Annotated in this window: 232 protein-coding genes, 1 tRNA gene and 1 other RNA gene (2 of these 234 running past the window's edge); 117 read left to right on the plus strand and 117 right to left on the minus strand. The window is 64.6% G+C overall.

Annotated elements, in window-relative coordinates; genetic code table 11:
• The 3 genes in view from ACXAJV_RS04785 to ACXAJV_RS04795 are tightly spaced (at most 3 nt apart) and all read left to right on the plus strand, a layout consistent with a single transcriptional unit that may run on beyond the window.
• Window positions 1–438, plus strand: the 3' portion of a protein-coding gene (locus ACXAJV_RS04785) for a CoA pyrophosphatase (protein WP_475082521.1). It extends 189 nt beyond the left edge of the window; only the last 438 of its 627 coding nucleotides appear in the window; the start codon falls outside the window, past its left edge; it ends in the stop codon at window positions 436–438.
• A gap of 3 nt (window positions 439–441) precedes the next feature.
• A complete protein-coding gene (locus tag ACXAJV_RS04790) occupies window positions 442–768 on the plus strand; it encodes a DUF6111 family protein (RefSeq protein ID WP_475082523.1) in 327 nt (108 codons plus the stop codon).
• Window positions 765–2,006, plus strand: a complete 1,242-nt coding sequence (locus ACXAJV_RS04795; RefSeq protein WP_475082526.1) for a CCA tRNA nucleotidyltransferase — start codon at window positions 765–767, stop codon at window positions 2,004–2,006. The genes ACXAJV_RS04790 and ACXAJV_RS04795 overlap by 4 nt, the downstream gene beginning before the upstream one ends.
• A gap of 57 nt (window positions 2,007–2,063) precedes the next feature.
• On the opposite strand, the gene ACXAJV_RS04800 is transcribed toward ACXAJV_RS04795, so the two are convergent.
• The 4 genes from ACXAJV_RS04800 to hemF all read right to left on the minus strand — a co-directional run bounded on the left by ACXAJV_RS04800 (window position 2,064) and on the right by hemF (window position 5,287).
• Window positions 2,064–2,819 (minus strand): lysostaphin resistance A-like protein, encoded by a 756-nt coding sequence (locus ACXAJV_RS04800; protein WP_475082528.1) that lies wholly within the window; start codon window positions 2,817–2,819, stop codon window positions 2,064–2,066.
• Window positions 2,820–2,838: 19 nt separating this feature from the next.
• The gene (locus tag ACXAJV_RS04805) at window positions 2,839–3,645 is read right to left on the minus strand and encodes a helix-turn-helix domain-containing protein (protein WP_475082529.1); all 807 of its coding nucleotides are present in this window, start codon (window positions 3,643–3,645) and stop codon (window positions 2,839–2,841) included.
• A 77-nt stretch (window positions 3,646–3,722) separates the two neighbouring features.
• Complete coding sequence (locus tag ACXAJV_RS04810) at window positions 3,723–4,217, minus strand: hypothetical protein (RefSeq protein WP_475082532.1); 495 nt, start codon at window positions 4,215–4,217, stop codon at window positions 3,723–3,725.
• Window positions 4,218–4,387: 170 nt separating this feature from the next.
• Window positions 4,388–5,287 (minus strand): oxygen-dependent coproporphyrinogen oxidase, encoded by a 900-nt coding sequence (gene hemF / locus ACXAJV_RS04815; protein WP_475082534.1) that lies wholly within the window; start codon window positions 5,285–5,287, stop codon window positions 4,388–4,390.
• Window positions 5,288–5,363: 76 nt separating this feature from the next.
• Here hemF and ACXAJV_RS04820 point away from each other — a divergent pair, with 76 nt between their 5' ends.
• Window positions 5,364–5,852 (plus strand): hypothetical protein, encoded by a 489-nt coding sequence (locus ACXAJV_RS04820; protein WP_475082536.1) that lies wholly within the window; start codon window positions 5,364–5,366, stop codon window positions 5,850–5,852.
• Between the two features lie 174 nt (window positions 5,853–6,026).
• On the opposite strand, the gene ACXAJV_RS04825 is transcribed toward ACXAJV_RS04820, so the two are convergent.
• Both ACXAJV_RS04825 and ACXAJV_RS04830 read right to left on the minus strand, forming a co-directional pair.
• Entirely contained in the window at window positions 6,027–7,307 is a 1,281-nt protein-coding gene (locus ACXAJV_RS04825; protein ID WP_475082538.1) for a DUF2235 domain-containing protein, read from the minus strand.
• Window positions 7,308–7,377: 70 nt separating this feature from the next.
• Window positions 7,378–7,833 carry a tRNA (cytidine(34)-2'-O)-methyltransferase gene (locus tag ACXAJV_RS04830; protein ID WP_475083290.1) on the minus strand — a complete coding sequence of 152 codons (456 nt, stop codon included), beginning with the start codon at window positions 7,831–7,833 and terminating at the stop codon, window positions 7,378–7,380.
• Between the two features lie 190 nt (window positions 7,834–8,023).
• On the opposite strand from ACXAJV_RS04830, the gene petA reads away from it, so the two are divergent.
• The 9 genes from petA (at window position 8,024) to ACXAJV_RS04875 (ending at window position 15,483) form a co-directional block, all read left to right on the plus strand.
• Window positions 8,024–8,668, plus strand: a complete 645-nt coding sequence (gene petA, locus ACXAJV_RS04835) for a ubiquinol-cytochrome c reductase iron-sulfur subunit (RefSeq protein WP_475082541.1) — start codon at window positions 8,024–8,026, stop codon at window positions 8,666–8,668.
• A complete protein-coding gene (locus ACXAJV_RS04840) occupies window positions 8,665–9,936 on the plus strand; it encodes a cytochrome b (protein ID WP_475082543.1) in 1,272 nt (423 codons plus the stop codon). Before petA ends, ACXAJV_RS04840 begins: the two co-directional genes overlap by 4 nt.
• 15 nt (window positions 9,937–9,951) lie before the next feature.
• Window positions 9,952–10,755, plus strand: coding sequence for a cytochrome c1 (locus ACXAJV_RS04845; RefSeq protein WP_475082545.1), 804 nt, complete (start codon window positions 9,952–9,954; stop codon window positions 10,753–10,755).
• 249 nt (window positions 10,756–11,004) lie between these two features.
• Window positions 11,005–11,871, plus strand: a complete 867-nt coding sequence (locus tag ACXAJV_RS04850) for an S-methyl-5'-thioadenosine phosphorylase (protein ID WP_475082547.1) — start codon at window positions 11,005–11,007, stop codon at window positions 11,869–11,871.
• A gap of 44 nt (window positions 11,872–11,915) precedes the next feature.
• Window positions 11,916–12,665: a trypsin-like serine peptidase gene (locus tag ACXAJV_RS04855; protein ID WP_475082549.1), complete on the plus strand. Its 750-nt coding sequence runs from the start codon at window positions 11,916–11,918 to the stop codon at window positions 12,663–12,665.
• Between the two features lie 72 nt (window positions 12,666–12,737).
• Window positions 12,738–13,136, plus strand: coding sequence for a lysozyme inhibitor LprI family protein (locus ACXAJV_RS04860; protein ID WP_475082552.1), 399 nt, complete (start codon window positions 12,738–12,740; stop codon window positions 13,134–13,136).
• Entirely contained in the window at window positions 13,136–13,768 is a 633-nt protein-coding gene (locus ACXAJV_RS04865; protein WP_475082553.1) for a glutathione S-transferase family protein, read from the plus strand. The genes ACXAJV_RS04860 and ACXAJV_RS04865 overlap by 1 nt, the downstream gene beginning before the upstream one ends.
• A gap of 25 nt (window positions 13,769–13,793) precedes the next feature.
• Window positions 13,794–14,321: an adenine phosphoribosyltransferase gene (locus ACXAJV_RS04870; RefSeq protein WP_475082555.1), complete on the plus strand. Its 528-nt coding sequence runs from the start codon at window positions 13,794–13,796 to the stop codon at window positions 14,319–14,321.
• A 547-nt stretch (window positions 14,322–14,868) separates the two neighbouring features.
• Window positions 14,869–15,483, plus strand: a complete 615-nt coding sequence (locus ACXAJV_RS04875; protein WP_475082557.1) for a metal-dependent hydrolase — start codon at window positions 14,869–14,871, stop codon at window positions 15,481–15,483.
• On the opposite strand, the gene ACXAJV_RS04880 is transcribed toward ACXAJV_RS04875, so the two are convergent.
• The 3 genes from ACXAJV_RS04880 to ACXAJV_RS04890 all read right to left on the minus strand — a co-directional run bounded on the left by ACXAJV_RS04880 (window position 15,480) and on the right by ACXAJV_RS04890 (window position 19,395).
• Entirely contained in the window at window positions 15,480–16,679 is a 1,200-nt protein-coding gene (locus ACXAJV_RS04880) for an MFS transporter (RefSeq protein ID WP_475082559.1), read from the minus strand. The genes ACXAJV_RS04875 and ACXAJV_RS04880 overlap by 4 nt on opposite strands.
• A gap of 140 nt (window positions 16,680–16,819) precedes the next feature.
• Window positions 16,820–18,304 (minus strand): S10 family peptidase, encoded by a 1,485-nt coding sequence (locus tag ACXAJV_RS04885; protein ID WP_475082562.1) that lies wholly within the window; start codon window positions 18,302–18,304, stop codon window positions 16,820–16,822.
• A gap of 314 nt (window positions 18,305–18,618) precedes the next feature.
• The gene (locus ACXAJV_RS04890; protein WP_475082565.1) at window positions 18,619–19,395 is read right to left on the minus strand and encodes a hypothetical protein; all 777 of its coding nucleotides are present in this window, start codon (window positions 19,393–19,395) and stop codon (window positions 18,619–18,621) included.
• A gap of 96 nt (window positions 19,396–19,491) precedes the next feature.
• On the opposite strand from ACXAJV_RS04890, the gene ACXAJV_RS04895 reads away from it, so the two are divergent.
• Entirely contained in the window at window positions 19,492–20,421 is a 930-nt protein-coding gene (locus tag ACXAJV_RS04895) for a 23S rRNA (adenine(2030)-N(6))-methyltransferase RlmJ (protein ID WP_475082567.1), read from the plus strand.
• Window positions 20,422–20,467: 46 nt separating this feature from the next.
• Here the strand turns inward: ACXAJV_RS04895 and ACXAJV_RS04900 are convergent, their stop codons facing one another.
• From ACXAJV_RS04900 to ACXAJV_RS04920, 5 genes are all read right to left on the minus strand, one after another.
• Window positions 20,468–21,847: a DUF3526 domain-containing protein gene (locus ACXAJV_RS04900; protein WP_475082570.1), complete on the minus strand. Its 1,380-nt coding sequence runs from the start codon at window positions 21,845–21,847 to the stop codon at window positions 20,468–20,470.
• Window positions 21,847–23,268: a DUF3526 domain-containing protein gene (locus ACXAJV_RS04905; RefSeq protein ID WP_475082573.1), complete on the minus strand. Its 1,422-nt coding sequence runs from the start codon at window positions 23,266–23,268 to the stop codon at window positions 21,847–21,849. Before ACXAJV_RS04905 ends, ACXAJV_RS04900 begins: the two co-directional genes overlap by 1 nt.
• The gene (locus tag ACXAJV_RS04910; protein WP_475082575.1) at window positions 23,265–23,978 is read right to left on the minus strand and encodes an ABC transporter ATP-binding protein; all 714 of its coding nucleotides are present in this window, start codon (window positions 23,976–23,978) and stop codon (window positions 23,265–23,267) included. Before ACXAJV_RS04910 ends, ACXAJV_RS04905 begins: the two co-directional genes overlap by 4 nt.
• Window positions 23,979–24,003: 25 nt before the next feature.
• Window positions 24,004–26,199, minus strand: a complete 2,196-nt coding sequence (locus tag ACXAJV_RS04915; protein WP_475082577.1) for a TonB-dependent receptor — start codon at window positions 26,197–26,199, stop codon at window positions 24,004–24,006.
• A gap of 336 nt (window positions 26,200–26,535) precedes the next feature.
• On the minus strand, window positions 26,536–27,177 hold the full coding sequence (locus ACXAJV_RS04920; RefSeq protein WP_475082579.1) for a phage baseplate protein: 642 nt from the start codon (window positions 27,175–27,177) through the stop codon (window positions 26,536–26,538).
• A 362-nt stretch (window positions 27,178–27,539) separates the two neighbouring features.
• Here ACXAJV_RS04920 and ACXAJV_RS04925 point away from each other — a divergent pair, with 362 nt between their 5' ends.
• The 3 genes from ACXAJV_RS04925 to ACXAJV_RS04935 are packed head-to-tail and all read left to right on the plus strand — an operon-like array spanning window position 27,540 to window position 30,137.
• A complete protein-coding gene (locus ACXAJV_RS04925) occupies window positions 27,540–28,463 on the plus strand; it encodes an ABC transporter ATP-binding protein (RefSeq protein WP_475082581.1) in 924 nt (307 codons plus the stop codon).
• Complete coding sequence (locus tag ACXAJV_RS04930; protein WP_475082583.1) at window positions 28,463–29,224, plus strand: ABC transporter permease; 762 nt, start codon at window positions 28,463–28,465, stop codon at window positions 29,222–29,224. Before ACXAJV_RS04925 ends, ACXAJV_RS04930 begins: the two co-directional genes overlap by 1 nt.
• A gap of 10 nt (window positions 29,225–29,234) precedes the next feature.
• Window positions 29,235–30,137, plus strand: coding sequence for a PhzF family phenazine biosynthesis protein (locus tag ACXAJV_RS04935; RefSeq protein ID WP_475082584.1), 903 nt, complete (start codon window positions 29,235–29,237; stop codon window positions 30,135–30,137).
• Here the strand turns inward: ACXAJV_RS04935 and ACXAJV_RS04940 are convergent.
• From ACXAJV_RS04940 to lgt, 9 genes are all read right to left on the minus strand, one after another.
• Entirely contained in the window at window positions 30,131–31,009 is an 879-nt protein-coding gene (locus ACXAJV_RS04940) for an enoyl-CoA hydratase-related protein (protein ID WP_475082586.1), read from the minus strand. The two genes, ACXAJV_RS04935 and ACXAJV_RS04940, sit on opposite strands and share 7 nt — an antisense overlap.
• 49 nt (window positions 31,010–31,058) lie before the next feature.
• Window positions 31,059–32,303 (minus strand): multidrug effflux MFS transporter, encoded by a 1,245-nt coding sequence (locus tag ACXAJV_RS04945; protein WP_475082588.1) that lies wholly within the window; start codon window positions 32,301–32,303, stop codon window positions 31,059–31,061.
• Window positions 32,304–32,398: 95 nt separating this feature from the next.
• Window positions 32,399–32,836, minus strand: a complete 438-nt coding sequence (locus ACXAJV_RS04950; protein WP_475082590.1) for a group III truncated hemoglobin — start codon at window positions 32,834–32,836, stop codon at window positions 32,399–32,401.
• A gap of 55 nt (window positions 32,837–32,891) precedes the next feature.
• A complete protein-coding gene (gene ychF / locus ACXAJV_RS04955; protein WP_475082591.1) occupies window positions 32,892–33,989 on the minus strand; it encodes a redox-regulated ATPase YchF in 1,098 nt (365 codons plus the stop codon).
• Between the two features lie 77 nt (window positions 33,990–34,066).
• Window positions 34,067–34,672: an aminoacyl-tRNA hydrolase gene (gene pth / locus ACXAJV_RS04960; protein ID WP_475082593.1), complete on the minus strand. Its 606-nt coding sequence runs from the start codon at window positions 34,670–34,672 to the stop codon at window positions 34,067–34,069.
• A gap of 98 nt (window positions 34,673–34,770) precedes the next feature.
• Window positions 34,771–35,418 (minus strand): 50S ribosomal protein L25/general stress protein Ctc, encoded by a 648-nt coding sequence (locus ACXAJV_RS04965; protein WP_475082595.1) that lies wholly within the window; start codon window positions 35,416–35,418, stop codon window positions 34,771–34,773.
• Between the two features lie 163 nt (window positions 35,419–35,581).
• Window positions 35,582–36,514 (minus strand): ribose-phosphate pyrophosphokinase, encoded by a 933-nt coding sequence (locus tag ACXAJV_RS04970; protein ID WP_271185746.1) that lies wholly within the window; start codon window positions 36,512–36,514, stop codon window positions 35,582–35,584.
• Between the two features lie 72 nt (window positions 36,515–36,586).
• A complete protein-coding gene (locus ACXAJV_RS04975; RefSeq protein ID WP_475082599.1) occupies window positions 36,587–37,669 on the minus strand; it encodes a class I SAM-dependent methyltransferase in 1,083 nt (360 codons plus the stop codon).
• Between the two features lie 3 nt (window positions 37,670–37,672).
• Window positions 37,673–38,554 carry a prolipoprotein diacylglyceryl transferase gene (gene lgt, locus ACXAJV_RS04980; protein WP_475082601.1) on the minus strand — a complete coding sequence of 294 codons (882 nt, stop codon included), beginning with the start codon at window positions 38,552–38,554 and terminating at the stop codon, window positions 37,673–37,675.
• Window positions 38,555–38,668: 114 nt separating this feature from the next.
• On the opposite strand from lgt, the gene ACXAJV_RS04985 reads away from it, so the two are divergent.
• From ACXAJV_RS04985 to proC, 3 genes are all read left to right on the plus strand, one after another.
• Window positions 38,669–38,977: an accessory factor UbiK family protein gene (locus tag ACXAJV_RS04985; RefSeq protein ID WP_475082604.1), complete on the plus strand. Its 309-nt coding sequence runs from the start codon at window positions 38,669–38,671 to the stop codon at window positions 38,975–38,977.
• 97 nt (window positions 38,978–39,074) lie between these two features.
• The gene (locus ACXAJV_RS04990) at window positions 39,075–39,578 is read left to right on the plus strand and encodes a type III secretion system chaperone family protein (RefSeq protein ID WP_475082605.1); all 504 of its coding nucleotides are present in this window, start codon (window positions 39,075–39,077) and stop codon (window positions 39,576–39,578) included.
• An 8-nt stretch (window positions 39,579–39,586) separates the two neighbouring features.
• A complete protein-coding gene (proC, locus tag ACXAJV_RS04995; protein WP_475082607.1) occupies window positions 39,587–40,444 on the plus strand; it encodes a pyrroline-5-carboxylate reductase in 858 nt (285 codons plus the stop codon).
• Between the two features lie 24 nt (window positions 40,445–40,468).
• On the opposite strand, the gene ACXAJV_RS05000 is transcribed toward proC, so the two are convergent.
• The 5 genes from ACXAJV_RS05000 to ACXAJV_RS05020 all read right to left on the minus strand — a co-directional run bounded on the left by ACXAJV_RS05000 (window position 40,469) and on the right by ACXAJV_RS05020 (window position 46,162).
• Complete coding sequence (locus ACXAJV_RS05000) at window positions 40,469–41,785, minus strand: ATP-binding protein (protein WP_475082609.1); 1,317 nt, start codon at window positions 41,783–41,785, stop codon at window positions 40,469–40,471.
• Window positions 41,786–42,005: 220 nt separating this feature from the next.
• Window positions 42,006–42,707, minus strand: coding sequence for a response regulator (locus tag ACXAJV_RS05005; RefSeq protein ID WP_475082612.1), 702 nt, complete (start codon window positions 42,705–42,707; stop codon window positions 42,006–42,008).
• Between the two features lie 57 nt (window positions 42,708–42,764).
• Window positions 42,765–43,376, minus strand: coding sequence for a CDP-alcohol phosphatidyltransferase family protein (locus ACXAJV_RS05010; RefSeq protein WP_475082615.1), 612 nt, complete (start codon window positions 43,374–43,376; stop codon window positions 42,765–42,767).
• 5 nt (window positions 43,377–43,381) lie between these two features.
• Window positions 43,382–45,229 carry an excinuclease ABC subunit UvrC gene (gene uvrC / locus ACXAJV_RS05015; protein ID WP_475082616.1) on the minus strand — a complete coding sequence of 616 codons (1,848 nt, stop codon included), beginning with the start codon at window positions 45,227–45,229 and terminating at the stop codon, window positions 43,382–43,384.
• 39 nt (window positions 45,230–45,268) lie between these two features.
• The gene (locus ACXAJV_RS05020; protein ID WP_475082618.1) at window positions 45,269–46,162 is read right to left on the minus strand and encodes a hypothetical protein; all 894 of its coding nucleotides are present in this window, start codon (window positions 46,160–46,162) and stop codon (window positions 45,269–45,271) included.
• On the opposite strand from ACXAJV_RS05020, the gene ACXAJV_RS05025 reads away from it, so the two are divergent.
• Window positions 46,161–46,919: an SDR family oxidoreductase gene (locus ACXAJV_RS05025; protein ID WP_475082621.1), complete on the plus strand. Its 759-nt coding sequence runs from the start codon at window positions 46,161–46,163 to the stop codon at window positions 46,917–46,919. The genes ACXAJV_RS05020 and ACXAJV_RS05025 overlap by 2 nt on opposite strands.
• Window positions 46,920–46,925: 6 nt before the next feature.
• Complete coding sequence (locus tag ACXAJV_RS05030; RefSeq protein ID WP_475082623.1) at window positions 46,926–47,333, plus strand: dihydroneopterin aldolase; 408 nt, start codon at window positions 46,926–46,928, stop codon at window positions 47,331–47,333.
• A 6-nt stretch (window positions 47,334–47,339) separates the two neighbouring features.
• Here ACXAJV_RS05030 and ACXAJV_RS05035 read toward each other — a convergent pair whose 3' ends face one another.
• A complete protein-coding gene (locus ACXAJV_RS05035; RefSeq protein WP_475082626.1) occupies window positions 47,340–47,951 on the minus strand; it encodes a LysE family translocator in 612 nt (203 codons plus the stop codon).
• Window positions 47,952–48,041: 90 nt separating this feature from the next.
• On the opposite strand from ACXAJV_RS05035, the gene ACXAJV_RS05040 reads away from it, so the two are divergent.
• Entirely contained in the window at window positions 48,042–48,935 is an 894-nt protein-coding gene (locus ACXAJV_RS05040) for a LysR family transcriptional regulator (RefSeq protein WP_475082627.1), read from the plus strand.
• 21 nt (window positions 48,936–48,956) lie between these two features.
• On the opposite strand, the gene ACXAJV_RS05045 is transcribed toward ACXAJV_RS05040, so the two are convergent.
• Window positions 48,957–50,159 carry a DUF418 domain-containing protein gene (locus tag ACXAJV_RS05045; protein ID WP_475082629.1) on the minus strand — a complete coding sequence of 401 codons (1,203 nt, stop codon included), beginning with the start codon at window positions 50,157–50,159 and terminating at the stop codon, window positions 48,957–48,959.
• Window positions 50,160–50,254: 95 nt separating this feature from the next.
• Window positions 50,255–51,244, minus strand: a complete 990-nt coding sequence (locus ACXAJV_RS05050; protein WP_475082631.1) for a calcium/sodium antiporter — start codon at window positions 51,242–51,244, stop codon at window positions 50,255–50,257.
• A gap of 183 nt (window positions 51,245–51,427) precedes the next feature.
• Here ACXAJV_RS05050 and ACXAJV_RS05055 point away from each other — a divergent pair, with 183 nt between their 5' ends.
• The 6 genes from ACXAJV_RS05055 to ACXAJV_RS05080 all read left to right on the plus strand — a co-directional run bounded on the left by ACXAJV_RS05055 (window position 51,428) and on the right by ACXAJV_RS05080 (window position 57,274).
• Window positions 51,428–51,898, plus strand: a complete 471-nt coding sequence (locus tag ACXAJV_RS05055; protein WP_475082633.1) for an NUDIX domain-containing protein — start codon at window positions 51,428–51,430, stop codon at window positions 51,896–51,898.
• A 221-nt stretch (window positions 51,899–52,119) separates the two neighbouring features.
• A complete protein-coding gene (locus ACXAJV_RS05060) occupies window positions 52,120–54,447 on the plus strand; it encodes a sensor histidine kinase (RefSeq protein ID WP_475082635.1) in 2,328 nt (775 codons plus the stop codon).
• A gap of 37 nt (window positions 54,448–54,484) precedes the next feature.
• The gene (locus ACXAJV_RS05065; protein ID WP_475082637.1) at window positions 54,485–55,456 is read left to right on the plus strand and encodes a sensor histidine kinase; all 972 of its coding nucleotides are present in this window, start codon (window positions 54,485–54,487) and stop codon (window positions 55,454–55,456) included.
• An 18-nt stretch (window positions 55,457–55,474) separates the two neighbouring features.
• Complete coding sequence (locus ACXAJV_RS05070; protein ID WP_475082639.1) at window positions 55,475–55,957, plus strand: response regulator; 483 nt, start codon at window positions 55,475–55,477, stop codon at window positions 55,955–55,957.
• A 98-nt stretch (window positions 55,958–56,055) separates the two neighbouring features.
• Window positions 56,056–56,703: a hypothetical protein gene (locus tag ACXAJV_RS05075; protein ID WP_475082641.1), complete on the plus strand. Its 648-nt coding sequence runs from the start codon at window positions 56,056–56,058 to the stop codon at window positions 56,701–56,703.
• An 88-nt stretch (window positions 56,704–56,791) separates the two neighbouring features.
• Window positions 56,792–57,274 (plus strand): hypothetical protein, encoded by a 483-nt coding sequence (locus ACXAJV_RS05080; protein ID WP_475082642.1) that lies wholly within the window; start codon window positions 56,792–56,794, stop codon window positions 57,272–57,274.
• A gap of 6 nt (window positions 57,275–57,280) precedes the next feature.
• On the opposite strand, the gene ACXAJV_RS05085 is transcribed toward ACXAJV_RS05080, so the two are convergent.
• Entirely contained in the window at window positions 57,281–58,291 is a 1,011-nt protein-coding gene (locus ACXAJV_RS05085; RefSeq protein ID WP_475082645.1) for an alpha/beta hydrolase, read from the minus strand.
• 92 nt (window positions 58,292–58,383) lie between these two features.
• Between ACXAJV_RS05085 and ACXAJV_RS05090 the strand changes: the two genes are divergently transcribed.
• On the plus strand, window positions 58,384–58,938 hold the full coding sequence (locus ACXAJV_RS05090; RefSeq protein ID WP_475082647.1) for a phosphoribosyltransferase: 555 nt from the start codon (window positions 58,384–58,386) through the stop codon (window positions 58,936–58,938).
• 3 nt (window positions 58,939–58,941) lie between these two features.
• Here the strand turns inward: ACXAJV_RS05090 and ACXAJV_RS05095 are convergent, their stop codons facing one another.
• From ACXAJV_RS05095 to ACXAJV_RS05135, 9 genes are all read right to left on the minus strand, one after another.
• Window positions 58,942–59,217 (minus strand): type II toxin-antitoxin system RelE/ParE family toxin, encoded by a 276-nt coding sequence (locus tag ACXAJV_RS05095; protein ID WP_475082648.1) that lies wholly within the window; start codon window positions 59,215–59,217, stop codon window positions 58,942–58,944.
• On the minus strand, window positions 59,214–59,459 hold the full coding sequence (locus ACXAJV_RS05100; RefSeq protein WP_475082650.1) for a CopG family ribbon-helix-helix protein: 246 nt from the start codon (window positions 59,457–59,459) through the stop codon (window positions 59,214–59,216). The genes ACXAJV_RS05095 and ACXAJV_RS05100 overlap by 4 nt, the downstream gene beginning before the upstream one ends.
• 76 nt (window positions 59,460–59,535) lie before the next feature.
• Window positions 59,536–59,928: a VOC family protein gene (locus ACXAJV_RS05105; RefSeq protein WP_475082652.1), complete on the minus strand. Its 393-nt coding sequence runs from the start codon at window positions 59,926–59,928 to the stop codon at window positions 59,536–59,538.
• A gap of 14 nt (window positions 59,929–59,942) precedes the next feature.
• Window positions 59,943–60,791, minus strand: a complete 849-nt coding sequence (gene nadC / locus ACXAJV_RS05110) for a carboxylating nicotinate-nucleotide diphosphorylase (RefSeq protein ID WP_475082655.1) — start codon at window positions 60,789–60,791, stop codon at window positions 59,943–59,945.
• A gap of 6 nt (window positions 60,792–60,797) precedes the next feature.
• Window positions 60,798–62,324, minus strand: a complete 1,527-nt coding sequence (locus ACXAJV_RS05115) for an L-aspartate oxidase (protein WP_475082658.1) — start codon at window positions 62,322–62,324, stop codon at window positions 60,798–60,800.
• A gap of 10 nt (window positions 62,325–62,334) precedes the next feature.
• Window positions 62,335–63,474: a quinolinate synthase NadA gene (gene nadA, locus ACXAJV_RS05120; RefSeq protein WP_475082660.1), complete on the minus strand. Its 1,140-nt coding sequence runs from the start codon at window positions 63,472–63,474 to the stop codon at window positions 62,335–62,337.
• Between the two features lie 155 nt (window positions 63,475–63,629).
• Entirely contained in the window at window positions 63,630–63,953 is a 324-nt protein-coding gene (locus ACXAJV_RS05125; RefSeq protein WP_475082662.1) for a hypothetical protein, read from the minus strand.
• A 79-nt stretch (window positions 63,954–64,032) separates the two neighbouring features.
• Complete coding sequence (locus tag ACXAJV_RS05130; RefSeq protein WP_475082664.1) at window positions 64,033–65,004, minus strand: NUDIX hydrolase; 972 nt, start codon at window positions 65,002–65,004, stop codon at window positions 64,033–64,035.
• A complete protein-coding gene (locus ACXAJV_RS05135) occupies window positions 65,004–65,624 on the minus strand; it encodes an HD domain-containing protein (protein WP_475082667.1) in 621 nt (206 codons plus the stop codon). Before ACXAJV_RS05135 ends, ACXAJV_RS05130 begins: the two co-directional genes overlap by 1 nt.
• A gap of 190 nt (window positions 65,625–65,814) precedes the next feature.
• Between ACXAJV_RS05135 and ACXAJV_RS05140 the strand changes: the two genes are divergently transcribed.
• From ACXAJV_RS05140 to ACXAJV_RS05150, 3 genes are all read left to right on the plus strand, one after another.
• A complete protein-coding gene (locus ACXAJV_RS05140) occupies window positions 65,815–67,698 on the plus strand; it encodes a CocE/NonD family hydrolase (protein ID WP_475082669.1) in 1,884 nt (627 codons plus the stop codon).
• A gap of 135 nt (window positions 67,699–67,833) precedes the next feature.
• Window positions 67,834–68,208: a hypothetical protein gene (locus ACXAJV_RS05145; RefSeq protein ID WP_475082671.1), complete on the plus strand. Its 375-nt coding sequence runs from the start codon at window positions 67,834–67,836 to the stop codon at window positions 68,206–68,208.
• Window positions 68,209–68,343: 135 nt separating this feature from the next.
• Window positions 68,344–68,502: a hypothetical protein gene (locus tag ACXAJV_RS05150; RefSeq protein ID WP_475082673.1), complete on the plus strand. Its 159-nt coding sequence runs from the start codon at window positions 68,344–68,346 to the stop codon at window positions 68,500–68,502.
• A 171-nt stretch (window positions 68,503–68,673) separates the two neighbouring features.
• Here ACXAJV_RS05150 and ACXAJV_RS05155 read toward each other — a convergent pair whose 3' ends face one another.
• The 3 genes from ACXAJV_RS05155 to ACXAJV_RS05165 are packed head-to-tail and all read right to left on the minus strand — an operon-like array spanning window position 68,674 to window position 71,872.
• Window positions 68,674–69,723: an acyltransferase family protein gene (locus ACXAJV_RS05155; protein WP_475082676.1), complete on the minus strand. Its 1,050-nt coding sequence runs from the start codon at window positions 69,721–69,723 to the stop codon at window positions 68,674–68,676.
• 14 nt (window positions 69,724–69,737) lie between these two features.
• Window positions 69,738–70,757 carry a TolB family protein gene (locus ACXAJV_RS05160; RefSeq protein ID WP_475082678.1) on the minus strand — a complete coding sequence of 340 codons (1,020 nt, stop codon included), beginning with the start codon at window positions 70,755–70,757 and terminating at the stop codon, window positions 69,738–69,740.
• The gene (locus ACXAJV_RS05165; RefSeq protein WP_475082679.1) at window positions 70,757–71,872 is read right to left on the minus strand and encodes a beta-ketoacyl-ACP synthase III; all 1,116 of its coding nucleotides are present in this window, start codon (window positions 71,870–71,872) and stop codon (window positions 70,757–70,759) included. The genes ACXAJV_RS05160 and ACXAJV_RS05165 overlap by 1 nt, the downstream gene beginning before the upstream one ends.
• A 240-nt stretch (window positions 71,873–72,112) precedes the next feature.
• On the opposite strand from ACXAJV_RS05165, the gene ACXAJV_RS05170 reads away from it, so the two are divergent.
• Window positions 72,113–73,324 (plus strand): ammonium transporter, encoded by a 1,212-nt coding sequence (locus tag ACXAJV_RS05170; protein ID WP_475082682.1) that lies wholly within the window; start codon window positions 72,113–72,115, stop codon window positions 73,322–73,324.
• Between the two features lie 191 nt (window positions 73,325–73,515).
• Here the strand turns inward: ACXAJV_RS05170 and ACXAJV_RS05175 are convergent, their stop codons facing one another.
• Entirely contained in the window at window positions 73,516–74,067 is a 552-nt protein-coding gene (locus tag ACXAJV_RS05175; RefSeq protein ID WP_475082685.1) for a peroxiredoxin family protein, read from the minus strand.
• 58 nt (window positions 74,068–74,125) lie between these two features.
• Complete coding sequence (locus tag ACXAJV_RS05180) at window positions 74,126–74,671, minus strand: carboxymuconolactone decarboxylase family protein (RefSeq protein ID WP_475082688.1); 546 nt, start codon at window positions 74,669–74,671, stop codon at window positions 74,126–74,128.
• A gap of 99 nt (window positions 74,672–74,770) precedes the next feature.
• On the opposite strand from ACXAJV_RS05180, the gene ACXAJV_RS05185 reads away from it, so the two are divergent.
• Together ACXAJV_RS05185 and ACXAJV_RS05190 are read left to right on the plus strand one after the other, a co-directional pair.
• Window positions 74,771–75,325 carry a MarR family winged helix-turn-helix transcriptional regulator gene (locus ACXAJV_RS05185; protein ID WP_475082690.1) on the plus strand — a complete coding sequence of 185 codons (555 nt, stop codon included), beginning with the start codon at window positions 74,771–74,773 and terminating at the stop codon, window positions 75,323–75,325.
• 74 nt (window positions 75,326–75,399) lie between these two features.
• Window positions 75,400–76,812, plus strand: a complete 1,413-nt coding sequence (locus ACXAJV_RS05190; protein WP_475082692.1) for a serine hydrolase domain-containing protein — start codon at window positions 75,400–75,402, stop codon at window positions 76,810–76,812.
• A gap of 17 nt (window positions 76,813–76,829) precedes the next feature.
• Here the strand turns inward: ACXAJV_RS05190 and ACXAJV_RS05195 are convergent, their stop codons facing one another.
• Together ACXAJV_RS05195 and ACXAJV_RS05200 are read right to left on the minus strand one after the other, a co-directional pair.
• Entirely contained in the window at window positions 76,830–77,945 is a 1,116-nt protein-coding gene (locus ACXAJV_RS05195) for a beta-ketoacyl-ACP synthase III (protein WP_475082695.1), read from the minus strand.
• Window positions 77,946–78,039: 94 nt separating this feature from the next.
• Window positions 78,040–79,395: an OmpP1/FadL family transporter gene (locus ACXAJV_RS05200; RefSeq protein ID WP_475082698.1), complete on the minus strand. Its 1,356-nt coding sequence runs from the start codon at window positions 79,393–79,395 to the stop codon at window positions 78,040–78,042.
• Between the two features lie 184 nt (window positions 79,396–79,579).
• On the opposite strand from ACXAJV_RS05200, the gene ACXAJV_RS05205 reads away from it, so the two are divergent.
• From ACXAJV_RS05205 to fghA, 4 genes are all read left to right on the plus strand, one after another.
• Window positions 79,580–80,689 (plus strand): S-(hydroxymethyl)glutathione dehydrogenase/class III alcohol dehydrogenase, encoded by a 1,110-nt coding sequence (locus ACXAJV_RS05205; RefSeq protein WP_475082700.1) that lies wholly within the window; start codon window positions 79,580–79,582, stop codon window positions 80,687–80,689.
• A gap of 61 nt (window positions 80,690–80,750) precedes the next feature.
• A complete protein-coding gene (locus ACXAJV_RS05210; protein ID WP_475082702.1) occupies window positions 80,751–80,990 on the plus strand; it encodes a FitA-like ribbon-helix-helix domain-containing protein in 240 nt (79 codons plus the stop codon).
• Entirely contained in the window at window positions 80,987–81,415 is a 429-nt protein-coding gene (locus ACXAJV_RS05215; protein ID WP_475082704.1) for a type II toxin-antitoxin system VapC family toxin, read from the plus strand. Before ACXAJV_RS05210 ends, ACXAJV_RS05215 begins: the two co-directional genes overlap by 4 nt.
• 91 nt (window positions 81,416–81,506) lie before the next feature.
• Window positions 81,507–82,346 (plus strand): S-formylglutathione hydrolase, encoded by an 840-nt coding sequence (gene fghA / locus ACXAJV_RS05220; protein WP_475082707.1) that lies wholly within the window; start codon window positions 81,507–81,509, stop codon window positions 82,344–82,346.
• A 10-nt stretch (window positions 82,347–82,356) separates the two neighbouring features.
• On the opposite strand, the gene ACXAJV_RS05225 is transcribed toward fghA, so the two are convergent.
• The 10 genes from ACXAJV_RS05225 to ACXAJV_RS05270 form a co-directional block, all read right to left on the minus strand.
• Complete coding sequence (locus ACXAJV_RS05225; protein WP_475082709.1) at window positions 82,357–82,581, minus strand: hypothetical protein; 225 nt, start codon at window positions 82,579–82,581, stop codon at window positions 82,357–82,359.
• A 138-nt stretch (window positions 82,582–82,719) separates the two neighbouring features.
• Window positions 82,720–83,205 (minus strand): peptidase S1, encoded by a 486-nt coding sequence (locus tag ACXAJV_RS05230; protein ID WP_475082710.1) that lies wholly within the window; start codon window positions 83,203–83,205, stop codon window positions 82,720–82,722.
• Between the two features lie 2 nt (window positions 83,206–83,207).
• Window positions 83,208–83,654, minus strand: coding sequence for a peptidase S1 (locus ACXAJV_RS05235; RefSeq protein ID WP_475082712.1), 447 nt, complete (start codon window positions 83,652–83,654; stop codon window positions 83,208–83,210).
• A gap of 326 nt (window positions 83,655–83,980) precedes the next feature.
• The gene (locus tag ACXAJV_RS05240; protein WP_475082713.1) at window positions 83,981–84,544 is read right to left on the minus strand and encodes a hypothetical protein; all 564 of its coding nucleotides are present in this window, start codon (window positions 84,542–84,544) and stop codon (window positions 83,981–83,983) included.
• Between the two features lie 75 nt (window positions 84,545–84,619).
• Window positions 84,620–85,198, minus strand: a complete 579-nt coding sequence (locus ACXAJV_RS05245) for a DNA-3-methyladenine glycosylase I (RefSeq protein WP_475082716.1) — start codon at window positions 85,196–85,198, stop codon at window positions 84,620–84,622.
• 177 nt (window positions 85,199–85,375) lie between these two features.
• A complete protein-coding gene (locus ACXAJV_RS05250) occupies window positions 85,376–85,855 on the minus strand; it encodes a YccF domain-containing protein (RefSeq protein ID WP_475082718.1) in 480 nt (159 codons plus the stop codon).
• Window positions 85,856–85,979: 124 nt separating this feature from the next.
• On the minus strand, window positions 85,980–88,265 hold the full coding sequence (locus ACXAJV_RS05255; RefSeq protein WP_475082720.1) for an ATP-dependent helicase: 2,286 nt from the start codon (window positions 88,263–88,265) through the stop codon (window positions 85,980–85,982).
• A 278-nt stretch (window positions 88,266–88,543) separates the two neighbouring features.
• Window positions 88,544–88,951, minus strand: coding sequence for a bacteriohemerythrin (locus ACXAJV_RS05260; RefSeq protein ID WP_475082722.1), 408 nt, complete (start codon window positions 88,949–88,951; stop codon window positions 88,544–88,546).
• 122 nt (window positions 88,952–89,073) lie between these two features.
• Window positions 89,074–89,583 (minus strand): hypothetical protein, encoded by a 510-nt coding sequence (locus ACXAJV_RS05265; protein WP_475082724.1) that lies wholly within the window; start codon window positions 89,581–89,583, stop codon window positions 89,074–89,076.
• An 86-nt stretch (window positions 89,584–89,669) separates the two neighbouring features.
• On the minus strand, window positions 89,670–91,301 hold the full coding sequence (locus ACXAJV_RS05270) for a chloride channel protein (protein WP_475082726.1): 1,632 nt from the start codon (window positions 91,299–91,301) through the stop codon (window positions 89,670–89,672).
• A 116-nt stretch (window positions 91,302–91,417) separates the two neighbouring features.
• Here ACXAJV_RS05270 and ACXAJV_RS05275 point away from each other — a divergent pair, with 116 nt between their 5' ends.
• The 3 genes from ACXAJV_RS05275 (at window position 91,418) to ACXAJV_RS05285 (ending at window position 92,827) form a co-directional block, all read left to right on the plus strand.
• The gene (locus ACXAJV_RS05275; protein WP_475082729.1) at window positions 91,418–91,732 is read left to right on the plus strand and encodes an ArsR/SmtB family transcription factor; all 315 of its coding nucleotides are present in this window, start codon (window positions 91,418–91,420) and stop codon (window positions 91,730–91,732) included.
• Window positions 91,725–92,162, plus strand: a complete 438-nt coding sequence (locus tag ACXAJV_RS05280) for an SRPBCC family protein (protein ID WP_475082731.1) — start codon at window positions 91,725–91,727, stop codon at window positions 92,160–92,162. The genes ACXAJV_RS05275 and ACXAJV_RS05280 overlap by 8 nt, the downstream gene beginning before the upstream one ends.
• A gap of 62 nt (window positions 92,163–92,224) precedes the next feature.
• Window positions 92,225–92,827 carry a hypothetical protein gene (locus tag ACXAJV_RS05285; RefSeq protein WP_475082732.1) on the plus strand — a complete coding sequence of 201 codons (603 nt, stop codon included), beginning with the start codon at window positions 92,225–92,227 and terminating at the stop codon, window positions 92,825–92,827.
• 6 nt (window positions 92,828–92,833) lie between these two features.
• Here ACXAJV_RS05285 and ACXAJV_RS05290 read toward each other — a convergent pair whose 3' ends face one another.
• The gene (locus ACXAJV_RS05290) at window positions 92,834–93,847 is read right to left on the minus strand and encodes a ribbon-helix-helix domain-containing protein (protein ID WP_475082735.1); all 1,014 of its coding nucleotides are present in this window, start codon (window positions 93,845–93,847) and stop codon (window positions 92,834–92,836) included.
• 105 nt (window positions 93,848–93,952) lie between these two features.
• On the opposite strand from ACXAJV_RS05290, the gene ACXAJV_RS05295 reads away from it, so the two are divergent.
• Both ACXAJV_RS05295 and ACXAJV_RS05300 read left to right on the plus strand, forming a co-directional pair.
• Window positions 93,953–94,621, plus strand: a complete 669-nt coding sequence (locus tag ACXAJV_RS05295) for a DNA-3-methyladenine glycosylase I (RefSeq protein WP_475082737.1) — start codon at window positions 93,953–93,955, stop codon at window positions 94,619–94,621.
• A 99-nt stretch (window positions 94,622–94,720) separates the two neighbouring features.
• On the plus strand, window positions 94,721–95,026 hold the full coding sequence (locus tag ACXAJV_RS05300) for a hypothetical protein (protein WP_475082739.1): 306 nt from the start codon (window positions 94,721–94,723) through the stop codon (window positions 95,024–95,026).
• 177 nt (window positions 95,027–95,203) lie between these two features.
• Here ACXAJV_RS05300 and ACXAJV_RS05305 read toward each other — a convergent pair whose 3' ends face one another.
• Window positions 95,204–95,401, minus strand: a complete 198-nt coding sequence (locus ACXAJV_RS05305; RefSeq protein ID WP_475082741.1) for a DUF4169 family protein — start codon at window positions 95,399–95,401, stop codon at window positions 95,204–95,206.
• 17 nt (window positions 95,402–95,418) lie between these two features.
• Window positions 95,419–96,813 carry a class II fumarate hydratase gene (gene fumC / locus ACXAJV_RS05310; RefSeq protein ID WP_475082743.1) on the minus strand — a complete coding sequence of 465 codons (1,395 nt, stop codon included), beginning with the start codon at window positions 96,811–96,813 and terminating at the stop codon, window positions 95,419–95,421.
• Window positions 96,814–96,985: 172 nt separating this feature from the next.
• Between fumC and ACXAJV_RS05315 the strand changes: the two genes are divergently transcribed.
• Complete coding sequence (locus tag ACXAJV_RS05315; protein ID WP_475082745.1) at window positions 96,986–97,324, plus strand: RusA family crossover junction endodeoxyribonuclease; 339 nt, start codon at window positions 96,986–96,988, stop codon at window positions 97,322–97,324.
• On the opposite strand, the gene ACXAJV_RS05320 is transcribed toward ACXAJV_RS05315, so the two are convergent.
• From ACXAJV_RS05320 to ssrA, 4 genes are all read right to left on the minus strand, one after another.
• A complete protein-coding gene (locus tag ACXAJV_RS05320; RefSeq protein ID WP_475082748.1) occupies window positions 97,321–98,520 on the minus strand; it encodes an MFS transporter in 1,200 nt (399 codons plus the stop codon). The two genes, ACXAJV_RS05315 and ACXAJV_RS05320, sit on opposite strands and share 4 nt — an antisense overlap.
• Before the next feature lie 4 nt (window positions 98,521–98,524).
• A complete protein-coding gene (locus ACXAJV_RS05325; RefSeq protein WP_475082750.1) occupies window positions 98,525–99,010 on the minus strand; it encodes a PaaI family thioesterase in 486 nt (161 codons plus the stop codon).
• On the minus strand, window positions 99,010–99,507 hold the full coding sequence (locus tag ACXAJV_RS05330; RefSeq protein WP_475082752.1) for an SspB family protein: 498 nt from the start codon (window positions 99,505–99,507) through the stop codon (window positions 99,010–99,012). Before ACXAJV_RS05330 ends, ACXAJV_RS05325 begins: the two co-directional genes overlap by 1 nt.
• Before the next feature lie 155 nt (window positions 99,508–99,662).
• Window positions 99,663–100,039, minus strand: a transfer-messenger RNA (tmRNA) gene (gene ssrA, locus ACXAJV_RS05335).
• A gap of 113 nt (window positions 100,040–100,152) precedes the next feature.
• Between ssrA and ggt the strand changes: the two genes are divergently transcribed.
• Window positions 100,153–101,889 carry a gamma-glutamyltransferase gene (ggt, locus tag ACXAJV_RS05340; RefSeq protein WP_475083292.1) on the plus strand — a complete coding sequence of 579 codons (1,737 nt, stop codon included), beginning with the start codon at window positions 100,153–100,155 and terminating at the stop codon, window positions 101,887–101,889.
• 54 nt (window positions 101,890–101,943) lie between these two features.
• On the opposite strand, the gene ACXAJV_RS05345 is transcribed toward ggt, so the two are convergent.
• Window positions 101,944–102,312, minus strand: coding sequence for a VOC family protein (locus tag ACXAJV_RS05345; RefSeq protein WP_475082755.1), 369 nt, complete (start codon window positions 102,310–102,312; stop codon window positions 101,944–101,946).
• Between the two features lie 161 nt (window positions 102,313–102,473).
• On the minus strand, window positions 102,474–102,914 hold the full coding sequence (locus tag ACXAJV_RS05350; protein WP_475082756.1) for a helix-turn-helix domain-containing protein: 441 nt from the start codon (window positions 102,912–102,914) through the stop codon (window positions 102,474–102,476).
• Between the two features lie 287 nt (window positions 102,915–103,201).
• On the opposite strand from ACXAJV_RS05350, the gene ACXAJV_RS05355 reads away from it, so the two are divergent.
• The 18 genes from ACXAJV_RS05355 (at window position 103,202) to ACXAJV_RS05440 (ending at window position 119,840) form a co-directional block, all read left to right on the plus strand.
• A complete protein-coding gene (locus ACXAJV_RS05355) occupies window positions 103,202–104,068 on the plus strand; it encodes a thymidylate synthase (protein WP_475082758.1) in 867 nt (288 codons plus the stop codon).
• Between the two features lie 8 nt (window positions 104,069–104,076).
• Window positions 104,077–104,397, plus strand: coding sequence for a phosphoribosyl-ATP pyrophosphohydrolase (locus tag ACXAJV_RS05360; RefSeq protein ID WP_475082761.1), 321 nt, complete (start codon window positions 104,077–104,079; stop codon window positions 104,395–104,397).
• Complete coding sequence (locus ACXAJV_RS05365) at window positions 104,361–104,918, plus strand: dihydrofolate reductase (RefSeq protein WP_475082764.1); 558 nt, start codon at window positions 104,361–104,363, stop codon at window positions 104,916–104,918. The genes ACXAJV_RS05360 and ACXAJV_RS05365 overlap by 37 nt, the downstream gene beginning before the upstream one ends.
• A gap of 113 nt (window positions 104,919–105,031) precedes the next feature.
• Entirely contained in the window at window positions 105,032–106,189 is a 1,158-nt protein-coding gene (gene hflK, locus ACXAJV_RS05370) for an FtsH protease activity modulator HflK (protein ID WP_475082767.1), read from the plus strand.
• Entirely contained in the window at window positions 106,186–107,064 is an 879-nt protein-coding gene (gene hflC, locus ACXAJV_RS05375; protein WP_475082769.1) for a protease modulator HflC, read from the plus strand. The genes hflK and hflC overlap by 4 nt, the downstream gene beginning before the upstream one ends.
• Complete coding sequence (locus ACXAJV_RS05380; protein ID WP_475082771.1) at window positions 107,064–107,252, plus strand: DUF2065 domain-containing protein; 189 nt, start codon at window positions 107,064–107,066, stop codon at window positions 107,250–107,252. The genes hflC and ACXAJV_RS05380 overlap by 1 nt, the downstream gene beginning before the upstream one ends.
• A gap of 108 nt (window positions 107,253–107,360) precedes the next feature.
• Window positions 107,361–108,752: a Do family serine endopeptidase gene (locus ACXAJV_RS05385; RefSeq protein ID WP_475082774.1), complete on the plus strand. Its 1,392-nt coding sequence runs from the start codon at window positions 107,361–107,363 to the stop codon at window positions 108,750–108,752.
• A complete protein-coding gene (gene miaA, locus ACXAJV_RS05390; RefSeq protein ID WP_475082777.1) occupies window positions 108,749–109,684 on the plus strand; it encodes a tRNA (adenosine(37)-N6)-dimethylallyltransferase MiaA in 936 nt (311 codons plus the stop codon). The genes ACXAJV_RS05385 and miaA overlap by 4 nt, the downstream gene beginning before the upstream one ends.
• 1 nt (window position 109,685) lies before the next feature.
• Window positions 109,686–110,195: a YybH family protein gene (locus ACXAJV_RS05395; RefSeq protein WP_475082780.1), complete on the plus strand. Its 510-nt coding sequence runs from the start codon at window positions 109,686–109,688 to the stop codon at window positions 110,193–110,195.
• Window positions 110,188–111,180, plus strand: a complete 993-nt coding sequence (gene ilvC / locus ACXAJV_RS05400; RefSeq protein WP_475082783.1) for a ketol-acid reductoisomerase — start codon at window positions 110,188–110,190, stop codon at window positions 111,178–111,180. Before ACXAJV_RS05395 ends, ilvC begins: the two co-directional genes overlap by 8 nt.
• Before the next feature lie 62 nt (window positions 111,181–111,242).
• The gene (locus ACXAJV_RS05405) at window positions 111,243–111,767 is read left to right on the plus strand and encodes a hypothetical protein (protein ID WP_475082786.1); all 525 of its coding nucleotides are present in this window, start codon (window positions 111,243–111,245) and stop codon (window positions 111,765–111,767) included.
• Window positions 111,768–111,827: 60 nt separating this feature from the next.
• The gene (locus ACXAJV_RS05410) at window positions 111,828–112,562 is read left to right on the plus strand and encodes a TVP38/TMEM64 family protein (protein WP_475082789.1); all 735 of its coding nucleotides are present in this window, start codon (window positions 111,828–111,830) and stop codon (window positions 112,560–112,562) included.
• A gap of 126 nt (window positions 112,563–112,688) precedes the next feature.
• Complete coding sequence (locus tag ACXAJV_RS05415; protein WP_291889023.1) at window positions 112,689–113,729, plus strand: rod shape-determining protein; 1,041 nt, start codon at window positions 112,689–112,691, stop codon at window positions 113,727–113,729.
• Window positions 113,730–113,765: 36 nt separating this feature from the next.
• On the plus strand, window positions 113,766–114,764 hold the full coding sequence (gene mreC, locus ACXAJV_RS05420) for a rod shape-determining protein MreC (RefSeq protein ID WP_475082792.1): 999 nt from the start codon (window positions 113,766–113,768) through the stop codon (window positions 114,762–114,764).
• On the plus strand, window positions 114,761–115,282 hold the full coding sequence (gene mreD / locus ACXAJV_RS05425) for a rod shape-determining protein MreD (protein WP_475082795.1): 522 nt from the start codon (window positions 114,761–114,763) through the stop codon (window positions 115,280–115,282). The genes mreC and mreD overlap by 4 nt, the downstream gene beginning before the upstream one ends.
• A 12-nt stretch (window positions 115,283–115,294) precedes the next feature.
• The gene (mrdA, locus tag ACXAJV_RS05430; protein WP_475082797.1) at window positions 115,295–117,172 is read left to right on the plus strand and encodes a penicillin-binding protein 2; all 1,878 of its coding nucleotides are present in this window, start codon (window positions 115,295–115,297) and stop codon (window positions 117,170–117,172) included.
• Window positions 117,172–118,317 (plus strand): rod shape-determining protein RodA, encoded by a 1,146-nt coding sequence (gene rodA / locus ACXAJV_RS05435; protein ID WP_475082799.1) that lies wholly within the window; start codon window positions 117,172–117,174, stop codon window positions 118,315–118,317. The genes mrdA and rodA overlap by 1 nt, the downstream gene beginning before the upstream one ends.
• A 170-nt stretch (window positions 118,318–118,487) precedes the next feature.
• Window positions 118,488–119,840: a sodium-dependent transporter gene (locus ACXAJV_RS05440; protein WP_475082802.1), complete on the plus strand. Its 1,353-nt coding sequence runs from the start codon at window positions 118,488–118,490 to the stop codon at window positions 119,838–119,840.
• A 72-nt stretch (window positions 119,841–119,912) separates the two neighbouring features.
• Here the strand turns inward: ACXAJV_RS05440 and pip are convergent, their stop codons facing one another.
• Window positions 119,913–120,878, minus strand: a complete 966-nt coding sequence (gene pip / locus ACXAJV_RS05445; protein ID WP_475082805.1) for a prolyl aminopeptidase — start codon at window positions 120,876–120,878, stop codon at window positions 119,913–119,915.
• Window positions 120,879–120,995: 117 nt separating this feature from the next.
• Between pip and ACXAJV_RS05450 the strand changes: the two genes are divergently transcribed.
• Both ACXAJV_RS05450 and ACXAJV_RS05455 read left to right on the plus strand, forming a co-directional pair.
• Window positions 120,996–121,658, plus strand: a complete 663-nt coding sequence (locus ACXAJV_RS05450; RefSeq protein WP_475082807.1) for a hypothetical protein — start codon at window positions 120,996–120,998, stop codon at window positions 121,656–121,658.
• Entirely contained in the window at window positions 121,658–122,263 is a 606-nt protein-coding gene (locus tag ACXAJV_RS05455) for a class I SAM-dependent methyltransferase (RefSeq protein ID WP_475082809.1), read from the plus strand. Before ACXAJV_RS05450 ends, ACXAJV_RS05455 begins: the two co-directional genes overlap by 1 nt.
• On the opposite strand, the gene ACXAJV_RS05460 is transcribed toward ACXAJV_RS05455, so the two are convergent.
• From ACXAJV_RS05460 to ACXAJV_RS05470, 3 genes are read right to left on the minus strand one after another with little or no spacing between them, the layout of a single operon-like run.
• Window positions 122,220–123,317: a prenyltransferase/squalene oxidase repeat-containing protein gene (locus ACXAJV_RS05460; protein WP_475082812.1), complete on the minus strand. Its 1,098-nt coding sequence runs from the start codon at window positions 123,315–123,317 to the stop codon at window positions 122,220–122,222. The genes ACXAJV_RS05455 and ACXAJV_RS05460 overlap by 44 nt on opposite strands.
• Window positions 123,317–124,036, minus strand: coding sequence for a class I SAM-dependent methyltransferase (locus ACXAJV_RS05465; protein ID WP_475082814.1), 720 nt, complete (start codon window positions 124,034–124,036; stop codon window positions 123,317–123,319). The genes ACXAJV_RS05460 and ACXAJV_RS05465 overlap by 1 nt, the downstream gene beginning before the upstream one ends.
• A complete protein-coding gene (locus tag ACXAJV_RS05470) occupies window positions 124,030–125,334 on the minus strand; it encodes a glycosyltransferase family 4 protein (RefSeq protein ID WP_475082816.1) in 1,305 nt (434 codons plus the stop codon). Before ACXAJV_RS05470 ends, ACXAJV_RS05465 begins: the two co-directional genes overlap by 7 nt.
• A 120-nt stretch (window positions 125,335–125,454) precedes the next feature.
• Here ACXAJV_RS05470 and ACXAJV_RS05475 point away from each other — a divergent pair, with 120 nt between their 5' ends.
• The 5 genes from ACXAJV_RS05475 to ACXAJV_RS05495 are packed head-to-tail and all read left to right on the plus strand — an operon-like array spanning window position 125,455 to window position 130,165.
• The gene (locus ACXAJV_RS05475) at window positions 125,455–126,627 is read left to right on the plus strand and encodes an MFS transporter (protein WP_475082819.1); all 1,173 of its coding nucleotides are present in this window, start codon (window positions 125,455–125,457) and stop codon (window positions 126,625–126,627) included.
• 10 nt (window positions 126,628–126,637) lie between these two features.
• On the plus strand, window positions 126,638–127,792 hold the full coding sequence (locus ACXAJV_RS05480) for an MlaE family lipid ABC transporter permease subunit (protein WP_475082822.1): 1,155 nt from the start codon (window positions 126,638–126,640) through the stop codon (window positions 127,790–127,792).
• Window positions 127,789–128,565, plus strand: coding sequence for an ABC transporter ATP-binding protein (locus ACXAJV_RS05485; protein WP_475082825.1), 777 nt, complete (start codon window positions 127,789–127,791; stop codon window positions 128,563–128,565). Before ACXAJV_RS05480 ends, ACXAJV_RS05485 begins: the two co-directional genes overlap by 4 nt.
• Window positions 128,566–128,567: 2 nt before the next feature.
• Complete coding sequence (locus ACXAJV_RS05490) at window positions 128,568–129,518, plus strand: MlaD family protein (RefSeq protein WP_475082827.1); 951 nt, start codon at window positions 128,568–128,570, stop codon at window positions 129,516–129,518.
• Window positions 129,515–130,165: an ABC-type transport auxiliary lipoprotein family protein gene (locus ACXAJV_RS05495; RefSeq protein WP_475082828.1), complete on the plus strand. Its 651-nt coding sequence runs from the start codon at window positions 129,515–129,517 to the stop codon at window positions 130,163–130,165. Before ACXAJV_RS05490 ends, ACXAJV_RS05495 begins: the two co-directional genes overlap by 4 nt.
• Window positions 130,166–130,188: 23 nt before the next feature.
• Here the strand turns inward: ACXAJV_RS05495 and ACXAJV_RS05500 are convergent, their stop codons facing one another.
• A complete protein-coding gene (locus ACXAJV_RS05500; protein ID WP_475082831.1) occupies window positions 130,189–132,192 on the minus strand; it encodes a hypothetical protein in 2,004 nt (667 codons plus the stop codon).
• 159 nt (window positions 132,193–132,351) lie between these two features.
• Window positions 132,352–132,630 carry a hypothetical protein gene (locus ACXAJV_RS05505; protein WP_475082832.1) on the minus strand — a complete coding sequence of 93 codons (279 nt, stop codon included), beginning with the start codon at window positions 132,628–132,630 and terminating at the stop codon, window positions 132,352–132,354.
• Window positions 132,631–132,770: 140 nt separating this feature from the next.
• On the opposite strand from ACXAJV_RS05505, the gene ACXAJV_RS05510 reads away from it, so the two are divergent.
• Window positions 132,771–133,937 (plus strand): DUF418 domain-containing protein, encoded by a 1,167-nt coding sequence (locus ACXAJV_RS05510; RefSeq protein ID WP_475082834.1) that lies wholly within the window; start codon window positions 132,771–132,773, stop codon window positions 133,935–133,937.
• Here the strand turns inward: ACXAJV_RS05510 and maiA are convergent.
• Both maiA and ACXAJV_RS05520 read right to left on the minus strand, forming a co-directional pair.
• Complete coding sequence (gene maiA, locus ACXAJV_RS05515; RefSeq protein ID WP_475082836.1) at window positions 133,934–134,581, minus strand: maleylacetoacetate isomerase; 648 nt, start codon at window positions 134,579–134,581, stop codon at window positions 133,934–133,936. The two genes, ACXAJV_RS05510 and maiA, sit on opposite strands and share 4 nt — an antisense overlap.
• Entirely contained in the window at window positions 134,578–135,225 is a 648-nt protein-coding gene (locus ACXAJV_RS05520; protein ID WP_475082838.1) for a fumarylacetoacetate hydrolase family protein, read from the minus strand. Before ACXAJV_RS05520 ends, maiA begins: the two co-directional genes overlap by 4 nt.
• An 84-nt stretch (window positions 135,226–135,309) precedes the next feature.
• Between ACXAJV_RS05520 and ACXAJV_RS05525 the strand changes: the two genes are divergently transcribed.
• The 4 genes from ACXAJV_RS05525 (at window position 135,310) to ACXAJV_RS05540 (ending at window position 140,319) form a co-directional block, all read left to right on the plus strand.
• Window positions 135,310–135,783, plus strand: coding sequence for a MarR family winged helix-turn-helix transcriptional regulator (locus tag ACXAJV_RS05525; RefSeq protein WP_475082841.1), 474 nt, complete (start codon window positions 135,310–135,312; stop codon window positions 135,781–135,783).
• Window positions 135,784–135,995: 212 nt separating this feature from the next.
• Window positions 135,996–136,505 carry a hypothetical protein gene (locus ACXAJV_RS05530; RefSeq protein WP_475082843.1) on the plus strand — a complete coding sequence of 170 codons (510 nt, stop codon included), beginning with the start codon at window positions 135,996–135,998 and terminating at the stop codon, window positions 136,503–136,505.
• Between the two features lie 27 nt (window positions 136,506–136,532).
• Window positions 136,533–138,548, plus strand: coding sequence for a TonB-dependent receptor plug domain-containing protein (locus ACXAJV_RS05535; RefSeq protein ID WP_475082845.1), 2,016 nt, complete (start codon window positions 136,533–136,535; stop codon window positions 138,546–138,548).
• A gap of 73 nt (window positions 138,549–138,621) precedes the next feature.
• The gene (locus ACXAJV_RS05540) at window positions 138,622–140,319 is read left to right on the plus strand and encodes a methyl-accepting chemotaxis protein (RefSeq protein WP_475082847.1); all 1,698 of its coding nucleotides are present in this window, start codon (window positions 138,622–138,624) and stop codon (window positions 140,317–140,319) included.
• 83 nt (window positions 140,320–140,402) lie between these two features.
• Here ACXAJV_RS05540 and ACXAJV_RS05545 read toward each other — a convergent pair whose 3' ends face one another.
• Window positions 140,403–141,539 carry an alpha/beta hydrolase gene (locus tag ACXAJV_RS05545; RefSeq protein ID WP_475082849.1) on the minus strand — a complete coding sequence of 379 codons (1,137 nt, stop codon included), beginning with the start codon at window positions 141,537–141,539 and terminating at the stop codon, window positions 140,403–140,405.
• 333 nt (window positions 141,540–141,872) lie between these two features.
• On the opposite strand from ACXAJV_RS05545, the gene ACXAJV_RS05550 reads away from it, so the two are divergent.
• From ACXAJV_RS05550 to ACXAJV_RS05580, 7 genes are all read left to right on the plus strand, one after another.
• Window positions 141,873–143,129 carry a tyrosine-type recombinase/integrase gene (locus tag ACXAJV_RS05550; RefSeq protein WP_475082851.1) on the plus strand — a complete coding sequence of 419 codons (1,257 nt, stop codon included), beginning with the start codon at window positions 141,873–141,875 and terminating at the stop codon, window positions 143,127–143,129.
• Complete coding sequence (locus ACXAJV_RS05555; RefSeq protein ID WP_475082853.1) at window positions 143,126–143,926, plus strand: hypothetical protein; 801 nt, start codon at window positions 143,126–143,128, stop codon at window positions 143,924–143,926. Before ACXAJV_RS05550 ends, ACXAJV_RS05555 begins: the two co-directional genes overlap by 4 nt.
• A 100-nt stretch (window positions 143,927–144,026) precedes the next feature.
• Window positions 144,027–144,221: a helix-turn-helix transcriptional regulator gene (locus ACXAJV_RS05560; RefSeq protein WP_475082856.1), complete on the plus strand. Its 195-nt coding sequence runs from the start codon at window positions 144,027–144,029 to the stop codon at window positions 144,219–144,221.
• Between the two features lie 83 nt (window positions 144,222–144,304).
• On the plus strand, window positions 144,305–144,508 hold the full coding sequence (locus tag ACXAJV_RS05565; RefSeq protein ID WP_475082858.1) for a hypothetical protein: 204 nt from the start codon (window positions 144,305–144,307) through the stop codon (window positions 144,506–144,508).
• A complete protein-coding gene (locus ACXAJV_RS05570; protein WP_475082860.1) occupies window positions 144,501–144,818 on the plus strand; it encodes a winged helix domain-containing protein in 318 nt (105 codons plus the stop codon). The genes ACXAJV_RS05565 and ACXAJV_RS05570 overlap by 8 nt, the downstream gene beginning before the upstream one ends.
• Complete coding sequence (locus ACXAJV_RS05575) at window positions 144,802–145,260, plus strand: helix-turn-helix domain-containing protein (protein WP_475082862.1); 459 nt, start codon at window positions 144,802–144,804, stop codon at window positions 145,258–145,260. Before ACXAJV_RS05570 ends, ACXAJV_RS05575 begins: the two co-directional genes overlap by 17 nt.
• Window positions 145,261–145,358: 98 nt before the next feature.
• Complete coding sequence (locus tag ACXAJV_RS05580; RefSeq protein WP_475082863.1) at window positions 145,359–145,943, plus strand: hypothetical protein; 585 nt, start codon at window positions 145,359–145,361, stop codon at window positions 145,941–145,943.
• Here ACXAJV_RS05580 and ACXAJV_RS05585 read toward each other — a convergent pair.
• The 3 genes from ACXAJV_RS05585 to ACXAJV_RS05595 form a co-directional block, all read right to left on the minus strand.
• Window positions 145,913–146,536, minus strand: a complete 624-nt coding sequence (locus ACXAJV_RS05585) for a hypothetical protein (protein ID WP_475082865.1) — start codon at window positions 146,534–146,536, stop codon at window positions 145,913–145,915. The two genes, ACXAJV_RS05580 and ACXAJV_RS05585, sit on opposite strands and share 31 nt — an antisense overlap.
• Window positions 146,537–146,857: 321 nt before the next feature.
• A tRNA-Lys gene (locus ACXAJV_RS05590) sits at window positions 146,858–146,933 on the minus strand.
• Between the two features lie 110 nt (window positions 146,934–147,043).
• Window positions 147,044–148,144 (minus strand): Vgb family protein, encoded by a 1,101-nt coding sequence (locus ACXAJV_RS05595; RefSeq protein WP_475082866.1) that lies wholly within the window; start codon window positions 148,142–148,144, stop codon window positions 147,044–147,046.
• Window positions 148,145–148,335: 191 nt separating this feature from the next.
• Between ACXAJV_RS05595 and ACXAJV_RS05600 the strand changes: the two genes are divergently transcribed.
• The gene (locus ACXAJV_RS05600) at window positions 148,336–148,674 is read left to right on the plus strand and encodes an Hpt domain-containing protein (protein WP_475082868.1); all 339 of its coding nucleotides are present in this window, start codon (window positions 148,336–148,338) and stop codon (window positions 148,672–148,674) included.
• Here ACXAJV_RS05600 and ACXAJV_RS05605 read toward each other — a convergent pair.
• On the minus strand, window positions 148,671–148,940 hold the full coding sequence (locus ACXAJV_RS05605) for a chorismate mutase (protein WP_475082870.1): 270 nt from the start codon (window positions 148,938–148,940) through the stop codon (window positions 148,671–148,673). The two genes, ACXAJV_RS05600 and ACXAJV_RS05605, sit on opposite strands and share 4 nt — an antisense overlap.
• A gap of 199 nt (window positions 148,941–149,139) precedes the next feature.
• On the opposite strand from ACXAJV_RS05605, the gene ACXAJV_RS05610 reads away from it, so the two are divergent.
• On the plus strand, window positions 149,140–149,763 hold the full coding sequence (locus ACXAJV_RS05610) for a glutathione S-transferase family protein (protein ID WP_475082871.1): 624 nt from the start codon (window positions 149,140–149,142) through the stop codon (window positions 149,761–149,763).
• Window positions 149,764–149,916: 153 nt separating this feature from the next.
• Here the strand turns inward: ACXAJV_RS05610 and ACXAJV_RS05615 are convergent, their stop codons facing one another.
• From ACXAJV_RS05615 to ACXAJV_RS05630, 4 genes are all read right to left on the minus strand, one after another.
• Window positions 149,917–150,420 carry a hypothetical protein gene (locus ACXAJV_RS05615; protein WP_475082874.1) on the minus strand — a complete coding sequence of 168 codons (504 nt, stop codon included), beginning with the start codon at window positions 150,418–150,420 and terminating at the stop codon, window positions 149,917–149,919.
• Window positions 150,417–150,974, minus strand: coding sequence for a DUF1131 family protein (locus ACXAJV_RS05620; protein WP_475082875.1), 558 nt, complete (start codon window positions 150,972–150,974; stop codon window positions 150,417–150,419). The genes ACXAJV_RS05615 and ACXAJV_RS05620 overlap by 4 nt, the downstream gene beginning before the upstream one ends.
• 69 nt (window positions 150,975–151,043) lie before the next feature.
• The gene (locus tag ACXAJV_RS05625; RefSeq protein WP_475082878.1) at window positions 151,044–152,219 is read right to left on the minus strand and encodes a vWA domain-containing protein; all 1,176 of its coding nucleotides are present in this window, start codon (window positions 152,217–152,219) and stop codon (window positions 151,044–151,046) included.
• Window positions 152,220–152,338: 119 nt separating this feature from the next.
• Window positions 152,339–154,768, minus strand: a complete 2,430-nt coding sequence (locus tag ACXAJV_RS05630; protein WP_475082880.1) for a TonB-dependent receptor — start codon at window positions 154,766–154,768, stop codon at window positions 152,339–152,341.
• 238 nt (window positions 154,769–155,006) lie between these two features.
• Between ACXAJV_RS05630 and ACXAJV_RS05635 the strand changes: the two genes are divergently transcribed.
• Window positions 155,007–155,648 (plus strand): TetR/AcrR family transcriptional regulator, encoded by a 642-nt coding sequence (locus ACXAJV_RS05635; RefSeq protein ID WP_475082883.1) that lies wholly within the window; start codon window positions 155,007–155,009, stop codon window positions 155,646–155,648.
• Here the strand turns inward: ACXAJV_RS05635 and ACXAJV_RS05640 are convergent, their stop codons facing one another.
• The 8 genes from ACXAJV_RS05640 to pseG all read right to left on the minus strand — a co-directional run bounded on the left by ACXAJV_RS05640 (window position 155,649) and on the right by pseG (window position 162,814).
• Window positions 155,649–156,773 carry an SO2930 family diheme c-type cytochrome gene (locus ACXAJV_RS05640; RefSeq protein ID WP_475082885.1) on the minus strand — a complete coding sequence of 375 codons (1,125 nt, stop codon included), beginning with the start codon at window positions 156,771–156,773 and terminating at the stop codon, window positions 155,649–155,651.
• A gap of 12 nt (window positions 156,774–156,785) precedes the next feature.
• Window positions 156,786–158,024 (minus strand): parallel beta-helix domain-containing protein, encoded by a 1,239-nt coding sequence (locus tag ACXAJV_RS05645; RefSeq protein ID WP_475082886.1) that lies wholly within the window; start codon window positions 158,022–158,024, stop codon window positions 156,786–156,788.
• Window positions 158,025–158,162: 138 nt separating this feature from the next.
• Window positions 158,163–158,528: a bleomycin resistance protein gene (locus ACXAJV_RS05650; RefSeq protein WP_475082889.1), complete on the minus strand. Its 366-nt coding sequence runs from the start codon at window positions 158,526–158,528 to the stop codon at window positions 158,163–158,165.
• 90 nt (window positions 158,529–158,618) lie between these two features.
• Window positions 158,619–159,077, minus strand: a complete 459-nt coding sequence (locus tag ACXAJV_RS05655; protein WP_475082891.1) for a hemerythrin domain-containing protein — start codon at window positions 159,075–159,077, stop codon at window positions 158,619–158,621.
• Between the two features lie 72 nt (window positions 159,078–159,149).
• Window positions 159,150–160,040 (minus strand): AAA family ATPase, encoded by an 891-nt coding sequence (locus tag ACXAJV_RS05660; protein ID WP_475082893.1) that lies wholly within the window; start codon window positions 160,038–160,040, stop codon window positions 159,150–159,152.
• 51 nt (window positions 160,041–160,091) lie between these two features.
• Entirely contained in the window at window positions 160,092–161,171 is a 1,080-nt protein-coding gene (pseI, locus tag ACXAJV_RS05665) for a pseudaminic acid synthase (protein ID WP_475082895.1), read from the minus strand.
• 4 nt (window positions 161,172–161,175) lie between these two features.
• Window positions 161,176–161,751, minus strand: coding sequence for a UDP-4-amino-4,6-dideoxy-N-acetyl-beta-L-altrosamine N-acetyltransferase (gene pseH, locus ACXAJV_RS05670; RefSeq protein ID WP_475082897.1), 576 nt, complete (start codon window positions 161,749–161,751; stop codon window positions 161,176–161,178).
• Window positions 161,738–162,814, minus strand: coding sequence for a UDP-2,4-diacetamido-2,4,6-trideoxy-beta-L-altropyranose hydrolase (gene pseG, locus ACXAJV_RS05675; RefSeq protein ID WP_475082899.1), 1,077 nt, complete (start codon window positions 162,812–162,814; stop codon window positions 161,738–161,740). The genes pseH and pseG overlap by 14 nt, the downstream gene beginning before the upstream one ends.
• A 100-nt stretch (window positions 162,815–162,914) precedes the next feature.
• On the opposite strand from pseG, the gene ACXAJV_RS05680 reads away from it, so the two are divergent.
• Both ACXAJV_RS05680 and ACXAJV_RS05685 read left to right on the plus strand, forming a co-directional pair.
• Window positions 162,915–163,709: a cytidylyltransferase domain-containing protein gene (locus ACXAJV_RS05680; protein ID WP_475082902.1), complete on the plus strand. Its 795-nt coding sequence runs from the start codon at window positions 162,915–162,917 to the stop codon at window positions 163,707–163,709.
• A 99-nt stretch (window positions 163,710–163,808) separates the two neighbouring features.
• Window positions 163,809–164,522 (plus strand): cupin domain-containing protein, encoded by a 714-nt coding sequence (locus ACXAJV_RS05685; RefSeq protein ID WP_475082904.1) that lies wholly within the window; start codon window positions 163,809–163,811, stop codon window positions 164,520–164,522.
• A gap of 199 nt (window positions 164,523–164,721) precedes the next feature.
• Here the strand turns inward: ACXAJV_RS05685 and ACXAJV_RS05690 are convergent, their stop codons facing one another.
• The 6 genes from ACXAJV_RS05690 to ACXAJV_RS05715 all read right to left on the minus strand — a co-directional run bounded on the left by ACXAJV_RS05690 (window position 164,722) and on the right by ACXAJV_RS05715 (window position 171,217).
• Window positions 164,722–165,639, minus strand: a complete 918-nt coding sequence (locus ACXAJV_RS05690; RefSeq protein ID WP_475082906.1) for an N-acetylneuraminate synthase family protein — start codon at window positions 165,637–165,639, stop codon at window positions 164,722–164,724.
• On the minus strand, window positions 165,639–166,367 hold the full coding sequence (locus tag ACXAJV_RS05695) for a cytidylyltransferase domain-containing protein (protein ID WP_475082908.1): 729 nt from the start codon (window positions 166,365–166,367) through the stop codon (window positions 165,639–165,641). Before ACXAJV_RS05695 ends, ACXAJV_RS05690 begins: the two co-directional genes overlap by 1 nt.
• Window positions 166,364–167,413, minus strand: a complete 1,050-nt coding sequence (locus ACXAJV_RS05700) for a carboxylate--amine ligase (RefSeq protein ID WP_475082910.1) — start codon at window positions 167,411–167,413, stop codon at window positions 166,364–166,366. The genes ACXAJV_RS05695 and ACXAJV_RS05700 overlap by 4 nt, the downstream gene beginning before the upstream one ends.
• Window positions 167,410–168,369 carry a sulfotransferase family protein gene (locus tag ACXAJV_RS05705; protein ID WP_475082912.1) on the minus strand — a complete coding sequence of 320 codons (960 nt, stop codon included), beginning with the start codon at window positions 168,367–168,369 and terminating at the stop codon, window positions 167,410–167,412. Before ACXAJV_RS05705 ends, ACXAJV_RS05700 begins: the two co-directional genes overlap by 4 nt.
• Window positions 168,370–168,452: 83 nt before the next feature.
• Complete coding sequence (locus ACXAJV_RS05710) at window positions 168,453–169,424, minus strand: glycosyltransferase (protein ID WP_475082915.1); 972 nt, start codon at window positions 169,422–169,424, stop codon at window positions 168,453–168,455.
• Window positions 169,421–171,217: a tetratricopeptide repeat protein gene (locus ACXAJV_RS05715; RefSeq protein ID WP_475082917.1), complete on the minus strand. Its 1,797-nt coding sequence runs from the start codon at window positions 171,215–171,217 to the stop codon at window positions 169,421–169,423. Before ACXAJV_RS05715 ends, ACXAJV_RS05710 begins: the two co-directional genes overlap by 4 nt.
• Before the next feature lie 172 nt (window positions 171,218–171,389).
• On the opposite strand from ACXAJV_RS05715, the gene flbT reads away from it, so the two are divergent.
• The 7 genes from flbT to pseC all read left to right on the plus strand — a co-directional run bounded on the left by flbT (window position 171,390) and on the right by pseC (window position 177,155).
• Window positions 171,390–171,776 carry a flagellar biosynthesis repressor FlbT gene (flbT, locus tag ACXAJV_RS05720; protein WP_271185882.1) on the plus strand — a complete coding sequence of 129 codons (387 nt, stop codon included), beginning with the start codon at window positions 171,390–171,392 and terminating at the stop codon, window positions 171,774–171,776.
• Window positions 171,776–172,159 carry a flagellar biosynthesis regulator FlaF gene (flaF, locus tag ACXAJV_RS05725; RefSeq protein ID WP_475082920.1) on the plus strand — a complete coding sequence of 128 codons (384 nt, stop codon included), beginning with the start codon at window positions 171,776–171,778 and terminating at the stop codon, window positions 172,157–172,159. Before flbT ends, flaF begins: the two co-directional genes overlap by 1 nt.
• A 201-nt stretch (window positions 172,160–172,360) precedes the next feature.
• A complete protein-coding gene (locus ACXAJV_RS05730; RefSeq protein WP_475082923.1) occupies window positions 172,361–173,188 on the plus strand; it encodes a flagellin in 828 nt (275 codons plus the stop codon).
• Between the two features lie 348 nt (window positions 173,189–173,536).
• Window positions 173,537–174,361, plus strand: a complete 825-nt coding sequence (locus ACXAJV_RS05735) for a flagellin (RefSeq protein ID WP_475082926.1) — start codon at window positions 173,537–173,539, stop codon at window positions 174,359–174,361.
• A 137-nt stretch (window positions 174,362–174,498) separates the two neighbouring features.
• Window positions 174,499–174,828 (plus strand): flagellar protein FlaG, encoded by a 330-nt coding sequence (locus ACXAJV_RS05740; RefSeq protein WP_475082928.1) that lies wholly within the window; start codon window positions 174,499–174,501, stop codon window positions 174,826–174,828.
• A 218-nt stretch (window positions 174,829–175,046) separates the two neighbouring features.
• Window positions 175,047–175,880 carry a flagellin gene (locus ACXAJV_RS05745; RefSeq protein ID WP_475082931.1) on the plus strand — a complete coding sequence of 278 codons (834 nt, stop codon included), beginning with the start codon at window positions 175,047–175,049 and terminating at the stop codon, window positions 175,878–175,880.
• 108 nt (window positions 175,881–175,988) lie between these two features.
• Window positions 175,989–177,155 (plus strand): UDP-4-amino-4,6-dideoxy-N-acetyl-beta-L-altrosamine transaminase, encoded by a 1,167-nt coding sequence (gene pseC / locus ACXAJV_RS05750; protein ID WP_475082934.1) that lies wholly within the window; start codon window positions 175,989–175,991, stop codon window positions 177,153–177,155.
• Here the strand turns inward: pseC and ACXAJV_RS05755 are convergent.
• Window positions 177,152–177,637, minus strand: coding sequence for a nuclear transport factor 2 family protein (locus ACXAJV_RS05755; RefSeq protein ID WP_475082936.1), 486 nt, complete (start codon window positions 177,635–177,637; stop codon window positions 177,152–177,154). The genes pseC and ACXAJV_RS05755 overlap by 4 nt on opposite strands.
• An 87-nt stretch (window positions 177,638–177,724) precedes the next feature.
• Window positions 177,725–178,798 (minus strand): UDP-N-acetylglucosamine 4,6-dehydratase (inverting), encoded by a 1,074-nt coding sequence (pseB, locus tag ACXAJV_RS05760; protein ID WP_475082938.1) that lies wholly within the window; start codon window positions 178,796–178,798, stop codon window positions 177,725–177,727.
• Window positions 178,799–179,026: 228 nt separating this feature from the next.
• Between pseB and ACXAJV_RS05765 the strand changes: the two genes are divergently transcribed.
• Window positions 179,027–181,783, plus strand: coding sequence for a hypothetical protein (locus ACXAJV_RS05765; RefSeq protein ID WP_475082940.1), 2,757 nt, complete (start codon window positions 179,027–179,029; stop codon window positions 181,781–181,783).
• Between the two features lie 16 nt (window positions 181,784–181,799).
• Here ACXAJV_RS05765 and ACXAJV_RS05770 read toward each other — a convergent pair whose 3' ends face one another.
• The 4 genes from ACXAJV_RS05770 to ACXAJV_RS05785 all read right to left on the minus strand — a co-directional run bounded on the left by ACXAJV_RS05770 (window position 181,800) and on the right by ACXAJV_RS05785 (window position 184,442).
• A complete protein-coding gene (locus ACXAJV_RS05770) occupies window positions 181,800–182,450 on the minus strand; it encodes a class I SAM-dependent methyltransferase (RefSeq protein WP_475082943.1) in 651 nt (216 codons plus the stop codon).
• An 84-nt stretch (window positions 182,451–182,534) separates the two neighbouring features.
• On the minus strand, window positions 182,535–182,984 hold the full coding sequence (locus ACXAJV_RS05775; protein WP_475082945.1) for a flagellar basal-body protein FlbY: 450 nt from the start codon (window positions 182,982–182,984) through the stop codon (window positions 182,535–182,537).
• A 1-nt stretch (window position 182,985) separates the two neighbouring features.
• Window positions 182,986–183,315 carry a rod-binding protein gene (locus tag ACXAJV_RS05780; protein ID WP_271185893.1) on the minus strand — a complete coding sequence of 110 codons (330 nt, stop codon included), beginning with the start codon at window positions 183,313–183,315 and terminating at the stop codon, window positions 182,986–182,988.
• 5 nt (window positions 183,316–183,320) lie between these two features.
• Window positions 183,321–184,442 (minus strand): flagellar basal body P-ring protein FlgI, encoded by a 1,122-nt coding sequence (locus tag ACXAJV_RS05785; protein ID WP_475082947.1) that lies wholly within the window; start codon window positions 184,440–184,442, stop codon window positions 183,321–183,323.
• 249 nt (window positions 184,443–184,691) lie between these two features.
• Between ACXAJV_RS05785 and ACXAJV_RS05790 the strand changes: the two genes are divergently transcribed.
• Complete coding sequence (locus ACXAJV_RS05790; protein ID WP_475082950.1) at window positions 184,692–185,111, plus strand: flagellar assembly protein FliX; 420 nt, start codon at window positions 184,692–184,694, stop codon at window positions 185,109–185,111.
• Window positions 185,112–185,287: 176 nt separating this feature from the next.
• On the plus strand, window positions 185,288–185,716 hold the full coding sequence (dksA, locus tag ACXAJV_RS05795) for an RNA polymerase-binding protein DksA (RefSeq protein ID WP_348506918.1): 429 nt from the start codon (window positions 185,288–185,290) through the stop codon (window positions 185,714–185,716).
• A gap of 165 nt (window positions 185,717–185,881) precedes the next feature.
• Here the strand turns inward: dksA and ACXAJV_RS05800 are convergent, their stop codons facing one another.
• Window positions 185,882–186,967 (minus strand): serine hydrolase domain-containing protein, encoded by a 1,086-nt coding sequence (locus ACXAJV_RS05800; RefSeq protein WP_475082953.1) that lies wholly within the window; start codon window positions 186,965–186,967, stop codon window positions 185,882–185,884.
• Between the two features lie 94 nt (window positions 186,968–187,061).
• Between ACXAJV_RS05800 and ACXAJV_RS05805 the strand changes: the two genes are divergently transcribed.
• On the plus strand, window positions 187,062–187,619 hold the full coding sequence (locus tag ACXAJV_RS05805) for a winged helix-turn-helix domain-containing protein (protein ID WP_475082955.1): 558 nt from the start codon (window positions 187,062–187,064) through the stop codon (window positions 187,617–187,619).
• A gap of 66 nt (window positions 187,620–187,685) precedes the next feature.
• On the opposite strand, the gene flgH is transcribed toward ACXAJV_RS05805, so the two are convergent.
• The 4 genes from flgH to flgF are packed head-to-tail and all read right to left on the minus strand — an operon-like array spanning window position 187,686 to window position 190,960.
• On the minus strand, window positions 187,686–188,432 hold the full coding sequence (gene flgH / locus ACXAJV_RS05810; RefSeq protein ID WP_475082957.1) for a flagellar basal body L-ring protein FlgH: 747 nt from the start codon (window positions 188,430–188,432) through the stop codon (window positions 187,686–187,688).
• Between the two features lie 18 nt (window positions 188,433–188,450).
• Window positions 188,451–189,395: a flagellar basal body P-ring formation chaperone FlgA gene (gene flgA / locus ACXAJV_RS05815; RefSeq protein ID WP_475082959.1), complete on the minus strand. Its 945-nt coding sequence runs from the start codon at window positions 189,393–189,395 to the stop codon at window positions 188,451–188,453.
• Window positions 189,396–189,407: 12 nt separating this feature from the next.
• Window positions 189,408–190,193, minus strand: a complete 786-nt coding sequence (gene flgG, locus ACXAJV_RS05820) for a flagellar basal-body rod protein FlgG (protein ID WP_475082962.1) — start codon at window positions 190,191–190,193, stop codon at window positions 189,408–189,410.
• Window positions 190,194–190,207: 14 nt separating this feature from the next.
• Window positions 190,208–190,960, minus strand: coding sequence for a flagellar basal-body rod protein FlgF (gene flgF, locus ACXAJV_RS05825; RefSeq protein ID WP_475082964.1), 753 nt, complete (start codon window positions 190,958–190,960; stop codon window positions 190,208–190,210).
• A 257-nt stretch (window positions 190,961–191,217) separates the two neighbouring features.
• Here flgF and ACXAJV_RS05830 point away from each other — a divergent pair, with 257 nt between their 5' ends.
• From ACXAJV_RS05830 to ACXAJV_RS05850, 5 genes are all read left to right on the plus strand, one after another.
• Window positions 191,218–191,793 (plus strand): flagellar basal body-associated FliL family protein, encoded by a 576-nt coding sequence (locus tag ACXAJV_RS05830; protein WP_475082966.1) that lies wholly within the window; start codon window positions 191,218–191,220, stop codon window positions 191,791–191,793.
• 69 nt (window positions 191,794–191,862) lie between these two features.
• Entirely contained in the window at window positions 191,863–192,948 is a 1,086-nt protein-coding gene (gene fliM, locus ACXAJV_RS05835) for a flagellar motor switch protein FliM (protein ID WP_475083294.1), read from the plus strand.
• A complete protein-coding gene (locus ACXAJV_RS05840) occupies window positions 192,945–193,346 on the plus strand; it encodes a DUF6468 domain-containing protein (RefSeq protein WP_475082968.1) in 402 nt (133 codons plus the stop codon). The genes fliM and ACXAJV_RS05840 overlap by 4 nt, the downstream gene beginning before the upstream one ends.
• Window positions 193,347–193,349: 3 nt before the next feature.
• Window positions 193,350–194,111, plus strand: coding sequence for a MotE family protein (locus tag ACXAJV_RS05845; RefSeq protein WP_475082971.1), 762 nt, complete (start codon window positions 193,350–193,352; stop codon window positions 194,109–194,111).
• Window positions 194,095–197,526 (plus strand): tetratricopeptide repeat protein, encoded by a 3,432-nt coding sequence (locus ACXAJV_RS05850; RefSeq protein WP_475082973.1) that lies wholly within the window; start codon window positions 194,095–194,097, stop codon window positions 197,524–197,526. Before ACXAJV_RS05845 ends, ACXAJV_RS05850 begins: the two co-directional genes overlap by 17 nt.
• 107 nt (window positions 197,527–197,633) lie before the next feature.
• Here ACXAJV_RS05850 and fliP read toward each other — a convergent pair whose 3' ends face one another.
• Entirely contained in the window at window positions 197,634–198,389 is a 756-nt protein-coding gene (fliP, locus tag ACXAJV_RS05855; protein WP_475082976.1) for a flagellar type III secretion system pore protein FliP, read from the minus strand.
• Window positions 198,386–198,715 carry a flagellar biosynthetic protein FliO gene (locus ACXAJV_RS05860; RefSeq protein ID WP_475082978.1) on the minus strand — a complete coding sequence of 110 codons (330 nt, stop codon included), beginning with the start codon at window positions 198,713–198,715 and terminating at the stop codon, window positions 198,386–198,388. Before ACXAJV_RS05860 ends, fliP begins: the two co-directional genes overlap by 4 nt.
• Before the next feature lie 106 nt (window positions 198,716–198,821).
• On the opposite strand from ACXAJV_RS05860, the gene flgB reads away from it, so the two are divergent.
• From flgB to fliE, 3 genes are read left to right on the plus strand one after another with little or no spacing between them, the layout of a single operon-like run.
• Entirely contained in the window at window positions 198,822–199,262 is a 441-nt protein-coding gene (flgB, locus tag ACXAJV_RS05865; RefSeq protein ID WP_348507140.1) for a flagellar basal body rod protein FlgB, read from the plus strand.
• Between the two features lie 15 nt (window positions 199,263–199,277).
• The gene (gene flgC / locus ACXAJV_RS05870) at window positions 199,278–199,691 is read left to right on the plus strand and encodes a flagellar basal body rod protein FlgC (RefSeq protein WP_475082982.1); all 414 of its coding nucleotides are present in this window, start codon (window positions 199,278–199,280) and stop codon (window positions 199,689–199,691) included.
• A 38-nt stretch (window positions 199,692–199,729) separates the two neighbouring features.
• Window positions 199,730–200,044, plus strand: coding sequence for a flagellar hook-basal body complex protein FliE (gene fliE, locus ACXAJV_RS05875; RefSeq protein WP_475082984.1), 315 nt, complete (start codon window positions 199,730–199,732; stop codon window positions 200,042–200,044).
• A 75-nt stretch (window positions 200,045–200,119) separates the two neighbouring features.
• Here the strand turns inward: fliE and ACXAJV_RS05880 are convergent, their stop codons facing one another.
• The 3 genes from ACXAJV_RS05880 to ACXAJV_RS05890 all read right to left on the minus strand — a co-directional run bounded on the left by ACXAJV_RS05880 (window position 200,120) and on the right by ACXAJV_RS05890 (window position 206,017).
• Window positions 200,120–202,036, minus strand: coding sequence for a DUF885 domain-containing protein (locus ACXAJV_RS05880; RefSeq protein WP_475082986.1), 1,917 nt, complete (start codon window positions 202,034–202,036; stop codon window positions 200,120–200,122).
• Window positions 202,037–202,047: 11 nt separating this feature from the next.
• Window positions 202,048–203,940 carry a DUF885 domain-containing protein gene (locus tag ACXAJV_RS05885; protein ID WP_475082988.1) on the minus strand — a complete coding sequence of 631 codons (1,893 nt, stop codon included), beginning with the start codon at window positions 203,938–203,940 and terminating at the stop codon, window positions 202,048–202,050.
• A gap of 166 nt (window positions 203,941–204,106) precedes the next feature.
• Window positions 204,107–206,017: a DUF885 domain-containing protein gene (locus tag ACXAJV_RS05890; protein ID WP_475082991.1), complete on the minus strand. Its 1,911-nt coding sequence runs from the start codon at window positions 206,015–206,017 to the stop codon at window positions 204,107–204,109.
• A gap of 111 nt (window positions 206,018–206,128) precedes the next feature.
• Here ACXAJV_RS05890 and fliQ point away from each other — a divergent pair, with 111 nt between their 5' ends.
• From fliQ to ACXAJV_RS05910, 4 genes are read left to right on the plus strand one after another with little or no spacing between them, the layout of a single operon-like run.
• Window positions 206,129–206,392, plus strand: a complete 264-nt coding sequence (gene fliQ, locus ACXAJV_RS05895; protein ID WP_475082993.1) for a flagellar biosynthesis protein FliQ — start codon at window positions 206,129–206,131, stop codon at window positions 206,390–206,392.
• Complete coding sequence (gene fliR / locus ACXAJV_RS05900; RefSeq protein WP_475082994.1) at window positions 206,389–207,141, plus strand: flagellar biosynthetic protein FliR; 753 nt, start codon at window positions 206,389–206,391, stop codon at window positions 207,139–207,141. Before fliQ ends, fliR begins: the two co-directional genes overlap by 4 nt.
• A 10-nt stretch (window positions 207,142–207,151) precedes the next feature.
• Window positions 207,152–208,252 (plus strand): flagellar biosynthesis protein FlhB, encoded by a 1,101-nt coding sequence (gene flhB, locus ACXAJV_RS05905; RefSeq protein ID WP_475082995.1) that lies wholly within the window; start codon window positions 207,152–207,154, stop codon window positions 208,250–208,252.
• A gap of 36 nt (window positions 208,253–208,288) precedes the next feature.
• On the plus strand, window positions 208,289–210,829 hold the full coding sequence (locus tag ACXAJV_RS05910; RefSeq protein WP_475082997.1) for a hybrid sensor histidine kinase/response regulator: 2,541 nt from the start codon (window positions 208,289–208,291) through the stop codon (window positions 210,827–210,829).
• A gap of 2 nt (window positions 210,830–210,831) precedes the next feature.
• Here the strand turns inward: ACXAJV_RS05910 and ACXAJV_RS05915 are convergent, their stop codons facing one another.
• Window positions 210,832–211,401, minus strand: coding sequence for an NADPH-dependent FMN reductase (locus ACXAJV_RS05915; protein WP_475082999.1), 570 nt, complete (start codon window positions 211,399–211,401; stop codon window positions 210,832–210,834).
• 18 nt (window positions 211,402–211,419) lie between these two features.
• A complete protein-coding gene (locus tag ACXAJV_RS05920) occupies window positions 211,420–211,683 on the minus strand; it encodes a DUF7218 family protein (protein WP_475083000.1) in 264 nt (87 codons plus the stop codon).
• A 114-nt stretch (window positions 211,684–211,797) separates the two neighbouring features.
• Between ACXAJV_RS05920 and ACXAJV_RS05925 the strand changes: the two genes are divergently transcribed.
• Window positions 211,798–212,670, plus strand: coding sequence for a DUF5694 domain-containing protein (locus ACXAJV_RS05925; protein WP_475083002.1), 873 nt, complete (start codon window positions 211,798–211,800; stop codon window positions 212,668–212,670).
• Window positions 212,671–212,676: 6 nt separating this feature from the next.
• On the opposite strand, the gene mltF is transcribed toward ACXAJV_RS05925, so the two are convergent.
• On the minus strand, window positions 212,677–214,047 hold the full coding sequence (gene mltF, locus ACXAJV_RS05930; protein WP_475083004.1) for a membrane-bound lytic murein transglycosylase MltF: 1,371 nt from the start codon (window positions 214,045–214,047) through the stop codon (window positions 212,677–212,679).
• A gap of 161 nt (window positions 214,048–214,208) precedes the next feature.
• On the opposite strand from mltF, the gene recA reads away from it, so the two are divergent.
• The 4 genes from recA to ACXAJV_RS05950 all read left to right on the plus strand — a co-directional run.
• Window positions 214,209–215,285, plus strand: a complete 1,077-nt coding sequence (recA, locus tag ACXAJV_RS05935) for a recombinase RecA (protein WP_475083007.1) — start codon at window positions 214,209–214,211, stop codon at window positions 215,283–215,285.
• 242 nt (window positions 215,286–215,527) lie between these two features.
• Window positions 215,528–218,182: an alanine--tRNA ligase gene (alaS, locus tag ACXAJV_RS05940; protein WP_475083010.1), complete on the plus strand. Its 2,655-nt coding sequence runs from the start codon at window positions 215,528–215,530 to the stop codon at window positions 218,180–218,182.
• Entirely contained in the window at window positions 218,182–218,640 is a 459-nt protein-coding gene (locus ACXAJV_RS05945) for a nuclear transport factor 2 family protein (protein WP_475083012.1), read from the plus strand. Before alaS ends, ACXAJV_RS05945 begins: the two co-directional genes overlap by 1 nt.
• A gap of 85 nt (window positions 218,641–218,725) precedes the next feature.
• Window positions 218,726–218,810, plus strand: the 5' portion of a protein-coding gene (locus ACXAJV_RS05950; protein WP_475083014.1) for a hypothetical protein. It continues 845 nt past the right edge of the window; 85 of the gene's 930 nt are visible here — the first part of the coding sequence; its start codon is at window positions 218,726–218,728; its stop codon lies off the right edge, out of view.

Genomic DNA, 218,810 nt, shown 5'->3' on the forward strand with positions numbered 1-218,810 from the left:
CTGCTGCTCACCGAACGTGCAGCGCACCTGGCCAAGCATGCCGGCCAGGTCGCCTTCCCCGGCGGCAGTGTCGATCCGACCGGCGAGACCCCGGCCCAGGCCGCGGTGCGCGAGCTGGAAGAGGAGGTCGGGATCGGGGCCGGGCATGTCGAGCTGATCGGCCGCTTCGACGGGTATGAGACCGTCACCGGCTTCCACGTCACGCCCTTTGTGGGCGTGCTGAAGCCCGGCTATGTGCTGCGTCCGGACCCGGGCGAGGTCGCCGATGTGTTCGAGGCGCCCTTCGATTTCCTGATGGATCCGGTCAATCACCAGCGTCATTCGCGCGAGTGGCAGGGGCACCGGCGGCATTTCTATGCCATGCCCTGGGAAGGCCGCTATATCTGGGGGGCGACTGCAGGCATGCTTAAATCCCTGCACGACCGGTTGTATGGTTAGCTCATGATCCGCATCACAATTATCGAAATCGCCTCGTTTTTCCTGCCCTTCCTGCTGTTCTTCATCTGGCGGTGGCAGACACGGTCCGACGTCAAGCTGACGGCCACGCCGGCGCTCAAGCTGGGTGTGGCCGGAGCCGTGCTGGCGATCGTTGCGATGATCGCGCTGGCCATGTTCGACGCCTCGCGTGGCGGGCATGAGGGCGACCAGTACGTGCCGCCACGCGTTGTCGATGGCCGGGTCGTGCCGGGCCATTTCGTCCCGGCGGGCGAAGTGGAAAGCGACGAGGCGGATACGCCGGAAACGGAAGGCGAAGACACGCCGCAATGACCCGGCCGCGTCTCGATCCCGCCCGGCAGACCTGGATGCAGGCGCCGGAGACCGTCGCTGTGATGGAAGCGCTGGATGCCGTCCGGCCCGGCGGCAGCCGCTTCGTGGGCGGCTGCGTGCGCAATGCGCTGCTCGGCGAACCGGTGGCGGATGTCGACATCGCCACCCAGCTTCTGCCCGACGAGACCATTGCCGCGGCGAAAGCGGCTGGCCTGAAGGCGGTTCCCACCGGCAAGGCCCACGGCACGATCACCGTCATTGCCGATGGCGTGCCCTTCGAGGTGACGACGTTGCGGCGCGATGTGTCGACCGATGGCCGGCGGGCCGTGGTGAGTTTCACTGGAGACTGGGCCGAGGATGCGCAGCGGCGCGATTTCCGTCTCAACGCGCTCTATGCCGACCGCACGGGCGAGATCTCCGATCCGACGGGCGGGCTCGAGGACGTCGCGCCGCGGCGTTTCGTGTTCGTGGGCACGCCGGATAACCGTATCCGCGAGGACTATCTGCGCATCCTGCGCCTGTTCCGCTTCGAGGCCTGGTATGGCGGCGGCGATCCGGACCCGGCGGGGCTGGCGGCGGCGGCGGCGCTGAAGGACGGGCTTCATAAATTATCGGTCGAGCGTGTCTGGGCCGAACTCAAGAAATTGCTGGCTGCACGCGATCCGCGGGCCGCACTCGCCGCGATGGCCAGGGCGGGTATTCTGGATTTGATCCTTGGAGTGAACGGATCCTTAAGAGTCCTCGGCGGTATTGTTGATCAGGATGTACAATATGGTCTAGCGCCCGATTCGCTCTTGAGGTTCGTGGCGCTTGCCGATGGCGGACCGGAAAGGATCAGGACCATGGCAGCCAAGCTGAAGATGTCGAACGCAGAGACGCGCCGCCTCGAGGGCGCCGTCGACCCGTCGGCGCGCGAAGATGTCACAAAGGCCTTTTCCGATATGGCCGCAGCCGAACGCGCCATCATGACGCTGGGCGCACGGGCTTTCGAGGACCAGGCCCGCCTGCAGGCGGCCGGCGAGGTGGCTCCGCCGCCGCGCGACTGGACCCTGCTCGCCAAATTCGCCCGCGAATGGGCCGAGCCGGAATTCCCGGTCAAGGGCGGCGATCTGATCCTGCTGGGCTACGAGCCCGGCCCCATGCTCGGCGATGCCCTCGACGAACTGAAGGCCCACTGGGTGGCCGAGCGCTTCGAGCCGACCAAGGACGAGCTGATCGCGCGCCTGAAAACGCACTGATCGGCCTTCGAACCCAGAACAGAAAAACCCCGGCCGGTGGGCCGGGGTTTTTTGTTTTTAGATATCCAGATCGAGATACATCGCGGTGAAGGCCAGCGAGTCGACCAGCGCGTGCGCCAGGATCAGCGGCCAGAGATTGCGCTTGTAGACGAGGTAGAGCGTGCCCAGCACGACCCCGATCATGCCGGTCACGAACAGGCCGCGCAGGCCCTGATAGTAGAAATGACCGTAACCGAAGACCAGCGCCGGCAGGAGAATCGCCAGCCCGGTCGCGAGCGCCTTGGGCAGGCCGCTGAAAGCGCGTTGCAGGCGGGAGATCATGAAGGCGCGGAAGAAGAGTTCCTCGAACAGGCCGCCGCTGATCCAGGCTATCCCCATCCACAGAAGATAAACGGGCAGATTACCCTCGATATCGCCCCACCGGGCCTCGATCCCTTCGGACGGCAGGTCGGTACTCCACAGGCCCAGCGCTTCGCCGCCGGCCGTGACGCCGACACCCGTGCCCAGGATGGCGACAACCCCGAGCAGCGTCTGCGGAGCCACCAGCAGGATGGACTTCCAGCCACCCGGGCGCCGCAGGCCAAGCGCCCGCCAGCTTTCGCCGCGGCGATGAAGATACAAGGTCGCCAGGCCCAGCGTGACGATGAGGGTGATCGGGCCGGCAAACTTCCAGACGATCTGGTCGAGACCGGCCTTCAGCGTGATGCTGAACACGACGGCAAGCAGGAAGGCCGCGAGGGCTTCGCGGGGGCGGATCAGGGGCGGGGTGTCGGACATGAAGGCTCCACTGGCATCGATTGATGTTCCGGTCATGCCATGGCCTGCCGGGCGCTTATTGAACGATCGTGCAAGCGCTGTGCGGCGACGCCAGCAGAGTCTGCCAGCGCCGCGGTGACAAACCGTAGGCCTGCCGGAACTGGCGCGTGAAGTGCGCCTGGTCCGCAAAGCCGCAGGCATAGGCGGTGTCGGCCAGGGCATGGCCGTTTTCCACAAGGGCGCGGGCGCGGTCGAGCCGCCCCATCTGCCAGTAGCGATAGGGGCTGGTTCCCAGTACCTGGCGGAAATCGCGCGACAGGCGCCAGCGATCCAGGCCGCTGACCGTTTCCAGCTCTGCCATGTCCGGTGCCCGGTCCGCCCGGCGGAGAATGAGACGGCGCGCGCGTTCGACGGCGCTGCGGTCCGGTGCCGAACGCGAGGTCCTTGTGTCGGAGACCGCGTCCATCGCCAGGACAAGTTCGGTGAGGCGGTGGCTCCAGCCCGCGGCGTCACCGTCTCCCGATGCGCCGGCCCGCAGGCAGGCGCCGATCGCGGCGATGAGGCGCGGGTCGTGGCTGACCCCGCCGTCAATGTGGGGCAGGGGGCCGGGCCGCAGGTCCGACACGTGCTCGGGCGCCAGCGTGATCGCGGCATAGCCGAATCCGGTTTCGTCGACCGGGCGGCCGTCGTGGATTTCGTCGGGGTGCAGGATGACGGCGTCGCCGGGGCGGGCATGGCGGGTCGCGCCGCGATAATCGAAGGCCTGGATGCCGCGCCGGGTCAGCGCCAGCGTATAGACGTTGTGCCGGTGCGGCGAGAAAGCCGTGCCGACCAGCTCGGCCTGGAAACACTGGACCGGCTGGCTGGAACTGCTTGCTGGCATGGCGGACATCTCCTGTCTGTCAGGTTAGAAGATGCCCGCCGCCCGTGTTTTGGATGCAGTTTGGGACGGGTGGCGGCCTATCGGCCCCACATCGCCCGTTCGCCGTTTTCCACACGCTGCATGGATTGCGCGTAGGAAGCATTGATCGAGACACGGATATTCTGCTCCGCCGGGCTTTCCGCCGAAGTGCGCACCTCGTGCTCGATGCGATTGGCGATCTCGAACTCGATCCGCTCTCGTTCCTCGGGCGGCAGAGCCTTGAGCGTGTCCTCGGTCATGCCCTGTTCTTCCAGGTACATGGCGCGGATCTGCTCGGCCGGGCTCATCTGGGCCCATTTGAGGAATTCCTCGACCACACCACCGCCCAGGTTGGAACCGGGCGACTGCTCGCCGCCGGACTGGCCGGGCGGCGCGGCTTCGGCAACTTTTTGACTGGCCTCAAGCGGCAATTCGGCCGCTTCGGGCGGGATGGCATCAAAGCCTTCCGTCGGACGGGTTTCTTCCTCGGCCTCGGGAGAGCGGGCGCCCGGCCATCTCGGGGCCGGTTGTAACAGGGCGTCGATATAGGACACGCGCTGGGCTCCTCGTCGGTAGGCCCCGGCACGGGATTCGTGAAACGGGGCGCTGCCTGCCTAGCAGGAGCGGTGCCAGTGCAGAGGCCAGTCATAGCGTATGAATTTTCGCCAAGCGGCAGATATTGCCCGGCTTTTTCTTCCATCTGGCAGGATCTGCCGGGCCGCCGCTAAGGCCATTTCGCCTCGGGTGGCATCGAGGAGAGGATGGATTTCACATTGCCGCCGGTCTCGAGGCCGAACTTGGTGCCGCGGTCATAGAGCAGGTTGAATTCGGCGTAGCGGCCTCGGCGGACAAGCTGTTCCTCGCGGTCTTCCGGCGTCCAGGTTTCACCCATGCGGCGCCGGACCAGTTGCGGATAGATATCCAGGAAGGCCAGGCCGACATCGCGGGTGAAGGCGAAGTCGCCATCCCAGTCGCCGGTATTGTGGCGGTCGTAGAATATCCCGCCGATGCCGCGCGGCTCGTCGCGATGCGGCAGGTAGAAATATTCGTCGCACCACGTCTTGAAACGATCATGGAAGTCCTCGCCATGGGCGTCGCAGGCCGTCTTGCAGGCGGCGTGGAAATCCTTGGCGTCGGGGTGCGACTGGGTGCGGTCGCGATCGAGCACGGGGGTCAGATCCATGCCGCCGCCGAACCACCACTGGGTGGTGGTGATGAAGCGCGTATTCATGTGTACGGCCGGCACGTTGGGCGACCACATATGGGCGATCAGCGAGATGCCGGTGGCAAAGAAGCGCGGGTCTTCCGCAGCGCCGGGGATCTGCTGGCGGAACTGTTCGGAGAACGCGCCCTTCACGGCGGAGACGTGGACGCCGACTTTCTCGAACAGCCGCCCCTTCATCAGGCCCATGCGCCCGCCGCCTTCATCCTTGGGACCGTCGCCGCGTTTCCAGTCCTCGAACACGAACCGGCCCGGTTCGCCGGGATAGAGATCGGACGGGGCCTCGTCTTCCAGGCGTTCGAATTCGGCGCAGATCCGGTCGCGCAGATCCTCGAACCAGGCCTGGGCGGACTGGCATTGCAGGTTGGAGCCGGCAGAGGCAGGTTTGGGTTGGTCGGTCATTTGATCTGTCGACAATCCTTCAACGTATGAACGTTACAGGGCGTCTGGAATTGCACGTCATGCGGCGATAATCCAGATGGATCGCGGGATCTTTGATCGCGGGATCGTTGATCGGGAGGATGCAGTGCCTGAACCGGCGAAAGCGAACAACAAGCTGTCACAGCGCGTCGCCTACGGCACGTTCGCAACGGCGCTTATCAGCCTGCTTGCGGCATATTCGGCCTTCTGGTCGGGCATTGTGCTGCTGGCCTGGCTGGGGATCGCACCGGAGCGCGTGTTCCATTTGGACGTTTCCGCCGCCCTGTCTCTTGTTCCGGTCTGGACACGCCTGGTCCTGTGGCTGTGGACGGCTCTGCTCGTGGCTGCGCTCGTCATGGTCCTGTTCCGGCGCAAGGGGGCTGTGGTGTTGCTGGCGAGCGCCATCATTCCGCACCTCGCGGCCTTTCTCACGCTGAGTGCCAATCCCTATTATGACGGGACCTTCGGCTATCTGAACATCGCGCTGGAGGTCTTCCTCGTCTACTGGCTTGCGCGCCAGGCGGTGCCGGTCTCCGCACCCCGATAGGGCTGCCGGTCCGGCTTGCCGCAATGAAGCCCGGTGGGCGCTTCGTCTTCGAGGCGTGCGGACTTGACGCAGATCCGGTCGCGCAGGTCCTCGAACCTGGCCTGAGTTGAGGCGCGCTGGATATCAAAGCGGGTTGTGAGGGCCGCTCTGCACTGCGTGACCGGATGCCATCGGTCAGCGCCGCCAGGTCGGGAAGGCCGCCTCGATCTCGGCAATGCGGATGCGCGTCTGCTGGCGGATACGGTCGGCGAGCGACTGGACATAGTCCATGTTCTCGCCCTCATACCCCTCATACTGCTTGGCCAGCACGGCGATCTCGCCAACATCCGGCAGGTGGGTGACCCGGTCGCGGTTGATCATGCCCAGCGAATAGCCCAGCAACCGGCCGATCGCGCTTTGATTGGCCTGTTTCCAGTCGCCCGAGACATTGCTCAACGGTGCGTGAAGCGATGGCGCGAAGCGGATGGTCTGCGTGTTGTTGCGGCTTCGCGAGCGATCACGCACCGTGACCGGAAAATTCACGGCGCTGAACGTCCCGTCAAAGCTCAGACGGGCGCCATTTCTGCAGGCCCCTTCAGCAATCCAGGCGAGGGCATGGTCGGACAGGCCGGTGACATCGCCGCCCCCGCCGACCGAGCCGTGATCCCCGGGAAACCAGAGCTGTTGGTAGGCGTCGCGGCCGCGCCCGTCCTGCTCGGCTTCGGTTTGCAGCGCGGCCATCTTTTCGGCCTCGAACAGGGCGGGCCGGAAGGCAGCGCGCGGTTCGTCCAGCGCCACGGCGTGGCGGGCCCGCTGGACGATGCGGGAAAGCTTGAGATCGTGGAAGCCGTGATCCTCGGCCTTGCCGGCCATGGCATTCCACACGCCGGGCACGCCGTTCTGGCCGACCGTGTCCCAGACGCCCAGATAGCTGACCATGATCTTCTGGTCGGGATTGTCGGCCTGCAGTGACAGGTCGGCGGCGGTCTCGATCCACCAGCCGGGATGATTATAGGTGCGGCGGAACTCGATACTGTCGGGATGGTCGGGTTTGCGGCGCTTGTCCTTGTAGAGCACCAGCGCATCGTCGACATAGGGCGCCGCATCGCGCCGCAGGATGCCGCAATTGCGGATCATGCCGACCAGTGAGCGGGCCGTGTAGGCGCCGCGCGAGAAACCGAACACGAAGATCTCGTCGCCGGGGTCATAGTTGAAGACGAGGAAGGAATAGGCATCGACGATGTTCTGGATCAGCCCGTCGCCGAAACCGCCGCCATCCAGGCTTTCGCCTTCCAGCGTGCCGACGCCCTCGTCGTAGAAGACGACCTGCTTGACCGGATCGGCGCCGTCGCCGGCATCGCCCTCGGGGTGGATCGACTGGGCCAGCTTGACCACATTCGTGACCGGGCGGGACTTGTAGTCCAGCTCGTTCCAGGTGCCGTCACAGCAGATCACGATACGCTTGTGCCGCGCCATCAACCCCTCCCGAGCCGTGCCGGACATGCGCGGGTACACTACTTCAGATAGATACCCCGATCAAATTTCTTCAAGGGTTGTTTTTGTGCTGCCGGCTCGCTTCTGCCAGTGCGATGCCGGCGCTCATCGCGACATTGAGCGAGCGCATGTCCGGGCGAATCGGAATCCGCACGCGACAATCCGCCGCGGCATGGACTTCCTCGGTGACGCCGGCGCTTTCACGGCCGAAGAGGAGGCGGTCATCCGGCCGGAAAGAAAAATCCCACAGGTCTGTCGCGCCCGATGTGGTGAACAGAACGAGGCGGCCCGTGCGGGCTTCTGCACTTTCTGTATAGGTATTCCAGCTGGCATGGCGCACCGGGACAATGGCTGCGCCATAATCCATGGCGGCCTTGCGAATCCCCTTGTCCGTCAGGGGAAAGGCACAGGGTTCGATGACGTCCATTCCGGCCCCGAAACAGGCGGCCGTCCGCATGGAAGCCCCAAGGTTTTGCGGAATATCCGGTTGAAAAAAAACGATCCGCATTCTAAGCCGCGCACAGACTGGAGCCATCTGTCTGCATGCGGCATTGCGCCGCCTACTGGTCAGTGGGTCCGGGAGTAGTTTATACCGCGTCAAACCCCGTCTTGGATGGGGTCGTCAAGATTGACGCATGTTTCTGGGGCAGGGCCCGGCTTTGTGCAGGCCCGTTATAGACAAGAGAAGAGGTCGGCTCGTGACGGAAGAGAACGGCGCGCCCGGCGGACACGGTGAAGAACCGACACGCCGCGACTTCATCTATATCGCTGCAGGCGGCGCGGCCGCTGTCGGTGGCGGTCTCGTGGCCTGGCCGTTCATCGATCAGATGAATCCCGCAGCGGATACGCTCGCGCTGGGGTCCATCCGCGTTGATGTCTCGCTGGTCCCGGTGGGATCGGAGATCACCGTCATGTGGCGCGGTGGCCCGGTCTTCATCCGGCACCGGACCGAGGACGAGATTGCGGAAGCCCGCTCGGTTCAGATGAACGCGCTGCCGGATGAAGACGCCCGCAATGACAACCTGCCGGCCGGCATTCCGGCGATCGACGCCAACCGCGTCCTGCGCCCGGAATTCCTGATCGTGAAGGGCAACTGTACCCACCTGGGCTGTGTGCCGCTGGGTCTTGGCGCCAATACCGGCGACTATGACGGCTGGTACTGCCCCTGCCACGGTTCGCACTACGACACCTCGGCCCGGATCCGTCGCGGACCGGCGCCGGAAAACCTTCCGGTTCCCGACTACTATTTCGAATCGGAAAACACGGTGAAGATCGGCCTGTCGCCTGACGAGGCAGCTGTCTCCGGATGGCAGGTCGCTGACGCTTCGGGGGCTGCGGCATGAGCGGACAATCGACCTACGAGCCGAAGACCGGAATCGAGAAATGGCTCGACTCCCGTCTTCCGATCATCCGCCTGGGCTATGACAGCTTTGTCGACTTCCCGACGCCGCGGAATCTGAACTACTGGTGGACGTTCGGCGGCATTCTCGCCGTCTTCCTGATGATCCAGATCGTCACCGGCATCGTGCTCGCCATGCACTATGTCGCGCACGAGGCGCACGCCTTCGAGAGTGTCGAGCGCATCCGCCGCGACGTGCCCTTCGGCTGGCTGATCCAGTCGATGCACGCCAACGGCGCCAGCTTCTTCTTCGTGGCGGTCTACCTGCACATGTTCCGGGGCCTGTACTACGGATCGTACAAGGCGCCGCGCGAGATCCTGTGGATCCTCGGCGTTGTCATCTATCTGCTGATGATGGCGACAGGTTTCATGGGCTATGTGCTGCCTTGGGGCCAGATGTCCTACTGGGGCGCCATGGTGATCACCAACCTGATCGGCGCGCTGCCCTTCGTCGGCGACGCGATCCGGGAGTGGCTGTGGGGCGGTTTCTCGGTTGGCCAGGCCACACTGAACCGCTTCTTCTCCCTGCACTACCTGCTGCCCTTCGTGATTGCCGGCGTTGTCGGCCTGCACATCTGGGCGCTCCACGTGCCGGGCAATGGCAATCCGGCCGGTCTGGAAATCAAGGATACCAAGAAGGATGCACTGCCCTTCCACCCGTACTACACGGTGAAGGACGGCTTCGCGATCATCGTCTATCTGATGGTCTTCGCGACCTTCGTCTTCTACATGCCGAACGTTCTGGGCCACGCCGACAACTATATCGAGGCGAACCCGCTTTCGACGCCGGCGCACATCGTGCCTGAATGGTACTACCTGCCTTTCTACGCGATCCTGCGCGCCATCACTTTCGACATCGGCCCGATCGATGCGAAGCTGGGCGGTGTCATCGCGATGTTCGGCGCCATCGGCATCCTGTTCGTCCTGCCCTGGCTGGATACGTCCAAGGTGCGCTCGATGCGCTATCGTCCGCTGACGCGCTGGTTCTTCATCTTCTTCGTGATTGCGGCGCTCGGCCTCGGCTGGTGCGGCGCGAAGAACCCGGATGATCCGTTCATCGGCGCCGTGAAGTTCGTACACCTGGCGCAGTTCCTGACGGCCTACTACTTCGCCTACTTCATCGTCATCCTGCCGGTGATGGGCATTGTCGAGAAGCCGAAGGACCGTCCGGCGTCGATCGAGGCATCCGTCCTCGGTGAAGACAAGTCCTAAGGGAGCGACGAGATCATGATGATGACCCGTATTTTCGCCGCTGCCCTGGCAGCTGTCGGCCTGTCGGCCACGGCGGCGCTGGCCGTCGAGGGTGATGCCCACGCACCGGAAAACTACGCCTGGGACTTCGAGGGGCCGTTCGGCACGTTCGACCGTCATGCAGTCCAGCGTGGCTATCAGGTCTACCAGGAGGTCTGTGCCTCCTGTCACTCGATGAACCTGATGCGCTTCCGCAATCTGGGCCAGAAGGGCGGTCCGTTCGAGTCGGAGCAGTATCCGAACCCGAACGACAACCTGATCGTGATGCAGATCGCTTCGGGCTACCAGGTCGAAGACGGTCCGAACGATGATGGCGACATGTTCATGCGTGACGCCCTGCCGTCCGACGCCTTCCCGGCGCCGTTCGAGAACGAGCAGCAGGCGCGTGCCTCCAATGGCGGCGCCTATCCGCCGGACCTGTCCCTGATCGTCAAGGCGCGTACGGGCGGTGCGGACTATATCCGCTCGCTGCTGCTGGGCTATGAAGAGGCTCCGGAAGACTCCCACCTGTCGCCGGGCCAGTATTACAACGCCTACTTCGCCGGTGGCGCGATCGCCATGGCGCCGCCGCTGGTCGACGACATCATCTCCTATGATGACGGCACGCCGGCAACGCTGGAACAGATGGCCGAGGACGTGACGACCTTCCTCACCTGGGCCGGCGACCCGCACATGGAAGCGCGCAAGCAGATGGGCGTGATGGTGCTGATGTATCTCTTCATCTTCGCCGTCCTGGTCTATCTGGCCTACCGTCAGATCTGGCGGAACGTGAAGCACTAGGCGTTTCGCCTGGCACCGGATTGAAAAGGCCGCGAGCGGAAACGTTCGCGGCCTTTTTCTTTCCTCCCCACATCGTGGGGAGGGGGGGCGCGAAGCGGTGGAGGGGCGCCGCGTGGCAGCGCGGCGAAGATGGTAGCGCCAAGCTCGACCGTCCACCTCCTCCGCCTTGGGCTCCGGAGGCCCCCTCGACCCGCAGCTTCGCTGCGGCCCACTTCCCCACGTGCCGTGGGGAAGAAAGGAGATCGACACATGACGCACTGGAAACTCGGCATCATCGGTGGCTCCGGCCTCTACGCTCTCGACGGGCTCGAAAACGTCCGCAGCGAAACCGTCGAGACGCCTTGGGGCACGCCGTCGGCGCCGTTGACGCACGGCACGCTGAACGGTGTTGAACTGGTCTTCCTGCCGCGCCACGGGGCCGGGCATCGCCTGTCGCCGTCCGACATTCCCTTCCGCGCCAATATCGCCGCGCTGAAGATGGCGGGCTGTACGGATATTGTCTCGATCTCGGCCTGCGGCTCGCTGCGCGAGCATCTGGCGCCCGGGCATTTCGTCATAGTCGACCAGTATGTCGACCGTACCGATGGCCGCGCCCGCAGCTTTTTCGGTGCGGGATGCGTCGCGCACGTGCCCATGGCCCAGCCGGTTTGTGCCCGTCTGGCGGGCCTGATCGGCGATGCCGGGGAGGCGGCCGGTGTGCCGGTCCAGCGTGGCGGCACCTATATCACCATCGAAGGGCCGCAATTCTCCACCCGCGCCGAGAGCGAGCTCTACCGGCATTGGGGCATGGATGTGATCGGCATGACCAACATGCCCGAGGCCCGGCTCGCCCGCGAGGCCGAGCTGCCCTATGCCTCGATCGCCATGGTGACGGATTATGATTGCTGGCATGATGGCGAGGCGAGCGTCGACGTCTCTGCCGTGCTGCGGGTGATGCGCGACAATACGGTCAAGGCGAAGGCCTTGCTGACCGGTCTGACGGCCATGCTGGCCGGCCGCGAGCGCGCGCCCGACCCGGTCGATACCGTGCTCGATACCGCGATCATTACGCCGCCAGACGCCCGCGACCCTGAGGTCGTCGCCCGCCTGCGCGCGATTGCCGGACGGGTGCTCTAGCGAACGGCTGGACGGAGTGCGTGCGGTAGGACTAGACTTGCCTCATGTATCGCATCGTCCTGACTGCCCTCATCGCTGCTCTGGTCATGGGTCCGCAACCGCGCGCCGAAGCCAGTGACATTGTCAGCTTCAATGCCTTGGACGAACAGACCTACGACGTCTCGCGCGAAAGCGTCGTCCAGCTCCTATGCCGGGACGAGCAAAGTGGCCGGCATTATCTCAGTCGTGCGGTGGTGCTGGATGCCCATCCCGGGGGGCGGCCGCAATTCGACATACTCCTCGCAACCCGTCATGCCCTGCAGGGAAGGAACGGTTCGCGTACCTGCCATGTCCGCGGCGTCCCGGAATGGGTGGGTGAAATTGTCGATGTGCGCACCGGAAAGCCTTCCGAGGACAGCCATCCGCAGTTCAGCAGCGACTGGGCAATCCTGCGTACCCGCCGCCGCCTGCCGAACGAAACTCCGCGGCTTCGTGTTCTGGCGGCCGAAGGGATCGATCAGGGCGAAGTCTCGCTGCTGGTCCGTCCCGTGGACCGGGCACCCTGCGACGTCCGGCAGTCGCCCCCGGCCTTTTCCGATCCAGGACTTCTGATCCATGGCTGCCGGTCGCGCCAGGGGCTGTCGGGCACGCCGCTGGTCGTTCAGATTGATGGCGAACCCTTTGTGGTCGCTGTCCATGTCGGGCACACCATTCCATTCGGCGAGACCCAGGACTCCTACGGGATTGCCCGGCGGCTCAACGGGGAGTTCCTCACCACCCTGGCCGAGTATCTCCACGAAGCCGGCATCCCCTAGCCGCAGGCCGCTCTTTCCCCGGGCCGCGGCCTCGTCCATAAAGGCCGCACGGGCAAGGATGAAGGGGACACCATGATCACGGTGGTTGCACTCAGCTGGGCGATTTCAGCCGTTCAGATGCCGGAATTCACGCCGCCCCGTCCGGCGGTGGAATGTGCTGAACACCTCACCGACTGGCCGGCCCGCCGCCGCTGCCTGCGCGGTCTGCTCGACGATGCCGAAGCGGCGCTCGACCGCGCGGCAGACGCCGCCCTCGAGGAAGCGCGCAATTCCGACTTCGACTCCGGTGGTCATTTTGGCGCCGAAGCGCATTTCGAGACCGCTCAGACGGCTTGGCACGCCTACCGCGATGCCGAATGCGACCGGCGCACCGCGCTGATGTTCATCGGCGAGGACAGCCGCGAGGAGATCGGTTTGGACTGCCGCATCACCCTGACCCGGGCCCGCACACGGGAATTGGAGACGATGTGATGGACCGGCCGGTCCTGCATATCGGCAACAAGCGTTTCTCCAGCTGGTCCCTGCGGGCCTGGCTGGTCCTGCGCAAGGCGGGCATCGCGTTCGACGAGGCCATGGTGCCACTCAACACGCCGCAGACGCGCCAGGCCGTGAGCGATCTGTCCCCGGGCGGCAGCGTGCCGGCTCTGACCACACAGCACGGCACATTCTGGGATTCGCTGGCGATCGCCGAATGGGCCGCCGAGCGCGAGCCGGGGTTGTGGCCGGAGCATGAGGGCCAGCGGGCGCTGGCGCGCGCTGCGGTCTGCCGGATGCATGCCGGTTTCACCGCCCTGCGCGGCCAGTGCGCCATGGACATTGCGCGCACGCCGCAGGCCATTGCCCTGAATGCCGATACCCGCGCCGACATCGCCGCCATCCAGGCGCTGTGGAATGATGTCGGCAGTGTCGATGGTCCCTGGTTGTTCGGCCGCTGGAGCATTGCCGACGCCTTCTTCACGCCGGTCGCGGTGCGTTTCCACACCTTTGACATTCCGCTGCATGCCGGCGCCCAGGACTATTGCGATAAGCTGCTGGCCGATGAAGACTATACCGCGTGGCGCAGCGCCGCCCTGACCGAGGCCCTGCCGGGCCCGGCCGCGTGACTGACAGCGAACTGGACCTTTCCGCATGGACCTGAAATCCGCCATCCGCACGATCCCGGACTATCCCAAGCCGGGCATCATGTTCCGCGATGTCACCACGCTGATCGGCGATGCCCGGGCTTTCCGCGTCGCCGTTGACCGCATGGTCCAGCCCTGGGCCGGCGCCAAGATCGACCGGGTGGCCGGCACCGAGGCGCGCGGCTTCATCCTGGGCGGTGCCGTGGCGCACCAGCTCTCGGTCGGCTTCACCCCGGTGCGCAAGCGCGGCAAGCTGCCCCACCGTACGCTGATCGAGGAATACGAGCTGGAATACGGCCAGGACGCGATCGAGATCCATGTCGACGCGATCCAGGAAAACGACCGTGTCCTGCTGGTCGACGACCTGATCGCCACCGGCGGCACCGCCGAGGCTTCCATCCGTCTCTTGCAGCGCGCCGGCGCCACCGTTGTCGGCGCCGCCTTCGTCATCGACCTGCCCGACCTGGGTGGCGCCAAACGCATCGAAGCGCTCGGCGTGCCGGTCTCCTCGCTGGTGAAGTACGAAGGCGATTAAATGGGGCGCCCCCCTTCTACCCCACCGGGGAGAAGGTGCCGCAAAGCGGCGGATGAGGGGCGCGCGCCAGCGCCGCAAAGAGTCTCTGAGTGGGCCGCTCCGCGGCCGCCCCTCACCCTGCCCTCTCCCCGGTGGGGGAGAGGGGCGTTCACTGCAGCATTCATCGTCACCCTGACGAAAGTCAGGGCCCAGTTCACAGAACGCGATGGGGGCGAACTCGCACCCTGTACCGCTCTGCGGCCACAAGCGTAATCTGGGTCCTGACTTTCGTCAGGATGACGGTGGTTTGGGCTGAGGCTGGCTTTCCTCCTCATTCCATGGGGAAGAAAGAGGCAGCCGCTTCCCCCGGACTTGTTCCGGGGCCTGGCGGCGTTTCAGGCGCAGGCTCAACCAGGCCCCGGCACGGGGGCCGGGAAAATCAGGCGAGGCGGTGAATATAGCCCGGTGAAACCTTGCCTGCATCGGCACAGCCCCTAATCTGGGCCCGGACAGGGGAGGGCACGCCATATTTGTCGGTCATTACGGTCCGGCCTTTGCCGGCAAGGCGGTGGCGCGCAGCGTTCCGCTATGGACGCTGTTTCTGGCGGTGCAGCTGGTCGATGTCGCCTGGGGCATATTCGTCGCCAACGGGATCGAGCATGTGCGCATCGTGCCGGGCTTTACCGACGCCAATGCGCTCGATCTCTACGACATGCCGATCACGCATTCCCTGCCGGGCGCGCTGGCCTGGTCGGTGGCGGCGGGGCTGGTCTATGCGATCTGGGCGCGGCGCGAGAAGGTTCTTGGCGGGCTGGTCGTCGGCGCAGCCGTCTTCTCCCACTGGATCCTCGACCTTCTCGTTCATGTGCCAGACCTCCTGCTCTGGCCGGGCGGACCGCGCGTCGGGCTGGGCCTGTGGAACAATTACCCCGCCGCCCTCGCACTCGAGGCCGCGGTGCTGGTCTTCGGCTTTCTGCTCTACATGCACGTGACCGAGGCAAAGGGCCTCATCGGTCGGATCTGGCCCTGGGTCTTCATGCTGCTGCTGGGCGTCGCGGAGATCGCCAATCATGGCGGCCCGCTGCCGGAAAGCCCGGCAGCCTTCGGCTATTCCGCCGCCGTGACCTTCCTCGTCCTCACCGGCCTCGCCGCCGTCTGCGACCTGACGCGGCGGGCGCCCTAGTCCGCACTGTCTGCTTCGTCCGGCAGGCCGGGCAGGAGCACCAGCGTCAGCACGGACAGTACCGAGATCGCGGCGGCCACCAGGGCCAGCGGCAGGAGGCCGTCCGTCACGAAGGGTGCAGCGATGGCCGTGCCGCCTGCAGCGGTCAGCAGGATGGCCAGCAATACCAGGGCCGAGCCGCGCGCCTCATTGCCATCGGATGCCAGTATGGCGCGGTAGAAGCCCGGCGGGCCGCGAAAGCCCAGACCCATATTCACCGGAATGAAGAGCACGGCCAGCATCAGGGGGTTCGACCCGCCGGCGAACGCAAAGGCCAGCAGGCCCAGCGTGCCGCAGGCCGACAGGGCCGACCCGCCCGTGATCAGACGTTCCGCGCCCAGCTTGCCGGACAGCCAGCCCGCACTGTTGGCGCTGATCATGAAAAAGGCGATGCCCGTCACCTGCATGACGATGAAATCGCCCAGCGTGCCGCCGAGGCTCTGGGTGATCACCACCGGGGCGCCGAACACGAAGGTCAGCAGCGCGCCCAGTGTGAAAGCCTGGCTCAGCGCATAGCGCAGATAGACCCGGTCACGCAGCAGCGGCAGATAGCCCGTCGAACCGTGCCGTGAAACCAGGGCCGGGAAGGCCTTGCGCCGCATGAGGATGAGGGCGCAGGCCGCCACACTGCCTGCGGCGAGCACGTGGAAACTCCCCTGCCAGCCCAGATGCTGCAACAGCCACACACCGGCAACCGGTGCCAGGGCAGGAATGATCGCCTCGATACTGCCCAGAAGGCCCAGCGCATTCACCGCATCGCGTTCGGAAAAGAGGTGGCGGATCATGCCGGGGGCGAAGACGGCCGCCGCAGCACCGGCCGCGCCCTGGATGAAGCGCAGGCCGACGAGGATCTCCAGCGATGGGGCATGGGCGGCCAGCTGGGACAGCAGGGCATAGCTGGCCAGCGACAGGACCAGAAGGGAGCGCTGGTTGAACCGCGCGCCGAGTTCGCCGAACAGGACCAGACCGGCGCCCGCGCCCGCGACAAAGCTGGCGAGCACCATTTGTGCGAGGGCCGGGCCGCCGCCCAGACTTTCAGGCAGGGCAGGGACGGCTGGCAGGACCAGATCGGTCCCCGCCAGGCCCAGCGTCGTGCTGACGAGCAGCAGAACGAAGACAAGGCGCCGTCGCGCGCGGGCATGTGGGTCGTCTGACATGGCGTGTCCCGTCGGTCGTCTGGCAGAAGGCTGGAAAAGACCGGCACACCTATCCTGAAACCCGCAGTAACGGCCAGCGCAAAAAAAAGGGCGCAGATCTGAAATCTGCGCCCCTTGCCTGTCCTTGTTTGCGGTCGCGGCTAGTTCGCAATCAGTGCCCGCACATCGGCTGTCGAGGCCTCCAGTGACGGTTCGTGCAGATACATCATGTGGCCGGCTTCGTAATAGGTGAAGCGGACGCGGTCCTGGTCGAAGCCGGGCTGGTTGAACATCAGCTCGGCGGCGAAGAAGGGCGTGGCCAGGTCGTAATAGCCCTGGGCGACGAGAACCTCGAGATCGGAATTCTGGCGCATGGCGCGGGCGATCCACGGGGCGACATTGATGTAGTTGTTATTGCCCGAGCGGCCGACATTCCAGTTCCAGCCGCGCACGCCGCCGATCACCGAATAGAATTCGGTCATGTCGACGCCCAGCGTGCGGGTGAAATAGTCCAGCATGGCGGCGGTATAGCTGCCGTCGATACCGTAGAAGCTGGGATCGGTTTCCGGATTCTCGCCGACACCGTCGACCTCGACACCGGTGAAGCGGGCGTCCAGTCGGCCTACCGACACGCCTTCATCGCGCATCAGCTCGCGCTGGAAGCGGCGCAGCGAGACCCGCATATTGGCGCGGGTGAGGAAGTCTTCCGACAGACCGGTAAAGCGCGACAGCTCGCGCACCACGCGCGCCTGGCGGTCGGCCGGCAGGGTCACGCCATGCATCAGGGCCGGCATGTAGTCCTCGATGGCGAAGGTGCGTGCCTCGGCCAGGAAGGCCTCCAGATCATTATTCCAGGCCGAGCGGTCGACCTGGCCGTGATACCAGGCGGTGGCCGCGAAGCCCGGCATCAGGCCGACATAGCCGATATCATTGCCTTCGGAGGTGTCGTCATAGCGGAAGTCCAGCACGGTCGAGATCAGGGCGACGCCATTGATCGCGACATCGTTATAGCTGCCTTCCAGCTGGTTCAGCAGCGAGCCGATACGCAGCGTGCCATAGCTTTCGCCCAAGAGGTATTTCGGCGAGTTCCAGCGCCGGTGCTCGGTCAGCCAGATGCGGATGAACTGGGCCAGGCTTTCGCCGTCCTCGTTGACGCCCCAGAAATCGTCGCCCTCGCTCTCGCCCAGCGGACGGCTCCAGCCGGTGCCGACCGGATCGACGAAGACGAGATCGGCCACGTCGAGGATAGAATGCGTGTTCTCGACGATGTTGTAGGGCGCGGCGCCATCGTCCTGCGCATTCGGCAGGGCGACGCGCTGCGGGCCGAACATGCCCATGTGCAGCCACAGGCTGGCCGAACCCGGCCCGCCATTGAAGACGAAGGCGACCGGACGCGTGCGCGGGTCGGCATGGCCGTCGGCGATATAGGTGGTCGAGAAGATCGAGGCGGTCGGATTGCCGTCGGCATCGCGCAGATAGGTCTCGCCGGCGGTGACGGTGTAGCGCACGCGCGTGCCGTTGGCGTTGACCTGGCCGGTGCTCTCATAGACGCGCGGTTCGGGGATATCGTCCCCGGGATTCTCCTGCGCCTGAACGGTGGTGGCCAGAAGCACCGCGCCTAGCGCGGCAGTCATCAAGCGGATCATGCCTGTCTCCCCAAATTTTCTCGCCGCGACCCTAAGCGCCAATCCGCCCGGCGGGAAGACCGGGTGTGCGGCGGTAATGTTGGGTGGGTGGAGTTAGCGCCTGTCCTCTCTCCCTCTCCCGGGGAGACAGGCACGAGCGTCGAGTTTGGTCCTTCCCCTCGATGGGGAAGGTGGGCCGAAGCGGAGCTTCGGGTCGGAAGGGGTGAACCCCGGCGGCGGGCCATGAAAAGCGAAGTGGCAGACACCTCGCCGCCACCCCATCCACCACGCCTGCGGCGTGGTCCCCCTTCCCCATCAAGGGGAAGGACGAGGGCCTACCGCTTCTTCTCCACCAGCAGCGTCTTCGGGCGGCGTTCGCGGGCGGTCTTGAAGAGCTGGAAGCTCTGGTTCACGAAATTGGTCACGTCGGTGATGGAGCGCATGAAGCTTTCCAGCTCCGGCGTCTTCTCCGCCTCGACCAGGCGCACCGGCGCGGCCGGATCGCCGCCCTCGAAGCGGACATAGAAGAGCGGCTCGCCGCGCTTGAGCACCAGATCCTTTTCCAGATCGTGCCATTCGAACGCCCACATGTGCTGGCGCGGCCAGATGTCGGCGGGGAAGCGGCCGCACAGCATCACGCCCGGCCGGGCCTGGGTCTCGTAATGCAGGAAGGGCGGGAACTGGTTGATGTAGAGCGGGTCGTCGGAAATGAAGACATAGGGCGTGACCAGCTGGATCATCGGCCGCTCGGGATGGCGCCACTCATTGGGCGGCGACAGGACGAGGATTTGCTGCAGACCGGCCGGGCGGGTGGAGGCCTGGTGACCGTCGACATTGGTCAGCTGCAGCTGGCCCTGGGCATTGCGCACCATGCGCAGGCGCAGATCGACCGGGCAGGGGATGGCGAAATGCCGGCGGTCGAACTCGATCGCGGCCGGACAGGACAGGGCCGACTTGGTCGTTGCCGGTCGCGGATGATCGAAGCTCACCGGCTTCGGCGCGTCCCAGATCAGGCTCGTCTTGTCGTCCTTGAACAGCCAGCCGGCCTTGTAGACCCGGCGCGGCCCGCGATCCGCCTCGTCCTGCATCCGGCGATAGAGTTTCACGAACATGCGGTCTGGCCCCTCCGTCTTCACGCCACCGGAAGGCTAGGCCAAAGCCCGGCCGGTTGCGAGGCGGGTTTTCAGCATGCCCCGCCGATGCGGGCGATGGAAACGCCGCCGCAGAAACGCTATAGCGCTGGCATGAATTACCGCCACGCCTTCCATGCCGGAAACTTCGCCGACGTGCTCAAGCACTGCGTTCTCGCCCTGTGTCTGGAGCATCTCAAGTCCAAGCCCAAACCCTTCCGGGTGATCGACACCCATGCGGGGATCGGCGGCTATGACCTCGCCTCCAGCGAGGCCGAGCGCTCGCCGGAATGGAAGGACGGGATCGGCCGCCTGCTGAGCGCCGACATGCCCGAAGCCGCCGCCGAGGCGCTGGCGCCTTATCTCGACGTGGTGCGCGCGCTCAATCCGGACGGTATGCGCCACTATCCCGGCTCGCCGGAAATCTCCGCCCGGCTGTCCCGCGCCGACGACCGCATGCATCTGTGTGAGCTGCACGAAGCCGACGCGAAGACGCTGGACGACCGCTATCGCCGCGATGCGCGTGTGAAGGTGGAGCGGCGCGACGGCTACAAGGCGCTGAAAAGCCTGCTGCCGCCGAAGGAAAAGCGCGGCCTGGTGCTGATCGATCCGCCCTTCGAGGACCGTGACGAGCTGGCCCATATGGCTGAGGCCGTCACCGGCGCTTTCGGGCAATGGCCGACGGGCACCTATATCTTCTGGCGCTCGCTGAAGAATCTCTGGGCCGCTGACCGGTTCGACAACGGGCTCGCCGAATGGCTGATCGCCGAGAAGGGTATCGAGCCGGAGAAAATCCTGCGCGCCGACCTCTGGGTGCGCGACCTCGCCAGCGAAGGCAAGCTGGCCGGCGCCGGCGTGATGGTCATCAACCCGCCCTTCACACTTGAGGAAAAACTCCTCGGCCTGATGCCCTGGCTCGCCGACACGCTGGCCCAGGGCGACGGTTATGGCTGGCGCGTCGATGGCGGCCTGACCGACGAGGATGTTGAAGAAGGGCTGGAGGAATAGCCAGCCCTCCTTCGTCAGTCCGGTTCTGCGCCAGTCCGGCTTTGCGTCAGTTCAGGCGCTGTGCGCGGCGCAGGGCGAGCAGGGTGCCGCCGCCGGCGAGTACAAGCATCCAGATCATCGATATGAGGCTCGACGCCGGGACCGCCGGTTCGGTGAAGACAAACTCCGGAATGCTGCGGGCTTCCGCAACCGTCAGCCGGTTGCGCCCGACCGTCGCCGGTCCGATCGCATCCAGCACGACATCCAGATGCGCACGGGCCTGCCGGCGGTAATCGGCCGAGCGGGCCGGCCCGGTGCCGGCCGATGCCTGCAGGACCTGGTTCAGCATGATGGCGGGAGACAGGAATTGCAGCGTGCCGACCAGGCCGCGCTGTTCCGCCTGCTGGCCCTCGAACGCATCGACGAGACCGCGTGTGCGGGTATTGATGTCGATATTGGCCAGATAGGAGGCGCGGTAGAAGCCGGGCACGGCCTCGTCGGGCGCATCGGCTTCGTCCGGATGCTCGGCCATGAAAATCTCCGCCCGTTCGGCCAGATTGCGCCGCGTCGCACCTTCCGCCAGCCGTGCCTCGGTGAGATAGCTCACACGCGAGGGCAGCGGGTAGAGCGCTTCCGCGGTGAAGCGCACGGTCGACGGTGCGACCACCACCAGCAGCGCCCAGACGGTCACCGCAGCCAGCGCGCCGGTCGAGACCTGCCGGAATGAAACCGCGACCAGCGCCGCCACGGCGCTCCAGAACACGGTGTAGATGGCAAGGCTCGTGATCCAGACACTGGTGGCCGCGACCGGGGCATCAAGGAGGAGCGCGGCGGCCAGGATGGCGACCGCCGGTATCGCAAAGGCCGGCAGCGCGACCGCGATGAGACGGGCGATCAGGGTCTGGCCGGCGCGGCCGCCCTGGATCAGGAAGAGGCGGAAGCGGCCGGCTTCCCGGTCGCGCGACAGCACATCGAATGAGAGCAGCAGGACCAGTAGCGGGAGGACGGCGACCACGATAAAGGCGAGGTCCAGACGTCCTGCGCCCAGTATCACCGGGCCTTCCACTTCATAGCGCCGGAACAGCGAAACCTCGCTGCGCCATCCGCTGATCAGGGCAGTGTGCGGCTGCATGGCCTCATTCCGGCTGGCCAAGGCCGCCAGCGGCCCCGGAGGCAGGGCTGCGAGGAAGGTGAGGCTCATGGGGCGGGCGGCATAGGGGGAAATCTCTTCGCCGGCCTCTGCGCTTTCCAGATCCGCCATCCATTCGGATCGGTCGGTCAGAAGATCGGCGGGCACGTCGGCCAGCACACCTTCGGCATGGCGTTGCCAGGTCACGCCATCGGCGACGGACCAGGCAATCAGCACGGCATAAAAGGCGATGGCGGCGAGGCGCGGCACCGAGCGCCACAGGGTGTTGAATTCGCGGGCGAGGTAAAAGCGCAGCATCACAGGCGCTCCTGTTTCATGGCCCGTCCGGACAGGTGGATGGCAAGGGTGAAGCCGGCCAGAAGCCAGGCGAGAAGGGCAAGGACTTCGATCCGGTAACGCTCGAGAATCTCCAGCGTGGACACCGGTTCGGCCTGGAAGTCGGGGATTTGTTCCCAAAGCGCGCGGTCGGCGGTGTAGGCATAGCCGCTCTCGCCGGCATTCATCATCATGTCGCGGTTCAACTGCTCGATAATGCGGCGGCGATGGGCCTCGGCCTGCCGTGTGAAGCGTAGCTGGGCCGTCAGATCGGTCTCAGCGAGACCGGAGGACAGGCGCTGCAGGGCCAGCACCGGCGAGGCGATCGCCAGATAGCGCAACACCCGGTCCTGGGCCTCGTGACGGGCATAAAGCTCGCCATAGAGACGGTCATAGACCTCATTGGCGAATTCCTCATGGGCCTGGAGGACAAGGGCTTCACGATCAAAGCCGAGATCCTCGAAGCGTGCAGCGCCGAATTCTTCCAGCACTTCGGCCTCATAGGCGGCGACGGCCGGCTCGCGGGCATCGCCGCTCCAGAAGGGCGACTGCGCCTCCAGCTGGATGGCGTTTTTCAGTTCTTGCTCGTCGATATCGGGATGGATGGACGCCGCAAGCTGTCCGCCGATCACGGGCAGGATCACCGAAACGCTGACCCAGAAACCGATCGCCAGCACAAAGGCGGCCGACTGGCTGCGCGAACGTGCCGAGATCGCGACGACGATCAGGGCAAAGCCGGTCAGGGCGCAAAGATAGGTGCCGGCAAGCGTGGCAATGCGCATGGCGCCGGCATCGAGATCGCCGCTGATCGCGCCGGGCAGCAGGACCGCCAGGAAGATCAGAAGGCACAGGCCGCCCACGGCCAGCAGAACCGCGCCGGTCTTGCCGGTGATGAAGCGGCCCGCGGAAAGCCCTGTCGCGGCGAGCGCGCGCAGGGTGCCGCGTTCACGTTCGCCCGCGACGGCCTGGAAGAGCAGGACAGTCAGGGCCAGCGTACCGATCACCTGGATCACCCATGCTGCAGACAGGGTGGGGAAGGGGGTGGCGATGGCGGCATCCTCGGCCCGGCGCAGGGCGGCCGGGTTCTGGGTGTGGGCTTCCAGCCAGACCGCGGCGCCGGCAAAGTCGAACACGCCGGGATCGAAAGCCGCCAGCGAGGGCGTCGGGCGGAAGGCGTATCGTGCGAAATGCGCGGCGCCATGGGGATTATTCTCGCCCTGCTCGACCCAGATTTCCCGGTCGGAGGCGGCCGCATGGTCACGGGCGGCGGCATCGCTGCGGGCCCGGTTCCACCCGTCCAGGCTGGCCGCGCTGACCAGCACCAGCATCAAGGCAAACAGCACGAGAAAGCGCCGGTCGCGGAGAAACTCGCGAAACTCCTTGTGGATCAGCGTGCCGGTCATGACACCGCGTCCGCATGCATGTGGTCGAGATAGATCTGCTCGATCCGGTTGGCATCGACGCCGGCGGACGCGATGGTTTCGACCAGCTTCCCGGACTTCATGATGCCGATCCGCGAAGCGCATTCCTTGGCGCGGAAAATGTCATGCGTGGCCATCAGCACCGCACAGCCGGCGGCGCTGAAGGTTTTCAGCCGGGCGGTAAAATCGCTCGCGGCCTTGGGGTCGAGACCCGACATCGGCTCGTCGAGCAACAGGATCCGGGCCTCCTTGGCAAAGGCGATGGCGAGACCGACCTTCTGCCGCATACCCTTGGAATAGCCGCCGACCGGCCGGGATATCTGGTCTTCCGTGAGCCCCGCCTCGACCAGCAATTCCCGCAGCCGGGTGGGCGACTGGCTGTGCCCCGAGAGGCGGTCGAAATAGGCGAGATTCTCCAGACCGCTCAGGCTTGGATAGAGCGCCACATTCTCCGGAATATAGGCGAGCAGGCGGCGGGCTTTCTCCGGATTGCGGGCCGGATCGATCCCGTCGACGCGGACGGCGCCCTCATCGGGTTCTGCAAAACCGAGAAACAGGTTCAGCGTCGTCGTCTTGCCGGCGCCATTGGCGCCGAGCAGGCAGACGGTTTCTCCCGGTTCGACACGGAGATTGAGCGCGTCGAGCGCGGTGACGGTTCCGTAGCGCTTGGTGGCGCGGTCGGCGTGAAGCATGACGAAATCCCTCCCCGGGCGGCCTCTAGAAGGCCGCCCTCAACGTGGCGCGAACCTGCCGGGGCGTGCCGGGCGTCGCATTTGTGGCAGCGGTGCGCGACCCGCCGAACAGATAGACATAGTCCTCGTCCAGAAGGTTGGTGACCGACAGGTCGATCCCCATGCCCTCGCGCGGCAGCGCGATGCGGGCCGAGGCGTTGAGCAGGCTGAAAGCGCCGCCGCTCACACTGTTGTCGGCGGTGACGAAGTAATCGTCATACCATTCATAGGACGCGGTCAGGCTGAGCCAGTCGGCCGGCTGATGGTTGATCTCGGCATAGACAATGTTCTCCGCCACACCCTGCGGGGTCGTACCAGACAGGTCGACCGCCCCTCCGAAACCGTCGACGATGAAGGTGTCCCATTCGGGGTCGAGATGGGTGTAATTGACCATGATCGCCGTGTCCGGGCCGGGCCGCCAGGTGACCGAGGCTTCGACGCCGCGGCTGGAATATTGCTGGCCCGTGGTTGCCAGGGTGGGCGGACCGCTGGGATCGGGATTGCTGACAAAGGCGCGGCGGTCCTGTTGTTCCAGATAGAAGATTGCCGTCTCCCAGGAGAGGCCGCCATCGAAGGCCTCGCCCTTCCAGCCAAGCTCATAGCTGTCGATCGTGGTGGGCCGCTCGATCCGGTCGTACTGCGAGGGGTTCCACTGCCAGATCGGGCCGAAATTGGAATTGAAGCCGCGGCCATAGCTGGCATAGAGCAGGCCCGGGCCGTAATCATAATCGAGCGAGGCCTTGGGCGAGAAAGCGCCCGCATCGCCTTCGGCAACGAGGTCGGCGGGCTGGCTGTCGACGATCGCGAACCGGGTCTCGCGGTCGAACCAGTCATACCGGCCGCCCAGCGTCAGGGTCCAGCGGGCGTCCAGCTCGATCTCGTCCTGAACGAACACGCCGTAGAACTGGTTCGTTGTGTCGGCGGCTGCCCGTGTCTCGCGTACGAAACAGGGATGATCGCCATTGGTCACCTCGCCGGTCGAATAGTCGATCAACACGGCGTAGAACTTGAACCCGCAGGCAAAATCGAACCCGTTCTGGCCGTACCAGATATCGCGCTCGTCCTGGGTGGCGTGCTCGGCACTGATGCCGGCGACGATGGAATGCCGCCCCGTGCGCCAGTTGGCGGTGGCTTCGGCGAAGAAGACATCCGATTGGTTGGGCGAGTCGAAACCATTGATGCCCATGATGGAATTGGCGGGATCGAACTCGAAATAGTCGTAGAAGTTCAGGTCCGCGCGTCCGTCATAGGTGCGATACTGGGTGCGCAGGGTAAGATCCAGATCGTCGGAAACGCGATGCGTCAGACGCCCGGCCAGCATCCAGCCGGTCAGGTTATTGCTCGGATTGCCATAGCCCAGAAAGGCGCTGTGACCGCCCGTTACGTCGACCAGCTGTCCGTCCGGCAGGGTCGGGATCGTGCTGGGCACTTCCGCGTCGCGGTCGAAATAGTTGAGATAGCCGGTGAAATCCGTCTGCGGCGAAAGCTCGGTCTCGGCCCGCAGGAAGAGGTTGGACGCCGTCCGTGCGCTGTTCTCCCGCCAGCCTTCGAAGCTCTCATGCGTTGCCGAGGCGAGCAGCGAGCCGGCCGCGCCGGTGCGTTCCAGGGTGAAATTGGCGCGATAGAAGTCGTCGCTGCCAATGGACAGGGCGACGCTCTGGCCATTCTCGCGGGGCGCACGGGTGATGTAGTTCACCGCGCCGGCGATCGCGCCGCGGCCGTAGAGGGCCGAGACCGGTCCCCGCACGATCTCGGCGCGGCTGACCGCGGCATAGGGGATTTCGAACAACAGGACTTCCTCGTCCGGCCCCACAAAGGGAATGCCGTCGACCATGGCGAGGAAGGTGTCATTGCCGTGATTGCCGGTGACGCCGCGGATGGAGATGAAGGGGAATTCATCGCCATCGCCTTCGCCGCGGCGGAAATAGACGCCGGGCACGCCGCGGAACTCGTCCGTGCCATAGGTGAAGCCGCGCGCATTGAGCGCGTCGAAATCCTGGACGGTGAGCGCAACCGGCGCATCCATCAGCGCGCGCTCGGTCCGGGTGCCGGTGACCACGACGACATCGGCGTCCTCAACGGCCTGGTCATTGGCCTCACGGCCCGTCTGCGCCAGGGCCCCGCCGGCCAGCATGACAGCCAGCGCCGCCACGGATCCGGTACGATACAGGAAACTCTTCACATGCCCCTCCGATACGAAATGTGATAACATCACATATCCGGAGCAAGCGTCAGCGGCAAGAACCCGCGATGTGAAGGATTGGAAAGATGGGGAGGAGGAGGCCTCGCGCTCGAAGCCCGGCTGGGTCGTTCACGATCCGCGCTGTGACGACTACGCCAACGGCCAAGCTGCTCGGTGCGCACGCAAATACCTGACGCTGAGTGGCGTCAACACGCGCTCACGCTCGGGGAAACTCTTTGGTCCGGTCCCTCGCGCGTTGATTGGGGGCTGGCCGATACGGGTGTTGAAGGGGGGCGTAGTCAGCCAGCGGCCTCGATTGCCGCGCATCTTGTGATCCTAGACCGGCGGAGTCTCGACCAGGACACAAAAGTGCACGCCGATATAGGGCGGCACATTGTCATGCGGTTGTCCGCGCCCGGCGAAGCCGGACAGGATTCTGCGCGAACGGGTACCACCCGCACCTATGCCCAGTTCGTCCCCACCATCCGCTCCGCCCCATGGCAGATACTCGTCGCTGTTCGTGGCGAGCATGGTCTCGTGCTGGTGCCGCGGCATCTGATCTTGCGTAAGCACGACCTCCTGGGTGCCGCCGAACTGCCCGGCTCTCACCTGGTTCGTTCTTGACTGATCGTCAGGCGGGATCCCGGCACCAACCAGAAAGCGGCCGACCGCAGGTTCGTACAGCGACCACATTGGGCCGGGGCAAGGTTCTTGCGGGCTGGAGTTGACGGCGATGATGGTTCCAGCAGGCAGTTGCAAGGAAGGGATGTCGCCACTGTGGGCAGGCTGACTAAAATTTCCAAGCCAGCCCAGGTCGACATTTCCGGGCTGAGACAGGCGCCAAACGACAGATGTTGTGTACACAAGGAAAAAAACAAACATCGAACCAAGCACCATCCAGATCATTTTGTGGGTTATGTTTGCAGCGATTATGGCTCGATAGTCTTCGTGTGCTGGCGTTTCGCTTTTATTCGGCATGTTGCCTCTCCCCAAAGCGGCATGCTTTCGCCGCCCCCGCTGGGCAGAGGTGGTGAATTGGCATCTTTCCAGTTGCTCGTATATCACAATCAACCAGTGGGTGTGAGTCTGCCGGCGCTCGTCCCGCGCGGCCGCTGCCTTCGGCGTACGCTCGGGGCCGATCACCTGGCTATCTGGTTGAGGCGGCCGCGGGATAGGCAATGCCGGCAAGGTGTGGGCTGAGGCATTTTCGCGCCGACTACCCGGTTATGAACAGCCGCAAACGGTTTTCTTGGCGCTCAGGCTTGAAACGCTTCCGCATCTCCCCAACTTAGGCGCTCCACGCCATTTTGGCCTCCCTTGTCCGGAAGGCGCCTTTCCGCATGTCTTCAATCATATCCATTTCGGGTCTCTCGAAGACCTATCAGGACGGATTTACCGCGCTCAAAACTGTCGATCTTGAAATCGGGAAGGGCGAGATCTTTGCCCTTCTGGGCCCGAACGGGGCCGGCAAGACGACGATGATCGGTATTATCTGCGGCCTCGTCACGCCGACGACCGGCAGCGTCACCGTCGACGGTCACGACATCCTGCGCGATTTCCGCGAGACGCGCTCGCGCATCGGCCTGGTGCCGCAGGAGATGTCGATCGACATGTTCGGTACGGTGAAGGCGGCCGTGTCGTTCTCGCGCGGCCTGTTCGGCAAGGCGCCGGACCCGGCCTATGTCGAACAGGTGCTGAAAGACCTGTCGCTGTGGGACAAGAAGGATTCGGAGATCCGCGCTCTGTCCGGCGGCATGAAGCGCCGGGTGATGATCGCCAAGGCGCTCGCCCACGAACCCGACATCCTCTTCCTCGACGAGCCGACGGCGGGCGTCGATGTCGAGCTGCGCCAGAGCATGTGGCAGGTGATCGGCCGGCTGCGCGAACGCGGCGTGACCATCATTCTCACCACCCACTATATCGAGGAGGCCGAGCAGATGGCCGACCGCGTGGGGGTGATCAACAAGGGCGAGATCGTCGTGGTCGAGGAGACCGGCACGCTGATGCACAAGATGGGGCAGAAGCGTCTCACCCTGCAGCTGGCGGAACCGCTGAGCGAACTGCCCGAGGCGTTGAAGGCCGACGGGCTGGCACTGGCGGCCGACGGTACGGCGCTGCATTTCGACTATGACACCCAGGCCGAACGCACCGGCATCACCACGCTGCTGGCCCGCCTCAACGAGGCCGGCCTGTCCGTGCGCGACCTGGAAACCAGCCAGAGCTCCCTTGAGGAGATCTTCGTCGGCCTGGTGGGGGGCAAGTGATGAATTTCCGCGCAATCGCAACCATCTACCACGCCGAGATGGCCCGCACCGGCCGCACGCTGATGCAGTCAGTGCTGGCGCCGGTGATCTCCACCTCGCTGTATTTCGTCGTCTTCGGCGCGGCCATCGGCTCGCGTATCGAAGAGATTGACGGGGTCGGCTATGGCGCCTTCATCGTGCCGGGCCTGGTGATGATGATGATCCTGATGCAGAGCGTCTCCAACGCCGCCATCGGTATCTATTTCCCCAAATTCACCGGCACGGTCTACGAAATCCTCTCCGCACCCATCTCCGCCTTCGAGATCGTCATCGGCTATGTCGGAGCGGCGGCGACCAAATCGCTCATTCTCGGCGTACTGGTGCTGGCAACGGCCGCCTTCTTCGTGCCGCTGGAGGTGCAACATCCGCTGGCGATGCTGGCCTTCCTGGTGCTGACCTCGGTGACCTTCTCGCTGTTCGGCTTCATCATCGGGATATGGGCGGACAATTTCGAACAGTTGAACATCGTCCCGATGCTGATCGTCACGCCGCTGACCTTCCTGGGCGGCAGTTTCTATTCGATTTCCGTCCTGCCGCCCTTCTGGCAGACGGTCACCCTGTTCAATCCGGTCGTCTATCTGATCTCCGGTTTCCGCTGGAGCTTCTACGGCGTGTCCGATGTCGATGTCGGGATCAGCCTCGTGGCGATCCTCGGCTTCTTCCTGGCGTGCCTGGCGATTGCCTGGTGGATGTTCCGTACCGGCTACCGCTTGAAGAATTAGGGGATGCATTATGTCACACCGGTATCACATCTATGATGTCTTTACGGAGCACCAACTGGCGGGAAATCCACTCGCTGTGGTGTTCGGTGCAGACGATCTGGACGAACCGGCGATGCAGGCCATCGCCGCCGAGTTCAACCTCTCCGAGACCGTCTTCATCTCCGAGCCGCGGGGCCGGGATGCCGACTGGGGCCTGCGGATCTTCACGCCCAAAACCGAACTGCCTTTCGCCGGTCACCCGACCGTGGGCGCGACCGTCGCGCTGACGCTGGAAAGCGGTGCGAAAGCGGGCGATGTGCGCCGCTTCGTGCTGGAGGAAACCGTGGGCGATGTCACGGCTGACGGCCGCTGCAACGGGCCGCAGCACGGCTCCGCCCGCTTCTTTTCACCGCGCCTGCCCGAACGGGTCGGCGAATTGCCTGACTTCGCACGGATCGCCGAGAGCCTGGGATTGAAGCCCGGTGATCTGATGGACACCGCCGTGACGGGCGGTGTGTGGACGGCGGGTGTTCCCTACGCCGTGGTGCCGCTGCGGAACGCCGCCGCGCTGCAGTCGATTGCGCTCGACCTGGCAGCCTTGTCGGACCTGTTCGAAGAGGGCGTGCTCTGCGTGGTCAAGGCGAGCGAGACCGAGCACACGACGGACTGGCGCATGCGCATGTTCGCTCCGCATCTCGGCCTGCTCGAAGACCCGGCGACGGGCAGCGCAGCGGCGGCCTTCGCCGGCCTGATCGCCGAACAGGCGGGCCTGGGCGACGGCGAACACTCCGTCAGCCTCTACCAGGGCGTCGAGATGGGCCGGCCCAGCCATATCCGCCTGCGCCTGCGTATCGAAGCCGGGCGGCTGACCGAGCTGATGATCGGCGGCGATGCCGTGAAGGTCGCCGAAGGCACGCTGCTGCTCGATCAGTAGGCGTCCTCGCCCTCATCCCACCAGGGATACCAGGGCGGCATGTCTTCGGAGACGCGCAGCGGGAAGTCCGGTTGGCGCTTTTCCAGGAAGGACATGACGCCTTCCTTGGCGTCGGCGCCCATGCCGGCGTGCAGAATGCCCTGGGTCTCGATCCGGTGGGCATCCATCGGATGCCCCGAGCCCAGCATCCGCCAAGCCATGCGGCGCATCAGTGAAACCGAGACCGGGGCACACTTGTCGGCAATCAGGCGGGCCCGCTCGCGCGCTTCGGCCATCAGGTCTGCCGCCGGCACGACCCGGGCCACAAGCCCGCTCTCGAAAGCTTCGGCCGCGTTGAAGGTCCGCCCGGTCAGGCCCCAGTCCATCGCGGTGGAAATCCCGACCACGCGCGGCAGGAACCAGCTGGCACAGCCATCCCAGACAATGCCGCGCTTGGCGAAGGGATAGGCGAATTTCGCCTCCATCGAGGCCAGCCGGATATCCATCGGCAGGATCATCGTCGCGCCGATTCCGACCGCTGCGCCATTGATGGCGCCGATCACCGGCTTGACGCTGTCCCAGATCCGCAGGTTCAGCTTGCCGCCCTTGTCGCGCCATTTGGGGTCTTCCGGATCGAACTCCCCGCTCTGGGTCTCGTCGGCGACCCGGTTGAACGTATCGGCGCCGGTCGAGAGGTCTGCCCCGGCACAGAAAGCCGGGGGCTCGCCGGTGACAATGACGGCGCGGACATTGTCGTCGGCATCGGCTTCGTCAAAGGCGGCGATGATCTCCTCACCCATTTCCAGGGTGAAGGCGTTCAGCCGGTGCGGCCTGTGCAGCGTGATCGTCGCTATCTGCTCGTCGACGGCATAGCGGATGGTCTCGAATGACATGGATGTCCTCCCTCTTGCCGCCCAGAATGACCGGCAAGAGAGGGCAGGGCTAGTCTTCCCAGTCCTCGACCACTGCAAACAGCTTGCGGCGCTCGGTGATGTAGACAATCACCAGCGCGATGGCCGACATCACCGCCTGGCCGGCTATGAGCGGCACCGGCGTGCCATTGTACAAATACCCGATATAGCCGCCGATCGCCGCGCCCACCACGCCCGTCACGAAGCCGTAGGCGGCCGAGGCCGTACCGGCGATATGGCCGACCGGCTCCATCGCCAGGGCCGAGAAATTGGCCGCGATCAGCCCCATGAAAGCCATCGCCGAGGCGAGCAGAACGAGGAAGACATAGAGATTGTCGACGCCGGACATCAGGATGATCGTGTGCGCGATGCTGATCACGGTGAAGGCGACGAGGGCGCCGTGCGACAGGCGGCGCTGCCCCACCCGCATCACCAGCCGGGAATTGGCATAGCTGGTCACGCCGATCCCGCCGGCAATCGCCGCGAAAGCGAGGGGAAAATGCGCGTCGGACAGGCCGAAATGGTCGACGAAGACCTGTTGCGACGTGCCCAGGAAACCGTAGAGCCCGCCGAAGAAGGGCATGGCCGCCAGCGTATACCCGACCATCAGCCGGTGACGGGTGGTCTCCATGAAAGTCGATATCGTCGACTTCAGGCGCAACGGTACCCGGTATTCCGGATGCAGGGTTTCCGGCAGGCGCAGCTGCAGCCAGGCGATCAGGCCGATGCCGAACAGGATCAGGAAGCCGAAAATCCAGCGCCAGGGGGCGAAGGTCAGTATGACCTGGCCCAGCGTCGGGGCCAGTACCGGCACGGCCATGAAGGCGGTCATCACCATCGACATCACCTCGGCCATCCGCCGGCCGGAGGTGAGGTCGCGCGCGATGGCCACGCCGATTACGCGGCAGGCCGCGGCCGCTGCGCCCTGGAAGAAACGGGCAACCAGCAGCAGGCTGTAGGAGGGCGAGGCGGTACAGACAATCGTCATCAGGATGAAGAAGACGAGCGACCAGATGATCACCGGCTTGCGGCCGAACCGGTCCGACAGCGGGCCGTAGAACAGCTGCGCCGCACCGAAGCCGGCCAGATAGCTGGTGATCACGAATTGCTGGTCATTGGCCTGCGCCACGCCGAGATCGCCGGCAATATCGTCCAGCGCCGGCAGCATCATGTCGATCGCCAGGGCCACGACGGAGGTCATCGCCACCAGGAGCGCAACGAGTTCGAACAGCGGAAGCGGCAGCGTCTCGCCCGCCGGGCGTTTCGGTGAAGTCATGGCGGTCTCCGGGGATCGGGCGCAGAACAGCGCTCCCCTTCACATGCGACTTGCGGCCTGAAAGTGCAAGTCGTGCGCATGCATGTCTGACCGGCTTATTCGTATGGCGAATAGAAAAGCTGCAGCTGGAAGCTCTTGGCGATCCGGTTGGCGCGATCAAGGAAGGCGGCCTTGGCGGCCTCGCTGGCGCCGATCTCGTCAAGCGTCTGTTCGAACAGGCCGAGCCAGCGGGCAAAGTGCTCCGGCGCGATATCCGGCTTCAGTTTCATATGCGCCGGCATGGGCCGTCCGGAATAGCCGCCATCATGGAAGACGATGGCAGACCAGAAGCGTTTCATCGTGTCCAGATGCGGCTCCCACGTGTCGCCGATCGCCTTCTCGAAGATCGGACCGAGATCCGCATCGGCACGGACATGTCCGTAGAAGGTATCGACCAGATCGGAGACGGTCTGGGCGGTGATGCCCATGGCGGCCGCTTCAGCGCGGGCCGCCTCGCGGGCCTCGGTGGCTCGGAGAGAATAGTTCGCAGACATGACGGGTCACTTAAGCAGCGCGGCGTCCGATTGCGATGCGGTGGTCTGACGCAGATCAGACGTTGAAGCGGAAATGCATCACATCGCCATCCTTGACGATGTATTCCTTGCCTTCCGCCCGCATCTTGCCGGCTTCCTTGGCTGCGCTTTCCCCGCCGCAGGCAACGAAATCCTCGTAGGGGATCGTCTCCGCGCGGATAAAGCCCTTCTCGAAATCGCCGTGGATGACGCCGGCGGCCTGTGGTGCGGTCCAGCCTTCACGGATTGTCCAGGCGCGCGCTTCCTTGGGGCCGACCGTGAAATAGGTCTGCAGGTCCAGAAGCTTGTAGCCGGTGTGGATGAGGCGATCGAGGCCGGCCTCTTCCAGGCCGAGCGTGTCGAGATATTCCTCTCGCTCCTCGTCTTCCAGCAGGGCCAGCTCACTCTCGATCTTGGCCGAGATCACGACCGCTTCGGCGCCTTCTTCCTCGGCGCGCTTGAAGACGAGTTCGGAATAGGCATTGCCGGTGGCGGCGGAGTCTTCATCGACATTGGCGATGAACAGGACCGGCTTGGTGGTCAGCAGCTGCAGGCCGCGCCAGGCCTTGCGCTCTTCCTTGGGCACTTCGGCAAAGCGCGCCGGGCGGCCATTGTTCAGCTGCTCCAGCGCCAGGTCGATCAGGGACAGGGCGGCCTTGGATTCCTTGTCGCCGGTCTTCGCCTTCTTTTCCAGATTGGCGCGGCGCTTTTCCAGGCTTTCCAGGTCGGCCAGCATCAGCTCGGTCTCGACCGTTTCCAGATCGGCGAGCGGGTCGATCTTGTTGGCGACATGGGTGACATCGTCATCGTCGAAACAGCGCAGCACATAGGCGATGGCGTCGGTTTCGCGGATATTCGCGAGGAACTGGTTGCCCAGGCCTTCGCCCTTGGATGCGCCGGCCACAAGGCCCGCGATATCGACGAAATTCATACGCGCCGGGATGACTTCCCTGGACCCGGCGATCTCGGCCAGCTTTTTCAGGCGCGGTTCCGGCACGGCCACATCGCCGACATTCGGCTCGATCGTGCAGAAGGGATAATTCGCCGCCTGCGCCGCCGCCGTCTGGGTGAGGGCGTTGAACAGGGTCGACTTGCCGACATTCGGCAGACCGACGATGCCGCATTTGAATCCCATGATGGATGTCCCTTGCTGGTCCGAGCGCGCCTTATAAGAAGAATGGGCCGCGGGGTCGACTGTCGTGTCAGTGGGGCCTAGGCATCGTCCGGCCGGCCGCGCTTGATCGGCTCCGGTGCGGGCGCCTTGTGCGTCACGCGGGTCTGGAAGGCGTCGAATTCGCCTTTGGCCAGGAGGTCGAGACTGTCGGCGATGGCGTCGAGGAGGTCGATCAGCCAGTCTTCCTCGGCCTTGACGAAGTCTGACAGGACATAGCCGGTGACCCGGCCCTTATCGCCCGGATGGCCGATGCCGATGCGGGCGCGGCGGAAGTCCGGACCGATCTGGGCGGTGATCGACTTGATGCCGTTATTGCCGGCCGCACCGCCGCCGGTCTTCATGCGGAACTTGCCGGGTGCCAGGTCCAGCTCGTCATGGAAGACGACGACATTCTCCGGCGCGACCTTGTAGAAGTTCGCGGCCTCGCCGACGGCGTGTCCGGCATTATTGTAGAAGGTCTGCGGCTTGAGCAGGAGCAGTTTCTGCGAGCCGATCACCAGTTCGCAGGCCTGGCTCTGGAAGCGCTTGCGCCAGGGGCCGGCGCTCCAGGCATTGGCGATCACGTCCAGCGCCATGAAGCCGACATTGTGGCGGTTGCGCAGGTATTTCGGTTCGTAATTGCCGAGGCCGGCGAGGATCATCATCGGCGTCTGCTCCCGTCATTGCGCAGGCCGGATATGAAATCAGCGAAGCCGGGCCCGGCTTCGCTGATTGTACGCTCCAGAAATGTCGCGGCGAGTGATTACTCGTCGTCGCTCTTCTGGTTGATGACTTCCGGTTCGGCCGGGGTATCCGCGTCTTCGTCCGTTTCCGGCGTCAGCACGGCGCGCGAACCCTGCAGGGTGGCGACGGTGAAGTCACGGTCGGTGATGGTCGACTTCACACCTTTCGGCAGCGGAATGGCCGAGATGTGGATGGAGTCGCCGATATCCAGGCCGCTCAGATCGGCTTCGATGGCTTCCGGGATCGCGCCGGCCGGGCAGTTCAGCTCGACCACGTGACGGACCACGTTCAGCACACCGCCGCGCTTGAGGCCCGGGGACATTTCTTCATTGACGAAGTGGACGCTGACTTCCACGTCGATGCGGGTCTTCTCGTTCACGCGGAACAGGTCGACATGCATCGGGGCGTCGGAGACCGGATGGAATTGGATGTCGCGGGCGATGACCTTCTGGCGCTTGCCTTCGTGCTCCAGCTCCATCATGTGGGAGATGAACTGGCCGGTCAGCAGAGCCTTGCGGATCTCGTTGCCGCGCAGGTTGATGGAAACCGGATCCTGGTCGCCGCCATAGAGGACGCCCGGGACCAGATCTTCACGCCGCGCCGCGCGGGCTGCGCCCTTGCCGGTGCCTTCACGAACGTCGACGTTGAGAACGATGTTGGAGCTCATCGGTCCTGTTCCTTAAATGCAAACGCCGCCTCCAGCCGGATCAGGGCGGGCGGCGATCTGTCATGGCCTCGTGCCACAGTGTTATTTCGAGCGGCGGGCTATAACCGATCCACAGGCGCCGCGCAACCGCGACGGCAGGGAAGAGTCAGCAAACGCGCGCGGTTCAGTCGAACAGCTTGGAGACCGACTCGTCATTGGCGATCCGGCGGATCGCTTCGCCGAGCAACGGGGCGACGGAGAGGCGGCGCACCTTTTCGGTCTGGGTGGAATTCGGCGGTTCGAGAATCGAGTCGGTGACGACCAGTTCGCGCAGCTGCGACTTGGCCACCCGGCCCTGGGCGTCCTTGGACAGAACACCGTGGGTGACATAGGCGGACACCTCGGTCGCGCCCTTCGCCAGCAGCGCGTCGGCGGCGTTGACCAGCGTGCCGCCCGAATCGCACATGTCGTCGAACAGGATACAGCGGCGGCCTTCGACCTCACCGATGATGTTCATCACTTCGGCGACGCCGGCCTTGGGGCGGCGCTTGTCGACGATGGCGATCTCGGCATCGAGCAGCTTGGCCAGCGCGCGGGCGCGCACCACGCCGCCGACATCCGGCGAGACGATCAGCAGATTGTCGGTCTGGTAGCGGCGGCGGATGTCGTCTTCCATCACCTTGGTGGCGAAGAGGTTGTCGGTCGGGATGTCGAAAAAGCCCTGGATCTGGCCGGCATGCAGATCGACCGTCAGCACGCGATCGGCGCCGGCCTTGGCGATAAGATTGGCGACCAGCTTGGCGGAGATCGGCGTGCGGCCGCCTGTCTTGCGGTCCTGCCGGGCATAGCCGAAATAGGGAATGACCGCCGTAATCCGCCGCGCACTCGCACGCACCAGCGCGTCGATGCAGATCAGCAGCTCCATCAGATGGTCATTGGCCGGCGAGGAGGTCGACTGGATGACGAAGACGTCTTCGCCCCGCACATTCTCGTCGATCCGCACGAAGATCTCGCCGTCGGCGAAGCGTTCGATCTCGCTCGCGCACAGGGGCGCATCCAGATAATCGGCAATCGCTCTGGCCAACTCGCGATTGGCCGTTCCCGACATCAGTTTCATGGCTGGTGGTCCCCGGCAGTCACACTCGCGCGCTGATTAACAGACGCTCGCCCGGGATTGAAGCTGAAATGATCAGCGTGCGGTGAATCCCGGCGGCGCCGGCAGGCCGTCTGCATCGAGGCAGACGAGTTTGAACAGCGTGCCCATCTGTTCCGGATCGGTCAGCCGCCAGACCTGGCGGGCGAAGATTGTGCGCTTGTCGGGCGCGGCCTGGCACAGCGCGGCAGCACGGGCCTCCAGCCCCAGCCCGACAAGAAAATCGCCCTGGGTCACCGGACCGCTGACGGCCAGTCCCGCAGCGCGGGCGGCAGCAGCGAGGCTCTCGAAATCAACACGGGCAGTGAGGTCGGCCGTACCCGGGGCGTCCAGCGGCGGTACTTTCTTATGAGCCTTGACCGCCTGCAGCGTATCGCCGGTCTCGCTGAGGGCGGGGCCATAGTCGATGAAAAGCGCGCGGCCCGGCGTTTCGGCAAAGCGGGCGGCCAGCGCATCGACGACCTGCCGGTCGCCCGGCCGCAGCTCGGCCAGGCTGTCCTTGGGCGCATCGCGCAGGCGGTCGGGAATGAGATCCGCATCGGCACCCAATGGCGGGCCGAGCACGAAAACGAAGGCCTGATTATCGTCCAGCCCGATCATGCGTTCATGCCAGTCATCGCCGCGGCGGATGGCCTGACGCACGGGCAAACAGTCGAGAAATTCATTGCCCAGCACGATGGCCGGTCCCGCCGGCACGCTCTCCAGCCGGTCGACCCAGCGGATCTGCGCGCCGGTCGGGCCCAGCGTCTGTGCCTGCACGGCTTTCAGAGCGGCCGATGCTTCGATCAGCACCACATGGGCGGCCTCCATGAAGCCGGGCACGGTGCGCGCGGCGCGCAGCGCATCGGCCATCATCGTGCCGCGGCCGGGGCCCAGCTCGACGAGCTGGATGGTGGCAGGCTTACCCATATCCATCCAGGACTGCGCCGCCCACAACCCCATCAGCTCGCCGAACATCTGACTGATTTCCGGCGCGGTGATGAAATCTGCCCCGGCGCCGATCGGGTCCTTGGTGGCGTAATAGCCGTCCCTTGGATCGAACAGCGCTTCGGTCATGAAGGCGGCGATGGACATCGGGCCCGTCTGGCGGATCCGGTCACGCAGGCGGTCGGCGATCATGGCTCAGGCCCTGGCGGCAGGGGCGGGTTTGAGGGCGCGGTGGATCAGCCAGACGCCCGCTGCGATCATCGGCAGGGAGAGCAGCATGCCCATGGTGACATAGCCGCGCAGGGCTTCGGGCATGTGCGCATCCGGCTCGCGCACGGTCTCCAGCAGGGCGCGGAACAGGCCATAGCTCAACAGGAAGAGACCGGCATTGAGGCCCGGCTTCTCCAGCGAGCGGAATTTCCAGGTCGCGATGTTGACGATGACAAACAGGGCCAGGCCTTCCAGCGCCGCTTCATAGAGCTGGCTGGGATGACGTGGCGTGCACAAGGGGTCGGTGGCAAAGCGCATGCCCCAGGGCAGATCGGTCGGACGGCCCCACAGCTCGCCATTGATGAAGTTGGCCAGCCGGCCGAACAGGAGCCCGATCGGGGTTACCACGGCCGCCGCATCGGCGATGCGCATCAGGTCCAGCTTTTCCCGGCGGGCGAAAATGAAGAGCGCCAGCGACACACCGATCAGCCCGCCATGGAAGGCCATGCCGCCATCGGTGATGCCGAAGATGATGTCCTGCGGGCGCTCCCAGATCATGTCGGGCATGTAGAAGATCACATAGCCCAGCCGTCCGCCGACGATGACGCCGAGCGTGGCCCAGATCAGAAGATCGTCCACCTGGGTTTCCGTGAACGGGGGCTTGGGCTTCTTCGTGCCGGCGGGATGCCAGATCTGCGGCCGCCGGGCGAGGGCGATCATGTAGCGCCAGCCGAGCAGAAGGCCGGCGATATAGGCCAGGGCGTACCAGCGCAGATCGAAGCGCAATTCCATGCCGAACAGGTCGAACGGACCGATTGTGAACAGGATGGGGTCGATCAGGTCGAAGCTGGGCGGACAGAATTCCATGAATGACTCAGCGGGTTGCGGGTGGCACATGCAGATGTGACGGATGGGCGCGTTGCGCTTTTCCGCCATGGGCCGCATATAGGTGGCCGTTCGTCACTCTAATGGCTTTCTTTGATGCAAACGCGCAACCCGCTTCTGAATGATTTTGCCGATCTGATGACCGACGCCTTCGGCGCCGCACAGGCGATGGGCGAGGAGGCACGCGCCGTTTTCCGGGCGCGGGCGGACAGCATGATTGCCGACATGGATCTGGTCAGCCGCGAGGAATTCGATGCCGTGAAGGCAGCACTCGACGATTCGCGCGCCGAGATCGACGCGCTGAAAGCCCGTATCGAGGCGCTGGAAACGCCGGCCAAGCCGAAGGCGGCCAGTCGCGCGAAGAAGCCGGCCACGAAGGCCCGCGCGCCGAAATCCACGAACTGACACGGCCGCACACGCCGCTTTTTATTGCGCCTGACGCAGCGCGGTCATACCGTCCATGCACGGTGTGACTCGCAGCGCAGACGAAGGAACGTACTCCATGGACCTCCTGTCAGATGAATTCGCACCCTCTGTCACCGACCCGCTCGACGCGGTCGAACAGGCGGTTATTGCCGAGCAGTATCCTTATGATCGCGACGAGATGGGCGAGCTGCATCTGACGGCTTCCGGTGCCTGGCGCGATCACCAGATCTGGTTTGCCTGGCGTGAAGAGCTCGAGGCGCTGCACATCTGCGCCAGCCTCGACCTGAAAGTGCCGACCAACAAGTTCCGCGATGTCTGCGAACTGGTGGCGCGCCTGAACGAGAAATTGTGGCTGGGCCATTTCGATGTCTGGTTCGAGGACAGCTCGATCGTCTATCGCCACGCCCTGTCCCTGCCCAATGGCGAGACCGTGTCGCCGGCGCAGGCCGCCGCGATGATTTCGGCCGCGCGCGAAGCGGGCGAGCGTTTCTATCCGGCCTTTCACTTCCTGGTTTGGGGCGGAAAGAATGTCGAGGAGGCGGCCGCGGCCGCCATGTTCGAAACGGCAGGTGAGGCCTGAGGCGCACCATGTCAAAGATTGAAAAGATTGCCCTTATCGGCGGGGGTCATATGGGCGGGGCCCTGGCCGCCGCCTGGCTGCGTGGTGGCAAGCGCGCCAAGGTCGCAGCCGAAAACCTCATCGTGGTCGACCCCGCGCCGGGCGAGATGATCCAGAATCTTGCCGAGAAGCACGATTTCACGATCAGCGAAGCGCTGAGCCTTGAACAGGCCGAGCGGGCCGATCTTGTCGTTCTGGCTATCAAGGTGCAGGTCGCCGACACTGTCGCGGCTCATCTCAACCAGGTCATGCGTGACGATACCGCGCTGCTCTCCACCATTGCCGGGGTGTCGCTGAACCGCTTGGCACTGGCCTTTGGCGACCGGCCGATCATGCGCGCCATTCCCAATACCGCCTCGGAAATCGGGGCCGGGGTGACGGTGTGCGTGGCGAATGAGGCCGGTGATGCGCTGGAAGCGGAAATCACGCGCCTGCTCAAGGGCGCAGGCAGTGTGGAATGGGTGCATGACGAACGCCTGATCGGCGCGGTCGGTGCCGTGTCCGGTGCCGGTCCGGCCTATGTCTTCCTGCTCGCCGAAGCCCTTGCAGGCGCCGGCGTTGCTGAAGGCCTGCCGCGGGACTTGGCCGAACGCCTGGCGCGCGAAACGATCGTGGGCGCCGGTGCGCTGCTCGCCTCGTCCAAGAAGTCGCCGCAGGAATTGCGCCGGGCTGTCACGCCGGTCGGGGGCACAACCCAGGCTGCGCTCGATGTGTTGATGGGCGGTGGCGGCGGACTGCCCGAGCTTGTCCGCCAGGCCGTTGCCGCAGCCGAGCGCCGCTCCCGCCAACTCGCCGCCAATAGCGGCAATGGCGGCCGCGAGCGCTAGGGCGTCTCAACCGGTCGGAACCGGTTAGCCCGGCAGGCTGATCACAGCCTTCAATCCGCCCAGCTCGCTTTCGCCCAGGCGGATGTCGCCGCCATGATTGCGGGCGACGTCGCGGGCGATGGCGAGGCCGAGGCCGACCCCCTTGCGGTTCTGGTTGCGGCTCTCATCCAGCCGGTTGAAGGGTTTGAGTGCCTCTTCATACTGGTCCGGCGGAATGCCCGGACCGTCATCCTCGACCACGATCTCGACCCGTGACCCGGCGCGCCGCACGGTGACGCGCGCTTTCTTGCCGAAGGCGAGGGCGTTCGAGATCAGATTGGCGAGCGAGCGTTTCACCGTGCCGGCCCGGATATCGCTTTCGATGGCGCCATCGGCGAGAAACTCGATATCCCCGCCCTGTCGTACTGCGGCATCCACGGTTTCGCGGGCCAGTTCGACCAGGTCGCTGCGGGCCGTCTCCTCGCTCGCCTGGCCGCGGGCGAAGTCGAGATACTCGTCCAGCATCTCCTCCATCTCCGCGATATCCTTCTTGGCGTCTTCACGCTCGGGGCTTGCCGGCATGAGGGCCAGCTGCAGTTTCAGCCGGGTGAGCGGCGTGCGCAGGTCATGGCTGACCCCGGCCAGCAGCGCGGTGCGCTGTTCGAGGTGGCGGCGGATACGGGCCCGCATTTCCAGGAAGGCATGGGCGGCCTGACGCACCTCGGTCGCGCCGGCCGGACGGAAATGATCGACATCCTGGCCGCGGCCGAATTGTTCCGCCGCGTCGGCGAGGCGGCGGATCGGCTTGACCTGGTTGCGGATGAAGACGATCGAGACGGCCGTCAAAAGCGTCGTCGCGCCGATGATCCACAACAGGAAGATATGCCCCGTGGTGGCAAACACCCGTTCGCGCAGGGCGATATAGCGCAAAACGCCGCCCTCGACCTCAACCCGCACATCGACATAGCTGGGATAGCGCGTGGTATCGAACCAGAAATCATTGTCGATCTGGGCCGAAAGCGCGCTGCGCAGCGTGCGGTCCAGCGTGCGGAAGAAGGAAGAGCGCCGCGAGGTGGGCAGGGTCTCGCCGGGGCGGAAATCGACCGAAAGCCGCATCGTCTCATAGGCCATTTCGGCATGGCGCTCGAAGGCAGCGGACGTTTCCTGGTCGGATTCGTAAAGCGCCGTCATCATGGCAATATCGCCGGCCACGCCTTCGGACAGGCGGCTGGTGACGGTCTCCCAGTGTTCCTCGAAAAACGACCAAGCCACGGCGACCTGCATCAGCGCCACCGGCAGGACGATGATCAGAAGGGTACGGGCAAACAGTCCCTTGGGCAGATAACGGCGCATCAGTCCCATGCTGGAGCGCCTTTCTTCGTCACCCCGGCCGGATAGTCTGCACAGTCGCGGCTCAGCCCTCCCTCTCCCTTGGGAGAGGGCCGGGGAGAGGGGGAAAGCGCGGTCAGCGCCTTTCTTGGCGATGCTGGGATGTCCCCCTCATCCGCCCTTCGGGCACCTTCTCCCCGGGGAGAAGGGGGAGGGCGGAGACCGAGTTGAAAAAGCCGCTTCTCCACGAGGCTCAGTCCTCGAAGATCGGATCGGCCACGAGGCGATAGCCTTCGCCGCGGACGGTCTGCAGGTGGAGCGGTTCCTTGGGGTCGGACTCGATTTTGCGCCGCAGCCGTGTGACCTGGACGTCGACAGCACGTTCGCCGCCGCCGGTGCGCTCGGACAGGGAGAGCCGCGAAACGGTTTGTCCGGCCGACGCCGCCAGTGCGGCCAGCAGGGCTGCTTCGCCGCCCGTCAGCCGGACCGGCTCGCCGCGCCGGCTCAGGCTTTCCCGGCCGATATCGAAATGCCAGTCGCCGAACGCGACCTGCCGGATCGCCGCCGTCACCGGCCGGGCCCGCCGCAGGATGGCATTGATCCGCAGGACCAGTTCTTCCGGCTCGAAGGGTTTGGCGAGATAATCGTCCGCGCCCAGCGACAGACCCTTGATGCGGTCCTCGGCCTCGCCGCGCGCTGTGAGCAGCATGATGGGTGTATCACCCCGCAGGCGCACGGCTTCGGTCATCTCGAACCCGTTCATGCCTGGCATCATCACATCCAGCACCAGAAGGTCGAAGGCGAGAGAGTTCAGTGTCGACAGGGCCTTGGCGGCATTCGGCGCCGTGGAGACGCGGAAGCCGCGTTCCTGGAGGTAGCGCTTGAGAAGGGTCCTGATCCGGTCGTCATCGTCGACGACGAGAATATGGGCATCACCACCGGCCAGCTCCGCCATGCCGTCTCCTGATCTGTGTCCGGCCCAGAATGACCTGTGCCGCCGCGCGGCTCAAGTTCAGGCCTGCGGCTTGCGGCGCAGATAGCCCAGCCCGGTCGCCAGGCTCATGGCTGCGGTCAGCCAGACGGCGATGATCCAGCCTTCCACCACCCACAGCACGGTATGGATGCCGGCGATGGCCGCGATGAGGGGAAAGGCCGTCACGACCATGGCGATGGCGGTCTTCAGTTTGGCCGAGGCGGAAACGGGCAGGGCCGGCTCCGGCCCGCCGCGGCCCACCATGCGCGTGAGTGTGATGACGGCGTCGCGCAGCACGATGGCGGCGACCGGCACGGCCAGCTCGACCGGGCTGCCCAGGATCATCGTGTAGACCAGCAGATAGGCATCGACGAGCAGTTTGTCGGCGATCGGGTCGAGCACCGAACCCAGGCGGGATTCCGCCGACAGGCGCCGGGCAAGCCAGCCATCCAGCCAGTCGCTGATGGCAGCAACAATGAAGGCGGCGATGGCAAAGGCGCCCAGTGAGCGGGCGGCGACCGAGGCATCACCCAGCCAGAGCGGGACATTGTAGTCGACCGACCAGAAATAGGATTGCCACAGGGCCCAGGCGCCGCCAATGGCCAGCACGATGCGCAGGACGGTGATGATGTTCGGCAGGGTTTTCAGCACGCGGATTACCTCTGGAACCAGTCGTGGATCCTTTTGGCCATGGCTTTCGACACGCCGTCAACTGCTTCAAGGTCGGCCAGGGCTGCATTTCGCACCGCCTTGGCCGACCCGAAATGCGCCAGCAGGGCCTTTTTGCGGGACGGGCCGATGCCGGGAATATCGTCCAGCGGGTTTTCCGCCATCTGCTTCTTGCGCTTGGCCCGGTGGCCGCCAATGGCAAAGCGGTGGGCCTCGTCGCGCAGGCGCTGGAGATAGTAGAGCACCGGGTCTTTCTGCGGCAATTTGAAGGGCGGTTTGCCCGGCAGGTAGAAGGCCTCGCGGCCGGCATCGCGCTCGGGTCCCTTGGCGATGGCGGCGATGGCGATATCGGTCACGCCCAGTTCTTCGGCGACTTCCAATACCGAGGACAATTGCCCCTTGCCGCCATCGATCAGGATCAGGTCGGGCACGGGGGCGCCTTCCTCGCGCTCCTTGATCAGGCGCGACAAGCGGCGGCGCAGCATGGCCTGCATCATCGCGAAATCATCGTTCGTGGCCGCGTCATCCCCCTTCATGTTGAAGCGGCGATAATGGTTCTTCTCGAAACCCTCCGGCCCCGCCACGATCATCGCACCCAGCGCGTTCGTGCCCTGGATGTGGGAGTTGTCGTAAACCTCAATGCGCTGGGGGATGTCCTCCAGTTCGAAGATACGCTGCACGCCCTTGAGAAGCTGGGTCTGGGTGGCGCTTTCCGACAGGCGCCGGGCGAGCGCTTCCCTGGCATTCGTCGCCGTACGCTCGACCAGTTTGCGCTTTTCGCCGCGCTGGGGTGTGTGCAGCTGCACCTTGCGTTCGGCCCGCAGGGACAGGGCTTCGGCCAGCAGCCCGGCTTCCTCGATCTCGTGCGACAGCAGAAGCAGGCCCGGGGCCGGCTTGTCGTCGTAGAATTGCGCCAGGAAGGCCGCCAGAACGTCAGCCGGTTCGGCATCGTTTTCATGGCGCGGGAAGAAGGACTGGTTGCCCCAGTTCTGCCCGGCCCTGAAAAAGAACACCTGGACACAGGACTTGCCGCCATCCTGGGCGATGGCGATGACATCAGCCTCTTCCACCCCGTCCGGATTGATGCCCTGGTCGGTCGTCACGGCTGCAATCGCGCGGATCCGGTCGCGCAGCTTGGCGGCGGTCTCGAAATCCATTGCCTCGGCCGCTTCGCTCATCCGGGTCTGCAGCTCCTGGCGCAGGGCGTTGGAGCGGCCGCGCAGGAAGTCCGTCGCCTCCTTGACCAGCTCGTCATAGGCCGCCGGTTCGACCAGATCGACACAGGGCCCGGCACAGCGCTTGATCTGGTAGAGCATGCAGGGGCGCGAGCGGCCCTCATAGACGCTGTCGCTGCAGGTGCGGATCAGGAAGGCTTTCTGCAGCGTGTTCAGCGTCTGGTTCACTGCGCCGACCGAGGCAAAGGGGCCGAAATAATCGCCCTTCGTCTTGCGTGCGCCGCGATGCTTGAGCAATTGCGGCGCCGGGTGGTCCTTGCGGATCAGGATATAGGGGAAGCTCTTGTCGTCGCGCAGCAGGATGTTGAACCGCGGCTTCAGGCGCTTGATGAGATTGGCCTCAAGCAGCAGCGCCTCGGTCTCGGTCTGGGTGACCACGAACTCCATGGAATGCGTCAGCGCGATCATCAGCGCGATACGGTTGGAATGGCCGCGCCCGGCGGCGTAGTTGCTCACCCGGTTCTTCAGATTGCGTGCCTTGCCGACATAGAGGATCTGCCCGTCCTCGCCGATCATCCGGTAAACGCCGGGCTTGGGCGGCAGCCGCTTGACGTAGTCGGCGATGAGAGCGGGGCCTGACGGTGCTGCTGTCGTGCTCATATCACTAGGATTGTTTCGTGCGACTGATGCCGCAAGGGCTTAGCCCCGTTCACTTGATTCAGCACGGGGCTCGATGGGACATCCCGCAGAGTCGGTCTCGCGAGGCATGCTAATGATGATGGGCCAGCCCGGCAGGGAGCGTTGGGCGGCGCGGATTGTCTCTACATTTCCACCGGGGTGCGTCATCGCCTCAAGTCCGCCAATGCCGAAGCAGTATTCCAGTGTTTCGGGCGGATAAGCGATTGAAATGGTGTTTCTTCGCTGAAAAACAAGCGGCCAGCTAAGCCACCAGCTTATACCGGGTGGCAGATCGGGATCGTGACTGGCTTCCAGAATTTCGATGTGCGCTCCGGTCAAGCCGTATAGTGCCGCCGTACGCTTGCCCGCAGCAAGAGCGTATTCCAGATGCGCGTCAAGGGTTTCTCGATCACTGAGGACCTCTACCGGTGTGACGACATCGAATATCCAATCGCGCAGGAAGACGACATTGTCTGTCGGGCCGCCGTGCCACGCTACAAAACTGCCTTCAGGAACAATCTTGTTGTGAGCGAGTGGGAAGGCGTAATTGGCACAGCTCGAAGCGCACAAGCGATCAACGATGATAAAGTCGAACGGTGGATCGAGAGCCTCGATGAGGTCGATCCAATCCATGAAGGGGCCGCCTGATGAGAAGGTGACTAGACCGTCCGGCTGAACTATTCCCAGAGATGATAGTTCGTTGCCAAACTGCTCCGGCCCCTCTTCTAAACCGTCATAGATGCATAGGATGGTGTGGGGCTGGACGGTAAGTGCAGCCAGACTTCGGTTCGGATGACGGACTGCTTCGCGGCAGGACTCGATATACAGGTCGGCATCTTGAGCACTGGGTATCGGGCCGATCAGAGAAGGCTGAATCAGCAGTGCCAGAAGCGATGCGAGAAGAACTTCAACCATGAATGCTAAAGTTGCATTGGTCACCGGCGGCGGCAAGCGCCTGGGTGCCAAAATAGCTGCCGCGCTCGGTGCGGATGGCTGGCACGTCGTCGTGCACTACAACGCGTCCGGCGCAGAGGCAGAGGCCGTTGCCACGGCGATCCGCGATGCGGGCGGTTCGGCGGACACGGCCCGGTTCGACATGGACGACACGGCCGGCATCGAGGGTTTCATGGACGGGGTGGGCCGTGTCGACGCGTTGGTCAATTCCGCGTCGATCTTCGAGCCAGACCGGCCGGAGAATGTCACACCTGTGCAGCTCGAACACACGCTGCGTGTAAACCTTGTGGCGCCGGTATTGCTCGCGTCTGCGATGGCAAAGCGACACGAGGACCGGGCGTCGGGCTGTATCATCAACCTGCTCGACCAGAAGCTCTTCAACCTCAATCCCGACTTCTTCTCCTACACCTTGGCCAAACAGGCCCTTCTGGGCGCGACGACCACCATGGCCATGGCTTTCGCCCCGCGCGTGCGGGTGAATGGTGTGGCACCGGGCATCACTTTGCCGTCAGGCGGGCAGTCGCCAGAAGAGTTCGCCCGGGCGCACCGGATGAACCCGATGCAGGGCGGGTCCACGCCCGAGGACATCATCCGCGCGGTGCGCTTCATCCTTGCGACACCGTCGATGACGGGCGAGACGATCATCGTGGATGGTGGCCAGCATCTCGACGCGCGCGACGGCGATGTGATGTATGCCGCCGGTGTGCCGGAGGAGTAGCGCCTTATGAGACTGGATCAGGTCATCGAGAACGCGCTGGCCAACGCCACCGGCGAGGATGTCTTCGTTTACCGTCTGGAAGGCGTGAAACTGGATGTCGAGATCGGCATCCATGACTATGAGCGCGGTGTGAAGCAGCGCGTTCTGGTCGATGTCGTCACCCTGGTGTCCAAGGCCTGGTGCGGCACGGACGATATCGCCACGGTCGTCGATTACGATTACATCCTGAATGGCATCAAGGCGCTGGGCGAGAAGCAGTTCGACCTACAGGAAAGCCTGTGCGGGACCATTCTCGATATCGCCCTGGAACCGGCGGCGGTCGCCGCGGCCCAGGTGACCACCCGCAAGGTCGACGCCTATCCCGATGCAGACGCCGTCGGGCTGACGCGCTTTCGCTGTCGCCCGAAGATCTGAGCCGGATCAGCCGCCCGCTGAGCGCATCACCCCGTCAGCGATCAGTCCCGCAGCCAGCAGGACCAGCGTGCCGCCGATCGCCAGATTGAACAGCCGCATGCGCAGGGGTGAGACCAGGAAGCGGCGGATACTGCGTCCGAGTACGGCCCAGGCGCCGATCCCGAACAGGCAGATCACGAAGTAAAGGCTGGAAAATACCGCCAGCCGGTCGCCTGCTCCCGCCAGTTCGAACAGGGACACCGCCGCCAGACAGGCGCCCCAGGCCTTGGGATTGACCCATTGCAGCAGCACGCCTTGCCAAAGGCCGGGCAGGGCCGGCCGGTCTTCAGTCTGCAAGCCGGTCGGGGCGAAGGCGATACGGATGCCGAAATAGACGATCACAGCGGCGCCCAGAACGGCCATGCCGATCTGCCAGACCGGCCCCAGCCGGGCGAGAATACTGGCCGCCAGACCGATGGTCACGAGCAGCGCGGTGAAACCGATCGTGCAGCCGAGCACGAAAGGCAGGGCCCGGCGCGCGCCATGATGCAGCCCGGCCGAAAGGGTGATCATGTTTGCCGGTCCCGGCGAGATCGACATTGTCAGGGCGAAGACGCCCATCGCCAGCAGGTTTCCCATCGCGTGTCTCCCGTTTCAGCTGATCTATCAATTCGCTTTACGGTCGATTAGGCTGGCGAGTTGAAACTCATTGATCGAAAAATCATCGATATGCTGGATCGGCTCAAATCCCTGGCGACTTTCGGGACCGTCCTGCAGGAAGGCTCCTTCCGTGCGGCCGCAGTCAGGCTGGGCGTGGCGCCGTCGACAGTGAGCTATCACATCAGCGAGCTCGAGAGCTTCCTGGGCGCACCGCTGCTCAACCGCACCACCCGTCGCCTGTCTCCCACGGCACTGGGCGTAGAGGTCGGCCGCCATGCCGCCGCGATCGCCGCGGCCTGCGACGATGCGTTCGCGCTCGCCAGCCGTCATACCGGTCAGTTGCGCGGGATCCTGGCGGTGACCTGTACCTCGGCGATCATCGGAGCCGGGCTGGGAGAAGCGGTTGCGGCGTTCTCCGGCAAGCATCCTGGCGTGGAGATGCGTGTCGATGTTTCCGACGCGGTTGCGGATCTCGGCGCGGGGCGGTTCGATCTCGGCCTGCGCGCCGGGCGCCTGGCGGACAGCGCGCTGAAGGCGCGCAGGATCGGACACATCCGGCGCCAGTTGGTCTGTGCGCCGGCTTTCCTGACCGGCCGTGCCTTGGGTGCCAACGCTGAATCGCTGGCGCAACAACGCTGGATCCGGTTGGCCGCCATGCCGGCCTGGCGCACGCTGATCGCACCGGATGGCCAGTCGGTGGATGTCGAGACTCCCGGCAATGTCGTGGTGGGCAGTATCGATGCCATGATCGAGCTGGCGCTTGCGGGCATGGGACTGGCCACACCGCCCGCCCATCTGGTGGAAGGCCGTCTGCAGGCTGGCAGTCTGATCGACCCAGCGCCGGGCTGGACCGTCCCGCCCATCGACCTTCATGCCGTCTGGCCAGCAACGCGGACCGATTCGCCAGTTCGACGGGCCTTTCTCGATTTCCTGCTGGAAGAGTGGGCGCCGCAGCTGGCCTGACCGGCTGCAGCGCCCCGAAGTCTACCCGGCGGCAGGCTCGCGTCGCTTCAGCATCGGCTGGGCCTGCTTGTAGGTCAGCGAGCGCCAGACCCATTCCAGCGGGCCGAAGCGGAAGACCGACAGCCAGAGCGGCGACCAGATCAGCTGCACCGCCCAGACGACGAGTACCAGCTTGGCCTGGTCGACCCGTTCGACCGTGCCGAACAGGCCGAGACCCGGTGTCCCCACGAAGATGAAGCTCATAATCAGTGTCTGGGTAAGGTAATTGGTAAAGGCCATCCGCCCGGCCGCCGCGAAGGGCGCAAGCAGGAGCTTGAAGACGCCAATCTTGGCCAACAGCATGACCGCCGAAGCATAGCCGAATGCATGGACGAGGCTGCCGAAATAGGCGAAGGCATTGCCGTCGGCCGCAGCCTGGGTCGAGAATTCGCCATTGATCATCGCGATGGTGCCGGTGTGCGACAGAAAGATCCCGAGCGGCAGGGTGATGGCTGTCAGAACGGCGTAGCGGACCAATGACCAGTTCGCCGACAGGAAACCCGTTCTGAAGAGAACCATGCCGATGAACATCAGGCCAAGTGTGCGGGCGCCCAGCAGGATCATTCCGAAAACCTGCCCCATCAGCCCCATGCCGGCATTCCAGGGCAGACGGTCGATCCAGCCGGCCTGGTAGGCCGCAGTCATGCTCTCGATCAAGCCCGAGAGCATCTCTTCTTCTTGCGCGGCTGTGTCCGGCGTCGCGAAGAGAGCGCCCAGATAGGTGCCGCCAACCATGAAGAATGCGCTGACCAGGATCAGGACAATACCCCAGATCACCAACGGGACCGTGCCCACGCGCCGCGCTTTCACCGCCAGCATGCCAATGAGCGCGTAGGTGACAAGAATGTCGCCCCACCACAGCAGGTAGGCGTGGATCGCGCCGATCAACAGCAGCCAGAGCATGCGCGGATAGTGGCGTCCGGTATCCTCGCTCTCACCGACCATCATCATGATGCCGGCGCCGAACAGCGTGGAGAAGATCGTGATGAATTTCAGATGGAAAAACGTGTGCGCAAGGGCCCACACAGTCAGGTTCTCGCCGGTCAGATCCATCTGCATCGTCGGATCGTCATAGGCGAAAGGCGTCATCGCGAAGCCCTGCACATTCATCATCAGAATGCCCAGGACCGCGACGCCGCGTAGCGCGTCGATACTGATCAGACGCTCGGTGTTCGGTGAAGCCATGTGTCCCCCCTCGGATTTATAGCCGCCGGCGGGAGGCTACGATGTTGCGGGACAAATGTCTGCGGGACTTTCGTCCGGATTGTCCCCTGCAGCGATCAGCTGCCCAGTGCAGACCGGGCCAGCACGACCATATAGCCAATGTAGGCGATGAAAAGCAGGAGGCCGAACAGGCGGCTGATCGGCTGGCGCGCCAGGATGATGGCAGCAATCGCGACGCTCGCGCCGATCATCACCCACAGATCCAGTGCGAAGAAGCCGTCCGGAACCGGCAGAGTCTTGCCCGCTGCCGACGCTGCGAGACCGGTGGCGCCACCAACCGCGAAGACGTTGAAAATGTTCGAGCCGAGCACATTGCCGATCGCCATGTCCGCCTGGCGCCGCATCGAGGCCATAATGACGGTCGCGAGTTCGGGCAGGGAGGTGCCGAAGGCGACGGCGGTCAGGCCGATCAGAGCTTCGTCGACATTCAAGGCGAGGGCCGCTTCGGTGCCGCCCGTCACGATCATCTGCGCGCCGACGGGCAGTGCGACCAGGCCGACAAGAACAGCGGCCACGCTGCGACCCATACTGCTGGGCAGGCCTTCCATGTGCTCGAGATCGGTCAGTTCAGCGAGAGACGGGTCGTCGCTCTTCTTGCCGGCCAGAAAGCCCATGAGGCTGATATAGCCGATGATCAGGGCGAACAGGACGGCACTTTCGACCGTGTCGATCGTGCGATCCCAGCTAACCGCGACCAAGGCGAGGGCGGCCAGGAGTGCGATGATCGCATTGCGTCGGACGCCGGGCGTGGTGGTTGGAATCGCGCCGAAAATTGCCGGCAGGCCGAGAATCAGGAGGAAGTTCGCGGTGTTGGAGCCGACTATATTGCCCAGGGCAAGGCCGGGTACGTCTTCCAGGGCGGATTGCACCGAAACCACCAGTTCGGGCGCAGATGTCCCGAAAGCAATGATGGTGAGGCCGACGAGGAGCGGCGGCAGCCGCCAGATCCGGGCCAAGCCGGCACTGCCCCGGACCAGAAGGTCCCCGCCGAACAAAAGAACGACGATCCCGCCCAGGATCAGGGCGATGAACAAGGGTGCAGCCATGCCGGAAACCTCTGGAAGCGCGGACTAGTCGAGGCGGCGGTATTCGATAAGGTTGAGCAGTCCGAAAATTGCCGCGACGCCGAGGATGGCAACAAGAGCGTACATGATCATTTTCCCGAAAATGGCAGTCAGATGCCCCGTACATAGCGTGACGAACAGGCGGTGGCTAGCGGTGGAAGCGGCATGAGCTGGCGCGCGCGCATCGAGCCGGCAGTACGCCCGATCTTGCAGTCCTGGTGGCGTCTGTCGCGGGGAACCACGCTTGGGGTCCGTGCTATTGTCACGGACGGTGAGGGGCGCGTTGCACTCGTCCGCCATACCTATGTTCATGGCTGGTATCTGCCAGGCGGCGGGGTGGAGCGGGGCGAGCCAGTTCGCGAGGCCCTGCGCCGTGAACTCGCCGAGGAAGCGGGCGTGGATATGACCGGACCAGCCGATCTGCTTGGTATCTTCAGCAATCACGCGAGCTTTCGCGGCGACCATGTCGTGCTGTACTCGGTTCGAAACTGGCGGGCCTGCCCGACAGATCATGCCGGGGAGATCGAGGCAGTGGACTGGTTCCATCCTGACGCCCTGCCGGATGGCACGTCGCCGGCAACGCTGCGCAGGATTCGTGAATACGCGGGAAGCGCCAATCCTCCGGATGAGTGGTGAGAAAAGGTGCGGTGTACCGGCCCGGTCCGGAGCAAAGCGAGGGTTGTTGCCCGGTCCGGACCGGCACACCGCGGGGCGCACGCTGACGACATTAGGGGCGTGGCGGTGAACCCGGGCTGACCGGGGCGGGCCAATTTGTGCCATGAGTTTGGCGGTCTTACGCGACAAGCGCCACAAAATCGCTAACATGGACTTCGGGCGTTCAGGCGGGGTCGATTCGAATGACCGCAGATGCGGACGAAGATACCTATCTCCGTAACGAACCGGAGCAGGCTGTGGCGCGGTCTGCCTTGCAGCGCCTTGCCGACATTGACGGTTGGGTCGGCCAGGTCCTGCCCGGGCTTGTCGCTGTATGCTTCATAGTCGTTGTTGCGCTTGCCGTGATGGCGGGCGAGGGCGCGTTGATGGCGTCTGCCCGCTCGACCAACCTGTCCGCGCTGCAGACCGTATTGCGCAACACGATCCAGCGTTTTGAGGACTGGGCCCAGGATCGCGAGAACGATGTCCGTATCTGGGCGGAAAACGAGGTCGTCGTTGAAGCCCTGGGGGAACTGTCGCGTGCGCCCGTCCGGTCCGAGCTGGAGCGGTCGCCCGCCCAGGCCCGCCTGCGCGAGACGCTGGGACCCTGGCTCACCGAATATGGCTATCGCGGTTATCTGCTGATCTCGCCCAATGGTACGACGCTGTCCTCCATGCGCGACAGCGCGCTGGCGCAGCCGGCGCTGGTCCTAGACCTTCTGCCCGGGGATCGTTTCCAGCGCAGCGGCGCAGTGCTGACGCGCCCGCATATCGTCGACCTGGCCCTGCCGTCTCCGGACATGGAAGGCGCGCCGATCGACGAGGAAATCCTGATGTATTCGGTCGCGCCGATCCGGGATGGCGGCGAGGTGGTGGGCTATCTGGCCCTGCGGGTCGATCCGCTGGCCGAGTATTCAGCCACCTTCCGCGTGGGACGTACCGGCGTGTCCGGCGAGACTTACGCAATCGACCGGACCGGCCGGCTCCTGACCGAAACCCGTTACAGCGAGGAATTCATCGAGGCCGGACTGCTGGCCGAAGGCCATCCCTCCATGTTGCATCTGGAAGTGCGCGATCCCGGGGTCAATGTCTCCCGTGGCGCGATCCCGTCCCGCCCCTACGCGGAATGGCCCCTGACCCAGGCCGCACGGAGTGTCACCACCGAAGGGCGCGGTTATAATCTGCGCGGTTATCGTGATGCGCGCGGCGTTCTCGTCATGGGCGCCTGGGTCTGGGATGACAGGCGAGATGTCGGCATTGTTACCGAGATCGAGGTCATCGATGCGCTGGCAGGCGCCAACCAGGCCCGCGCCGTGCTGCGGGTCTTTGCCGTGGCGATGGCCCTGTCTTTCATCCTGCTGGCTGTCCTGTTCAGCGCGCACAGGACGATCACCCGGCGCCGGGCGCTGGCGACGGCCGCGGCAAACCAGCGCCTTTCGCAGATCCTGATGACCGCAGCCGAGGGCATTTACGGCATCGACGGCCAGGGTGTGCTGACCTTTATCAACCCGCGGGCCTGCCAGATGCTGGGTTATGAAGAGAGCGAGCTGATCGGCCGGGATATCCATGCGGTGATCCACCACTCTCGCCGCGATGGGTCGCTTTATCCGCGCGAGGAATGCCCGCTTCATCATCCTGGTACCACCGGCGAGACGGTGGATGGCGATGTGTTCTGGACCAAGAGCGGACAACCCATCCCGATCGAATCGGCGAGCTCGCCGCTCGATCCGTCAGACCCGGCCATGGGCGCGGTTATCACCTTCCGCGATATCACCAATCGCAAGCGCGACGAGCTGGCCCTGCGCCGTTACGCTCAGGAGCTGAAACGGTCGAACTCCGAGCTGCAGGAATTTGCCTATGCCGCCTCGCACGACCTGCAGGAGCCCCTACGCAAGATCCAGGCGTTCGGCGAACGGCTGAACAACAAGTGCTATGATGCGCTGGACGATACCGGCCGGCACTATCTGGAGCGCATGGTCGATGCGGCAACGCGGATGCGTCGGCTGATCGACGATCTGCTGAGTTATTCACGGGTCAATTCGAAGACCACCTCCTTCCTGCCGGTCGAGCTGGCGACCGTGCTGGCGGATGTCTTGTCCGATCTGGAGCCCCGGATTGCGGCAGAAGACGCCAGGATCCGCGTCGGCGAGCTGCCGGCTATCGAGGCCGACCCGGGCCAGATGCACCAGCTCTTCCTCAACCTGATCGCCAATTCGCTGAAGTTCCGCCGCCCTGGTGTTCAGCCTGCCATCTCCATCGAGGGCAGTGTCGAGGTTGGCGAGAACGGGGCGATGGCGCGCATCGCGGTCGCCGACAATGGTGTCGGCTTCGAACCGCGCCATGCCGAGCGAATTTTCGGCATGTTCGAACGTCTGCACGGCCGGGATGAGTTCGATGGAACCGGTGTCGGTCTGGCGACCTGCCGCAAGATTGCCGAACGCCATGCCGGCGAGCTGACGGCCTGGGGCGAACCGGATGCGGGCGCGGTCTTCACCCTGTTGCTGCCTGTGCGCCAGGGCAGTGTTACCTGACGGGAGGCGCGGGGCGGGCGCGCCCCGTGACATGCTCATGAACCATCCGGACCCGGACAAGGCAGGGCTGCAGCAACGTATCGTGCCTGTGCTGGCGGCGATCTGTCTTCTGCTGGCCGCCGGTGCGGGCTTGCCACTGGCCCGGGCAAACCCGGCTGCGCTGATAATTGTGCTGTCACTGGTCGCTCTGCTGCTGGCGCTGGTTGTTATCAGCTGGCGGCAGGCAGACCGGGTCTTGACCCGGCAGCGCTCGGACCGTGCCCGGATCGCGCGGCTGGAGTCGGAAAAGGCGGATCTGGAGGTTTTCGTCAACGCGGCGACCCACGACCTGCACGAACCCCTGCGCAAGATCCAGGTTTTCGGTGCCCGCCTGCGCGACCAGCTGGGCCTCCTGCCCGATCCTGCGCTTGCGCAGCCACTGGACCGGATGACCGCCGCGGCCGGGCGCATGCGCGATCTGCTCGATGCGCTGCTGGTGCATATCCGGGTGCGCGACGACCGGACGGCTATCACGTCTGTCGACCTGGATGCAGTTCTGGCCGGGATTCTTGACGATCATGCGTCCGGGATCCAGGCGGCGAAAGCAGAAATCGAGTGCGGCCAGCTGGGATCAGTCGAGGCTGACGCGAGCCAGATGCGGACACTTTTGGAAAATCTTATCGACAATGCCTTGAAATACCGGCGTTTGGACGCGAGTGTGAATATTCTTATTTCCAGTCAGGCCGACGGGGGCGAGGCAGGCGGGCGCGTGACGATCGAGATCAGCGATAACGGGATCGGTTTCGAACCGCGCCATGCCGAGCGCATATTCGGCCTGTTCGAGCGTCTGCATTCGCGCGACGCCTATCCGGGGGCAGGTGTAGGGCTTGCCACAAGCCGCAAGATTGCCGAACGTCATGGCGGGTCGCTTTCCGCCCGTGGAGAACCCGGTTCGGGCGCTTGCTTCACCTTGATCTTGCCCCGCCGACAGGCGAACCTATCACCCGACCCGGCCCGCAGGGCCGACTAATTCGACGAGGCTTTCATCATGAGCCAGGACAACCGGCTTTTCACCATTCTCATGGTCGACGACGATCCGGATGATCGTCTCCTCTTCAAGGAAGCCTGCGAGGAAGTGCGCCTGCGCAATCCTCTGGAATTCCTCGAGAACGGCGAACAGCTTGTCGATTATCTCAAGCGCCGTGGTGCCTATGCGAACCTTGGGGGCACGCCTTATCCGGGAATTATCCTCCTGGACCTCAACATGCCGCTCAAGGACGGGCGTGAGGCGCTGGAAGAGATCAAGAATGACAGCGAACTGCGGCATATCCCGATTATCGTCCTGACCACGTCGAAGGATGAGGACGATATCCTGTCCAGCTACGGGCTGGGGGCCTCTTCCTATATCGTCAAGCCGATCTCGCTCGACCGGCTGATGCGGGTGGTGAACTCGATTGGTGAATACTGGGTGCAGATTGTCGAGATGCCTTCGGCGGAACGTTCGGCCGAGGGTCTGGACGACGAGGAATAGCGCCGCCCCGGCGAATCGCCTTTCGCGCGAGTAGTCGCGACTTCGACGTAATTATTGTCTAGTGTCCCTCTTCGCGGCCGTCGGGGGAGGGGAGTTCCATGCTGTTTGCACGTCTGTCCAAGATTTCGGCGACGCTGTTCGTGTCCATGCTGATGGCCATGGCCATGCTCGCCCTGCTCTGGTTCTACCTGCCCGAATGGCTGGGCTGGGTGCAGGATGGCGCCGATCTGGTCGAGGACGGGGTGTCCTCCATCCCCATCCCCGAGCAGTACAACAATCTCGTGCGCATCTATGCCAGTGACGACAAGATCGTCCTGCTGATCTTCACGGTCATCGCGCGCTTCATCCTGGCGATCTTCGGGACCGCTTTCACCGCCACCACGCGGGCCGCCAAAATCCGTGTGGCCGAGCCGCCTTTCATCAGCCGCATCTCCTCGATGATCGCCACGCTCTTCCTGTCCTTCGTCGTGGCCATCTTGATGCTGGCCTTCATCGCACTGACCATGGAACATGTGCTGCATTCCATGCTCGATATGGCGGACTGGGTGGAAGATCAGCTCGCGCACCTGCCGCTGGCTGGCCGCTGGCGCTCCGGCGTGCGGTTTGCCGTGTCGGACGACAAGATTCTGCTGCTCTTCTTCACCATCATAGCCCGTGTGCTGATCGCTCTCGTGGCGACCGGCTTCACGGCTGTCTGGCATTCGATGACGGGTGGCAAGACCGAGACGATCAAGGTTCCGGCCTAGCTCGTTCCGGTGCCGGGTGCGCCGGCTAAATGCGGTTGTCACCTTGCCGGGGCAAGCTAAAGGCCGTGTCTCTTGCTCCGGGGGGGTCATGTTCGTTCGTGTCGTGTGTCTTGCTGCCATGCTGGCGGCTTGCGGGATGGCCTTCGCCGACGGAGCAATCAGTGCGCTGGAGGCGGTTCGCCGGTCGATCGAACGGCCGCACACACCGCTCGAGGCCCAGTGGATCGAGATGGACGTGTGTGGAGCCGGCGAAGACGGCGCGCATGGTTTTCTCAACTCGGTTCGCGACTATCGCAGCCGTGACTCCCTGAATGTCGAGCTGTTGCCCGCTGTCCGGGCTCGACTGGAGCTGCGGCTCGGGGGCGACCCGATTGCCGTGCTGCGCGGCCAGCGGATCGCTGTCTTCGGGCCGGTCCGGCAGGTACAGATCAACCTCTACGATGGCGGCGTGCCGACAGGGCGCTACTATTTCCAGACCCAGATGCGGCTGGCCTCCGCCAATCATCTCGAGGTGTTGACCACGGACACCGGCGAGCCGCTTTCCGCACGGTGCGGAGCGCTCATCGTCTGATGCTCCTTATGCGCTGAGGCGTTCGGCGAGGAAGGGCAGGGACCGGTCCATGCGGTAGTCGATCGAGGAGTGGTTGTCCGGGAACTCCTCATAGATATGGTCGATGCCGCGGGCGGCGAGCGCCTTGTTCATGCGGCGGGCGCCATAGACGAGATTGTACTGGTCGACATCGCCGCAATCGATGAACAAGCCCTTGAGGGATTTCAGCCCCTCCGCATGGTCCTCCAGCATTTCCAGCGGATCCCACTTCATCCACTCGGCCCAACGCTCGGGAATGCGTTCGCAGGTGTCGGTTGTCACCGGCAGGCGGATGCCCAGGAAGGCGTCGGGGTCGGGGTCGTAGGTCGCGCCCATGGCCAGGATCATCATCGCGTGCAGGTCGTCGCCATTGACCTTGTCCGAGGTTTCGAAGGCCTCGACGAAATCCTGGATATTCCCGCCATGCTTGGCGAGGCGCCGCAGGGTGAAGGCAAAGTCGGCGGCGAACATCAGATCGAATCCCATATCGCCGGAATGGCAGGCCGCGGCCGACCAGAAGCCGGGATGCAGCAGGGCATGGACCATGGCGCCATACCCGCCGGAGCTCTTGCCGAACACGCCGCGCCGGCCCTCACCGCCGCAGCCGAAGGTTCGCTCGATGAACGGCACGGCCTCCTGCAGCAGGAAATCGTCCCAATTCCCCATCGCTGCCGAGTTGACGTACTGATTGCCGCCCAGGCGCGTGAAACAGTCCGGGAAGGCGATGACGCAGGGCTTCATCTCGCCGTCATCGATCAACCGCTGGGCACGGCTGGGGGCGCTCTCCCCGAAGCTCTTCCAGTTGGTGTGCGCCGGGCCGCCACCGGTGAAGCCGACCAGGTCGACGAGGAGGGGCAGGCCCGCCGGATCGTGGCCGTGCGGGATGTAGACATCAATCCGCCGGGTCAGGTCCTCGCCGAGCATGTTGTTGGCAATCGCCTCGCTCTTAACGAAATGCGTGGTGACCGTTCCGGCGGGCAGGTGACGTTCTCGGCGCATGGCTTTCCCCATTGGCTTGCGCGGCCAGACTAGAGTGCATGTGCGCGCGGGCAAGTGCTTGAGATGCAGCGCGAAGCGGGTGATCCTTCTGCATGGTCCAGAACAAGCGATACATCTCCGCGGACGGGCTGCTGGTCGACAGTATCCGGCTGGCGCGCCAGATTCACGATGCCGGCTTCCGGCCGACCCATATCGTCGCCGTCTGGCGGGGCGGGGCGCCGGTCGGGATCGCGGTGCAGGAGTATCTCGAATACCGGGGTCTGGAGACCCAGCATATCGCTGTTCGCACAGCCTCCTATACCGGGATCGACGAGCAGGCGCCGGTCGTGCGCGTGTTCGGCGAGGGCTATCTGGTCGACACGCTGAATGCGGAGGACCGGCTGCTCATCGTCGACGACGTTTTCGACAGCGGCCGCTCGATCGAGGCCCTTCAGCGTGTGTTGCAGGAGAAGTGCCGCCGCAATTATCCCGGCGAGGTGAAGGTCGCTACCGTCTTCTACAAGCCGGCCCGGAACCGCACCGGCGGCATGCCGGACTTCTTCGTCGAGGAGACCGATGACTGGCTGGTCTTCCCGCACGAGATCTGCGGGCTCAGCGAGGACGATATCCGCGCCAAGGGCGCAGCCGGCGCTGCGGTGCTGGACTAGCGGTCAGGGCCAGTCGCGGGCACCGTGAAGGACGCGCAGGATCTCGACGTTATCCGCCTTCTGCCGATAGACGATGAGATAGGCCGTTCCCGGCAGGGCCAGTTCCCGCGTTGATGCGACGCGCCCGGAGCGGCCCATCGACGGGTAAGTGCCCAGCATACCGACGGCTTTGAATATGTGATCGCGAAGACGGGCGGCGGCGTCGATATTGTCGGCGGAAATCCGGGTGAAAATGGCAACCAGGTCGTCCTTCGCGCGGACGGACCAAGCGATTGTCATGCCTTGCGCGCCGCCTCGATCAATGTGTCGATCTCGGCGACGACCTGGTCGTGCGGCACCGTCTTGCCGTCATCGGCATTGCGGATGCCGTCCCTGATGGCTTCAACCATCCAGTCCTGCTGATCGAAATATTGTTGCAGGGCTTCCTTGACGACCCAGTTGCGGGACCGGTCCTGAGCCTTGGCCAGGGTGTCGAGCTTGTCGATGGCGGCATCGTCGATGCGGATCGATATATTTTTCATAATCCCGGCTTTGTAATCACATTTGATGAAGTGTATCACGTCGCCGGAACCCGCAAAAGACGTGTTCCCGCCGCCCCTATTTCACCCGGTAGAGGGCGCAGAGCTTGTTGCCGTCGGGGTCGCGGACATAGGCCAGGTGCATCGGTCCCATACTGGTTTCGCGCAGGCCCGGTGCGTCCTCGATCGAGGTGCCGCCATGGGCGATGCCGGCATCGTGGAAAGCCTTCACCTGTTCCGCTGACGTACACTTGAAGCCGATCGTGCCGCCATTGGCGCCGCAGGCCGTTTCGCCATTGATCGGCTCGGAAATGCCGAATGTGTTGCCGTCATGCCGGTAGAAATAGCGCACATGTCCCGTCGGCGCTTCATTGCGCAGGGCCTCGCCGGCACCCAGCGTGCCCAGGACTGCGTCGTAGAAGGTTTTCGAGCGCTCGATGTCGCTGGCGCCGACCATGATGTGATTGAACATGTGTTGCTCTCCCCTCAGGCCTCGTCCAGGCCGATATCGAAATTGGGCGCCGAATGGGTCAGCGCGCCGACCGAGATTACATCGACACCGGTCTGCGCGATATCGCGCACCGTATCGAGATTGACCCCGCCGGACGCTTCCAGCGTGACCTTGCCGCTGGCGGCGGCTACGGCGGCGCGCAGATCGTCGAGCGGGAAATTGTCCAGCAGCACGCTTTCGGCGCCGGCGCCGATGGCGGTGTCGAGCTGGTCGAGCCGGTCGATCTCCACGGCGACGCGGGTCATGTGGCCGGCATGGTCGCGCGCGGCCTTCACGGCCTCGGCCACCCCGCCACAGACAGCGACATGATTGTCCTTGATCAGGATGGCGTCATCCAGGCCGTAGCGGTGCAGCGCGCCGCCGCCGGCCTGGACGGCCTGGAGTTCGAACGCGCGGAAGCCCGGCGTGGTCTTGCGGGTGTGGGCGATGCGGGCCTTGGTCCCGGCGACGGCGTCGACATAGCGGCGGGTGAAGGTGGCGATGCCGCTCATCCGGCCCAGAAAGTTCAGGGCAATCCGCTCGGCCGAGAGCAGGGCGCGGGCCTGACCGTTGACGGCGGCGAGCACCTCGCCGGCCTTCACGCTGTCGCCGTCGCGCACCTGGACATTCACCAGCGCATCCGGATCCATCTGCCAGATCGCTTCCACGGCCGGCTGCAGGCCGCAGATCACACCGGCGTCGCGGGCAACGAAATAGAATTTTGCCTCCTGGATTTCCGGGATGCAGGCCAGCGAGGTCACATCGCCACGGCCGCCCTGGTCTTCGGCGAAAGCACGGGTGACGGCGTCGGTGACGACAAAGCGGGGCAGGGGGGAAACGGGCATGGCGTCCTATTCGGCGGGTTCGCGGTAGCGGGCCGGAATTTCGGTGCGGGCGGCAAGGTCGGCCAGGGTCATCCGGGTATGCTGTGCCACGGTGTCCGTGGCGGGGCAATCGGTGCGGAAATGGCCGCCCCGGCTTTCATTCCGGTTGAGGGCGCCGGTGACGATGAAGCGTGCCGCAAGCAATGCATCCGCGTCACCATGTGTGCGCACAAGACCATCAATGAGGTCATATAGCTGCACCATAGCGCCACCATTCCGCTCCACACCGCAGGCCCGGCTCATGGCGGCGCGGAGTGCCGCAAGTGCGTCGGCGGGCAGCTCGGGCGGAAGATCCGGCGCTGGCGCGACAGCGCCGCCGCTGGACTTGCGTTCCGGCAAAATTCTGGCCACCCGCGCCGCACTCACCAGACCCTCGGCCAGCGAGTTGGAGGCGAGACGGTTGGCGCCGTGCAGGCCGCTCGAGGCGCATTCGCCGATGGCATAGAGGCCGGGGATGCTGGTTGCTCCGTCGATATCGGTCATCACGCCACCCATATGATAATGGGCTGTGGGGGCGACGGGGATAAGTTCGCGGCGCGGATCGATACCGGCCTGCATGCAAGCCGCGAAAACGGCAGGGAATTCTTCCGGGAAAGCCTCGCCGATCGCGGTGCGGCAATCGAGGAAAGCGCCCTTGCCGGAGAGGTTCTGCCGGTGCACCGCCCGGGCGACGACATCGCGCGGGGCGAGTTCGGCATCGGCGTGGACGGCTTTCATGAAGCGGTGGCCCGTGCGGTCGACCAGGGTCGCGCCTTCCCCGCGCAGGGCTTCGGTGCACAGGGGGGCCGGATCGAGGCCGGCATTGAGGGCAGTCGGGTGAAACTGGACGAATTCGGGGTCCTGGATCACCGCGCCCAGGCGTGCGGCCATTGCCATGGCCTGGCCCTGGGCACCGGCCGGTGTGGTGGTGAGTGCAAACAGGCCGCCCGCCCCGCCCATGGCGAGGATGGTGGCGCCGGCTTCGATCGCTTCGGTTTGCCCGTCCGGTAAGCGGGCCAGCGCGCCCGTACAGCCCGCAGCATCGCCCAGCAGCGCGGCGGCTTTCCAGCCATTGCGGATCTCGATGTGCGGCGCCCGGCGCACGGCGTCGATCAGGGTGGCCATGATTGCGGCCCCGGCGCCGTCGCCCTTCACCCGGGCGACCCGGTGGCGGGCATGGGCGGCTTCGCGGGAGAGCGACCAGGTCTCGCCCCGGCGCTCGAAAGGCGCGCCCAGGGCGGCAAGCTCGCGGACTTCCTGTGCGGCACCTTCGGCCAGCGCCCGCGCCGCATCCTGATCGACCAGTCCGGCACCGGCGGTGATCGTGTCGGCGGTATGCAGGGCGGCGCTGTCATCATCGGCCAGCGCGGCCGCGACCCCGCCCTGGGCCCAGCCGGAGGCTGCGCCGTCACCCAGCGGTGCGCCGGTCAGCAACAGGACCGGACGCGGCGCCAGTTTCAACGCCGCCCACAGCCCGGCAATACCGGCACCGCAGATGAGGACGGGACGGGTCATGGCCGTCCTCCTAGATCGAGACCAGGTCCACGGGCTTTTCCTGTTTGGCCGGGTCGAAGCTGGCGGGCTTGTCGGGCTTGGGCAGGTCGAGCATGGCCTGGACGGAGCGGCGGGCGCCGTCGATCACATCGTCGGGCACGGTCACTTCATGCTGTTCCAGACGCAGGCAGTCATAGATGTTTTCCAGCGTGATCCGCTTCATGTGCGGACACAGATTGCACGGCCGGATGAACTGCACCTCGGGCACTTCGACGGCGACATTGTCGCTCATCGAGCACTCGGTCAGCAGCACGGCCTTCTTCGCCCCGGAAGTGCGGGCATAGTCGGCCATGGCAGCGGTGGAGCCGGCATAGTCGGCGGCCTGGACGACCTCGAGCGGGCTTTCCGGGTGGGTGATGATGAGCACGCCGGGATGGGCGTCGCGCAGGTCCTGAACGTCCTGCGCAGTGAACTTCTCGTGCACTTCGCAGCTGCCGGCCCAGGTGAGAATGCGCACATCGGTCTGGGCGGCGACATTCTTGGCGAGATACTGGTCGGGCAGCAGGATCACCGTGTCGGCGCCCAGGCTCTCGACGACTTGTACGGCGTTGGAGGAGGTGCAGCAGATATCGCACTCGGCCTTCACATCGGCCGAGGTGTTCACATAGGTGACGACGGGCACGCCGGGATAGGCAGCCTTGATACGGCGCACATCCTCGCCGGTGATCGAGGAGGCGAGCGAGCAGCCGGCGCGGGTGTCCGGGATCAGCACTTTCTTCTCCGGCGCGAGCACTTTGGCGGTCTCGGCCATGAAGTGGACGCCGGCCTGGACGATGATGTCGGCCTCGCTCTCGGCGGCCATGCGGGCCAGCGCCAGGCTGTCGCCCATCAGATCGCCGACGCAGTGGAAAATGTCGGCGGTCATGTAGTTGTGGGCGAGAATGACGGCGTTCTTTTCCGCCTTCAGCTGGTTGATGGCGTGGATCAGCGGTGCCTTGGCCGGCCACTCCATCGGGGTGATGATGTCCTTCACCTTCTCGTAGAGATGGTCCGTCGCGGCCTTGACCCCGTCCGTATACGCCAGTTCCGGCCGGGACTGTTCAAACCCTTCAGGCGTGCCGTCCCAGTTCAATCGATCCATTCTCTCCTCCCTTTTGCTCAATATGAGCAATATTGGGGCCCGAAATTGGGCGGCTGTTTTGAGGTGCCGCCCTTATGCTCGAAATGAGCTTTAACGTGATCCGTATATATGCTCACCCTGAGCACAGTGCAAGGTGCAGGCGTGCGACGCGATCTCCCGCGATGCGATTTTCGAAATGAAGGTGATCAGTGCGCGGCGCTGGGACGCAGGCCGGAGAGCCAGGCACCGCTCCCCAATGATGCCAGCCCAAGCGCGAGGGCCAAGGCCGGCGCCAAGGGAATACCATTGACCATCAGCACTTCCACCGCGGCAACGCCAAAGGCAGCGGGAACCAGAATCTGGATTTGCGCCAGTCCCGTGCGCGGCATGATCCCGATAATGGCAGCGACAATGAGGATAACCGGAATGGCGGGCAGGTAGAACTCTGCAGCAATCAGGCGCAAGGCAAGCGCAACAGTGGCGCAGATTGCTAATGCCAGCAATGCATTACTGATCGCTGTCCCGCTCATAGCTACCCCCCTCAAGGTACTCGAACTATCGTCAATCGCCTGCATTGTAAGCCTGAACAACTCTCAGCTGCAACTCTAATTACCCGTCACGCAATCTGGGAATGGCCAGACCCAGAGAGGGCAGACCCGCCAGCGCTTCACGGCGGTAGCGGAAAAGCTCGGCCGGACGGCCGCCCGTGCGGCTTTCCATCCGGCCCGTCCCCTCGACGAATCCCGTACGGTCCAGCGCGCGGCGGAAGTTCTGCTTGTGGAGCCGGTATCCTGCAATAGCCTCGACCACCTGTTGCAATGCCGACAGTGTGAACAGGTCGGGCATCAGCTCGAAGACGATGGGACGGTATTTGATCTTGCCGCGCAGGCGCGAGATGGCCGTCGCCAGGATGCGCCGGTGGTCAGAGGCCATCGAGAGGCCGAAGGCCGGGCATTGCGAGGGGTTTTCAACCTGGCCGTCGCGCGCGGCCTCGGCGACGAGGCCGGCTTCATAGAGCAGCTCGTAGCGGTCGAGCACGCGTTCCTCGTTCCAGCCCCCGCCGCCAACCCCGAAGACGGTCTTCAGCCGGTCATGACGCGAGGCACGGCGGCCGGGCACGCCGGCTTCGTCGGCCCAGGCTGACAGGCGCGGAATAATCTCGGTATCGATCAGGGCCGGCTTGCCCTCGCGCCAGTCTTCCCAGGGGAAGAAGTCGTACCAGCCCCGCCAGCGTCCGCCGCCATCGGGCGGCGTGCTCTTGTCGGGGGTCAGCGCGAGATAGCCGATCGACACGATGCGGGCGTCCCCCGAGCCGGACATCGCGGCGACCGGGGCTTCGCGGCCACGATCTCCGAAGGTGTAGAGCTGTTCCACATAGCCCAGCTGGAAGTGGGCCTGTTCGGCCACCCAGCGGCGCAGGCCGATCTCGAACGTGCGGTGCCGGGCTGGATCGAAGGGACCGAAGGGCAGGGCGACCCCGCCGCCCTCCTGCGGCACGATCAGAAGCTGCGGTGTGTCGCCGTCGACCGAGAGGATCACCGCGTTGAGGCCGACGGAGATGGACTGGCCGGCCGGCTGCATCAGCGCTGCCCTTCGAACTGGTCCAGCACGGTCTCGAAGCGGTCGAGGAAGAGCACCTGGGCTTGTTTTACCGATTTCGGCACGATCTCGATTTCCAGCCCGGCCGGCGGCCGGCCGAAGAATTTCACCGACTCGTCATGGCTGAAGCCGGCGATCTGGGTCGCCTCGAAATAGGCGCAGATCACATCGGCCCGCTTGATCTTGCGCTTGGCTTCCTTGGGCAGTTTCGGCGGCAGGCCGAAACGCAGATGGATTGCCGCTTCCAGCCGGTCCTCGAACTCGCGATAGTTCACGCCCAGCGCGGCCTTGAACGGGCTGATCATGTCGCCGATCACGTATTCGGAGGCATCGTGCAGCAGCGCGGCGAGGCGCCATTTCTGCTCGAGATCCGGATAGAGGTGGTCGAGAATGTCGAGCACGACGACCGAGTGTTCGGCGACGGAAAAGGCATGATCGCCATGGGTCTGCCCGTTCCAGCGCGCCACCCGGGCCAGCCCGTGGGCGATGTCCTCGATCTCCACATCGAAGGGTGAGGGATCGAGCAGGTCGAGCCGGCGGCCGGAAATCATGCGCTGCCAGGCGCGCGGTGCAACGGCTTTCTTGCGGGCGGCAGCAGGCATGCGGGTCGGACCTCCGGTTTGGCGGAGAGCGGAGATAGCATTGATGCTGCCATCACTCCACTCTGCGCACTGTCAGCCCGGGTCTTGCGCTGTAGGGAACACCGCGCCGGCCTGCCTTGCACCGCGCGGTCATGGGGTTCACTCTGCGCCGACCAGAACGGTTCGTGAGACCGGAACTCCGGGGGAAAAGATGCGACTGATTTCGACACTTGTGGCCGTGGCTGTTTTGACGGCGCCGGCCCTGGCCCAGGACTATTCCAACTATTCCGAGGATGCGCTGCGCGCCGAGCTGGCGCGGATGGCGACGGCCGAGACGAAAGTCCTCGTGCCGATGCGCGACGGAATCGGCCTGTCGACGGATATCTACCGCCCGCGCGAGGCTGATGAGGACGTGCCGGTGATCTTCTGGCGCACCCCCTACAATTTCAACACCCTGTCCGGCAGCCGCCTGCGCATGGCGGTGGAAGCGGTCAATCGCGGCTATGCCTTCGTGATCCAGAATGAGCGCGGCCGGTATTTCTCCGAAGGCGAGTTCGAGATCCTCGGCTATCCGCGCACCGACGGTTATGACGCGCTCGACTGGCTGGCCGCGCAGGACTGGTCGAACGGACGGGTTGGCACCTGGGGCTGTTCCTCCTCGGCGGAATGGCAGCTGGCGCTGGCGGCGATGGACCACCCGGCCCATGTCGCGATGGTGCCGATGGCGTCCGGCGCCGGCATCGGCCGGGTCGGCGAATTTCACGAACAGGGCAATTGGTACACAGGCGGTGCCGAGCGGAACCTCTTCTATCCCTGGCTCTACACTGTCGACAATCCGCTGCGCGCCCAGATCCCGGCCGGGCTCGATGCGGCGACCCGCAGCCGCATCGCGCAGTATAACGACCTGTCGACCGACAAGCCGGAAGTCGACTGGGCGACACAGATCGCGCATCTGCCCGTGTCGGAGATCATGAGTTCGATGGGCGAGCCGCCGGCGACCTTCGACGAATTCATCACCCGCACCCCGGCCTCGCAGGGCTGGTATGAGGGCGGGCTCTATCACGACAATGAGGACTGGGGCGTGCCCGCGCTCTGGTTCAATTCCTGGTATGACGTGTCGATCGGCCCGAACATGGCGCTTTACAACCATGTCCGCGAGAACGCCTCAGACCGCGCCGTGCGCGACAACCAGTATGTCGTCGCCGGCCCCAATGTGCACTGCAACTTCTTCAATTACGGCCCCGATACCGTCGTCGGCGAACGCAATATCGGCGATACCAGCTTCGACACGACGGGGCTGATCTTCGCCTGGTTCGACCGCTGGCTGAAGGGCGAGCGCAATGCCTGGGACCGCGATACGCCGCGCGTGCAGTACTACGCGATGGGCGCGAATGAATGGCGCGGCGCCGATGCTTGGCCGCCGGCCGCGGCCGAGCCGGTGCGGCTCTATCTGCATTCCGGCGGAGACGCGAACAGCCGCTATGGCGACGGGCGGCTGAGCTTCGAGGCGCCGGGCGGCGAGCAGCCCGCCGATACCTATGTCTATGATCCCATGGTGCCCGTGCGGACCATTGGCGGCGGCGATTGCTGTAATGGGGGCATCGTGCATCCCGGCGCGCGCGACCAGCGGCCGGTCCAGGTGCGCGACGACGTACTGGTCTATACGTCCGACGTGCTGACCGAGCCGCTGGATGTGACCGGCTTCATCGATGCCGTGCTGTATGTCTCCTCGGACGCGCCGGATACCGACTTCGCCGTCAAGCTGGTCGATGTCGCCCCGGACGGCACGGCCTATATCGTCGACGACACCATGCTGCGGGCCCGCTATCGCAATGGCTATGACACGCCGGAAATGATGGAAGAGGGCGAGGTCTACGAACTGGATTTCACGCCGATGACGTCGAGCATCGTCTTTCAGCCGGGCCATCGCATCCAGGTGGAGATCACCTCGTCCAACTTCCCGAAATTCGTGCGCAATCTGAATACGGGCGGCAATAATTACGACGAGAGCGAGGGCCGTGTGGCGACGAATTCGGTGCACCATTCGTCCGAGCGGGCCTCCTATATCGAACTGCCGGTCGTGCGCTCGCGATAGGGACGTGAATGTGCGTCCTGCCCCATCAAGGGGCAGGACGGGCGCGTGCGTGAGATCGCCGCATCCTTGCGGAACGGATTGACCCGCCCGCGAAATGGGAGTGCGATAATCGCCGATCTGAAACAGGAGGCCGAGATGGGTCTGACACGTGTGGTGATGCGGCTGGGCCGCAATCCGGATGCCGGCTATCCCGATGGTGACGATGCGCACGGCTATGTCGTGGTCGCACCGCTGGACGGCGCCGGCCGGCTCGATCTCGACTTGTGGCGGGCCAACAAGGAAAAATGCACCGTCGACCGCTTCTCACCCGATCCGGACGACAAGGCCGATGGCTGGCTCTCCCATCGCGGTTCGCACTGGTTTTTCCGCTATGACGAGGAGGATGAGGGGCCGGACGAGCCGGTCTTCCGCCTCGGCGACCACACGATGCGCGTCGGCGATTATCTCACCATCCACGAAGCCGATGGCGACGACCTGACCTACCGCATCACCGAGGCCACGGCCGTTTAGGCTATATCTTGTGTTTCGAGGGGCAGATAACACTTGATCGTGTGTATTCTGCGTGCTAATGTCCGAAATCCAGACTAAGAGGTCTGTATCGAAAGCCCGCCCCTCCGGCGGGCTTTCTTCGTTTGAGGATGCCCCATGGACGATCTGTCGTGTTGGATGCGCCTCTTGCCGTGGTTGGCCGGGCTGGCCAGGATACTGTTTCCGGGATCGAGGCCCCGCACCGAGGAGACGCGTTTGCGCGTCCGCTCCGGTGACTTCGAGCTCGACTTCCACACCCGCAAGACGCGCGACTGACACGTTCCTTTCGAACTGAATAGCCGGTTCGAAAAGCGAAAGGGTTTGGCCCCGTACTGCGAATAACACGCATTCGCAGTACGGGGTTTGTGGCTCAACCAGCAAGCGGGGCAGGTGTTTTGGGGGCGTCTTACTCGGGGCCCCGGGGGGCAGGAGCGGGGTCGGATACTTTCAATCGCCGGCCCTGTCGCGGGGCGGCGGTGCATACCGGTCGATCAGCCGCCGGCCGGCTTTCAGGAGAGGCATCTCGACGGCGATATGGGTCAGCCAGCCCAGGGTGATGCAGGCGGCCAGGGCGACGAGATAGAAGAGCGGGCTCCACAGGCTGTCGGGCAGCAGGCGTGCCAGGGCGCTGATCGCCAGGAGATGGCCCAGATAGATCGCATAGGACCAGTCGCCGATGCGCGCGGCGAGGGCGGGCAGGTGCGGTTTCCAGGCCAGCCAGGCTGCCGTGATGCCGATGGCGAAGGGAGCAAAGACCGGCACGCGTACGGTGGCCGCGTTGATGGCCTCCAGCCCACCGCCATGGGTCCAGATCAGCCCGCCAATCATCCCGGCCAGCGCGACCACCGTCAGCGGCCAGCGCCGTGCCGGCAGCCGGTCGCGCAGCACAGAGAGCGCAATGCCGGACAGGAAGAGCAGGTTGAACGGGCTGAAGGCGACGGTGAGCCAGGGCGAGACATCGCGCGGCATCAGGAAGACCGCGGCAATCGTTGCCGCCGCCCACAGCGCGGCTGCCCGCACTCGCCAGGCGGTCGGCAGGGCCAGCGCCAATCCGAACAGGGCATAGAAGTAGAGCTCGTGCGTCAGCGTCCAGCCGACCAGCAGGATCGGCAGGTCATGATGCGGGATCAGGGTCAGCGAGGCGATGAGGTCGAGCTCGGCAACGGAGCGGGTCAGGCTGTCGCCGAAGACGAGATAGCCCGCCAGCGTCAGCCCGGTGAAGATCCAGTAGAGCGGGAAGATCCGGTTCAGCCGCTTGAGGAAATAGCGCACATCCAGCCCGCGATGGTCGCGGTAGAGATGGTGGATGATGAAGCCGGACAGGACGAAGAAGACGTCCACACCGGCAAAACCGAAATAGGCGCTTTGGCCGAGTAGCGGTGCGGTGAAGAAACGCGCATCGGCCTGGTGGATATGGGCAAGCACGACCAGCAGGACCGCGACCATGCGCAGGTGCTGGATCTCGACGATGGTCGTGTGCCGCCCGTGTTCCTGCATGATCGCGGCGCCGGCTATTCGCCGGCCGGATCGTTCGCGACGAGGGCGATATGGCGGCGGTCCGGGCTGACGGCGAGGCGGGTGACGCCGTTGATGTCGTGCACGGCCAGATCGGCGACCGCGTGCCAGGGGGTGTCCAGCGTGCGCGTCATCAACACATTCTCGTCAACCGCAAAGAAACCGTTCGAGCCGTCCGGCAGGGTGAAGACGGCATAGTCCTGGGTCTCGCCGGGCAGATCGAAACGGTGCTCCGGCGCCGCGCCGTCGAAGCCGGTCTCGTAGACGGCAAAACCGCCATCCTCGCGCGGCAGGGTGAAGTAGACGCTGTCATGGTCCGGCGCGGCATAGAGGGCCCGGCCGATGTTTTCGGCGACAGTGACAATCTCCGTATCCTCGAACCGGCCGAAGACTTTCAGCGTGAAGCCCTCGTCCAGGCTGAACACGGCCAGCCGGGTCATGTCGGCATTGAAGGCGTAATAGCCGTTCGGGCCGACGCCGGAGGCCGAGCGGGCATTGCCGCCATCCGGTGCGTCCAGCCAGACCTCGCCGCCATACCCGCCGGGCGCCTGGTAGATGTAGGAGAGGGCGCCGCCGGCCGGGGTCGGCCGCGGCGAGTATTCCCCGGCATCGGGCGTGTCGGTGATCTGCGTACGTACCGAACAGTCCAGGCTGCAGCGCCAGATATCGGTGTGCTCGCTGTCGCCCGAGGTGAAGTAGAAGCCGGTACCGTCTTCGGTGAAGGCGGGCTGGTTGTCATAGCCGTGCCGCGCGGTGGCATTGGTCAGCGTGCCGATGGCCGGGATATTGCCGACCCAGCTGAGCGGCGCGATGTAGATGTCGACACCCGGCAGGCCGGCGGTTTCGGCCTCGTCCTCGGCGTCCGCCTGGGCGGTGTCCTCTGCGGCCTGTTGCGGGGCGGCGGTATCTTCCATGGCGTCCGGACCGTCGGCGGCTTCCGGTTCGGGCGCGGGGTCGGAACAGGCAGCGATCAGGCTCAGGCCGGCCAGTGCGGCCAGGGTGTGTATCGGGCGCATCAGCGTTTCCTCACGGCAGCCGCGCCGACACCGTAACCGGCACCAAAGGCGCACATCACGCCGGTCTCGCCGGCTTTCATATCGTCGGAATTCATCTGGAAATTCATCACGACGGAGGAGGAGGACGTATTGCCGTACTCGGTCAGGATGGCCGGTGCATTCTCCTCGGTCCGGTCGCGGCCGAGAATGCGTTTGGCGATCATGTCGACCATGCGGATATTGGCCTGGTGCAGCCAGGTGCGGCGCACATCCTCCGGTGCCAGGCCGATATCCTCCATCAGGGTGCGCGCCACGGTGGGCGCGAAGCCGACCACATCCTTGAAGACGCGGTGGCCGTCCTGGTCGAGATGCGGCTCATAATCCGGGTCGACCTGGCGTTCGGCGATGTTGATAAAGCCGAAATCCGAGCGCAGCGCCGAGGACCACTTGTTCTGGGCATGGGTGCCCAGCACGTCCCAGCCGCCCGGGCGGCCGTCATCGGCCTCGACGATCATCGCCGCCGAAGCGTCGCCGAAGATGAAGTGCACCTCGCGGCGCGAGTGCACATTGATGCAGGTCATCAGCTCCGGCGAACAGATCAGCAGGCGTTTCGCCTGGCCCGAGCGGATCATGCCATTGGCGATGTGCAGCCCGTAGAGCGCCGAGGCGCAGGCCATGGTCAGGTCGAAGGAGAAACCGTCCGAGCCGATAATGTTCTGGATCTCGCAGGAAAGGCCCGGGAAATTGCGTTGCTGGGCCGAGGAGGCGACGATGACGCCGTCAATGTCCGACCCGTCATAGCCGGCCGCTTCCAGCGCCGGCGTCACCGCCTTCATCGCGAACTCGGCCTGCACCGAGACATCCTCGATCGGGCGCGGCGGGATTTGCGGCACCATGCGGTCGATGTCCAGAATGCCGGACTTCTCGTAGACATGCCGGCGCTGGATGCCGGAGGCATTGACGATGAATTCGGTGCTGGACAGCGGGACAGGCTCGATCTCGCCAGCCGCAATGGCTGCGGCGTGTTCTGCGTTGAACCGCCCGGCATAGGCATTATAGCTCGCGACGAGCTCGTCATTGTCGATGACACTGGGCGGGGCCCAGTAACCGGTCGCCCGGATGACGCTGTCTGTCACGGTTCCCGACTCTTTCTTCCCGACTTTTCGCCAGCGTAAAGCATGCCCGCCCCCGATCAATCCATGCGCGCATTGCCGTGCCCGGGCCGCCGCCCGAAAAACGGGCAGACCTGCCCGATTGTGCAGCGCACCCGGCGCAAAACCGCGAATTTTCCGCAGCGACGTCGACACCCGGAAAATCCGGCGCCTAGCTTTTGGCCAGATAGCAAGAAGCAAACAAGCGCTCGCCGGAGGCCCCGCATGGACACTGGAAACAATGCCTGGATCCTGACCTCGACCGCCCTGGTCCTGTTCATGACCTTGCCGGGGCTGGCGCTTTTCTATGCCGGCATGGTGCGCCGCAAGAATGTGCTGTCCACGCTGATGCAGAGTGTGGGCGCGGCGGCCATCGTCACCGTGCTGTGGGCGCTGATCGCCTATTCGCTCGCCTTCTCGGACGGCGGCGCGCTGAACGCCTTTGTCGGCGGGCTGGGCCGGATCGGCATGGCGGGGATCGCCCCGGACACGATGTCCGGCGACCTGCCGGAAAACCTCTTCCTGATGTTCCAGCTGACCTTTGCCATCATCACCGTCGCGATCATCGCCGGTGCGGCGGTCGAGCGGATCAAATTCTCCGCCTTCATGGTGTTCTCGGCCGTCTGGGTCGTGCTGGTCTATGCGCCGATCTGCCACTGGGTGTGGGGGGGCGGCTTCCTGGGCGAGGCGGGCGTGCTCGACTTTGCCGGCGGCGCCGTGGTGCACATCAATGCCGGTGTGGCCGGTCTGGTGCTCGCGAAATTCGTCGGCCCGCGCCGGGGCTATCCCGGATCCAACCTGGCGCCGGACAATCTGGTGCTGACGGTTGCCGGCGCCGGCATTCTCTGGGTCGGCTGGTTCGGTTTCAACGGCGGGTCCGCGCTGGCGGCCGACGGCGCGGCGGCACATGCCCTGGTCACCACCCAGCTCGCCACCGCAACGGCCGTCCTGGTGTGGATGGGTCTGGAATGGATCCTGCGCGGCAAGGCCAGCGTGCTCGGTGCCGCTTCCGGTGCCGTGGCCGGCCTGGTCGCGATTACCCCGGCTGCCGGTTTCGTGCCGGCCTGGGCCGCATTCTTCGTCGGTGCCGGCGGGGCCTTTGCGGCCTATTGGGGCGTCACCGCCCTGAAGAAAACGCTGAAGATCGACGACGCACTCGACGCGTTCGGCCTGCACGGTGTGGGCGGTCTGGTCGGTGCCATTCTGACAGGCGTCTTTGCCAGCGAAGCCATCGGCGGCGCGCCGGGCGCCATCGAGGGCAATCTCCTGCAGATCTGGACCCAGACCTGGGGCGCCCTCGCCGCGGCCATGTATTGCGGCGCCGTCACCTTCGCCATCCTGTTTGTCCTGTCGAAGCTGATGACCCTGCGCGTCGACGAGGAATCCGAAGTCTCCGGCCTCGATACCAGCCTCCACGGCGAGTCCGTCGGCGGCTGATACCGGCTCATGGTTCGGCCGGTTGGGGGCCGGAAACGGGGGTGAGGGCTGTAAGGGGTTGCGGCGCTCGCCCCCGACCTGTTTTGAACCGTTTCGCGTCCAGGCCATGTCCTCCCCGGCCTCGAGACGTCAGACTGACCCGGTTCGCTGCGGCGGACCGGGTCTTTTTTTGGCCGCAGACCGGGACGGGGTCAGGGCGCAGGGCATCCCTCGGGCGTGCACGCCATTTCGGGATCGCTTGCGTCCGGCGCGGAGCCGGGATCGCCCTCGGCGAGGAGTACGCCGATCGCGGCGCCGAGTGCGAGATCGGTGACCGCACCGAAACTGTGCCGCCGGATGCGGCCCTGACGGTCGATCAATATCGTCGTCGGCGTGCCTTGCATGGCATAGGCGGCCATGGTGCGGGGCAGGCCGCCCCGCTCACCGGGCGCATCTCCGGGCGCATCCATCGCGACGGGAAAGGCGATCCGGTATTCGTGCAGGAAGGCGGCCAGTGCCTCGCGGCTACCCTGGGCCTGATGATGTTCGAACACGCTGTGCAGGCCGATCACGGTGACGCCGTGTGCGGTGAAATGCTCGGCAATGCGCCGGGCCTGCGGCAGGGAATGCGAGACACAGCCCGGACACAGCATCTGGAAGGCTTCCAGCAGCACGATCTGGCCGCGCAGGCCGGCCAGGCTCATCGGCTCCGCAGTGTTCAGCCAACCGGACACGGTGAGTTCGGGGGCGGGTTTGAGTTTCATCTCGGTATCCTCCGGATGGAGGCCCGCCGGCAGCAGCGCCGGCGGGCTATCCGTTTTATCAAGCGGCCTGGCGGGGTTTGACACGGGGGAAGTCGACCTCGACGCCGAACACGACATTCACATAATTGGTGAAGAGGTTGAGCGCGACATGGGCGACGATCTCGACGATTTCCTCATCGTCGAACCCGGCCTCACGCAGGCGCTCGACAGCACCGGCGCCGACATGGCCGCGTTGTTCGACAACGGCGAGCGCGAAGTCGAGGGCGGCCTGTGTGCGCGGATCGGCGGCCTTGCCGGTGCGGGCGGCCTCCATCGCGGCGGGTGTTTCGCCGGCCTTGGTACCCAGCACGGTATGAGCGGAGAGGCAGTATTCGCAGTCATTCCGGTTGGCGATCGCCACGGCGATCTTTTCGCCGAGGGCGGCATCGATGCGCCCGCCGCCCAGCGCCTGGAAGCTGCCGAGCATGGATTTCAGCGCGGCCGGAGAGTGGGCGACGGTGCCGAACATGTTGATGACGGCGCCGAACTGGCCCTTCACGGCGTCCATCAGCTGCTTGCGCTCGCCCGCCGCTTCGGCGTGCGGGAAGGGGGTGAGATGGGGCATTGGATGTCCTTTTGCTTAAAGGTATCGACTCGATACATTTAAAAGCTAGGGCGTGAATACGGGGTTTGCAAGACCTGTTTTGACTCGATACGTTCAGGCATGTCCGGACACTCACCGACCACGCATTTGCTCGAACGCCTGTCACGCCTCATCCAGAATGAGGCGCATGCTCGCGGGCTGAAACCCGTGCAATGGGAAATCCTGCGCTTCCTGCTCCTGGCCAACCGGTTTTCCCGCACGCCCTCGGCCGTGACCGCCTATCTCAATCTGACCAAGGGCACGGTGTCGCAATCGCTCAATGCGCTGGAATCCAAGCAACTCGTGACGAAGGAGCCGGTCGCCGGCGACCGGCGGCGCCTGTCGCTGGCCTTGACTGCGGCGGGGCGGGAGACGCTGGCCGGCGATCCGATGGATGCGCTGGATGCCGCGGTGCGCAGTGTGGAGGCAGCGCGCGGCGAGGACATGTCCGGAGGATTGCGGGCGGTTCTGTCCGATCTTTTGCGACGGCGCGGCGGCCGGGCCTTCGGCGTGTGCCGGACCTGCCGGCATTACCGGCCGGAGCCCGGCGCGGCAGGCCGGGCGCGGTGCGCCCTGCTGAATGAAGCGCTCACGCCTGCCGACAGCGAGGCGATCTGCGTCGAGCATGACGACTAGGGACACGAGCCGGACAGTGGTGCCAGCGGCCGGTGCCTGCTAGGTCAGGTAAAGACAAGGGTGGGGGACATCGAATGTGGCGTTATCTGGCGATCGTGGGACTGCTGTGTCTGACCGCACCCGTTTTTTCGCAGGACCACGCGCAATCGGGAGACGTCGAGGTGTTTCTCGACCGGGCTGTGCCGCGGGCATCGGCGCCCGGTCTGGCCTATGCGCTCATCGAGACCGGTGATGTGCAGCGGGGCGAACGCGGTGAGCGTGTGGCGGGCAGTGACCTGCCGGTCACACAAGACACGCCCTTCGCGCTCGGCTCGATCTCGAAGAGTTTCACAGCACTCGCCATCATGCAGCTGGTCGAGGCCGGCCGGGTCGAGCTCGATCACGGCATTGGCGACTATCTGGATGCGTTCGACGGCCAGCCCGGCGGAACCATCACGATCCGCCAATTGCTGAGCCATACGAGTGGCTATTCCACGCTGCAGGGCAACCAGTCCCACACCGACCGGACGGGCGGGGCCGGTGAGCTGGCTGAGCGCGTCCGTCAGCTGGCGGCGGCAGCGCCTGCCAGCGAGGCCGGCAGCCGGTGGCAGTATTCCAACGCCAACTACCTCATCCTCGGGGCGCTGATCGAGACGGTCAGCGGCCTTGAATACGGCGACTATATCGAGACACGGATCCTTGCGCCGCTGGGGATGGACGACAGTTTCGTCGCCGATGGCCAGGCTCACGAAACAATGGCCACCGGCCATACACCCTGGTTTGGTGGCCGCCGCCCGGTGGCCGACCGCCGGACGGTGCGCGGCATGGCGCCGGCAGGGGGCGTGATGGCCAGCGCGTCTGATATGGCGCGCTATCTCGCGATGATGATGAATGGCGAGGACGATCTGATCAGCGCCGGGCACAAGGCCCTGATGCTGAGCCCGGCCAGTGCGGCCTCGCCGCACTACGGGTTTGGCTGGTTCCTCGATGCCGAGGCCGATGCGGCCTACCACACAGGGCTGACCCCCGGGGTCGAAACCATCGCTGTCCTGTCCCGCGCGGAGCCCAGAGGCGGTGTCGTTCTCGTCAATGCCAACAGCGGCATGGGGTTTGGCGTGACGGGAGATATTCTCGCGGGCTTTGCGGCGATCGCGCTGGGGGAGGCGCCACAGAGCGGCGGCAACCATCTGGGGGCGAAGAGCCTCTATCTCATGCTGCTGGTGTTGCCCGTTCTCTTCCTGGCCGGTATCGCGACGGCGTGGATACGCCGGGACGGCCTGCGGGCGAAAACGGGGGCTTTCGGCCTGTTCAGCCTCGTCTTCCCGCTGATCGCGACGCTTGCCATGGCCTGGGTGCTGATCGACCTGGTGCCCAAACTCTTCGGCGCACCGCTCGCGACGTTCAACCTCTACCAGCCCGACATGACAATCCTGCTGGTCGCCAGTTCGGTGTGCGGTATCGGCTTTGCGGTCTTCAGGCTGGCCGTGGCTTTGAGCGGCCGCAAATAGGCCGCTGACTTGCCCGTTCAGAGCTTCTCGACAAACACCGTGCCGGCGGAATAGCCCGCGCCGAAGGAGCAGATTAGCCCCTTCTCGCCAGGCTCGAAACCGTCATGATGGCGATGGAAGGCGACCAGCGAGCCTGCGCCCGCCGTATTGGCGAACTCGTCGAGAATGACCGGCGCTTCGCTGACGTCGAATTCGCGGCCGAAGACGCGCTTGGCCACCATCATGTTCATGTTGATATTGGCCTGGTGCAGCCAGAGGCGCTTCATCTGGTCCGGTTTGAGACCGAAGCTCGCCATGTCGTTGAGGATCATCTCGGCGACCATGGGACAGACTTCCTTGAAGACCTTGCGGCCTTCCTGGACGAAATAGCGGTCGTCGAAATCCGGTTCCGGATCCTCGGAGGCGTTGAGGAAGCCGAAATTCGACCGGATATTGTTGGAGAATTTCGTCATCATGTTGCGGCCGACCACGCGCCAGCCTTCGCCGCCGGCGACATCCTCGTGCTCGATCAGCACGGCCACGGCGACATCGCCGAAGATGAAATGGCTGTCGCGGTCGCGGAAATTGAGCTGCGGCGTGGTGATTTCCGGCACGATGACCAGCACGGATTTCGCCATGCCGGTATCGATCATGTTGATGGCATTGACCATGCCGAACGTGCCGGAGGAACACGCCACGGTCATGTCAAAGCCGAAGCCCTCAATGCCCAGCGCGTCCTGCATCTCGATCGCCATGCACGGATAGGTGCGCTGCATCGAAGTGCCCGAGCAGATCACGGCATCGACGTCCTTCGGGTCGCGGCCGGCGCGGGCCAGTGCGTCGCGGGCGGCGGCAACGCCGGCTTCCGCGGTCAGGGCGAGCTCGTCATTGGCGCGCGGCTTCACCCGCGGACGCATACGGTCGACATCGAGCACGCCGGCCTTGTCGATCGTGTAACGCGACTTGATGCCGGAGGCCTTCTCGATGAAGCCGGAGGAGGAGGGGTTCTTTGCCTCGACTGAACCGCGCGCAATGGCGTCGGCATTCTCGGCATTGAAACGTTCGACATAGGCGTTGAAGCAGGCGACGAGTTCATCGTTGGAAACGGATTCGTCGGGGGTCCAGAGGCCCGTGGACCGGATAACCGCGCTCATTCACATCACTCCGGGACGTATGAAAGAGGCGCGAAACTAGTCCGGCAACGCCGCGGCGTCACCCTCCTAGCGCGGTTGTCCGGTCCGGCAGGTATCAGAAGCGCCAGGTCAGGCCCAGGGCGACAAGGTCGGCAGCGTTCTCGTCATAGACCCCGGTCAGCGTGTCGCCGCCATTTCCCGTCTCTTCGATCTGCGCATCCTCAAAGAAGATGTGCTGGTAGCCGGCGTCCAGCGTGACATTCGCGCGCGGGGTCCAGGAGGCGCCTAGCGCGGCGACGGTGCGGTCGGCATCGGGCACGCGCGGCGAGCGGAAGTCCGGATCGGTCGGCGTTTCCTCGACGGCGACGCCCCCGCGCACGGTCCAGGCCGCATTCACGGCGTATTCGGCACCGGCGGAGTAGCGGATCGTGTTGTCGTAATTGAGGGTTTCCACCGTGTCCGGCTGGGCCGGATTGTCGAAATCGACCGAAATCCCGTCGAACCGCTCCCACTGCGACCAGCTGACATCACCGGTCAGGGCCAGGCGTTCGGTGGCCTGGTGATGCAGGCTGACCGAGAAGCGGGCCGGCAGGTTCAGCGGCGCAAAGGCCTGGCTGTCGGTGAAGGCCGGATCGAGGATCGGTGCGATCGAGGCCGGGGTGGAGAATTGCGCGTCGCCCTCGATACCGTGATCGACACCGGACCGGTAGGCCAGGCCCAGGCGTGTGGCATCGGTGAGGGTGATCAGCGCACCCAGATTATAGCCGAGCGTCCAGTCGTCGCCGTCGAGCTTGACGAAGCCGTCCGCCTGTTGGGGCAGGGCACCGATGGACGAACACGTGCCCGGCGCGGCCGGTTCCACCTGTCCCAGGCACAGGGCCCCGAAATCGACAGTATTGGTCAGTTTCACGCTGGCATATTGCGCACTGACGCCTACACCCAGCGACAGCCAGTCATTCACGACAAAACCGAGCGAGGGGTTGATGTCGATGATGGTCAGATCGGATTCGAGCGTCTGATAACGGCCGACCCAGCCATCATCATAATCTGTGGTGAGGCCGAAGGGCGCGGTCAGCCCGATGCCGAACCAGAAGCGCCCGTCGCCGATCGGCTGGGCGTAATAGGCATTGGGGATGACGGCATCGTTGAACAGGTCGCCGCCATTGCCGCCGCTCAGCGGAGCGCCGGTGGCATCGGTCGATCCGGTATCGGTGAACGCGCCATTGCCCAGAATGCCATGCAGGCCGACATTGAGCTGACGCCCGTCCAGCTGTGGCAGGGCGGCAGGGTTGGAAAAGACGGTCGACGCGTCGGCAGCGTAGGCGGCATTGCCGGAATTGGCGAGGCCGAGATCGCGCACGCTGTATTCCTGGATGCGGAATCCCTCGGCTTGGGCGGCCGTACCGGAAAGGGCGATCAGTATGGCGGTCGCGGAGACGCGCCAGCCGGCGGGGGGAAGAGACGGAAACATGACAAACTCCTTGCGCCCTCCCCAGTGACCCAACGGTGTGCGACGTCGTTTCGTTCCGTCCGCGTTTCAAGAGGTTTGCTGCGCAGCAAAATCTGCTTTTTGCAGCCGCGTACGCCTTTGACCTCCCGGTCCCGGAGTGCGAAACACGGGTTCTGCAATCGGTCTGGAATCCCGGGAGAGCTCCATGAAAACGCGTGCCGCTGTCGCCTTCGAAGCCGCAAAACCGCTCGAGATCGTCGAGGTCGACCTGGAGGGCCCGCAGGCGGGCGAGGTGCTCGTCGAGATCAAGGCGACGGGGATCTGCCATACGGACGAATTCACCCGCTCCGGCGCTGACCCGGAAGGTGCCTTCCCGGCGATCCTGGGCCATGAGGGCGCGGGCGTGGTGGTGGAGTGCGGCCCGGGCGTGACGGGGCTCAAGCCCGGCGATCACGTCATCCCGCTCTACACGCCGGAATGCCGGACCTGCGAATACTGCCTCAATCCCAAGACCAATCTGTGCCAGTCGATCCGCTCGACCCAGGGCCAGGGCGTGATGCCGGACGGCACCTCGCGCTTCTCCTACAAGGGCGAGAAAATCCTGCACTATATGGGCTGCTCGACCTTCTCCAACTACACCGTCCTGCCCGAGATCGCGCTGGCCAAGGTTCGCAAGGACGCGCCCTTCGACAAGATCTGCTATATCGGCTGCGGCGTGACCACGGGCATCGGCGCGGTGATGTTCACCGCCAAGGCCGAGCCGAACTGCACGGCCGTCGTCTTCGGTCTGGGCGGGATCGGTCTCAATGTCATCCAGGGTCTCAAACTGATCGGCGCGCGCCAGATCGTCGGGGTCGATATGAACCCGGCCAAGGAAAGCATGGCGCGCCAGTTCGGCATGACCGATTTCGTCAATCCCAAGGATGTGACAGGTGATCTCGTCGGCCATCTGGTGGAGCTGACCGGCGGCGGGGCCGACTACACGTTTGAATGCATCGGCAATGTCGATGTGATGCGCACGGCGCTGGAATGCAGCCACAAGGGCTGGGGCACCTCCATCGTCATCGGCGTGGCGCCGGCCGGCGCGGAAATCTCCACCCGTCCCTTCCAGCTGGTCACCGGCCGCAACTGGCGCGGCTCGGCCTTCGGCGGCGCACGCGGCCGCACCGATGTGCCCAAGATCGTCGACATGTACATGGAAGGCCGCATCGATATCGACAGCCTGATCACTCACAAGCTCAAGCTGGAGGACATTAACAAGGGCTTCGACCTGATGCATGCCGGCGAGAGCATCCGCAGCGTGGTGGAATATTGATCCACGCTTGGGCCTGGCCTGCGGGCCTGTTATGATATCGCCATGATATCAGGAGGCGCGCATGGGCCAGGTCATCATCCGCAATCTCGACGATCATGTGGTCGCCAACCTCAAGCGCATGGCGGCGCGGGAGGACAAATCGCTGGAGCAATTCCTGCGGGAGGTGCTGGCCATGAAGGCCCGTGAGGACCGTGAGGATCTGATCGCCTTTGCGAGGGGCGTGCGCGAGCGATCGAGACCGGCTTTCAAGGACGCCACGCAGATTATCCGGGAAGACCGCGACAAGGATCATTCGGTTTGACGGCCTGTGTTCTTGATGCCAGCGTCGCGGTGAAAATCTTCGTCGAAGACAGCTACAGCGATCAGGCGGCAGCGGTATTGCGTCGCTATGACCTCGTTGCGCCCGCCATTCTCCTGTCAGAGACGGCCAATGCCTTCTGGACCTATATCCGGCGCGGCGATGTCCAGGTTGCTGATATGCGCTTGTCAATCCGGAAGCTGGCCGCGCTGATCAGCATCCATCCGGATGAGACACTGGTCGAAGAGGCTCTGGCGGTGGCGGCCGAGATGGACCATCCCGTCTACGATTGTCTCTACATGTGCCTCGCGCGGCGCGACGGTCTTCCGTTGATCAGCGCAGACAGGCGCATGTTGAAGCTGGCAGGCGAAAAGTTGAATATTGAAGCTGTTCCGCTCTCCAGCATTCCCACCGACGCGACATCATGACCCGGCCGCCAACAGGTTCAGACGGAGGCGGAACCGGACCCAGTCCGTGCAGCAGAGTACTCGCATACCGGTTTGAAGAAAGGACATCGCCTTGACCCTCCAACCCGTTTCCAGCTGGACGTCTTTCGGCGGCACGCTGTCTGTCCATGATCATGACAGCGAGGCCTGTGCCTGCACGATGCGCTTTGCCGTTTTCACGCCGCCCCAGGCGAAGGACGGACCGGTGCCCGTGCTGTGGTATCTCTCCGGGCTGACCTGCAACTGGTCGAATGTGATGGAGAAATCCGGCCTGCAGCGCATGGCGGCCGAGCTGGGACTGATGGTCGTGGCGCCGGACACCTCGCCGCGCGGCGAGGATGTCGCCAATGACGAGGCCTATGATCTGGGCCAGGGGGCGGGCTTCTATATCGACGCCACGGAAATGCCCTGGGCGCCGAACTTCCGGATGCAGCAATACATCACCGAGGAATTGCCCGCCCTGATCGGTTCGGCCTTTCCCGCCGATATGGAGCGGCAGGGGATTTTCGGGCATTCCATGGGCGGGCATGGCGCGCTCACCCTGCACTTCAAGCAGCGCGCCCGCTATCGCTCGGTCTCGGCCTTCTCGCCGATCGTGGCGCCGTCGAAAGTGCCGTGGGGCCGCAAGGCCTTCCAGGCCTATATCGGCGATGAATGCCCGGCCTGGGGCGAGCACGATGCCTGCGAGCTGGTGAAGCGCCAGCCGTCCGAGGCGCATATCCTGATCGACCAGGGCGAGGCCGACCAATTTCTCGAGGAACAGCTGAAGCCGGAAATGTTCGAAGCGGCGTGCCGCGAGGCGGGCCAGTTACTCACCTTGCGCCGGCACCCCGGATACGACCATTCATACTATTTCATCGCCAGTTTCATGGAAGACCATCTGCGCCACCATGCGAAGGCACTGAAGGACTGATCCGGCCGGATCAGTTGTCCTCGACCCGGTGGCGCGGCCGGGTGCGCTGGAAGGGGCTGTCGCCATTGTCGCAGATCCACTCGCCGGGCGCGGCTGCGTCCTGCGGTCCGGCCTGGCGGCAATCGCCGGCGCCCAGTTCTGAGGCCGAGGGCAGGTCCTCATTTCGGCCACCTTCCAGATAGGCGCAACCGGTGAGGGCGAAACTGGCGGCAAGCGGAAGGAGAAGACGGGTCATGGGGCGCAGCTCCGGTTCATCGGGTGACGGGACCGGAAAACTAGCGCCGCGCCGGCGCGCCTGTCACGTGAAACCCGCGTCACATCGCCGAGCGGCTGGCGTGCCGGAGGCAGGAGGTTCCGCCCCCGGCACACGGGATCAGCGCTGGCCGACCTCGGAGATCGAAAGCACGGCCGGAGCCGTCTGACCACTGGCATAGGTCGCGACCCAGATCGCATAGCCGCCAGAGCCCGGACGGTTGATCGAAATCTGGGGGTTCAGACCCGGACCGGAATCGTCGTCACACAGGAAACCGCCGTTTGGCAGGCCCACGATCAGCGTTGTGTCGCTGTTGGATGTGGCGGAGATGGTCAGCGGATACTGGCCGGCCGTGTAGTAGAGCACATAGCTGCCATCGCCCGTCGTCCAGCCACGGCATTGGGTGCCCAGCTCGCGGGCGGACTCGTAGGTGCCGCCGGCGACGACATTGACCCGGTAGGGATCCGGCGTGAAGCCGGCCTGCAGGGAGACCGAGCCGAAGACGCCATTGATCCGGCCGCCGCCACCGCCGCTTCCGGACGTGCTGGCGCAGGCGCTGACCGCGAGAGCCAGCGCCGGGATGAGTGCAAGATGATGCGCCTTCATCACTATTGCCGTCCGATTTCGGAAACCGACAGCGTGGCCTGGGCGTATTCGCCCTGACGGTAGGAGCCGATCCAGACCGAATAGCGGCCTGAGGTCGGATTGCCGATCGTCACCATCGGGTTGAGACCGTTGCCGCTGTCATCATCGCAATACCAGTTGCCGTTCGGCGCCTGGATGATCAGCGTCGTGTCGGCGGTCGAGCTGGCCGAGAAGGTCAGGTTGAAACTGCCGGCGCTGTAGTTGACGGCGAAGTCGACATTGTCGGCGACCCAGCCGGTGCAGTTGTTGAACAGATTGCTGGCGGCAATGGTGCCGCCGGATGTCACCGTCGTGCGATACGGATCCGGCGTGAAGCCGGCGCGCAGATTGACCGAGCCGAAGGTTTGGGCCGAGGCCGGCGCAGCAAGGCCGATGGCGGCGATCATGGCGAAGGTAGCAAGGCGTTTCATGGTGTCCCCTCCTTGGAGCGTTCAGGTCCCTCACAATGACGGGGAGCCTAGGAGCGGGGTCATGAGGCGGGTATCCCCGGTTCAGGGGAGGCCCGCCGGGCGGGGCGAAAAGCCTGTCAGCAAAGGAATGGGGAGGCGATGCGGGAACCGTCGCACCAGTCGTGCGAGGGTGCGAGGACGCGGGTCTGGTGCGGCCTTGGAGGGCCCCGCATCGCACGGCCACCAGGACCGGGATGAAGTGGTGGCCGCACGATCACGATTAGACTCGCCACGCCAGCCGCACGATCCCCCGTTCGGGGGAGAGGCTGACGGTATTGCGTAGGGGCCTACTCGGCTTCCCCGGATTCGGCCTGTGTCAGGATTTGGTAACCGGTCGGGTGGAACCCGCCTGTGCAGGCCAGGCCGGCAACGGAAGCGCGTAGATTCGCTGCGTCAGTGTCGCTGGTGTCAGCCCTATCGCCTTGGGCCGCATCATCGCCGATCGATATCAGGTCGTTGAGGGCCCCAACAAAACCTGTCGCGGCCTCGGCGGCCTGGCTTGCAACGGGCTCCGAGTCCATTGCGACGGAGGAAACCAACCCGTTTGCAGCATACTGCACCGTGAGGTCGCCCGAGGCGAGCGGGCCGGGTTCAATGTCGATGTAGTAGAGTTCACCCAGCGGGTAGACGCCGGTCTGGCTGGCTTCGACTTGATCGCAACCGGACTTGCCGTTCCGGGTGGTGAAATGCCCGTCGATCCGTACCAGTGCAGGCAAGCGCATCGGCAGGCCGTACTCGTCAATTGACGTATTATCCCCTGTGCTCAATTTGCGTGGGGACTGGGTCACAATGAGATCGCTGGCGCAGGCCGAAAGCGACGCGCTCGCAAGAAGAAAAGCCAGGATACGCATGCCTTAACCCTCCGCGTGATCGAAGTGCAGTTTAAGGCAATAGTTGCAATTTGTGCAACCACAAGGTTATTCGGCTTAGCGCACCAGCCGTTTCACCGGCTCATGGCGGTGGCAGCGGGGCTCGTGGTCATTGACCATGCCGACGGCCTGCATGAAGGCGTAGACGATCACCGGGCCGACGAATTTGAAGCCGCGTTTCTTCAGATCCTTCGACAGGGCCTCGCTCTCGACGGTCTTCGTGGGCGTGTCCTTCAGCGAGGGCCAGGCATTCTGGATCGGCGCGCCGCCGACAAAGCTCCACAAATGCTCCGAGAAATCGATGCCGCCCTCGCGCATGTCCAGATAGGCCCGGGCATTGCCGATAGCCGCCTCGATCTTGGATCTGGAGCGGATAATGCCCGGATCGGCCAGCAGGCGTTCGCGGTCGGCATCGGTATAGCGGGCGATGATCTCGGGCTGGAAACCGTCAAAGGCGGCCCGCATCGTCTCGCGCTTGCGCAATATGGTGATCCAGGCGAGGCCGGCCTGGAACCCGTCCAGCATCAGCTTCTCCCACAGGGCCCGGCTGTCATACTCGGGCACACCCCATTCGGTGTCGTGGTACTCGGCATAGATCGGATCGTCGATATTCACCCATCCGCAGCGCTGGAGCATGGCCTGGCCTCGTTTACGTGTCCGCCACACTCCACCCCGCCCGCGCCCGGCTGCCAAGCCAGGATGGCAGAGCGTGCTGACAGCGTCGTGGCAGGAGTGGGTGACGGTCGGCATCTGTCTTCCGGACGGGAAGTGTCCAGGCGAACTCCAATACTCGGCACCACTGTCGAGCGAAAGCTAGAGCCGTTTCGTCGCCGAGGCGACAATAATGTCCTCGGCAAGCTTTGTTGGCACGAGAGTGACCCCAAACGGCGCAAACGCAACGGGTGCAAGTTTGAAATGGGCCAAAGCATTCGGAAGGCATACGGGAATCGTAACGATCAGGGCGCACGCAACGAGATTCGCCAGTCCCGCAAGGAGATGCATGAGGGCGAGCAAAACCCCGAATGTGAAAACCCAAACCACGTTTGCGAGGAATTTGATAGCAGCAGATGCGTTTGAAAGTCCGTCTTCGTGGATCGGCATGCCACGGGCTTCCTTGTAGGCATTCACAGCCGTGCGGGAGACAGGCCGACGGCCGAAGGGCCAGTAAGAGTATCCGACCATGGGAAGCAGAAAAGGAAGTAATGGAAAAAGAATAATGGCCCCAAGAAGGTATATTGTTCCTATTACAAATCCTCCTAAAACAAACCAGACAATGTTAGCAATAAACGCCATCTTCACCCCCGGAACGTCGCAAAGATGCATAGCGACGCTTGGGTTGTGATGTCAATAAAAATATTATAGGTTGTATTCGGGTTCGTGGAGCGCTGTCAGCCGAGCTCGCCGGACCCCAGAAGGCCTAAGGCAATTCCCGCAGGAAGTTCTCGACGACCTTCTTCTCGCCGGCCTTGTCGAAGCGGACGGTGTATTTGGCGCCGTCGGCTTTCTTGACCGTGCCGTAGCCGAACTTGTCGTGGAAGACGCGGTCGCCCGATTTCCAGCGGCCGTTTGTGTCGCCGCTCTCGATCAACGTGGCCTTGGCGTTGATGGTGGGCGGGGCGGAGCGGCGGCCTTCGGCCTGGGAGGCCTGGTAGCGTTTCCAGCCGGGGCTGGAATAGCTCGAGGCCATGGCGTCGGGCTGCTGGCGCACGCTTTCAAAGCCCGGACCGCCATCATAATAGCCGGTCTCCGAGCGCGCCTCGACATGGTCGACCGGCAGCTCGTCGATGAAGCGCGAGGGGATCACCGTCTGCCAGCGGCCATAGATCATGCGGTTGGCGGTGAAGGTGATGATGGCGCGTTCGCGCGCGCGGGTGATGCCGACATAGGCGAGGCGGCGTTCCTCCTCCAGCGAGCGCGTGCCGCCCTCGTCGAGCGAGCGCTGGGAGGGGAAGACGGTCTCTTCCCAACCCGGCAGGAAGACGAGCGGGAATTCCAGCCCCTTGGCGCCGTGCAGCGTCATCAGGGAGACCTCGTCCTCGTCGGCCGCGCGGTCTGCGTCGGTCAGCAGCGCGACGTGTTCCAGATAGGCTTCCAGCGTGTCGTACTCGCCCATGGAGCGGACGAGTTCCTTGAGGTTTTCCAGACGGCCGGCGGCCTGGGGCGTCTTGTCCTCGCGCCACATCGCCGTATAGCCGCTTTCGTCGAGCACGATCTCGGCGAGCTCGTCCAGCCGGCTCTGCCCGGCCTGGTCGCGCCAGCGTTCCATGTCGCGCAGGAAGACCTGCAGCGCGGTGCGGGCCTTGCCGCGGATCTCGTCCGTGCCAACCATGACGCGGGCGGCCTCGGTCATCGGCACACCCATCTGGCGGGCGGTCACGGCGATCTTCTGCACCGTGGTGTCGCCGATGCCGCGCTTGGGCGTGTTGACGATGCGCTCGAAGGCGAGATCGTCCTCGGGCGAGCGGACGAGGCGCAGATAGGCGTGGGCATCGCGCACCTCGGCGCGCTCGAAGAAGCGCGGTCCGCCGATCACCTTGTAGGGCAGGCCCAGCATGATGAAACGGTCTTCAAAAGCGCGCATCTGCCAGGCGGCGCGCACCAGCACGGCGCTGTCGGAATAGGCGCGGCCCGAGGAGACCCAGTTCTCGATCTCCTCGGCGACATAGCGGGCCTCGGCCTCACCGTCCCAGATACCGCGTACGGCGACTTTCTCGCCGGCCTCGTCCTCGGTCCACAGTGTCTTGCCCAGGCGCGAACGGTTGGCGGCGATCAGGCCCGAGGCGGCACCCAGAATGTGGGCGGTCGAGCGGTAATTGCGCTCCAGCCGGATCACCTCAGCGCCCGGAAAGTCCTTTTCGAAGCGCAGGATGTTGTCGACCTCGGCGCCGCGCCAGCCATAGATCGACTGGTCGTCATCGCCCACGCAGCAGATATTGCCCGTGCCCTGGGCCAGCAGCCGCAGCCAGAGATACTGGGCGACGTTCGTGTCCTGGTACTCGTCGACGAGCAGGTAGCGGAACTTGTCGTGATAGGTCTTCAGGACGTCCGGATTGTCCTTGAAAATGTGCAGCGTGTGCAGCAGGAGATCGCCGAAATCGCAGCAATTGAGGGTCTGCAGGCGCTCCTGATAGATGGTGTAAAGACCCTGGCCGCGGCCTTCGGCGAAGGACCATTTATCCTCTTCGCCCAGCTGCTCGGGCTTGAGGCCCCGGTTCTTCCAGCCATCGATCAGGCTGGCCAGATGGCGCGGTGTCCAGCGTTTCTCGTCGATATTTTCCGCCTGGATGATCTGTTTCAAGAGGCGCAGCTGGTCGTCCGTGTCCAGGATGGTGAAGGAGGACTTGAGATCCACCAGTTCGGCATGGCGCCGCAGGATCTGGGCCGAGATGGAGTGGAAGGTGCCCAGCCAGGGCACGCCTTCGACCGCCTCGCCGATGATCGCACCGACCCGTTCCTTCATCTCGCGCGCGGCCTTGTTGGTGAAGGTGACGGCGAGGATTTCCCACGGCCGGGCGCGGCCAGTGGCGAGGATGTGGGCAAGGCGGGTCGTCAGCACGCGCGTCTTGCCCGTGCCGGCCCCGGCCAGCACCAGCACCGGCCCGTCCAGCGCTTCCACCGCGGCGCGCTGCTGCGCGTTCAGCCCTTCAAGATAGGGCGTCGGCGGCGCCGGGCGCGCCATGTCGGAAATGGAGAGGTTGGACATCGTGTCTTGGGTGCCGCCTTCGAGTCGCAATAGCGCGACAGTCTGGACCGATTGGCGAGCAATCCCAAGACCGGGATGTGCAATTGTTCGTATTTTGTTCGGGGTCTTTGTGCGCGCTGCGCGCTCTGCGGTGCTGCGCATCGCCCCCTCAGTCGGCTTCGCCGACAGCTCCCCCGCAAGCGGGGTGAGCCCTGATCCAAGGCTTCCCCTGCGAAGCGGGGGAAGTGGCCGAGCCTGGCCTGGGGCCGGGTGAGGTCGAAGGGGGTGAGTCCATCCCGCTACCCCGCCATTTTCAGCGGCATGGTGGGCGCGTATTCCATGTCGGTGCCCATAATGTGATCTGCCAGCCAGGTTCCGAGAAAATCGAGGAAGCCGGACGGGACCTGGCCGCCATTGGCGCGAATGGTGTCGGCATGCGCTGCGAACGTCTTCAGCAGGTCGGCATGGATCAGCCTGTGCGCGGCGAGGCCGGGGAAATTGACGCTGGCCATATAGGCTTCCTCGTCGCGGAAATGCGCGAGCGTGACGCGGGCCAGCTGGTCGACGAGCGCGGTCATGGCGGCACCCGTCTCGCCGGTGGCGGCGCGATCGTGGATCGCGTTCATCAGGTCCAGGATCCGGCCGTGGTCGTCATTCATCGATTCCACGCCCACATCGAGCGAGGCATCCCAGTTCATGATCGGCATGGTCGGTCTCCGGTGTCTGTCTTTCTCCGAGCTATGACTCGCCGGCGGCCAACGCACGGTTAATCCGGCGCGGCAAAACCGGCGGGGGCGTCAATATTATATGAGATGGCGAGTTTTGCGGTTCAGCCGAACAGGGCGTCGATGTCGGCCTGGGCGGTCTCGTCGGCGAAGTCGTCCTCGCCTTCCTCGCGGCCATGGATCGTGCCGGAGGCTGCTGCGATCAGCGGTTTGATCTCTTCGGTCGCTAGGGATGCGACGGCCCGGCAGGTCGCATCGTCGGTGCCGCTGCGCAACCGGTCCTGGGCCTCGATCACGGCATTGTCGATCTGCAGGATCAGCGTTTCCAGATGTGCGCGCACGGCTCGCGGTGCCGCAGCATAGGCGAGGATGGCCAGATCCTTGTCCTTGAAGGCGGACTGGCGGAAATGGCCGCAATAATCCAGCGGCTGCCAGTCCAGCACATCGCCGGCGCAATCGGGCATGTCCGGCAGCATTTCCATCAGCATAACCACCTCGTTGAAGTGGTTGAGATAGTCCGTGGCCAGACCGGTGACGGGATTGATATTGGCGGCGGCAAGCGCATCCGCACTCAGCACGCCCGCGCCGAGGGCTGTGCCGTCCTGCGTTGTCATATGCAGCCCGCCCAGTGTCATTTTGCCACCATAGCGGGACATCCTTTCCAGAGCGCTAACCGGTTCGCGCGACAGGCGAAACTGTCTTAACGGTGTTCTTCCTCGCTGATTTCGGCGAGCCGGCGGGCATAGGCGGCCTGGGCGTCGGCCTTGGCGATCCAGCCGATGACGGCCTGTTCGCCCGTGCGTTGGCGCACAGCAGCACCGTCGACCTGTTCGGCATCCAGCACGCCCAATGCCCGGCCCAGCGTGTCATCCTCGAAAACGCAGGTCTTGTCGGGGATTTCCGACTTGCCCCAATCGTCCAGCGGTACCAGCACGTCACGCACACGGATCGTCTGCAGCACCAGCCGGCTCGATCCACCGGAGAGGTCATAACCCTTGCGCTGGACCTGCAGCTGGAACAGCGAGCCGCCCAGCGCCGATTGTGACAGCACGGTCGCCAGTGACACGGCCAGCAGTACCGCGACCGAAGCCTCGTAGCTCGTGGTCAGCTCGAACACGATCAGCGTGGTCGAGAGCGGCGCGCCCAGTACGGCGCCGGAGACTGCGCCCATGCCGATCACGGCAAAGAATCCCGGTCCGGCCGTATGTTCGCCCAGAACGGCGCTGAGTGCGATACCGAAGGCGGCGCCCAGCATGGCACCCAGATACATGGAAGGCGAGAATACGCCGCCGGCAAAGCGGAAGCCGAGCGAGAGCACGGTCGCCACCGTTTTCAGCACGATGAAGAGGATAAGCTGCTGGAAGGCGTATTCGCCGCGCAGGGCATTGGAGGTGGCTTCATAGCCCACGCCGAGGATTTCCGGGGCGATGAGAGCGATGAGGCCGATCAGCAGGCCGCCGGGGATGGGCAGTAGCCAGACTGGCAGATGCATGCGCTCCATCCACTGGCCCAGCCTGGCCGGCAGGAAGATGACACCCCGATTGAACACGATGGCGAGGCCGGCCGCGGCAAAGCCGAGGGCGGCGGCCGCCGGGAAGTCCCACACGCTGGCCGCGGCCATTTCCGGCAGGCCGAAGACCGGGTCCTGTCCGAAATGATGGCGCACGATCAGCGCCCCAACGATGGAGGAGGAGGCGACCGGCGCGATGGTGCGCAGGGCGTAGTGACCCAGCACGACCTCGAAGGCGAAGAGGGCACCGGCAACCGGCGCGTTGAAACTGGCCGAGACGGCTGCTGCGGCGCCGCAGGCGAGCAGGATGCGGCTGCCGCGCGCGGGCATATTCAGCCATTTGCCGAATTGCGAGGCGAGGGTGGCGCCCAGATGCACGGCCGGGCCTTCGCGGCCCGCACTGGCGCCGCCGCCCAGCGAGATCGCCGACATGACAGCGGAATAGAGCCCCGATTTCAGATCCATCCGGCCGGCCTTCACGGCGCGCGCTTCCAGAACATCGGCGACGCCGGTGCCGCGCGTGTCCGGCGACAGGTTCCAGCGCCGGCCCAGCCACAGCATGCCGGCGATGATGAAGCCGGCGGCCAGCGGGATCAGGACAATGCGCCAGGCCGGCAGGTGCGACGCGGCCGAGGCGAGGTGGATTTCGGTGACGCCGAAGGCGCCGCGCTCGACGGCGGAAATCCCCAGGCGCAGGGCGAGGGTGGCATAGCCGGCCACAAGCCCGACACCAATGCCCAGCACCCACAACGCCGGGCCCCGGCCATCGCGGAAGGCCTTGGCGATCTGTCCCAGCCAGGATTGCCCATCTGAATCGCTCACATCTCCGGTTTCACTGCGGAATGCGTCAAGCGTCAAGCCGAACCACGGTGGCGCTTGACATGAAACCAATCGGTTCCATATAAAAGAAACCAGATGGTTTCATATGGAGGCCCCGCATGGACAGACCGGATATCTTCAGGGCAATCGCCGACCCGACACGGCGGGAAATTCTCGCGCTTCTCTCCGAGGGCGCGATGAGCGTCGGGGATGTGGCGGAGCGGTTCGACATGACCCGCCCCGCTGTCGCCAAGCATCTCAAAGTGCTCAGCGATGGCGGGCTGATCAGCGTCGAGGCGCGCGGCCGCGAGCGGTTCAACCGGCTCAACGCCGCGCCCCTGCAGCAGGTCGCCGACTGGGTTTCCCGCTTTGACGCCTTCTGGGACGACAAGCTGAGCAAACTGAAAGAAGAAGTGGAGAAAGAGCATGGCTGAGGCCAAGATCGAGAAGTCGCTATTCCTCAAGGCGCCGCGTGAGCGGGTCTGGGAATTCCTCACAGACAGTGCTTGCCTGGGGCGCTGGTTCCACCCGTCGGATCGCCCGCTGGACACGCCCGGACCCTACCGGCTCGTCAAGAGCACCGAGGAACCCGATGCCTGTGTCTGCTGGGGCGAGGTCATCGAGGCCGAGGCACCGTCCCGGCTGGTCTACACTTTCACCCACAAATGGCTGGGCGAGCATGTCACGCGGGTGGAGTGGACGCTGAGCGAGGTTGCCTCGGGCACGCTGGTCAAGCTGGTCCATGACGGTTTCCAGGGCGCGCCCGTCGATGTCTTCGAACAGCTGTGCGGCCACGATGCGGGCTGGGACGAGCATTTCGTCAAGCTGCGGGCTCGTGTCGCCGAGCCGGCCATGGCCGACTAGACGGTCCGCTTGCCTCTCCCTGCAGGCACGCTAGGCTGCGGCGTCTGCAGGGGGAGAGCGGAATGTCCATACGGATCATGATTGGGGCCGCGCTGGCGGTCTCGCTGGCCGGCGTTGCCGCGGCCCAGTCAATCGACAGCACCTATACGCGCATCGACGAGACCTGCTCCGAGCGGCAATTGGCTGACCAACCCGGTGTCGAGATCCGGTGCACGGGTCATGATGGCTGGTTGTTCCAGATCGCGGCTGGCGAGCACGGGGCGGCCATCGCCTACGCCCGCGCCGGCGGGACGATCTCTGACTTCATCGCACCGCCCATGCGCGGCCTGTTCGGCGGTTTCAACGATGTCGTCGAATGGCGGCTGCGCGATGGCGCGGCCTTCGCCACCATCCACCGTTACATCCATTACAATCCGCCGGAAATGCTGGAAGTGTCCGGCGGGCTGGAAGAGCCCAACACGCTGATCGTCACCACGCTCGACCCGCGCGGTACGCACACGGCCTGCGCCATTGCGCATGTCGATGCCTCGGCCCTGCGCAATGCCAATCTCGTCGCGCGCGAGGCGGCCGATCGCCTGGCGCCGGGCTGGGACTGCGGACATCCGCCGGTCCTGTTCGACGATACCAATCCGGACGTGGGAGCCTGGCTGGCGCGCAGCCACTAAACCTCGCTAACGCCCGGTACGCAGGCGTTCGAGCACCCAGACCCGCATGGACGAGGCCAGCGGATCCTCGCCGCGTGCCTCGTCGATCTCGGCGACAAGCCCGGCAAGCGAGCGCCCGTCCTCGGCTATGGCCCGGTCGATCTCGTCCCAGAACTCCGGTTCGAGCGACAGGCTGGTGCGGTGACCGGCGAGGGACAGCGAGCGTTTGACGAGCGGCATGTCCGGTTTGTCGCCCGGCGCGTGCGCGCTGGCAAGCGCCGGGCGCCTCAGAAGCACCGTCCAGACCGACGGTCCGGCGATCCCGTCGGCCGCCAGTCCGGTCTGCGTCTGGAGACGGCGTAGCGCGCGTTCCGTCGCGGGACCGAAATCGCCATCGATCCGCACATCGCATTCCGCCCGACGCAGCGCGTATTGCAGGCTGGCGACCGCCGGGCCCCGCGCCCCGCGCTGTAGTACGGGATGCGGTGCCGGGCTCCAGTCGAGACTGCGGTCCATCGCGGCCCGCACGCGGATCAGCCGCTGGCGGCGGTCAGCTAGACCGTTGAGCCCGCCATTGACGGCAAAGGTGATGGCGACGAGATCGTCGCGATCGGCATGGACGTTCAGTTGCCGGTCCTGCCAGTAGGCGCAGGCCGTGCGCACCGCGACATCGGGGTCGGCAGCGCGCCGGGGTTCAGCCTCCAGATCGATACCCAGGCGGCGGCCGAACCGGCGGTAATTGGCGCGGCCGGTCAGCTGGATCAGGCCGCGGCCCTTATAGCGCACCCCGTCGCCGGGCCGGGTATTGCCCAGATCGGTCCGGCCCTCATAGCCGCGTCCGCTGGCATATTCGGTCAGGGTGGCGAAGCCGTCGCTCTCATGGGCGATCTGGGCGAGGAAGTGGGCCTGCCGCAGGGGCGTGTCGATTGCGACGGCGGCGAGCGCGCCGGGCAGGTGCGGCCGGATGGCGGCGATGATGGTGGCGCTCTGCGGGCGCGCTGACGCCACGGCGTCAAGGGCGGCGCGGCTGAGGTCTGGCATGTCTGTCTCCCGTTTCCATCCAGCCTAGGCCGGGCCAGGAGGGGCGGGGACAAGTTGCGCGCGGCGAAAATGGCGCCATATCTCAATGACCAGCGGAGGCAAGGCATGAAAAACTTCAGCGAGATCGAGGCGATGGCCCGGATGCACCATCCCGATCTGGACGCGCGCCTGGCGGCTCACGGCCACCCTCTCACGGCGCAGGAAATCGCGGATACCCCGGATGATCGCTGGCTTTCCTCAATGACGCGCTGCGTCTTCCAGGCCGGTTTCGTGTGGAAGGTGATCGAGGCGAAATGGCCCGGTTTCGAGGCGGCCTTTGACGGGTTCGACCCGGTGAAGGTCAGCTTCTATTCCGACGATGATGTGGACCGGCTCGCCTCGGACGAGCGTATCGTGCGCAATGGCCAGAAGATTCTCGCCACGGTCCATAATGCCGGCTTTGTCGCCGATATCTCGAAGGAACATGGCGGGTTCGGCCGCTTCATGGCCAACTGGCCGGCCCGCGACCAGCCCGGCCTGCTGGACGTTCTAAAGAAGCGCGGCTCACGCCTGTCGGGCATGACGGCCCAGTATTTCCTGCGCTTTTCTGGTTGGGACGCCTGGATCCTGTCGAAGGATGTCGGCGCGGCGCTGGTAAGGGAGGGCGTGGTCGACAAGGCGCCGACCTCGAAAGCGGGCATCGCGAAGGCGCAGGCGGCGATCGCCGCCTGGTCGGAGGAGAGCGGCAGGTGCCAGAGCGAGATCAGCCGCATTCTCGCGCTCTCGACCGGTTGAAAACCTGCGCAGCAGCGTTAATTCCCTGATTACAGGATCGGGCATATCTGGCAGGGTCAGTTTGGAGGCGTGACGCTACGCCTTGCAGGAGAAGCCGGAATGAAGCGCTGGCACAAGCCGGTCGCCCTGTCGCGTTTCAATACGGAGATGGTCCCCGATGTGCCGGGCGTCTACGTGCTGCTGCGCGACGAGCGGGACATTTCCTCGGTGCTGAAGATCGGACCGGCCCGCTCGCTCCGGCGCGCCTTCGCCCGCGAGCTCGAACCCACCGCCGAGCGACAGCCCGCCATCCCCACGGCGATGATGTTCCTGGAATCCCGCGCCGACGCGGAAGAGGCCCAGCGCCTGATCAACGAATACCGCCGCAAGCACGGCCGCGTACCGGTGCTCAACTCACCGTTCTGAGGGTTTCCTCCCCACGATGTGGGGAGGTGGATTGCCTCAAAGCGGCAAGACGGTGGGGCGCCGCGTAGCGGCGTTGTCTATACGCTACACGTCACCGGCTCCCGGCGCTCCGCGCCGGCCCCTTCGACCCGATGCTGCGCATCGGCCCACTTCCCCACTTGGGTGGGGAAGAAAGCGCTACTCCCTGTCAGGCTTGTCCGTCTCGTCCCGCTTGTGCCCGTCCAGGGTCTTCACCGCCATCTCCGCCCGCGCCTTGGCCAGGTCCGAGACCGCTTTTGGCGTGCCGTGCTTCACACGGTTTGCCTCGGCGGCCGCGGCCTTGTCCTCGCGCTGCTTGCGCTTGCGATACTGACGGAGATTGACGGGCTTGGTCATGGCGGGTGCCCTTTAGCCTAGTCCTTCGGCCCCAGCATGTTTTCCGGGCGCACGATGGCGTCGAACTGTTCCTCCGTCACGAAGCCCAGCTTCACGGCTTCCTCGCGCAGCGTGGTGCCGTTCTTGTGGGCGGTCTTGGCGACGATCGTGGCGTTGTCATAACCGATGGTCGAGTTGAGCGCGGTGACCAGCATCAGCGAGCGCTCCATCAGCGCCCGGATATTGTCCTCGCGGGCCTGGATGCCGACAACGCACTTGTCGGTGAAGGTGTTGGCGGCGTCGGCCAGGAGGCGGATCGACTGCAGCACATTGTAGATAATGACCGGCTTGAACACGTTCAGCTCGAAATGGCCTTGGCTGCCGGCGAAGCTGACCGTCGTGTTATTGCCCATCACCTGGGCGCAGACCATGGTCATCGCCTCGCACTGGGTCGGGTTCACCTTGCCCGGCATGATCGACGAGCCCGGCTCGTTCTCCGGCAGGGCGATCTCGCCCAGGCCCGAGCGCGGGCCGGAGCCCAGGAAGCGGATATCGTTCGCGATCTTGAACAGCGAGACGGCGACCGAGTTGAGCGCGCCGTGAGCCTCGACCAGCGCGTCCTTGGTCGCCAGGGCCTCGAACTTGTTCGGTGCGGTGACGAATTTCAGCTTGGTGAAGGCCGCGACCTCGTCGGCGAAGGCTTCGGCGAAACCGGTCTTGGTGTTGAGGCCGGTACCGACGGCCGTGCCGCCCTGGGCAAGCTCGAGCAGGGCCGGTAGCGTGGCTTCCACGCGGCGGATCGAATTTTTCACCATCGCGACATAGCCGGAGAATTCCTGGCCCAGGGTCAGCGGCGTGGCGTCCTGGGTGTGGGTACGGCCGATCTTGATGATGTCCTTGAAGGCATTCGACTTGTCGTTGAGTGCGTTGTGCAGCGTCTGCAGGGCAGGCACGAGGCTGTGCACCATCTCCTCGGCGGCAGCGATATGCATGGCCGTCGGGAAGGTGTCGTTCGAGCTCTGAGAGCGGTTCACGTGATCGTTCGGGTGGATCGGATCCTTCGAGCCGACCGTGCCGCCCAGGATCTGGATGGCGCGGTTCGAGACGACCTCATTCGTATTCATGTTCGACTGGGTGCCCGAGCCGGTCTGCCAGACAGACAAGGGGAAATGGTCGTCCAGCTTGCCTTCGGCGACTTCCAGCGCAGCCTGGGCAATGGCGTCTGCGAATTCCGGCTCGATATTGTCCAGGCGCTTGTTGGCCAGGGCCGCCGAGCGCTTGACGATGCCCAGCGCGCGGATGAGCGGTTTGGGCATGGTTTCCGTGCCGATCGGGAAGTTGATCAGCGAACGCGCAGTCTGAGCGCCGAAAAGTTTTTCGGACGGAACTTCCAGGGGGCCGAAGCTGTCGGTCTCGGTACGCATCTCGCTCATCAGGGGAGGCTCCTTGCAGGCCGCGTTGTGCGGGAGGAATATGGCTGTGATCGGTGGGAACGTGTATCACCGGCAGATGAACGATCAAGATAGCGATGCGCAAGGCCGCAGATCGGGTGCCCGTGGGGGGCAGGCGCAAAACTGGGTCGGTAGAGGGAAGGTTCAGGCCTTGATGTCTGGCGACGAGCTCAATTTGCGCGTGGACGCACTGACCACGCAGTCGCGGCGTTTCAAGGCGCTGATCGGGGAGTTCTTCCGCCTCGAATTCAAGCGCGCACGCCCGAAATGGGGGGCCTACGAGGTCGAGATCGAGATCCAGCGTACGCCGGACAGCCCGACCCATGATGTCGACAATGTCGCCAAGGCCGTGCTGGACGCACTGACCGGCGTGGTCTTTCACGATGACAGCCAGGTCGAGCGCCTCCTGGTCACCAAGACCGAAGGCGAACGCCCGCGCATCTGCGTCACGGCGCGGCCGATGAAGGATGTGAAAGTGCTGGAAGAGGCCTAGCGGCGTCCGCCAGCCAGACGCGCCGCTTCGGGCCGTGCGCGCAGGCGGGCCATCGCGATCACGCCCAGGAACGGACCGATCGCAAGCGGGGCAAACCCCCATTTCCATCCCGCAAAGCCGATCCATATCGGCAGGACTTGCACGACGACGGCGGTGAGGGCGAAGCCGAGCGCGGTCTGCAAGGTCAGCAATGTACCGGTGAGTTCGGGCGGCGAGAGTGCGGCCACCGCTGCCGAGAATTGTGCGCTGTCCGCGATCACCGCCATTCCCCAAACCAGAAGCAGGGTCACCATCACGATTGCCGGGGCTTCAAATGCCAGTCCGGCCAGAATGGCGCAGCTGCCAGAGATGGCCATGGCGCCGATGGTGATGGCGGTGCGCCCGACACGGTCTGCCAGATGTCCGGCAATCAGGCTGGCCGGCGCGCCGATCGCGATAACGGCGAATGCGGTCATGGCCGCGGCCTGTCCGCCCGCTTCGTGCATCGACCAGTAAGCCAATGCGAACGGTCCGATCCACGCCCACATGGCGTAGAGCTCCCACATGTGCCCCAGATAGCCCAGGTTCGCCATACGCAGCGCCGGATCCCTGAATGCCAGAAGAAGGGCGCCGGGCCGGAAAGGAGGTGCAGGGCGCAGGCCGGGCCCGTCACCGGCGCCGAGGATCAGGGCCGCCGCGCCCAGAGCGGCAACAGCTGAAATCGCAAACGGAGCCTGCCAGATGATGCCCGGGCCGTCGGCACTGAAAACAAAGGGGAGCGCCGAGCCCAGCGTGAGTGCTCCGACCAGCAGGCCGACCAGAAACCCGGTGTCGCCGCGCGCCCAGCTGGTCGCGAGTTTCATGCCCACCGGATAGACTAGGGCCAGCGCAGCGCCCGCACAAAAGCGTGTTGCAATCATCGCGAGGCCGCCGGGCGGGCAGGCGAGGGCCAGAATGTTGGCGAGCGCAGCGATAATCGCTCCGGCGCAGAAGACCCGTCTGGCATTGAAGCGGTCGGGCAGGCCCAGAACCGCGCTGGCAAGGGCGCCCAGCACGAAGCCTGCCTGCACGGCGCTGGTCAGCGCGGCCTGGCGCAGCGGCGGCAGGTCGCCGGCGGCAATCAGACCGGGCAGTGACGCTGCGCCTGAGAACCAGACCGACAGGGCCAGGACCTGTGCCAGAACGATGAGCAGGAGTGACCGGCCGCGCGCAGCCACAATGCTAGCCGGCCGCCTTGACGCGCCGGACCTGGCAGGTGGCGCTGGAGCGGGCGGCGATTTCGCCGGACGGTGTCCAGATCGTGCCTTCCATGAAGGCGACCCGGCCGCCGATCTTCGTGGCGACGCCGCGCGCCCGGCAGGGCTCGACCGGCAGGGGCGCAAAGAAGCTGGTCTTGATCTCCAGCGTCGGCACGCCGCACATGAAACGCTCCGACACCAGCACAGCCAGCGACATCACCTCGTCGAGCATGGCCGTAACGATACCGCCCTGCACTGAATTGCGTAGATTGGCGAGCTGTTGCGTGGGGTGGAAGTCCGCCTCCAGCCAGCGTTCCTCGATCGAGAAATCGGCCAGCTGGAAACCCAGAAGTTTGGAGGCGTAGGGATGGTTGGCGCGCTGGCCGAGATAGGTGCGGATCTCGTCCGCGCTCATGGGCTCGCGCGGCGTTCCGGCCAAATCCGGGGCGACCAGGTCCGAGCCCGACATCACTTCTTGCGGAAGCTGTCCAGCGAAACGACTTCGGCGCCGTCGCCGCCTGCCGGCTTCTTCCCGCCTTTGCCGGCCTTGCTTCCGGTGGCCGCCACGGGCTTTTCGGCCGGGGCGACCTCGGTCTCGTCCTCGGCCGGGTCCTGCTCGAACTGGAGGTGGAAGCCGACGCTCGGGTCGTGGAAACGGGAAATCGCCGAATAGGGCATTTTCAGGTATTTCGGTACGCCGGAGAATTTCAGCGTCACCTCGAAACCCGTCTCCGTGACGTCGAGGTCCCAGAACTGGTGTTCCAGCACGATCGTCATCTCTTCGGGGTATTTTTCCAGCAGGGTCGGATCGATATCCACACCCGGTGCCTGGGTGCGGAAAGTGATGTAGAAATGATGCTGTCCGGGCAGCCCGCCGGGGCCGGCCGCTTTCAGCAGAGCCTGACGGACCACGCCGCGAAGCGCGTCCTGCGCCATCAAGTCATAGCGCATCAGGTCCTTGGCCATGTCGATCTCCCCCGATCTCCCTGTCGAAAAAAGGGTACCCCAAGCCCGGGGCAGGTCAACGGATATCAACGGCTAGACTGCAGATGGGGCCGCGGCGTGGTGAAGGATGGCCTAACCGGCTTGCGGGCGCCGTGTGTGAAGTCTGTATGAGGATAAGTGGAGGCTTCTGTTGCCAGGCGCCTCCGAGCCCCGCCTGAACCGGCTAAAGGGTCCAGGAGTTTAGTGCGAGATTACCCGCGCTGCATTACGCAGCGAGAGCGACCTCTTCAGCAAAGTTGTCGTTGGCAACTTTCATAAGCGAGCCTGTAACGGGCCTCACCCGGGCGAAAGCAATCCCCTTTACCCGTCCGTCGATCCTGTTTCGGCCCCATGCCAGACCGCCCACTTGCTGAAGGTGGTGCGGGATAAGGTTATGGTGGAGCCGCCGGGTACTGCCCCCGGGTCCGGTCCGGTTATTACGAGCGCGTTTATCGCCATAGCTGGCAAGCCAGCACTCATGAATATAAGGGAAAATGCGGCGAATTGAAGGGGGCGATGCGGTTGGCCAACCCCGCTGCATCGACCCATCGCGTCTTGGCAGACCGCGCAGGACGCGCTTTGATGCCCGGCATGATGACCCGTTTTCTTTGTGCTCTCCTCGCCACCATGATGTTTCCCGCCTTCGATGCTGCTTACGCACAGCCGCCAACCCATTACCCCGGCGACCGGGTCTCCGGCGGGCATTTCGCCAGCAGGTCGCCGGTCATCGCGCAGCACGGCGTTGCGGCAACGGCCCACCCGCTCGCCTCGCAGGTCGCGATCGACATCCTGAAATCCGGCGGCAATGCGGTGGATGCGGCGATCGCCGCGAATGCCGCGATCGGGCTGATGGAACCGACCGGCAACGGTATCGGTGGTGACCTCTTCGTCATCCTCTGGGATCCCGAAACCCGTCAGGTCTACGGTCTCAACGGCGCCGGACGCTCGCCGCAGGGGCTGAGCTATGAGGACATGCTGGCGCAAAGCGAGGCCTGGGGCGGTATCCCGCCGGGGGGCGCGCTGCCGGTTTCCGTACCCGGTACGGTGGATGGCTGGTTCACGCTGCACGAGCGCTTCGGCCGGCTGCCGATGGATGAGATCCTCGCGCCCGCGATCGACTATGCCGAGACCGGTTTCCCGCTCACCGAGACCATCGCCTTCTACTGGCAGATGAATTTCGAGCGTTTCCAGCCCGCCGTCGATGCCGGCATGATCGAGGAGTTCGACAATGCGCGCGCAACCTATCTGACCGCCGATGGCGATGCGCCGCGCGAGGGCGAGATTTTCCGCAATCCCGACCTGGCCGGGACCTACCGCCTGCTGGCTGAAGGCGGCCGCGACGCGTTTTACGAGGGCGAGATCGCTCGCACGATCGACGCCTATATGCAGCGGATCGGCGGCCCCCTGCGTTACGAGGATCTCGCCGCACACCGGTCGGAATGGGTCGATCCGGTCTCGGTGAACTATCGCGGTTATGACGTGTGGGAGCTGCCGCCCCAGGGCCAGGGCATCGCCGCACTGCAGATGCTGCAGATCCTGGAAGGCTATGACCTCGCATCCATGGGCTTCATGAGCGCGGACGCGCTGCATGTCATGGTGGAAGCCAAGCGTCTCGCCTTCGAGGACCGTGCCCGCTACTACGCCGACCCGGATTTCCATGAGGCGCCGGTCGAGGCGCTGGTCTCCGATGCCTATGCCGAGGAACGCCGCGCGTTGATTTCCATGCAGGAGGCGATGGAGCGCGTCGGTCCGGGCGATCCGCAAATCCTGGAAGAAGGCGATACGACCTATCTCACCGTGGCGGATGCCGATGGCATGATGGTGTCGCTGATCCAGTCCAATTATCGCGGCATGGGCTCCGGCCTGGTGCCGGACGGTCTCGGCTTCATGCTGCAGAACCGGGGCCAGCTCTTCTCGCTGGAGCCGGGGCATCCGAATGTCTACGCACCGGCCAAGCGTCCCTTCCATACGATCATTCCCGCCATGGTGACCCAGGGCGAGAATGCCGTGCTCAGCTTCGGCCTGATGGGCGGGGCGATGCAGCCGCAGGGCCATGTGCATGTGCTGGTGAACATGATCGATTTCGGGCTCAACGTGCAGGAAGCGGGCGATGCGGCGCGCTGGCGTCATGACGGATCGACGGAACCGACCGACGGGATCGGCGAAGCCGGCACGGTCGGTGTGCTGCATCTGGAAAACGGGGTGCCGGACGACGTCCGGGCCGAGCTGGAAGCCCGGGGCCATGTGCTCGGCGAAAGCGATGCTGGCTTCGGCGGCTACCAGGCCATCTGGCGCGATCCGGAGACCGGCGTTTATCACGCGGCCTCGGAAATGCGGAAGGATGGCGCCGCCATCGGATACTGACGGCCGACAAGGCCGGGTCCAGGGCGCTGTGCGCCCTGGACCCGGCCCTCGGGCCTACATGCAGAACACGTTCAGCTTGTTGCCGTCCGGGTCACGGAAATAGCCGGCATAAAAACCGCTCTCGCCGCGCGGACCGGCCGGGCCTTCGTCCTGGGCACCCAGTTCCATTGCCAGCTTGTAGACCTTGTCGACGTGCGCACGGTCCTTGGCCTGGAAAGCGGCCATGACACCATTGCCGACCGTGGCCGCCTTGCCGTCGAAAGGCTTGCTCAGCGCGATGCCGCAGCCGCCATCGGCCGTGCCCCAGGCAATGAATGTGTCCTCTTCCATGAAACGGCCTGCGCCGAATTCGGCGCAGAGCTTGTCATAGAAGGCGGCGGCGCGGGGCAGGTCATTCGTCCCCAGGGTTACGTAGCCAAGCATGTTGATCGTCCTCCATTGCGGGAATGTTCCCCGATTGTTCCGTTCAGTAGGCTATCGCAACCCGGTGCGGTGGCAAGCCGGAAACGGCCCGCAGCGGGATCATTCCTGCCACAACGCTGTCGGCAGGTTGCCATGGTTGACGGCGTCAAAGCGGGCGAGGTCTAGCGTTGCTGATGCCGTGCGACGATTTCGACGATCGCCAGGGCGACACCATGCCCGGCCAGGCCAACCGTCCACCAGATCGTGGCCCATTTCATCACGAATGCGCCGACGCCCAGGCTTATCCCGGCGAATACGACCATGCCGCAGACATAGCTGGCGAGGTGGATCAGGAAGGAGAGGCGCAGGTCGGCTGCGACTTTCCGGTTCTTGATCTGCACAATTCCGGCCGCTTCGGCCTCCGGATCGATGCACAGGGCAAGTGCCTCGACCTGGAAGGCTGCGGCGAGGGCGGTGAGGGAGTCGCGCGACGCCTGTTCGCCATTCTCGATCCGCTGCACGGTGCGAAGTCCGATGCCGGCCAGTTCTGCCAGATGTTCCTGCGACCAGTGCCGCTCCTCGCGCCAGCGCTTGATCTTCGCTGCGTCTGCCTTGAATGCCATCTCGTTCTCCTGGAAGTTTGTTGTAATCGGATGCGCGGGATTGACCAGACCTGCGGCGAGTGCGCCACGCCTGCCTTGCGTCACGAACCCGCCAAGTGCCCGCCACAGGCCCGCCAGTTGCGTGCTCGAAAGTGTTTCGGGTCAGCAGGCACCGAAGCGGCCGGAAGTCTTGAGGCTTGGCCGGTTATCCCCGGCGCAGCGCTGCAGGCAGGCTCCCGGCTGCGTCTCGAGCGGTTAGACTTGCGAGGATCGAATCAGTCGAGTTGCGCGGATCGCAGGAGGAATTCATGGCGGACCTGGCCTTTGCGGATAGCCGGCCGGAAGCGGCAGGCGCGGGCGGCCTTCCTGGCTCGGCAGTTGAGCGCGCCTATCTCGATCTCCTGCGCGATATCCGCGAGACCGGCGCCGAACAGCACGACCGCACCGGTGTCGGTACGCGGGCCGTTTTCGGCCGGCAATTGCGCTGCGACCTGTCGGAAGGCTTTCCGCTGCTGACGACCAAGAAAGTGCATTTCAAGTCGATCGCGATCGAACTGCTCTGGTTCCTGCGCGGCGAGACGAATGTGCGCTGGCTGCAGGAACGCGGTGTGACGATCTGGGATGAGTGGGCCGACGAGAACGGCGATCTCGGTCCGGTCTACGGCAAGCAGTGGCGGCGCTGGGAAGGGCCTGACGGCACCGAGATCGACCAGTTGTCCAATATTCTCGAGCAGATCCGCAACAATCCGTCCTCGCGGCGGCTGATCGTGTCGGGCTGGAATCCGGCGGATGTGCCGAACATGGCGCTGCCGCCCTGCCACACGCTCTACCAGTTCAATGTCGCCAACGGAAAACTCTCCTGCCAGCTCTATCAGCGCTCGGCCGACATGTTCCTGGGTGTGCCGTTCAACATCGCCTCCTATGCGCTGCTGACGGCGATGGTGGCCCAGGTGTGCGGGCTGGAACCGGGGGAATACATCCACACATTCGGTGACGCCCACATCTATTCCAACCATATGGACCAGGTGGAAGAGCAGCTCTCGCGTACGCCGCGCGCCCTGCCGCGCCTGTCGCTCAATCCGGACGCGAAGGACCTGTTCGCCTTCGAATACGAGGACATCACCCTGCAGGGCTATGACCCGCACCCGCGCATCTCTGCGCCGGTCGCGGTCTAGGGGGCGGCATGTCAGGACCTCTCACCGATCTGGGTGCGCAGATCGCGCAGGTCTCCGATATCTATGCCGGCCATTACGGCATCGACCGGTCGGGCGACTGGTATCTGCTCAAGCTGCAGGAAGAGATGGGCGAACTGACCCAGGCCTATCTCGATGCAACCGGCCGGTCGCGCCGCCCGGCCGACGATGAGGCCCGCGCGGCACTGCGCCGGGAAATGGCCGATGCGCTGGGCATGCTGCTCCTGCTGGCGCGCTCCGAAGGCGTCGACCTGGACGCGGCTGTGCAGGAAAAATGGCTCAGCTGGCTGGACAAGCCGGTATCGATATGACCGGCATCATCGTTCCGAAAATCTGCCTGGTCGCGGCGCGCGGCCGCAATGGTGTGATCGGTGCCGATGGCGATCTGCCCTGGCGTCTGTCGTCCGACATGAAACTGTTCCGCGACACGACGCGCGGCAAGCCGGTGATCATGGGGCGCAAGACCTGGGAGAGTCTGCCGCGACGGCCGCTGCCGGGCCGGCTCAATATCGTCATCACCCGCCAGTCCGGCTATCAGGCTGACGGCGCGACGGTCGCCGGCAATCTCGGCGATGCGCTGGCTGCGGCCTTTGCCCGGGCCAATGCGGACAGGGTTGAGGAGGTCTGTGTCATCGGCGGCGCGCAGATCTATACGGCCGCGCTGGAACGGGCCGACCGGCTCTATCTGACCGATGTGGATGCCGCGCCGGACGGCGATACCCGTTTCCCCGATGTGGAAGAAACCGCCTGGACGGAAGTCCGCCGCGAGACCCATCCGGCCGGCGAAGGCGACGATCATGCCTTCGTCTTCCGGCGGCTCGACCGCATCTGATGCGCGCGAAAATGAGGGACGCTGCGTCTGCGTGTCCCGCTTGCCCGCTCTTGAACGCTGGCGCGCTTGCGTTCATGTAGGGCACAAGACTAGCAAGAGGATCGATCCAGCCCATGCCGTGGAACGACAATCAGGGTGGAGGCGGCGGAGGCCCTTGGGGCTCCGGCGGAGGAAATAACAACAACCAGAACCCGTGGGGCGGACGCCGTCCCCAAGGGGGAGGCGGTGGCGATGAAGGCCCCGATCTCGACGAGGTTGTTCGCGACATGCAGCGCAAGCTGCGCGGCCTGTTCGGCGGCGGCGGACGCGGCGGCAATGGCGGCGGCAAGAAGGGCAGTGGCGGAGCCAGCGCCTTCGGCTTCGGTTTCATCCTGCTGGTGATCGCCGGCGTCTGGTTCGTCATGCCGGGATCCGGCTGGTACCAGGTCGGCCCGAACGAGGCTGGCGTCGTGCTGCGCTTCGGCGAGTATTCCCGGACCTCCTCGCCGGGTTTCCACTTCAAGCTGCCCACGCCGATCGAGACGGTGACGCTGCCGGAAGTGACGACAACGAACACGATCACCATCGGCCAGGGCAATGAAGGCCAGATGCTCACCCGCGACGAGAATATCGTCGATATCGACTTTGCCGTGCAGTGGCGTGTCGATCTGAGCTATCCCGACGGTGTGCGCGACTACCTGTTCAATGTGCGCGATCCGGAAGCGACCGTCCGGGCCGTGGCGGAAAGCGCCATGCGCGAAGTCGTCGGTACGTCAGACCTGCAATTCATCATCACGGAAGGCCGTGCGGAAGTCTCCCGCCGGACCCGTGAACTGCTGCAGGAAACGCTGAACGAGTACAATGCCGGCATCGAGGTTCTGCAGGTCAACCTGCGCAACGCCCAGCCGCCCGAACGCGTCATCGACGCCTTCCGCGGTGTGGATGTCGCCCAGCAGGAAGCCGAACGCGCCCAGCTCAACGCGACCGCCCACGCCAACAGCGTGATCCCGGCGGCCCGCGGCCGTGCCGCCCAGGTGACCCAGCAGGCCCAGGCCTATCGGGACTCGGTGATCGCCGAAGCCCAGGGCCAGGCCGACCGCTTTGTGGCCATTTACGACCAGTATCGCCTGGCGCCGAATGTTACGCGCCGGCGCATGTATCTCGAGACAATCGAGGAAATCTTCCGCCGGTCGGACCTGATCGTGCTCGATGACCAGGCCGGGGCTGTGCCCTACCTGCCGCTCAACGAACTCGGCCAGAACCGCAATCGCACGCAAGGAGGCAATCAATGATCCGCACGTTCGGCATTATCATTCTTGCGGTTGCCGTCTTCATCGGCCTGCAGAGTGTCTACACGGTCTCGGAAACAGAGCAGGCCCTGATCCTGCGCCTCGGCGAGCCCGTCGATGCGGTTAACGAGGTCGGCGAGCCCGATCCGGGCCTGCATTTCAAGCCGCCCTTCATCATGGAAGTGCTCACCTTCGACAAGCGCAATATCGAGCTCGATCTTGATCCGGAAGAAATCCTGGCCTCGGACCAGGAACGCCTGATCGTCGACGCTTTCCTGCGTTATCGCATCACCGACCCGCTGCGCTTCTACCAGACCTTCCGCGACGAGCGGGGCGCCCGCGTTCGCCTGCAGCAGATCATGGATGACAGCCTGCGCGGCGTCATCGCGTCGATCCCGTCCTCCGAAGTTATCTCCGGCCAGCGTGCCGAGCTGATGGATCGGGTGCAGACTGCGGTGGAAGACCAGGTGCGTACCGGCAGCTTCGGCATCGAGGTGATCGACGTGCGTATCCTGCGCGCCGACCTGCCGCAACAGATCGCCGAGAACGTCTTCCAGCGGATGCGCTCGGAACGTGACCAGGAAGCGGCCCGCATCCGCGCCGAGGGCGAGCAGCGAGCCGCGGAAATCCGCGCCAACGCCGATCGCCAGGCGGCGATCATCGAGGCTGAGGCGCGCGCCGAATCCGAACGGATCCGCGGTGAGGGCGATGCCCGCCAGAACCAGATCTTCGCCGAGGCCTACAGCCGTGACGAGGAATTCTTCGCCTTCTATCGCTCGATGCTGGCCTACCAGCAGGCGATGGGCGACGGCACGCCGATCGTGATTCCGCCGGACAGCGAGTTCTTCAACTACTTCCGGTCGGAAACCGGCCAGTAGTGTGGACGGTCCTGTTCGCCGGGCTCGGGGTGGCGATCGCGCTTGAAGGCGCGGTCTACGCCCTGGCCCCCGGCGCTATGAAAGACGTGATCGCCAGAATTGGCGCGATGAGCCCGGACCAGCTTCGCCTGGCCGGGCTCACGGCTTTGTGTCTGGGCGTCGCCATCGTTGCGCTGGCGGTGCGCTGAGCGCCCCGCAAACCTTAAGCCTGCATCACTGCGGTTGCAGCGGGGTGCCGCGAAGCGGTATTCACCTTGTTCTGTATTCCGGTTCCCGAAATCGAACGGATAGTTGCGATGCCGCGTTTTCTTGTTGTCTTCCTGGTTCTCCTGGTCACTCCGGCGGTGTGGGCGCACCCGGCGCCTGACGGCTTTGCCGATCTGGCCGAGCGCCTGTCTCCGGCCGTGGTGAACATCTCGGCCGCCCAGCGGCTGGACAGTGGAGACGGCTTGCCGGAATTCCCCGAAGGCTCGCCGCTGGAGCGCTTCAACGACATTTTCGGCGACGCGCCGCGCATCGCGAATTCGCTCGGTTCCGGTTTCATCATCGACCCTGAAGGCCTGGTGGTGACAAATAATCACGTCATCGATGGTGCCGACGAGGTCGAGGTGGCCCTGCCCGACGGGCGTGTCTTTGCGGCCGAGGTGGTGGGGATCGATCCGGTCACCGACCTGGCTGTCCTGCGCATGGAGGTGAGCGAGGCGCTGCCCCACGTCGATTTCGGTGACAGTGATACGGCACGGGTTGGCGACTGGGTGATCGCGATCGGCAATCCCTTTGGTCTGGGCGGCACGCTGACGGCGGGTGTGGTCTCGGCGCGCGGCCGCGATGCCGGCGGTCAGTATGACGACTACATCCAGACCGATGTGGCCATTAATACGGGTAATTCCGGCGGGCCGCTGTTTGACATGGCGGGCAATGTTGTCGGTGTGAACACGCTGATCCTGTCGCCGACCGGCGCCAGCGTCGGCATCTCGCTGTCTATCCCGTCCAACCTGGCGCGCCGCGTGGTCGACCAGCTGATCGAGTTCGGCGAGACCCGCCGCGGCTGGCTGGGCGTGAGCGTGCATCGCGTCACTCCGGAACTGGCCGAGAGCTTTGGATTGGACACGCCTTATGGTGCCATCGTCTCGCGGATCGAGGACGACGGTCCGGGCGAAGCAGCCGGCCTGCGCCAAGGCGATCTGATCCTGAGCTTTGATGGTCAACGTGTCCGCGAGAGCCGCACCTTCCCCCGCATGGTCGCGGAAAGCGAGATCGGCCGCGAAGTCCAGATCGAGATTATCCGCCGCGATCGCCGCATGGCGCTCGACATCACGGTGGGCGAGCTTGAGCGCGAGGGTGATGAAGACGCGGCGTCTGGCAGCGGTTCCGCCGGCGGCGTGGTCGACCCCTCCCAGGGCAACGCGAATGAAGTTCTCGGTATGACGCTCGCTGCGCTGGACGCCCCCTCGCGCCGCCGCTACCGGGTCGATCCGGACGCCCAGGGCGTGCTGGTGACCGAGGTCGACGCGTCCAGCGACGCCGCGGGCAAGATCCGCCCCGGCGATGTGATCGAGGAAGTGGAATTCACCCGCGTTGCGACGATTGCCGATATCCGCGAGATCGTTTCGGGCCATTCCGGCGGTCCGATCCGCTTCCAGGTCAATCGTGGCGGCCAGTACGTGCTGCATTCCATCCGGCCGTGACGTCGCCGGCCACCCGGGCCCTGCTGATTGCGGGACCGACGGCGGCGGGCAAGACCGCCCTGGCGATTGCTGCGGCGGAAAGGCTGGACGGCGAGATCGTCAATGCGGATTCCATGCAGATCTATAACGGTCTGCACCTGATCACCGCCCGGCCTTCGCCCGAGGAAGCCGCGCGTATTCCCCATCATCTCTTCGGCGTGGCCGATCCCGGCGAGCGCTGGTCGGCGGGGCGCTGGGCCGAAGCCGCCCTGGCTGTTTGCGCGGATATCCGGGCCCGGGGACGCACGCCCATCCTGGCCGGCGGGACAGGTCTTTACTTTCACACACTGACGGTCGGCCTGGCGCCTGTTCCGGAGATCGGACCGGCGGCCAAGGCCAAGGCTGCGGCGCTGGTCGATGCAGGCGGTATGGAGGCATTGCGCAAAGAGGCGCGGCGTCTCGATGCCGTCGCCGAGGCGCGGATCGAGCAGGGCGACCGCCAGCGCCTGTTGCGCGTGGTGGAGGTCGGCTTTGAAACGGGCCGGGCTCTCTCCGACTTCCAGGCCGATACACAACCGCTCCTGCCGGCGGGCAGCTGGCGCGGGATCGTCATCGAACCGGACCGGGCCGCGCTCTACGACCGTATCGACAGGCGTTTCGACGGGATGATGCAGGCCGGTGCGCTGGCCGAGATCGAGGCCTTTGCGGCCCGCAATCTCGATCCGGACCTGCCCGCCATGAAGGCACTGGGTGTGCCGCCGCTGATCGCGCATCTGCGCGGCGAGCTCAATCTCGACACGGCGGTAGAGACCGCGAAGCGCGACAGCCGCCGCTATGCCAAACGTCAACTGACATGGTTCCGTAATCAAACGGCCAGCTGGCCGCGGATAGTCTCGCTCGATCCGGCAGCGGCGCGGGCCGAGCTGGCCGGCATTCTGGACGAGGGGGACTGACATGCATCCAGGTACCATGATCAACGCGCTGACGGCTTTGACCCTGACGGCGACACCGGTGGTCGCCCAGGAGACGGCCGTCGATGCCATCATGCAGGCCGATCGCGATTTTGCGGCGATGGCCGCCGAGACCGGGCCCGGTCCGGCGTTCGAGACCTTTATGGACGATGTCGACGGGCGGCTGATTCGTGGCACCGCGGATGCGTTGGTCGGTTCTGCAGAGATAAGCGGCTCGTTCGATGCCTGGCCGGAGGGCATCCTGCTGCACTGGGAGCCGCTTGAAGGCTTTGCCTCCGAGGGCGGTGATTTCGGTGTCACCTGGGGGCTGTGGTCGCTGCATCCTGATGGCGATCGCGCCAGCGCGCCAGCCGGACGTGGCACCTATGTTACCGTATGGCGGCAGGACGGGGCGGGGAATTGGCGCGGTTTGCTGGACATGGGGACGAATGATCCGTCCTATCGGCCCGAAGCACCGGAAGCCGATTCGCAAAGCGCCCCCGAGGATGACTGACCCGCTTTATACCAAAGACATCGATCTCGATCCGATCCGCACCTGCCGCCTGGCCATTCTGGGCTATGGGAATCATGGCCGCTCGCACGCGCTCTGCCTGCGCGACAGCGGTGTGCGGGATATCCGGATCGCGCTGCGGGATGGCTCGCTGTCACGCGACAAGGCCGAGGCGGACGGGTTCGATGTGATCGGCCTGGACGAGGCGGCGCGCTGGGCCGATGCCATCGCGCTGCTCGCCGCCGACGAGGCCCATCGCCAGATCTGGGATCGGCATATCGCTCCCAACCGCAAGCCGGGCCAGGCGCTGATCCTGTGCCACGGCTTCTCGATCCATTACGGGCTGATCGAGCCACCGGCCGATGCCGATATCATCCTGGCCGCGGCAAAAGGGCCGGGCGGGGCAGTGCGCCAGGAATTCGAGAAGGGCAAGGGGTTGATCGGCTTCTGGGCGGTGCACCAGGACGCATCCGGCCACGCCCGCGAGCTTGCCCTGGCCTATCTTGCCGGCATCGGATCCGGCGAGGTCGGCATTTTTCCGACGACATTCCGTGAGGAGACCGTCTCCGACCTGTTCGGTGAGCAGGTCGTGCTGGTGGGCGGCATGGTCGCGCTGGCCAGAGCCAGTTTCGACCGGCTGGTTGCTGCCGGCGTGTCGCCGCGCATGGCCTATATCGACTGCGTTCACGAGATCAAATATCTCGCCGACCTGATCCAGGCGCGCGGGATTGCCGGCATGTATGAGGCGATCTCCGACACGGCCGAATATGGCGCGCGCCAGATCGAGGATGCCATTGCTGGCCCGGAACTCCGGCGCACTTTCGACAGCGCCATGGCTGCGATCGAGGATGGCAGTTTTGCCAAGCGCTGGGTCGAGACCTACGAGGCGGGCAACGCCATGACAGCTGACCGCGCCCGGGATCGTGAACTGCCGGTCGAGGCCGCCGGTGCTGAGCTTCGCAGCCGCATCTACGGTGACGCGAAATAGCCAAGCCGGAAATGGGCCTGTATTAAGCGGCTATTGTTTATTTCTTACTGCGGGGGCAGGACATGTCATTCAATCCGGTCAAAGTCCGGCGATATGGTGAACCCAAGGAAGTGGTGGCGCGCGTCTTCGAGGAAGTGGGCGGCATCCCGAAGGTCATGGAACTGCTCGATCTGAGCCGCACGCGCGTCTATGCGCTGGCGGACCCGGATTCCAGCAATGAAATTTCCTACACCCGCATGGCCACGCTGACCGAAAACGGCGCAACGGCAGCGGCCCAGCACCTCGCAGCCCTGGCGGGCGGCATCTTCCTGCCGATCGAGAAGGCGGATGATGCCAACTGGCTGGCCCTGGCCGGCGATGCCAGCCGCTCCAATGCGCGCAATATCTCCGCATTGATGGAGTCGCTGAGCGAGACCGAGCGTTCGCCGGGTCGGGTTGATCAGGACGAGGCCCGCGACATTCTCAAGGTTCTCGACGAACAGCTCGCCGTGCTGGCCATCCAGCGCGCCAAGCTTGTCGCCATCGCGTCGGGCGAAACCGTCGACATGGACGCCGAAATGTCCGACGGTGAGGCGGGTTCCAACTGATTTGCGCACGGCCCGACCTGTGACTTCTCAGACGAACCGCGCCATACGGAACGGCCGAGCATGAACCGGATTTTCGACTTCATCCTACGCATGGATGCGCGTGCCGCGCGGGCCATCGGCGTGTCTGTGGCCCTGTTCATTGTCGTCGCCATTATCTTCCTGATCGGGCGTTTCGTGCTGGAGATCGAGCCGGGTGCTGCCGGCAGCTGGTTCGGTTCGCTGCAGGATCGCTGGTACGCACTGCCCGTCACGATCGGCGTCTTTATCGCCCTGTCTTTCCTGGGCGCACCGCAATTCGGACTGATGGCTGCGGCGATCGTCGCCTTCGGTCCGGTCACGGGGGCACTCTACGCTTGGATAGCGACCCTGACAGCAGCATCGGTGAATTTCTGGATGGGGCGCGTCTTCGGCGCGCGCATCCTCAAGCGGTATGGCGGCGACTGGGCCAACCGGATTTCAAGTTTCATCGGCCGCAATGGGCTGGTGGCATCCATGGTGGTGCGCTGGGTGCCCTCGGGGCCCTTCATCGTGGTGAATATGGGCTTCGGCATTGCCCGCACGCCCTATTGGGCCTTCCTTCTGGGCACCGCTCTGGGAACCGGTCCCAAAATCATCGTGGTTGGCCTTGCAGGGCAGGGGATTTTGGCCATGTTGAGCGAGGGACGAGTGCTCGTGGGACTGGCGCTGTTCGGCGCCGTCGGCGCCTGGTTCGGCATCATGCTGATGGCGCGCAAATGGCTGCGCCGGAACCGGCCCGAACTGGCTGCCGAGGCCGAGGCAGCGGCCCCCGAATAGCAGGCAGACCTGCCATGACATGTGCGCCCGCACCGTTGCGCCCCTTGCAATCTATCGCGGACCATCGCACAAGAAAAACAAGTTGCACCGCGGCTTTGCCGCCACACGTCTGAACGCGCCACGCTCATGCTCAACAGCCTTTTCGGTTTGCTCTCCGCGGATATCGCCATCGACCTGGGTACCGCGAACACGCTCGTCTACGTCAAGGGGCGCGGTGTCGTCCTGAACGAACCCTCCGTGGTTGCCTACAAGGTGGAGAAGGGGCGCAAGCACGTGCAGGCTGTCGGTGCCGAGGCCAAGCTGATGCTGGGCAAGACGCCGGGCAATGTCGAAGCGATCCGCCCGATGCGCGACGGCGTGATCGCCGACTTCGACGTGGCCGAGGAAATGATCAAGCATTTCATCCAGAAAGTGCACAATCGCCGTGCCATGGTGTCGCCGCAGGTCGTGATCTGTGTGCCGTCGGGCGCGACAGCGGTTGAACGCCGCGCCATCCATGAGAGTGCGCTGGGTGCCGGTGCCCGCAAGGTCTATCTGATCGACGAACCGATGGCGGCTGCCGTCGGGGCCGGCCTGCCGATCGACGAGCCGACCGGTTCGATGATCGTCGATATCGGTGGCGGCACGACGGAAGTGGCCGTGATGTCGTTGTCCGGCATCGTCTATTCGCGTTCGGTGCGGGTCGGCGGTGACAAGATGGATGAGGCGATCATCAACTATATCCGGCGCTCGGCGAACCTTCTGATCGGCGAGACCTCGGCCGAGCGGATCAAGAAGGAAATCGGTTCGGCCATGCCGCCGGTGAAGGGCGAGGGCCTGTCCCTGGACATCAAGGGCCGCGACCTGATGAATGGTGTGCCGCGCGAGATCGCCGTCACTGAAGCCATGATTGCCGACAGCCTGTCCGAGCCGGTCGAACAGATCGTCGAGGCGGTCAAGCAGGCCCTCGAGGCGACCCCGCCGGAGCTGGCGGCCGACATCGTCGACAAGGGGATCGTGCTGACCGGTGGCGGTGCCTTGCTGCGCAATCTCGACACCGAGCTGCGCGAGCGCACCGGCCTGCCGGTGAGCCTGGCCGACGAGGCCCTGTCCTGCGTCGTGCTCGGCTGCGGCAAGGCCGTCGAAGACTTGCGGATTTGGCGCCCCATTCTCTCCGAAGCCGTGTAACCTCCGCCCTTGCGGGTGGAGAAGGAGTGAGTCGCGGTGGCCACAAGGCGCTCGACACGACATGATGGCGAGCAGGGCGTCCGCTTCTCGCGGACCGTCTTCATTGCGCTTCTTGTTTTGTCCTGCGCGCTGATCGCTTTCGACCGCCCGCAATCGCGATCCGATACGTTCGCTCGTATCCGCGCCGGCTTCACCGACCTGACGGCGCCCGTTCTTGAACTGGTTGCCCAGCCGCTTCGTGCCATCAAGAATATCGGCCCCTATTTCCGCCGGCAGGGCGAACTTGCCCAGGAGAACGCCGATCTGCGGCAGCAATTGATCGAGGCGCGCTACTGGGAGGATCTCGCCTATCGCCAGCGCGACCGGATCGAGATCTATGAAGACGCCCTCAATGTCGACACGCCCGCAACCCAGGACCGGATCGGGGCCTGGACCGTGGCCGACCCGCGTGGCCCCTTCGTCCGCGCCCGTCTGATCGGCCGTGGCGCACAATCGGGCATTGAGGATGGTTATCCGGTCATCAATCTTTATGGCCTGGTCGGGCGGGTTTACGAGACGGGCCGCCATTCGGCGCGTGTGCTGCTGTTGACCGACCTCAACAGTCGCATCCCCGTGATGGCGGACCGCTCGAATGCGCGGGCTATTCTCGCCGGCGACAACTCGTCCTATCCGCGCCTGGAATATGTCGGCCGGGCGCCGGATATCCAGCCGGGCGACCGGATAGTGTCGTCGGGCGATGACGGCATCCTGCCGCGCGGCCTGCCGGTCGGCGAGGCAGTCGCGACGCGCGAAGGCGGATGGCGGGTCCGGCTGTATTCGGACCAGGCGCCGGTCGATTTTGTCTGGGTCTGGCCCTACCGCCGCGTGACACCGCCGGATGAGGAAGTCAGCACCGACGAAGCCGGGCTTTTGGACCCTGAAGAAGCCGGTCCGGCCACGGCGGCGCCTGTCGCTGAAACTGCCTTGCCCGGCACTGAAGGCACCGTCGGCGACACAGAAGAGGCTGCGGCCTTGGATCCGGAGGCACAGCCATGAGGAAGCCGGCGGACCGCAGCTCGATCTGGTTCTCTGTCGCACTTTGCGTTTTTACCGTCCTGCTGGCCCTGGTCACCCAGGCGGCACCGACACGCCTGATCGACGGAATATCGGTCATGCCGACCTGGCCGCTGATGGTGATTTTCCTGTGGTCGGGTCTGCGCCCGCACTTCATGCCGCCGATCGTGATCTTCGCCATTGGCTTGTCCCAGGATCTTCTCACCGGAGCGCCGATGGGGGTCTGGGCCCTGTCCTATCTGGTCGCGCTGGCGGTGTGCCGCTTTCGCGGCGAGGAAGGCATGCCACGCGATCTGCCGCCGGTCCTGCTGCGTTTCGGGGCAACGCTCCTGCTGGCCCATGGCATCGCCTTTGCCGCCGGAAGCTTTGCGCTGGAGCAAATGGCCGACCTGCAGCTCTTGATCATTGAACTGGCAGCCACGATGCTGATGTTCCCGCTACTGGCCTTCCTGGTGCTGCGAAATCGTCGCCCGGTCCGGTCCGGGTTCATCGGGGGCTGATCGCGAGGCAAGATGCGCGCTGACCGCCAGGAACAGGATCTGAAATTCACCCGCAGGGCCCTTATCATGTCGGGCCTTGGCGGGCTGGCCTTCATCGGCCTCGGTGCGCGCCTGTATTCTCTCCAGGTGCTGGAAGGCGAGCGCTATCGTCTGCTGTCCGAGGACAACCAGTTCAATTTCGATCTCCTGCCGCCGTCACGGGGCCGCATTCTCGATCGTTTCGGCATCGCGGTCGCCGACAATCGTGACAGCTACCGGGTGCTGCTGGTACCGGAGCAGGCCGGCGATGTCGGCGCAGCCCTGGACCGGCTGTCACGCTTCATGCCCCTGTCCGATGCCGATCGGGAGCGCGTGCTGCGCGCGGTTCGCCGCCAGTCCCGCTATCGTCCGGTGACCGTGGCCGACGATCTGGATTGGCAGACTTTCTCGGCGATCAATCTCAATGCGCCGGATCTGGGCGGTGTGCGCCCAGATGTCGGCGAGGTGCGGTCCTACCCCTATGGCGCGGCCTTCGCGCATGTCATCGGCTACGTCCAGACGGCGAATGAAGACGATATCGCCGCCAGTCCGCGCGAGGAGGAGGGGCTGCTGCTGCATCCGGGTTTCCGGGTCGGCAAGACCGGCGTGGAAGTCTCGCGCGAACGTGATCTGCGCGGGGCCGCCGGTGCACTGAAGACCGAGGTGAATGCCCGCGGCCGCGTGATCCGCGAACTGCCCGAACAGTCCACGGCGCCCCAACCCGGCCGGGACGTGGTTCTGACCCTCGATGCCGATATCCAGCGCTACGCCCACGAGAGACTCGGCCAGGAATCCGCTTCGGCCGTGGTGATCGACGTCAATACGGGCGAGCTCATTGCGCTTGTGTCCACACCCAGTTTCGACCCGAACCTGTTCGTTGGCGGTATTTCCTCCTCGGACTACTCGGCCCTGCGTGCGAATGATCACAATCCGCTCTTCCACAAATCGATCATGGGCACTTACCCGCCGGGCTCGACCTTCAAGGCCGTTGTGGCGGCGGCCGCATTGGAGCATGGCCTGGTCGATCCCAACGAGACGGTCTTCTGCAACGGATCCACCATGCTGGGCCGGCGTGAGTTTCACTGCTGGCGCCGCCAGGGTCATGGGCGCGTGAACCTGCACGAAGCGGTGAAAACGTCCTGCGATATCTTTTTCTATGAAATGGCCGACCGGCTCGGCATCGACCGGCTTCATGACATGGCGGTTCGCTTCGGTGTTGGCGAACAATTCAATATCGGCATTTCCGGCGTACGTTCCGGCAATATGCCGAATCCGGCCTGGCTGCGTGCGCGCAATAACGAGCCCTGGACGACGGGGCACACCTACAATGTCGGTATCGGCCAGGGTGCGGTGCTGATGTCGCCGCTGCAGCTGGCGGTGATGACGGCCCGCGTCGCTTCCGGCCGGGCTGTCGAGCCGACGCTCTATCGCAATGCGCTGGCCCGTCCGGCGCCGCATATCGGTGTTTCCGAACCGGCACTGGCCCGTGTGCGGGCTGGCCTTCGCGGCGTGGTCGAGGAGCCGGGCGGTACGTCCTATTCGCTGGGCGGGCTGGGCATTGAAGGCGTCGCCATGGCCGGCAAGACCGGTACGGCGCAGGTCTATTCCATTACGGCCGAGGAACGCGCGTCCGGCGTTCGCGACCAGGACGACCTGCCCTGGCGGTTGCGCGATCACGGCCTCTTCATGTGCTACGCTCCGGCCAACGATCCGAAATATGCCGTGGTCGTGGTGGTGGAACATGGCGGTGGATCGAGTGCGGCAACGCGCCCGGCCCGCGATATTCTGCGCCGCGTTGTCGCGCGCGACCCGTCCAGCCGGGCCGGCGTGTTTGCCGACCTGGCCGGCACTGACCGGCGCGGGGGGGCCTGATGGCAGTTTTTCGCGAGAGCGTGCCGCGCGATCTGCGCGGCAAGCTGATGGAGCTGAACTGGACGCTGGTCCTGTTGCTGATCCTGCTCGGTGGTGCCGGTGTTGGCATGCTTTATTCGGTGGCCGGCGGCAGCTGGACACCCTGGGCCGTCAATCATGCCATCCGCTTTTCGGCGGCCTTCGGCGGCATGATGGTGATCGCGATGTTTCCGCCACGCTTCTGGATGGGCGTTGCCTATCCGATCTATGTCGTGGCTCTGGTGCTGCTCGCGGGCGTCGAGATCGCCGGCGTCACGATTAACGGGTCGCAGCGCTGGCTGGATATCGGACCGATCCGGGTGCAGCCTTCCGAAGTCATGAAGCTGGCCCTCGTTGTCGCGCTGGCGCGCTTCTATCACGATCTGCCGACCGACAAAGTCTCCAGCCTCGGTGGTCTGCTGATCCCGGCGGCGCTGATCGGTCTGCCGGCGTTGCTGATTGCGAAACAGCCGGATCTGGGTACCACCCTGCTCCTGATTGCAACGGGCGGGGCGATTGTCTTTCTGGCCGGGCTGAGCTGGAAGATCATTCTGCCGGGCGCCGTTGCCGGCATTGTCGGCGCCGTCGGCTTCTTCCGTTACGGCCTGCACGACTATCAGCGCGAACGCATCATGACGATGTTCAATCCGGACGCTGATCCGCTCGGTGCGGGCTATCAGATCCTTCAGTCGAAGATCGCGCTGGGGTCCGGCGGGTTCACCGGCAAGGGCTTCATGGAGGGCACCCAGTCCCAGCTGGAATACCTGCCGGAAAAGCAGACCGATTTCATCTTCACCATCCTGGGCGAGGAATTCGGCTTCGTCGGCGGGCTGGTCGTCATGTCGATCTACGCGCTCGTGCTGGCCAACACGATCGCCATCGCGATCAGCTGCAAGTCCACCTTCCTGCGCCTGCTGAGCATGGGCGTGGCAACGACTTTCGCACTCTATGTGATCATCAATGTCGGCATGGTGATGGGGGCCCTGCCGGTGGTTGGTGTACCCTTGCCGCTCATTTCCTATGGCGGGACCGTGATGATGGCTGTGCTGGCCGGCTTCGGTCTCATCCTGGGCGCACATATTCACCGCAATGCCGAACCGCCGCGGGGGGCGGGCCTGTTCGGCTAGTCGTGTGGTTGCACGCCAATCGGCGCCATCGTTTCGATATCGGGCGCTGCCGCGCACGTTGGTTGCGCTGGCGAAGCCAGCTTGACCTGATCGGGCCGTTGGGGAAGTGTGCGCGACAATTTTTCACAATTCGGGCGCGGGGGGCCGCGCCCAGGCAGGGGAGAGTTTTCATGGCGGTTACGCCCACGGGGACGCATGCGCACTGGTCGTCGCGCTTTGCATTCATCATGGCAGCGGTCGGGTCCGCGGTCGGTCTCGGCAATCTCTGGCGCTTCCCGTTCATGACGGGTCAGAATGGCGGTTCGGCCTTCGTGCTGATTTATATCGGCTGCGTGATCCTGTTCGCGCTGCCGGTCCTGATGGCGGAAATCGCCATCGGCCGCCACGCCCAGCAATCGGCAATCTCCTCGACGCGCAAGATGGCGCTCGAGGCCGGCAAGTCCGGCAACTGGTCCATCGTGGGCTGGGTCTGTACCGCGGCTGGCTTCCTGATCCTGACCACCTATTCCGTCATCGCCGGCCAGGTCATGGCGTTCTCGGTCGCCGGTTTTGCCGGCGGCTTCGGGACCGATGAAGGCGCGACCATGTTCTATAATGGTCAGGGTATTCAGCTGTTCTGGCACATCCTGTTCATGGGCCTGACGGTCGGTATTGTCGCCCAGGGGCTCAAGGGCGGGATCGAACGTGTCGCCACGCTGCTCATGCCGCTCTTCTTCATCGTCCTCATCGCTCTGACCATCTACTCATTGGCCAATGGTCATGCCGGTGAAGCGGTGGCCTACCTCTTCCGTCCGGATTTCTCGGCCGTCACCGGCCAGACTTTCGTCCAGGCGCTGGGACAGGCCTTCTTCTCGGTCTCGGTCGCGTCGGCCATCATGATCACCTATGGCTCCTACCTGCCCAAGGATACCAATATCGGTTCCTCCTCGGTGACGATTGCTTCGGCCGACACGATGGTGGCGCTGATCGCGGGCCTGATGATCTTCCCGATCGTCTTCATGGTGGGTATCGATCCGGGTGAAGGCCTGGGCCTGATCTTCTCGGCTCTGCCGGCGGTGTTCGCCGACATGCCGGCGGGCAATATCATTGGCGGCGCTTTCTTTGCCCTGGCGCTGATCGCGGCCGTGACCTCGTCGATCTCGCTGCTGGAGGGCGTTGTGGCCTTCGTCGACGAGCACGCGAATTTCGGCCGGGCGCAGACGGCGGTGCTGGTCGGCTTCTTTGCCTTCATGATCGGTGCGGGTGCCGTTTACTCGCCGGAGTTCGGTGGCAATTTCGTCGACTGGCTCTCGGGCAGCCTGCTGCTGCCGCTGGGCGGTTTCCTGGTGGCGGTCTTCACCGGCTGGGTGATCCCCAAGGCGCTGCTGCGTGACGAACTCTCGCACACCGGCAAAGGGCTGTTCGAGTTCTTCCACTTTGCCGTTCGCTGGATTGTGCCGCCGGCGATCTTCGTGATCCTGGTGCTGGGCCTGGACGCCCAGTTCAACAATGGCGGCATTGGTGCAATGTTGGGGCTCAGCTAGAGCCTCATAACACCACCATTGGTGTTACACGGGGTCGCATCCATACGATGCGGCCCCGTTTTCTTGTCCGGATTAGCCCATGCGGTCGGCAAAGGCATCGGTCGCGCGCACCAGGGCATCAACGACGCCCGGTTCGCCGGCGGCATGACCGGCATCGCCGATCATCTGCAGCCGCGCCCGCGGCCAGGCCCGGGCCAGCGACCAGGCCGAGCGCGGCGGGGTCACCATGTCGTAGCGGCCCTGCACGATGACGCCGGGCAGATGGCTGAAGCGGCTGACATCCTCCAGCAGCACGCCATCGCGTTCCAGGAAGCCGTTATGGACGAAATAATGTGTCTCCAGCCGGGCCAGCGCGTCGGCGCGGATCGGGTCGGCGAGGGGGGCGGACGGGTCACCGGTCATCGAGATCAGCGCACTTTCCCAACGCGCCCAGGCGAGCGCGTCCGGGCGGCGGCGGATGATGTCCGGCTCGGCCAGGCGCTCGTAATAGGCGCGCACGATATCGCCGCGCTCTTCCGGTGCCAGCGGGTCGACCAAGCGTTCCCAGGCATCCGGGAACAGCATGTTGGCGCCCTGGCGATAGAACCAGTTCAGCTCCAGCTCGGTGCACAGGAAGACACCGCGCAGGACCAGGCCGAGGCAGCGGTCCGGATGCTGGCGGGCATAGGCGATGGCCAGTGTCGCCCCCCAGGAGCCGCCGAAGACCAGCCATTTGTCGACACCCATGCGTTCGCGGATGCGTTCGATATCGTCGATCAGGTCGGCGGTGGTGTTGTTCTCCAGCCCGCCATGCGGTGTGGAGCGTCCACAGCCGCGCTGGTCGAACAGGATGATGCGGTAGCGGCGCGGGTCAAAAAAGCGGCGCAGGGCGGGTGAGACACCGCCGCCGGGACCGCCATGCAGGGTGATGACGGGCAGGCCGTCAGGGCGGCCGCATTCCTCGACATGAAGTTCGTGTCCGCCGCTCACCGGCAGGCGGAATGTCTGCGTTGCGTGGATTGGCGGATACAGCAGTCGGCGGGAGTAGGCGGCGTCCATTCCAGATATGTCCTGTTAGCGCGTCGTAAACGCAATAAACCATAGCCTAGACCCTTATGTCCCTATATCATCTTTCACCTTGGGGCTAATCAGAGACTGTTGGGAAACCACCGCGTAATGACCGGACTTCGGCGCTTCCTTGTGGCATTGGCCGCGTGTTCCTTCGTCGTGGGCTGTGCCAGTGCCCCGATTTCCGTCTCCTCCCGTTTTGCCGAAGCCGGTGAAGCTTCGCCGCAGCAGGCCAGCGTCAGCCGGACGGCCGCCGATTTCGAGGATGTTGCCCGGGCGCGCGGCTGGATACGCGAAGCCGGGTCGATGGCGACCGCCATGTCCTGGATGGGCCGCCTCGCGGGTCAGTCGGATGATGATGCCGGAACCGACCGCTCACCGGTGGCCCGCTATCTTGAAGCCAATGAAACCGCGCTCGACGCGCCCGGCTTTGCCGCCCATTTCCTGACCGACATGACCCTGGCCTGGGAACTTGCCGGCGCGGTCGACAATGCCGCTGCCGAACTCATCGCCCAGGGGGGCGGTGTCTCCAGCAGCGCGCTCAGCCGCAGCATCGGCGATGTCGAGACCGTCACTGCCCGGGCCCGCGATGCGCTCGCCCTGTTCGATGCCGTTCTGGCTGAGATGCCGGTTCCCGGCGACGAGGAACTCGCCAGCCAGCTGGTGTCCGAGCGTGACCTTTTCGCGGTCCGCACCGACAGCTTGCGCGAACGGGTCGACGAGCTGGTCGATCTGCGCCGCAGCAACGCCTCTGACGACAGCCTGTCCTGATGCTCGATCCCGATAGCGTAAAGGGCTTTCTCGCACCCGGGGAAGGCGCGGATCTCGCTGCCTGTGCACGCGAGGCCGGGCGTCTCGGTCCGGTGCTGGAGATTGGCAGCTATTGCGGCAAGTCGGCCCTCTATCTGGGACCTGCGGTGCGCGAGGCGGGCACGGTGTTGTTCACGCTCGATCATCATCGCGGTTCGGAAGAACACCAGAAGGGCGAAGAGTATCACGACCCCGATCTCTACAATGCCGGGCTGGGGGCGGTGGAAACGCTGCCGGCCCTGCGCGAGACGCTGTTCCGCGCCGGCCTGGAAGACTGTGTGATCCCGGTGGTCGGCAAATCGGCGACCGTGGCTGCTCACTGGACCACGCCTTTGGGCATGGTCTTCATCGATGGCGGGCATTCCATGGAAGCGGCGCTGGCCGACTATCGCGGCTGGAGCGGACGCATCCTGCCGGGCGGATTGCTGGCGATCCACGATGTCTTCCCGAACCCGGAAGATGGCGGCCGCCCGCCCTATGAAATCTGGAAACTGGCCTGTGCCTCCGGCCTGTTCGAGCCGGTCAGGCGGACAGGAACGCTGGAAGTGCTTCGGCGTCTGGCCTGACCGGATATTCCACCACCCAGTTGCGCACCAGCAGGCCGGAGCCCGGAGTGAGGCCGTCCAGCGCGTCGGCCGCCATGATCAGGGCGCCGGCGGTCCAGCTGGGACGCTCATAGGGCCAGACGACTTCCTCGGCGAATTGCCAGCCCATCCAGTAGCCGCCGGATTTGGCCTTCAATGGTGCGAGGTCGGCGATCAGCGTGCGGGCCTGGTCGCGCTTGCCGGCGGCGAGGCAGGCCAGGGCCAGTTCGGCGGTTTCGGCTGCGGTGACCCAGGGCTCGTCCGAAACGCAGCGGCAGCCCAGTCCCGGCTTCACAAAGTCCGTCCAGCGCGCATAGAGGCGCGCGCGGGCGGTCTCGCCGGTCAGGACGCCAGCCAGAACCGGATAATACCAGTCCATCGCATAGCGGCGGCGGTCCGTGCCCTTGCGGTCGAAGCGGGCATCATTCTCGCGCAGCGCTGCGCCCAGCTTGCGGCGGGCCTGGGCCCAGTGATCGACGGGAGCCTCCATCAGGCGGCCCATCAGGATGGCGCATTCCAGCGACTTGTAGAGTGAGGCATTGCCGGCACGCAGCGAGTCGATCGTCTCCAGTGGCTCGTCGCCATCGCGGGCACGCCAGACGATGTCGCCCTGCCGTGTCTGGTGTTCGAGGATGAAGTCCATCGCGCGCTGCACCATCGGCCAGTAGCGCGGCAGGTCCGACAGGGCGCCCAGCGCGAGCAGGGAGCGCAGCACGGTGACGGCGGCATAGCCGGTGAAATTCGTGTCGCGGGCCGTATCCGGCGTGCCGGGGACGAGATGGCGATTGGCGTCGTCCAGCGGGACAGAGGCGCCCAGATCGCCGGTCCAGCCGCCATCGGCCTCCTGGCGTTCAGCAAGATGGTCGAGGGCGCGGCGCGCGGCCGTCTCGCGGCCGGCGATCGCCAGTCCCATCGCGCCTTCACCGTGATTCCACGCATCCCAGATACCCGCCTCGATCCAGGGAATATCGCCGCCGGGACGCTGCAGCGCCTCGATGTGCCGGGCACAGGCGCGGATATCGACCAGATCCGCCATCACACGGTCTTCCGGAAGTACATGACGACCGATTTGCCCATTACCGGGTCGAGCACCGCTTCCATCGCCCGCGTCAGCCACGGCCGGTCCAGCAGATCCCATTCGAGGAATTTGCGGTAGATGCGGACCAGCGTGCTGGTTTCACGGCTGTCCCACAGCGCGCATTGCAGCCACCAGTAGGGGCTGTGCAGGCTGTGCGCCCAATGCCGCGAAAAGCGCCGGAAACCGTGCTTCTCGACCTGAGCCTTCAGCGCGTCCGGCTTGAAGATGCGCACATGGCCGCCCGGTGTGCGCGGATAGGCCGGCGACAGCCACCAGCAGATCGCTTCGGGCCAGTAGCGCGGCACCGAGGCGACGAAGATGCCGCCGGGTTTCAGAAGGCGTGTAATCTCGGACAGGAAGAGGTCCGGATCGGGCACGTGTTCGAGCACTTCGGAACAGATGATCCGGTCGAAACTCCTGTCGGGGAAGGGCAGGGTCTCCCCGTTGGCGGTCGCCAGCACGGCATGGCGCAGCGGCGAGGCCGGTTCGGGCGGCGGCAGTTCGAAGAATTTGTCGAGCGCGATGACGACATCATCATAACACAGGTCGACGCCGACCGCGGTGACCGGTGTCTCATCCCAGTAGAGGCCATGCAGGTGGCGTCCCTGGCCGCAGCCAAGATCGAGCACGCGCTGGCCTGCATCCAGGTCGAGCGCTTTGAGGCGGACAGTCAGCATGCGCGGGAGTCTCCCCGTTCAGCGAGCGCTTCGGCATAGAGCCGCGAGGCGGCGAGGGCGTGGGACGACCAGTTGAACTCGGACCGGGCGCGGGTGCTGGCCTGCTCGCCCAGCTGTGCCGCTTCGGCGGGCGCATCCAGCAGGCGGGCGAGATTGGCGGCCATCGCCTCGGCATCGCCGGCCGGCGAAACAAGACCGGCATCGCCGATGACTTCAGGCAGGGCACCGCCATCGCTGGACACAACCGCTGCGCCGCAGGCCATGGCTTCCGCGGCGGGAAAGCCGAAGCCTTCAAAGCGTGCTGGACAGGCAACGATGTGCGCCCGGCGATAAAGATCGGCGACTTCGGCGCGGGTGAGATCGCTGGAGGTGGAGACACGCTGGGACAGGCCGTGCGCGGCCAGCCGGCGCTTGGCCGGTCCGTCGCGCAGCTGGCCGACAATGTGCAGCCGTGCCTTGGGGCGGGCGGCCGCGACCTTGGCGAGAGCGTCGATCAGCACGTCGAGACCCTTGATCGGCACGTCGGCGCTGGCCGTCGTCACGATCAGCCCGGTCTCACGCGAAATGGACGGATCCGGCCGGAAGACCTCATGATCGATCCCGTTATAGGCGACGCGCACGCGGTCCGGGGCGACGCCATAGCGTTCGGCATGGGTGTCGCGCGCGGCTTCGGAGACGGCGAGATGACGCTGCAGGCGGCGCGCGGTGCGCGCCTGCATTCCCACAAACCGGTACCAGCGGCGGGTCAGCAGCGCCTTCCACCAGGCGTCGCTGGCGGCCAGGGCGTAGTCGTGATCGATCGCGATGGGGTGGTGCAGGGTGGTGATTACCGGCAGGCGGCGCTCGATCCGCAGGAAAGGTGTCGAGAGCGTCTGGTTGTCGTGGACGACATCATACTCGCCGGCATTGTCGGCGAGATAGCGGTCGAGGCGACGGCCGAAGGCATAGAGTTCACCGAAAGCGCCGGAATTATGGGCCAGCCACTCCGACAGATCGGCCCAGGAGGCCAGATGCTTCGGGCGCAGCGCCATGAAAGCATTCTCTTCGGCAAACAGGTCGAGCGAGGGCAGGCGCACCAGATCAATGCCGGGGTCGAGCTCAGGATAGGGCGGACCGGAGGCGACAGTGACCTTGTGGCCCAGCGCGGCCAGACCGCGCGTCAGCTCGCGGATATAAACGCCCTGGCCGCCGACATGCGGATGCGAGCGATAACCGGTGACGAGCACGCGTAGCGGCCGGACGGGCGCTGCGTCCGGTCTGTCTTCCAGCTGTGTGGAAACAAGGGTATCTGGGCCCATGACGCATGATTCCGGCGGTCGAATTCGAACCGCGAACCTATAGAAGTGAACATTGTTCGCCAAGCATGCCATACCAGCATGCTGCATCGCTGGAACCGCACGCGACGCCAGGAAGGCCTTATGATCCGCACGCCCGCATTCCGCTTTGCCGCTTATTATGGCGCCTTCTACATGACACTGGGCTGTTTCCTGCCCTATTTCCCGCAATGGCTGGACGGACGCCGACTGTCGCCGGAATGGATCGGCTGGATCGTGGCGGCCGGCATGGCCGGGCGCACGCTGGTCTCGCCGGTCGGCGCGCGCTGGTCGGACCGGGCGGTGCGGCGCCGCGATCCGATCCTGGTCTTTGCCATTGGCTGTGTCGTGGTGTTCGGCCTGCACGGCCCGTCATCCTTGCCGTGGGTGCTGCTGGTCCTGTCCTTCCTGTCCGGCGCGCTGCTGTTCGGCCAGATCCCAGTGATCGATGCCTTCGCCATGCGCGCGGCCCGCGATGACCGCTTCGCCTTCGGCCCGGTGCGCGCTTTCGGCTCGGCCATGTTCATCGTCGCCAATTTCTCGGCCGGTGCCCTGATCGACCGCTTCGGCACGGAGAGCATTCTGGCCTGGCTGATTCTGGGGGCGGGCCTGCTGGCACTGGCCGCGTCCTGGTTGCCCGAGGGGCGCCGTCCGGACACGCACAGCGCCGATCATGCCCGGCTGGGCCATATCCTGGTGATGCTGGGCGGGCCGCTGGGGATTGCGCTTCTGGCCTCGGCCATGGTGCAGGCCGGGCATGGCTTCTACTACGCATTTTCCGCCAAGGCCTGGAGCGACCAAGGCTTGTCCGGCACAGCGATCGGCGCGCTGTGGGCCACCGGTGTTGCGGTCGAGATCGGCTTTTTATGGCTGTCCGGACGCGGTCTTCTGGGACGCGCCAGCCCGGCCATGCTGATCGGGGCCGGTGCCGCGGCATCCATCCTGCGCTGGGGGCTGACCGCGTTTTCCCCGCCGCTCTGGGCGCTGTTAGCACTGCAATCCTTGCATGCGCTCACTTTCGCCGCCACCTATGTCGGGTTCCTGCGGTTCGCGTCCGAACATGTTCCCGATGAGCATGCGGCGCTGGCGCAGGCGCTCAATTCGGCGCTGTCCGGCGGGGTTGTGATGGCGGCCGCGTCTGCAGTGTCGGGATATTTCTATGCCCGGATCGGCGCGGGCGGGTTTGCATTGATGGTGATTCCGGCCGTGTGTGGCCTGGCTGCCGCAGTTTTGCTGCACCGCTTCCAGGCACTCCCGCGGGCGGAAAATTTCGACTAGGGTCAGGGACATGAGGGGAGAAACTGTCATCACTGCTGACCCGGCGGGCCTGACCGTCCGGGAGGACGGACGACGCACTGTGCTGGAGCCGAACGGCGACTGGGTCGTCGATACCGTCGGTGTGCAGGATGCGGCTATCCGCGCTGTCGAGGAGAACAGCGAGCCGGGCGATATCGTGATCGACCTGGACGGGCTGGGCCGGATCGACACGGCCGGGGCCTATCTGCTGGGCCGGGCGACACGCCGCTGCAGCCAGCCCGATGGCGATATCCATTACCGCGGCGATCATCCTACAGCCCGGCGGCTGATCGAGGAGGTGCGTTCGCGCACCACGATCTGCCAGCCCGAAAGCGAACCCGCCTTCGGCTTCATGGGCGCAATGGCGCGGATCGGCGCCGGTCTGGAAGCGGCCTGGACGGAGGCCGTCGACACGATGGCCTTCTTCGGCCGCACCGTGACGACGGGCCTGCGCATGGCAGCCCAGCCCTGGCGTTTCCGCCTGACACCGACCGTCTGGGCGATGGAAGAAGTGGGGGTGAACGCCCTGCCGATCGTCGCCGTCCTGTCCTTCTTCATCGGTGCCGTGGTCGCCTATATGGGCGCCAACCTGCTGCGCAGTGTCGGCTTCTCGGTCTTTACCGTCGAACTCGTCGGCATCGCCGTGCTGCGCGAATTTGGTGTGCTGATCACCGCGATCATGCTGGCAGGCCGGTCCGACAGTGCCTTCACCGCCTCGATCGGGTCGATGAAGATGCAGCAGGAAATCGATGCCATGCGCGTGCTCGGCCTCGACCCGTATGAGGCGCTGGTGATGCCGCGTGTCGTCGCCTGTGTGCTGATGGCGCCGCTTCTGACCTTCGGGGCCATGATTTCCGGGATTTTCGGCGGCATGCTCGTCGCCTGGTCGGCGCAGGATATCTCGCCGACCCTGTTCATCACGCGCCTGCATTCGGAGCTCGACTGGAGCCATTTCTGGGTCGGCATGTCGAAAGCGCCCGTCTTCGGGCTGGTCGTGGCGATCATCGGCTGCCGGCAGGGCATGCAGGTGCAGGGCGATGTGGAGTCGCTGGGGCGCCGGGTGACGGCTTCGGTGGTGCAGTCGATCTTTGCCGTCATCGTGCTCGAGGCGCTGTTCGCCATGATGTATCTGGAGCTGGGCATATGAGCGGAGAGGACATTCTCATCTCCGTGCGGGGGCTGCGCTCCCAGTTCGGCGATCATGTGGTGCACGACGATCTCGACCTCGATATCCGCCGCGGAGAAATCCTGGGCGTGGTCGGCGGATCGGGCACGGGCAAGACCGTGATGATGAATGCCATTCTTGGTTTGAGAAAACCGGAAGCCGGCGAGATCCGGCTCAACGGGCGCCTGTTCAGCGAGATGAGCGCGGCCGAACGGCGGCGGGTGGACAGCCGCTGGGGCGTGCTGTTCCAGAACGGGGCCCTGTTCACCTCGCTCAATGTGCTGGAAAACGTCATGGCGCCGCTGCGCGAGCATGTCGACATGCCGATCTCCCTGATGGAGGAGATCGCCGGCATGAAGATCGGTCTGGCCGGTCTGCAGCCGGACGCGGCGACACGCTTTCCCGCGGAGCTGTCCGGCGGCATGCGCAAGCGCGTCGCTCTGGCGCGCGCCCTGGCGCTGGACCCGGAAATCCTGTTTCTCGACGAGCCGACCGCCGGTCTCGACCCGATCGGTGCGGCGGCCTTCGACAGCCTGGTGCTGGAATTGTCCCGGGCGCTGGGCCTGACCATCATGATGATTACCCACGATCTCGACAGTCTCTACGCAATCTGCGACCGGGTGGCCGTACTGGCCGACAAGCGGGTGGAGGTTGTCGCTCCGCTCCGCGAACTGCTGGACCATCCGCATCCGTGGATCCAGGAATACTTCCACGGACCGCGCGGCCGCGCCGCGCTGGCCGGAAAGGAGATTTAGGCATGGAAACCAAAGCTCATCACGCGCTGGTCGGCCTGTTTACCGTCCTGCTGGCCGCCGCCCTCGGCTTCTTCGCCCTCTGGCTGGGCAAGATCTCCTTCGACGAGGATTATGCCCTTTATGACATCGTGTTCGACGGACCTGTCCGCGGGCTGCGCGAAAGCGGGGAGGTGCGGTTCAACGGGATCCAGGTCGGCGAGGTGATCGAGCTGGAGCTGGACGAGCAGAGCCGGGTGATCGCCCGGGTCCGCGTGCTCGCCCAGACGCCGGTCCGGGTAGACAGTTTCGCCCAGCTCGAACCGCAGGGCCTGACGGGCCTGTCCTATATCCTCATCTCGGGCGGCTCACCCAATGCCCAGCGCCTGCTCAGCCCGCCCGGCCGCCAGCCGCCGAAAATCTTCGCCCGGCGCGCCCAGTTGGAGGGTCTGTTCGAGGGGTCCGAGGACGTGCTCGATGCGGCTCAGACGGCGCTGTTCCGCCTGTCAGCCCTGCTCAGCGAGCAGAATGTCGAAGAGGTTTCGGAGACCCTGTCAAACCTGCGCGCCCTGACTGAGCGGCTGAGTTCGGAAGATGCCCTGATCGCCGACATGCGCCAGGCAATCGGCCGGATCGATACGGCGGCCGGCGATATCTCGGCTGCGGCGATCTCGCTGGAGCAGTTCGGCACGACTGCCGAGCGTTTCCTGGTCAATGATCTGACCCCTGCGGTTACCGAGACCACACTTGCGGCGCAAGCGGTGAACCAGGCGGCCGTGAACACCGACACCATGATCCGCACCATCACGCCGCCGCTGGAAGACTTTGCAGACAGCGGGCTGCAGGATCTCAACCGGGCCTCGTCCGACCTGCGCCGTCTGATCGCGACGCTGGAGCGCATCGCCCTGGAAATCGAGAGCAATCCCGGTGCCTTCGTCGCCGGTTCGCCCCGTGAAACCGTGGAGGTCCCGCAATGAGCGGAACACGTTTCCTCAAGCCGGCGCTGATCGCGCTGAGCCTGCTGCCGGTGGCAGCCTGTGTCTCGCTTCTGCCCGAGAGCGAGCCGGTGTCGGTCTACCGCCTGTCCTCGCCGGAACCGAGTGAATGGAGCGGCAATAGCGAGAACTGGACGATCATCGAGATCGAGATGCCGCAGGCGCCGCGCGGCCTGTCCGGCGACCAGATCGCGCTGGTCCGCGACGGGCAGAGCCTGGCCTATGTCCATGGCGCGCGCTGGATCGCACCGGCACCGGGCCTGCTGCAGAGCCTGGTGATCGACACGTTCAACGCCGATCAGGCGCGCCTGGCACCGGCCCGGCCGGAAGACGGGGTGCGGGCCGATTACGAGCTGCATCTCGATCTGCGCCAGTTCGAGGCGGACTATGATCACGGCGACAGCGCAGCGCCGACCGTCCGCGTGCGTATCGCGGCGCGGCTTGTGGCCGAGCACGGGCGCCGCTTTGTCGGGGCGCGGGTGTTCTCGGCGGAACGCCGGGCGTCGGACAACCGGACCGGGGCTATCGTCGATGCTTTTGATGCGGCCGCGATCTCGATCAGCCGCGATATCGCCGGCTGGACCGCCATGGCAACCGAGACGCCGGAGAGCGAAGCCGGCAGCGAATAATCGCCGCCCGGCCGCGTTCGGGTCTAGTCGTCGGAGCGCTTCTTGCGGTCAGACGGTGATGGCGCGCCATCCTCGTCCTGCGGCATGTTCGAGAGCAGGTCCTTCCAGCGCCAGCCCGGATCGCCCTGACCGCGGCGTCCGCCGCGCTCGGGGAAGCCGACACTGTTGTCGCTGCGCGGACGCTCCTCGGCCGGTGCTGCCGGCGTCTCGCTGTCCCGGGACGGGGCGTCATTGGCGTCCGGTTCGGCGGCATCCGCATCCGGTGCGGGCGATGAACGCCGCCGCTGCAGCGGGTCGGGCAGTTCATTGGCACCGAGATCGGGCACGCGCCGGCCACCGGCCACACTGCCCATGCGCAACATGAAATCGCTGAGCAATTCGTAATTCTGGCGGATGCGCGACTGGAAGGCGGCGTCGATTTCCTGCGCCTCCTCGGCGGCGGCCATGGCGGCGGCATTCAGCCCGTCCAGCCCTCGGCGCAGGGCGTCGGCGGCTTCCTGCGCCCGGTCACGCGCCATGACAGGCATTTCCGCCAGACGCTGTGTCATCGTCTCGATCTGACGCTCGACCGACTGGCTCTCGGTGCGCGCGGTCTCCAGAACGGCCTCGAGCCGGCGACGGACCGAGTCGGCGGCATCGTCGGCGGCCCGAGAGGCGCGCTGGGTGAGTTTCTCGGCTTCGGCCAGGCGGGCCTCGAAGGCCTCGTCCGAGCGGCGGGCGGCTTCATAGGCCGTCTCATTGGTTTTCTCGACCTTGGAGGAGACGATGTCGGCCTGTTTCTCGATCGCCTCGATCGCGGCCTCGGAGACCTCCTTGGCCTCCTGCGCGGAGGCGATCAGGCGGGCCAGCGCAGCCTCGTGCTCGCTGGCGGCGTGCTCGGTTTCCGTTCGGACCCGGCCGGCCATGTCGTCGGCCCGCGCCAGGGCGGCATCGACCGCCTCGCGGAAGGCCTCGGCACCGGAGGACGCCGCCGATTTCAGTGCGCCGGCGCCGTCCTGGGCGGTCCTGGCCATGACTTCCAGCTCGGCCTTGTGGAAGTCCAGCGCTGCAGCGATTTTTTCCTGTTCCTGGCGCAGCGCCTCGCTGGCCTCGCTCAGGCGCTGGCGGTGTTTGACATAGGCCGCGTCGAGATTTTCCGAACGTTCCTTGAGGCCGTTGGACAGATCGCGCAGATGATCGGCGCGTTCGCTGATGACAATTGCAGCCTGGTCGCTGCGTTCGACGATGGCCGTGCCGGCGGCATCCAGATCGCTCAGGCTGGCGCGGATACGCTTTTCGCTGTCGCTGGCCTGGGAGGCGGCGAGCTCGGCTGCCGCGGCGACCATTTTGGACTGGTCTGAAATCGCGGCGGCGATCAGGGCCGCCTTGTCGTCGAGCGATTCAGATACTTCGCCGAGACGCAGGCGCTCGCTGCGCAGATCCTTCAGCAGGCCTTCGGCACGGTCGCGCGCATCGGTCGCCGACTGTTCCAGCGTGTCGGCATGGTGCGCGATTACCTCTTCCATGGCGGCAAGGCGGGCCAGGGCGCTTTCCAGCGCCGCATTGATCCGCTCGACCTCATCGGAGACGGCATCGGACAGGCTCTGGACTTCATGCTCGGCATAGCGGGCCGGCTCGACCAGCTTGCGCAGGGCGATTTCGACGCGTCGTGTATTGCGGCCGTTGCGGACGACTTCACGCGCCATCAGCCCGCTCATGATGAAGAGCAGGGCCGGGGCGATGGCGAACACGGACAGACCGGTCAGCTGGCCGAAACCATAGCGCGTCAGTGCGTCCAGCGACTGGATGCCCAGATATCCCCAGATGAAGGCGCCCGCGGCGCCGATCCACAAAAGCGCGAACGTATTGCCCAGCCAGACCATCCAGTTGCCGCTGGACTTGCCACCGGCATCGTCCCATTGCGGGTTCTGGGAGGCTTGGGTGGACAGCGCATGCGACTGCGCTGTGGCGACCGGTGAATCCTGAGCGTCATCCGCCATATTCATCTCCGCCAGTTCGATCGTCTGGTCCTGGGTGTGTCTGGTCATTCCGGGCCCGATTGGCTGCCTTCATCCTGCGCCGGATCAAGCCCTGTGCGCGCCGGATTGTTCATTATGGCAGAGAATAGGCGCAAATGCGCGCCGGACACACAGATAATCTATGCAGAACCGGTGTTTGACGGAAAAACCTGCGGTCGATAGCGGGGATCAGCTGCGGTAGGATTGGCGCGGTTCCGCGACCAGGAGGGGCGTGTCGTCAATCCGCAGAAGGCTGCCGGCGGCACCGGCGCAATCGCTCAAAGACGTGCTGTTGAGGCCGGTATTCACGAACACAGCGTCCGGACCGGCGACGTAGACCGCCGAGATGGTCCGGTACTCTGCCGGGCCGGCAGCCGCAGCACAGTCGACCGCCTCGACTTCGATACCGACGGACGACAGGGCCGCCAGCGCGAGCCATTCGATCAGCGATGAGAGAAACTGGATCATCCCAAACGTGCACCCTACGATCCGATTCAACCCCTCACGAGGGCATGACGCGTTATATCCAATGCGTCTTCATGGAAGATGGGAATTTTGTGAATTGTTTGTAAGCAAGGTGGCGGAAATGGGGCAAGGGCAGCACGATCATGGATGACCGCGACGGGGCAGGACTGCTCCGCCTCCTCGGGCTTTGTGCCTTCGGCCTTCTGCTGGCCAACCTGCCGGGCATGGCGGGCGTGTGGCCTTCTGCCGACCTGCCGGAGATCGGCGGCCGGACGCTGGGCGCCGCCGGAGCCGTGGCCTGGTGGACCGGCCAGACGCTCGTGTCCTGGACGTTCAATATCGTGCTGATCGCTGCATTCGGGGGCTGGCTGGCCTGGCAACAGGACCGGGGCTTGCGGGTGCCGCTGGGCTGGATGCTTCTGCTGGGCCTGGTGCTTGCCTACCTGGTCTGGTTCGGGGAGCTGATCTCGATCCTGGTGATTGCGAGCCTGATTGCCTTGCCACTGCGCGCCATGCAGCCGGCATCGCGCCTCGTCACTGCGCTGGTCCTGGTGGGCGGGACGCTGCTGATCGTGGTGGCAGGGTCGGCCGTGACCGCGCTTCTGCCCGACACGATGGAGCCGGGCCAGCTGCTGGGTTTCGGAACCGAACAGGTCACCGAAGCCGAAGCGGCACACCGGGCGGGCTATTTCGCGCAATTGCCCCGCAATATGGCAACGGCGCTGCAATGGCATCTCATGGAGGTCGTTTTTCTCGGCGGCGGTGTTCTGGGGGTGGCGATGATCGGCATGCTGGCGCTGGAAACCGGATTTGCCGGCGGGCGGTGGGCGGCGATGCACTATGTCCTGGTCGCGGCCGTCTGCCTGGGCCTCGGCTTGCCGCTGACCGGATGGGCGGCGGCCGTGGCCCTGGCGCGGGACTTCGCCCCGTCCGGCCTGTGGCAGAGCAATGGTGCGCATGCGGTTGGGGCCTTGCTGTGTGCGACCGGGGTCGCAGCGCTGATCGTCCTGGCGGGCAGTCACGCTCGCCTCGCACCGGTGACCCGACTTCTCGAACAGGCCGGTGAGATCTGGCTGAGCCTCTATACCGGCCAGCTCCTGATCGGGCTTGCCCTGTTTTCCTTCCTGCCCGGCCTGTCGCTCTACGGACGGCTGGGCCCGGCCGGGCTGGCGCTGACCGGCTTTCTTCTGTGCGTTGTGCAGGCGCTCGCGGTCTGGGCCTGGAGCCGGTCTTTCCGGACCGGCCCCGTGGAGTGGCTGCTGGACGGGTTGTCCCGCCGGCAGTTCGGCCCGCTGCGCCGTTTGTCCTAACCTTCTGCGTCGGGCTGATTTTCCGGCTCGGCATCGCGGAAGGCGGGAAGCGCCCGTGCCGCTTCGTCCGCGGCCTGGAGGGTGGGGCAGTTCGAGATGTCGGCGCCCCACCGGCGGGCATTGTACATTTGCGGCACGAGATAAACCTCGGCGAGACCGGGCGCATCGCCGTGAAGGAAGGGCGTGCTGCGCGGGTGTGCGGCCACCATGGCCTCCAGCGACTGCAGACCGGAACCGATCCAGCGCTGGGCCCAGGCCTTCATGCCTTCCGGGCCCTGGCCGAGATCGCCGGCGATAGCGTTCAGGACGCGCAGATTTTGCACAGGATGGATGTCGCAGGCGATCACCGAGGCCCAGCCGCGCACGAGGCAGCGTGCTTGCGCGGTTGATGGCAGCAGGGCCGGTTGCGGCCAGGTCTCCTCGATCCATTCCAGGATGGCCGGCGATTGCAGCAGGCGCCGGCCGTCATGCTCCAGCACAGGCACCAGGCCCTGTGGCTGGATGCCCCGCCAGTCATCGCTGTTCTGTTCGCCATCCTTCAGATTGATCGAGACCTGCTCATAGGCAACGCCCTTGAGATTGAGGGCGATGCGCAGGCGATAGGCGGCGCTGGAGCGCCAGTAGCCGTAAAGCGTCGTGGTCATGAACGGGCCTCCGTGACGGAGAATTCCAGCACGGGCAGGCCGGCGATCTCCGCCTTGACCGTGTCGCCGGCCTTGAGCGGGCCGACACCGGCGGGCGTGCCGGTGAAGACCAGGTCGCCGGCGCCGAGTGTGAAGAAGCGGCCCAGTTCGGCCAGAAGCGCCTGCGGCGTCAGGATCATCTGGTCCAGATCGCCCGATTGCCGGGCCTCACCATTGACCGACAGGCCGATCGCACCGGCCGCCGGCGGCGGTCCGGCACGCAGTGCACCGACGGGCGCGCTGTCGCGGAACGCCTTGGCGATCTCCCAGGGGGCGGACTTTTCCTTCAGCCGGGCCTGCAGGTCGCGCTTGGTCAGGTCGACCCCGACGCCGCAGGCGGCAATGGTGCCGCCCTCACCGAGGGCCAGCACCAGCTCGACTTCATGATGCAGATCCGCGGTCTCGGCAGGATAGGCAAGGGTGCGGCCGGTTGTGACGGCGTCGGCGGGCTTCATGAAGAAGATCGCTTCCGCCTTCGCGCCCATCTCCTTTGCGTGATCTGCATAATTGCGGCCGATACAGAAAACGCGGGCAACCGGGAAGGAACGGCTGTCGCCGTCGATGGCAAGGCGGGGCCGGGCAGGCGGCGTTACAAGGTCGGTCATGGCGTCTGAGATAGCGCGAGCCGTGCCCTGTCGTCGAGACAACAATCGCTTGCGGCCCCCGCCCCCGTATTGCACGACTGCTGCATGACCCGCTCGACCGTGCCCGATAACCCGTCGCACCTGCGCCTGCAGGATTACTTACCCTACCGTCTCGCCGTGACGTCCAACCTCGTCAGCCGGCTGGTGGCGCGGGCCTATCAGGACCAGTTCGGCGTGACGATCTGGGAATGGCGCGTGATTGCGATCCTGGGTGAAGCCGTGCCGATGACGGCCCAGGCGATCAGCGACAGTGCGGCCATGGACAAGGTATCGGTCTCGCGTGCTGTGCGAAGCCTGGAAGAGCGCGGACTGGTGGAGCGTGAGAACCACGCAGCGGACCGGCGTTCGCGCATGCTGCATCTGACGGCCGACGGGCGGCGCGTCTATGACGAGATTGCCCCTGTCGCCCTCGATCAGGAATCTGCATTGCTGGCAGAATTCTCTGAACAGGAAATCGAAATCCTGGCCGGGCTGCTTGATCGCCTTCGCGAGCGGTCGACGGTGTTGTCGCAGATCTGACGCGATGGAGCTGTCGCAATTCTGCGGACGGATCAGTCATATTAAATGAGAGTTTTTGGTGAAGCCTTGGTTTTTCTTCGAAAAGGCGAGTTGGGGTAATAGAGGTTGTAATATCCTATGAGCAGTTGAAATCATTCTGTTAATCCCCCCTGCGTAAGCGGTGCCCATGCGACGTCCAGCGGCGTCCCCCAAACAAAAGGGCAGGGGCTTACATGCGTTCTCTCATTCTGCCGGTTCTCGCCGGCGCACTCTTTACGTCTCCCGTTTTTGCGGAAACCTCCCAGCGCGATCTTGAAGTGATCGGCCGCGCGCTTGGCTTCATGGAAGGTGTCGACGGATCCGACCGGACCGTCGCCATCGTCTACGACCCGGCCAGCGAGGCGGAAGCCCAGGCTCTGGCCGGCGCCATGTCCGGCGGCCTGTCCGCTGGCCGCGTCACGCTGAATGCACGTCTGGTTCCCGTGGCCGATGCCGGCAGCCTCGGCGGCGCTCATGCCGCCGTCCTGCTGGGCGGCGCGTCGGGCGATGCGGGCGTTTTCTCCTCGGCCAGCTCGGCCGGCGTGATGACGGTGTCCACCGATATGGGCTGCGTTGAAAGCGGCAATTGCGTGATGGGCGTGCAGAGCGCGCCGTCTGTCCGGATCGTCGTCAATCGCGGCGCAGCGGACGCATCCTCGGTCTCCTTCGCGGCGGCCTTCGCGATGATGATCGAAGAAATCTAGACCGGACAGGACTTGAAGAGTTTTATCATGAAAAAGCAACTGATCACGACTTCCTTCGCTGCCCTGGCTGCCGGTCTCGTCTGGCAGGCCGGCGCTTCGGCCCAGAGCCTCGACTACACGGCGATGAGCGAACTGTTCGGCGAACCGGTCACCGCCGGTGCCACGGGCGCACCGCAGCGCGCCTCCGACGTTCCCGCCACGATGGTGATCATCACCGGCGAAGACATCCGCCGTTTCCCGGAACGCGATATCCCGGGCATCCTGCGTCACTATGCCGGCATGGACGTGACCCGCTACGGCTTCGGCGACGGCCAGGTCAATATCCGCGGCGCCGCGACGGGCTATACGCCGCGCCTCCTGGTGCTGGTGAACGGCCGTGAAGTCTATCTGGACAGCTATGGCTATACTGCTTGGGCGACCCTGCCGGTGCAGCTGGACGAGATCCAGCAGATCGAAGTGGTCAAGGGCGCCCAGTCGGCGCTCTACGGCTTCAACGCCGTGTCCGGCGTGGTCAATATCATTACGCGCAATCCGGAACTGGGCAATTATGCCACCGCGCACGTCGATGGCGGCACGGACAGCTATACCGACCTGTCGCTGGTTGCCGCCTATGGCTTGGGCGACCGCGCCTCGGTCCGCTTCAGCCTCGGCTCGACGCGCGCCGACGAGTTTGGCGGCTTTCCGGGCAATACCGGTGCGGCCGGCTTCGGCGATGTCGAATTCTCCCGCGACACGCTGGCGCTGGAGGGCCGTTTCGCCCTGACGAACAAGGTGAACCTGATCACCGAGTTCACGCATTCCGAAGTGAACCAGGTGGAAAGCACCAGCATCGCGCTGGCGGCCGAGAGCGAATACGAGATCACCTCCTATCGTGCCGGTGTCGAAGCCGACACCGATCTGGGCTTCCTGACGATCTCCGGCTTCCGCAATGAGGTCGAGGTGCTCTACAGCTTCGGCCTGAACGAAACCTCGCTGACGGCCTTTGCGATCGAAGACCTGTTCAAGGTCGGTACGCGTAACACCATCCGTCTGTCGGCCGAGTATCGCGACGGCGAGTCCAACTCCTTCCCGGCTCCGGGCAATGGCGATTTCGGCTATGAGACCCTTGCCGCATCGGCAATGTGGAACCGCAAGTTCTCCGACAGCATCGAGCTGACCCTGGCCGGCCGCTACGACCATGTGGACTGGAGCCGTGACGGCGATATGGATCCGGCGCTCTACCCGTTCTCGCGGGAAGACTATGACGTCACGATCGAGGAGTTCAGCTACAATGCCGCGCTCGTCTGGCGTCCGGAATTCGGCGGCACGATGCGCTTCTCGACGGGTCGCGGCGTGCTGGCGCCGACGATGTTCGACATCGGTTTCGGTCTGCCGGTAACGGTGGGCGGCAATACGCTGGTCATCTCCGGTGACCCGAATATCGAGCCGGCCATCGTGACCAATTACGAGATCGCCTATGACCGGTCCCTGTCGCCGACTGTCGATCTGCGCGCAGCGCTCTTCTACCACGAGACCGAGAAGGACCGCGGTGCTTTCGGTCCCGTGCCGGATCTCTTCCCGCCGGCCGTCAACGCCCCGGCCTTCCTGTTCGGAAACCGTGGCGACACGGCGACGACGGGTGCCGAGGTCACGCTCAACGGTAATCCGGAAGGCCCCTGGAACTGGTCGGTGAACTACACCCTCCAGTCCGTCGAGGACGATCTGTCGCCCTTCGGTGTCAACACGGTCCGTGACTATGAAGGCGCCACGCCGAGCCATCTGGCGAACGCCCGTGTCGGCTGGACCGGCGAGCGCTTCCGCGCCGATGTGCTGGTCAATTATGTCTCGAGCACGGATGTGCCGATGCAGCCGGCCTTCGGATCCGTGTCGCGCGTGTCTGTTGACGATGTGATCTCCGCCTCCTTCCGCGGCGAATACGTCATCAACGACCACCTGTCGGTCGCGCTGAACGCCCAGAACGCGAATTTTGGCGATGGTGAACAGACCAATGCCAATACGTTAACTGAATCGCGGTTCTGGTTGTCACTCCGCGCAGGTTTCTAGCGGTGACTGCGTCCCGCCGCACGGGTGTGCGGCGGGACGTCCAACCGGTGGGTACCGGAAGAGGAGAGGGAATATGGGCAAGGCATCACGTTTCAGTCTTTCGATCGCGCAATCCTTTGCGGTTGCGCCGATCGCGGCCATTCTGGCACTGACCGGCGTCGCGGGTCTGGGGACCTGGGCGCTGCTCAATGCGTCGCACACCCAGGACGCCGTCATCGGCGACATGAATGCCGGCCTGCGGCTCACCGAATTCCGGGCCCGGCTGGAAGCCATCAACGCCGATGTGCTGAGCATCGTCACGCGGCAGGCCGCCGGCGACAGTGTCGATGTCCTCGCCGGCTTCGAGGCCGTGGCCGGACGGGTGGATGGTCTGTCCGACAGTATCGAGACCCTGCGTCCCTTTGCCGAAGAAGCCGGCCGTGGCGACACGATCAACGAGCTGGTTGAACAGCTCGCGCTCTACAAGGATGCGCTGGACTTCGTCGGCCAGATGCTGGAACTCGACTTTGCCAGCTCCGTGGCCTTCCTCCAGCCGTTTGATGAAGTGTTTGATGGCATCAACGCCGATCTCACGGCTTTGGCGGAACACGCCGCCGAGCTCTCCGAGCAGGATGTCGCTGCCGCTCAGCGCACATCGAATACCTCGATCATCATCTTCCTTTCCCTGGCCGTGATAGCCGGTGCAGGCCTGATCGCGGTGTCCGTTCTCTTCGGCCGCCGGACCGCCAAATCGGTGCGGACGATTGCCGATGCGACGGAAGTCCTTGCGACCGGAGACTATTCGCTCGACATCGATGCGCTGCAGCGCTCCGACGAGCTGGGCGCTGTGGTGGAAAGCCTCAAACGCTTTCGCGATAACGGCCTGAAGGCCGAGCAACTTGAGGCGGACACCCGCGCCCAGGCGGAAGCCAATGAGCGCCGCGCCGCCCGCCTGAACGAGCTGGCTCACGGGTTCGACGCTGATGTCCGCGCGATGCTGCGTGAAGTCAGCGAGGCCTGCAGCGGCATGGCGGCTATCGCCCAGCAATTGTCTCACGCCGCATCGGAAGGCTCGCAGCAGAGCGATCTGATGGCGTCCTACGCCTCCGAAGCGTCGTCCAATGTCGAGTCCGTGGCGGCAGCGGCAGAAGAACTGTCAGCGTCGATCGCGGAAGTGACCCAGCAGATCCAGGGTTCCTCAACCATGGCCTCGCAGGCCGACGAACGCGCCAAGAGCGTGCGTACCGTAGTCGGCAATCTCGGCGCAGCGGCGCAGGAGATCGGTCAGGTTGTCCAGCTGATCAATGACATCTCCGAGCAGACCAATCTTCTGGCCCTCAACGCCACGATCGAGGCGGCGCGTGCAGGCGAGGCCGGCAAGGGCTTCGCCGTCGTGGCGTCGGAAGTGAAGTCGCTGGCCGCCCAGACAGCCCAAGCCACGGACGATATCCGTGAGCGCATCCAGGCGATCCAGGATGCGGCCGCGACCTCGTCGGCCTCGATCGAGGACGTCACCCGCGCGGTCGGCGAAATCAGCCAGACCTCCGCGGCCATCGCAGCGGCGGCGGAAGAGCAGAGCGCCTCGACGCGGGAAATCTCGTCGTCCGTGTCGCAGGCCGCCACCAGCGCCCGCTCGGTGTCGGAAAATGTCGATGCAGTGTCGCGTTCGGCACGTCAGACCGGCGAGGCATCGCAGGATGTGCTGCAGGCCGTGCAAGCGGTGTCCGAGCGCGCCGAACGCCTCAACAAGACCGTGGAAAGCTTCCTGACGGAGGTTCGCAAGGCCGGCTAACTCCCCCTCCTGAAGTCGCCTTGCAATATCGAAGGCCCGGCGCCGGTTTCCCCCCCGGCTCCGGGCCTTCTTGTATCTGCAGATCAGCGCTCGCCCAGGGCGCGGGCGGGCAGGTAGATGATCTGAGCGGCCAGATCGGTCAGCACGCCGATACCGGTCGAGCGCACATGGGTCGACTCTCCCATCAGCGCGTCGTTGAGCACGCCGCTTGATGACAGGCGCATCAGGGTTGGCGAGCTGGCGAAGGTGGTGTGGTTGATGAAGCCGCGGCCGTCGGCAATCGGCGACAGGTCGATCACGGCCACGCCCAGCGCGTTGAGCTCGTCCCGATAGGCGCCGGACCCGATGCGCGGATGGCTGCCGCCGCGAAGCTGCTGCGACAGGAAGAGCGCCCGGTCCCGGTTGGAGGAAAACACAGCCAGATGCTGGGGCGGCGGATCGAGCGAGGTCAGCTGCATGCGGAAGACGTCGAAGTCGATGTCCGGGGAAGCCAGCAGGACAGGGTCTATCTTTTCCAGCACATCGCTGCGGCCACGCAGGCTGAGTTCGCGCAAGGCTTCCATCGTCACCAGCGCGCCCATGGAATGCGCCAGGACGGTGATGCCCATGGTCTGCGTGTCGGCCAGCATGGTCAGCGTTTCGGCCAGCCCGTCGCGGGCAAACTGTGCGCTGTCTCGGTCATAGAGATAGGCGGGCAAGCGTCCGGCCGACGGCCAGGCATAGTGGACGCCGACGCCTGGAACGCCGAAATCATTGAGGACCTGGGCGTTGAGATACAGCCCGTCTGAGAATGGCGTATTGAAGCCGTGCACAAACAGGAAGATGCGCCGCTCGTCCAGCGCGATGGGAGCGAGGGCTTCGTCGATCCTGCTGATGAAGTCGGACCCGCCGGCGAGGTTTTCAAACCCCGTCAGCGCGAACTCCCGGGCCGGATTGACGCGGCTGGAGGGCAGGTTGACGCTGCCGGGTTCCCGATTGTGTGGCACCCATACCCCGGCTTCGGCAAAATAGAGGTCGTCGCCGCGGCCGGGACCGAAACGGATCGCGGGATCGTCTGACGGGGTGCGCGTCGTGGCGATAAAGACGGTTTCGTCGCTGCCCTTGGCCTCGCCCGGGTCAACAACCGGCAGACGCGCCGGGTTGGAGGCGCAGGCGGCCGTCAGGGGCAGAACGGCAAGGATGACGCCCAGCAGGCGGGCTGGCGGTGCAAGGGAGGGCATGCGGGACTTTCCTCGGGCCAGGCGAAGCGCTGCGCGCATCCCTAGGCATTTGCGTGCGCCGTGGCAATGTCGTGCCGGATCACGCAGGGGACGGATAGCCCGGTTTTGCGGGAAAACGAGGAAGAGTATTGGTGCGCCCACTAGGATTCGAACCTAGGACCCGCTGATTAAGAGTCTCCGTGTCCATGTTTCCTGCAATTTCCGCGAGATGCCCAGAGCGGTACTATAGCTGGTAAAATCCCGTATCGGCGTTCCCTGAGAGTCCTTGAGTTGCCGCTAAGGTGGTAGCATTCTGGTAGCACGGACGGCCAAGCTACTAGCGAGGGGCACGAAATGGGAACGAAACTCACCAAGCGGATTGTGGACGCGGCGAAGCCGGGTCAGACGGTTTGGGACGGGGAGTTGCCGGGCTACGGATTGCGCGTGAGTGCCAAAGGCGTGAAAGCCTATGTGCTCAAGTACCGGTTCCATGGTCGCCAGCGCTGGTACACCATCGGCCAGCACGGACGGCCTGCCCCAGCGCTGGGGGAGAATAACCGGACCGCTGATGAGACAGGCGATGCCCATGTCTGGACACCGGACCGGGCGCGCCGCGAAGCAAACCGGTTGTTGGGTGGTGTTTCCGCGGGGATAGACCCGGCAGGCGTTCGCGCGGCGGACAAGGCGGCGGAAAGTCTGAAACAATTCGCCAAGCGCTATGAGCGCGACCACATGAAGCCGCACACCAAGGCGAGCACGGCCAAGGAAACCAAGCGCATTCTGGAAAAGTACGTTCTGCCCAAGCTGGGACATATCCGGGTGAAGGATTTGAACCGGGCAGAGGTCGCGAAGTTTCATGCCGACATGAAGGCAACGCCCTATCAGGCGAACCGTTGCCTTGCCGTCATTTCCAACATGCTCGCCAAGGCCGATGAATGGGGCATACGCGAGGGCGGCGGCGCGGTGTGCCGGTCGATTAAGAAATATCGCGAGACGGCGCGCGAACGCTTCCTGTCAGCCCAAGAGGCCAAAGCATTGGCCGACGCACTGCAGGCCGCCAAGGCGAAGGGCGCGAACCCGCACGCGATTGCCATTATCCGTCTGCTGGCTGTGACAGGCGCTCGCCGCAATGAAATGGAAGCCCTGCAATGGTCCGAAGTGGACCTTGAGCGCGGCCTGTTACGGCTGGGGGATTCCAAGACAGGGGCGAAGGTTATCCCGCTTGCCCCAGCGGCCAAGGTCATCCTGTCCAAACTGCCCAAGGTGAAAGGCAGCAAATGGGTATTTCCCGCCGCGAGCGGTGACGGGCATTTTCAAGGTATCGGCAAAATCTGGCGTGAAGTGCGCAAAGCCGCCGGGCTGGATGGCGTGCGCCTTCACGACCTGCGCCACACCTTTGCCAGCTTTGGAGCCGCTGGGGGCCTGTCTCTACCGCTTATAGGTGCGCTGCTGGGACATAAGCAGGCGGCGACCACACAACGCTATGCGCACTTGGCAGATGACCCAGTGATGCGGGCGGCTGAGCAAGCCGGGAGTGCGGTTGCGGCGGCGATGGGGGGCGATGCAAGTGAAATTGTTCCGATTGCTCTGTCACCGGGTACCTCAAGATGACTGGGAGCATTCCGCCTCCGAGCCTCGTCAGAGCACCACGGCTTGAGCGCGAATGCATCGATCTGGTCGGCATCGTCTATTTGGTCGATGGCTTCGACCTTACGTCCTTGGAGCACGCCTGCGAAGTTGTCCCATTCGGCAGGGCGAGCGGCGCTCTACTAAACTTCGCTCCAACCGAAATCACTCTCCGTCGGCATTGGCCCTGGATTGCGTTCGCAGCGAACCAATTCGAATTTCAAACCCGAGAATACGAAGCCGGTCGGGCCGGGGCATTGCCGCCCTCAGAGGTCAAAAAGCTGTTGGACAGGATCCACAAGAACGCCAGCAAACTGGCCGCCGATCTGTGCGAGCTTCAATCAATCGCCAATCAGCTTGAGGTTCCGGGGAGCCCTGAGGTGCGCGGGCATCTGCGATGGCTAGATGCGCGTTTGAGCCAAGCCATTCGTGGCTTATTGAGCTGCGACCTCGATGATAGCCACGGCGCGTTTTTCGCTAACCATCAGGCACGCATGGCATTGCTGGGGACGCTGGCACGCCTTTCTGCCAGTGCTGAAGATGCGTCGGATAGGTGTGACCCGTCACTATTGTCACGAGGGCGAATGCAGGCGAACCCAGCCGTTACCGGATTGGTGCGAAGGCTCGCCAAGGTTTGGAAGAGCATGACGGATAGGGAGCCAAGCGCGAACAAAGTCAACGGTGGGGAGGACCCGGAGTTTGTAGTTTTCGTTCGAACCGTTGCGAATTTTTTGCGTGAAGAACTTATCACCCGGCGCATGGTTGAGACCGCGTTGACCTAGCGACGCTTTTCCTCGCGAAAAAAATAGGCTTCTGGGGTGTGCGCGGACAAGCGGACACCTCCACCCTTTGCAGAGTCCTCAAAGCAAAGGGAACCTACCTATGGACATTGAATTCCTTAACACCAATCAGCTCGCCGAACGGACGGGCATTGCCGCATCGACTTGGACGAAGCGTCGGACGTCCGGCGATGGCCCGCGCTACATCAAAGCAGGGCGGCTCGTATTTTATCGCTGGCCTGACGTGGAAGCTTGGTTCGCCAAGCAGGCCCGCACCAGCACCAGTGACGCGGCATGAGCTGCGCCCATGAAAAAACCCCAGCGCGGTTTGGCGACCGGGCGCTGGGGCTCGAAATCCCCCACTCTCAGGAGAGAAATTCCATGCGTAACGTACGCAATCGCGCCCCTGTGCGCAACTGGCAGAGTACCCCGCTGGGTCGGTTCGCGGTGCTCGCTGGAGACCGCCGCCGTCTGACTTACGCGGCTCGCTGGATCAACAACCGCTTCCATCCCGGCTCGGGTTCTTTGGCCGCCCTTCATGCGGATCTGGCCGGCTACCCCAGCGAGGAGGTAGACAATGGCTAATCGGCGCTTTGGCACGCTTACTTTTGAATGGAGCCGGGAGGGCGGGGCGCGTCGCTTCAGCCTCTCGGGTCGCCCCGCTTGGGCCTTGTCACGGCTCATCTTGGCACGCGCTGGGGTGACGCCCCAAAGCGAACCGACCGGCCCGAGGTGGAGCGCCTATGTGCACCATCTTCGCCGCGAAATCGGGCTGGAAATCGAAACGCTCCATGAAGCGCACGGCGGCTCCTTTCCCGGCACCCATGCGCGGTACGTACTCCATAGCCGCGTACGGGTTGTTTCGAGGGAGGGACCTAATGGCGGCACGGCATGACGCCAAAGGCCGCAGCAAGGGAGGTGGGCAGTACATGCCCATCTCCCGCATCATGGCCATGAGCGACGCCATGCGCTCGCTCCAGGGGGCATCTCTCAAGGTCTATGTGGAGCTGCGGAGCCGCTACAACGGCTCGAACAACGGGGACTTGTCCCTGTCGTTCGGTGAAGCCGCCGACCTCTTGGGGCTGGGCAAGTCCACTGTCGCACGGAGTTTTGCGGAGCTGGAAGAAAAAGGCTTCATTGTGAAGACCTCTCAGGGAGAGTGGTACGGACGCCGGGCCGCAACATGGGCGGTGACGGATCGGCCCTTGGAGAAGGGCGGTGTCACCACGAACGCTTGGCAGCGCTGGCGCTATCCAAAAACAGACCCTCGGTACTCAGGCGGCACCATGAGGGCGGTTGCGTGCCGTCACAGGACCGGGGGGGAGAAAAATTTCTGACTTAGCGTTCCGTGTCGGTACTCGTCACGCCGCATCAACGCGGCTGACGGTGCCGTCTCAGGACTGCCTATACAGTCTTTACCAGAGGAGGCCGCGCGATGGCTGAGAAGCATGTGAGTTTGAAGGACCGGCAGGCAGAGCTTGCGGGCGAGGCTGCTGAGCGCGTCATGGCGCGGAAGCGGGAGCGGCTTGGGCCAGCCAAGCTGAAAGCCGAGCGGGCTGCGGACGGCACCGTGACGATTGGTGCGGCCACAAAGCAAGATGAGTTGAAGGCACTGGCGTCGATGGCGGTAACGGACGGAGATGCCCTGAACCTGCTTTCGAAGGCGCTCCTGTCGCTATCGGACAAGGCGGCGGTGAAGCTGGACCCAGGAGAGGAAAACGGCATGTTGGCGCTCCTGCACGAGCTGGAGCCCAGAGACGCAGCGGAAACCATGCTGTGCTGCCAGATGGTCGCCTCTCACTTGGTCGCCATGGAGTGCTTCAGGCGCTCCACAATCGATGGCCAGACCTTTGACGGGCGTGACGTAAACCTTCGCCACGCCGAGCGGCTGACACGCATTTTCGCACAGCAGATCGACGCCCTAAACAAGCATCGGGGGAAGGGGCAGCAGAAGGTGACCGTGGAGCACGTGACGGTGAATGAGGGCGGTCAGGCAGTAGTGGGTTCGGTCAGTGGATAGTCCTCAAAATCCGCCACCGCTTCAATAACTGACGCGGCGGGTAAAAGGAGTCTCCTAGAGGCATCGTTGGCGTAGGGTTCAAAGCCGTACGTCCGGAAAAAGCCCTCCGCATCTTCGTTTATCGCTTCCAATTGCAATGCGTAACCGCCGACAGACTCGATAGCTACGCTCGCTGTTCGGAGAGCATCAACGAGCGTCTGTTCGCCGTATCGGAGGTCGGTTCCTCGCTGACAATCCCGGTGCACACCCATCCATTCCAATTGAACGCATGGAAATGTCAGGTGGAATTGATCGGTGCTGGATTTATGCGAGCGGCCAACGTCGGCCACCGGTTCCCCGTGCACTCGGAGAGTGTAGTACGCGAGTACGATACCGTCTTCGTTTAGAGCAAGCTTCGTTCGAGCTAAATGGCGCGAATGTCGCTTCCAAGCCTTAGATTTGAGATACTGATCAACCGCGCGCTCGCGAGTTTTGATTTCCGGCGCTCGAATGGCTTCAATGATAGGCTGGAAGTCTAGCTTAGCAGGTTTCTTCACGTTCGCGGCACGTTTCCATTTCCGCAACGCGTTTGACCGCCGCACGCAGCTTGTCATTCACTCCGCCGCTCTCCCGGCGAATGCGCTGAATCGCATCGAACGCTTCCCTCGACGTGCGGAAAGGCGGCTCATGCGAGCGGCGTTCAGGCCAAATTCTGGCAAGCAAGTTGGTCATAGCGGTCGTAATGTAACTTTTGAAGTCAACCATCGCAAGAAACTTAAGCCGTAACTTCTTCCTATAAGGCTAACGCGTAAGGTTTCTGATTGTTCGAACGATATCGCACGAGATGGATGGCTACTGCCAAGCGCAGTGGTAGCGCACTGGTAGCTTAGCCGCGCATAGACGCTTCAGGCATCGCTGCAAAGCATTGGAAAAATTGGTGCGCCCACTAGGATTCGAACCTAGGACCCGCTGATTAAGAGTCAGCTGCTCTACCAACTGAGCTATAGGCGCGCCGGTTGGGAGCGCGGAAAATACGCAGGATCGTGACAAAATCAAGTCACTCCTTGCGCGCCCCGCACATGTCAGGCATGCGCGAGGCGCAGGGCTGGGTAAATGGTCGCCTATTCGACCTGTGCCCGCCCGATCGTTCCCATGTCTGAACCGAACCAGATTTCACCGGTCTGCGGCAGGTATTGCATGTGACGCACGACACCGCCGCCGGACGGGATGGCTGTTACCGAGAAGAAGCTTTCGCTGGCCGGATCGAAACCGACGAACCAGTTGGGATCGACACCCGTTTCGACAAACCAGATCCGGTCCTGGCCATCGACGGCCAGGGCGTAGGGGCGGGCATTCTCGCCCGAGGGCATTTCCCACTCGGTCGCGCTGGCGCTTTGCGGATCGTAGACGCCGAGATAGCCGCCATTGTAGTCGCCATACCAGATGCGCCCGTCCGAGGTGATGCCGATACGGCGCGGACGGCTGTCCTCGCGCGGCAGGTCATGCTCGGTCAGCGTCATGGTCTGCGGATCGATCGAGGCCAGCTTGTACGTGCCGAACAGGGCAACCCAGACCGTGCCGTCCGGCGCGATCTTGATGCCGTAGGGGCGGGCGCCCTCGGTCGGGACCGGCAGGATCTGCACCGTGCGTTCCGACACATCGAGGAAGCCGACCGAATTGGCTTGCTGGCTGGAGAACCAGATATCGCCGTTCGCGTCCCAGACGAGGGTGTGCGGGTCGCGGGCCGTGTCCGCCGGCGTCTCGATGATCTCGAATTCACCGGTCTCGACATCATAGCGGCCGATATGGGCATCGCGATTGCCGGCATACCAGACGTCACCGTCCGGGGCGACGATCAGATTGTGCGGGCCTGCGCCCTCGCGCAGGTCGACCCGCTCCATCTCGCCGGAGGCGACATCAAGGCGCGCGATGTAGGAATTTTGCTGGCCGACGAACCAGACCGTCTGGCCGTCCAGCGTGAAAGGGTCGCGCGGGCGGCCGTCCCACGGCACGTCCCATTCCTCGATATCGATGCTGGCGGCCGCGGTCTCTTCACCCGCTGTCTCTTCGCCCGCCGGGTCGACTGGCGTGGGATCTTCTGCTGACCGGCTTTCCGGCATGCTCCCGGCCGCGTCGTCATCCGCAGGCGCGGGCACATCCTCGGTGCAGGCGATCAGGGCCAGACTGGTAAGGACGGCAAGCGGCGTGAGTGTGTGGCGCATAGGTCTTCTCCCGTTTGCGGCGAACACTAAAAGCGAGCGGGCGTTGGCTGCAAGGCAAATCGCTCCGGTACAGGGCGGAAAATTCTCCTCCTGCGCGAACCTCAATGCGCTGTTCACCCTGACCGCAAATCACCGATAGGACCGTCCGGCGATGAAGGCCGTTGTTAAGACTGGCCGGCTACAAGGTCCGCATGCTTGCTGACAGGACATTTTCGGACCGGCCCTTGTTCGATCAGGCCCATCTCGACCGCTATACCGGCGGCGACGAGGCCCTGACGGCCGAACTGCTGGGTCTGATGTGCGAACAGGCGGCCCGTTGCATCGGCCTGATGGCCGATGCGCGTGACGAGACGGCCTGGCAGGCGGCAACGCATACGCTGAAAGGGGCCGCGCGCGGCGTTGGTGCGTTTGCGCTGGCGGATGTCTGCGAAGCGGCCGAACATCAGCCCCAATCGGCCTGGCCGGGCGCGCGGCTTGCCATTGAGCGCTGTTTTCGCGAAACCGAGACGGCGTTCCGCGCGCCGCGCTAGCGCGTTTTGTCCCAGATATTGAATTCGTAGGCGATGGAGCGCTCGACAAGTTCGCGCCAGACTGGCTCGGCAATGTCGAGGGAGAGGCCGACGCGGCTCGCCTCTGCCTTCACCTTCGACACGACATCCTCGATGCGCCATTCGTCACGCACGGCGTCACGGTCCGGCTTGATGCGGGCCGCTGCTTCCATGTAGCGGGCACGCTTGGCGATCAGGCCAACCAGCTCCCGGTCGAGCGCATCCACGCCGTCGCGGACTTCGGCCATGGTGCGGCAGTCTTCCGGAGAAAGGGGAGAGGTCGACACTGAGCTCATCGGGCAACCCTGCGAAGTTTCGTTTCTTATAGGCGGGCGCGCCGCCAGTCCCAAGCCGTCAGCTGTCAGAGGTGGTGAAAACCGTCCCGGCAGGGCTCGCCATCCCCGCGCGTGGCGCTATGGTGCCATCCAGCACGAGGGAGTCTCTGTCATGTCTCAACCCGTTCGGATCTATGGCGACCGGCGCAGTGGCAATTGTCTCAAGGTGAAGTGGACCGCGGATTATCTCGGTCTGGATTATGACTGGCACGAGATCGACGTCGTGAAGGGTGAGACCCGGTCCGACGATTTCCTCGCGATAAATCCGGCCGGCCAGGTGCCGTGCCTGGAACGGTCCGACGGACGTATCCTGGCTCAGTCGAACGCGATCATCTTCCACCTCGCACGCGGCTCGGCGCTGATCCCGGACGACGAATTCGACCAGGCGAAGATGCTGGAATGGATGTTCTGGGAACAGTACAGCCATGAGCCCTTCATCGCCGTCCGCCGCTTCCGCAAGGCCTTCATGAACACACCCGACGAAGAGATCGAGCCCGATCTCATGGCGAAGGGACGGCGGGCCTTGGGCGTGATGGAAATGCGTCTCCTTTCGCGTGATTTCATCGTGCGCGACCAGGTCAGCCTCGCCGACATTGCTCTGGTTGCCTACACCCGGGTCGCCGATGAGGGCGGTTTTGACCTTGATGAATTCCTCGGCGTCCGCGCCTGGGTGGCGCGGGTCGAGCAGGAAATCGGCATCGATATGGATGACGGCCGTATGAGTCCGCTGGGCTAGGCTGGAACGCCGGATTTGCGGGTGCCGGACCGGCCTCGGACGCGGTCCGGCACCCGATCCGGGCCTGTCTGGGGCAGGACCGGAAAAGGCACGCGCTTTCAGGCGCCGTGTTTAGTGGTTTGTATTGCGAATGATTTTCAAAGTCAAGCTGGGTCAGCCGGAGCCGAAGGCGACCCAGCTGATTTCATACAGGATGCTGTCCCGGATGATGTCCCCGTCGGGGACAAGGCCACCCAGATCGCTGATGCGCGTCCGGAACCAGTAGACCGGCCCGTCCGGCTCTCCGGCCTGTTTGCAGAAAAGATCGCCTTCGCGGCCAGGGATCTCATTGGTCGCGAAACAGTCGTCCGGACGCAGAAGCGTGTCACCGAAGCGGCTGCCGACATGCCAGGCATTGGCGATGCGTCCCGGTTCCCGGACGCGGATGGCGACAAGGCCGGGCGTGTCGTCATGACCAAGGAAGTCGATGGTCGGGGCGTCTTCGCCGGGTGGGGTGGCTGCAATCCGCCGTGCGCCGGGTGGACTGCCGGGGTCAGGATCGACGGTCCGGAAGGCATAGCCCGGCAAATGCACCGCAAAGCGCTCTTCGCCGAATGGCGTTTCATGCGTGAACGGGCCCAGCGCCGCGCGCGACCACATCCACGCATCCGCGGTCATCGTCCGACCGTCCGCCAGACGATCTCGTAGACGGTCCCGCCAGCGACGATGTCGGCCGGGGGCAGCGTTCCGTCGGGCCCGGCATAATCCACCGAAATCCAGTAGGACAGGCCCGCAACGTCCGGATCGTCGCAATGCACATCGCCGGAGCGCTCTTCCATGCCGGCCACGCAGAGCGGTCCGGCAAGGCCCGCTTCCCCGGCGGCATCGCCGATATCGGCGGAGGCCTCCACCAGCCCGCCGGTGCGTATGCGTACGGCCAGGAGACGTTCGCCTTCGCCGTCGAAGACGATCTCGGCCTCGCCGCCAGCCGTACGCCTGGCCTCGATGACCGGATAGGCCATGCCTTCCGACCAGGCCTCCGCTTCGGCCACGTCGAAGCCGGGCAGGAGGCCGGCCAGCGTGTCCCGCTCAAACGCGGTGCGGGCCGTGACCGGGCCGATCTGGCTGTTGGACACGCTCCAGCGCTCCGCGGCTTCACCGCTGCTGCACGCTGTGGCAGCGAGCGCCATAGCTGCGAGTACGGGCGAGATGTGGATGGTTGAAATCGTCATGAATCGCCCCCCTTGCGCTGCCGGTAGCGGTCTGGATTGCACAGGGGAGCCGCGGCATCAAGCGCCGGCCTAGCGCGCCAGTTCCTTCATGGCTTCGTCGACGCCTTCCAGCGTCAGCGGGAACATGCGGTCGGCCCCTATGATCTCCTGCACGAGGCGGGTGGAGTAGGAATGCTCCCACCACTTCTGCGGCGTCGGATTGATCCAGATGAGGTGGGGCCAGGTGCCGGCGATACGTTGCAGCCAGGTGGCGCCCGCCTCCTCGTTCCAGTGCTCCACCGAGCCGCCCTCATGGGTGATCTCGTAGGGCGCCATGGCGGCATCGCCGACAATGATCACCTTCCAGTCGTGCGGATATTTGTGCATCACATCCATGGTCGGCACGGTCTCGGTGCGCCGGCGCAGGTTGGAGCGCCACACGCCCTCATAGGGGCAGTTGTGGAAGTAGAAATATTCCAGGTTCTTGAAGGTCGACCGTGCCGCCGAGAACAGCTCCTCGCACAGCTTCACATGGGGATCCATCGAGCCGCCGACATCGAACAGAGCGAGCACCTTGATCGCGTTGCGCCGCTCCGGACGCATGACGACGTCCAGCCAGCCCTGGCGGGCGGTGGCGCTGATCGTGTTGTCCAGATCCAGCTCTTCATGGGCGCCGTCGCGGGCAAATTTGCGCAGCCGGCGCAGGGCGACTTTCAGATTGCGCGTGCCGATCTCGCGGTCGCCATCCAGATCCTTGTAGCGGCGCTGCTCCCAGACTTTCGTGGCGCGCTTGTGCTGGCTCTTGCCGCCGATGCGTACGCCGGCCGGATTGTAGCCGGAATGGCCGAAGGGCGAGGTGCCGCCCGTACCGATCCACTTGGAGCCGCCCTCGTGACGCTCTTCCTGCTCTTCCAGACGCTTTTTCAGCGTCTCCATCAGCTCGTCGAAATCCATGGCCTTCAGCTCGGCCATTTCCTCCTCGGTCAGAAGGCGCTGCATCATGGCTTCCAGCCATTCGTCCGGGATTTCCTTCTCGCCGAACATTTCGCTCAGCATCTCCACGCCCTGGAAGACGTGGGAGAAGACCATGTCGAACTTGTCGAAATCCTTCTCGTCCTTCACCAGCGCGGCGCGGCTGACGGAATAGAAATGGCCGATCTCCGGCTCGATCACGCCCTTGTCGAGCGCTTCGAGCAGGGTGAGATATTCCCGCGTGGTGACGGGAATCCGGGCGGAGCGCAGTTCGGTGAAGAAGTGGTGCAGCATGTCCGCAATCTAGCGCACTTCGGCGCGAGTTAAAGGACACATGCAGGTCCGAAATGGAAACGGCCCCGGCAAATGCCGGGGCCGATATTCTTGTCCGGACAACGCCTCCGGACGGCGGATCAGAAGTCGTATCCGACTTCCAAGCCCCATACGCGCGGCGCGCTGATCGTGGCAAACGGGGTGCCCAGAGTGTCAGTCGTGATGTTGTTGACACCCTCGACATAACGGTTGTCGAAGAGGTTGTTCACGAAGGCGCTGACCGTCAGATTGTCGCCGGGTGCCGCCCAGCGCACGCGAAGGTCGGTGCGGTCTCGCGCTTCGCCGGTCGAGAAGGCATCATAACCGCCGCAAGTGCCCTGGAACACGGATTGGCTGTTGCAACGCGACTCGCCTGTATAGGCATGATTGGCCTGGATCGTGATTTCTCCATGCCCGGCCCAGTCGATCACGTATTCCGCACCGAAGGCGAGGTTCCAGTACGGCTGGCCGGTCGGTTCGCCGGACAGGTCCGCGCCATTGCTGTCGACCCGGCGCTTGTGGGTCGAGTCGAGCCACTGGGCGTTGGCGTGGAGCCTCAGGGCTTCGGAGGCCGACCAGTCCAGTTCCAGGTCTACACCGATAGCCTCGTCGTCGGAGGTCTGGACGAGGTATTGCGGCACACCGCCTCCAGCGGGCGTGACCAGGCGGATCGATTGCTTGTCCTCGTAAACATACGAGAAGGCGGACATGTTGAAGATCAGGTCGGGGTTGAGGAAGTCGGACTTGAAGCCGAATTCCCAGCTTGTCACGGTCTCGTTCTCGAAGCGTGACCCCACTTCTACCGAGTTGAAGCCGCCGGCCTTGTAGCCTTCGGAGAAGGAGCCGAAAATCATGATGTTGTCTGTCAGCTGATAGTCGACGACGACGCGGGGGCTGAGATTGCTCCAACTGTCTTCCATGATGCAGGCCACGCCTTCGGCGATGTTCACGCCATTGTCGCAGACCACGCCGGCAAGCGGTGAGAGGTCGAAAACGAAGTCGAACTGGAAATCGGCCGGGGAAGCACCGGCGAGCGCCAGGACGCCCCCGGCATCGAGCGCGGCGAGCGTCTGATCCAGCCCTTCGGCGACCCGGCCGCCATTGAGCCAGCGGAAGGACTTTTCGTCTTCGGTATAGCGCAGACCCACGGTGAGGTTCAGCCGGTCGGTTACCGACCAGATGGCATCGCCATAGAGGGCGCGGGCCGTGAACTCGCCTTCATTGTACATGCTCTCCTGCCAGCTGTGGCCGAGCAGGGTGGCCGGAACGTTGAACGGCACGAGAAGGCCATATTCCAGATCTGTGAACGGGGTGCCTGCACCGATATTGCCGAGCACGGTATTGACGGTGTCCGTGAAGGTATAGGTGTGCGAGGTCTGCAGGGCGGTCTCGTCGTAATAGCTCGCCCCGACCAGCCAGTCGACGGGGCCGGTCGTGCCGGCGAGGCGAAACTCCTGATAAAAGGCCTCGTTGTCTTCGACATTGTTGGTGTCAAAATAGGTCTGGATCCGGTTGGTGCCGTCCTCGTCCTCGCGGTTCATCGTCTCGAATTCGCGATAGGACGTCAGCGAGGTGAGGGTCATCCCGCCGATTTCCTGATTGATCGTGAGGGTCGTTTCCGACAGCTCGCGGCTCTCACGATTGATGACGACATCATTGCGAACCGGCGCGTCGAAGGGCGAGATAAAATCTGCGCTGTCAACCGGTATGCCGGGGGTGCCGGGGGCGGCCGGCAGCGGGACAATGCCGATCGCCGGTCGGGCATCCTGATCAATGCTGTCACGGCTGTGGCGCAGCAGGATTTCCGTTGATGGTGTCGCGTCCCAACGGACCGTGATCCTGTTGGCGGAAGAATCTTCGCGGCGATAATCCTCACCGGTGTCGGCATCGGTCAGCCAGCCATCGGCCCGATTGCCGAGGATGTTGACACGGACGGCGAGCGTGTCGCTGAGCGGTAGGTTCAGCATGCCTTCCGTGCGCAGGCGGTTGTGGCTTCCGACACGGAGCGCGAGCCTGCCTTCCAGTTCATCGGACGGTGAGCGTGTGATGATGGAGACCGCGCCGGCGGCGGAATTGCGTCCGAACAGTGTGCCCTGCGGTCCCTTCAGAACCTCGATCCGCTCGACATCGTTGAAAGCGAGCAGTGAGGCACCGGAGCGTGCAGCGTAGATACCATCCACATAGATGCCGACCGCTGGGTCCGTTCCGACACCGAAATCACTCGTCGAGATGCCGCGAATGGAGTAACGCGGCTGGGTCGGGCTGCCGTTGGAAACCGACAGGCCCGGAACGAAGGCGTCCAGATCGCCCATATCGTCGGCTGCAAGGGCGTCGATGAACTCGCTGTCGAGGACCTGGAGAGAGATCGGAACGTCCTGCGACGATTGTGCCCGTTGCTGTGCTGTGACGACGATGACATCCTCGCCCGTGTCGTCTTCCTGTGCGAGGGCTGGTGCCAGCGCGCAGCCGGCTGCCGTGCTCGCCAGCAGGGCTCGCAGGCCCCAGCGACGGAGTGAGTTCGAGACAATCATGTTTCCTCCTGAGGGCGAATGCCCATTCCCCGACCGGTATCCAATTGCAGGCGGACCCGGTTTTTCCCTTTGGATTTTCCGTGCTGGAATCCAATATAAACGAAACTGAATTATTTTCTGTTTTACAAGATGTGTCTCGGTTCGGAACCACGATAAGGCGGGATACGACGCAAAATGGTCACACTTGCCTTCGGGGCGTGATGTGCCAGTTTGTCATGTAAAATCAACGAGGCAGAGTGTGAACGAGCGAGCGCCGACAGAAGCAGTTGATCTGGAACGACGCGTTGCGCCCCGGCAGAAGCGGTCACTGGAGCGGATCGCCAAGATTGTTGCGGCAACCAAATGTCTGCTCGAAGGGGACGAGGCGGATTCTGTAACGACCTCGACGGTCGCAGCTGAAGCCGGCGTGCCCGTCAGTTCCGTCTATCGCTATTTTCCCAACATCTACTCGATCCACCGCACGATCCTGGAAGAGTTCAAGTCGGAAACCGACCGCATTGTCGACGCGATACTCAATGATGCTGACCAGCAGGACTGGCGCGAGAGCCTGTCGGGCATGATCTTCGGCTTGCGACAGCTCGTTGTCGACAATCCCTCCTACGGGGCGGTCTTCCGGTTGACCCTCACCACGCATGAATTGCGGGCGGTTCGTGAGGCTTGGAATCTGCGTCTTGCAGACGTGCTGGCAACGCGCTGGCGGGCTGGCAAGGACGGATTTCACGGAGGTGATCCTGATCGCGTGGCGCGAATGACGGTTGAGATCTATTGCGCGGCAGAGATCCTGATTTTCGAGACCCGTGATCGTCCTGATGACGCCGAGGGGTATTTCTCCGAAGCGCTCATGGCGCTTCAGCGCTACCTTGAGCACTATCTGGACTGATCAGCCACATCCGCCCGGCAGGCTGTCGATCCAGGCGCGGATAAGCTCAACACCTTCGGTATGAATGGTCGAGCGGCCCAGCTCCGGCATCATCTCATCAGGCTCCACATTGTCGAGACGGTACAGAAGGATGGATTCATCCGGCTGTCCGGGAACAATGTCGAAACGCCGGTTTCCGGTTCCGGCACCTGCAGCGATGGGCAGTTTGCAGACACCCAGCGCCGGGCCGTGAGCAATGTCCGGCTCCAGATTCAGGCCCGAGGTATCGGCCGGTCCCACAGGGCTGTGGCAGTGGGAACAGTTGGCGTCCAGATATGCGCGCGCGCGCATCTCCAGCGGTGCCGTGAGATCCTGCCAGTCGGCATTGCGCGGTGCGTTCTCCGCGCCGGGAAAGCCGGTCAGATAGCCCGTGGAAGCGAGGTGTTCCAGCTGGTTCCCCGTGCCGTCCGAATAGGCAAAATCCCGGTTGAGGTGGCGGGGTTTGGGGCCGATCGGGGCAATTTCCCGGGTGTTTGAGTCCGGAGCATGGCAGCTGGCGCACTGGTTCACGTCCGGCATGATATAATTGAAGGGCTGCTCGCCGCCATCGGAGCCGATGAGACGCAACGGAATGACATCGCCGACCCGGTGAAGGACGGCATCACTCTGGTTTTCATTCCAGCGATAGGGCAGCGCGACCCAGCCCGCATCGCGATGAACGAGAATGCGTGTTTCGACAAGCTCCACCTGGGACAGGTCCAAATGCCCGTCAGCGGTAAGCGGCGTGTGTCCGTCGCCGGGTGAAACAGCGCCTTCACCGCCGGCGCGTGTGTAAAAGAAGGTTTTGGTAATCACGGTGCCCACCGGGAAGTCGAGCGTGTCGTTCTCCCGGTAGTTTGCAGCCTGCCCGTCCGGCATCCAGATTGTGCGCAGCTTCTGGGCGTAGTCGGTGAACAGGGGCGTGTTGAGGTCATACACAACCACATCATCGCCAACACGAAGAGTGCCGCCGGTGATGGCAACCTGCCCCCATTCAGACAACAGGCGAGGATTGTCCTGCGCGTGATATTGCGGCGCCGGCGGCGGTGCGCTGCAACCGGCAATGCCAATCAGGACAAGGACTGCAAGACGGATAAATCCGGGCACCGGGACCTCCTCCTAGTCCGCGAAAGCGAGCTCGACGGGCGCCAGCCCCTCCAGCGAACACCGATAGGCGTCTGTATCGACCCGCGGGGATGCGTAATCGTTCGGACCGTCCGCATTCAGCAGATCGACATCGTCTGAAATACAGATGCGCAGGGTTTCCGGCAGCGCGCCATCAACAAACTTCGCAGCGTCGATATAGCCGTCGAACAGGACATCCGGCAGCGCACCGTTCAGGCCGAACATGGCGATCTTGAGTGCCGTCAGCTCCATCCCGTCCGGCGAGGTGCCACCGCCTTCATAAGTGTTGTCGTGGATCCAGATCGTTTCCGGATAGGGGTCGAAGTCGGATTGGGCGGAGGAGTTCGAATAACCGGTCGAATACAGGCTCGAAATGATGATGTTCGCGGTGTCGTTGTCCGCGAGCCGGTTGTTGAAGATCTCGACCTGGTCGTTGGAATTGATGACGATGCCGGAACCAGCCGGGACGCTCGCAACCGGCGTGCCGGCATGCCCGAAATTCTCGGTGTTGTTGGCGTAGACATCATTGTCATAGACACGGGTATGATAACCCGGTTGCGGCAGGTTCGGCATGTTGAAGACGAGAATGCCGCCGGTATTGTTGGTGGCGACATTGCCGTAGACGTCTGCGCCGATGCAGTTCTCGATCTCGATGCCTGCCACATTGTATTCGGCGCGGCTGTTGCGCACGATCACATTGCGGGACTGGCCGACATAGATCCCGGCGTCTGATGCGCCGATCGCGACGGTATCCTCAACCAGCACATTGGTGGTCTGAACCGGATAGATGCCGTAGGCGCCATTATCGGTGGAATAGCCGCTGGTCCATTCCACCCGCACGCCCCGGATGATGATGTTTTCGCCGCCATTCACCTTCAGCCCGTCGCCGATCGTGTCTTCGATCGCCAGGTTCTCGAGTGTAAAATCGTCAGCGGTGACGATGAGCCCTTCGGCGCCGGCGACCTGATCCTGAAAGTTCAGGATGGTTTCGTCCATGCCGGCTCCGCGGATGGTGACACCGTCAACATTGAGGCTGAGCGAACGGTCAAACCGGTAGACGCCGGCAGGGATTTCGATGACATCGCCGGGCTGGGCATCAATAAGCTGCTCCAGCAACACGGTCTGGTATTCGCTGTTGGCTTCGCTGAGGTCACGCGCCTCATGTCCGCCCTGACCACAGGCGCCCAGCGCCAAGGCCGCCATACCGGCGACAAGAAACTGTATCGTTTTCATCCTGCTCTCCCGCTCTACGGCCTGTTTCCGGCCGCCTCTAGCAGAGCAGGCTTCCACATTCCTCGCATTCGCACAATCAGAAACAGAAACAGTTTCCGATTTTGATGCAGTCGCGTGCCGGCCGGATCATGGGCGGAACTAGGGGGTAAGGTTCTGGCCGAACGTCACCAGAACGCCGAACGGATCGAGAATGGCGAATTCGCGATAGCCCCAAGGCTTGTCCTCAAGACGGCCATTGGGATGGAGGCATCCGGCGGCGAGTGCCTGCTCGTGGATGCCGGTGATGTCATCAACATCGACCCGGCAGGAGGTCCACTCGCAGACCTCCTTGCGATCGGTCGTGAAGAAGTGCAGCTCGGCGCCATCGCGTGTGACACCGCCATAGCTGGGCGGATCTTCCCAGGCCCAGGCGGCAAAGCCCAACTGTTTGAAGAAGGTCAGGCTGTCCGCCACTTTCAACGAGGGAAGGACCGGGATGGCCCGCGTCAATATTGTTCCGGTCATGCCTGTCTCCCGCCTCCGCATGCACGCGCGATCCGAGCATGCACGGGGAGGCGGGGCCAGTTAATTCGGTGACAGGCCACGGCCGGCGGATCAGTCCACGGGGGTCAGGGCCGGTTTGACGACTTTCTTGCGGCTGTCGAAGCGCTGGCCGAGCTCCTCGGCTTCCTTGTCGGAGAGGTCCTTGCGGGCAAGCGTGAAGAACTCTTCTTCCTCTTCTTCCATGTGATGCTCAAGCAGCTCGGCGAGGGAGTGGAATTTCTGGCCCCACTCGACATTGTCCTTGGGCATGGTGTCGAGCTCCTCGATCAGCGAGTTGATCATGTGGTGCTCATTCTTGGCCTCGAGGCTCTCGGCCTCGTCGCCCTTCTGCTCCAGCTTGGCGTAGAAGGTGGCTTCCTCGACCTTGTTGTGCGTCCACAGTTCCAGCTTGAATTTGTCGAACAATTCCTGGCGCGTCTTGGCCGCGCGGTCGGTCGTGTCCTCGATCTGGCCGATCAGGTCACGGGCCTTGTCATGGTCCTGTTTGATCCGGTCGAAAATGTCGGTCATGGAAACCTCCTCGCGCGTGTTGATGGATATGCAAGCAACGCGCGCGAGGGGGGAATGTTCCGTGAGACAGCCCTACGCCGCCCCCGGACCGCGCGGGCCGCCGCCGGGGCCGCCGGCGCCACCCGGGCCGCGGCGGGCCATGAAGGCGAGCTTTTCGAACAGCATGACGTCCTGCTCATTCTTCAGGAGCGCGCCATGGAGCGGCGGGATCAGCTTGCGCGGATCGCGTTCGGTGAGCACGGCCGGGTCGACATCCTCGACGAGGAGGAGTTTGAGCCAGTCCAGCAATTCCGAGGTCGACGGCTTCTTCTTCACGCCCGGCACGTCGCGGATGTCGTAGAAGAGTTTCAGCGCATCGGCGAGCAGACGGCCCTTCAGGCCGGGGAAGTGGACCTCGACGATCTTCTTCATCGTCTCCTCGTCGGGGAAGGCGATGAAGTGGAAGAAGCAGCGGCGCAGGAAGGCGTCCGGCAATTCCTTCTCATTGTTCGAGGTGATGATCACGACGGGGCGGGTCTCCGCCTTCACCGTCTCGCCGGTCTCGTAGACATGGAACTCCATCTTGTCGAGTTCCTGCAGGAGGTCGTTGGGAAACTCGATATCGGCCTTGTCGATCTCGTCGATCAGCAGCACCGAGCGCTCCGGCGCCGTGAAGGCTTCCCACAGCTTGCCGCGGCGGATGTAGTTGTTGATGTCGTGGACGCGGTCATCGCCCAGCTGGCTGTCGCGCAGGCGGGCGACGGCGTCGTACTCATAGAGGCCCTGGCGGGCCTTGGTGGTCGACTTGATGTGCCATTCGATCAGCGGCATGCCCATGGCGCGCGCGACCTGTTTGGCCAGCTCGGTCTTGCCCGTGCCCGGCTCGCCCTTGACGAGCAGCGGACGCTCGAGAGCCACTGCAGCGTTGACCGCAGCGCTCAGTTCGTCGTCAGCGACGTATTGATCTGTACCTTCGAAACGCATGACTGCCGACTTAGCGCGTCTGGGCGCCGCCGTGTAGTCCCGCCATACCGATTATTGTGAACGGGATGCAGATCGGTTCCAGTCGAGCATGTCCATGGCCAGCGGTTCGCCGCGTTTCAAGGCGCGTGTGGCCGGCCGGCCGATCACCTCGCCATACCATTTCGGCGCCAGCCCGTGACCGGGGCGGATCGAGCGCACATGGTCCGGTGTCAGGGGCTCGCCGACCCCGATATCCTTCACCACATAGAGCGAGCGGCGGTAGGTGACCGAGCCACGCTCGCAGCCGGCCAGGTCGTAGCGCACGCGGCCGAGGGCCTGGAAGGCGGCGGTGCAATCCTCGACCAGGCGCCTCATCTCGTCCGGCTCCAGCGAGAAAGCGCTGTCGGGGCCGCCATCGGCGCGCGACAGGGTGAAGTGTTTCTCGATCACCCGGGCACCTAGGGCGACGGCCGCGACGGCGCACGCAGTGCCGGGTGTGTGGTCGCTGAGGCCCGGGATCGCGCTGAAGCTCTCGCCCAGATGCGGCACGGTGCGCAGATCGGCTTCTTCGATCGGCGCGGGATAGGAGGACAGGCAGTGCAGCAGTGCCAGGCCGGTATTGCCATGCTCGCGCGCGGTGCGGACCGCATCGTGGATCTCGGCCAGGTTCGCCATGCCCGTCGACAGGATGATCGGTTTGCCCGTCTGCGCCACGCGGGCGATCAGCGGCAGATCTGTGACCTCGAAACTGGCGATCTTGTAGGCCGGCGCGTCGAGGCTTTCGAGCAGGTCGACGGCAGTGTGATCGAACGGGGTGGAGAAGATCGGCACGCCCAGTTCGGCGGCACGGGCAAACAGGGCCTCATGCCATTCAAACGGCGTCTCCGCCTCACGGTAGAGTTGGTGCAGGGTGCGGCCCTTCCACAGACCCTCCTCGATCCGGAAACCGGGACCGTCATGATCGATCGTGATCGTGTCGGCGGTATAGGTCTGGATCTTGATGGCATGTGCGCCGCAGGCGGCGGCCGCCTCTATCGTTTCAAGCGCGCGGTCGATCCGGCCGAGATGATTGGCCGAGACTTCGGCGATGACGAGCGGCGGATGGTCGGGGCCGACCAGGCGTCCGGCGATGTCGAAGGAGGTGGGTTTCATCGGCTCAGCTCATTGCTTGCTGCCGGCCATCACCGGCCCAGCGGGCACGATGCAGTTCCAGACAGATCGCGGCGATCGGCTGGCCGTCGCGGCGGACGCGGTTTTCGATCCGGTCTGTTTCCTCAAACCCGAACTTGCGATGCAGGCCGAGCACCGGCGCGTTGAACTCCAGCACCTCGCAGCGCAGCGTCTCCAGGCCGAGCGTGGTGAAGGCATGATCGATGATCAGGCGTTCCACCGCGCTGCCGACACCACGTCCGGTGAGATCCGCTTCGCCGATATAGAAGGCCCAGCTGGCCGAGCGGTGGCGCGGATCGATCTCGGACAGGATCACGACGCCGATATCCTTGCCGTCGCACTGGATGATGCGGATTTCCCGCTCCGGATCGCCCAGGGCAATACGGTACCAGGTCTGGTGTTCCCAGGGCTCGATCGGATGGTCGGTATACATGTTGCGGCGGACATGCGGTCCGTTCCGCCAGCCATGGACCGGCCACATATCGGTCATCGTGGCGGGGCGAAGGGTGACGGCGCCGTCGGTGAGGACGGGCTTTTCCGGCAGTGGATCAAACGGGTTCATGGCCGGCCTCCCGCTGGCGTTCGATCCGTTCGACCAGGGCCTGGGCAACCCGCTGCGCGCCGCGCCCGTCACACACGGCGGCGGCGCGTTCGGCCATGCGGGCGCGCGCGGCCGGGCGTTCCAGTCGGCGGATCAGACCGGGCAGTTCGGCGAGCACGTGTTCCGGACTGGCGATGGCCGCCAGGGCGCCATCGGTATCCAGAAGACCGGTCATCTCCTGCTGGTTTCCGGCCAGCACGACGGCGATACTGGGCAGGCCGACGACGCAGCGCTCCAGCGCGGTGCCACCGCCGGCGCCAATGGCGAGATCGGCCTGCGCCATGCGCCGGGCCATGTCGTCGATATCGATCTGTACCGTCAGGCGCGGCTCGGTGCGGCACAGGGCTTCCAGTGCCGCCCGGCTGGGCGCGCGGGGTCCCAGGATCACTTCGACGGATGCCTCGGGCAGCGTGTCCAGAACGAGCCGGGCAACCGGTTCGGAAATGCCGCCCAGATCGGTCAGGCCCATCGAGACCAGAACGCGCCGGACTGGGCCCGGTTTGACGTGGCGGTCGAGGGCGCGCTGGCGCTGGTCGGCGAATTCGCTGCGCACCAGGGCAAAGGCGCCGCCGGCCATGATGTTGCAGTCGCCAGGAACACGTCCGGCATAGTCGAACGGGCTGCCGCCGGGCATGGGGTCGACCAGAAGGTCGCAATCATGTGTGCGTTCGGGCAAGTCCTCGATCACGGCGATGAGGCCGGCGCGGTCGCGCATGCGGGTCTCATCGGCCTGGCTCGAGGTGTAGAGATCGACGAAAATCGCGTCGGCGCGGCCGTTCCAGTCGGCCGGAAAATCGAAGTCGGCCTCGCTTCGTGCGGTGGTCACGGGCAGGTTCGCACGGGCCAGCGCAGGTGCTGCATCCAGCGTCCCTTCGCAACACGCAAAGGCAACATTGGTGCCCCATTCGTGCGACATCGGGTGACACAAGGCGCGCGCCAGGGCCAGGCAACGCATCACGTGTCCGCCGCCCAGGCTGGGCGAGGCGTCGGCACGAAACAGGATGCGGGGGGCATGGCGTGTCATGATAGGCCCGATAATACCATGGTGCAGAATGGGGGCGGACGAGTTAATGCGCCGTTAGGTGCAGGCGCGAAGATTGGGTCGCCCAGATGGAGGATAAGCCATGACGCTCGCCGTCATCGTCCAGGCCCGTGCCGGCTCGTCCCGGCTGCCGCGCAAGGTGCTCGAGCCGCTGGGCGACAAGTGCGTGCTTGACCGGGTGCTCGATCGTTGCCGGCGTATCGCGGCTGCCGATCATGTGATCTGCGCCATTCCCGAAGGCGAGGCGGACGATCCTGTCGCCGATGTGGCGCGGCGCGCCGGGGTAGCGGTGTTCCGCGGGTCCGAACAGGACGTGCTGGCGCGCTATCTGGGGGCCGCGAAAATGGTCGATGCGGACGAGGTGGTTCGGATCACCAGCGACTGCCCCTTCATCGATCCGGACATGGTCGATCAGCTGGTCGCGCTCTATCGCGAGAGCGGGGTGGATTATGCCAACAACACGCTGCTGCCCGGGTTTCCGCGCGGGCTGGACTGCGAGATCGTCTCCACGGCCTGGCTCGAGCGGGCCGATGCCGAGGCGAGCGATCCGGCCGAGCGTGAACATGTGACGGCCTGGATCCGCAACCGGCCGGGCCTGAAACGCGCATGTCTGGAAGGGCCCGGCGGGGAGGCCGCGAACTGGCGCTGGACGCTGGACTATCCGGCCGATCTGGCCTTCTGCCGGGCCGTGTTCGAACGGGCAGGCGAGGCGGCGGCGGAGCTGGATTTTTGCGCGCTTTCAGAGCTTTGCCGCAAGGCGCCGGACCTGGTGGCGATCAATGCCGTGCATGCCGATCCGGCGCGCCCGGATATCCGCCGTCCTGCAGCCATTGTCCGCGACTATCTGCCCGCTGGTGCAACACCGCCTGTGCGCTAGCGTGCGCGAAAGGATTTGTTCACCGACACACCCGACCCTGCCGGTAATTCTTGATGTGGCGCCAGGTGATTCGGGGTGCCGAACCGACGAGGTGCAGCGATGGCTGACGGGATGGCCAGGGCCCAGAATTTCTTCGCCTTCGAGTGGACGACCGGCAAGGTCGCCGACTGCGACCCCAATTTCCCGACCACGCTCTATGCCTGGGACGGTGAGGCGCTGGCGCTCGATGCGACGGACACGGCCTTCTTCGGCTTCGTCCAGCAGGGCCCGGCCGAGCTGACGACAGCGTCCGGCACTTTCACGCTGGGCACCGGCATGTATTTCTCTGCCAATAACGTGCTCTCGGTCAAAGGCGGCCAGGGCATCGTGATGGCGCGCGAGCACCACCAGGCCTTCTTCATGGTCGGCGGTCCGGTCGAGCCCCAGGGGCGTTTGAAATACATCGATGGCTGCACCGACAGCCTGCTGATCGCGCCGGTGAAAATGGGCGATCCCTGCCTCAATCTTCTCTACTTCCCGCCGGGCATCGACCAGACCTCGCACACCCACCCGTCCGACCGGATCGGCGTGGTGTTCTCCGGCGAGGGCGAGTGCGAGACGCCGGAAGGCATCATCCCGCTCAAGCCCGGCGTGATGTTCCGCATCCCCTATGAAGGCCACCACAAATTCCGCACGACCGGCAGCGAGATGCGCGTCATCGCCTATCACCCGGACAGCGATTTCGGCCCCCAGGACGAAAACCACCCCATGATCAACCGCACCATGGTCGAGGGTGTGTCTGCCTCAAAGATCGACGCGATCCGCACGAAGTAGGGGGCGTTGATCCTCGCCTTCCTTGTCATCCCGGATGGATGCCCGGCGCAGGCCGGGCGCAAGTCCGGGACCCATAATCCCGGTCTTCGTCCGGTTGGCGCGAACAGCGAGCCTGCTTTCGGTCAGCAGCGGCGCGTATAGGTCCCGGCCCTGCGACCCGCCTGTGCGGGCCATCCGGCCGGGATGACAGTATGAGGTTTTACTTCCCCGCCCGCTCGTCCGGCTCCCATTGGGGGCGCAGCCAGACATCACCCTGGGCGTCCGGTTTGCCGTCGGCGCCGTAGCGGCCGCGGCGGAGGTTGCGGCGGCGGTTGATTTCGCTGGGGGCGGGCTTTTTTACGCCATCGCCGAGGGCGGCTTCCAGGATGCGCAGATCGGCGATCATGGCGGCGAGTTCGTCGAATTCCATCGCGAAGGGATGATCGGGCCCGTCGAGCGAGCGGTCGAAGGTGACGTGTTTCTCGATCACCGTGGCGCCCAGCGCGGCGGCGGCGATGGGGGCGGTGTGTCCGGGTGAGTGATCGGACAGGCCGACCGGACGGCCCAGCGCGGTTTTCAGCGTGGTGATGGCGGTGAGGTTCATGTCGTTCCAGCTGGGCGGATAGCTGGCGGCGCAATGCAGCACGGTGATGTCGTGACAGCCGGCATGCTTGAGCGTGGCGACGGCCTCCTCGACCTCGTCGAGATAGGCGGCGCCGGTCGACAGGATGACGGGTTTGCCGGTGCGGCCGAGCTTGTCCAGCAGCGGGACAAAGGTGAGATCGCCCGAGGCGACCTTGTAGCGCTTGACCCCGATCCCCTCCATCAGATCGACGGCCTCCAGCGAGAAGGGGGTCGACATGAATTCGATGCCATTGTCCTCGCAGCAGGCTTTCAGCGGGGCATGCCAGTCGTCCGGCAGGCCGGCATTGGAAAAGGCGGCATGCTTGGGATTGGCGACGATCTCGCCGCTTTGCGGATCGCGCACGAAGCGGGCGATCAGCCCGTCGCGGGTGAGGCTCTGGAATTTGGCGACATCGGCGCCGGCGCGGGCGGCGGCCTCGATATAGCGTTTCGCCGTATCCAGATCGCCGCCGTGATTGGAGCCGATTTCCGCGATGATATCGATATGGGGCATTACGAAGCGAGGCTTTCCAGGCTGGCGTTCGGACCGCGTTTCTCGTCCATCAGGCGGCAGATATGCACCGTGTCGACGGGCCAGTTGCGGGCGTTGAGTTCGGCCAGGACCGCGCGGGCGCTGACCAGATCGGCGGGCGTATCGACCGACAGGTCGATTTCCGGATGATGAAGCGCGTCGGGGAAGGTGACGGTGTGGATGCGGTAGGCCTCGCGGTTTTCCCGGATGCGCAGGGTGACGTGTTCGCGGTCGCGCTCGGTGGTCGCCGGATCGGCCGCGATCTGGCGCAGCACGGCGGTTTCGACCACTTCGGCGCGCAGCCCTTTGGGCAGATGTCCATCGGCCGGGCGGGTGTATTCCGCGCCGTGGGCACGATGCCCGGCGACACAGGCCCCGATCACCGCCGGATCGCGGAAGGGGCTGTCGGAGGTGATGCGCACCAGCGTGGTGGCCAGTGTGGCGTCGGCGACTTTGAGGAAGCGGCTGAGCACATCATGCTCGGAACCGCGGAAGACGCGCAGGCCTTCCGCCTCGCCCAGCGCGACCAGGGCGTCATCGTCCGGGTTTTCCGTGGTGGCGATCACCAGCTCGTCAATGCCGGGAATATGGCGCAGTCGGCGGCACTGATAGGCGAGCAGCGAGGTTTCGCCCTCGATCGGTTCGAGGACTTTGCCCGGCAGCCGGTTGGAGCCGGTGCGGGCCTGAATGACGGCGACGGTACGGGTCACGTATCACCCTCCTGGAGCGGCGGGAGCGCAATGTCCTGCCAGGTTCGAACCATACGCGCGGGAGCGTAGGGCGGAAAGGTTGACGGGATATGGCCTGCCAGGTGTTCCCGGCCGGCCAGCATGCGCACGAGCAGGGCCGGCACGTTCAGCCCGGCCAGGGTCATCAGATAGCCGAAGCCCCACATGCGCGGATTGATTTCCAGCAGGAAGGCCGGCTCGCCCGGCGCCGGGCGTTTCACCTCGACGGCGGCGAGCCCGTGCCAAGGTCCGCTGGCGCGCAGCACGGCGAGGCCGGCATCGCGCAGGGCCTCGTCGACCACGGTTTCGCCCGCGACAGCCACGCCGCCCGTGGGCGGGTTGGTCTGAAGCTTTCGGTGCAGGGTGGACACGACCAGTTCGCCGCGATCCCACAGCGAGCCGATCGTGTAGACCGTGTCGGCGCCGCCGGGAATATAGGTCTGGACCACGCAGGCCCCGTGTTCCTCAGCGGTATCGGTCCAGATCCGGCGCAGTTCCTCCATGTCCTGCGGATAGGAGACGCCGCGGGCGCCGCGCGAGCAGCGCGGCTTGACCACGCAGGGAAAACCGCCGGTCCAGGCGTCCAGATCGGCCAGGCTTTCCGGCTGCAGGGTGACAGGGCAGGGCAGGCCGGCTTCGGCAGCGCGGGCCAGCAGTTTGCCCTTGTCGATGCCGAATTCGAGCACGTCCGGATCGGGCACGGGCACGCGCAGGCCTTCGGCCTCCCACTGACGGGCGACGGGAGCGAGGGCAGCCGCTTCCGCCTCGGAGCCGGGGATGATCGTGTCCAGGCCCTCGGCGGTGCACAATTCGCGAACCGCGTGCAGATAGGCCTCGCGATTGCCGGCCGAGGGGAGGACGCAGCGTCCGGCGCCGGGCTCATAGAGTCCGCCGGCGAGCGGGTTGATGTCGGCGGCGACGAGTTTGAGATCCGCATCGGCCTGGCGCAGCGAGCGCAGCGTGCCCAGGCCCGGCGGTGCGCCGACCCCGGTGACCAGCACGCCGGTGGAGAGTTCGGAAAGCCTCATGGGCGCCGCCAGTCCGGGATATCCCGGCCGATCAGGTCTTCCAGGGCGGCGATCTCCGGTTCGAAACGATCTTCCAGCATTGCGCGGATCGCCGGATCCATGGGCGGTACGGTCACCTTGTCCTGCTGGATCGGCGGGTAGACGCCATCGGCCGAGGTCGCGCCCGAAATGCCGCTGACCGGCGCAACGAGTTCGGCATGCAGGGTTTCGAAAGGCGTGCTCGCGCGGCCGTCGCAGAGGCCGTCGAGGATCGGAATTTTCGAGGCGGGGATGCCGCCGGTATTGTAGCGCTTCTCCATCGCCACCGGCACCGGGTCGAGTTCCAGAAAGCGGAAGATGCGTTTCATGACGGCCTCACCATCGCGGTCGAGTTCGTCCTGCAGCAGGATCAGCGTATCGAAGCGGTCAGCATAATGGCGCAGGCGGCCGGCATAGCGGCCGGTTTCGGTGTAGAGCCACTGGAAGCCCCAATTGTCGGCCACGCGCTGCGGCTCGACCTCCAGCGTCTTCGCGAAGGAGAGGAATTCCGCATCGCGCCGGACATTCTGGAGATAGTGGGAATAGGCCCGGTCGACCGGGTTGCGCAGGATGGCGATAATTTTCGTGGCGGGGCCGCAATAGCGCATCACCCGCGGTGCCGCGATGGGCGCGTAGGCGTAATAATCCGGCGAGACGTCGCCGATGCGCGCCGCGCCGTCATAGTCGGCGAACAGGGCCTGGTAGGCCTCGACCGTCGGCGCCGTGTCGAAATGGTAGAAGGCGGGCCAGTAGACCGAACCGTCGCCGACGCCGGAGAAGAAACGGCCTTCCTTGCGGACCCTGGACAGGAAGATGTCCGGGTGCTGGCTGAGATAGTGATAGAGCGAGGTCGTGCCGGATTTCGGCGCGCCGATCACCAGGAAGTTCGGCCACACTTCGCGGGGTTTGTCGGTCTGATTGTCGCTCGGATCGGTCACGCGGGGCTCTTTGATGGGCTGGGTCAGGACGGTCGAATCAGGGGTGGAACCGGGCACAGGAGCACCCGGCCGGTCTTAAGAAATCACTGCGTTGCCGCGCCGGCCGGCAGGACGAGCTCGATCAGCTGGCGCGCCACCCGTTCCGCACCGCGCCCGTCGACCAGCGCCTGTCCGGATTGCGCCATGGCGCTGCGGCGCCCGGCATCGGGGATCAGCGCCTCCAGCGCGGCCGACAGGCGTTCGTCGAACGCCTCGCCCGGCGCGATGGTGAGGCCCAGGCCCAGCGGCTCGACCTGGGCGGCGCGCTCTGCCTGATTTCCGGCAATCGGCACACAGATCACCGGAAGGCCGGTGGCGGCTGCCTCGTGCAGCGTGGTGCCGCCGGCGAGAATGCCGATATCGGCTTTCTCCAGCGCTGGCAGCAGACGCGGCGGCATGCCGGGCCGGGCGGCGGGGCGGCGGATTTCCACCTGCAGGCCGTGCGCGATCGACAGGCGGTCGAGCACCTGTTCGATCATGTCGAGAAGCGGTGTGCCGGTGCCCCCCAGGCTGACCAGGATGCACTGCGCCTTGGCGGCAATCTCGCGCGGTGGCAGGCCGGCATAATCGGCGCGCAGAAGCAGGACTTCGGGGCCGTCGAGCACGGGGATGGCCGGCTCGGACGGGCTTGCGACGAGGGTTTGGCGGATCAGAAGGTCGGGCGTGGCGCCATCGGTGCGGCCGCCGACCAGAATGGTGAGAATGCCCGAGGCCCGTACGGCAGCGACGAGGGCTGCATCGACCTGTTGCCAGTCACCGACGAGCAGTGCGGTGCCCGCACTGGCGAGATAGCCGGTGAGGCTGGCCCCGGTCTCATTGCCGTCCAGGCAGCGGATATCGGCGACGGCGTCGAGCCCGGCCGGCAGGTATTCCGGTGTGGCGGTGATGAAGAGCGGGCGCTGGCCCAGCGCGTTGAAGGCTCCGGCCAGCGCGCTGCAGCGCATGACATGCCCCAGGCCGATCTCCCCGCCACCATCGGCGCGAATTGCGATGCGGCCGGGGAGGGGCGGGGTCATCTGCGGGCTCCTGCCTCTCCGGCAAGGGCCTGTTCGACCTTGCGCATCGTGTTCTCCCAGTCCTGGAAGCCGGTGCCGAAGAAGGAGCGGCTCTGGGGATACCAGTGCTGCTGGCCGGTGCCGAGCAGGGTCCAGGCGCTGGAGCGGGCATGGACAAACCACACCTTGCCGCCGCAGGCCGCGGCGAGGTTCGAGGTGGCGTTCATCGGCGCGATCACCAGGTCGCAGACGCTCGACAGGGCGGCCACCTTGTCGAGGTCCATCTTCAGATCGATGTCGCGCGGCTGGTGGATGGTGATGCCGAAACGCTTGCCGGCCAGTTCGAGTTCTTCCTCGACTTCGCCGTATTGCAGGTTCACGAATTGTACGCCCGGTACACGCAGCACGCCTTCCCAGGCATCGAAGGCCGAGAAGAAGCGCGAGCGGCGCGGATCCATTTTCAGCGACTTCCAGAGAATGCCGACCTTGAGGCCTTCGCCGAAACTGTCGAGCTGTTTGCGGAAGGCGGCCTGGTGGGCCGGATCGGCCTTCAGGAAGCCGGGTGCGGACGGGAAGTCCTCGATCCTGTTGCGGAAGGCGCGCAGCGGCGTCGCCATCGGGGTCCAGAAATCGGCACCATCGCCGATCTTGGGCACGGCCCGCACTTCGCGGCCTTCTACGGTGGCCGACATGTGGGGGCCGACAACAGCCTGCGGGAAGGAGCGTTTGACGATCGGCATCAGGCGGTATTCGCAGGCGATGCGCAGCTCGCCGTCCGGGCCGATCGCCTCGATCAGGTCCTTCACCGTATTCATGAACAGGACTTCGTCGCCCAGACCCTGTTCGCCGACAAGCACCAGGGTCTTGCCGCGGATCTGCGCCGGGTCGGCCCCGTCCCACATGGGCGCATCAATGGTGAAGAGCGTTGCCTGGGCGCGGTGCGGGTCGAGGCGCGCGGCATTGGCGGCCCAGCCCTCCTTCAGCTTGCCGCAGGCCAGCAGAACCATGGAGCGGGAGTGGCGCATTGAGGCCTCTTCCATCTCGTCGGCCGGATCCTTCAGCGCCATTTCATAGTGGGGCAGCGATTTTTCCGGCTCGCCAAGCAGTTCGTAGACGTTCGCCATATTGTTGTGGGAACGGCCATAGCCCGGGTTCAGGCGCAGCGCTTCCTCATAGAAGGTGACGGACTCAAGCGGCCGGCCGGCATCGTTGAGCACCGTGCCCATCGAGTTCCACAGCTCGTAGTTTTCCTGGTGCGCATAGATCGCGGTGCGCAGGAGTTCGATCGCTTCCTCGAACTTGCCCTGGTCACGCAGCACACCCGCCAGGTTGATGACGGCATGGGGATTGCCCGGCGCGAGCTGGCACTCCAGGCGGTAGAATTTTTCCGCCGCCGGCAGCATGTCCAGCTTCCAGGCGACCAGGCCGAGCTTCTGGTAGATTTCCGCATCCTGCGGGTCGAGCTTCCAGGCGGCCTCGAAGAAATCGAGCGAGCGCGACAGACGGCCCAGCCGGTAGAGCATCAGCCCCATGACGTGATTGGTCAGGGCGAGGTCGGGGGCGAGCGTGACAGCCTTGTAGGCGATGCGCGCCGCTTCGGAATGCTGGTTTTCGGCGGAGAGTTTCAGGGCCCGCTTGGCCTGGGCGACGACTTTTTGATAGTCGCGCCGGCGGTTCTCCGGAATGCGCAGGGCGGTCTTGTCGAGCTGCAACGGCGTCGCGTCGAGCGGAGCGGCATCGCGCGCCTCATTCTTCTCGACTTCAGCGTCTGCGGCGAGTTCCGCATCCAGATCCAGCGCGGGTGCGTGGGCCATGATCAACAAACCTGTCCTTATTTTCCTCGCATCAGGGCCGGGATTCGCTTTAAGAAGTTGCTAACGATACGGGCGCGGCAGGCTTTCAAGGCGGAAACGATTTCTTCACCCGGACTTGCCAACCTGCCGCCAGCTCGGCTGTGACCGCCGTCCTGCGCAACGGAGTTTGCTCATGCCCCTGAAGATCTCGCTCAAACCCGGCGAGAAGTTTGTCCTCAATGGGGCCGTCATCGAAAACGGTGACCGGCGCGCCAATCTTGTGCTCAAGAACAAGGCCGCCGTCCTGCGCGAAAAGGACATCCTCCAGGAAGGCGACGTCACGACGCCGGTCCGCCGCATCTATTTCCCCATCATGATGATGTACCTGTCCGACAGGAAGGATGACTCCCTTTATGACGAGTTCGTGCTGCGCATGAACGAGTTCATGGGTGTCGTGTCGGATCCGGGCGTGCTGTCGATCTGTGTATCGGTCAGCCGCGATGTCATGGCGGGCGAGCATTACAAGGCCCTGATGGGCTGCCGCAAACTGATGACCTACGAAGCCGAGAGACTGGCCTGATGTCCCTTCAAGCTTACCAGCAGGCAAGCCAGCGCAGCGAGGACCCGCGCGCAACAGAGTACCGGTTGTTCGCCCAGGTCACGCGGGCGCTGATGGCGTCCAAGACACTTCCCAAGGAAGACGTGAAGGGCCGGGTCGAGGCGCTCGACTGGAACCGCCGCGTCTGGAGCAATCTGGCGATCGACTGCGCCAGCCAGGACAACAAGCTGCCGGAGAGCCTGCGCGCCGCGATCATCTCGCTCTCCATCTTCGTGTCCAAGCATGCGAGCGTCGCGCTGCGCAATCCGGACGCGATCGACGACCTGGTCGATATCAATCGCACGGTGATGCAGGGGCTGATGCCCCAGGCCAGCGCCGGCGCTGCAGGGCAAGCCGTCGGGTAGGAATTGCCGCCCCGGCAAAAAACGACAGGCAGGAAAGGGCGTCTCCGGTGAGGAGGCGCCCTTTCTCTTTTTCAACCCACTGAAATTTCGAAGTGATTTGTCAGGCCTGCGCGGCACGCCGCTTGCGAAGTCGTGCGCAGGACAAAACGTCCACGGCCGAAAAATTCGGTTTGGATACTTCCAGAATGGAGGACTGACACAATGGCACTTTCTGTCAACACCAACGCTGGGGCGATGATCGCCCTGCAGAACCTGAACAAGACGAACTCGGAATTGGGAATGGTCCAGAACCGCATCAATACCGGCCTTGAGGTCGCAAGTGCGAAGGACAATGGCGGCATCTACGCCATCGCCCAGCGCATGCGCTCGCAGGTCGCCGGCTACGGCGCGGTGAGCAATTCGCTCGATCTGGCGATTTCCGTGACCGATGTGGGCCTGGCTGCCGGTGAGGCGATTTCGGACCTGCTCGTCGAAATGAAGGAAAAGGCTCTTGCTGCAGCCGATGCGTCGCTCGACTCGGCCTCGCGCACAGCCCTGAATGAAGATTTCAAGGCCCTGCGGGACCAGATCACGACCATCACCAGCAATGCCGAGTTCAACGGTACGAATCTGATCAACGGGTCCGTCACCTCGATCTCGGCTCTGGCCAATGCCGATGGCTCCAACACCATCACAGTCTCCGATGCGAACCTGACGCTCGGCGGCGGTATCGTGACGGTGGCGGCCACGGCCTCCTTTGCTACGGCGGGTGACGCGTCCACGATGGTTTCAACCATCGAGACCTCGCTCGACAACCTGAATGCCTCGCTGGCGAAACTCGGTACGGCGTCGAAGTCGCTGGAGGTCCACAAGACCTTCACGTCCAAGCTGTCCGACTCGCTGGAAAAGGGCATTGGCAATCTGGTCGACGCGGACCTGGCGAAGGAAAGCGCCCGGCTCCAGTCGCTGCAGGTCAAGCAGCAGCTGGGTGTCCAGGCGCTCTCGATCGCCAATCAGGCACCGCAGACCATTCTGTCGTTCTTCGGCTAAGTTCGCCCGTCGGGACCGCCTTTTGGCGGTCCCGACTTTTTTCTGCATCGCCGGCGCTGGCGCTTCAGCGTGCCTGAATTCCGGAATTAACTCTTTTTTAAGCATAAATTCTTGCCGATCGGCAAAATTTGCCGGTCATTTTTGCCGGTTTGCCCGGCAATTTCTTCCCAGTGAATGGTTACCGCGGCAGGCCTTGCCGGGTGAAAAGCCCCAACCGAATCAGGGGCGGCCGTATTAACCAGATATAGCAAGGGAAAACTGGCACCGGCTTTGCTCTCTTCGTTGATGGGTCAGAAGACCTGGCGAGCAAAACGCTCGTTACATCACAAGAATGGAGAGGGCCAAGAAATGGCTACTATCAACACCAATGCCGGCGCCATGGTTGCGCTGCAGAACCTGAACCAGACCAACCGCGACCTGGAAACCGTCCAGAGCCGCATCAACACCGGTCTGGCGATTTCCTCCGCCAAGGACAATGGCGGTATCTACGCGATCGCCCAGAAAATGCGTTCGGACGTCAACGGCTATTCCGCTGTCCGTAACTCGCTGGACCTCGCCCAGTCGACGACCGACGTGGCCCTCGCCGCCGGTGAAGCCATCTCCGACCTTCTGGTCGAGATGAAGGAAAAGGCCCTGGCCGCTTCCGACACCTCGCTCGACACGGCATCGCGCACCGCCCTGAACGAAGACTTCAAGGCTCTGCGTGACCAGATCGCCACCATCACGTCGAATGCCGAATTCAACGGTGCGAACCTGATCAACGGTTCCATGACCTCGATCTCGGCCCTGGCCAATGCTGACGGCTCCAACACGATCACCATCTCCGACGCCAACCTGACGCTCGGCGGCGGTACCGTGACGGTGGCTGCTACGGCATCCTTCGCTTCGGCTGGCGACGCTTCGACGATGGTCACCACCATCGAAACCTCGCTGGACAACCTGAACGCTTCGCTGGCCAAGCTCGGCACGGCTTCGAAGTCTCTGGAAGTTCACAAGGGCTTCGTTGGCAAGCTGTCTGACGCCCTGGAAAAGGGTATCGGCAACCTGGTCGACGCGGACCTGGCAAAAGAAAGTGCCCGCCTTCAGTCTCTGCAAGTCAAGCAGCAGCTGGGTGTGCAGGCGCTGTCGATCGCCAATTCGGCGCCCAGCACGATCCTGGGCTACTTCCGTTAATCGCGGGATCTGGGATGGCGGAGCAGCGCTCCGCCATCCTCGTCCGCGGTTGACGTGAGGGGATAGGAGGCGTCGGCGCCTCCGCGTCGACGATCAGGACAATGGCAGAAACGGGGTTCAATCCGAGAACTGTTCCGGTGTCCGGCTACACCGAAAGCAGGGATTTAGGCGCTGACCGTCCACGCGAAGGCGTGCGGCGGGTCGAACCGCTTGAGCAAGCCGGCAAGCTGTCCGAGGCCGGCATCGGCCAGGAGCAGCGCGCCGAGGACATCGCGCGCATGGTGGAATCCGCGCTGAGCAATTCGCGCCTGAAAATTCTCCAGGACGAGACCGACGGCGACTATATCTATCTGATGGTCGACCAGGACACCGGTGAGACCGTCCGCCGCTGGCCGCCGGAAAAGCATGGCGACCTTCTCGAATACCTCCGCACCCGCCAGGCCGGTCTGATCGACCGTCTCGCCTGAGCCTGACCACGCAGGTCGGCAACCCGGCAAAAACTGACCGGTTTGGCCGACCTTGCTGGGCAAATTCCGCAAACCTCAAATCTGCCGCGCAGCAGGGAAATCTCTAACCTGCTGATTTTTATCGCTTTGCCGGTTTAACCATAACCGGCACGGCATTTGCGCTTGTGTGTTCGAACCGCCGCTGAAGGTGGCGAACTGGATACGCGGGAGAATGTCGCATGACGATGAGCGTCCACACCAATACCGGGGCCATGATCGCCCTGCAGAATCTGAACAAGACCTCCTTCGAGATGCAGGACGTCCAGAACCGCATCAATACGGGTCTGAAAATCTCGGGCGCCAAGGACAATTCGGCGATCTACGCCGTGGCCCAGGGCATGCGCTCCGATATCGGCGCACTGGAAGCGGTGCAGAACGGTCTTGATCGTGCCTCGACTATTGGTGACGTGGCCTTGGCGGCTGGCGAGTCGATCTCGGACCTGCTGGTCGAGATGCGCGAAAAGGCAACGGCGGCGATGGACCCCTCGCTCGATGCCTTCTCCCGCCAAGCTTATGACGCTGACTTCAAGGCCTTGCTCGACCAGGTGCAGGTGATCATCCAGAACGCCGAGTTCGATGGTGCCAACATCCTCAACGGATCGGTGACCAGCGGCATTGAGTTCCTGGCCGATGCCGATGCCGCCCGCACGGTGACGTTGAAGTCCCAGGACCTGAGTGTCGGCGGCACGGTTATAACGCTTGCCGCGACCGCCAGCCTGAGCACGGTCACCCTGGCGACGGCCGCTGTAACCGCGATCAAGACCAGCCTGGAAAACGTCAACCAGGCGCTCGCCAATCTCGGCTCTGACGTCAAGAAGCTGGAAGCCCATTCCGGCTTTGTTGACAAGCTGCGCGACAGCCTGACCGAGGGTGTCGGCAATCTGGTCGATGCGGATCTTGCCCGGGAAAGCGCGCGGCTGCAGGCCTTGCAGGTGAAACAGCAACTGGGTGTCCAGGCCCTGTCGATCGCCAACTCGCAGCCGCAGACCATTCTCAGCCTCTTCCAGGGCTAACCGGCTCTGGCGACACACTCCACCACCACGGCGCGGCCTCCGGACTTCCGGAGGCCGTTTCCGTTTGGGCGACTCATTTCATGATCGCGGCTTCAAGGAGGCCCTCCGATGTCCGCATCCTTCCTGCCCTATGGCCGCCAGGCCATTGATGAAAGCGATATCGAAGCCGTTGCCGAGGTGCTTCGCGGCGACTGGCTGACAACAGGGCCGGCCGTCGATGCCTTCGATGCGGCCTTTGCCGAAGCTGTCGGTGCACGGCATTCCGTGGCCTGCTCGAACGGTACGGCGGCGCTGCATCTGGCGCTGGCCGCGCTGGGCGTGAAAGAGGGCGATACCTGTGTCGTACCGGCGATCACCTTCATGGCGACGGCCAATGCCGCACGCTATTGCGGCGCGGAAGTGGCCTTCGCCGATGTCGATCCGGATACCGGGTTGATGACGCCGGAAACGCTGGACGCGGCACTGGGGCGGGCCGACGGAACGGCCCGGGCCGTGCTGCCGGTGCATCTGGCCGGGCAGTGCGGCGCGCTGGATGAGCTGGCCCGTGCGGCGGCGCTGGCCGGTGCTGTTCTGATCGAGGATGCCAGCCACGCGGCCGGCTCTTTCTATCAGGGCGAACCGGTGGGCAATGGCCGCTATTCGGCGGCGACCACTTTCTCCTTCCATCCGGTCAAGACGATCGCGGCCGGCGAGGGCGGGGCGGTGACGACAAATGACGACGCGGTCGCTGCGCGGCTTCGCCGGCTGCGCAGCCACGGGATCGAACGCGATGCGGCGCGTCACCGGCGCCAGGAGGGCGAGCCCTGGTGGCACGAAATGCACGCGCTGGGCTGGAATTACCGGCTGAGCGATATCCATGCGGCGCTGGCGCATTCCCAGCTGAAACGCCTGCCGGCCTTCATCGAACGGCGCCAGGCACTCGCAAGGGCCTATGATACGGCGCTGCAGGACCTGCCGGATACGGTGCGGCCGCTGGCGCGCACGCGCGCCTGCAATCCGTGTCTCCATCTCTATCCGGTGCGGATCGATTTCGAGGCCGCCGGGCACTCGCGCAGCGCCGTGATGGAGGCGCTGCGCGAGCATGGTATCGGCACCCAGGTCCACTACATCCCGGTCAATGAGCAGCCCTACTACCAGGACCGTTATGGCCGGCAGGAGCTGCCCGGCGCGCGCCATTACTACGAGCGCACGCTGTCACTGCCGCTCTTTGTGGGCATGGCGGATGACGATCCGCAGCGGGTCGTGGATGCTCTCCGTGACGTGCTGGAGCGCTAGTCTCCCGGCGTCGCCGCGTTATAGGCCTGCAGCGTGTCCGTGTATTGCTGGAAGCTGGTCACCTGGCCGTCTTCGACGGTCATGACATGGACGAATTGCAGGTCCATGTATTCGCCGGTTTCACGGTTGGTCCCGGTATACCGGCCCATGACGGCAATCTCGTTGCCATTGGAAATCATGCGTTCCGGTGTCGCTGTAAAGCCGTCCCACTCAGCCACGGTCCGGCCGATAACGCCTTCCAGCACGGCGTCCGGGCCGACATAGGGATTATTGTCGGCGTAGATGTAGTTTTCCGCTTCGTTCCAGACGACTTCGGGGTGGAGATAACCGGCAAATGCCGGAACATCGCCAGCGGCAAAAGCGGTGTAGATACCGTGCGCCACGGTTTCGGCTTCGGTCATCTCCGCGCTTTCGTGGTGATCGGCCAAAGCCGCATTCGACAGGAACAGACCGGCGAGGCCGGCGATCAGGATGTGCTTCATGTTTTCCCCCAATGATTGATTGGGGATATTACCACAAAAAGCGGTTGTGCAGTCCCGAATGACCGGTGCCTGAACGACCCGGTCTGGCTAGGCCGCTTCGGCCTGTCCGATCAGGCGCCGCAGGGCCTTGCCGTCCAGCTGTTCCGGATTGGTGTTCGAGGCATAGCTGAAACCGTCCGGCACAAGATGCGCGCCGGTGGCCAGATAACGGGCCATCAGCTTGGCGCTGTGGGCGGGCAGGATGGCATAGCGGTCCTCGAGCTCCACCGTGGTGCGCGAGTCGTCCTCGGGGATCATGATCTCGTGCAGCTTCTCGCCGGGCCGGATGCCGATGATGCGATGGGGCAGGTCCGGCGCCATGGCGCGGGCCAGATCGGCCGTGCTCATCGAGGGGATTTTCGGCACGAAGACTTCACCGCCGCGCGCCATCGCCAGGCTGGACATGACAAAGTTCACACCCTGCTCCAGCGTGATCCAGAAGCGCGTCATGCGCGGATCCGTGATCGGCAGTTCGCGGGCACCGTCTTTCAGCAGCTTGCGGAAATAGGGAATGACCGAGCCGCGCGAGCCGACGACATTGCCGTAGCGCACGACCGAGAAGACCGGTCCGCCATCACCGCCCATATGCTGGGCCGCGGTGAATATTTTATCTGCGGCCAGTTTCGAGGCGCCGTAGAGATTGATCGGGTTCGCCGCCTTGTCCGTGGACAGGGCGCAGACATTCGAGACGCCGCGCTTGATCGCGGCGCGGACCACGTTTTCCGCCCCCATGACATTCGTCTTGATGCATTCGAACGGGTTGTATTCGGCGATCGGCACATGCTTCAGCGCGGCCGCGTGGATGACGATATCGACATCGCGCATCGCCTGGTCCAGCCGCGACTCGTCGCGCACATCGCCGATGAAATAGCGCAGGAAGGGATAATCGCTGGGCGAATAATCCTGAGCCATTTCATACTGTTTCAGCTCGTCGCGCGAGAAAATGATCAGCTTTTTCGGTTTGAATTCCGCACAGATCGCCGCCGTGATCTGGCGCCCGAAGGAGCCCGTCCCGCCGGTGATCAGGATCGTCTTGCCGTCCAGCGGCATGCGCGGCTCGAGAAAGCTGCGCTGGGGCAGCAGTTTCTCCAGGGGCGTCTCGGGCGCAGTCCTGTCAGACATGCATGGCCTCGCGATTCGATTTCGATGACCGACGCTGCGCCGACAGGGTTAACGGCGCGTTAGGCCCCGCCGGAACGGCGATTCTAGCAGATTTTCGCCACGCAGGCCGGAAAACCGGTGTCCGTCGCCGGAAAAAGTGTTTGAGAGCAAGTTGTTTACGCTGTCTGGCAACACTTTGTTTGTGTTCTGCAGCGACACTCTGCAACCAGGAAAAAAGGGTATCGGATCGTGGCAATCGTCGGGATCAACCAGTCACTGCTGACCAGCTGGTATTCGGCACGGGTGACCGCCGCCACGGTGGGGACGTCGCCGCTTGCCCAGTCGGCGGCCGGCAGCAGCCAGGCGGGCGAGGACGTAGCCGCGCCCTGGGAGCTTGAATCCGACGAGCTGCAGACGCTGGAGGAAATGCGCCGCCGTGTGATGGCGACGCAGGACTTCTTCCTCGATCCCGGCCGCGAATTTTCCGACGTCGATGCGCCGGACGATCACAAGGCCCTGTTCTCGCTGCATCAGGGGCTCAAGCGCCTGGTCTCGCTCGCCGAGGAAGCGCAGGACAAGACCACCACTGATGCGCGCCGCATGATCCTGGAGAAGGCTTTCCAGAACGGCCTGGGTCAGCTCGACGAATACTTCCAGGACATGCGCCTTGAGGAACTGACGCTGCTCAAGGGCGAGGAGCTGACCAAGATCGAGAGCGCCGTTGCCGTGTCGCGCGGGGTGTCACAGTTCAAGTCCGGCATCATCCACACCGGCGAGTACGATGCTGAAGTGCCCAGCCTGACCGGCGATGTGCAGTTCAATATCTCGGTGAAGAAAAATGGCGTGACGACCGATGTCGCCATCAATCTGGCCGATATGGGCGGCCAGACGCGTAATCTCGACAACATCGTTGCCCACATCAATACCGAGCTGGAAGCCGCCGGCATGGTGACGCGGTTCGAACGCACCAAGATCGGCGAGGAAAACGATATCGGCGTGATCCCCGGCAATGATCACGGCTTCCTCGTGCGCGGTGTGTCGACGGAACAGATTTCCTTCTCCGCCCCCGCTGCCCAGCCTGCGCTCTATTTCGCCGGCGTGTCCGGTATCAACGAGACCGCCGGCGGCCAGATCGTCAAACTGACCGACCTGGCCAGCGGCGACCCGTCCATCGGTTATTCCACCCGTTTTTCTGCCGACCCGACTGCGAGCGAGGTCGATGTTGTCGGCGGCGAGGACGGCGAGACCCGCACGAAGCTGGTCGACAATCCGCTCGAGATCCAGGCCACTGCCGCTGCGGCCGATGGCGGCATTTTCGTGGTTGGCAAGACGACCAACTCGACCGACGGCCAGACGCTGAAGGGCGAGCAGGATCTCGTCCTGGCCAAGTATGATTCCGCCGGCAACCGCGTCTGGAGCCGCGTGCTCGGCGCAGCTGACGATGCCGAGGGCGCCAGCGTCGCCGTCGATGCGGACGGCAATGTCGTCGTGACCGGCCAGGTGACGGGCGGTCTGGGTGCCACGACCGATATCGGCGGCTCCGACAGCTTTGTGGCCAAGTATAATGCAGCCGGGGTCGAGCAATGGCTGCAACGTTTCGGCGGCACGGGCGACGACAAGGGCACGGCCGTTGCGGTCGGCGATGACAGCACGATCTATGTTGCTGGCAAGGCGGCCTCGGTCTTCGGAAACCAGCCCCACCAGGGCGGTGTCAGCGACGGCTATCTGCGCGCGATCGGTGCCGACGGACAGACGTTGTGGACCCGCCGTATCGGCGATGCCGGCGATGAGTCCGTTTCCGCGATCGCTGTGGCCGATGACGGCAATATCCTGGTCGCCAGCAATGAGGGCGGCACGGCCGTGCTGCGCAAGTTCGATGCGTCCGACAGTGCGGCTCCGGCGCTGTGGGAACAGTCGCTGGGCGATCTGGACGACGGTTCTATCGGCGGCATCGCGGTCGATGGTGCCAATGTCTACATCACCGGCGCGGCCGGCGGCGCCTTCGCGCCGAGCGCTCCGGTGGGTGCCCATAATGGCGGCGTGCGCGACGCCTTTGTGGTCAAGCTGACCGACGGCGCCAGTGCCAATGTCGACTACACAACCTTTGTCGGTTCGGGCTCCGATGACGGCGCGGCCGATATCGAGGTCTTCAACGGCAAGATCTATATCGCCGGCAAGACGCTGGGCGGAATCAATGGCGATACGCTGAACGGCGAGCGCGATGCTTTTGCGGCGCAGCTCGATGCGGCGACCGGCGCGCTCGACTGGTCGCACCAGATGTCCGGCCGCAACGGCCTGTCCCAGGCCACCGGCCTGGCGATCGGGGCGGGGGACGACTCGGTGCTGGATGCGCTGGGCCTGCCGTCAGGCACGCTGACCTATTCCGACACCCGCGTGGTGACCGACCGCAGCTCGGCGCGCGAGGGCGATCATTTCTACGTGTCCGTCGATGGTGGCCGCCGCAAGAAGATCACCATCGATAATGATGACACGATGCGGTCGCTGACCTTCAAGATCAATGCGGCGCTGGTGCTGGACGGTACGGCGGATGTGCGCCGGTCCTCCGATGGCGACCAGTTGCGGATCAAGGCGGCCGAAGGCAAGACGATCGAGTTGTTTGCCGGGGCCGACGGCCGCGACCTGCTGGAGTCGCTGGGCATCCAGCCGGGCGCTATCGTCAACACCGGCTCCCTGCTGGACGATGACGAGAAGACCTCCGACAGCCCGCCGCTCTTCGCCCTGGAATTGCCGGTCTCGATGTCGCTGGGTGATGAGAAGTCCGCGGAATCCGCCTTCGAGGCAATCCAGAACGCGATGTCGAAAGTGCAGCGCGCCTATCGCGAGATCACCATGGACCCGGCTCTCAAGGCGCTGCTGGAAGGTCCGCAGGCGGGCAAGACGGGCGGCACGGTTCCGGCCTATTACAGCGCCCAGCTGGCCAATTACCAAGCCGGGCTGGCGCGCCTCAACGCCGCCCCGCAGACTGGCGCGGGCCTCTTCCTCTAGTTTCGGTTCCGGCCGGTCAGAGCGGTTTCGAAAAGGTGAGGGCCAGCAGGCGCGGCGGCGTGTCCTCATCGACCTCGGCGCCCGCCTCGATCGCCTCGTTGAGACCGGTCAGCACCAGGCCTGCGGCCTCGGCGCCGGCGACATAATCCGACACGGAATGCACATAGGCTTCGACGAGCGCGGCTTTGCCATTGCGCTCGAACCGGGCCCGGCTGCCGCGCATCTGGCGGTCCGGATGCAGTTCGGAAATGAAGAGCAGCCCGCCGGGCTTCAGGGCACGGCCGATCTCGGCATAGACCGGCGCGAGGTCGTCGACATGCTCCAGCACGAGATTACCGACGACAAGATCCGCCACCGCATCGGCGCAGGGCCAGGGGCGGGTGATGTCGTGTTCGGCAAAGCTGACATGATCGCCCAGCCCCCGGGCGCGGGCGCGCTCCAGCATGGCGGGCGATAGATCGAGTGCGAGTACGGAAGCGGCGCGTGAGGCGAGATACTCGGTATTCTTGCCGGTACCGGCACCGAGCTCGATCACGGTGGCGCCGTCGAGGGGAAGTTCTGTTGTGCGCAAGACGAGGGCATCGAGATCGCGGGTGCGGTTCTCGTTGCTGTCATAGATCTTCGCCCATTCAGAATAGGCGTCGCGGGTCGGAATCGGCTCGGTCATGATCGGCTCCTTCACCGTATGACCGCTTGCCGCGATTGGCCCGGCAAGTAAAGGCCGGGCCGGATCGTGGCGGACCGTCCGCCGTCAGGCCGTGTGGTTCACCGCCATTGCGAAACTGCCGGTGGAGCCAGACGGCCGGTTGCCATTGGCGCCATAGCCCGAGCCGGCATTGCGCTGGCGGGCGGCCTCGTCGGCGATGGCCTTCACCACGCCTTCGGTCAGGACTTTCATGGCATTGACCACGCGTCCGTTCTCGTCGAGCGCGGTGTGGAAGGCCTTCGTCGCTTCGCGCAGCAGGGCCTTGGCCTGCTCGGGCGCGCCGGAGAACCGGCCCGGTTCCTGGCGGGCGCGGGCGACTTCGGCGCGGTAGATATTGGCCAGTTCGGATTTTTCGGTCTGAAGCTCGATCGCCTCATGGGGGCGGCGGGCCTTGAACAGGCGCGTCTCCTCCTGGATCAGCGCGGTCAGGCGCTGGGTCAGCTTGAGCAGGGCCTGGGTGCGTTCCGACCCGTTTGCGGCTGCCAGTTCCGTCATATCAATTCCCTCCTCCGGCTTCCTGATAGCGCAGGATCTCGGCCGTCAGCCGGTCGGCTAGGCCCAGCCCGCCCGATTGCGCCATCACTTTCGCGTATTCCTCGTGCAGCAGTCCCTTGAAGGCCTTTTCGCCCGGGCCGCCGCCAAACGGATTGTCTTCGCCCACGCCCGAGAACATCTGTTCGAGCATCTGGGAGAGGAAGAAGGCTTCGAACTCCTCGGCGGCCGCACGGGCCTCGGTCTCGGTGCGCGCAGCGGCGGTGTTCGGGGCGCCCTGGGAGCGTCCCGCCGCGGCGGCATTGGCCATCTGGAGTTCGAACAGATTGTCCATGGTGCTTACAGGACCTCGATATCGGCCTGCAGGGCGCCGGCGGCCTTGATCGCCTGGAGAATGGTGATCATGTCGCGCGGGCTGACACCCATCGCGTTCAGACCATCGACCAGCTCGCTCAGCGAAACGCTGCCGCGGTCCAGCACGCCCAGCTGCATCGTGTCTTCCTCGGCGGTGACATTGGTGCGCGGCAGCACAACCGTCTCGCCATTCTCGGCGAAGGGCGAGGGCTGGCTGGCGACCGGGGTCTCCGACACGGTGATGGTCAGATTGCCCTGGGCGATGGCAACGGTGGAGACGCGCACATGCTCGCCCATGACGATGGTGCCGGTATTCTCGTCGATCACGATGCGCGCCGGCAGGTCCGGCTGCACGCGCAGCTGCTCGACTTCGGCCAGCAGGTCGATCATGTCGCCCTCATAGCTGGCCATGCGGTTCAGGCGGACCGTGGACGGGTTTTCCGCCCGGGCCGCGCCGCGGCCGATATAGGCATTGATGGCGTCGGCCATGCGGCGCGCCGTGGTGAAATCCGGATTGCGCAGGGACAGGCGCAGGCTGTCGCGGTTGGCGATCTCGGCCCACGGATCGATACCCGTGCCGTCGAACGGGTTTTCCACGATGCCGCCATTGGCGATCCGGCCGGAGGTCGGCACGCCGCGGGTGATCGTCGCGGCATCGCCGCCGGCTTCGAAACCGCCCACCGTCAGCGAACCCTGGGCCACGGCCCAGGCACGGCCATGGCTGTCGAACAGCGGCGTGGCGATCAGCGTGCCGCCCTGCAGGCTGTCGGCATCGCCGATCGCGGAGACCGTCACATCAATGCGCGAGCCTTGGCCGGAGAAGGCCGGCAGGCTGGCGGTCACCATCACGGCGGCGACATTATTGGTGTTCAGGTTGGCGTCGCGGGTGTTGACGTTGAAATGTTCCAGCATCGCGTTCAGCGACTGGTTGGTGAAGGCCGAGTTGCGCAGGCTGTCGCCCGAGCCGTCTAGGCCGACGACAAGGCCGTAGCCGACAAGCGGGTTTTCGCGAACGTCTTCGACGTCCACCATGTCCTTGATGCGCGAATTGGCCAGGGCCGGGGTGGCCAGGGCGAGGGCGGCGATCAGGGCGGTCAAGATGCGCATTTTGCGGTCTCCGGAACGGGTTCGCATACGCCCTTGCGAAGACCGTGCCAGACTGGAAAACTTGGTTAATATAATAAAACACTGAAAAATAAGAGGTTTGACGCTAGCTTGGTGGCCGGTGGGGCGGAAAACCTGACCTGTGCGGCCGATTGCCGGGCATAAATTGCCGGGCAAACCGCGTCGGTTAAGCCTCTATTAAGTGGCCCGGTTCATCCATTAACGCATCGCAGAGAGGCATCGATTCTCGCCATGAAGATCCAGGGACCCAGCTCGAACTCCGCCGTTTCGGCAGGCAAGCGCAAGACCACGTCTGGCGCCTCCTCCCAGGGATTCTCGGTCGATACGGGCAGCCCGGCGGGCCGCACGGCCTCGACCGGCGCCGCAGGTGCTGCCTCGACGGTTCAGTCTGTCGATGCGATCCTCGCCCTGCAGGGTGTGGAAGATGCGACCCAGGCCAAGAAGAAGGCGACCGAGCGGGCAATGAACCTGCTTGATGTGCTCGACGAGCTGAAGCTTGCCCTGCTTGAGGGCGGCCTGCCGCGCGCCAAGCTGGTGGCCCTGATGAACCTGCTGCAGACCCGCCGCGACCAGACTCACGATGCCCGGCTGGAAGCCGCGCTGGACGAGGTTGAGACGCGTGCCGCTGTGGAACTGGCCAAGTTCTCCTGATCGGGACCGCCTCGCGCAGGTCTGAAAACTCACACTATTTCTGATGCTTTCCGGTACGGCCGCTGAATTGCAGTGCCGCCAACAGCGCCTGCGCGTTGACTTGCGGGGATCGGCGCATATTCTCCGGCCCGCTTTCAGGGGAGCGTGGGAAACCGTATTGTGGTGAGTGGAAAGCGATGAGTGAATCCGAACGCATCGAACTGCCCAAGAACTATTTCCCGTCGGACGACGAGCCGTTCATGAATGACCGGCAGAAAGAGTATTTCCGGCGCAAGCTTATGGCCTGGAAGGAGGAGATCCTCCGCGAGAGCCGTTCGACCATCTCCAATCTCCAGGAAGATATGGGCGCGCTGCCCGATCTGGCCGACCGCGCCTCGACCGAGACCGATCGCTCCCTGGAGCTGCGGGCCCGCGACCGCCAGCGCAAGCTGATCTCCAAGATCGACAGCGCCCTGCGCCGCATCGAGGAAGACAATTACGGCTATTGCGAAGAGACCGGCGAGCCGATCTCGCTCGCCCGCCTCGATGCCCGCCCCGTGGCAACCCTGAGCCTGGAAGCCCAGGAACGCCACGAACGCAAGGAACGCGTCCACCGCGACGAATAGGGTCCGCGCGGACGCGTATCTCCAGGGCTCTTGTTTGCGCCTTTCCTCCCCATTTCATGGGGAGGTGGATCGCCGCCAGGCGGCGAGACGGAGGGGCGCCGCGCCAGCGGCGTCATGTCTGAGACAAGCCCACCGCCTTCCGGCGCTCACGCGCCAGCCTCCACTTTATTTGTTTTCCGGCTCGAACAGTGCAACCGCTATCGCGTGTTCCGCGCTGTCGGCATCGACCTCCCACTGGTCCGACGCAACCACGATCGCAACGCTTTGGTCCTCATAATAGCGCCAGTGACTGTTATAGGCCCGGCTGCCGCCATTATGCCAGTAGACCCGGCCCATCCCGGCGATGTCCTCGACCACAAGCCCGTAACCATAATAGCTCGGCGCGCCATCGCCTTCCTGCTGGTGGCGCCGGTGCGTGAGGGCCCGGACGTCAAAACCATCCAGCTGCCCGGTCTCATAGGCATTGACCCAGGCCAGAAGGTCACGCGGTGTCGAGAGCATGCCGCCATTGCCGATCAGGTGCCAGGAGGGCGTGCCGCCGCCCCATGCGGTATCGGCGACGGCGCGTGTGGCGGCGTCGGCGTTCTGGCAGCACATCGCTTGATAGCCGGTGTGCGATATCCCGGCCGGCAGCAGGATGCGGGACCGTAGTGCGGTATCGAAAGTCTGTCCGGAAACCCGTTCCACGATCGCCGCGAGCACGCTGTAGCCGACATTGGAATAGTCGTACCGGGCTCCGGGCTCGGCTGCCAGCGGCGTGGCCCAGGTGCGAGCCAGATAGGCCGCCTGGTCCAGCACTTCGTGATCGTCGCCGACCGCGTGGGGCAGGCCGGACGTGTGCGTGAGCAAGTGGTGGACCGTGATGCCGGCTTTGTCGCCGGGCGCATCAGGGAAAACCTCGCCCAGTGTCGTCTCCGCCGACAGTGCGCCGTCCTCGATCAGGCTGGCGACGAGCAGTCCGGTATAGCTCTTGGTGATCGAGAGCAGGTCGATCGGCGTGTCCAGGCCGAAGGCGCGGTCCTCACTGTCGCGGCTGCGTTCGTAGACGAGTTCTCCATTGCGGGAGACGGCGATCGTGCCGGTGAAACCCCGTGAGGCCAGTTCGTCGAAGGCGGCATCCAGCCGTGCCAGCGAGACCGGTTGTTCCTGGAAGACCTGAGCGTCCGCAGTGCGAGGGGTGGCTTCGGTGCTGGCAGGCAGACCGGCGCAAAGAAGGAGGAGGCTGGCAGTGACTCTTGTTCCTGTGTGCATGCTTGTAGCCCTTTCTCAAGGTGGTGTATGGCTGGGAAAGGCTCGTGGCGTATGCTTCAGGCCGTTCGCGGGCCTGACCAAAACGTTTCGAAACATGCGTGAAGACCAAATTCTGATACCTGCCGACGCGTCTCCCGCATCGCCCGTCCATCGTTTCGCGATCGGCGCTGTCGTGTGCGATCTGGCGGACGGGCAAATTCTCGGTGACGGGCGGGACGAGCGGCTGGAACCGCGCCTGTGCGGCGTGCTCTCGCTCCTTGTCCAGTACGCACCCGAGCCGGTGACGCGGGACATGTTTCTCGAGATTGTTTGGGATGGAGACGGATCGGACGAAGCGCTGACCCAGAGCATTTCGCGCCTGCGGCGCCTGCTCGGCGATGCCGGCGCTATCCGGACCCATCCGCGGATCGGCTATAGCCTTGCGCGACCGGTTCAGCCAGCGCCGCTGGCGCTGCCGGGGATGGAGCAAAAGCCGGCATCGGGCTGGCGGACGCATCTGGGACGGCGGCAATGGGCGGCCGTCGGGGCCGCTGCGGTGATGCTTGCCGTCCTCGCCGGTGTGTGGATCGAGCGTGTCCGCACCACACCGGCGCCGGGCGAGGTGGAGTTCATCGAGATCGAGCGGGAATTCGACACCGCCCCCGGCAGCTAAAAAATAGGCCGCCGCGAGTGAACGCGACGGCCTCAGTGGAACCCGATGGTGGCGGGGTCTTAGGTCCTAGAAGGGCATCAGGAGGTCATAGATCTCCTGGCCATAGCGGGGGCGCTGGACGTCGGTGAGATGTCCGCGGCCGCCATAGGAAATACGGGCTTCGGCGATCTGGGTGTGGGCGATCGTATTGTCCGAAGCGATGTCCTGCGGACGCGCGATGCCGGTGATCAGCAGTTCGCGCACTTCATTGTTCACACGCACTTCCTGACGGCCGGCGATGACCAGATTGCCATTGGGCAGAACCGAGGTGACCAGGGCGGCTACGGTCAGGGAGATGCTTTCCGTCCGGTTGACCGAGCCGGCGCCCTGCGAGGAGGAGGACGAACCCAGGCTGGCGAGCGAGGACGGGTCGATATTGTCGTTGAAGAAGCCGGTCAGGTCGGCGCCGAAGAATTGTGTCAGGTCGGCATCTTCCGCCGAGGAGCGCGTCCGGTTGGTCGAGTTCTGCAGCTGGGCGCGGTCGGAAATGTCGATATTGACCGTGACGATGTCGCCGACGCGGGCGGCGCGCGGATCGCCGAAGAAGGTCGGCGAGTTGGCGTTCCACAGCGAGTTGCTCTGCGAGGTGTGCTGGCGCGGCGTGGCGTAGACCGGCGGCATCGGGATCTGCTGCGGACCGGCACCGGCGAGGACGGCCGGGTTCTCGATCGGCGTCATGGGCGGCGTCTGGCCGACATAGGACAGGCGGTCAGTGGCTGCGCAGGCCTGCAGGGTGGCCGCGCCGATGATGAGGATTGCGATTTTGCGGATCATGGGGGTTCTCCCTGGATATCAGAAGCTGGCGGCCGGCGAGGCGCCGACGCGAGCACGGCCCGGCCCGTCGACAAGGGCCTCCACCGTGCGGCTGGACTGCAGATTGACGAAGCGGGCGATCTCGCCGTCGGCGGCGTTTTCCATGGCGCGGGCGCGCACGGAGAGCTGGATGCCCGGAGCTTCGAAGACGAGGGTGACGAGTTCACCGCGTTCGATCATCAGCGGGCGCTGCAGGTCATAGCCGCGCAGCGGCTCGCCCGGGCGCAGAGCGCGGCGGGTTTCCAGGCCGATGATGGCATCCGGATCGAGCAGCGAGTCCGGACGCAGACGGTCCGAGCGCAGCGAGACCCATTCGATATCGGCGTCGGAGATTTCGGCGCCGGCCGGGATGGCGCGGGCCAGGACCGGCACATCGACCGTGATATAGGCGCGGCCGGTGATGCGTACAGACTGGGCACCGTCATAAGGCGTGATGTCGGCGACGAGCATGCCCGAGCGCGGATCGAAATTCATCGACGCGACCTGCAGCCCGCCGGTCGCATCGACCGGGGCGTGCAGCGCCATCGCGGTGTTCGACAGACGCACTTCGTGAACGCGGCCCTCTTCGGCGAACAGCTCGCCTTCCAGAAGGTCGGTCAGCGTGGCGGCGTCGATCACCTGGCTGTCGCGGGCCACCGTGATGCGGCGGACGCTGGCGGCATTGGCCCAGTCCAGACCGTTCTCGGCGGCGATGCGGCGGACATAGTCCACCGTCAGCGAGGTGCGCCCGCCCGGTTCCGGGGCGCGGGCGACCACGATGTCGGCGGCTTCGCCGTCGACCATGAAGAGATCGCCAAGCGTGATGTGAGCGCCATCGACCAGGAGTGTTTCGCGCAGCACCACCGTGTCGCTGGCCAGGGCCTGCGGCGCAATCAGCGCCGAGGCGGCCAGGCAGGTGAGGGCGAGGAGAGATGTGCGGGTCATCTATTCGCTCCGTTAGCGCAGGTTCGAGGACGCGGCGAGCATCTCGTCGGATGCCGTGATGACTCGGGCATTCATCTCGTAGGCGCGCTGCGCCTGGATCAGGGCGGTGATCTCGGCGACCGAGTTGACGTTGGAGCCTTCCACGAAACCCTGGCGGATGATGCCGTAACCCGGCGAACCCGGCGTGCCGACAGAGGCGGTGCCGGAAGCGGCGCTTTCCAGATAGAGATTGTCGCCCGTAGCCTCGAGGCCGGCCTCGTTGAAGAAGGTCACCAGTTCCAGCTGGCCCACGGTGGACGGTTCGGTCTGGCCGTCGATGAGCGCCTGGACCTGGCCCTGGGCGTTGATTGCAACTTCCCGGGCGCCCTGCGGAATGGCGATACCCGGTGCGACCGTATAGCCGTCGGAGGTGACGATCTCGCCTTCCGGGCTCAGGGCAAAATTGCCGGCGCGGGTATAGGCATCGGAACCGTCAGGCAGCTGGACGCGGAAATAGCCGCGGCCGGAGATCGCCAGATCGTAGGTATTGCCGGTGTTCGACAGCGGACCCTGTTCGGTGATCCGGTAGATGGCGTCGGCCTGGACGCCGAGACCGACCTGGACGCCCGTCGGCACGATGGTGCCGGCGTCGGAGGAGTTCATCCCCATGGCCTGGACGTTCTGGTAGAGCAGATCCTGGAACTGGGCACGCTGGCGCTGGAAGGCCGTCGTGTTCATGTTGGCCAGGTTGTTCGAGATCACTTCGACATTCAGCTGCTGGGCTTGCATGCCGGTGGCGGCGGTGGTGAGGGAGCGCATGGTTCAACTCCTCCTTAAGAGACGCGGCCGAGGCGCTCGATGGCGCGCTTGTTCAGGTCTTCGGCGTCGTTCAGGAATTTGGACACGGACTGGTAGGTCCGCATGATGCTCATCATGTCGGTCAGCTCGGTGATCGACTCGACATTGGAGCGTTCGACATAGCCCTGGCGCACGACCGGATCGAAGGCCGGCTGGGGCTGGTTCTCAGGATCGTCGGCATTGGCGACCGTGTAGCGGCCATTGCCTTCCTTGGTCATCAGCGAGCGGTTGGGCGCTTCGAACACGCCGATGCGGCCGACGGCCTGGCCGTCCTGCATGATCACGCCGCCGTCGACGATGACGGTCTCGGTTGCGTTGGGATCGAGCAGGATCGGGGCGCGGGTATCGGCGTCAAGCACCGGGGCACCGTCAGAAGCGACCAGCTGGCCGTCGGCATCGGTGCGGAAGCGGCCGTCACGGGTATATTGTTCGGCGCCGTTGAAATCGACGGCGAAGAAGCCTTCGCCCTCGATCGCCACGTCGAACTGGCGGCCGGTGAAGTCGAGCGCGCCCTGGCTGAAATCGCGGCCCATGCCCCAGTTTGTCACGTACTGAAGTTCTGACGGTCCGTCGGCGTGTTCGGCGGTGCGGGCGGGCTGGTTCTCGAGAAGCAGCGACTCGACCTTGAAGCCGGCCGTGTTCGCGTTCGCGATGTTGTTGGCGATGACGTCCATGTCCCGGCGAAGGGTCATCTGGCGCGTCAGGCCGATCATGATTGCGTTGTCCATCGGGCGGTTTCCTTTCTGGATACCTGGTGTCGCCGTCGTATCGCAGCGATTGCCCGACAAGTTGCACGCAGCGTGCCAAGGTTAATTTTGTTGGTTATCAGCTACTTGGCCGGATCGCCTTGGGGGACAGGCCTGCCGGGTCCGGCAATCCTGTCCGGGCGGGTGGGAAGAAGTTGCCGGGGCGGGGGGAGCACTACGAAACGTTAACCGCAGTGACCGTTAATAGGGCCAGACGATTCCCCCGTTTGGAGCCCGCAATGGCCGACGAAGAAACAGAAACCGAAGACAGCGCCGAAGGCGAAGAGAAGGCCAAGAAGAGCCCTATAAAGCTCATTCTTTTCATTGGCTTGCCTGTGCTGATCCTGCTGCTCGCGGGTGTCGGCGGCTTCCTTCTGTTCTCCGGTGGCGGCGACGATGCGGCCGAGCATGCCGATTCGTCGCACGGCGAATCGGGCGGTGACGGCCATGGCGGCGATACGCATGCCGCGGCCGAACAGCATGCCGAACCGCATTATTTCGATCTGCGCGAGGGCGATGGCGAGGTGGAGACGATCACCACCAATATCCGCTCGACCGATGGCCGGCCGGTGCTGGTGCAGCTGAAACTTTCCTTCGAGTCCACCAATCCTGAGATGGAGAGCATTCTCCAGTCGCATGTGGACCCGATCATGGACCAGTTCATCATGTTCCTGCGCGAGCTGCGCGAGGACGATCTCTACGGGTCGGCGGGCATGCACCGCGTGCGGCTGGAATTACTGCGCCGGGTGAATCTGGCGATCGAGCCGGCCCAGGTGGATGCCGTGCTCATCCAGGAATTCCTGATTGTCGACTAACGCTTAACTGGACGGATACCGATGTCTGACGACTTGGATCAAGACGCGCTGGCCGCCGAATGGGAGGCGATGGCCGAGGACGGTGACGACCTCGACCTGGCTTCCGAATGGGAGGCGATGGTTGGCGGCGGCGACGATGACGACAACGACCTTCCGACGGTCGGTGGCGGTCCCGAGCGCATCCTCAACCAGGATGAAATCGACAGCCTGCTCGGCTTCTCGCTGACCGACGACGATGCTGCCGACAAGTCCGGCATCCGCGCGATCATCAATTCGGCGCTTGTAAGTTATGAGCGCCTGCCAATGCTCGAGATCGTCTTCGACCGCCTGGTGCGGCTGATGACGACCAGCCTGCGCAATTTCACCTCGGACAATGTCGAGGTGTCGCTGGATAATATTTCATCCATCCGTTTCGGCGACTATCTCAACTCGATCCCGCTGCCGGCGATCCTGGCCGTGTTCCGCGCCCAGCAGCTGGATAATTACGGCCTGCTGACGGTCGATTCCAATCTGATCTACTCGATCGTCGACGTGCTGCTCGGCGGCCGCCGCGGCACTTCGGCCATGCGGATCGAGGGCCGGCCCTACACCACGATCGAGCGCATGCTGGTTCAGCGCATGATCGAGGTCGTGCTGGGCGATGCCAAACAGGCTTTCCAGCCGCTCACGGAAGTCGATTTCGATCTGGAGCGCGTGGAGACCAATCCGCGCTTCGCCGCGATCGCACGTCCGGCCAATGCCGCCATCCTCGTGAAGCTTCGCATCGACATGGAAGATCGTGGCGGCCGCATCGAATTGCTGCTGCCCTATGCTACCCTGGAGCCGATCCGGAAGATGCTGCTGCAGCAGTTCATGGGCGAGAAGTTCGGCCGCGACAATATCTGGGAAGGCCACCTGGCTACCGAGCTGTGGTCGACGAATATGGAAGTCCAGGCTGTGCTGGACGAACAGCGGATGCCGCTGGGCAAGATCGCCAATCTGAAGGTCGGCGACACGCTTTTCCTCGACGCCACCCCGAACAGCGAGGTGGAGTTGCGTTGCGGTCAGGTACCGCTCACTCGCGGCCGTATGGGCCGTATCGGACATAGTGTTGCCCTGCGCCTGAGCGGACCGCTCTCGCCGGGGGCCAAGAAAGCGATGATGAGGTTCGCATGACGCTCGCAGCTCTGGTTTTCGAAGGCTTGGTGGCCGCGCTTCTCGTCGTTGCCGTCGTGATGTGCTGGCGTGTCGACCGTCGCCTGAATGCCCTGAAGAAGGGGCAGGATGGCGTGCAGGCGTCCGTGATCGCGCTTAATGAAGCGACGGATCGCGCCCGGGCCAGCCTGGCAGCCCTTGAACGCGCTACCAGCCAATCCGGTGACGTGCTGGAAACCCGCGTGGCCGAAGCCCGCAAGCTGGCCGACGAGCTTCGGCTGATCACCGGCGAGGCCGATCGCCGGGCGGACAGCCTGTCTGCGCGCCGTGCGCCGGCGCCGGGTCGCCGCCGCGCCAGCGAGATCTTTCCCGAAGGCGCCGGCTCGCGCGTCATCAACGATCTGAAGGATGTGAGATAGGTCATGCGCGAACCGGTTCGTCTGCTCGCTGTTCTCGCCGTCCTGATGGGCGGCCTGTTCGGCCTGAAAGCCCTGTCGGTCGCCAATGGCGCTGCCGACTGGTGGGAAGCTCATGCTGCCACGCTGCTCGTCGAAGAGGCGACGCCGCAGGAAAGCGGTGACGGCCATGCGGCCTCTGCCGGCGCGGACGCCGGACACGATGCCGAAGACGGTGAGCACGCGGCGCAAACGCCGTCCGAGCCGCCTGTTTCCGACACGGCCTTCCAGCCGGCCGGCGATGCGTCTGCCGCTTTCGCGGAACGCATTGCCAGCGGCATGCGCACGGCCGAAGAAGACCGCGTCTTCTATCGTCTGCGCGAACGCTCTGCCGAACTGGATCGCCGCGAGCAGGAAATGGAAACCCGCGAAGCGCTGATGCTTGCCATGGAACAGCGCGTCGATGGCAAGATCGACGAGCTCAATACGCTGCGTACGCAGATCCTGGAGCTCACCGACAGCCTCTCCGAACGCGAAGGCGAGGACATGCAGGTGATCGTCGACTGGTATGGTGCCATGGATCCGGGCGATGCCGCCGAGCGCATCGCCAGTCTCGACATGGACACCCAGATCCAGATCGCCTCGCGCATGTCCCAACGCAAGTTCGGTCCGATCCTGGCCGAGATGACGCCGGAAGCCGCCGCTGCCGTGACCCAGCGCATGGCCACCCGCAGCGATCTGCCAGATACCGTTGCGGAGCTGGAGGCCCGGCTTGCCGAAGGCGGCTAGACATATCGCCTATCTGACCGGCGGGCTGACCCTCGCCTTGCTCGGTTCGACAGCCCTGGCCCAGACGGCCGGGGCGTTTGTCGTCGAGCGCACGGGCGCGGGCGCACGCATCGTCATCGACTATGATGACGCGATCGCGAATGCGCGTCCGTCTGCCGCCGCTGACGTCGAACACACTGTCCTGATCGTTCGCCTCAGCGAGCCGCTGGAGGCGGATGTCGCGGGGCTGGCCGACCAGCTTGGCAATCTGGCGGCCCGTGCGCGTCTGGATCGCGATGGCTCGACTCTGCGTATCGCCCTCAACCAGACTGCCGACGCTCATGTGTCGTCGAGCTATGACCAGGTGGCGATCGACATCGTCCCCGTCGGCGCGCCGGCGCCTGCACCCATCGTGTCCCCGCGCGAGGCGCGCGAGCGCGAAGAGGCGCGCCTGGCTGCCGAGCGCGCGGCCAATCCGCCGCCCGTGCCGCTGGTCGACGCACTGCCCGTGCAATACCGCGTCGGGCAGGCGACCGAGTACACGCGGATCGAGTTTCTCTGGCCCCGCGAGGTCGGTTTTGAACTCGCGCAGACTGGCAATACCGCAACCATCCGCTTCGACGTCCCGGCCGATATCGAGCTGGGCCGTCTGCGTGGCTCACCGCCGCGCTTCCTGGAAAATGTTAGCGGCGAGCGCGATGTGAACGAGTGGGTTCTCACGCTCGAGGTGATGGACGATGTCCAGGTGCGGGCCTGGAATGAGGGTGGCCGCGTCGTCGTCGATCTGCCCGATCCGGACGTGGCAAGCGCGGCAGCCCTGCTGGCCCAGCTCGGAGATCTGACCGCTGAAGCGGGCGCTGAGCCTGAACCGGAAGAAACGGCTCCTGAAGAGCGTGCCGATACGGTCGCGGCCGCCGGTGCCGTTGAAACGCCGGCTCGCGGTCCCGCACAGCTGCAGCCGCAAACGGCGGCGGCCGAACCGCAGCCGGCAGAGACCGAACCGGTTGCCGAGACCCAATACGCTTCGGCCGACGCCCCGATTGTCGCTGAAGGCGGCGACCCCGTGCCGGCCGATGGCCGGGTGCGCGCGAATGTCTCCGAGTTCAACGGCGATCTGCGGGTCGAGTTCGACTGGGCTGCCCCGCTGGGCGCGGCCGTTTTCCGCCGTGGCGAGGCGGTCTGGGTCGTGTTCGACGCCGCTGCCGATATCGACCTGCGCGAGATGGAAATGGCCAATCGCCGCCATGTGCGCGACTACACCGCTGTGCGCGGTGCGGATTGGTCAGCTGCACGCATCGCCGTGCCTTCAACCTCGCAGGCCGAGGCGCGGATTGATGGCGCCCGCTGGACGGTGGTGTTCTCCGAACGGATCGACTCGCCGCCGCGTCCGATCAATGTCCGCCGCGATGCCCGCCGCACCCGGCCGGGCCGGATCCTGATGGATATTGCCGATCCGCGTGCCATCCGCTGGATCGAGGATCCCGTCGTGGGAGACCGGATCGGCGTTGTGACGGCCGGAGCCCCGGTGCAGGGCCTGACCGCCCGCCGCGACTTTGTCGGCGGTGCGCTGTTGCCCAGCGCCCAGGGCGGTGCCGTGGAAGCCATTGCCGAGGATATCGAGATCAGCCTCATCACATCGGGCGTCGCGATCAGCCGCCCGGAAGGGCTCAACCTGTCGCCGGCGTCGGAAGCCGGTGCGGCGGGGGCGGAAAGCTCGGTCCTCGCGAATATTTCCTCGCCGGCTCTGGTCTATTTCGACGCCTGGGATGGTGACGGGTATTTCCGCCGTGACTGGAATGCGCGTCTGCGCCGTGCGGCGCTGGAAGAGGGCACGGACGGCAAGGTCGCGCTGGCCCGCTTCCTTCTGGCCAACGAGCTGGCACCGGAAGCGCTGGGCATGCTGGACCTTGCAATCCAGCAGGATGCCGCACTGGCCAACGATCCCCATGTGCGCTCGCTGCAGGGTGTCGCCAGTTACATGATGGACCGGCTGACGGACGCCCAGACCTATTTCTCTCACCCTGCGCTCGCCGTTGATCCGGCAGCCGATCTCTGGCGCGCGATGACGGCCGTTGGCGAGGAACGCTGGGCCGATGCCCGCCGCCGCTTCGCGTCAGGCGACAGTACGATCTATTATTATCCGCCGGTCTGGCAGTCGCGTTTCCTGGTGGCGCACGCCCGGGCCGCGATGGAATTGCGCGACTATGCAGCCGCCCAGGATCTTCTCTATCAGGCCGAGGCCGGTGAGCCGGACGCCCGGACACGCCGCGAGGCACAATATATCCAGGCGCGCCTCGCCGAGGCAGACGGTCAGGTCGAGCAGGCGATCGCGCTGCTGCAGGATCTGTCGGATTCCGGCGATGCGCAGATGGAAGCCAAGGCGCTGTCCGATCTTTATCGCCTGCAGCTGGCCGCGGGGCAGATCACCCGCACCGAGGCGATCGACGCGCTGGAAAACCTGCGCTTCCGCTGGCGCGGTGATACGATCGAACTGGATACCGTCCGGGCACTCGGCGAACTCTATGTCAGCGCCGGCGAATATGCGCGCGGGCTGGAAACGATGGACACCGCCCAGGCGCGCTTCCCGGATACTGAAGCCGGCCGCCGGATCGGTGAGGACATGGATGCGATCTTCCGCCGTCTCTTCCTCGATGGTGAAGCGGACCGTATGGATCCAGTCGAGTCTGTCGCCATCTTCTACGAATACCAGCACCTCGTGCCGATCGGCGCCGATGGCGACCGCATGGTGCGCCGCCTGGCCGAACGGCTGATCGCCTTCGACCTGCTCGATCCGGCCTCCGAACTGCTGCAGCACCAGGTGGAATACCGCCTGCGCGAGCCGCTCGCCCGGGCCCGCGTCGCGACCGATCTGGCGGTCGTCTATCTGATGGACCGGCGTTATGAGGATGCGATCAATGCCTTGCGGGCGTCCCGCATCGCCGGTCTGTCCGAAGAATTGCGCAATGAGCGCTACCTGCTCGAGGCCCGCGCCTATTCCGAGCTGGGCCGCCACGAGCAGGCCCTGGAACTGATCGCCTCCGACCGCTCCGGTCCCGCCAACCGGCTGCGCGCCGACATCGCCTGGACCCAGCGCGACTGGCCGATGGCCGGCCGGCGGCTGGAGGCCCTGCTGAGCAACCGCTTTGCCAATACCGAGCCGCTGGATGCGTCCGAAGAGGCCGATGTCATGCGTGCGGCGATCGCCTATTCCCTGGCCCGCGACACCGAAGCCGCCGTGCGGCTGGGCGAGCGCTATGGCGATGCCATGGCCGGGTCAGAACAGGCCGCAGCGTTCGAGCTTCTGACCGATGAAAGCGCGCCGGCGGGCAATGCCCGCTTCTCCGATCTCGCCACGCGGATCGCCAGTATCGATACGCTGGACGCCTTCATGGAGCCTTTCCGCGACCGCTTCACCAATAGCGGCGGACCGAGCTAGAGCTGCGCGCGAGCAGCACTGAAGCACCGCCTCACAGAGAAATGGCTGCCATTTCCGGACGCGCTGGAGATGATGGCGTTTGGGTCTTGGCGGTTGCCGATACCCGGTCAGCCACCGCCTATCGTCCCGAAGCTCTGCATCAGCGAGCCGGTGACGAGGCGCCAGCCGTCGATCAGGACGAAGAAGATCAGCTTGAAGGGCAGCGAGATCACGATCGGTGGCAGCATCATCATGCCCATCGACATGAGGATGGAGGAGACGACGAGGTCGATGATCAGGAAGGGGATGAAGAGCAGGAAGCCGATCTCGAAAGCGCGGCGCAGTTCGGAAATCATGAACGCAGGCGCGACGATCCAGAAAGAGGTGGCTTCCGGCGTATCGGGCAGAGGCTGTTCCGACATCTCGATGAACAGCGCCAGATCGTCCTCACGCGTATGGGCCAGCATGAAGGTCTTCAGCGGAGCGGTCGACAGGCCGAAGGCCTCGGTCAGCTCGATCTCGTCTTCCATCAGAGGCTGGATGCCCTGTTCGTAGGACTGGGTGAAGACCGGCGCCATGATGAAGCCGGTCAGGAAGATCGCCAGCGAGACGAGGACGGCGTTCGGCGGGCTCTGTTGCAGGCCCAGCCCGGTGCGCAGCAACGACAGCACGACGATGATCCGCACGAAACTCGTCGTCATGATGATGATAGACGGTGCCAGCGAGAGGACGGTGAGCAGGGCAATGAGCTGCAGCACGCGCTCGGTCAGATCGCCTTCGGTGCCGGTATCGATCGTGATGCTTTGCGCCTCGGCGCCCGCACCCAGCAGGGTGATGATGCCCAGGACGAAAAGCGCGGCGCAGACCCAGAAGCCCTTTTTCATGCCGCATCCTCCGTCTCGATGTCGGGTGTCCGGGGCGCGGCGGCCGGCCGGCTGGCCAGCACGGTTTCCGCTTCTGTGCCCAGAAGGACCACATGTTCGGTGTCGTCCGCCTGCACGATCACCACGCGGCGACGCGGGTCGATCACCAGGGTTTCCTTGAGGCTCAGCCGGCGCTCCATGCCGGTGCCGAAGCCGCGCAGGCCGGTCATGCCCTGCAGGATCCAGCCGCGGCGCACGGCATAGCCGAACAGGCCGAGCCCGCCCACGAGCACGGCCAGAACCGAGACGGCGAAGAAGTAGTGGGTCCAGTTGACGATGTCGCTCATCGGGCCATTGCCTCATAAGAGATTACCCGCTTGTCCGGTGATGCGGTTAAGTGCGCGTTAACTGTGACGGCCCACCTTCGTTAACGGTAGAAAAGGGGATTCGCGGATGCGGCCCGACGACGTGTCAGTGCTGGCACTTCTTCGACAGTCGATGAGCTTCAACACCGAGCGCCAGCGGGTGATCTCGGAGAATGTGGCCAATGCAAACACGCCCGGCTACACCGCGAAGGATCTCGACGAGAGCGAATTCAATCGCGCGGTACAGCGCCAGATGCGAGGCCACGAGGCCGGCAATGGCCCGTCGCGCGTGCGCATGCTGACCAGCGAGGCCGGGCACATGTCCGGTTCTGCCGGCGGTTCGGCATCGCGCAATTGGGGAACGACCGACGCGCCGGACTCCGAGACCACGGTCAACGGCAATTCGGTCGTGCTGGAAGAACAGATGGTGCGGGCCCAGGAAACGCGCATGCAGTACGAGAGCGCGCTGACCCTGTACCAGAAGAGCCTGGGGTTGATCCGTATGGCGATCAAGCCGGCCGGGCGCTAATCGAGGAGCTAGAGGATGAGCGACGCATCTGACGCCATGTCGATTTCCGCTGCCGGCCTGCGGGCCCAGGCAGCGCGCATGCGCATCATCTCGGAAAACCTGGCCAACGCCGATTCCACGGCGCGCGAGCCGGGTGGCGATCCCTATCGCCGCCAGATCCCGGTCTTTGAGGCCGAGCTGGATCGCGTAACGGGGCTGAACCATGTCCGCATGAATGATGTCGCCTACGACCAGACCGAATTCACGCTGGAATTCGATCCGGGCCATCCGGCAGCGGACGAAGCCGGCTATGTGCGCACCTCCAATGTCGAGACCCTGATCGAGATGATGGATATGCGCGAGGCGATGCGCTCCTACGAAGCCAATCTGAACATGATCGAAAACAGCCGGCGCATGCAGGAGCGTACGCTGGACCTGCTGCGCCGCTAGAACCGCGCGCGCCGCTCTCAGAATGAGGATGTGAGCCCATGGCTGCCGATCTTTCCGCCGTCCAGGCCTATCAGGCCGCGGTCCGTGCCGCCCAGCAATCGGTGGGTGGAGCCAAGGAAGCCGAAGCGGCACCGTCGCTCGACTTCGGCAATATGGTCTCCTCGGCCATTGCCGATACGTCCGGCGCCCTGGCCAATGCCGAACAGATGACCGCCGCTGCCGCCGCCGGCGAAGCCGAGCTGCTGGACGTGGTCACGGCCGTGTCCGCCGCCGAGATCTCGCTGGAGACCGTCGTCGCCGTGCGCGACGAGGTGGTTCGCGCCTACCAGGAAATCCTGCGCATGCCGATCTGACTTCGGTTTGCTATCCCGATAGAAAAGGCCTCCCGGCTAGCCGGGAGGCCTTTTTGGTTCCGATGCCGAAGCAGCCTATTCCGCCGCTTGTGTCTCCGCGATCCAGTTGTTCACGCGCTCTTCCAGCACGGCCAGGGGCATGGCGCCCTGGGTCAGGACAACATCGTGGAAGTCACGAATGTCATAGGCCTCGCCAAGGGCCTCCTCGGCCACGCCGCGCAGGCGCAGGATTTCCAGCATGCCGACCTTGTAGGCATTGGCCTGGCCCGGATAGACGATGTAGCGGTCGATCGCATTGCGCACATCGCCTTCCGGATTGGGCGTGTTCTCCAGCAGGTAGTCGACCGCGTCCTGGCGCGTCCACTGGTGATAGTGCAGGCCGGTATCGACCACGAGACGGCAGGCGCGCCACAACTCCATCGCCAGGCGGCCGAAGTCGGAATAGGGGTCGGAATAGAAGCCGAATTCCTTGGGCAGGTATTCGGTGTAGAGCCCCCAGCCTTCGGTATAGGCGGTGTAGCCGCCAAAGCGACGGAAGGCCGGCACGCCGTCCAGTTCCTGCATGATGGCCAGCTGCATGTGGTGGCCCGGAATGCCTTCGTGATAGGCCAGCGCTTCCATCTGGTAGGTCGGCATGTCGGCCATGTCGCGCAGATTGGCGTAGTAGACGCCGGGGCGCGTGCCGTTCGGAGCCGGGCGCTGGTAGAAGGCCTTGCCCGCGGCGTTTTCGCGGAAAGGCTCGACGCGGCGCACGTCCAGTTCGGCTTCCGGGAAGGTATTGAACATCTGGGGCAGGGTCTCGCGCATCGTGTCGATCAGCGCGGTGGCATCGGCGAGATAGTCAGCCCGGCCTTCATCCGTGTTGGGATAGTAGAACTGCTCGTCTGTGCGCATGAAATCGAAGAAGTCGGCCAGTGAGCCTTCGAACTCCACCTGATCCATGATGGCGCGCATCTCGCCATGGATCCGCTCGACCTCGGCGAGGCCGAGCTGGTGGATCTCCTCGGCCGACAGATCCATCGTCGTGTAATTGTTCAGGAGGTAGTTGTAGAACTCGCCGCCATCGGGGTGTTTCCACACACCGTCATCGTCGCTGGCGACTTCTGCCTGCTCTTCGAACAGGGTGATGATCCGCTGATAGGCGGGTTCGACGACGGATGTCAGGGCCGCCTCGGCTTCGGCAATGAGGCGATCTTTCTCGGCTTGGTCGATGTCCAGCGCCTCGACCTTGCCGCGGAAGTCGGCCATCAGCGGGCTGTCCTCGCCGCTGTCATCGAAGGGTGCGCCGGTGATGACATTGCGCGCCGTGGCGATCATCGGGTCATAGGTCCAGCGCGGGGTGAGAACGCCCAGCTCGGCCGAGCGGCGCGAATTCGCGATATTCTGGTCGAGATACTCACCCATGCCTTCCAGCCGCGCGACATAGGCTTCCGCGTCGGAAAGCGTGTCCACCCGGTGATTATTGATCAGGAAGGTGGGCGTGTTCATGTGCGGGCCCGAACGCGGCGTGAAGGTGTAGCCGTGGTCGCGCCAGCGCCAGCCGGCTTCACTGCGCTCGGCATCGTATTCGAACAGGCGCCAGGAGAGTTGTGCGCTCTCGTCCAGCGCATCGAAATCGAAATTCTCGCGCATATGGGCGAGATTGGCCTGGCCGATCTCGTAGCCCTCCGCCTCGAATTCCGGAGAGGCATCATTCCAGCGATCATAATCCGTCTTGCGGCCAAGATAGGTCTGGTACATCGGGCTGCGGGCCAGGTTCGCCTCGAACACCTCGTTGAACCAGGCGTTCAGACGCTCGCTTTCGGTCTCGACTGCATCGGCAGTCTGCGAGGTCTCGTTCGCGGCTTCAGCGCCTGCGGCGCCGGTCTCCGGCTGGCTGGTCCCGGCCGGCGCCTGTCCGGCGGCGGAATGATCCTCGGCGGGTTGCGAACAGGCAGCCAGCAGGGCCAGCGCCGACGCCCCGGCCAGCCAGGTCATTGCGGTCTTTGTCATAACATTTCCCCTCACTCTTGGCTGTCGCCGCGCTTCCCGGCGACATAATCATTGACCAGCTCGGTCAGCACCGGCAGCGGCAGCGACCCGTTGGTCAGCACGACATCGTGGAATTCGCCCCAGTCGAAAGCCTCGCCCAGCTCTTCGCGGGCATAGTCGCGCAGGTCGCGAATGCGCATCTGGCCGATCTTGTAGGAGGTCGCCTGGCCCGGCCAGACGATATAGCGCTCGACCTCGCGGACGATCTCTTCTTCGGTGAAGGAGGTATTGGCCGTCAGATACTCGATGGCATCCTCGCGCGACCATTGCAGAGAGTGGATGCCCGTATCGACCACGAGGCGTCCGGCGCGCCAGAGTTCGTAGGCGAGGCGGCCGAAGTCCTGATAGGGATCGGTGAACAGACCCATCTCCTTGCCCAGGCTCTCGGCGTAGAGTGCCCAGCCCTCGCCGAAGGCCGACAGATAGAGCAGGCGCTGGAACATTGGTGTGCCTTCACGCTCCTGGGCCAGGGCCAGCTGGAAGTGGTGGCCGGGAATGCCCTCGTGATAGGCCAGAGTTTCCATCTGGTAGGTCGGCAGGTTCCGCATGTTCAGCGTGTTGGCGTAGTAGATACCGGGGCGGGAGCCGTCGAGCGCCGGTGAGTTGTAGAAGGCCGTCGGCGAGCCGGCAGCCCGGAAGGCCTCGACTTCGCGGACGATCATCGGCGCTTCCGGCATGGTGTCGAAGTAGTCCGGCAGCACAGTGCGCACGCGATCGAAAATGGCATTGGCGCCGGCGATATATTCGGCGCGGCCCTCATCTGTGTTCGGCAGGTAGAATTGCTCGTCGGTGCGCATGAATTCGAAGAAGTCCTGCAGCGAGCCTTCGAATTCCACCTGATCCATGATGGCGCGCATCTCGCCATGGATGCGGTCGATCTCGGCGAGGCCGATATCATGGACTTCCTGGGGCGACAGGTCGGGCAGGGTCGTGAAGCTGGCCAGCTGGCTTTCGTAATAGGCTTGGCCGCGCGGCAGTTTCCAGGCGCCGTCGCGCGTATCCGTCATCGCGGCATGACGCTCGAACATGTCGATCAGGCGGCCATAGGCCAGGCCGACCGAGCTTTCCAGAGCCTCGGTCGCGCGGGCGATGAGATCGTCCTTTGCCTCCTGGTCGATATCCAGCGCCTCCACCTTGCCGCGGAAGTCAGCCAGCAGCGGGCTTTCGCTGCCGCTGTCGTCAAAGGGCGCGCCGGTGATCAGGGCTTGTGTGTTGCCGATGAGGTAGTCGAAGGCGAAGCGCGGTGGCATGACGCCGGCCTCGGCGCGTTCGTCGGCGCGCACGATCAGCATGTCGAGAACCGGGCCAAGCCCCTCAAGCCGTCGGATGTAAGCTTCAGCGTGATCGGCGTTTTCGACCCGGTGCTGGCTGATCAGCAGGGTCGGCATGCCGGTGTGCGGGCCGAACATCTGGGTGAAGACATAGTTCTGGTCGCGGAATTCATACTGCCGGATGCCGGTTTCCTGCAGGTATTCGAAAACGCGATAGGAGACGCGGGCATCCGTATCGAGCGCGTCATAGTCGAAACTGTCGCGCATATAGGCCAGGCGGTCGACGCGGCGTTGCTGGTCGGCTGCTGCGGCCTCGTCGGTCACCGCGTCCCAGCGGCCATAGGCGTCCAGATTGCTGATCCGGCCGAGCTGGGTCTGGGTTTGAGGCGAACGGACAAGATCGGCCTCGAAAAGCTCGTCGAACCAGGCATACAGGCGTTCGCTCTCGCTTTGCTCGGCCTGGGCGGCGCGGGCCGCCTCAACGGCGGCGCCGGACAGCTCGTTCTGCGGTGTGGCGCTGTCCTCGGGTTGCGAGCAGGCCGCCAGCAGGGCGACAAGCGAGACAGCAAGCGGTGTGCGGATCGAATATCTCATGTCGGTCTCCCCAGACCGGCGGCGGCTGGGTCGCAGGCCGACGCCGTTATCCGAATTGGCTGCGATCAAACAGACGACAGCCGCTGCGCCGGCAGCGGCTGACCCCTGTCACGTCCTGTCCGGCAGGATAGCCCCGTGTGGCCCCCGCCTGTCAAACGCGGTTCGTCTATTCGGCAGGCTGGTTCGCCGCGATATAGTCGTCGACCAGCTGTTCCAGCAGGGTGAGCGGGACCGAGCCGTTCGTCAGGACGACATCGTGGAACTCGCCCATGTCGAACTCGTCGCCCAGGGCGTCCATGGCCCGCTGGCGCAATTCCAGGATGGTCAGCATGCCGACCTTGTAGGACACCGCCTGGCCCGGCCAGACCATGTAGCGGCGCACTTCATTGCGGATATCGCCTTCCGGGAAGGGCGTGTTCTCGATCATGTAGTCGATCGCATCCTGCTCGCTCCACTCCATGGAGTGGATGCCGGTGTCCACCACCAGGCGGGCAGCGCGGAAGACCTCGTAGGAGAGACGGCCGAAATCCTGATAGGGATCGGTGAAGCCGCCCATCGTCTTTCCGAGGTTCTCTGCATAGAGGGCCCAACCTTCGGAGAAGGCCGAGTAGCCTTGCAGCCGCTGGAACATCGGTACGCCTTCCAGCTCCTGGGCAAGGGCGATCTGGAAGTGGTGGCCCGGCGCGCCCTCGTGATAGGACAGGGTCTCGATCAGATAGTTCGGGTTTTCGCGCATGTGGGCGAGATTGACGTAGTAGGCACCCGGGCGGGAGCCGTCGAGCGCGCCGGATTCGTAGAAGGCACCGGTGGCCGTCTCGATGCGGTATTGCTCGACGGCGCGGACTTCCAGATCCGCTGCCGGCAGCGTGTTGAAGTATTGCGGTGCAATCTCCATCACGTGATCGACATAGGCGGTGGCCTGGTCGAGATACTGCTGACGGCCTTCGTCGGAGTCCGCGTAGTAGAACTGGTCGTCGGTACGCAGGTGGACGAAGAAATCCTGCAGCGAGCCTTCAAAGCCGACCTCTTCCATGATGGCGCGCATCTCGTCGTGGATGCGGATGACCTCATCCAGACCGGTCTGGTGGATGTCGGCGGCGGAAAGGTCGGTGCGCGTAGTGTAGTTATTCAGCTGGCTGCGATAGAAGCTCTCGCCTTCCGGAAGCGCCCAAGCACCCTGATTGCGGCCGTCGGCCATCTCGCCATGACGCTCCATGGTCTCGACCAGAGCCGTGTAGGCGGGGCCGACTTCGGACGTCAGGGCCGTTTCGGCTTCGGCGATCAGGCGGTCCTTCTCGGCCTGGTCGATGTCCAGTGCCTCGACCTTGCTGCGGAAGTCGGCCATCAGCGGGCTGTCCTCGCCACTGTCGTCGAAGGGCGCGCCGGTGATGAAGCGCCGGGCGGCAGTGACCACGATCGGATAGGCAAAAGCCGGGGCCAGGACGCCGTCCTGCGCGCGGGCATCGGCCTGGGCCGTATAGGTCTCGATCACGTCGCCCAGACCGTTTAGGCGGCTGATATAGGCCTCGGCATGCTCGATCGTGTCGACCCGATGATAGCCGATCAGGATGGTCGGAAGCTGGGTGTGGGGCCCGAAGAACTGGGTGAAGATATAGCCGTGATCCCAGAACTCGCCCTGCTGGGCGTTGTTCGCCGCGATGAATTCGGCGAAGCGCCAGGCGACCTGGCCCTCATGGGTGAGGGCGTCATAGTCGAAATTCTCGCGCATGTAGCGGGTGCGGGCCGCCTCGCGGGACCGGGTGTCACGGAAGGCCTCTTCCGACACGTCGTCCCATTCACCATAGGCCTCCATGTCGTCGATCATGCCCAGATAGGTCTTGAACAGGGGCGAGCGGTTCAGCTCTTCCTGGAACTGCTCATCGAACCAGGCAAAGAGGCGCTCGGTTTCGGTCTGCTCGCTGGCGGCGGCCTGTTCGGCGGCTTGCGTGTCCGGTACAGCGGTTTCGGTTGTCATCGTGTCGGACGGTGCCGCGGTTTCCGCGGTGTCGTCAGTGGGTGCGCACGCGGCCAGGAGGGCCAGGCAGGACGTGCCGATCACAAAGCTGCGAAGACGCATAATGGATAACTCCCCGATTAAGCTGAATTGACTCTTTCTTAACGCGCGGCGCGCATTCGTAAACATAATTAACCGTAAAACCGATTCTCCCCGCAGAAGGTGAGGCGAGACGTGACCGGACCGGAAGTCCTTGATTTTGCACGCGAAGCGATCTGGCTGATGCTGGCCATGTCGGCTCCGATCATGCTGGTCGGACTGGCTGTTGGTGTCACCATTGCCCTGTTCCAGGCGCTGACCCAGGTGCAGGAAATGACACTGGTCTTCGTGCCCAAAATCATCGCCATCTTCATTGCGCTGCTGATCTTCCTGCCGCTGATGGGCGGTCTGATGTCCGGCTTCATGACGGTGATCTTCGACCGGATCGCCACGCCATGATACCGCAGGCGCCGGAACTCGTCTTCGCAGGCGGTCTCGTCTTTGCGCGGATCGGTGCGATCCTGATGCTGATGCCGGGGTTCGGCGAGCCAAGCATTCCGATGCGCATCCGTCTGTCCTTTGCGCTGCTGGTCTGTGTGGTGCTTGGCCCTTTGATCGCGCCGCGCCTGCCTGCGCTGCCGGAGCAGCCGCTGATGCTGGCCGGACTGGTGATGGGCGAAGTGATCACGGGGCTGATGATCGGTGCCGTGGCGCGCATTTTCATGTCGGCGGCCGCGGTGGCGGGCCAGGTGATCGGCATGCAGTCGGGCCTCGCGATGGCGCAGAGTTTCGACCCGTCGCAGGGTCAGCAGGGCGCGCTGGTCGCGACCTTCCTCAATCTCACCTTCCTGCTGCTGCTCTTCGCGACCAACACCCATCACCTGCTGCTGGCGATGATGGTGAATTCCTACGATGTGTTCGATGCGGGGCAGATGCCGTCGATGGCCGATGGCGCGCAGTGGGCGCTCAACGCCTTCATCGATGCCTTCAATATCGGCGTCCAGCTGGCCGCGCCTCTGATCGTGTTCGGTCTGACTTTCTACCTGGCCCTCGGCGTGCTCTCGCGCTTGATGCCCCAGGCGCAGATCTTTTTCATCGCCATGCCGTCGAATATCATCGTCGGCCTGTTCATTCTCACCATCTCCCTCGGGGCGATGAGTGCTGTCTGGCTGGAGCGCATGCAGCGCTTCGCGACGGACATGAATTAGGGAGGCTGGCGTGGCAGAAGGCGAAGACGACAGCCAGAAAACAGAAGAGCCGACACAGCGGCGCCTCGATGATGCCCGCGAGAAAGGCGATGTCGCCAAATCCCAGGAAATCCCGGGCTGGTTCGTGCTGGCCTCCGGCCTGGCCTTGATCAGTTTTGCCTTTCCACCCATGGCGCGTGCGCTTGCGTCAGACATGCAGGTTTTCTTCGCCGAGCCACATAATTTCGACGTCGATCCCAATGCCGTCATGCGGATGATGCGCGATACGGCCTGGCATGTGACAGGGCTTGTCGGACTGCCGATCGCCTTGCTGGCGGTCGCCGGTTTTGCCGGTCACTACGTCCAGCAGGGCATGCTGTTCACCACCGAGAAGATCCAGCCCAAGCTGGACAAGCTGAACCCGATCGAGGGCTTCAAGCGTAATTTCGGACCCCAGGGCATCGCCAACTTTCTAAAGGGTATCGGCAAGATGGCCCTGGTCGCGGCGGCCGCTTTCCTGGTGCTTTATCCCAAGCGCGAAATGCTGGCCGGACTGCCTGCTCTCGACATCGCTTCTGTGCTGGCCATCGTTCGCCAGTCGGCGATCGAGCTGATGCTGGCCGCTCTGATCGTCTACGCGATCATTGCCGCGCTGGACTACATGTTCCAGCGTCAGAGCTTCATGAAGCGTAACCGCATGTCCAAGCGTGAGATCAAGGACGAGCTGAAGCAGTCCGAAGGCGATCCCATGGTGCGCGCCAAGCTGCGCCAGATCCGCCAGGAACGCTCACAGCGCCGCATGATGGCGCAGGTGCCGGACGCGACGGTGATCGTTACCAACCCGACCCACTATGCCATCGCGCTTAAATACGAACAGGGTGTGACCCCGGCACCGATCTGTGTCGCCAAGGGTGTCGATGCCGTGGCCCTGCGGATCCGCGAACTGGCCAACGAGCATTCCATTCCCATCGTCGAGGATCCGCCTCTGGCGCGCGCGCTGCACGCGACAGCCGATCTCGATACGGAAATCCCCGCCGAGCACTTCCAGGCCGTGGCCAAGGTGATCGGTTATGTTCTCTCGCTCGCACAGGGACGCCGCGCACGCTATCGTCCGAGCGAGTCGACCGACTAGGCTTACGCCTTCCACCGATCCGTGCCGGAGTATCCCATGGCCGAGACGTCTGCCCCCGATCCAAAACCCCGCAAACCGCTGTGGTCGCGGCCGATCGGCCGGGTGGCCTTCTGGGTCTGCGGTGCCATCGCCGTGGTTGCCTTCGGGGCCGCCGTTGTTGCGGCGGGCGAGGATGGCTGGCAGGGATTTGTCTATCTGTCCGGCCTGGCCGCCGTGGGTTTCCTGGTGCTCTACGCCATTGCGGCGGGCGAAACGGCGGGCCGCAATCTGCGCCGCAAGATCGAGAAGAACCGCGCGCCCACACCGGCGGCGCTGGCATTCCGCGCCATCGAGACCTTTCCCGAGCCCGTTCTGATTTCCGACCGGCGTGGCGCGCCGCGTTGGGGTAATGCGGCCTATCACGCACTGGCCAGCAAGACGGGCGGTTTCGGCCAGAGCTTCGGCCTGCCGAGCATTGACCGCCTTTGGGCGGGCGCCGGTGGCGGTGACGGCACGGTCTACCGTCTGGCGCGGGCCGCGGCCCGCGGCGAGGGGGCGTGCGAGATGATGCCGCCGCTCGCTCTGGGCGAGGGCGATATCCGGCGTTTCCACCTCGAAGCCTCTCCCCAGGCCGATGGTCTGATCCTCTGGCGCCTCGTCGGTGCCGGTGAGCGCAGTGGCGATGCCGGTGCGGAACCGGTCTCGGCTGACTGGAGCCTGCATGCGCCGGTGGCTCTGTTCTCCCTGCGTGCCAATGGCGACATTGTCGGCGGCAACGCCACTTTCCGCGAATGGCTGGGCCTCACTGAAGGTGTGCCTTTCCCCTCGCTGCGCGATATCCTCGCCGGCGATGGCGCGCGCAGCGTGCTTTACAGCCGGGGCGGCGAGGGTGCTGCCCGGATCGATGCTCGCCTCAAGGCGCGCGACGGCATCGAAAGCCCGGTTGCGATCGTGGTCGAATGGCTGCCCGGAGAGGGCGCGCTGGGCCGGGCCGTGATGTACGGCCTGTCGCGAACCGGTGCGCCTCCGGGGGTCGCTGAGCCCATGGCGGCGACCGGCGCGGCGGCGGGTTCGACCATGGAAGACATGTTCGCCACCACGCCGTTCGGCGTCGTGCGCCTGGACGGCGCCGATCCGGAAACCGCTATCATCGAGGATACCAATCCAGCGCTGATGCAGCTCACCGGTGGCCGCGCTATTCCCGGCACGCGCTTCTGCGACCTGTTCAACTGGGATGACGGCCGCTCGCCGGTCGATGCCTTCTCGGCCGCCATGGCCGGTAGTGGCGATCCGGCCGAAGCCCGGCTGGTGACGCCGGACGGTCAGCTCTATGTCCACCTTGCCTTTGCGCCGGCCCGTGGCGGCAAGCGCGTTGCCTACGTCATTGACGTGACGGCGTGGAAGGAAATGGAGCGCCAGCTCTCCCAGTCCAACAAGATGCAGGCGGTCGGCCAGCTGGCCGGGGGTGTGGCCCACGACTTCAACAACCTGCTCACCGCCGTCCGGTTGAACACGGACGAGCTGCTCAATCGCCACCCGGTCGGCGACCCGGACTATTCCGAGCTGCAAGCGATCAACCAGACTGTCGCCCGCGCTGCCGGCCTGGTGCGCAAGCTGCTGGCTTTCTCGCGCAAGCAGACCTTCCGCATGGAGACGCTGGATATCGGCGATCTCCTGTCCGACGTCTCCGTGCTTCTGCGCCAGATTGTCGAGGAAACGGTGCGGCTGGACATCATCCATGGCCGCGATCTGCCGATGATCAAGGCCGACAAGGGCCAGCTGGAAACCGCCATTATCAACCTGGCCGCCAATGCGCGCGACGCGATGCGCGAGAATGGTGGCGGCACGCTGACCGTGAAGACCTCCCGGGTCAGCGATGATGTCGTGCGCAATGCCGGCGCGCCCAGTCCGCGCGAGGGCGACTGGCTGTCGATTGCCGTCACCGATGAGGGGCACGGCATGGACAAGGCGACGATGGAGAAGATTTTCGAACCCTTCTTCACCACCAAGGAGGCAGGCAAGGGTACAGGGCTGGGCCTTGCCACTGTCTATGGCATTGTCAAACAGTCCGGCGGCTTCCTGTTCGCTGACAGCGAGGTTGGCGTCGGTACGACCTTCACCATCTACCTGCCCGGCCACGAGCCGACCGAGGAGGAGGCGGTCGAGCTGCGCGAGGCGGAAGCCGAGAAGACCGTCGAGAAGGCGCCCGAGGATCTCTCCGGCCGCGGCCGTATCCTGCTGGTCGAGGACGAGGATGCTGTGCGCGCCATTGCGGCCAAGACACTGGCCAAGCGCGGTTATGACGTGGTGGAAGCCTGTGACGGCGAGGAGGCCTACGAAATCCTCGAGGACGATGAGGAGGGTTTCGACCTCCTGATTTCCGATGTCGTGATGCCGGGCCTCGACGGACCCGGCCTCCTGGAAAAGGCCCGCGACATGCTGGAAGGTACCCGCGTGGTCTTCATCTCCGGCTACGCCGCCGAACAATTCTCCGACACGCTGTCGAAGGAACAGGATGTAAGCTTCCTGCCCAAACCCTTCACGCTGACGCAGCTGGCCGAGAAGGTGAAGGAAGAGCTGGGCGAGCAGGCGGGGTAGGTCTAGGCCGCCTTCCTCTCCGTGTGCAGGCGCACCCAATCGGCGAAGTCGGCCATCAATTCCTTGACGAAATCGCGGCTTTTCTCGTCGACGAGGCGGCCGTCCTCGATCTTGTTGCCGGCCTTCATGACGAGCACTTCGTCATAGGGCAGCAGGGGCATCGCATTGTAAAAGACGATCTGGCGAAGATGTGCCTGGGCGCGGGCCGTGCCGAAGGGGCTGGGCGAGGCGCCCATGATCGCGGCTGGCTTGCCGGTGATCGGGCCCTTGCCGGTCGGGCGCGACAGCCAGTCGATCGCGTTCTTCAGCACGCCCGGGATCGAGTAGTTATACTCCGGCGTCGCGAACAGGATGCCGTCGGCCGGGGCGACTTTCTCGCGCAGCGCGGCGACGCCGTCCGGCCAGCCATCGGCCTCGGTGTCCTCACTGAACGGTTCGATATCGTGCAGGGTGAGCAGGTTGACGGTCACCTTGTCCGGGGCCAGTTCGGCCGCAGCCTGCAGGGCCGCCGTGTTGAAGGATTCCTGCCGCAAGCTGCCTGAGATACCGGCAATCGTGATGGGGCGGGTCATGAAACGCCTCCTTTCGCTCTAATGGTTGCGCAGGGCATCGATCAGCTCTGACTTGTCCATGTCGGAGCGGCCTTCGATGCCGATCTCCTGCGCACGGTCGTAAAGCTCGTCCTTCGTCCAGTCCTCATAGGGTGGCGCCTTGCCGCCGGACTTCATTGGCTGATCTCCGGCCGCTTCCGCATTGGCGATGCGGGCAGCCTTCTCCTTGCTCATGCCCTCCTCGCGGAGCTTCTCGTAGAGGTCGTCATCCTTGACCGAGGGGCCGGGATCCTTCTTTGGCATGTCGGACTCCTTGACTGGCGTTGCCGGTACAACGGGGGCAGCAAGGGCCGGGTTCCTTTGCATCTGTTTGCACGCTCCCGGGCATCTCCTGTTCGAGACGAGAGGGAGTTTCTCATGTTGCGAACAATCATCACGGCCGCGATCACGCTTGCCGCCACCACATCCACCGCGCTCGCCCAGATGCCGCCACGGCCCGAACCCGTCGCCGAAGTGCTGATCCTGGGGACCTATCATTTTTCCAATCCGGGGCGGGATCAGTACAATGCCCGCGCCGACGACATGCTGTCGGAACGCCGCCAGGCCGAGATTGCCGACTTGCTCGACGGTCTCGCCGTATTCGCGCCGACCATGGTTGCAGTGGAGGCCGGCCGGGAATCCCCGATCAATGAGCGATATGCTGCCTGGCGCGCCGGTGAGGCCGATCTGACGGTCAATGAACGCCAGCAGATCGGCTTTCGTATGGCGGACCGGATGGGGCTGGACCGGGTTGCGCCGATCGATGCGGATCATCGCTTCATGGCCTATGAGGACCTGCTGCTCGCCTACCAGCAGCTGGCGGGATCGGAGCCGGATCCGCATCTTGCCGGCGTCGAGGCGGCGAGCAATGCGCTCGGACGCGGCTTCACGGCCGAGACCGAGGCGCGGCAGGCGGCGCACACGGTCGGCGAAGTGCTGGCCTGGATGAATACCGACGCGGCGCTCGACGCCAACCAGGATTTCTATCTCGCCTATAAGATCCGGCTCTGGGAAGCTGACGGCAGTCCCGCCGGTGCCTATACGGTGGGCAATTGGTACACGCGCAACCTCCTGATGCTGCAGAATCTGCTCTACGAGCTGGAGGGCCGCGACGACCAGCGTGTGCTGTTGATCGTCGGCCAGGGCCATGCCGCGATCCTGCGTGAGCTGGTGGCGGCTTCGCCCTGGCTGACACTGGTCGACCCGCTCGACTACCTGCCGGCTGTGCCGCCCGCGCCGGCTGCAGAGTAGGGGGGTCTAGATCCCCTGGGCGTCCAGCAGGGCGCGGTACTCGCGCACCTTCTCCACATAGCGCACGGGCTCGTGGCCGCGGGCATAGCCATGGCGCAATGTCTCGTAATATCGCGGGTCCGAGAGCAGGGGGAGGGTGCGGGCGAGGTCGTCCCAGGAATTCTTGTCGCGCCCGAGCCGCTCGGCGAGGGCCCGCGCATCATACATGTGGCCCATGCCGACATTATAGGCGGCGAGGGCGAACCAGATCCGGTCCTCGCCTGTCACGCCGTCCGGGACGCGCTCGAAGAGATCGGCGAGATAGGCGGTCCCGCCGGCAATGCTCTGTTCGGGGTCGTTGCGGTCCTCGATACCCACCCGGCGGGCGGTCGACAGGGTCAGCATCATCAGACCGCGCACGCCTGTCGCGCTGACGGCATCCGGGTCCCAGTGGGATTCCTGATAGGCCTGCGCGGCCAGCAACTCCCATTCGAAGGGCAGTTCTGCGGCGGCCCGCTCGAAGGCCGGGCGGTATTGCGGCAGACGGCTCTGCACGCGGCGTACGAAGCGCGCCACATCGACATAGTCGAAAGCACCGAACCGGCCGAACCAGCGTTCGTCCAGATCGGCGAGCAGGCCGGTTTCGTGCGCCGAGGCGAACCACTCCGCCAGCGCCTCGTCCAGACCTTCGATACGGCCGGTATGGGCCCAGGCGAGCGGGCGTTCCTCGGTCAGCGTCATGGCGACATCGAGCTCGGGGTGCCTCCGGCGCGCGAAGTCCGCGAGATGACTGTCGGAGACGGTGCAGTCGAACGTGCCGCGGTCGACGCCTTCAAGAAGCGGCATGGCCGATCCGGCAGTCCGCGCGCTCCAGCGCACGCCTGGCTGCTGCCGCGCGAGGGTTTCCAGGGTTTCCTCATAGCTCGACCCGGCCAGCACGCGGATCGTGGTGCCGGGCAAAGCGTCCGGCGTGGTCGGCGCGCGCCCGCCGCGCCGACAGATCAGCTGCTCGGTGACGGACTTGTAGGCCGGGCCGAACGAGATCCGGGTCCGTCGTGCCGGCGTGACTGTGAGATTGGCCGCGGCGATATGGCCCTCGCCGGCGTCCAGGCTGTCGAACAGGCTGTCGATGTCCCGGCGCGGTTCGAACCGGGCGGTGACACCCAGACTGTCCGCGAAAGCCTGCGCCAGCTCGACCTCATATCCGGCCGGCGCCTCGCCACCGGGGTCGAAACTGGTCGGTCCGTCCAGCGTAAGCACAATCAGCTCGCCGCGGGCCTGGATATAGGCCAAAGAGATATCTTCCAGACCTTGCCGGTCCGGCGCGCACTGAACGAGGATGAGTCCGGCAATGACGGCCCGAACCGCCTTCGCCGCTGACAGAAACGGACGTCCCATAGTGCCGGACTGTAGCGCGAACGCGTCATTGTGCAATCCGGATATGCCTCTTTGTTCCGTTTTGTTAACCATAAGTGTTCTGCTTGTGTTCCCAGAACAAAGCTGGTACGTCTGACGTCGGTTGCCCGCACCCCGGGGGCGTGAAATAAGGGATGAAGGCTATGAGCAAGGGCGCGATTCGACTCGTGAAGGACGATAAAAACACCGACAAGCAGAAGGCCATCGAGGCCGCGCTGAGCCAGATCGACAAGGCTTTCGGCAAGGGCTCCGTGATGAAGCTCGGCCAGCGTCCGTCGATGGATATCGAAGCGATTTCCACCGGTTCGCTGGGGCTCGATATTGCCTTGGGCATTGGCGGTCTGCCGAAAGGCCGGATCATCGAGATCTACGGTCCGGAGAGCTCGGGCAAGACCACGCTCGCGCTGCACACCGTCGCCGAGGCCCAGAAGGCCGGCGGCGTGGCTGCTTTCGTTGACGCCGAACACGCGCTCGACCCGGTCTATGCCGGCAAGCTCGGCGTTGATGTCAGCGAGCTTCTGGTCTCCCAGCCGGACGCCGGCGAACAGGCGCTTGAGATCGCCGATACGCTGGTGCGCTCCGGTGCGGTCGACATTCTCGTGATCGACTCCGTGGCAGCGCTCACCCCGCGCGCCGAGCTGGAAGGCGAAATGGGCGACAGCCTGCCGGGTCTGCAGGCGCGCCTGATGAGCCAGGCGCTGCGCAAGCTGACCGGCTCGATTTCCAAATCGAAATGCCTGGTGATTTTCATCAACCAGATCCGCATGAAGATCGGTGTGATGTTCGGGTCTCCGGAAACCACGACCGGCGGCAATGCGCTGAAATTCTATTCTTCCGTGCGCCTCGACATCCGCCGGATCGGTGCGATCAAGAACCGCGACGAGGTGATCGGCAACCAGACCCGCGTCAAGGTTGTCAAGAACAAGGTCGCTCCGCCCTTCCGGGAGGTTGAGTTCGACATTCTTTATGGAGAAGGCATCTCCAAGATGGGTGAACTGCTGGATCTGGGTGTGAAGGGTGATGTGATCGAGAAGTCCGGGTCCTGGTATTCCTATAGTTCCGAACGCATCGGTCAGGGCCGCGAGAATGCGCGCCAGTTCCTGCTAGACAATCCGGACATTTCTGCCGAGATCGAGAAGAAGGTCCGGGCCAATGCCGGCCTGATCGCCGACGAGATGCTCACCGGCCCCGATGCCGATGATGAGGCTGCGGCCGGCTGATATTGGCCTGACGGGCGGAAGTCTGCGGGTGCCGGGCCGTCAGAGTTGGCGGAAACGCCGGAAAACGGCATGGACGGGCGCGGAACAGGCGCCAGCGACACACCGCTCCGGCAATCGCAGCTTGATTGTGAACGGGTGCTTGGCTAGGCCGGGCACCCGTTTCTATATGATATCCTGAAAAATCGGCGGGTTTGCGATCATCTCGGTCTCTCCCGCGCCCGCAACACGACGGACCGTAATCCATGGCCAGCCTTCGCGACATCCGTGCCACCTTCCTCGATTATTTTGCGAGTCACGATCACGAAGTGGTGCAATCGGCTCCGCTGGTGCCGCAGGACGATCCGACTCTGCTCTTCGTGAATGCGGGCATGGTGCCGTTCAAGAATGTGTTCACCGGCAAGGAAAAGCGCGCCATTCCGCGCGCCACCTCGTCGCAGAAATGCGTACGCGCCGGCGGCAAGCACAATGATCTCGACAATGTCGGCTATACGGCGCGCCACCACACCTTCTTCGAAATGTTGGGAAATTTTTCCTTCGGCGACTATTTCAAGGAACGCGCGATCAGCCATGCCTGGGAGCTGGTGACGAAGGAATTCGCCCTGCCCAAGGACAAGCTCCTCGTCACGGTCTTTTCCGAGGATGACGAGGCGCGGGCGCTGTGGCGCAAGATCGCCGGCCTGCCGGACGAGAAGATCATCGGCATCTCCACCTCCGACAATTTCTGGTCCATGGGCGACACGGGGCCTTGCGGTCCGTGTTCGGAGATTTTCTTCGACCACGGAGAAAACATTCCGGGCGGCCCGCCGGGCTCGCCCGACGAGGATGGCGACCGTTTCATCGAGATCTGGAATCTCGTCTTCATGCAGTTCGAGCAGGTAGATGCCGCGACCCGGATCGACCTGCCCAAACCCTCGATCGACACCGGCATGGGGCTGGAGCGGATCGCGGCGATCCTGCAGGGCAAGCACAACAACTATGACGTCGATCTGTTCGCAAACCTGATCCGCGCCGGCGAAGACGTGCTGGGCGTGAAGGCACAGGGCGATGCCCTGGCGAGCCATCGTGTCATCGCCGACCATTTGCGTTCGACCTGTTTCATGATGGCCGATGGCGTATCGCCGTCGAATGAAGGCCGCGGCTATGTGCTGCGCCGGATTATGCGCCGCGCCATGCGTCACGCGCATCTGTTGGGGGCGACCGAGCCGGTGATGTGGAAGCTGGTACCGGCCCTCAAGGCCGAGATGGGCGATGCCTATCCCGAACTCGGCCGTGCCCAGGCGCTGCTCGAAGACACGCTGAAAGTCGAGGAAGAGCGTTTCCAGCGCACGCTCGGCCGCGGCCTGTCCCTGCTCGAAGAGGCCACCGAAGGCCTGGGCGAAGGCGGTGTTCTGCCTGGCGAGACGGCGTTCAAGCTCTACGACACATACGGTTTCCCGCTCGATCTCACCCAGGATGCGCTGCGCGCCAAGGGCCTGACGGTCGACGAGGCCGGTTTCGACAAGGCAATGGACAAGCAGCGCGCGGATGCCCGCGCCAGCAAGTTCTCCTCCGGCGATGCCGCGCCCGACGCCGTCTGGTTCGGTGTGCGCGATGCGGCCGGGGCGACGCAATTCCTCGGCTATGACGGCACCGAAGGCGAGGGCCGTCTCGCCGCTATCGTCTCCGGCGGGGCCGAAGCAGGCAGCCTGGCGGATGGCCAGACAGCGGAACTCGTTTTCGACCGCACGCCCTTCTATGGCGAGAGTGGCGGCCAGTGTGGCGATACCGGCGTCATCCTGTTCGAGAATGGCGCCGTATTCCGGGTGGAAGACACACAGAAGCGTGCCGGAGATCTGCATACCCATATTGGCGTGCTGGAGAAGGGCGAGGTGAAGACCGGCGATACAGCTCGCCTGTCCGTGGATGCGCTGCGCCGCGTGTCGACCAAAGCCAATCACTCGGCCACGCACCTGCTGCACGCCGCCCTGCGCGATGTGCTTGGGCCGCATGTCACCCAAAAGGGTTCCTATGTCGGCCCGGATCGATTGCGTTTCGACTTCAGCCACAACAAGTCCGTGACGGCCGACGAGATTGCGGCGATCGAGGCGCAGGTGAATGCCGTGATCCGCCAGAATGCCGCCGTTTCGACCCGCGAGATGAGCCCGGATGCTGCCATCGAGGCCGGCGCCCTGGCCCTGTTCGGCGAGAAATATGGCGACAAGGTGCGTGTGCTGGCTATGGGCCGGGCCCTGGCCGATGCCGACACGGCCTATTCGGTGGAATTGTGCGGTGGCACGCATGTCGACCGCACCGGCGACATCGCCCTGTTCAAGATCGTATCGGAGAGCGCTGTTTCGTCAGGCGTACGCCGCATCGAGGCGATGACGGGTGAGGGCGCCCGCCGCTATGTCGATGAGCAGATCGGTTTCGGCCGCGCCGCGGCCGATGCGCTGAAGGTCACTCCGGTCGATCTGGCCGCGCGTGTCACCTCCCTGATGGATGAACGCAAGAAGCTGGAACGCCAGCTTGCCGAGGTCAAGAAACAGCTCGCCATGGGTGGCGGCGGTGGTGCCGCGCCGGCCGGGCCGGAAGCGATCGCCGGCACGAAATTCATCGGCCGTGTGGTCGAGGGCGTCGGCGGCAAGGATCTGCGCGGCCTGATCGACGAGGCCAAGACCTCGATGGGGTCGGGCGTGGCCGCCTTTATCGGGGTCAATGACGGCAAGGCGGCGCTGGCAGTCGGTGTCACCGACGATCTGACCACGCAGTTCAGCGCCGTTGAACTTGTACGCGCCGGGGCCGGAGCCGTTGGCGGCAAAGGCGGTGGCGGCCGGGCGGACTTCGCCCAGGCGGGCGGACCGGATGGCGCCAACGCTGCGGCCGGGCTGGATGCCATTCGCGCCGCGCTGGCGGGCTGATGGCCCGCAAGGCCAGACCATCCGCGTCCCGCGACGTCCAGCTGACCGGTGACAAGGCGCTGGCGCGGCAGGTCGTGGCGGCGCGCGAATCCTTCAACGCCGCGCTCGACGCGCGCGACACGCCGGCGATCGCCGAGGTTCTCAGCGAGGAGGCGATCCTGGTGCCGGGCGACGAGGCCCAGCTGATCACCGGGCGCCAGGCCCAGCTGGGTGCCTGGGAAGGCGTCTTCGCCAGCATGCCGGATATCGCCTATGTCCGCGCGCCGGCCCGTATCGAGATCAGCGAGGACGGGCTGCTGGCCGCAGAGACCGGTCGCTGGCGCGGAAGCTGGTCGCTGGACGGGATGTCGGTGCGTTATTCCGGCCGCTACTTCGCCAAATGGCGTCATGACGGCACGGCTTGGCGGATAGAGGCAGAGACCTTCGTCACGATGAAGCGCACCGGCGGGGCGGGGTAGGGCCAGCACACCCAAATAAGCCGCACGCGTCTGTCACAAAATGCCGAGCCCGACCGTCTGGAACCCGAAAGCAAGGGAGTTCCGGATGATCCAGCGCAGTCTTCTCTATCTCGGTGCCATCTTCTATTGGCTCAATGGCGTCAGAATGATCGCGGATCCGCAGGGGTTTT

The sequence above is a fragment of the Maricaulis sp. ABE4_448 genome (genome assembly GCF_056160825.1).

Excerpts from the sequence above, each read along its gene's own strand:
- ACXAJV_RS05180 (WP_475082688.1), bottom strand. The coding sequence starts at position 74,671 with ATGCCCCATCTCACCCCCTTCCCGCACGCCGAAGCGGCGGGCGAGCGC.
- ACXAJV_RS05195 (WP_475082695.1), bottom strand. The coding sequence starts at position 77,945 with ATGAGCGCGGTTATCCGGTCCACGGGCCTCTGGACCCCCGACGAATCC.
- ACXAJV_RS05330 (WP_475082752.1), bottom strand. The coding sequence starts at position 99,507 with ATGGCCAAGGACCTGATGCGCTATGACTTGATGGCGCAGGACGCGCTT.
- ACXAJV_RS05385 (WP_475082774.1), top strand. The coding sequence starts at position 107,361 with ATGCCGCGTTTTCTTGTTGTCTTCCTGGTTCTCCTGGTCACTCCGGCG.
- ACXAJV_RS05690 (WP_475082906.1), bottom strand. The coding sequence starts at position 165,639 with ATGCCCCATATCGATATCATCGCGGAAATCGGCTCCAATCACGGCGGC.
- ACXAJV_RS05475 (WP_475082819.1), top strand. The coding sequence starts at position 125,455 with ATGATCCGCACGCCCGCATTCCGCTTTGCCGCTTATTATGGCGCCTTC.
- ACXAJV_RS05605 (WP_475082870.1), bottom strand. The coding sequence starts at position 148,940 with ATGGCCGAAGTCCGCGACGGCGTGGATGCGCTCGACCGGGAGCTGGTT.
- ACXAJV_RS05155 (WP_475082676.1), bottom strand. The coding sequence starts at position 69,723 with ATGCAGGAACACGGGCGGCACACGACCATCGTCGAGATCCAGCACCTG.
- rodA (WP_475082799.1), top strand. The coding sequence starts at position 117,172 with ATGGCAGTTTTTCGCGAGAGCGTGCCGCGCGATCTGCGCGGCAAGCTG.
- ACXAJV_RS05520 (WP_475082838.1), bottom strand. The coding sequence starts at position 135,225 with ATGACCGACCTTGTAACGCCGCCTGCCCGGCCCCGCCTTGCCATCGAC.
- ACXAJV_RS05945 (WP_475083012.1), top strand. The coding sequence starts at position 218,182 with ATGGCCCGCAAGGCCAGACCATCCGCGTCCCGCGACGTCCAGCTGACC.
- ACXAJV_RS05570 (WP_475082860.1), top strand. The coding sequence starts at position 144,501 with ATGGCTAATCGGCGCTTTGGCACGCTTACTTTTGAATGGAGCCGGGAG.
- ACXAJV_RS05535 (WP_475082845.1), top strand. The coding sequence starts at position 136,533 with ATGAAAAAGCAACTGATCACGACTTCCTTCGCTGCCCTGGCTGCCGGT.
- ACXAJV_RS05075 (WP_475082641.1), top strand. The coding sequence starts at position 56,056 with ATGCTGTTTGCACGTCTGTCCAAGATTTCGGCGACGCTGTTCGTGTCC.
- ACXAJV_RS05585 (WP_475082865.1), bottom strand. The coding sequence starts at position 146,536 with ATGACAAGCTGCGTGCGGCGGTCAAACGCGTTGCGGAAATGGAAACGT.
- ACXAJV_RS04880 (WP_475082559.1), bottom strand. The coding sequence starts at position 16,679 with ATGTCAGACGACCCACATGCCCGCGCGCGACGGCGCCTTGTCTTCGTT.
- ACXAJV_RS05465 (WP_475082814.1), bottom strand. The coding sequence starts at position 124,036 with ATGCTGACTGTCCGCCTCAAAGCGCTCGACCTGGATGCAGGCCAGCGC.
- ACXAJV_RS05615 (WP_475082874.1), bottom strand. The coding sequence starts at position 150,420 with ATGACCGCGGATGCGTGGATGTGGTCGCGCGCGGCGCTGGGCCCGTTC.
- ACXAJV_RS05830 (WP_475082966.1), top strand. The coding sequence starts at position 191,218 with ATGGCCGACGAAGAAACAGAAACCGAAGACAGCGCCGAAGGCGAAGAG.
- pth (WP_475082593.1), bottom strand. The coding sequence starts at position 34,672 with ATGATGATCCTCGCCGGCCTCGGCAATTACGAACCGAAATACCTGCGC.
- ACXAJV_RS05250 (WP_475082718.1), bottom strand. The coding sequence starts at position 85,855 with ATGGCGTTTATTGCTAACATTGTCTGGTTTGTTTTAGGAGGATTTGTA.
- ACXAJV_RS05055 (WP_475082633.1), top strand. The coding sequence starts at position 51,428 with ATGAGCTGGCGCGCGCGCATCGAGCCGGCAGTACGCCCGATCTTGCAG.
- ACXAJV_RS05505 (WP_475082832.1), bottom strand. The coding sequence starts at position 132,630 with ATGATCCAGTTTCTCTCATCGCTGATCGAATGGCTCGCGCTGGCGGCC.
- ACXAJV_RS05730 (WP_475082923.1), top strand. The coding sequence starts at position 172,361 with ATGGCACTTTCTGTCAACACCAACGCTGGGGCGATGATCGCCCTGCAG.
- mreD (WP_475082795.1), top strand. The coding sequence starts at position 114,761 with ATGAGGAAGCCGGCGGACCGCAGCTCGATCTGGTTCTCTGTCGCACTT.
- ACXAJV_RS04840 (WP_475082543.1), top strand. The coding sequence starts at position 8,665 with ATGAGCGGACAATCGACCTACGAGCCGAAGACCGGAATCGAGAAATGG.
- ACXAJV_RS05595 (WP_475082866.1), bottom strand. The coding sequence starts at position 148,144 with ATGCGCCACACACTCACGCCGCTTGCCGTCCTTACCAGTCTGGCCCTG.
- ACXAJV_RS05405 (WP_475082786.1), top strand. The coding sequence starts at position 111,243 with ATGTCATTCAATCCGGTCAAAGTCCGGCGATATGGTGAACCCAAGGAA.
- ACXAJV_RS05775 (WP_475082945.1), bottom strand. The coding sequence starts at position 182,984 with ATGACGGAACTGGCAGCCGCAAACGGGTCGGAACGCACCCAGGCCCTG.
- ACXAJV_RS05095 (WP_475082648.1), bottom strand. The coding sequence starts at position 59,217 with ATGACAATCGCTTGGTCCGTCCGCGCGAAGGACGACCTGGTTGCCATT.
- ACXAJV_RS05785 (WP_475082947.1), bottom strand. The coding sequence starts at position 184,442 with ATGCGCATCTTGACCGCCCTGATCGCCGCCCTCGCCCTGGCCACCCCG.
- ACXAJV_RS05235 (WP_475082712.1), bottom strand. The coding sequence starts at position 83,654 with ATGAAACGCCTTGCTACCTTCGCCATGATCGCCGCCATCGGCCTTGCT.
- ACXAJV_RS05885 (WP_475082988.1), bottom strand. The coding sequence starts at position 203,940 with ATGAGATATTCGATCCGCACACCGCTTGCTGTCTCGCTTGTCGCCCTG.
- flgH (WP_475082957.1), bottom strand. The coding sequence starts at position 188,432 with ATGATCCGCAAAATCGCAATCCTCATCATCGGCGCGGCCACCCTGCAG.
- ACXAJV_RS05130 (WP_475082664.1), bottom strand. The coding sequence starts at position 65,004 with ATGCAGCCGGCCGGCCAGTCCATCTCCGTCGGCCTCAACGCGGTGATC.
- ACXAJV_RS05545 (WP_475082849.1), bottom strand. The coding sequence starts at position 141,539 with ATGCCCTCCCTTGCACCGCCAGCCCGCCTGCTGGGCGTCATCCTTGCC.
- ACXAJV_RS05295 (WP_475082737.1), top strand. The coding sequence starts at position 93,953 with ATGAAAAACTTCAGCGAGATCGAGGCGATGGCCCGGATGCACCATCCC.
- ACXAJV_RS05060 (WP_475082635.1), top strand. The coding sequence starts at position 52,120 with ATGACCGCAGATGCGGACGAAGATACCTATCTCCGTAACGAACCGGAG.
- ACXAJV_RS05540 (WP_475082847.1), top strand. The coding sequence starts at position 138,622 with ATGGGCAAGGCATCACGTTTCAGTCTTTCGATCGCGCAATCCTTTGCG.
- ACXAJV_RS04940 (WP_475082586.1), bottom strand. The coding sequence starts at position 31,009 with ATGTCATTCGAGACCATCCGCTATGCCGTCGACGAGCAGATAGCGACG.
- ACXAJV_RS05085 (WP_475082645.1), bottom strand. The coding sequence starts at position 58,291 with ATGCGCCGAGAACGTCACCTGCCCGCCGGAACGGTCACCACGCATTTC.
- ACXAJV_RS05915 (WP_475082999.1), bottom strand. The coding sequence starts at position 211,401 with ATGACCCGCCCCATCACGATTGCCGGTATCTCAGGCAGCTTGCGGCAG.
- recA (WP_475083007.1), top strand. The coding sequence starts at position 214,209 with ATGAGCAAGGGCGCGATTCGACTCGTGAAGGACGATAAAAACACCGAC.
- ACXAJV_RS05045 (WP_475082629.1), bottom strand. The coding sequence starts at position 50,159 with ATGGCTTCACCGAACACCGAGCGTCTGATCAGTATCGACGCGCTACGC.
- ACXAJV_RS04905 (WP_475082573.1), bottom strand. The coding sequence starts at position 23,268 with ATGACCGGCACGCTGATCCACAAGGAGTTTCGCGAGTTTCTCCGCGAC.
- pseH (WP_475082897.1), bottom strand. The coding sequence starts at position 161,751 with ATGAACCCGTTTGATCCACTGCCGGAAAAGCCCGTCCTCACCGACGGC.
- ACXAJV_RS05035 (WP_475082626.1), bottom strand. The coding sequence starts at position 47,951 with ATGGGAAACCTGCTGGCGATGGGCGTCTTCGCCCTGACAATGTCGATC.
- ACXAJV_RS04945 (WP_475082588.1), bottom strand. The coding sequence starts at position 32,303 with ATGACTTCACCGAAACGCCCGGCGGGCGAGACGCTGCCGCTTCCGCTG.
- ACXAJV_RS05260 (WP_475082722.1), bottom strand. The coding sequence starts at position 88,951 with ATGCCGATCATGAACTGGGATGCCTCGCTCGATGTGGGCGTGGAATCG.
- ACXAJV_RS05040 (WP_475082627.1), top strand. The coding sequence starts at position 48,042 with ATGCTGGATCGGCTCAAATCCCTGGCGACTTTCGGGACCGTCCTGCAG.
- ACXAJV_RS05555 (WP_475082853.1), top strand. The coding sequence starts at position 143,126 with ATGACTGGGAGCATTCCGCCTCCGAGCCTCGTCAGAGCACCACGGCTT.
- lgt (WP_475082601.1), bottom strand. The coding sequence starts at position 38,554 with ATGGAATTCTGTCCGCCCAGCTTCGACCTGATCGACCCCATCCTGTTC.
- ACXAJV_RS05205 (WP_475082700.1), top strand. The coding sequence starts at position 79,580 with ATGAAAACGCGTGCCGCTGTCGCCTTCGAAGCCGCAAAACCGCTCGAG.
- proC (WP_475082607.1), top strand. The coding sequence starts at position 39,587 with ATGTCAAAGATTGAAAAGATTGCCCTTATCGGCGGGGGTCATATGGGC.
- ACXAJV_RS05410 (WP_475082789.1), top strand. The coding sequence starts at position 111,828 with ATGAACCGGATTTTCGACTTCATCCTACGCATGGATGCGCGTGCCGCG.
- ACXAJV_RS04860 (WP_475082552.1), top strand. The coding sequence starts at position 12,738 with ATGATCACGGTGGTTGCACTCAGCTGGGCGATTTCAGCCGTTCAGATG.
- ACXAJV_RS05125 (WP_475082662.1), bottom strand. The coding sequence starts at position 63,953 with ATGAGCGGGACAGCGATCAGTAATGCATTGCTGGCATTAGCAATCTGC.
- ACXAJV_RS04820 (WP_475082536.1), top strand. The coding sequence starts at position 5,364 with ATGGATCGCGGGATCTTTGATCGCGGGATCGTTGATCGGGAGGATGCA.
- ACXAJV_RS05645 (WP_475082886.1), bottom strand. The coding sequence starts at position 158,024 with ATGAAAACGATACAGTTTCTTGTCGCCGGTATGGCGGCCTTGGCGCTG.
- ACXAJV_RS05160 (WP_475082678.1), bottom strand. The coding sequence starts at position 70,757 with ATGCGCCCGATACACACCCTGGCCGCACTGGCCGGCCTGAGCCTGATC.
- ACXAJV_RS05480 (WP_475082822.1), top strand. The coding sequence starts at position 126,638 with ATGAGGGGAGAAACTGTCATCACTGCTGACCCGGCGGGCCTGACCGTC.
- ACXAJV_RS04825 (WP_475082538.1), bottom strand. The coding sequence starts at position 7,307 with ATGGCGCGGCACAAGCGTATCGTGATCTGCTGTGACGGCACCTGGAAC.
- flgG (WP_475082962.1), bottom strand. The coding sequence starts at position 190,193 with ATGCGCTCCCTCACCACCGCCGCCACCGGCATGCAAGCCCAGCAGCTG.
- ACXAJV_RS05290 (WP_475082735.1), bottom strand. The coding sequence starts at position 93,847 with ATGCCAGACCTCAGCCGCGCCGCCCTTGACGCCGTGGCGTCAGCGCGC.
- ACXAJV_RS04845 (WP_475082545.1), top strand. The coding sequence starts at position 9,952 with ATGATGATGACCCGTATTTTCGCCGCTGCCCTGGCAGCTGTCGGCCTG.
- ACXAJV_RS04795 (WP_475082526.1), top strand. The coding sequence starts at position 765 with ATGACCCGGCCGCGTCTCGATCCCGCCCGGCAGACCTGGATGCAGGCG.
- hemF (WP_475082534.1), bottom strand. The coding sequence starts at position 5,287 with ATGACCGACCAACCCAAACCTGCCTCTGCCGGCTCCAACCTGCAATGC.
- ACXAJV_RS05805 (WP_475082955.1), top strand. The coding sequence starts at position 187,062 with ATGCGTGAAGACCAAATTCTGATACCTGCCGACGCGTCTCCCGCATCG.
- ACXAJV_RS05135 (WP_475082667.1), bottom strand. The coding sequence starts at position 65,624 with ATGCCTGCTGCCGCCCGCAAGAAAGCCGTTGCACCGCGCGCCTGGCAG.
- ACXAJV_RS04930 (WP_475082583.1), top strand. The coding sequence starts at position 28,463 with ATGAATTTCCGCGCAATCGCAACCATCTACCACGCCGAGATGGCCCGC.
- ACXAJV_RS05300 (WP_475082739.1), top strand. The coding sequence starts at position 94,721 with ATGAAGCGCTGGCACAAGCCGGTCGCCCTGTCGCGTTTCAATACGGAG.
- mltF (WP_475083004.1), bottom strand. The coding sequence starts at position 214,047 with ATGGGACGTCCGTTTCTGTCAGCGGCGAAGGCGGTTCGGGCCGTCATT.
- ACXAJV_RS05275 (WP_475082729.1), top strand. The coding sequence starts at position 91,418 with ATGGACAGACCGGATATCTTCAGGGCAATCGCCGACCCGACACGGCGG.
- pseB (WP_475082938.1), bottom strand. The coding sequence starts at position 178,798 with ATGTCTGACAGGACTGCGCCCGAGACGCCCCTGGAGAAACTGCTGCCC.
- ACXAJV_RS05000 (WP_475082609.1), bottom strand. The coding sequence starts at position 41,785 with ATGGGACTGATGCGCCGTTATCTGCCCAAGGGACTGTTTGCCCGTACC.
- fliE (WP_475082984.1), top strand. The coding sequence starts at position 199,730 with ATGGCTGCCGATCTTTCCGCCGTCCAGGCCTATCAGGCCGCGGTCCGT.
- ACXAJV_RS05450 (WP_475082807.1), top strand. The coding sequence starts at position 120,996 with ATGACCGGACTTCGGCGCTTCCTTGTGGCATTGGCCGCGTGTTCCTTC.
- ACXAJV_RS04965 (WP_475082595.1), bottom strand. The coding sequence starts at position 35,418 with ATGAGCTCCAACATCGTTCTCAACGTCGACGTTCGTGAAGGCACCGGC.
- ACXAJV_RS04975 (WP_475082599.1), bottom strand. The coding sequence starts at position 37,669 with ATGATCGCCGACCGCCTGCGTGACCGGATCCGCCAGACGGGCCCGATG.
- ACXAJV_RS05245 (WP_475082716.1), bottom strand. The coding sequence starts at position 85,198 with ATGCTCCAGCGCTGCGGATGGGTGAATATCGACGATCCGATCTATGCC.
- hflK (WP_475082767.1), top strand. The coding sequence starts at position 105,032 with ATGCCGTGGAACGACAATCAGGGTGGAGGCGGCGGAGGCCCTTGGGGC.
- ACXAJV_RS04885 (WP_475082562.1), bottom strand. The coding sequence starts at position 18,304 with ATGATCCGCTTGATGACTGCCGCGCTAGGCGCGGTGCTTCTGGCCACC.
- ACXAJV_RS05620 (WP_475082875.1), bottom strand. The coding sequence starts at position 150,974 with ATGACGATTTCAACCATCCACATCTCGCCCGTACTCGCAGCTATGGCG.
- ACXAJV_RS05650 (WP_475082889.1), bottom strand. The coding sequence starts at position 158,528 with ATGACCGGAACAATATTGACGCGGGCCATCCCGGTCCTTCCCTCGTTG.
- ACXAJV_RS05485 (WP_475082825.1), top strand. The coding sequence starts at position 127,789 with ATGAGCGGAGAGGACATTCTCATCTCCGTGCGGGGGCTGCGCTCCCAG.
- dksA (WP_348506918.1), top strand. The coding sequence starts at position 185,288 with ATGAGTGAATCCGAACGCATCGAACTGCCCAAGAACTATTTCCCGTCG.
- ACXAJV_RS05655 (WP_475082891.1), bottom strand. The coding sequence starts at position 159,077 with ATGACCGACATTTTCGACCGGATCAAACAGGACCATGACAAGGCCCGT.
- ACXAJV_RS05325 (WP_475082750.1), bottom strand. The coding sequence starts at position 99,010 with ATGTCGGGCTCGGACCTGGTCGCCCCGGATTTGGCCGGAACGCCGCGC.
- ACXAJV_RS05925 (WP_475083002.1), top strand. The coding sequence starts at position 211,798 with ATGTTGCGAACAATCATCACGGCCGCGATCACGCTTGCCGCCACCACA.
- pseC (WP_475082934.1), top strand. The coding sequence starts at position 175,989 with ATGTCCGCATCCTTCCTGCCCTATGGCCGCCAGGCCATTGATGAAAGC.
- ACXAJV_RS05240 (WP_475082713.1), bottom strand. The coding sequence starts at position 84,544 with ATGCGTATCCTGGCTTTTCTTCTTGCGAGCGCGTCGCTTTCGGCCTGC.
- ACXAJV_RS05225 (WP_475082709.1), bottom strand. The coding sequence starts at position 82,581 with ATGACCCGTCTTCTCCTTCCGCTTGCCGCCAGTTTCGCCCTCACCGGT.
- ACXAJV_RS05920 (WP_475083000.1), bottom strand. The coding sequence starts at position 211,683 with ATGCCAAAGAAGGATCCCGGCCCCTCGGTCAAGGATGACGACCTCTAC.
- nadC (WP_475082655.1), bottom strand. The coding sequence starts at position 60,791 with ATGCCCGTTTCCCCCCTGCCCCGCTTTGTCGTCACCGACGCCGTCACC.
- ACXAJV_RS05065 (WP_475082637.1), top strand. The coding sequence starts at position 54,485 with ATGAACCATCCGGACCCGGACAAGGCAGGGCTGCAGCAACGTATCGTG.
- flgC (WP_475082982.1), top strand. The coding sequence starts at position 199,278 with ATGAGCGACGCATCTGACGCCATGTCGATTTCCGCTGCCGGCCTGCGG.
- ACXAJV_RS05525 (WP_475082841.1), top strand. The coding sequence starts at position 135,310 with ATGACCCGCTCGACCGTGCCCGATAACCCGTCGCACCTGCGCCTGCAG.
- ACXAJV_RS05560 (WP_475082856.1), top strand. The coding sequence starts at position 144,027 with ATGGACATTGAATTCCTTAACACCAATCAGCTCGCCGAACGGACGGGC.
- ACXAJV_RS05630 (WP_475082880.1), bottom strand. The coding sequence starts at position 154,768 with ATGATTGTCTCGAACTCACTCCGTCGCTGGGGCCTGCGAGCCCTGCTG.
- flgA (WP_475082959.1), bottom strand. The coding sequence starts at position 189,395 with ATGACCCGCACATCTCTCCTCGCCCTCACCTGCCTGGCCGCCTCGGCG.
- ACXAJV_RS05460 (WP_475082812.1), bottom strand. The coding sequence starts at position 123,317 with ATGGCGGATCTGGTCGATATCCGCGCCTGTGCCCGGCACATCGAGGCG.
- ACXAJV_RS04895 (WP_475082567.1), top strand. The coding sequence starts at position 19,492 with ATGGAAACGCCGCCGCAGAAACGCTATAGCGCTGGCATGAATTACCGC.
- ACXAJV_RS05025 (WP_475082621.1), top strand. The coding sequence starts at position 46,161 with ATGAATGCTAAAGTTGCATTGGTCACCGGCGGCGGCAAGCGCCTGGGT.
- fliR (WP_475082994.1), top strand. The coding sequence starts at position 206,389 with ATGATACCGCAGGCGCCGGAACTCGTCTTCGCAGGCGGTCTCGTCTTT.
- ACXAJV_RS04790 (WP_475082523.1), top strand. The coding sequence starts at position 442 with ATGATCCGCATCACAATTATCGAAATCGCCTCGTTTTTCCTGCCCTTC.
- ACXAJV_RS04985 (WP_475082604.1), top strand. The coding sequence starts at position 38,669 with ATGCAAACGCGCAACCCGCTTCTGAATGATTTTGCCGATCTGATGACC.
- hflC (WP_475082769.1), top strand. The coding sequence starts at position 106,186 with ATGATCCGCACGTTCGGCATTATCATTCTTGCGGTTGCCGTCTTCATC.
- ACXAJV_RS05100 (WP_475082650.1), bottom strand. The coding sequence starts at position 59,459 with ATGAAAAATATATCGATCCGCATCGACGATGCCGCCATCGACAAGCTC.
- fliP (WP_475082976.1), bottom strand. The coding sequence starts at position 198,389 with ATGAAAAAGGGCTTCTGGGTCTGCGCCGCGCTTTTCGTCCTGGGCATC.
- ACXAJV_RS05860 (WP_475082978.1), bottom strand. The coding sequence starts at position 198,715 with ATGAGCGACATCGTCAACTGGACCCACTACTTCTTCGCCGTCTCGGTT.
- ACXAJV_RS05710 (WP_475082915.1), bottom strand. The coding sequence starts at position 169,424 with ATGACCCCGCCCCTCCCCGGCCGCATCGCAATTCGCGCCGATGGTGGC.
- ACXAJV_RS05770 (WP_475082943.1), bottom strand. The coding sequence starts at position 182,450 with ATGACCGAGCCGATTCCGACCCGCGACGCCTATTCTGAATGGGCGAAG.
- ACXAJV_RS05580 (WP_475082863.1), top strand. The coding sequence starts at position 145,359 with ATGGCTGAGAAGCATGTGAGTTTGAAGGACCGGCAGGCAGAGCTTGCG.
- ACXAJV_RS05625 (WP_475082878.1), bottom strand. The coding sequence starts at position 152,219 with ATGCTGCACCACTTCTTCACCGAACTGCGCTCCGCCCGGATTCCCGTC.
- ACXAJV_RS05780 (WP_271185893.1), bottom strand. The coding sequence starts at position 183,315 with ATGGACAATCTGTTCGAACTCCAGATGGCCAATGCCGCCGCGGCGGGA.
- ACXAJV_RS04805 (WP_475082529.1), bottom strand. The coding sequence starts at position 3,645 with ATGCCAGCAAGCAGTTCCAGCCAGCCGGTCCAGTGTTTCCAGGCCGAG.
- ACXAJV_RS05470 (WP_475082816.1), bottom strand. The coding sequence starts at position 125,334 with ATGGGCCCAGATACCCTTGTTTCCACACAGCTGGAAGACAGACCGGAC.
- ACXAJV_RS05345 (WP_475082755.1), bottom strand. The coding sequence starts at position 102,312 with ATGCTTGGCTACGTAACCCTGGGGACGAATGACCTGCCCCGCGCCGCC.
- alaS (WP_475083010.1), top strand. The coding sequence starts at position 215,528 with ATGGCCAGCCTTCGCGACATCCGTGCCACCTTCCTCGATTATTTTGCG.
- ACXAJV_RS05880 (WP_475082986.1), bottom strand. The coding sequence starts at position 202,036 with ATGACAAAGACCGCAATGACCTGGCTGGCCGGGGCGTCGGCGCTGGCC.
- ACXAJV_RS04850 (WP_475082547.1), top strand. The coding sequence starts at position 11,005 with ATGACGCACTGGAAACTCGGCATCATCGGTGGCTCCGGCCTCTACGCT.
- ACXAJV_RS05415 (WP_291889023.1), top strand. The coding sequence starts at position 112,689 with ATGCTCAACAGCCTTTTCGGTTTGCTCTCCGCGGATATCGCCATCGAC.
- ACXAJV_RS05360 (WP_475082761.1), top strand. The coding sequence starts at position 104,077 with ATGTCAGGACCTCTCACCGATCTGGGTGCGCAGATCGCGCAGGTCTCC.
- ACXAJV_RS05455 (WP_475082809.1), top strand. The coding sequence starts at position 121,658 with ATGCTCGATCCCGATAGCGTAAAGGGCTTTCTCGCACCCGGGGAAGGC.
- ACXAJV_RS05745 (WP_475082931.1), top strand. The coding sequence starts at position 175,047 with ATGACGATGAGCGTCCACACCAATACCGGGGCCATGATCGCCCTGCAG.
- ACXAJV_RS05050 (WP_475082631.1), bottom strand. The coding sequence starts at position 51,244 with ATGGCTGCACCCTTGTTCATCGCCCTGATCCTGGGCGGGATCGTCGTT.
- ACXAJV_RS05840 (WP_475082968.1), top strand. The coding sequence starts at position 192,945 with ATGACGCTCGCAGCTCTGGTTTTCGAAGGCTTGGTGGCCGCGCTTCTC.
- ACXAJV_RS05790 (WP_475082950.1), top strand. The coding sequence starts at position 184,692 with ATGAAGATCCAGGGACCCAGCTCGAACTCCGCCGTTTCGGCAGGCAAG.
- flgF (WP_475082964.1), bottom strand. The coding sequence starts at position 190,960 with ATGGACAACGCAATCATGATCGGCCTGACGCGCCAGATGACCCTTCGC.
- ACXAJV_RS05080 (WP_475082642.1), top strand. The coding sequence starts at position 56,792 with ATGTTCGTTCGTGTCGTGTGTCTTGCTGCCATGCTGGCGGCTTGCGGG.
- ACXAJV_RS05185 (WP_475082690.1), top strand. The coding sequence starts at position 74,771 with ATGTCCGGACACTCACCGACCACGCATTTGCTCGAACGCCTGTCACGC.
- ACXAJV_RS05020 (WP_475082618.1), bottom strand. The coding sequence starts at position 46,162 with ATGGTTGAAGTTCTTCTCGCATCGCTTCTGGCACTGCTGATTCAGCCT.
- ACXAJV_RS05170 (WP_475082682.1), top strand. The coding sequence starts at position 72,113 with ATGGACACTGGAAACAATGCCTGGATCCTGACCTCGACCGCCCTGGTC.
- ACXAJV_RS04855 (WP_475082549.1), top strand. The coding sequence starts at position 11,916 with ATGTATCGCATCGTCCTGACTGCCCTCATCGCTGCTCTGGTCATGGGT.
- ACXAJV_RS05735 (WP_475082926.1), top strand. The coding sequence starts at position 173,537 with ATGGCTACTATCAACACCAATGCCGGCGCCATGGTTGCGCTGCAGAAC.
- flbT (WP_271185882.1), top strand. The coding sequence starts at position 171,390 with ATGCCCCTGAAGATCTCGCTCAAACCCGGCGAGAAGTTTGTCCTCAAT.
- ACXAJV_RS05610 (WP_475082871.1), top strand. The coding sequence starts at position 149,140 with ATGTCTCAACCCGTTCGGATCTATGGCGACCGGCGCAGTGGCAATTGT.
- ACXAJV_RS05685 (WP_475082904.1), top strand. The coding sequence starts at position 163,809 with ATGGCTGACGGGATGGCCAGGGCCCAGAATTTCTTCGCCTTCGAGTGG.
- uvrC (WP_475082616.1), bottom strand. The coding sequence starts at position 45,229 with ATGAGCACGACAGCAGCACCGTCAGGCCCCGCTCTCATCGCCGACTAC.
- ACXAJV_RS05305 (WP_475082741.1), bottom strand. The coding sequence starts at position 95,401 with ATGACCAAGCCCGTCAATCTCCGTCAGTATCGCAAGCGCAAGCAGCGC.
- ACXAJV_RS05175 (WP_475082685.1), bottom strand. The coding sequence starts at position 74,067 with ATGAAACTCAAACCCGCCCCCGAACTCACCGTGTCCGGTTGGCTGAAC.
- fumC (WP_475082743.1), bottom strand. The coding sequence starts at position 96,813 with ATGAGCGAGATGCGTACCGAGACCGACAGCTTCGGCCCCCTGGAAGTT.
- pseI (WP_475082895.1), bottom strand. The coding sequence starts at position 161,171 with ATGAAACCCACCTCCTTCGACATCGCCGGACGCCTGGTCGGCCCCGAC.
- ACXAJV_RS05800 (WP_475082953.1), bottom strand. The coding sequence starts at position 186,967 with ATGCACACAGGAACAAGAGTCACTGCCAGCCTCCTCCTTCTTTGCGCC.
- ACXAJV_RS04870 (WP_475082555.1), top strand. The coding sequence starts at position 13,794 with ATGGACCTGAAATCCGCCATCCGCACGATCCCGGACTATCCCAAGCCG.
- ACXAJV_RS05005 (WP_475082612.1), bottom strand. The coding sequence starts at position 42,707 with ATGGCGGAGCTGGCCGGTGGTGATGCCCATATTCTCGTCGTCGACGAT.
- ACXAJV_RS05090 (WP_475082647.1), top strand. The coding sequence starts at position 58,384 with ATGGTCCAGAACAAGCGATACATCTCCGCGGACGGGCTGCTGGTCGAC.
- ACXAJV_RS05150 (WP_475082673.1), top strand. The coding sequence starts at position 68,344 with ATGGACGATCTGTCGTGTTGGATGCGCCTCTTGCCGTGGTTGGCCGGG.
- ACXAJV_RS05200 (WP_475082698.1), bottom strand. The coding sequence starts at position 79,395 with ATGTTTCCGTCTCTTCCCCCCGCCGGCTGGCGCGTCTCCGCGACCGCC.
- ACXAJV_RS05145 (WP_475082671.1), top strand. The coding sequence starts at position 67,834 with ATGGGTCTGACACGTGTGGTGATGCGGCTGGGCCGCAATCCGGATGCC.
- ACXAJV_RS05550 (WP_475082851.1), top strand. The coding sequence starts at position 141,873 with ATGGGAACGAAACTCACCAAGCGGATTGTGGACGCGGCGAAGCCGGGT.
- ACXAJV_RS04935 (WP_475082584.1), top strand. The coding sequence starts at position 29,235 with ATGTCACACCGGTATCACATCTATGATGTCTTTACGGAGCACCAACTG.
- ACXAJV_RS05210 (WP_475082702.1), top strand. The coding sequence starts at position 80,751 with ATGGGCCAGGTCATCATCCGCAATCTCGACGATCATGTGGTCGCCAAC.
- ACXAJV_RS05660 (WP_475082893.1), bottom strand. The coding sequence starts at position 160,040 with ATGCGTTTCGAAGGTACAGATCAATACGTCGCTGACGACGAACTGAGC.
- ACXAJV_RS05510 (WP_475082834.1), top strand. The coding sequence starts at position 132,771 with ATGGATGACCGCGACGGGGCAGGACTGCTCCGCCTCCTCGGGCTTTGT.
- ACXAJV_RS05495 (WP_475082828.1), top strand. The coding sequence starts at position 129,515 with ATGAGCGGAACACGTTTCCTCAAGCCGGCGCTGATCGCGCTGAGCCTG.
- ACXAJV_RS04925 (WP_475082581.1), top strand. The coding sequence starts at position 27,540 with ATGTCTTCAATCATATCCATTTCGGGTCTCTCGAAGACCTATCAGGAC.
- ACXAJV_RS04990 (WP_475082605.1), top strand. The coding sequence starts at position 39,075 with ATGGACCTCCTGTCAGATGAATTCGCACCCTCTGTCACCGACCCGCTC.
- ilvC (WP_475082783.1), top strand. The coding sequence starts at position 110,188 with ATGACTGACCCGCTTTATACCAAAGACATCGATCTCGATCCGATCCGC.
- ACXAJV_RS05715 (WP_475082917.1), bottom strand. The coding sequence starts at position 171,217 with ATGGCCCACGCACCCGCGCTGGATCTGGATGCGGAACTCGCCGCAGAC.
- mrdA (WP_475082797.1), top strand. The coding sequence starts at position 115,295 with ATGCGCGCTGACCGCCAGGAACAGGATCTGAAATTCACCCGCAGGGCC.
- ACXAJV_RS05575 (WP_475082862.1), top strand. The coding sequence starts at position 144,802 with ATGGCGGCACGGCATGACGCCAAAGGCCGCAGCAAGGGAGGTGGGCAG.
- ACXAJV_RS05140 (WP_475082669.1), top strand. The coding sequence starts at position 65,815 with ATGCGACTGATTTCGACACTTGTGGCCGTGGCTGTTTTGACGGCGCCG.
- ACXAJV_RS05255 (WP_475082720.1), bottom strand. The coding sequence starts at position 88,265 with ATGTCCAACCTCTCCATTTCCGACATGGCGCGCCCGGCGCCGCCGACG.
- ACXAJV_RS05115 (WP_475082658.1), bottom strand. The coding sequence starts at position 62,324 with ATGACCCGTCCCGTCCTCATCTGCGGTGCCGGTATTGCCGGGCTGTGG.
- ACXAJV_RS05530 (WP_475082843.1), top strand. The coding sequence starts at position 135,996 with ATGCGTTCTCTCATTCTGCCGGTTCTCGCCGGCGCACTCTTTACGTCT.
- ACXAJV_RS05490 (WP_475082827.1), top strand. The coding sequence starts at position 128,568 with ATGGAAACCAAAGCTCATCACGCGCTGGTCGGCCTGTTTACCGTCCTG.
- ACXAJV_RS04910 (WP_475082575.1), bottom strand. The coding sequence starts at position 23,978 with ATGCTTCACGCCGACCGCGCCACCAAGCGCTACGGAACCGTCACCGCG.
- ACXAJV_RS05600 (WP_475082868.1), top strand. The coding sequence starts at position 148,336 with ATGCTTGCTGACAGGACATTTTCGGACCGGCCCTTGTTCGATCAGGCC.
- ACXAJV_RS04970 (WP_271185746.1), bottom strand. The coding sequence starts at position 36,514 with ATGAAACTGATGTCGGGAACGGCCAATCGCGAGTTGGCCAGAGCGATT.
- ACXAJV_RS05280 (WP_475082731.1), top strand. The coding sequence starts at position 91,725 with ATGGCTGAGGCCAAGATCGAGAAGTCGCTATTCCTCAAGGCGCCGCGT.
- ACXAJV_RS05440 (WP_475082802.1), top strand. The coding sequence starts at position 118,488 with ATGGCGGTTACGCCCACGGGGACGCATGCGCACTGGTCGTCGCGCTTT.
- ACXAJV_RS05355 (WP_475082758.1), top strand. The coding sequence starts at position 103,202 with ATGGCGGACCTGGCCTTTGCGGATAGCCGGCCGGAAGCGGCAGGCGCG.
- pip (WP_475082805.1), bottom strand. The coding sequence starts at position 120,878 with ATGGACGCCGCCTACTCCCGCCGACTGCTGTATCCGCCAATCCACGCA.
- ACXAJV_RS05565 (WP_475082858.1), top strand. The coding sequence starts at position 144,305 with ATGCGTAACGTACGCAATCGCGCCCCTGTGCGCAACTGGCAGAGTACC.
- ACXAJV_RS05350 (WP_475082756.1), bottom strand. The coding sequence starts at position 102,914 with ATGGCATTCAAGGCAGACGCAGCGAAGATCAAGCGCTGGCGCGAGGAG.
- ACXAJV_RS05030 (WP_475082623.1), top strand. The coding sequence starts at position 46,926 with ATGAGACTGGATCAGGTCATCGAGAACGCGCTGGCCAACGCCACCGGC.
- maiA (WP_475082836.1), bottom strand. The coding sequence starts at position 134,581 with ATGACCACGACGCTTTACGGCTACTGGCGCTCCAGCGCCGCCTATCGC.
- ACXAJV_RS05890 (WP_475082991.1), bottom strand. The coding sequence starts at position 206,017 with ATGCGTCTTCGCAGCTTTGTGATCGGCACGTCCTGCCTGGCCCTCCTG.
- ACXAJV_RS05755 (WP_475082936.1), bottom strand. The coding sequence starts at position 177,637 with ATGAAGCACATCCTGATCGCCGGCCTCGCCGGTCTGTTCCTGTCGAAT.
- ACXAJV_RS04865 (WP_475082553.1), top strand. The coding sequence starts at position 13,136 with ATGGACCGGCCGGTCCTGCATATCGGCAACAAGCGTTTCTCCAGCTGG.
- ACXAJV_RS04950 (WP_475082590.1), bottom strand. The coding sequence starts at position 32,836 with ATGTCTGCGAACTATTCTCTCCGAGCCACCGAGGCCCGCGAGGCGGCC.
- ACXAJV_RS04800 (WP_475082528.1), bottom strand. The coding sequence starts at position 2,819 with ATGACCGGAACATCAATCGATGCCAGTGGAGCCTTCATGTCCGACACC.
- ACXAJV_RS05845 (WP_475082971.1), top strand. The coding sequence starts at position 193,350 with ATGCGCGAACCGGTTCGTCTGCTCGCTGTTCTCGCCGTCCTGATGGGC.
- ACXAJV_RS05315 (WP_475082745.1), top strand. The coding sequence starts at position 96,986 with ATGTCTGGCGACGAGCTCAATTTGCGCGTGGACGCACTGACCACGCAG.
- ACXAJV_RS05910 (WP_475082997.1), top strand. The coding sequence starts at position 208,289 with ATGGCCGAGACGTCTGCCCCCGATCCAAAACCCCGCAAACCGCTGTGG.
- fliM (WP_475083294.1), top strand. The coding sequence starts at position 191,863 with ATGGCCGAGGACGGTGACGACCTCGACCTGGCTTCCGAATGGGAGGCG.
- ACXAJV_RS04920 (WP_475082579.1), bottom strand. The coding sequence starts at position 27,177 with ATGCCGAATAAAAGCGAAACGCCAGCACACGAAGACTATCGAGCCATA.
- flaF (WP_475082920.1), top strand. The coding sequence starts at position 171,776 with ATGTCCCTTCAAGCTTACCAGCAGGCAAGCCAGCGCAGCGAGGACCCG.
- flgB (WP_348507140.1), top strand. The coding sequence starts at position 198,822 with ATGCGGCCCGACGACGTGTCAGTGCTGGCACTTCTTCGACAGTCGATG.
- ACXAJV_RS05500 (WP_475082831.1), bottom strand. The coding sequence starts at position 132,192 with ATGACCAGACACACCCAGGACCAGACGATCGAACTGGCGGAGATGAAT.
- ychF (WP_475082591.1), bottom strand. The coding sequence starts at position 33,989 with ATGGGATTCAAATGCGGCATCGTCGGTCTGCCGAATGTCGGCAAGTCG.
- ACXAJV_RS04900 (WP_475082570.1), bottom strand. The coding sequence starts at position 21,847 with ATGCTGCGCTTTTACCTCGCCCGCGAATTCAACACCCTGTGGCGCTCG.
- ACXAJV_RS04890 (WP_475082565.1), bottom strand. The coding sequence starts at position 19,395 with ATGTTCGTGAAACTCTATCGCCGGATGCAGGACGAGGCGGATCGCGGG.
- ACXAJV_RS05285 (WP_475082732.1), top strand. The coding sequence starts at position 92,225 with ATGTCCATACGGATCATGATTGGGGCCGCGCTGGCGGTCTCGCTGGCC.
- ACXAJV_RS05395 (WP_475082780.1), top strand. The coding sequence starts at position 109,686 with ATGCATCCAGGTACCATGATCAACGCGCTGACGGCTTTGACCCTGACG.
- ACXAJV_RS05680 (WP_475082902.1), top strand. The coding sequence starts at position 162,915 with ATGACGCTCGCCGTCATCGTCCAGGCCCGTGCCGGCTCGTCCCGGCTG.
- ACXAJV_RS05190 (WP_475082692.1), top strand. The coding sequence starts at position 75,400 with ATGTGGCGTTATCTGGCGATCGTGGGACTGCTGTGTCTGACCGCACCC.
- ACXAJV_RS05070 (WP_475082639.1), top strand. The coding sequence starts at position 55,475 with ATGAGCCAGGACAACCGGCTTTTCACCATTCTCATGGTCGACGACGAT.
- ACXAJV_RS05230 (WP_475082710.1), bottom strand. The coding sequence starts at position 83,205 with ATGAAGGCGCATCATCTTGCACTCATCCCGGCGCTGGCTCTCGCGGTC.
- ACXAJV_RS05105 (WP_475082652.1), bottom strand. The coding sequence starts at position 59,928 with ATGTTCAATCACATCATGGTCGGCGCCAGCGACATCGAGCGCTCGAAA.
- ACXAJV_RS05365 (WP_475082764.1), top strand. The coding sequence starts at position 104,361 with ATGGCTCAGCTGGCTGGACAAGCCGGTATCGATATGACCGGCATCATC.
- ACXAJV_RS05265 (WP_475082724.1), bottom strand. The coding sequence starts at position 89,583 with ATGACAACGCAGGACGGCACAGCCCTCGGCGCGGGCGTGCTGAGTGCG.
- ggt (WP_475083292.1), top strand. The coding sequence starts at position 100,153 with ATGATGTTTCCCGCCTTCGATGCTGCTTACGCACAGCCGCCAACCCAT.
- pseG (WP_475082899.1), bottom strand. The coding sequence starts at position 162,814 with ATGACACGCCATGCCCCCCGCATCCTGTTTCGTGCCGACGCCTCGCCC.
- ACXAJV_RS04830 (WP_475083290.1), bottom strand. The coding sequence starts at position 7,833 with ATGCGGATCGTTTTTTTTCAACCGGATATTCCGCAAAACCTTGGGGCT.
- ACXAJV_RS05700 (WP_475082910.1), bottom strand. The coding sequence starts at position 167,413 with ATGAGGCTTTCCGAACTCTCCACCGGCGTGCTGGTCACCGGGGTCGGC.